Genomic DNA, 176,414 nt, shown 5'->3' with positions numbered 1-176,414 from the left:
CCTATTTCAGTATAATACACAAACCGCTAACCAATGATAAAATTCTTTAGAAAAATTAGACAAAATTTAATCTCTGAAAATAAATTCAGTAAGTACCTAATTTATGCCATTGGAGAAATTATTCTTGTTGTTATCGGAATTTTAATTGCTTTATCCATTAATAGTTGGAATCAAGGTCGGATTGACAAAAAGAGTGAATACAAATATTTAAAGGATATTAAAAAAGAAATTCAAAATAATAATTACATTTTGGACTTTTACATAAAAAACAGGTTACCAAATAAAATTGAAGGACTATTATCTGCTAAAAAATATAGCGAGGAAAATATTGAAATTAAAGATACTATCGCTTTTTTAAATACCGTGACTAAAGGTGGTATGATTACAAATGGATTGGGAATATTAAGCAGAAATACTTATAATGAACTATTAAGTACAGGTAATTTCCAATTAGTTTCAAAAGATTCAATTAAAATTAAAGTAAAAAATTATTATTGGGGATTGGATGCGGATGACAGTAATGTGAAAACTTATAAAAGCGATATTACAAAGTTTACTACAGGCTTACGACCATATAATTCCTCTAACCCAGAATATATTTCTAAATATGATAGCGAAGAAATGATGGTTGCTTTTAGGTCTGTAGAATTTAGAAAAATAATTGACCGTGAATTGTCATATGCCTACAATCTAAAAAATAAAATCGATGGACTAATTGAAGAGGGATTGGAGATTATTGAACTTATAAATACTGAACTAAAAGAAAAATAACGAAAGCACAACAATGGCTATAAATAATTACTTGTTCTCGCCTACTGCTAAAAATCCTTCTTAATTTTTACTACGCACAGTTCGCTTCACTCGTGTCTATTCGGTTTTTATTTGCTAAATTAGGTACTTAAACACGTCACTAGCCATAATACAAACACGTGAGTTAGACAACATTTGAAAAAACATTGAGAAAACAAGAATGATTTTAGATGATTTAGAATATATCACTATTGAAAACCAAACTACTGAATTTCCAAAGCACTTTCACGAAACGTTTTGCATTTCGCTAATACATTCAGGAATTGAACAAATTGATTTTGAACACCAAAGCCTTTTTAGTGAAGCTGGTTCTATTTCAATAACGAACCCTTACGAAATACATTCTAATCCACTATTTGACAAAACAACTCAATTGAAATTTGATACAATATACATTCCTAATCAATTGATGAAAGACATACTAAATGGAAAAAATATTAAATTTATAAACAGAAAAATAAATAGTAAAAACGCCAACAAATTGTTTGTAGAACTTAAAAATGCTATTGATAAACAAGAAACTGAAAATATTGAATTTAATCTACATCAATTTATTAATACCATTAAATCGCACTCGCAAGAAAACGATAAAGAATATTCTGAATTAAATCTAAATAGTTTTAAGCAAATTAATAACTACATTGAAAAACACATTTGCGAAAAGTTTAGTCTAAATGAACTATCGAAAATTGCGAATATTAATAAATATGGATTTGCTAAAAAATTCAAAGCAGCTACAGGTATGACGCCAATTAATTACATATTGATGAAAAAAGTTTTTTCAAGTAAAATGTTAATTAATTCAAATACAGAACTTACAACATTAGCGTATCAATTCAACTTTACAGACTTGGCACATTTTTCCAAAACGTTTAAGCGTTTTGTAGGAATTTCACCTAAAAAATACCAACAAAGCATTATTGCAAAACTATAATTGCCAATATTATACAAGTACTAATATTATGACTGCATTACATTTGGAAAAAATTAAAACCAAATGAAAAGAATATTAGCCCTTTCTCTTCTCTTTTTTATAATATCAAATTCAATTTTTGCTCAATCAACAGATGATTCTAATTCACATAAAAAATTCGTTGAAGATTTTGATTATTTAATCACAGAACTAAAATTACAACATCAGGGACTTTATGAATATGTCGGAAAAAATGAAACAAATGCGAAAATTGACAGTATACGAAACACATTAAAAAAACGTCAAACAAAATTAGAGTTCTACGAAAAGTTAAGGTATGTTATTGGATTAACCAACGAAGGACATACATCAATTGAGCTTCCAAAATGGTCAATGATAAAACTTGGACTCTCAAAATCCTTTATACCATTAACGGTTAAATTATGTGATGGAAACTTGATTGTTACACAACATTATGGAAGCAATATTACACACCTTGAAAAAGGCGTTAAAATAGTTTCCGTTAACGGTAGAAAAATAACCGATATTCTTGAAAGACTTTACCCTTTAATCCCAACAGACGGTTTTAATGAAACCTCTAAACACGAATGGATTGGAGGCTTGAATTTCTCTTTACTTTACAGATTGGTTTACGGCAAAGAGAAAAAATTTGAACTTCATATTCAAGAGTTCGGAAATGATAAAATTCAAACATTGACTGTTCCCGCCATCCGGTTTACAAAATTCAAGACCAAAAATGCAAAATTCAAATCGAAAGACTTTGATTATAACGACTTTGCATTTGAGCAAATTAACGATTCGATTGCATACTTAAGCATTCCAAGTTTTGGCGATGACAACCTAGATTACGAAGAGTTTTATCAAAAAAACTTCAAAAAAATAGATTCCCTGAACATAAAGCACCTAATTATTGATATTCAAGCCAATGGAGGAGGAACAGAAGGCAATGAAAATTTACTTTTTAGCTACTTATCTAACAAAGTCGTTCAGAAATACAAACAAGTAACAATGCTTCCAAAACCCTATCAAAAAAACAAAAGTAAACAAGGTTATATTGAAGACAAATGGACATTTCAAAACATCTTTGCCAAGAGAGGAAATTTTACCTTGTTCAGCGATTACTATTCCGATTTAGGATATAAAAAACCACAAAAAGAACTGATTTACAATGGAAAACTATACGTTTTGATAAGTGGCAGAACATTTTCGGGCGGTGCAGAATTTGCCAGCTTGATAAAAATGACTGACAGAGGAATATTCATCGGAGAAGAAACTGGTGGAACTTACGAAGGAAATGTTAGCGGGTATTCAGAATATGTGAAATTGCCAAATTCAAAAATTGAGGCAAAAATCCCGACTGTTCATTTTCAAATTAATGTAGAACCAAAAATAAAAGGACGAGGTGTAATACCTAACTACGAAGTACCTCAAACTTGGAAAGCTTATTTGAATGGAAGAAATACAAAAAAAGATTTTACAATTAAAAAAATAATGGAATAAAAACGTTACCTAACAATGGCTATAAATAATTACTTGTTCTCGCCTACTACTGAAAATCCTTCTTAATTTTTGCTACGCACAGTTCGCTTCACTCGTGTCTATTCGGTTTTTATTTGCTAAATTAGGTACTTAAACACGCCACAAACTCACTTACAACCACTTATGAATGACACATATATTAATACAACGCTAATTATTATCTTGATTTGCCATTTAGCAGCCATTATCGTCGCTTACAAAAAGAGGAAATCAACATTAATAATTCCGTATTTAAATATGGTTATGGTAATCGGTATATTTGTTTTTTGGACCACCACTATTCCGAATATAAAAGCGCATCACTTTGAATTTAGAGAAATAGTGGTCATTGGTTTAGAAGCTTGTATTTTACTATTTGCCCTTTACGCTATTTTCGGTTCTTTTAATAAAATCTACGTCAAAGTCTTAAATACTATTGGATTTGGACTTCATTTATTGACAACAATAGGCCTACTTTATTATATGTTAGCATTCAAATTTGATAGCCTTTATTAATGATAAATCACACCTAACTATGAAGGCTCTCACATTTAACATATGGATTTTATTACTTGTATGTATGCCATACACGGGATATACACAATCAGAAAATAACATGACTAACGATTCGATTACAATACCTTTAAAAACAGGAAAAAATCCTAGTATTCAATTTGAAGAATTAGTTATAGAACCTTCAAATCTATTCATTCAATCAACATTAATAAATAACGACTCACCCAAAATTCAGCTAGAATTAAACGTATTTGAAAACAATACTAAATACGCTACTTTCCTATGGTGTTATGATGCGTTTAGTGATCGTAAAAAAACAAACTATCCAAAAGCATATCAAAACTATTCTTTTGATTTAAAAATGGCTAAAGACGACGTAGCGTTAGTTGTTACAAAATTAGACTTTGAAAAACCAATGTTTATAGATTTAGGTCAAACTGCTGTAATTGGTAACCTTGAAATTCTATTTAAGGATTATATTGGAGAATGGTCTGAGGATATAAATGGCAACCAAACCGATGCCTTTAACTCATATCATATGTTGTTATCAGAAGGCGAAGCACAGAAAATGGTGTCTTTTACGTCGCTAAATAATGCTGAAGATAAGGGTATAATTATAGAATGGAAGCATTATAAAATTATAATCTTAAAAGATTCTGAGAAAGCCATAAAGCTAATGGTGTTAAAAACCTATTCTAACAAAAACTAAGTATTCAACTCAAAAAATGAAAATCCAAGACCTATTAAAAACCACTGAGCACAGACCTTGGAAAATACCTACTGAAAATTGGAAATTCTATCAAGAGTGGAATAATGCCATATTTCTTCATTGGGAAGTTGAATTAAAGGAACTCAAAAAATTTGTACCAAAAGAATTAGAAATTGACCTTTTTGAGAGCAAACCTTGGGTTTCCGTGGTAGCATTCACTATGGAAAAAATCAGACCTAAATACTTTCCATCGCTCTCCACAGTTTCAGATTTTGATGAAATTAATATTAGAACTTATGTAAAATCGGGATCTAAAACCGGTGTCTATTTTTTAAGTATTGAAGGAGGAAAACGATTCTCTTGTAAAATTGCTAAAGCAATTTCTGAACTTCCATATCGTTATTCAAAAATTAAGAGAACAGCAAACCAATACCAATCATATAATGCTGCCTTTAATGACAAATTGGATGTTAGATTCTCAATTGGAGAACCGCTTAAAACAAAATCAGAGTTAGACCGATGGTTAACGGAAAGATACGCCCTTTTTCAAGATACAAAACAAGCTATAAATGCGTTTGAAATTCACCATTTAGAATGGCCAATTCATCACATTAACATCACTGCAATTGACTTCAATTACCAAAGGTTTAAAAATCTTCTAAAAAACGAACCAAACAAAGTTCAATATTCTAAAGGTATTAATGTTGTTGCTTGGGGAAAGACCCAAAAAGATAAAACTAGCTATAACAAGGTCTAAAAATTAGAGTATATCTTCGTCTTTCTTATACAAAGTAGGTAAACTAATTTTATAGCGCACGGCAATTAATCGTACAATAATAACTACCAAACCTGCAATAACGAATAAATAGTTTCTGTCCTCAAAAAACTGAAGCAGTAAAAAATAAGTTAAGCCTCCCAAGATACAAGCTGTTGCATAAATTTCTTTTCTAAAAACTACAGGAATTTCATTACATAAAATATCTCTTAACACACCTCCAAAACATGCCGTCATGGTTCCCATTGCAATACAAATAAGAGGATGTAATCCTGCCACAAGTCCAGTTTCTACACCAACAACAGTATAAAGTGCAATACCAATAGTATCGAATAAAAAAAGTGATTTTCTAAGGTAACTGATGCGTTTTCTAAAAACAACAGCAAATGCAGCAGAACCAATAATAACATACACAAAAGTCATATTTCGCATCCATGAGACAGGTTCAATGCCAATCATAACATCACGTAATGTACCACCGCCAACTGCTGTAACAAAAGCAATTATGAGTACGCCAAACGGATCCATACGTTTGTTCATAGCTATTAATGCGCCAGAAATGGCAAAAGCTATGGTTCCTAATATATCTGTAAATTGAAAAAACATAGGGTGATTATATTTACATTGTTGTCACGTGCGAAGGTAGGAATCTAATTTAAAATTCATGGTTAAAAACCTTAAAGACAGTCCTAAGTTTAAGTTAAGCGATTCACTCACTTTTTCTGAAAAAGAAAAAGTGGTTCTCTGAGATCCCAAAACGAGTTTGAGATAAGCGATTCACTCACTTTTTCTGAAAAAGAAAAAGTGGTTCTCTGAGATTCCAAAACGAGTTTGGGATAAGCGATTCACTCACTTTTTCTGAAAAAGAAAAAGTGGTTCTCTGCTTACATGTTTTGAGTATAATAGTTATAATCCTTTATTACTTTAGCTACAAAATCTATTGGCTTCTCTGTTGTCTCTATTGCCATCACTTTTAAAAGGCGATGGTGTAAATTTACGATGATATTATGGTTTCCATTTCTAATGGCATCATCATATAAATTTTTAATAGTTTGCATGTCACTATCACTTAACACCGTTACTTGGCTATATACAGGAACATAATCTAACGGAATATCTTTAATAAGTGTATCTTCAATGGTCAATTTTTCTTTTTCACTAATTACAGTTGTACCTGCAGCAATATCACCAATGCGCTGTCCATTGCCTTTTAATAAAATGGTTACTACTGCACCACCACCAGAGGTCAAAGCCACATCTACAATACGTAAAATCCATCTTACAAAGTAATTCGCAAAACTCGGTTTAGAACCATCTAATTTTACAACCCTAGTCTTCATTAACATTTTCCCTATAGTTTTTCCATCAAAAAAAGTTTCTAGCAAAACATAATACAAAAATGCAGGTAAAGACACCAATAAATAAATAGCCCAAGTATCACCTGGATCCAAATTTAAAGTGGTTAAAAGTAATATTGCAGATATAGAATAAAGAAGAATTACAGCACTATCTATAAGGTAACCAAACATTCTATCACCAATACTAGCAACATTTTGATTTATCCCTACATTTTGGGCTGTTTCTATTTGAAATTCATCCATATTTTCTTTTCTTTGGAAGTCTAAAAAGGGATTATAATGCGCGAGGCAGCTTTTGTAAAGCAAAATAAAGATAAATGGTTAGAATTTGAAAATATTCTAACTAATAATACTCAAATCGATCCCGATTTACTTTCTGATCTATATATAGAAGTTACCGATCATTTAAGTTACGCAAAAACATTTTATTCTAATAGCAACACAGAACACTGCCTTAATCAGCTCGCATCTAAAGCTCATCAACGTATTTATAAAACTAAAAAAGAACCTAAAAATAGACTCATTGGCTTTTTTAAAACGGAGTTCCCAACGATGTTCTATCAACATCATCGCGAACTATTTATTACCTTTTTAACCTTTGCTTTTTTTGTTTTTATTGGTGCATACTCTACGGCTACTGATGCCGATTTCGTAAGGTCTTTTGGACTTAACGATGCTTATGTAAATATGACATTAGAGAATATAGAAAAAGGTGACCCAATGGCTGTATATAAAGAGCAAGGTGAGTTTAATATGTTTTTAGGTATTACTTTAAACAACATAAAAGTAGCTTTATTTGCTTTTGGCTATGGTATTTTACTAGGTATTGGTTCCTTATATTTTATGATGCAGAACGGCATTATGCTAGGTGGTTTTCAATACTTTTTTTACGAGCAAGGCTTATTATGGGAATCTGCGCGTACCATTTGGATTCACGGTACTATTGAAATATCTGTTATTATTGTCGCTGGCTGCGCTGGTCTTGTTATGGGAAATGGCATGTTATTTACAGGGACACTCCCTAGATTAGAATCCTTTAAGCGTGGCGTTATTAATGGCTTAAAAATTCTTATGAGTACTATACCGTTTTTTATAATCGCTGGTTTTTTAGAAGGTTTTGTTACCAGACATACCGAAATGCCAGATTGGCTCGCTATATTAATTATTTCGAGTTCACTTGCTCTAATCTTATTTTACTACGTAATTTACCCCATTAAATTACACAAGAAGTCTAAATTAAATATTGAACAAAAAAATACAACAACATTAACACTTTCCCAAACCAATTAAATAATGAACAAACCATACATTGAATTTAGAAAACAACGCGATTTTAGTAGTATTTTAAGTGATACTTTTGGATTTATTAGAAACGAATTTAAACCTTTTATAAAAACAGTTGTCAATATTGCAGGTCCTGCTATTGTTGTTTTTATGATTGCACTTGCAGCTTACAATTATGTCTCTGGAGATATCCTTAACTTTAGCTCTTTTGGTGAGCCTAGTTTTAACTCTTCAAGTGTTTTTGTTATAATAACAACAGCCTTTTTTTACTTAATTTCTGCAATTGCAGCCTATATACTTACTGTAGCTTCTGTTCTTTTTTATATAAAGTCTTATGTAGATAACAAAGGGCTTGTTGACCCTACAGAGGTAAAAACCAATGTACACAAGTCGTTTTGGTCCTTTTTAGGGTTAAGCTTTTTAAAAGGTATTACCTTATTTATAGCTGCTTTACTTTGCTTTCTCCCTGTACTCTACGCAATGATTCCTATGGCAATTGTCTTTAGTATTTATGTTTTTGAACCTAAGCGTTCTACATCAGATGCATATAGTCAGAGTTTTAAATTAGTAAATATAGATTTCTGGACCGCTTTTGGAGCATTCCTTATTTTAGGTATAATTTATTATGTTCTTGGTATGGTCTTTTCTATTCCTACAGTTATTTATACTCTAATTAGTACTGGTATTTTTTCTGGCGAAATTGATCCCGCTAATATGAGTTCTTTTTCTCAGGATCCTATTCTCATTTTCTTCAATGTGCTTAACACATTCTTTCAATTCTTTTTAAACATTATTTTAATAGTTGGTGGAGCTATTATATATTTTCATCTTCATGAAAAAACAAATTTTACTGGAACTTATGATCGTATTAGTGAAATTGGAAAAATAGAAGACTAAATGCTTATATATAGATGGTTTCTTATTTGTTTTTGTATTGGGCAATTTTCTTTTGCGCAACAAAATGAGCAACCTATATTATACGATGATTCCATAATAGAAAAACAACACATTTCCGAAAAAGACTTAGAAACGTATAAAGCCGATGACGATTTTAATTATACCGAAGTTGTAGCCGAAGAAAACTTTTTTGATAAAGCAAAACGATGGCTAAGAAACTTCCTTATTAAGTTTTGGGAATCTATTTTTGGTATTGGCACTGCCACAGGATTTCTTTACTTTATGTTTCGAATTTTACCCTATATATTATTAGGCGTTTTAATCTTTTTATTAATTCGGTTTTTCCTAAAAGTTAATTCAAACAACCTAATAACCAAAGCAAAAAAAGAAGCATCAATATCGTTTACTGAAGAAGAACAAATCATTAAAAATGAAGATATTAATGCTTTGATAAAAGATGCTATTCAGCAAAAAAATTACAGATTGGCTATTCGGTATTACTACCTACTTTCTTTAAAACAATTAACTGAAAGCGATCATATTTTATGGCAGCCACAAAAAACAAATGAAGATTACATCAATGAAATTGAAAAAGATCATTTAAAAATCGATTTTAAAAATATCACTAGAATTTATGATTATGTCTGGTACGGAGAGTTTAATGTCGATGCTATAAAGTTTGAAACTTTAAAATTGCCTTTCGAAAATTTAAATAAAACAATTACAGCACCTTGAGTAAAAAAGGAAAACTATATATCGTACTTGTGGCTTTCGCAATTTTATCAATTGTTGTAATAGAAATGACCAAACCTAAACAACTCAATTGGTTTCCGTCTTATGCTACACATCATAAAATCCCTTTTGGCTCTTATGTATTTAATGAGCAGTTAAAACGTGTTGCCGATACTGTTAATATTATAGACAGACCGCCTTTTGAATACTTAAAAAACAACACTATTAATGGAACTTATCTGTTTTATAATGGAGGTATTAACTTTGGAAACGAAGAATTAAATAGTTTATTAGATTGGGTAAGCAAAGGAAACACACTAATGGTTTCTGCCGTTGGTTTTGAACATAAATTACTAGATACTTTAAACCTAGATACTAAAGCCGTAAATATTATTGACAATTTTAATAACAAATATCAAGTAAAACTAGTAAATCCTTTGTTAGCTAATAATACGTCCTATAAGTACGAAAAAGCAACAACATTCTATTATTTTAATAAAATTGACACTCTAAAAACTTCAGTTATTGGATTAATTGATAAATACAGAGGTGCAAACAAACCAATTAAAGATTCTTTAATCAGCAGTATAAAACAGCCCTTTGGTAAAGGTGAAATTATACTAAACACATTTCCTCAGGCTTTTACTAATTACTTTATATTACAATCCCCTAATCAAAATTATACCGCAGGACTTTTATCATATATAGATACCAATAAGCCAATTTATGTAGACACCTATTACAAGACAGGAAAGACATTTTACACTTCCCCAATGTATTTATTTTTAAATACTAAATCTTTAAAATGGGCGTATTATCTGGTATTAATTGGAGCATTAATCTATATTATTTTCGAAGGCAAACGAAAACAACGTGCCATCCCAATTATAAAACCTTTAAAAAATCAGACTGTAGACTTTACCAAAACGATTGCCAATATGTATTACGAAAACGGAAAGCATAAAGATATTGCGCAACATAAAATTCATCATTTTTTAGAGTATATTAGAAATACAATGCACTTATCAACTGCAGACATAAACACTAGTTTTTTAAAAAACTTAGCTGCAAGAAGTAATAATACACTTGAAGACACACAGACTTTATTTAAACTTATTAGAAGTTTAGATCAAAAAACAGAAATAAGTAATATCGAATTAGAAAGGCTAAATAGCTTAATAGAACAATTTAAATCCCATAATCAATGGAAGATACCGACATAGTAAACGACGACTTAAATTTTGATAATAGAATACAATTAGAAGGTTTAAAAAATGCTGTAGAAAGTATTAAAGCCGAATTGCGAAAAGTTATTATTGGGCAAGATCATTTTGTAGAACTACTTATTGTGGCATTATTGGCAGATGGTCACGTTCTTATAGAAGGTGTTCCTGGTATTGCTAAAACCGTAACAGCAAAATTATTTGCAAAAGTATTAAAAACAGAATTTAGCCGAATTCAATTCACACCCGATTTAATGCCAAGTGATGTTTTGGGAACCTCTATTTTAAATATGAAAACTTCGGAATTTGAATTTAAAAATGGGCCCATTTTTTCAAATATCGTTCTTATTGACGAAATCAACAGAGCTCCTGCCAAAACGCAAGCTGCATTATTTGAAACCATGGAAGAACGTCAAGCTACAATTGATGGCACGACCTATAAATTTGAGAATCCTTTTATGGTTTTAGCAACTCAAAACCCTATTGAACAAGAAGGAACTTATGCATTACCAGAAGCACAATTAGACCGTTTTATTTTTAAAATCAAAGTAGATTATCCGTCTTTAGAAGATGAAATTAAAATTATTGCCTCACATCACGAACGCAAAGGCGAGAAACCACAAACAAGAATTAATGCCATTTTAGATGTCGCTTCATTAGAAGATTACAAAAGCAAAACACAAGAAATTCTTGTTGAAGAAAAAATCATTAAATATATCGCAGAGATTGTTTCTAAAACTAGAAATCATCCACATTTATATCTTGGTGGTTCGCCAAGATCTTCGATCGCTATTTTAAATACAGCCAAAGCTTTTGCAGCCATAAACGGACGTGATTTTGTGATTCCAGAAGATGTAAAAAAATCGTTAAACCCTGTACTTAACCATCGTATTATCTTAACGCCAGAACGCGAAATGGAAGGCATGACTACTGAAAACGTAATTGAAATGATTGTACAATCGGTTGAAGTGCCACGATAGTCTCAGTAAGCAGTAAGCAGTTAGCAGTAAGTAGTAAGCAGTAAGTAGTAAGTAGTAAGCAGTAAGCAAATATGAAATTTTTAAAATCATTATACATACACAAACAGCTCTATATTTATATAGCTCTGGCATCGGTATGCTTTCTGTTATCGTATTGGATCCCTGTTTTATACGCTGTAGCCTGGATATTAACTATTTGCATTATTGTATTATTATTAATTGATATACTACTACTCTATCAACCAAAAAACGCTTTAAATGCAAGGCGAATTTTACCCGATAAATTTTCGAATAGTGACAACAACCCTATTCCAATTACAATAACCAATAATTATGGCTTTAAAATCCATTTAGACGTTATTGACGAGTTACCTATACAATTCCAAAAACGTGATTTCTCTTACCAAACCTCTTTAAATCCAACTCAGAATCACAATTTTGAATATTTAGCAAGACCTGTAGATAGAGGTGAATATTACTTTGGCCACCTCAATATATTTGTATCATCTGTTTTAAAAATTATAAAACGAAAATATAAATTTCAAAATCAGCAAATGGTAATGGTTTATCCATCCATTATTCAAATGCAGAAGTACGATTTTCTAGCCATAAGTAACGCACTAACCGAAATTGGCTTAAAAAAAATTAGACGTATTGGTAATACTTCAGAATTTGAACAAATAAAAGACTATGTCCAAGGCGACGATTTTAGAACCGTAAACTGGAAAGCCACGGCAAAACGCGCACAGTTGATGGTAAATCAGTTTCAAGACGAAAAATCACAACCTATTTACTCTATCATTGATACTGGTAGAATAATGAAAATGCCTTTTAATGGCTTAAAACTATTAGATTATGCCATTAATTCAACCTTGGCCTTTAGTAATGTCGCTTTAAAAAAGCATGATAAAGTAGGTATGATTTCATTCTCAAAAAAGATTGAAACCTTTTTACCTGCCATTCAAAAACTAACATACCTCAACCGTATTTTAGAAACCCTATATAATATTGACACACAATTTACCGATAGCGATTTTGGTTTACTTTATGCTCAATTAAAACGAAAAGTTACCCATCGTAGTCTGCTTCTACTCTACACCAATTTTGAACACATTAGTGGTTTAAAGCGTCAAATGCCCTACTTGCAGGCCATTTCTAAAAAGCACATGCTTGTTGTTGTCTTATTTGAAAATACAGAATTAGATACAATCTTAAATGAAAATGCAGAAGATTTACAAACCATTTATCATAAAACCATAGCCGAAAAATTTGCTTTTGAAAAACGATTGATGGTCAAAGAGCTTCAAAAACACGGCATACAGTCTATTTTAACGACTCCCGAGAATTTAACAATTAATACTATTAATAAGTATTTAGAAATTAAAGCTCGTGGACTTTTGTAATTACTTTTCTAAATTTAAAAAGTAACTCATAAGTTTTTAACCCAAATAACAATTCATCTGTATAAAATTACAATTCAGTAAAGTCAATTATATAAACTGAAGTCTTTGTTAGATATTTGAAGCATCAACAAAAAAGAACAGTATCTTACACTAACCATTAAAAACTTAAAACCATGAAAAATTTACTTTTAACTTTCGCTTTAGCATTAACAACCTTGTTCAGCTTTTCTCAGGACTCTAAAACAAGCATCACTGTAACTATAGATAACGTAACAAGTGATAAAGGCACCGTTAAATTATCTTTACATACAGCAGACACATTTATGAAAGGAAAAGGACTCATGAGTGCCCAATCTAAAATAAAAGATGGAAAAATTACAGTCACTTTTGAAAATGTTAATCCAGGCGACTATGCTATTATTGCTTTTCATGATGAAAATGAGAATAGTAAAATGGACTTTAGAGAAAATGGAATGCCATTAGAATCTTATGGTATGTCTAATAACTCTATGGCTTTTGGACCACCAAATTATAATGATGCAAAATTTACAGTTGCAGATAAAAACTTAGATTTAAATATTCGTTTCTAATAAAACACTCAATATACTCAAACAAAAAAACTTCAGATTTCTCTGAAGTTTTTTTTGTAACTAAAAGCTTGTATGACCTTTAAACTGTTTCACCCAACCACGCTTTCATCATCCAAACCGTTTTTTCTTGTTCAGTAATGAAATCACTCATCATTGAATTAGTTCCTTCATCATTAGCTTCTCCAGCTGTTTCTAAAATTCCTCTTTCTATTTTCAATAATTCTGACAATGAATCTACAATTAGTTGAACTGCTTTTTCATCTTTAGAAATATTTTTTCCAACCGGTACTTTTGCCGCTTTAGTGTAGTCTTCAAAGGTATGTAATGGCGTAGCGCCTAGTGTTAAAATACGCTCTGCTATTTCATCTACTTTAAGATTCGCATCTGTATATAATTCTTCAAATTTCACATGAAGATTAAAAAAACCGCGTCCTTTTATGTTCCAATGAATACCTCTTAAATTTTGGTAATACAATTGAAAATTTGCTAATAACTGGTTTAATTCATCAGCTAATACTTTTGTTTTTTCGGTATCTAAACCGATGCTATTAAGTGTCATAATGTGTTGTTTTTTTGTTTATTCAAAGTTACGATTTAAATAAGGCTTATTTCGTATAGTTTTTATGAATACTTTATATACTTTTATAGTCTAAATTAATAGTTATGACCATTACACAACTAAAATATGCTTTAGCCATAGCAGAACATAAGAATTTTACCAAAGCAGCAGAAAAATGCTTTGTAACACAACCTACCTTAAGTACTCAGATTCAGAAATTAGAAGACGAATTAGATATTACTATTTTTGACAGAGGTAAGAAACCAATTGAATTAACAGATGTTGGAAGAAAAATTGTTTTTCAAGCCAGAAACATTGTAAATGAAGCCGATAGAATTCAAGATATTGTAGATCAACAAAAAGGATTTATAGGTGGTGAGTTTAGGTTAGGTATTATTCCTACCGTTATGCCAACACTGTTACCAATGTTTTTAAAGAATTTTATAAAGAAATTCCCAAAAGTTAAATTAAAAATTGAAGAATTAACCACTGAAGAAATTTTAACACGACTTAGCGATGGTCACTTAGATGCAGCCATTGCTGCCACTCCTTTAGAGAGTGACAATATAAAAGAGCGTGTTTTATATTATGAACCTTTTGTGGCTTACATCCCAGAAAACCACCGATTAAAAGACAAGAAAACCATTGAAGTTTCTGATCTAAGTATTGATGACATGCTGCTTTTAGAAGACGGTCACTGCTTTAGAGATGGTGTTATTAATCTCTGTAAAACATTTAAAGATCAAATTGATGAAAATTTTCAATTGGAAAGTGGCAGTATAGAAACGCTCATAAAATTATCTAATGAAGGTTTGGGCATGACATTATTGCCGTATTTACACACTTTAGATGTGAGAGAAAAATTAAACCCTAATTTAAGACACTTTAAAGAGCCCTCTCCTGCTAGAGAAGTGAGTATTATTTATCATAAAAGTGAATTAAAAATGCAAATCATCAACGCATTACACGATGTTATTTCAGGCATTATCAGAGGTGCAATCGCTTTTCAGAATGTAGAAATTATTAGTCCAAAAGCGAAGTAAAAATGCCTTCACAATATAACTCTACCAATTCAATTTCAATAGCCACATTTAACTTCTAAACCAATAATATCTATTGCAAACTAATGTTCCTAGTTTGCAATAGATATTAAATTATACATCATTATTATTTCTTAATATTAGGTCTCGTAAATTCATTCTTAATTCTTCTTTTTTAAAAGCTATTCAAACATAAAAAAAACAAAAGTGTTTCATTAAATTATGATTGCTTTCTAAGGTTTGATATTGTTCATTATAAAAAATAATCTATACTCTTAAAAATTCCTTTTCGCACCATATAATCATAAAATTAAAGTGTTGCGTAGTCCTTGAGTAGTACTATTTTATTGAGAAACTGCATCTATATATATTTTTGTACAAAAATATATAACTCTTGATTTTCAGCAGAAACATTTTAATAATTATCATTCTACTTTCATCTAATTACAACTGTAAGACGACACCTTTAGGTCTTAATATTGATCGTAATAAAAAAGTGAAATATGTAGAAGTTTATGGCTCTATTTGTTGCCCTAGAGATTACAAATATGATCATCATTTAATGAGTTATATAAACGACTTTGAAAAAACAAATGATGTCAGTATAAATTCTAGCTATAAATTATCATTGGGTAAAGAGGGGGAAGCAGCTTATTTTTTAAGTCTCGAAAACCTATCTCAAAACCTTCAAAATAAATTTATAAATGATCGTTTAAAAACACTACAAACAAATGATGAATCAGCAATAAACCACCTCAACAATCCAATTACACTTAAACAAGCACTTAAGCCTTGGAAAAATAAAACAGTAAATAATTTAATAAAGATATAAATAATGAAAATAACTACTTTTAGGTTCTTTTGCCTTTCTTTCTTGATTCTTTTAACAACAAATATCTCATTTGCCCAGCAAGCAGAAAAATGTGGTACAGACCAAATATTAGAAATAGAACGTCAAAAAAACCCGATACGCTATGACCTAAACAGAGCTCAAATTGAAGCGTTCACACTCAATTACAGACAAAATGCAGCTGCACGATCTACACAAAACACAGTAACAATCATACCAACTATTGTACATATAATGCATAACGGAGAAGCAATTGGCACGTATCCCAATATAAGTGAAGTACAAATATTAAGTGCAATTTCTAATTTAAATGATGCCTTTAAGAATCAAGGTATATATAATGGTACTGCATTTTACAATAACCCAATGGATATTGAATTTGTTTTAGCTAAAGTAAAAGAAGATGGTACCTCAACCACAGGTATAGAAAGGCATGACGTTACAGGTAAATCTTATGCTTCTCTTTACAGTAGTGATGGTATAAGTGGTGGTGTCTCTGGTGTTGCACCTGAAGTATTATTTAAAGATTATATATGGAACCCTCAAGATTACATGAATATATGGATTGTAAATAAAATAGATGGTGTAGATATAGGTACTGACGGTGTTGGTACTTTAGGCTATGCAACATTACCTGGATCTAATCCTGGTGTTACGGATGGTCTAGTATGCCAAGCAAGAGCATTTGGTTACGAGCCAACTTACGACCCAAATAACCCATCAGCTACTCCCGGTTTTGATTTTGGTACAGGATCGACTAATGCTTCTGGAAATGGTACTGCAGATCATGAGGTTGGACATTATTTAAACTTACTACATACCTTTACTGGTGATAATGATGAAACAACTTGTCCACCAGTCAGTGGAACAGTCGGCATTGATGATGATGGTTGCCCAGACATCCCTCCACATATAAGAACAAACTCTATTTGCCCTGCAGATAATCCCACAGGAAATAGTTGTACTGGAGGATCAAATGAGTACATTCATAACTTTATGGATTATTCATCAGACCCTTGTTTCACAGGTTTTTCAAATGACCAAAGAACAAGAGTGAATGCAACCATAGATGGGCCGAGATCTGCTTTTAAAACATCTTTAGGTCATATAGCTCCTTCTGGTACATATCCTGCTACAGTAACAAATACACCGCATGTTCAAAATGATTATAATGATGGCATGGGTGTTTACGAAATAACTTTAAACGGTACTACATACACGTCAGTTTCTGGGTATCATGATGGGCGTTACATCAATAGAGTTGCTTCTCAACCTGCAACAACTTTAGCTTCAAATACAGCCTATACTATGACAATAAAAGTAGGTGTTGGTAATGTTAATGATAATGAATTGGTAGATGTTTATATCGATTATAATAATGATGGTACTTTTACCACTAGTGAGCGTGTGTATCAAACTGCTGGTGGAGATGGAAAAAAGAATGGAGATGTTTTCTCTTTTAGTTTTACAACACCAACTACTGGTAATTTTGTAGATAACCAAAAGCTTAGAATGAGAGTCATATCTGGTTATGATAATAGCAATGATACTTTAAGTTCTGCATATATCTCAGATTACGGTAATATTGAAGATTATTCTGTAATATTTAACCCTAAACTAACCTACACTTTTGATAATAATACTTGGCTACCTGATAATCCTATTGGAGTTGCCACTGTTAATGACGATATTGTTATTAATACTGGAACTGCAAACATTTCTGCTAATACAAGTTGCGCCAATTTAATAGTAAATCCAGGAGCCGCATTAACGGTTGATTCAGGTGTAACTGTTACTACAACTACTGTAAATTTAAATTCCACATCACAACGCTTTTCAAGTTTAATATCTGACGGCACCATTACAGGAACCATAAATTATAATAGATATGTTTCTCAAGTTGCGCCAACTGGCACAAACGACTTAGTTTCTTCACCAGTAGATGGACAAATGTTCGGAGCTTTTGCAACAGCAAATTCTAATTTAGCCACTTCTGGTACTCTAAGCGCATTTGCTCCTTATAATACAAGTGCTGGAGTTTATCAAAATTATGATTCTAGTACAAATGCCTCAACTTTAATAAATGCTGGTACAGGTTACCGAGTTGGAACAACAGATGGAAGTACACTAACTTTTACAGGAAACGTTAGAACAACTAATGTTCTCGATATTCCATTATCCAATGCTGTTGCTGGATCCGCATGGAACCTCATAGGAAACCCTTACCCGTCATATATAGATTTTGATACGTTTTTTAATACCAATAAGACGGAGTTTGATTCTAGTAGTGCATACCAAGCCATTTATGGTTATGACGGCAATGCATCTAATGGATGGACCGTTTGGAATTTAGCCACTATAGCAGATGGAACAATTACTGAATTAATTGCACCAGGCCAAGCGTTCTTTGTTAAATCTAAGTCCACAGGAGGTTATGTTGATTTTAATACCGATATGCGTCGTACAGGTAATTCTGATGATTTTATTGTAGGAAGAAGCAACTATTCAAATGTAGCTTTGTGTAAGTTAAATTTAAACAACGCTGCTAATCTTACCTCTACACGCATCTATTTTATTGAAAATACAACACGAGGTTTAGATGTTGGCTATGACGCAGGTTCTTATATGGAAAGTGCATCTGAATTCTCAATATTCTCAAATTTAGTAGAAGACAATACCGGCTTAAGTTTGGCAATACAAACTTTACCTTATGACGATTTTAATGACGTTATTGTTCCACTTGGAGTTAAAGCACAAGCTAATGAAACATTAACCATTTCTATTGATGATATTTCTACATTGCCCGAAGGAATTAATGTCTATTTAGAAGATTCTACTGAAAACACTTTCACACTATTAAACGATAATGGGTATTCATTTACGTCGTCAACTGATATCAATGAAACCGGTCGTTTTTATCTTCGTTATTCTTCTTCTGTTTTATCTACTACAAAAAATGAATTAGATAGTTTGCAGATTTACGCTTCAATACATCCAAAAGAATTGGTAGTATTTGGCCAGTTAAACGAAAAAACTAAGGCAAATATTTATGATATTCAAGGACGATTAATGCTAAATAGCAATTTAGACCCTTTAAGTACAACAAATCATATCGATGTATCTACACTTTCTACAGGAATTTATATTGTAAAAATATGGAGCGATAATTTAGTTAAAACCCAAAAGGTGATTATTAAATAGCCAATCTTTATGAGATACTAAAAGCTGCCTTAACCGTTAGTTATGGCAGCTTTTTTTTGACGATATTTATCATAAAACGTAAAGTTATTCATAAACTTTAATCGCTTTACTTGTATAATTTTATAAACTGAGAGGTCTTCTGTTTCAGCAAAATACTGTGTTTACTTTTAAATATTTCGCAAATAATCAACAAGGGAAATTCCTTTTTCTTGAAGGCTCATTTTTTTACTTATTCTGTAACGTTTACTCTCTACTGCTCTTTCTGAAGAATTTAAAAAAGCCGCTATTTCTTTATTCTTAAAACCTGTAAAAATGTAATAGCATATAATGACTTCAGAATGATTTAATTCTGGATGAATTGAATTTATCTTATTAAAAAATTCAACATTAAGTTCATTTATAAGTTCTATATGGCTTTCTCCTTTATTTAATAATGTTGTAGAGTTATTCTGAATGTTTTTATAAAGTTTTTTTATTTCAGTTCGTTGCTCAGCCATATCGCTAATGGTAGAAATCTGTTTTATATCTTTTTTTACATTAGTTAAATAATCTTCTAAACCATGAACCTTGACTTTTAATTTTTCGTGATTGGTTTGTAAATATGAAAACTCTTTATTTTGTTTAGAAAATGACTGTAATCTCTTTTTAATAGTTTTATAACGCAGTATTATAATTACAAATATAACCAATAAGACACCTAACAGACCAAGTATGAAATTTCTATTGATGTTCTTTTTCTCAGTTTCTACAGCTAATTGATGTTCAGAATTCAAAAGCTCATCATTTATTTGCACACTGGCATTAATTGTTTCTTTTAGGTTCTGTTCGTACAAATATTTTAAAGAATCAACATAAACGTTTTTATTATCTATATCTGCAATACTTTCGTAATAATTTATAAAAAAAGTATAATGGTTTTCTCTATCAGCATTATTCATCAATTTGCCAGTTTTGCGAACCTTTAAAAGATAATAAAACGCAGAATCTATAGCTTTTCTTTCTAAATGTACCTCAGCCAAGCAATTATACGCAGTAATAAGATGAGAAGTGTGCAATGATAGTGAAATCGTATTATCGTTTTTTAAGTCTTTTAAAAGATTAAGATATTTATGGGCATTTTTAAAATCGTGTAAATGCGTGTAATTGTTAGACAACATAAACAATGCATACATATAATAATAGCCATCATCTTTGATGTTTTTATAATCCTCAAGATGTTCAAGAATCAACTGATTGCTTTTCTTATAATTAGTTTTATAAAATTCCACATAAGCTGGCATTTGCATAACTTCTGCTAAGCCATTTGTATTATTATCCAATGTGTAATAGATTTTAGCATCCTTTAGATACTTAAATGCTGTCGTATCATTTTTATTTATATAAGTATTATAAAACAATTCTAAACTAGCCATACCAGCAATAGCATGGTTTTCTTCAAGTTTAGCATACTTTAAGGTTAACATAAAATAATGAAACTTCTTTGCCTCTTCATTAAGCCCATCACTAACAAGAGCCTTTAATTGGTAATATTCTGCTAATTGACCTTCTATATTGGATATAACAGGCTCAGGAATAGAATCTAAAAAATGTTGCGCTATTTCGGGATTTTCAGAAACATAAATATCTGCTGAATCTATAAGTCTATAAAAGCCATTTGATTTCTTGTGTTGTCCAAATGAAAATGAAGTGCAAAGAAAAAACAGAATAAAAACAACACTTTTAAATATATCACGGCATCTATTTACTAACAAACTTTTCTATTTTATTGAGAGGTACAAATCTAAAAAAGACTTTCTAATGGCTAAGAAATGTGAGAAAAAAAATTATTAATTATTCTACACTAATACAATTATCGAATAAAAAGGTGCATTTGAATGTTCTATTAATTAACTTGATAAAAAACATAATTTTATTTTTATTCATAAACCAAATGTTCCGAAAATAAAATCTTTAATGATAATCGGAACATAATTTCTAATACTATTCGTGATGCCTTTGATTTTAAGAAACATAGAAATTATTAGCCCAAAAGTGAAGTAAAAAAAAGCGTCCCAAGGTTATTGGGACGCTTTTTTTATGCTTTTAAATAAATTAAACATTGATTTAATTCCGGGTTTTGATTGATTAGGGACTGAATATATATTCTAAGTTCTTCAAGTTCGTGAGGCAGTAATCGCCTAACTGCTTTTTGTACTTCCTTGCAGAATAATGTCGCATCAAAACTCACTTTGCTAAGTACAGTTTTAGTGTACTCGTACATCGCTCTCGCCATAGTTTATTTTTAGTTTTAGGTTTAACAAAAGTAGATATTCTCTATAGGCTATTGTTTCAATTATGTCTTAAAGATAATAAAAATTAACAATGAAACTCATTTTCACAGAAAGTTTAACAGCTTCTTATGTTAAAAGTTTGGAAATAACTCCTTTAAAATATTTGTGAAGGCAAAAACAAACCACCAAACCCGTAACAAACTACAAAACAGCCAGTTATTTGTTTTTAAAATCTATTATCACCATCCAACAAATCGCCTAAGCCTCCCAAAATACTACCTTCACCTTTAGACTTTCCACCTCTTGGTACAGAAGCTAAAACACGTCCTGCCAATCTACTAAATGGTAAAGATTGAATATATACTTTTCCTGGTCCTTGAAGCCTTGCAAAAAATAAGCCTTCCCCACCAAAAATGGAATTTTTTATACCTCCAACAAACTCAATATCGTAATCTACACCTTGTGTAAAACCAATAATACACCCTGTATCTACACGTAACGTTTCGCCTGCTGCCAAAGTTTTTACGGCTGTGGTGCCCCCTGCATGAACAAATGCCATACCATCTCCTTCTAACTTTTGCATAATAAAACCTTCACCTCCAAAAAGTCCACGTCCTAATTTTTTAGAAAACTCAATACCTACACTAACCCCTTTTGCCGCGCATAAAAAAGCATCTTTTTGGCAAATAAATTTTCCGCCATATTCCATTAAGTCAATCGGAATTATTTTTCCAGGATAAGGAGAAGCAAAAGACACGTTTCGTTTACCTACAAGATCGTTATAAAAAGCTGTCATAAATAAGCTTTCGCCTGTAAGAATACGTTTTCCAGCTCCAAGTATTTTACCTAAAAGGCCTGTATCTTTTTCTGAACCATCTCCAAAAATGGTATCCATTTTTATGCCATCGTCCATCATCATAAAGCTTCCTGATTCTGCAATTACGGCTTCTTGCGGGTCTAACTCTATTTCTACATATTGCATTTCTTCACCATAAATTCGGTAATCTATTTCGTGTGCGTTTCTATCGCTAAAATCTGGTAATTTTTCCATAATTAATGTATTGTTTTAAGATTGATTCACTTATATGTTGATAGAATATGTAAATTGTTACAGTTTATAAAAATTTCAATTACTAAATTTATTATGCCTATTTACGGTAAACTTTAAAAGTAAAACCTATGACTTTACTTTTAGTGTCCATTCAAAATTAAAAGAAGAGACTTCTACTCCATCTGCATTTACTCCATTGGCATTTAACCAAACTGTTTGCCCTTCGCCTGTTTCTATTGCTTTTGATATTGCGTCATTAATCTTTTCACCTTCAACACACTTAAATGTAATTCTTCCTGTAGCTTTTTTAGTAAATGATGCGTTATTACTTGCAACCAACATGGATATTTTTTTTCCGCTTTCTCTTATCTTTTGCATAACTAAAGCACCCGTAGTTAACTCTGCCGCCATACCTTGCACAGCCCAAAACATAGATTTAAATGGATTTTGATTTACCCAACGATGTTTTACCGTAACAACACAAGAGTTATTATTTAATTCTTGAGTTCTCACACCTGTAAAATATGCTGCAGGCAGCTTAAACATTAGATATTTATTGAGTTTAGAAGGAGTGATTTTCATATAGATTGATAATATTTTTCACTAAAATAATCGAAAAAACTCAACATAACTAATGTTAATAAAATGTTAATTTTTAGTACCATGCGTAACATAATACCTTTTTAAAGACATATATTTGTATAAGCAACTATTATATACTTTTAAACATGTTAAACAATCATCATAAAAATTTAGCGACATTTATACACTTGTCTACCTTTTCTAGGTTTGTAATTCCGTTTGGGAATTTTATTGGTCCAATAGTATTATGGGCAGCTAACAAGGATAAATCAGAATTTATAGATACGCATGGTAAGCAAGCCATTAATTTTCAGATTAGTGTTTTACTCTATGCTATTATTATAGGCACTTTAAGTGTTCCTTTTTTCATCTTTAAATTATTTAGAGGCTTAGATGTTATAGATTTTCATGGTTTTCATGATTTTCATATTAATGTAGGCGAGCCTTCCCCTTTATTATATATAGGAGGTGGATTAGGTGCATTGGCAGTAATCGCTTTTATAATAGAATTAGCTCTTATTGTTAAAGCGAGCTTATCGGCTAGAGATGGACAGACGTTTAAATATCCTTTTACCATCAATTTTTTAAAATAATTAATGTTGAATTAATTTCAGCAACCAAAATATTCATCAATCGGTACTGAACGTACTTCAGTATCACAAATCAATCAAAAAATGAACAGTTTAATAGAATTTAAGAATTATATCATATGAAGATAGAAAACACAAAAGCACAAATGCGTAAAGGTGTTTTAGAATATTGCATATTATCCATTTTAAAAGATGAAGATGCTTATGTTGCAGAAATTCTGGGCACACTAAAAGACGCAAAAATGCTTGTTGTAGAAGGAACCATATATCCACTATTAACAAGATTAAAAAACGCTGGATTACTCAATTACCGTTGGGAAGAATCGACATCTGGACCACCAAGAAAATATTATGGACTTACCGAAACAGGAAAGCTGTTTCTTAATGAATTAAACTCAACCTGGAGCGACTTACAAAATGCCGTTAACCTAGTAACCAATACAAAAACAACAAAGAAATGAATAAAACAGTCAATATAAATTTAGCAGGTATATTCTTCCATATAGACGAGGATGCATACCTTAAATTGCAACGCTATCTTGAGGCTATAAAACGTTCATTTACAGACTCTCAAGGTCGTTCAGAAATTATAGCAGATATAGAAGCTCGTATTGCAGAATTATTCTCTGAACGTATACAAAACGAAAAACAAGTGGTTGGTGTTAAACTCGTTGACGAGGTTATTGCCATTATGGGGCAACCAGAAGATTACCTCGTAGATGACGAAATCTTTGAAGATGAACCTAAACAACACTACAAACAAAAATCAACAACATCGAGACGATTGTTTAGAGACACAGACAACTCTTATGTTGGTGGTGTTTCGGCTGGTTTAGGTCATTATTTTGGTATTGATGCCTTATGGATTAGAATTGTTTGGTTTCTTTTAATATTTGGTGCAGGTACAGGTTTTCTGCTTTATATTTTACTTTGGGCATTAATACCTGAAGCAAAAACTACAGCCGAAAAACTAACCATGACTGGTGATCCGGTAAATATCAGTAATATCGAAAAAAAAATTAAAGATGGTATTGATACCGTTTCTGAAACGGTAAAAAATGTAGATTTAAAAAAACATGGAGACAAACTAAAAGAAGGCTTTGATCATGTATCTGATAATATATCGGAAACCGTAAAAGGTGTTAATTTTCAAAAGCAAGGCAGTAAACTAAAATCGAGTTCTCAAAACTTTTTTGATGGCATTGGTTCAATTATCATGTTCTTCTTAAAAGTGATTGCTAAATTCATTGGTATTATCTTAATTATTGTAGGTATTAGTGCTTTAATAGCCATGATAATCGCTTTATTTACTGTAGGAATCACTGATGTTATTCATTTCCCTGGTATGGATTTTATTAATGCCTCTAATGCGGCTAATATTCCTATCTGGCTAATGTCGTTACTACTATTTTTTGCTATAGGAATTCCATTTTTCTTTATATTCTATTTAGGTTTAAAGATTTTGGTAAACAACCTAAAGTCTATAGGGAATATTGCAAAATTTGCATTATTAGGTCTTTGGATTGTCTCAATTATTGGACTCATTATTACAGGAATTAAACAAGCCACAGAACAAGCATATGATGCGAATTTCACTAAAGTTGACGATACATTAAATATTGCTTCAGGCGATACACTGAAAATTAAAATGGTTGGTCACGATGAATATAACAAACATTTATATAGCGACAATAATGGCTATAGAATTAGTAGTACAGATGATGGTAACAATATTATATCAACAACAGATATAAGGCTTACTGTAAAATCTACCACAGACTCTTTAGCTAGCATAAAAATTATTGCTTTGGCAAGAGGTAGTAGTTATGAATTAGCAAGAAAACGAGCTAATGAAATTAAATACAATTATTCTATAGTAAATAACGAACTAAAATTAGATTCATATTTAATTACGCATGCTTCAAATAAATTTAGCGATCAACATATTGAAGTGGTATTGTACCTACCTGAAGGTAGCATCTTTATTGCCAACAGCAATACACAAAATTTTCGTCGCTATTATAAATCTTCAAACGAAATTCTTAAGCGAGGAATGGAAAACCATTTCCTAAAAGTAAAAGAAGATGATGTTGAGTGTTTAGATTGCGATGATGACATTGAAAATGAAGAATTCATTGAAGAAACAAGCGAAATTATTGAAACCATTACTAATAAAGAAAAATCAGAAGTTACCATTTCAATTAACGAAGAGAATGGTGTTAATATTGAAATTAATGACAATTGAAACCAAAAATTCTACAAGTCATCACATTTTAATATACCATTAAGCCTAATCAACTTAAATTTATAAAAATTTCATCAATCAAAAAACCAACAGAAATCATGACTACATTAACAAGAATTATCGTAACCAGTATTATTAGTTTATTAATGCTATCCTGTAACTTTTCCATGAATTTTGGACAAGGAATAGATGGTAATAGAGAAGTTATCACAGAAGAGAGGACTATTTCTAATGACTTTAACGAAATTAAAATTAGCCAAGGTTTAGACCTCTACATTACTCAATCTAATAATGTTAATTTAAGCGTTGAGGCAGATGCAAATCTTCACGATCTAATTATGACAGATGTAGAAAATAATATATTACGAATATATTCTACTCAAAATATAAGAAGTGCATCTTCAAAAAAAATTAAACTTAACCTTAAAGACATTTCTGTAATAAAAGCCACAAGTGGTAGCGATGTTTATTCTACAAACACTATTGAAGTTGACAAACTAGAATTAAACACAACAAGCGGGTCCGATATTACATTAGACGTAAAAACGCTAACATTATATTGTAACTCTACAAGCGGAAGCGATATAAAAATTAGCGGTACCACAAAAGCACTCACTGCATCTGCAAAAAGTGGAAGCGATATTGACGCCTCTAACCTTTTAGCCGAAACATCTGATGTAAAAGCCACAAGTGGTGCTGATATTTCTGTAAACACCACAAAAGCGTTAACCGCTAAGGCTACAAGTGGTGGAGATATTAAATATTATGGAAATCCTGAAAAAGTAGAAAAAACTGACACTTCTGCTGGTAGTGTAAAACAACAATAATCATTTAAGTTTAGATATTTATTTAACACACAAAATACTAAAGACCAATCAATTATAAATCATCCTAAATTCTAATTAGAGTTTGGGATGATTTTTGTATATCTTAGTTTAATAACTTTTATTTGACCTATATTAAATAGAAATCATTAATATTGACAATTAAAATAGATCTAAGCGGTAGAAAACCTTAAAAAGTGACCAATTTGATACGTTTTGTGTCTCTTAAAAGACAGTAAACTTTAGAATATGAAAAAAATATTACTTATTCTGCTTTTAATGATTGTTGCGACACCTATTGCAACAGCTCAATCGGCAGAAAAAATTAAAGGAAACAGAAATGTTACTATTAAACAAACATACATTGATGATTTCCATTCGATTGTAGTTGATGGTGATTTTTCAATAGAGATTGTCTATAATAGTAAACCCTCTGTAAATATAGAAGCAGATGATAACTTACATGAAGTTATTCAATTTAACGTTGTAGATGGCGTTCTTACTTTTGTTGAAACCATTCGCATTTCATCAAAAAAGAAACTAAATATTACTGTAAACTATAGCGATGGACTTCATACTATTGAAACTAGAGGTGACGGCGAAATTAGATCATTAACATCTATGGAACTTGGAGATGTTACTTTAACGACTGCAGATAACTCTAGAGCATATTTAAATATTAATGCTAAAACTATCATTTATAAAAGTTCAGGAAAATCGAAAACACGATTAAACCTCACTGCAGATACAACCAAAATTGAATTAAGCGACAACAGTAAGCTAGACGCCTTAATTAACAGTAAAGTAGCAGACTTTGATTTATACCAACGCTCTGATGCTGTTATTGAAGGTACCGCAAATAGTTCTGTTATTAGATTAGATAATTCCACAAACTTTAACGGTCCAAAATTCGACGTTAAAACTGCAGATACAAGTATTGAAGGTAGTAGTGATTTAACGATTGCTGCAATTGATCAGATTTCTATTGCGGCTTCTGGTAATAGTGAAATTTATTTATTTGGAAGTCCTGCAATAACAATTACGAAGTTTGAAGACACAGCTAAATTGCAGAAGAAAAAACGCTAAATAAGACTACTAAGGCTCTACTCTAGTATTTTAAGAGAAAACTGAATCTCTATTTTAGGTGAAACTTTTACCATACCTAACATTTTTGTTGGTGCAGTTAAACTAAAATCATTGATATCTAAAGGCATTACTCCACTTACATGTAAATCGTTATTATTAATTACAGAAATAGGAATCGTATAAGTGTTTACGATATTGCTAATGTTAATTTCTATAGTTGCTGTAATAGAGTTTGCTTTTGTTTTAGATTTAGAAAGCTTTTTTAACTTGAGTGTTATTTCCGGAAATTCTTCGGTATTAAGTAATTTATTAAAATCTTTATTAATAGCCTTACCTCCACAGTTAAACTCTAAATTAGGAAGTATTAGTTTGGTATCGTTAAACTTAACGATACTATCTTCATCTTTGTATGTAATATTAATAGCTTCTGAAATGGCAGTCATATCAAACTGACATTCAAAAGTACTGACATTCGTTTTTCCTTTAATTTTCAGATAACTTTCTGAAGAAAGGTTTATAGTAGACTCCTTAAATTTAGACACGTCCATTTTAGGAATAAAGCTCGCAGATCCAAAAAAAAATAAAATTATATATGATAATGTCTTAAGCATAACTAAAGGTAAAAAAACAAGGCCTCTATCGTAATGACAAAGGCCTTTTTATTTATTAGTACTTAGAAACTAATTACAGCTTCAAGTATAACTCCATCAAATTTACCATCTTCAAGAAGGTCTCCTGCTGGGTAATCGTTATAACTTTGGCTTACGTACTCTGCTTTCATCAGAACATTCTTAGTTAAAAACCAACCTGCTCCTAATTGAAATCTATCAACACTTACGTCTTTACCACCAGCTAATTCAGCACTTACAGTATTGTAACGTGCCCCTAAAAACACATTTTCAGTTTCTCCAAATCTGTAAATAACTTCACCTGCATATTGGTTAGCATCTCTTCTGTCTGTTTCTGCTAATGCTTTACCTGATGTTACTTCAATCGTACCAAATACTTCTAATCCACCATATTTCACAAATGGATTAATCATAATTGCAGTAATTTGATTTTTGAATCCAGGATCAAAACGTCCAGATCTAAAATTATCATTAGTTGCAGTAGCATCTTGCATAATATTATAATATCTAGAACCTGCTCTATCTGCAGAATATAAATATACATTTGGTGCATATCCTGTATTATATAAAGATCCTGTTAATCTGAATCTAAAATCATCATTGATTTGTTTATCGTAACCTAACTTTGCTAAAAAAGCAGCACCACCTGTTGTTCCATCAGATACAGTTGTACTTTGGTTTAATTTACCATTAGTAAATCCTATCATACCAAAAAGTCCCATATCTGTTGTGTAATACACTTCTGCTCCAACTTCTGTTGTAAAAGAATCCATTATTAAGTTTCCAACAAATGGGTTGTATAGTGCTTGTGCATTATCACTTCTTCTAAAATGCGCATCACCATAGTTGTTTTCCATATGTCCAATTTTAATCGTTGTATGCTTCATTAGGTCTTCCATAAAACCTTCTCTAATAAAATCTAATTTGTCTATTTTAAAATAACCCCCTTTTACATAAGGCTCATGGTGATGTCTAGAAGACAAATACGTTCTTAAATGCATACTTACACCATCATACAGCGCTACATCTAAATCTAAATTAGCTGTTGCTAAGTTAAAGTTGCTACCTACTTCTGCTAAAGGTAATGTACCTGAATTTTCGTTATTTAACGCTTGGTATTGAAGAGCAAATGAACCTCCAATTCTAACATACAAGTCTTCAAAAGAAGTGATTGTATCTTTTTTTGCCTCAAAAACATTGATACCTCGTTGATCTGGTTGCCTGTAATTATCGAAGTCTCTTTTATTTTTTGTCTGTGCAGATAAAGAATACCCCATTGTCAATACAATGATAAAGCTTACAAGTTTTAGTGCTAATTTCATAATTTATTGGTTTAATTTTTAATTGATTTTGAATTATATTATTTGGTTTCGAATACAGATTTGAATTCGATTTTAATTGCATCTCCTGTTTTAATAGTTCCTAATAATGCTTTAGGTGGATCAATTCCAAAATCTGTCATTTTAAATGATTTTTCGCCATTGAGTAAAACCTTATTTCCCTCTAGCTTTAGAATCATATCTATAGACATATTTTTTGTAACACCAGCAATAGTCATTTTACCTGTTGTAGAAACTTTAAACGATTTATCGGATAACTTTTCTGCTTTTTTAACCGAAACAAGGTCAAAAGTCATAGTCTTATAATCTTCTGTTTTTAAAGCTTTATAAGTGTTTTTGTCCATTGAAGATTTTCCACTTTTAAGACTCTCTGCTTCTACAGAAAAACTTAAAGTTTTAATTTCTAAATCTCCTGATTGCGCAATAACAATTTTACCTGATTGCTTTTCTGTTTCTAAGGTCCAATCGTGTAAAGAAGATGTACCATGAACTTCTAGAACTGAAGCATTATTATTTAAGATATAATTTTGAGATAAAGCAACCTGAAAAGAAAAAAGACTGCTTAAAAATACTGTTAGAAAAAATACCGGAAATTTAATTGAATGTTTCATAGTTGCGTTTTTATGTTTGTGCAAAGATTTACATAAAAAGCATTTTAATTTATGACAAAAGTCATACATCAATTATTTCTTACAAAAAATAAACGCTTAAGGTATTTTAAAATTTTGCATAAAAAAAAGCCGAAGTTTATTTGCTTCGGCTTTTAGTTATTAAGATTGTAATAATAACTTATTCTAACGTTGGTATGTTTCAACTAGCGTTCCTTCTCCACTTATATTAGTTGTCCACTTTAAAGTAGATTCAGTTAGCTCATTAACTTCTAAAACATAAGCTTCTAAACCAGCTTCTGAGTCATCCCAAGTTATTGTAAGTATGGTTTCATTTTTAGTCCAGCTTCCAAATTCAGATATATTTTCTCCATTAATTCCGAAACCTCCATATATAAATTCAACGCGATTGTTAGATGTAAATTTCACTGTATTACTATCAGGAACACCTATATTACTCCCATTAAAAACACTAGAGACACCTGTCCATGTTCCTATTAGTAATGAATTATTTGCATTATCAGTACTGTCATCACTTGAGCACGATACCAAAATTAAAAATACAAACGCACCTAATAAGTATTTCTTCATTAAGCTTACTTTTATTTAATTGTAACTAGAAGTAGCCACCTCAAAATCAGAATCTTTAGCTGCCAAATAACGTTCAGCATCTAAAGCAGCCATACAGCCTGTTCCAGCAGCAGTAATAGCCTGTCTGTACACATGGTCTGCAGCATCTCCACTTACAAAAACCCCCTCTACATTGGTTTTACTTGTCCCTGGTTTTGCGTTGATAATATAACCTGTTTCGTCTAAATCTAAAAAGTCTTTAAAAATATCTGTATTGGGTTTATGACCAATTGCTACAAAGAATCCTGTAGCTTCAATATCGTGTTTTTCATTGGTTTTGTTGTTATAGACTCTAACTCCTGTAACCACTTGTCCGTCACCTAAAACCTCATCCGTTTCAGTGTTGAAAAGTATTTCAATATTTTCAGTATTCTTTACACGTTGTGCCATGATTTTAGAGGCTCTAAATTCATCACGTCTTACCAACATGGTTACTTTTTTACAAAGTTTAGATAAGTAGTGAGCTTCTTCACAAGCAGAATCTCCAGCTCCTACAATTACTACCTCTTGATTTCTATAAAAGAAACCATCACAAACAGCACAAGCAGAAACACCGCCTCCTAATTTTAAATATTTTTGTTCAGAAGGTAAACCTAAATATTTTGCAGATGCTCCAGTAGAAATAATAATAGTATCTGCATGAATTTCTTTCTCTTCATTTACCCAAACTTTATGAACATCTCCTGAAAAATCTACTTTAGTTATCCAACCATGGCGCACATCAGTACCAAAGCGTTCTGCTTGCTTTTGTAGCTCAATCATCATTTCTGGTCCCGTAATTCCTTCTGGGTATCCAGGAAAATTCTCAACTTCATTGGTAGTTGTTAATTGACCACCAGGCTGCTCTCCTTGGTATAAAACAGGAAACATATTAGCTCTTGACGCATAAATTGCAGCTGTGTAACCTGCTGGGCCAGAACCTATAATTAAACACTTTACTTTTTCAATTGTATCAGACATATTATGTATTTTATTACGTAAAACAAAAGTAGGTTTTTTGTATAAATCCTTACATAGAAGTTATTAACAGTAATTATAGTATCATAAATATTTTAAATCATGGCTTCTTTTACTCATAATTTCGTAATTTAAAGGTGTTTAATAGTAAAATCCAAGAAATTATGTCGCGTAAAATTTTAGTTTTAAGCCTTGCATTGGTGTTTATATCTTCTTGTAATGACCAACCCGAAAAGACTACAACAGCTGTTGAAGTTGAGGAAATTATTGATAAAAACAGCAAAAATCTCAAAGGCACATGGGAATTAGTTGGATTTTATAATTATAAAGATAATGTGGTTGTAGATTCTTTTAATACATCTTCAAGCTCTAGACAATTAAAAATGTATACAGACACAAAAGTCATGTGGTGTAAACATAAACCTGCAGATTCTTCTGAATGGTTTGGGTATGGTACTTATAAGTATAAAGATGATACTCTTACTGAGGTTTTAGATTTTGGATCTGCGGTAATGAATGAGGTGATTGCTGAAAAAAAAGCGTTTAAATTTGAATTACAATTACAGAACAATCGTTTTCAACAAATTGAGTTAGATGAAGATGGTAATCGTATTTATTCTGAAAATTATAAACGTATAGAATAAAACTCAAACGGTAAAAATTTTAAAATATATAAAGCCTGCGCACATCTTTTAAAATAATGTAACGCAGACTTTACCCCTAAATAAAAACTAAATATTAGTCTTTTAATGTATACACAACGGTTAATCTAAGATATTCCGTGCCAGAATTTGCAGCTCTCCAATACGACTCCTCTCCTAAATCGTAACTACTTATAGAAAATAATTTATCTATTTCCTCTCCTGAAACTTCCGCAAGTAATTCTGCATTTTTGCGTGCATTTTCCAGAGCTTTTTGAGTTAATAACTTAATCTCTGCATCAAATATTTTAGATTTAACCTGAACATAAGAAGGCATGACCTGAGACATTTTTATATTAGTAAGTTTTAAAATATCTTTTTTGCTCTTGGTTTCATATCTAAGAACAGTTCCCTCAGTTCTATAACCCATTGCCGCAAAAGCCAAATCATCCCTTATAAACTTTGAAGTATCAATGTTTAGACTTTTAACCTCTTCGTAATACTTAGCCAACAACTCGTCTAAAGTTTTATATGGACCATCGCCATAATAGCCTTTTTCTAATGACAAGGTGACTTCTGTTTTGTACATTACATCATCTAATGGTTTTTCTACTGTACCATGAACTGTAATTGATCTTTCTGGTGTTATTTGCTGTGCTTTTGCATATACTGAAGCACATAGCATGAGTATTAAAATAATAGGTTTCATAATAAAATATAGTGGTTTGAATTATAGTGGTTATACTGTAAACATAAAAGAAGCAGCAATCATCCAACCTCCAACTACAAGGCCTAGAATACCTAATTTACCTAATTTGGGTGCTAATGTTTCTCTTATTTTGGCCGCTTTTTCCTTTGCAGCTTCGTTTTTACTTAGCAATAATTTGTTTATCATACCAAAGCCAAGCATAAACCCAAGTGCAGCTTCTACAAAGCTTCCTGCTAATAAGGTTATCCACCAAATTGGTGCTACTGATAACCAGCCCATATTAAGAAAGGCAGAAATAATTCCCCAAACTCCAAAAAAGCAAAAGACAATACCTATCCAACCTTGGTAAGGTGCTACTTTGTCTAACAGTTCTTGTGCGTTAGGTTTTTTTGATAAAATAAGTGATGGCACTGCAATAATGCTCAAAAGAATTAATGAAATTCCGTAAATCATAATGTTTAATTTTTAGTGATTAATTATGATGCAAATTTCAATAAACAAGCCAGTGCAAAACAGACGGTAACTAGTAAAAGTGCTTACCCTGTTTTCAGGGATAAAGATATTATTTAAGCATTCCTTTTTCTACGGCATAACGCGTAAGACCTGCCAAATTGCGTACTCCTAGCTTAGAGATAAGGTTTTTACGATAACTTTCAATAGTATGCTTACTTAAAAACAACTGGTCTGCAATTTCTTGAGTTGTATACTCTTGTGCGATGAGTTTTAAGACTTCCGTTTCTCGTTTACTTAATGAAATTTCAGGTTCAGATTTAGCAGAAAACATAGCTTCCATTAGGATCTGCTTAATGTGAGGTGAAAAGTAATTTTGACCTCCTAAAATAGATTTAATAGCTTTTAATAACTCTGTCTTTTCTGCATTTTTAGAAATATATCCATTTGCATTAGCTTCGGTAAGTGTTTTTATTTTTTTAGCATCTTCAAGCATGCTAACCACAAGGGTTTTGATGTGTGGAAACTCTTCTTTTATTACAGCATTGAGCTCTACACCATCCATTTCTGGCATATTTATATCTGTAATAACTAAATCTACTTTTTGATCTGTATTAATTCTTATATACTTTAAAACCTGTGTCCCTGTTTTTGCTGTAAGAATAATATTGATGGATTTTTCTTCTGCTAAAATACTCGTCAAGCCATCTAAAAACATAGCATGATCGTCTGCAATTATTATAGAAAATGGTGTTTTCATAAATTATGTTTGTGGTATACTGATACTTATTACAGTTCCTCTATTCTCAGCTGTATTAATAGAAATTGTTCCGTTAAAATCGGCAACTCTGGTTTCAATATTACGTAGCCCTATGCCTTTATTATTAGCGTTTAAATTGAATCCTATACCATCGTCTTCATAAATAAGTTCTATACTCTTTTCTTCGGGAAGTGATGTGAGCTGTATACTAACTTCTTCGGCCTTAGCATGTTTTAAAGCATTAGTAATTAATTCTTTTATAATATTAAATAAGGCAACTTGAATAGACACATTAATTTCATTGATAGCCTCTTTAGGAAAAACGTCTAGGCGCAAATCTACTGAAGTGTCACTTAGGCTGTTTACATAATTATTAAGCAAATCCGTAAAAGCAGCCCCTTCGAATTCTTTTGGAATTAAACTATGAGAAATCTCTCTCACTTGATTATAGGTCATATCTAACTGATTTAAAATCTGCCTAAATTCTGGTTGATGGTCACCAAAACTATTCATCTTTAATTTAATACCTGCTAAATTACCACCTATACTATCGTGTAATTCTCTAGCGATTCGCTCGCGTTCTTTAGATTGAACTGCGATGGCATTTTTTGCCAATTCTAATTCCTGCGATTGTAATAAGGTCTTAACTTCTTGTTGATTTATAGCCTCTTGCTGCTTGTTTAATAAACTCTGCGTTTGTAGCTTTTGATAATAAACCACAAGCAATAAAACAACGGGTATAAGAATGATTAAAAAACCTATTAAAAAAGCATACTTTATTGTTGTTTGTCTTTCAATTTCTGCTTCTTTTAATATTTGATCTTTTTGTAATTTATCAATCTCTTTTTCCTTTTTTAAGGTTTCGTATTTAAGTTCCAAATCTTTTACCAAACGTTGATTTTGCTTACGTGCTATTTCCCTACTAACACTTTGGTATTGGGTCATTAAACTATAGGCGTTTTTATAATCTTCTTTGGCATTATAAAGTCTTGCTAATGCATCTATAACTTTTTGTTGCAATTCTAAACGGTTCCACTGAATGGTATTTATATAGGCTGTACTTAACGCCATTTGCGAAATGTCGTAGTTGTTTAACATCGCATAGCCATAGCCAATATCTAAAATTGCTTCAATGTACAAATCGTAAAACCCATTATTTAAAGCTTCAGTTTTTATGGCTTCTGAACTATCAATTAGAGTTTCGTAATGACCTTGCCTCAACTCTATTTCAGCCAAATTGAGTTGTAATTCTAGTTTTAACTTTTGGTAATCTTCTATAAACGCTTTAGACAATGCTTTATCTATCATCGTTTTTGCTAAATCATAATCTTTATGTAGAATTAAAAAAAAGCTTTTTATCACCACATTTTTCAAATAGAAATCATCATTTGTATAGGCTTGTGGTAATTCTTCTAAAAGCTCCTGAGCTTTGTTAAATTCACCTTTAAACAAATACGTTTCTGCTAATTGTAATTTTAAATAATTATGAATATAATCTTTAGGAGTTGATGTTTCAATACCTTGAATATACGAGCTTGTAGCTTCATCTAACAATCCCATTTTTTGAGCAGCAACCCCTTCAAAATATAAAGCTCTAAGCTTAATCTCTTTAAGATCCTGAAACGTTGAATCTTTATAAAACGCTTCACTTTTCATCAATTTACCATAATGCATTAAAGAATCTGCATGACCTGATTTAAGGTAAATCTGTGCAATAGTATCTAAATATTGAAATCGGACTTGCGGTGTTTCTGCTGCATTTAATTTTATAAAAAAATCATTGCTAACAACATTAGGCAGGTGACCAAACGCCCTAAAATTGTGCTGCTTTTCTTGAGTAAAACCTAGAAAGCACATCACCCCGAACACAAGAAAAACTATTTTTCTAATTTGCATTATTGCTATAAAATCTATTGACAAATGTAATATATTGCTATTCTATTATCTAAACTTAGACGGCATTACTATTGTGTTTTCATTAATATTACAATACTACATACATCAAAAATGCTAATTATCACGGTTTTCCGTGAAAACAAAAAAAGCCTTGAGATTTATGTTTCTCAAGGCTATTTATAAATGCTATATAATCTATATTACTTCTTTATTAATCCTTTTAATAGAGATAGTACAAAAAGCACTATAAAGATAAAGAAGATAATTTTTGCTATTCCTGCCGCTGCTCCTGCTATTCCTCCGAATCCAAGGATGGCTGCTATGATTGCTATTATAACGAATGTGATTGTCCAACGTAACATAATTTTTTGGTTTTTTAGTATTAATATTCGAAACTAGCCCGTCTAATTCCTTATGACATAAAGATAAACAACTAACCTACAAACATTTAACACATTTCATACGATTACTAACTCATATAACTAATATTTATAAAAAGGAAAAGTGCCATATTTACATATGACACCTTTCCCAACCTAACCAAACCTAATCTAACTATGTTCCGCTATTAATGTAAGTCTTCTAATACATTTATTTTTGCCAACCCATTAGTAATGGTGGATTTCTGCGATTGTAATACTGATTTTGTACTCATTGGGAGGCTTGTCTCATTTATTACATCTTCGTATTCTTCAATAGCTGCTTTTTCTCCCCTAATAGCTTCGTTTAACATTGATTGTTCATCATCGGCTGAAAACAAACTTTTAACATCCATCCACGCTCTGTGCGCTTTTCCTGTTAAACTTCCTCCTTTGTCTACATCTTGATTAAAGCTTCTAATTTCCTGCTTTAATTCACGTCCAAAATTAAGACGCTCTTGCGCTTTGTTTCTAAAGTATGATTTTAATGAAGCGTGTTCTATATTTTCTGCCGCTTTAGTAAAACCTTTTTCAGCATCGTATGTTTTTTCTAATAAATTGTTTAATTTTTCTCCGACTTCTTCTGTGTAAGTACTCATAATTCTATTTTTTTTTTTAAATTTCTGACACTTTATTTTAGAGATGTGTATCACTTAACATCTTTACTTTACTTGATAAAATTAAGGGAATTATCCAACCTAAATTAATGCAAAAGATTTCAGTTTTAGCTCAAATAAAAAACAGATTTAATTCTTAATTTTTACCGATGCGCTTCCATATATGCATTATATTTTGTTGCTAATTCCTCCTTTTGATTTTCGGTTAAAATTTTACCTGATAACTGAAAAAAAGTATGCTCTTCATCTTCCAAATGGTGTTCTACTTTTTCTTTTAAATCTTTGGCTGTTTTTAGCCAGGCTGAAGAGTCCATTTCAGTCTCTTCCAACTGTTCTATAAGCTCATCAATCTCATGGTGCTCTGCAATTCCATGTCTAGCATGTTCTTGCATCATGTCTGTTGGAATTAAGGGTTTATAGAAGTGTCGCTCCTCTGCATTGGCATGCAAATCGAGTTCTTTTTTTAGTTTATTAAAAATTTCCGCTCTCTCTTTTGAGTCTCCTTTAGTCTGTGTTAATTTGTCTAAAAGTTCTCTTTGGATATCGTGGTCAATTCGTATGGCTTCGTATATGTTCATTTGTAATTCTTTTTGGTTACTAGTCAAAGGTAATTTTATGAACCTCAACAAATTTGCTCTATAAGTTTAAAAGTTAACTGTATAGAACTTAGAGCGCTGGTGAGAATGCATTAAAAAGTCCTGCTAAACCATACAATTTAGAGGACCGATCTGAAGGGGGTTTAGTTTACTCCATATCATACTTTAAGGTCGTTTTAAATTTCACATAAAAACTAAACTATATTTATTAGACATGTGAGACTAAAACAAGCTGAAAATTACTTTTTAAAAATCCATTTTCTAATTAGTGCAATAAAACTGTATTTCCTAGTTAATTTTAAGGCTGTACTTACCCAATTTAATGGCTGCAAATCTTCCTTAAATTCACCTTTTGTCAATTTTAATTCTTCCCATGCAATATCACGCTCTAGTTTAAAACGTTTTAAATCGTTATCAATTTCTTCAAATGTTGCGTATGTCTTCATATTAATTAAAAAATTTAAGTCCTACTTTTTTTATGATAAACGAATTGAATTTTGTTCTTAACTTATAGATTATAAGTGACAGTATAACATAAGCCACACCTACTATTAAAAATCCTAGCGCATAGCTATTTAAAGCATTACCTATTTCTAATGCTGCTGCAATAGATAAGAATACTAAGCCTGCAAATAATAGACTTCCTACAGCCAATACCTTAGTCACTAAACTTAATGACAATGTTAGTTGTTGAAAAATTTTCAATCTAAAATATTGGTGAGACGCCTTAACGTAGCGCTCACCAATATGTGAAACTTTGCTTGCTGTATGGTTTAGGTCGTCAAAAACACTCATCTATTAGGCTTTTTTCTGTAAATTCTTATTCTTAGCTTTTAAATCCTTTAATTTCGCCTCAAGTGTAGTGATGACATCTTCTGCCTTATAACTTGCATTAGAAACTATAGATTCTACCTGATGGTCTAAATTTTCTTTATGAGAAGAAATGCTATTACCTAAAGAATCTCTTAATTCGGTAGCCTTCTCTGCCATTAAATCTCTTTTTGTTGCTGCTTCGTCTGCAATTCTTTGTCTAGTTACACTACCCTTATCTGGGGCAAACAAAATTCCTAAAACCGCTCCTACTGCTGTTCCTGCTAGTATCCCTAAAACTGTATTTCCGTTATTACTCATGTTATTTAATTTTTATAGTTAATTTTATTATTCAGCACACTGCTGTTAGACAAAGATATAGTCAAGATAAGCCACAGCTTAACTCTTTACATAGCAATATTAGCTGTAATGCTGTTTTAGTGTTAGCGTCAAACATTTTAGCAATTGAATTAACTCAAAAACATAAATAAATCTAGATTTGAAGAATAGAATAATCCTATGAAAACAAGTATTAAAACATACCATCCATTTAACGGAAATCATTTAGAAACCTATACTATGGATTCTGAATCTAAACTAAAAGAGAAATTAGAATTAGCCGATTCAACATTTAAAACATGGAAACAATTAGAGATTAAAACACGTGTAGCGCTAATGCAAAATTTAGCTAATGAATTACACCAGAATAAAACCGAATTAAGCCTACTCATTACAAAAGAAATGGGAAAACCCATTGCAGAAAGTAGAGCTGAAATAGAAAAATGTATTTATCTAATTGATTTTTATATCCAAAATTCGGATCATTTTTTACAAGACGACATTATTGCAACCGAAGCACATGAAAGCTTTATAAGTTATGATCCTTTAGGCTGTATTTTAGCTGTAATGCCTTGGAATTATCCGTTTTGGCAAGTATTTAGATTTGCTGTACCAACATTAGCAGCAGGCAATGTAGCACTTCTAAAACACGCTTCTAATGTTACAGGTTGTGCTATAGCTATTGAAAAACTTTTTTTAGATGCTAAGTTTCCAAAAGGATGTTTTCAAACTTTAGTTACAGATCATGAAGGCATTGAAAAACTTATGTCAAATGACATTGTTAAAGCAGTTTCCTTAACTGGAAGTGAAAAAGCAGGTCGAAAAATAGCAGAACTCGCAGGAAAAAACCTTAAACCTTCACTATTAGAATTAGGTGGAAACAACGCGTGTATTGTTTTAAAAGATGCAGATTTAGACAGGCACATAGAAACGATTGTAAAAGCACGAATGCAAAATTCTGGGCAAAGTTGCATTGCAGCTAAGCGGTTTATAGTTGTAGAAGATATTTATGATGACTTTATTGAAAAATTCACATCAAAAGTAATAGCCTTAAACTATGGAAATCCACTAGAAGACGATACTACAATATCGTGTTTAGCTCGTGAAGATTTAGCTGAAACTTTAGAAAAACAAGTTCAAAAATCAATTGATTTAGGTGCTAAAGTAACACTTGGGAATAAACGAGATGGTGCTTATTTTCAACCTACAATCCTAACTAATGTTACAGCAGAAATGCCTGTATTTAAAGAAGAAACTTTTGGTCCTGTAGCTGCCATTATTAAAGTACAATCAGAAGACGAAGCATATATAATGGCATCAAAGTCTAAGTTTGGATTAGGTACCATGGTGTTTACATCAGATTACGATGCGGCATTACAACGCACATCAGAAATTGAAGACGGTGCTTTTTTTATCAATGAAATGGTAAAATCAGATCCAAGATTACCGTTTGGAGGTACTAAAATTTCAGGCTATGGCCGAGAATTATCAAAAGAAGGTATGCTAGCCTTTGTAAATAGGAAAACCGTATATATTAATAAGTAAAATTTAAAATTATGAAGTTTGTAAAAGAAGAAGATGAAAAAAGACGCGATTACGTCTTTCAAAAGGATAACAAAACAAAATTTGGAGCACGAATAATAATTCTTATACTTATCATTTTAGTAGGTGCTGTAGTTGCCTCTGGAATCCACTTTGAATGGTTTTAGAAAATATAAAAACTAACGGCTTTTCTTAGATGCGATAACACTTATAATTAAGATTTGTGTCGCATGAAACAACATTAATGGCAACAACACAATACCTAGAGTTGCCATATTTCCGAATAGTATTTTAGAAAAAACAGTACCATGAACTAATGATTTTTTAGTACCACAAAATTGTGCTGTAATACGATCTTCATTATTGAGTTGAAGTTTTTTAGAAATAAATCCTGTTAGCGAATAAACAATTATAAATAACGTTACGACTCCTATAAAAAGGAAGAGTAAATCTAAAAATGACACCACACTAAAAATATTATTGTCAAATGATGCCGCAAAACTCTTGTAAATAATTAATAAGATTATAGACTTATCAAACAATGTTAATTTGCTGCTGTGCTTACGAGCAAAATCCCCCAAAAAACGTTGCAATAAGAGCCCTAAAATTACAGGTAAAATGATTTGAACAATGAGCTTGATATAAATTTCAGTAAAATCAAAATCCGTTTGAATACTATCTACAAACAATCCCATCCAAAGTGGAGTCAACACAATACCAATAATACCTGATATACTTGCATTAAAAATCGCTGCTGGTACATTTCCTTTAGCCATAGCCACCATCACTACTGACGAGGATACTGTAGATGGCAATGCTGCTAAAAAAAAGAACGCTAACCAAATGGTTTCTTGAGCTTCATTTTGAATACATGGACGCAGTAATAAAATCAACAACGGAAACATTAAAAATGTAGAACCTTGCACTAAAAGATGTAATTTCCAGTTTTTAAGCCCAGCTTTAAGTTGCGTTGGATTTAGCTTAAGTCCGTAAAAAAAGAATATAAGCGAAATGCCTATCTCACTAATAGCGTCTATAGGAATTTGACTACTTTCTATTCCCCATTCTGGAAAGAAATAAGCTAAAACGATTACTATAATAATGGATATGACGAATTTATCAACCTTTATACTCATGTATGGTCACTTTGTTTCTATATGCTAAATAAAGTCTCTTTTATTTAATGCTCTAAAATAATATCATTTAATTACAAAAAAGACAAGCTAATTATCTTATTTTTTGAAAACCTGAACAGGTTTACAAATAGTAAATCAAGTCTCACTGAAAGCTGTATTAGATTTTAGGAAGCTAATATAACAACCATTTCTAAAAACTTTTATGACTCATTTCAAATCTTAAAATATTAGGAAGTTTTAAAAAAAATAAAGACCTTTACGCTGTGAAAACAGCTACACTTTTTTTAGCATTGTTTATGCTTCTCAAACCTACTATTCCATTTGTGGAATACGCTGCTTTTTATGACTACATTAAAAATGAACTTTGCGTCAATAAAGACAAACCTGAATTAGCTTGTAACGGTAAATGTCATTTAAAAAAAGAATTAGCAAAAGCTTCAGATTCAGAAAAAAGTAACGACAAAAATCACTCTTCTTCAACAGAACATCAAGTCGTCTTCTTTCAAGATATTTTTGATGACAATCTCGTTATTGCTGTTAATACAGAACATTTAAAAATTGAATCTTCTTATAATAAAATTTATAAATTCGATTTTATGAATTTTATCTTTCACCCTCCTTTAGCTTAAGTTTAAATAGAGATCTTGTCATTTATAATCCTATCAATAGCCAAATGCTTTACATAGGTATTATGTGGTATGCTTTACACTAATAATTTAGCATATAAGCGTACATACTAGTCTTGTTGTACAATCCGTACAATAAAAGTAATCTTATACACGAGTCTTCTATTTATTTCTTGTTGCGGTATTAAGACCTTTTCTGTCTTCATACGTTCCTAATTTAATACAATGCTATTGCGTTTTCAATAGGTATTTATTAGTTGGGATATCCGCTACTATATTTTCAAGTTTTTTTAATAAAAACACCTATAAGTGATGAAAAAAAATATATTTTTTGTCATTGCAGCACTTGTTGCAGTGACATCTTGTACCCTAGATAAAACCGATTACGAAGCTGAAATAAGTACTGTAGTTGTAGAGCATTTTGAGTTCAACGAAGTCGTTTCAATAAATAAAAACAACTATCAAATTCGTATAGAAGCTTTAAATGGGACACTGTATAAAGGCTATAATGACATCCATTTAACAATTACAAACACCCAAACTAACGAAAACATTAGCACGTCTAACGTCACGTTTTTACCCATTATCACTAATTATAATGGCAACAACGCTTCATGTCCACATCAATACAACTTAAATTATAATACAGAAAACAACTACTATTCTGGTTACGCTGTATTTACAAGCGAAAGTAATGAGTTAGAAAACTGGGAAGTGCATATTTCATTTACAGATAATGGAGAAACCTATACTGTAAATCAAGACATCATTGTTGAAGAACAAGCAAACATGAACTTAAACATGACTGCTTTTACAGCCAATGATGGAGAGCAATATTTTATCGCTTTGGTTGCACCACAGAAACCTAAAATTGCAGAAAATGAATTGGTTGCAGGAATTTACAAATACAACCAGCCTTCCAATGAAGCCGGAACATTCCCAGACCCTTCTCAGTTTTCATATACAGAAGTTTCCAACTACACTTTATTATTAGACCCAAGAATGCCAGAACCTTCAATGGGAAATCACTCATCTCCAAACAATCAAAATTTAACACAACAGGAAGATGGCTTGTATTACGGAACAGTTAATTATACCATGACCGGAAACTGGACCTTAAATTTTAGACTTCAGAATCCAGATGGAGACATCATTAAAGGCACCGAAGTTTCAACTGATTTTACACCAGGTATTGAAGGAGAGAGAAGCGAATTGCATATTGATATACTGTTTTAATAATGAAAAAATCCATAACACTAGTCATACTGCTTTTTGTTAGCCTATATACCACGGCACAAAACACAGAAAAAGAGAAAAAGAAAGACAGCATTGTCGCTTTAGACGAGGTACAGTTAATTACTATAATTAAAAAGAAAATTGAAACAGACATGAAAATGGCCGTTACAGTTGATGAGTTTTTGGCGTCTTCAGATAATATTAGTTTTATAAAACGTGGAGCATATGCTTGGGAACCTTTGCTAAATAATATGAGCTCAGAACGCTCTACAATTACTATTGATGGTATGCATGTTTTTGGTGCTTGTACTGATAAAATGGATCCTATCACCTCGTATGTAGAAAGTAACAACCTCTCTAAAATTGATATCAAGTCTGGACAAGAAGGCAGTATGCATGGAGCTACTGTTGCAGGAAGTATTGATTTAAAACGAAAAAGCACACCTTTTAACCTTTCTAAAAAATGGAATGGAGCTTACCAAACCGGATTTGAATTTAATAACAAACAATTTTTCAATTTGGCCAATGCATCTTATTCCGGCAGCAAATTTGTGGCAGATGGAAGCTTGGCGTATAGAAAAGCTGAAAACTATAGTGATGGTAACACTGAGGAAGTCAAACACTCTCAATTTACTAAATTCAATGCATCACTAGGTTTAGCCTATAAAACAAGCGAATTATCTTCTGTAAAAGTTGAAGCAATTTATGATGAAGCTAAAGATGTTGGTTACCCAGCTTTACCTATGGATTTATGGTTGTCGCGTGCCTTAATTACATCAGCAACATATAAGCAATTGTTTAAAGAAGGACTATTTAGAGCCTTAGACACTAAAATTTATTTTAATGCTATAGAACATTATATGGACGATACCACACGTCCAGAAAATTTAGTACATATGGATATGCCTGGCTGGAGCACTACTTATGGTTTACTATCTAAAGCAAATTTGAAAAGCAATAATTTTAGTTCTGAAATTCAGCTGAACGCTTATAACAATTTATCTACAGCCGAAATGCGCATGTATCCACAAGACCGAAGTGAGCGCTCTATGTTTGCTTACAGTTGGCCTGCAGTTACGACGACTTTTGCAGGAATTTCTCTAAATAACTCTTGGGAGATTTCAGACAAAAGTCAACTTAATTTTGGTGGGGCGTTAGGCGTCAATTACAACCACTCTAAATACGTAGAGTTTAACTGGATTTTTCACCCTGGAACGCCTCAAGAAAAAACACGAATACTACCTAGTTTTCACGCAGGTTATCAATTAGATATTAAAAATTTTAATTTTTCCGTAGGAGGTGGCTATGGCCATAGAGCTCCTTCTGTTTCTGAAGGCTATGGCTATTACATTTATAATAGTTTTGACCGTTACGATTATATTGGTAATCCTGACCTTAAAAACGAGATATCATACGAAGGTAATGCTAGTGCTGGTTATAAGGGTGATAAATTCAGTTTACAAGCAAACGTAAATTATTTCTACATTGAGAATTACATCATTGGTCGAATTTTAAGTTTGGGAAGCCCCATGAATTATCAGTCTGTTGGTGTTAAAGGCTATACTTCCTTAGAGTACTCAACCTTATTCAATTTTTCATTAAATACTAGCTATACCATTTTAGACAATCTTCATTGGAAAGGTGTATTAACTTATGCTCGTGGAAAAGACGATAACAAAAACAACTTACCATTTATTAGACCTTTAAGTTATCAATCATCAATCCATTATAGATACAACCGATTTAATTTTCAAACGTCGGTTAATGGCGATTTAGAACAAATTAATTACAGTCCAGAATACGGAGAAGATCAAACTCCTTCTTATACCATTTGGAATCTGTCTGCAGACTACACGTTTAAAATTAAAGATTACAGAACCGTTGTTCAGATTGGCGCAGAAAACATACTTAATGAGTATTACAGTACTTATGCCGATTGGGGAAATATACCAAGAATGGGAAGCAATATTTTCACCTCTTTAAAATTCAACTTCTAAACTAATGCAACGGGTTTTTAGCTCCATAATGACTTTAATATTTCTGTTTGTTGTTTCACAGCAAGCCGTCGTTGTAATGCACTTTAAACTCAACCAAAAAGCAATTACAGAACAGTTTTGTATCAATAAAAACAAACCAGAACTCCATTGTAATGGAAAATGTTATTTAAGTAAAGAATTACAAGAAACGGAAAACACCGATTCTGAAAAAATACTTAATACCAAAAATTTCGATTTGGTTTTTTATTCAAATATCGCATATGAAATAGAAACTCCAAACGTCATTAAAACCAAAGTAAAATTGATATATATAGAGTTCCATCATTCGGAACCCTATCTAGAAATCCTAGTACCTCCTCCGATGTTAAGTGCTGATTTAGAAAACGCTTAACATAAAAAATAAACATATCAATTAACATAAATTTTAAAAAATGAAAAATCTTAAAAAATATATTTTATCAGCAGCCGTAGTCGTTGCATTCATGTCTTGTAGTAGCGATGACAATAATCCTGTTGCAAATAATGTAACCTTAGAATTCAATAACACATTTGGCGACACACCTATTGTTCTAGGAGATGCAACATCTAATGCTGCGACTAAAAACACTTCTGATGCTGGACAAATTCACCACTTTGAAGAAGTTAAATATGTTATTAGTAACATTCGTCTTATAAAAGCAGATGGCACTGAAATTCCTTATCATGTAAATGATTTAGACAACGGAGCTACGGTTGTAGATCAGTCAAAACCAGAAACATTAAGTTATGTTATGAGTGATATTCCTGCAGGAGATTATACAGAAATAAAATTTGGTTTAGGTGTAAGATCTGATTTAAACACTTTAGACCAAATAAGTTTCCCTACATTTTATGAAAATGCAGGAGCAAATGATACACAAATGCATTGGGAATGGGGAACGGGATACCGTTTTACAAAACTCGAAGGGTTTTATGATACCGATAATAAGCAATTGTCTTTCCATTCTGGAAGTACAGTAGAAGGTGAAGAAGGTGCTTATACGCAAGGTGTTGATGCCTATAGAGATATTACAATTGTACTTCCTACAACAACTACTGTTGGCAATAGTGCACCTACAATTAACATTAAAGCCGATTTTGATTATTTCTTAAGTGGCGAAAGTCATACGGTAACATTAGTCTCTACAGAAGACATTACCAATAATGCAACACCAAGTGCTCATACAGCTACTGAAATGATGAAGTTTGTAGAAAATATTGGTGGTAATGGTACAACGGACCATACAGGAATGTTCTCTGTTACTTCAGTAGAAAACTAAATCTAAAAATTAATGGGTCGGCCATGATAAAACACCATAGCCGACTCTATTATAGTTTTATAGCAAAATGAAAAAACTAATACGAAGTATCGCTTTTATCCTTTTATTTATAGGATGTAGCACTGATGACACTGAGCCCATTACATATAAAAACCCTGAATTAGCACTAGATATTCCTGTTGATTTCCCAGAATTAAACAGTTCGGTTTACAATAATATGCCAACGCAATATGGAGTTGAATTAGGTGAAAAATTATTCTTTGACAGACAACTAAGTGCAGACAACACCATTTCCTGTTCAAGTTGCCACATACAAGAAAGTGCTTTTGCAGATCATAACCCTAAGGGAATCGGTATCGAAGGACGCATAGGACTTCGTAATGCACCACCTGTTCAAAACATGGCGTTTATGCAGTTTTATAATTGGGATGGTAATAAACTTCAATTAGAAGATCAGCCATTAGTGCCTATTATTACACATGAAGAAATGGATTCTTCAATTTTAGAAGTGATAGGTAAACTTGAAACAGATCCATCTTATATAGAGCTTTTTAATAAGGCATTTGAAGGTGAAGGTATTACGGCAGATGGTATTTACAATAGTATTGCGCAATATGAATACACGCTCATATCTTCAAACAGTAAATACGATAAAGTAAAACGCAATGAAGGTGAAACATTTACAACAAGTGAAGCACAAGGTTATGCTGTTTTTCAAGATAAATGTATCAGCTGTCACAGTACAGAATTATTCACGGATCAAAGTTTTAGAAATATTGGATTCCCTATAAATCCGGATCCGGAAGAAGGTGGACGTACAAGAATTACAGGTCTTGTTGAAGATTATATGCGTTTTAGAGTGCCTAGTTTAAGAAATATAGAATATACTGCTCCTTACGGCAGCTTCGGACAATTTGCAACTTTAGAAGACCTACTCGATTATTTAGATAACGGAGTATTAGAGGCAGATAACCTCGACCCTATTTTAAAAGATAATAACAATAGAATCCCACTTACAGCTCAAGAAAAAATAGATTTAATTGCGTTTATGAAAACCCTAAGTGATGTTGAATTTTTAGGTTTTGAAGACTAAGAACACTTTTTACATACTCCTGTTAAAACACAATTTACATGCTCTACATGATAACCGCTTGGAATTGAATAATTAACTTCATTTGGAAGACATTCTAATGTTTCACAAACCGTACATTTAAAATGAAAATGTTGATGCTTTTGATGTGTTTCATCACAGCCGTCGCATAAGGCAAAATATTGTTTACTATCTTCTGCAATAACTTTGTGTAACACACCATCCTCACAAAAACGATTTAACACACGATAGATTGTTGCCCTATTGATATCAATAGAAATTTCGCCTTCAATCGCATCCTGACTCATGGCTTGTCCGGATTTAGTAATAACACTTAAAACGGCTTCTTTAGTAGGTGTATTTCTTCTTTTCATTATTAATGCGATTTATTTGCAATAATTTATTGCAACATCATTGCAATATTATAAATAAATAATATATTTGCAAAACCTAGTAATGCGACATAGTCGCTTTTAAACTCATTAAAGTTAAAGGAAATGAATAAATCAAAAACCAACACCTTAGATATTATAGCATTATCAAGCTCTTTAATTTGTGCCATTCATTGTGCTATATTCCCTATTTTACTTTCGTTTTCTTCATTGAGTAGCTTATATTTTTTAAATAATCCAATCATTGAATGGGTATTCATTAGTTTAGGAATTGTGTTTTTATTAACCTCGCTTTGGCCAAGTTATAAAACAATTCACCACAAAAACAAACCTTTAAATATTGCTTTATTAGGGTTTGCATTTATAGCTTTAGGCAGACTTCACCTCACAAATTTATGGGAGGTTAGCAATACAGTTATAGGTGCAAGTTTACTGGCTTTAGCACATTATGTGAATTGGAAATTATTACGCATAGCGGCTAAGCAAAATCACTAATTAAAACTTATTAAAAAAATTTAAAAACTTAAATATTTTAATTACTAAATGAAGAACAACATCACATACTTCTTTATTATTCTTTTTCTTTCCTTAAAAATGATTGGGCTTCACGCCTTGACTCACAATGAGGATAAGGACCAAGAGTTACATTGTGAAGTTTGTGATTATGCTACAATTCACAATGTAACACCTACCCTAACTCCAGAGGCACAAGAGTTTTACATTGAAAATACAGAATTGGTCATCGTTAGAGACAACTTAATCGATTACTGTTTTGTAACTCCTAATACTATTACTTCTAGTCAACTATTTTGTAGACCTCCTCCCTTTTCACTATAAGTCTCTCTATATATACCTTTTAGCTTTGAAGCATTTAATTCCATTTTAGAATTATAATCTTCAATATCTAGATACTCAGAGACCCTATGATTTAGATTTAATGCGTTTAGACGTCTTCATCCATAGTGAAGTTAAACTTTAGCTATTTAAATCATTTGATTCGTTATAGAAAACCCGATTTCATTCAAACCAAATAGATTTTATAATAGGTCGTCCGTTTGACGAATCCTACAAATCTTATTGTATCATATTATGTTATACAAAACCCTGAGCTTATGGCTATTTTTTAGCCTAAGCACAATCGCTATTGCACAAAATTCCTTTCAAATAAAAGGATCCGTAATAAGCAAAAACACCTTACAACCTATAGAAGGTGCCACTATTATTGGCGAAAATCTTCATGCGGTTTCATCTGCTTCTGGAACATTCAACATCCATAACGTAACTGAAGGCACCTACTCCTTTACAATCTCACATTTAGGTTACACGTCTAAAACGGTTAATATTAAGGCAAGCATAAACGGCGAATACCTTAAAATTTTATTAGAGGAATCTACCACCCAACTCGATGAAATAAAGGTCAACGGAAAAACTAAAAATCGAGAACATAAAGAATCCCCTATAGTGTCTCAATTGGTCTCTAAAGAATTTCTTACCTCCAACAGAGAAAATAGCTTGATGCAAACCCTCAGTAAAATTCCGGGTGTAAGTACTATTAAAATTGGCTCCGGACAATCTAAACCTGTCATTAGAGGTTTAGGATTTAATAGGGTTGCTGTGGTTCAAAATGGTATAAAACACGAAGCGCAACAATGGGGAAATGATCATGGTTTAGAAATAGACCAATATGGCATTGAAAACATTCAGATTGTAAAAGGACCTGCGTCTTTGGTTTATGGTTCTGATGCTATTGCTGGAGTTGTAGATATTCAACCCAATGCTATTCCATTAACGCATTCCTTTAGTGGAGAAATTAACCTTTTGGGCGAAAGCAATAATGATTTATTAGGGATTTCTGCAGGAATACAAGCCAGAAAAACTAAATGGTTTTACCGTGGACGCCTCACTTATAGAGATTATGGGGATTACAAAGTTCCTACAGACCATATTAATTACGAAAATTACATCTTTACGCTACACGGCAACAATCTACGTAACACCGCAGGAAAAGAAGCTAACGCTAGTATAAGTGTCGGGTATATTTCAAACCGTATAACGACAGAAACCACAATTAGTAATGTTAATGCTAAAAACGGCTTTTTTGCTAATGCCCATGGTTTAGAAGTGAGAACATCGCGCATTGATTACGACCAGTCTAATAGAGATATTGATCTGCCTTACCATAAGGTGAACCATTTTAAAATCACGAATAACACGTCAATAGCTTTAGATAAGCACAGTATTAATCTCGATTTCGGTTTTCAAAATAATTTAAGAGAGGAACATTCCGAACCAATACCGCATGGTTATATGCCAACACCTTCAAATAGCAAGGAACGTAGTTTTCAAAAAAATACGTTATCCCTGAATGTCAAAGATGCCTTTACAATAATTGATGATCATCATATTGTTACCGGTATCAATGTAGAATTTCAAGATAATAACATTGGCGGCTGGGGATTTTTAATACCTGAATATACACGTTTCACTATTGGAGCTTTTGCTTTTGATCAGTTTGAAATCAATTCAGACTTACATCTTTTAGCAGGTGTACGTTATGATTTCGGACAAATAAATAGCAAATCGTATTTTGATTGGTACCCTTCTACCATTAACAATGCCAATGGTAGTACTTCGTATGTGTATTTACAAAGAGCACAAGACAAAACACTAAATTTTGGAAATATTAGCGCTTCTGTAGGCTTAAGTTATATTCTAAACCATACCACCTTTAAAATAAATGTAGGAAAGAGTTTTAGAATGCCTTTACCTAATGAATTAGCCTCAGATGGTGTGAATTATCACATGTACCGCTATGAGCAAGGTAATCTCAATTTAGATCCTGAAGAATCTTATCAATTAGATATTGATATCGACCACACCACAAAGGATTTTAGCATCGGAGTTAGTCCATTCGTCAATTTTTTCGAAAATTTTATTTACCTGAATCCGACTTCAAATTATTATGAGACATTACAAATTTACGAATACACACAAAACAAGGTATTTAGAGCGGGTGGAGAATTAAGAGCGAGTACTAGTATTATTCCTAATTTAAAATTAGATGCTTCTGCTGAATACGTTTACTCTAAACAAACTAGTGGTCCTAAAGAAGGGTTTACCATTCCATTTTCACCGCCTTTGTCAGGACTATTCTCCGCTAGCTATCAATTTAAAGATATATTCTTTTTTAAACAACCACAGCTTAGTGCCGATTATAGAATTACGGCAGCACAAGATGAGATTGTCCCACCAGAAGAACAAACAGAAGGCTACCAGGTCCTAAACATGGTATTACTCTCAAACATAAATGTTTTTAAAACTCAACAACCACTAGAAATAAAGTTTAAACTCAATAACGTCTTCAATACTAAATATTACGACCACACCAGCTTTTACCGTTTAATCGATGTGCCAGAAGCTGGAAGAAACATCTCAATAGCATTAACACAAACATTTTAATAACCACAAATAAATCAAAAACAATGAAAACAAACACTTTAAACATTACAACAAATCTTATGAAATCAAATTTTAAATTTTTAGCAATTATCGTTTTTTTAGGTATCTTATTAAACTCATGTAGCAGTGATGACGACAACAGCTCTTCTAGTCTTAATGCACCAGAAATAACTAATTTTGAATATGGAGAAGGCAGTGTACACTCCACAGACCAGGTTGCTTTTAAAGGTTCAGATATTCACATCGAAGCCGAAATAAATGCAGAAGCTGTGGTAAGTAGTATCACACTTATTATTCATGCTCATGATTTGCCTCTAGCTGACGGTGAAGTTGAGTGGGACTTTTTCCAAGAATACTCAGGGAGTAATTATCAAGTCATCAATCCTACATTTCATGAACATGTAGATGTACCAACTAATATTCCTTCTGGAGAATACCACATTGAATTAACTGTTATTGATGAGCTTGGAAATAGTACAGAAATAGAAGGGCATTTAGAGATTTTAGATTCCATCATATTAAGTGGTTTCTCTGTAGATGCTGCTGCAGCTAAAGGAAGCGATTTTCATGCTGAATTTATGATTAATGCACTTAATGGCATTCATGATATTACAGTAGATATACATGCGCATGGTCTTCCTGTTGGTGCTGGTGAAGTAGAATGGGATTCTGAAATCATATTCTCAGAAGGTTATCACGGCTTGACTGAAGTAGAATTTCACGAGCATATTGATGTCCCAGCAACTGCACCTACAGGTGAATATCATATAACTTTTACTGTTGAAGACGAAGATGGAAACACTAAAGCTTACGAAACACATATCGATGTTACAGCATCTTAAACATTAATTATTCTGCATAGTATCTCGCATACTATGCGGTTTTAAACTTTTTACCATGAAATGGATTGCCAAATATTTTAATTTAATCTTAGTCATAGTACTCTTTACTTCATGTTCCAGCGACGACAGTAATACTATCGATGAAGAAAAGCCTACTATAAGTATTAATTACACTGAAGGTTTTCCTCAAGTTTGCGAACAACTCTTAAAAGGAGAAACCTATAGCTTTAAAGCACAGGTTGCAGACAACAAAGCACTAGCTTCATATAGCTTAGACCTTCATCATAATTTTGATCACCATACTCATGATGACCAAGGAGAGACTTGTGATTTAGAGCCGATAAAAGGTGCCGTAAATCCATTCATATATATGGAAAATTTTGAAATCGAAGGAGGATTAACAACTTATGAGATTAACATCAGTATCACTATCCCTGATGATATAGATATAGGAGATTACCATTGCTCTTATTCGGTAACCGATGAAACAGGTTGGCAAAGCAGAACTTCTATTGATGTAAAAATCATAGATTAGATATTTACCTATTAAAAGACATAAACAATTACATTAAAATTGGGTTAGATTTTTGATGTTTTTCAGTAGTGCCAGAAACCATTTACTGGCACTGTTTTTTTATACAAACTATTTAAAATTTCTCCTTCATTGCTTCATTTTTTTTACTTTTCACTCTTAACTCTATAATCAGCAATACTCCCGATTAACCCCATTTACATATTTAACTTTAATCAGCATCAAGAGACTACGTTACCGTACATGCTCATACTTTTTATCAAAATATGTTTTAAAAACATTTACTATTTTAACTAAAGTCATTCAAAATTTATAGCGAAAACAATCATTAGAAGCTATAAACAAAAAAGAAGCTCAGCAAATGCTGAGCTTCTTTTTTAAGTCGGGGTGGCAGGATTCGAACCTGCGGCCTCCACGTCCCAAACGTGGCGCGATAACCGGGCTACGCTACACCCCGAATCTTGGTTTCCCGTTTTCGGACTGCAAATATATAATTTTTCTTTATAAATCAACAACATTTAAGTAACTTTAAAACTTATTCTTTTTTAAGACAAAAAAACATGAACCTAAGACACCTTTTTATCAGTTTAATTCTTACTACTACAATTGCTTGTGCTCAAGACAAGAATCCTATTAACAATAAAAACAGTCACGAGGTTGTCGTTTCAGATCTTAATAATCCTTGGGGATTTACATTCCTACCAGACAATTCTATTCTAATTACTGAAAAATCAGGAGAACTTATTCTTTTTAAAGATGGAAAAAAGACAGCTATTTCAGGATTGCCCGAAATCTATGTTCGTGGCCAAGGTGGTTTATTAGATATTATTTTACATCCTGATTACACGACTAATGGTTGGATTTATTTTTCTTATGCATCACCAAAAGGCGAAGGCTCTGGAGGCAATACATCTATTGCCCGAGCCAAATTAAAAAATAATAGCTTATCTGATTTACAAATACTATACAAAGCTCAACCTAATACAACTAAAGGCCAACATTTTGGATCACGTTTAGTTTTTGACAAAAATGGTTACTTATTTTTTAGCATAGGAGATCGTGGCAGTAGAGATGAAAACCCGCAAGACATCACTAAAGACTGTGGAAAAATATACCGACTCAACGCTGATGGCACAATCCCAGAGGACAATCCATTTACAAACACCAACAACGCTAAAAAAGCTATTTATTCTTATGGCCACAGAAACCCTCAAGGCATGACACTACACCCTAAAACAGGTGCTGTGTGGACACACGAGCATGGTCCAAGAGGTGGAGACGAAATAAATATTATCGCCTCTGGTAAAAACTATGGCTGGCCAATTATTAGCTATGGTATAAATTATAGCGGCACAAAATTTACCGAAATATCAAAAAAAGAAGGTATGGAACAACCTCTTCACTACTGGGATCCATCAATAGCGCCTAGCGGAATGGCATTTATAAACAGTGATAAATATGGAGATTGGAACGGAAATTTACTTATTGGATCATTAAAATTTCAATACTTAGACATGTGTACCTTAAAAGACAATAAAGTTATAAAAGAAGAACGTTTACTAGACGGCTTGGGGCGCATAAGAAGTATAAAACAAGGCCCCGATGGTTATATTTATGTAGGAATTGAAAATTTAGGTATCGTAAAATTAATTAGAAAATGAAAAAAATAATTATCATCACAATTTCTTTTTTAACATTTGTGTCCTGTAATTCAAATGCTAAAACATCTAATTTAATTGCTCAAAATCAAGACCAATCAAAACTTGAAGCAAGCATGAAACGAGGTCAAATAGTATATAATGATATGTGTATAACTTGCCATTTACCAGATGGCAAAGGAGTACCAGAAGCCTTTCCTCCTTTAGCAGACTCAGATTATTTAAGAGAAAATCAAACCGAAAGCATCAAAGCTGTAAAACATGGTCTATCTGGAGAAATAATAGTAAATGGCATCACTTACAATGGTACAATGGCACCTTTAGGACTGTCAGATGAAGAAGTAGCAGACGTCATTAACTATATAAACAACAGTTGGAAAAATAAGATTGGTAATTTTATAACACCTGATAAAGTTTCTAAATTATAGGATTCATCTTAAGGTCATATTAATTAACTTTACAGCCTCAATTAAATCAAAAATTAAAACATGCTTATAATAGGAATTGCTGGCGGAACAGGATGCGGAAAAACAACTGTCGTTAACACAATTTTAAATGAATTACCAGAAGGAGAGGTTGGAGTCATTTCACAAGATTCTTACTACAAAGACACATCACATTTAAGTTACGACGAACGTGTTAAAATTAATTTTGACCATCCACGGTCTATAGATTTCGAATTATTAGAGAAACATCTTATAGAACTAAAAAAAGGCAATGCTATTGACCAACCTGTTTATTCTTTTGTAAAACACAATCGTACAGGAGATACTATTAACACGATACCAAGAAAAGTAATGATTGTAGAAGGTATTTTAATTTTATCTCATGCAGAAATCAGAAATCTTTTTGATATAAAAATATTTGTTCACGCAGATTCTGACGAACGTCTAATTCGTCGTTTAAAACGAGATATAACAGAACGTGGTAGAGATATTAATGAGGTATTAACACGATATCAAAACACATTAAAGCCAATGCATCAGCAATTTATAGAACCTATGAAAGAATATGCAGATATCATTATTCCAAATAACAAGTATAACACTGTTGCTGTAGATATTGTTAAAACCATAATCAACGAACGTCTATAATGAGAATTTTTAATTCTAAATATCTAAAACCTTTCAAGAACATCTATATCGTTGTTCTTGCTGTATTTGTGGTTTGGATGTTATTTTTTGATGCACATTCATGGTTGTTTCATCATGAGCTAAATAACGATATTAACGAATTAGAATACCAAAAAGAACATTATAAAAACGAAATGGCTAAAGACAATAAAGCCATAAAAGAACTAAGTACTGATGAAGGTATTGAGCGTACAGCGCGAGAAACCTACTATATGAAAAAGCCTAACGAAGACATATACATTATAGAATACGAAGACAGCATAGCCAAACAAAAGAAAGATGAGTAAATCATTATTTAATGAATTTGAAGACGTTTCTTCAAAAGCATGGAAACAGAAAATACAAGCAGACCTAAAAGGAGCAGATTACAATGATACTTTAATCTGGAAAACAAAAGAAGGTATTGATGTAAAGCCTTTTTATCATGCCGATGAATTTGAAACAACACCAAAACAATCAGACAGCAAAACAAACGATTGGAAAATCTGCCAATCTATTGATGTAACTGACGCACAAAATTCAAACCAAAAGGCATTAGACGCTATTAATCGTGGTGCTGAAAGCATTTTATTCAATATAAAATCTAAAACAACCAGTATTCAAGATTTATTTCAAAATATTGATTTAAACAAAACACCAATTGATCTTAAATGTGATTTTCTTTCCGAAAACTTCATTAATACTATCATAAATACAGTAAAGCAATCGCAATGCTATATTCACACAGATATCATTGGTAACCTAGCTAAAACAGGAAATTGGTACAACAACCTCAAAGACGATTTTAGCAAATTTGAAACAATCGTCAAATCAACAAACCAACTAAGCATAGACCTTAGCCTATACCAAAATGCAGGAGCAACTATTATCCAACAACTAGCTTACGGCTTAGCTCATGCCAACGAGTACTTAAATTATTTGGAAAACATCATTTCAAGTGACGCAAAACAATCGCTTAGTGTAACATTCTACACCTCAATTAGCTCAAACTATTTCTTTGAAATTTCCAAACTAAGAGCTTTAAGGCAACTTTGGTCTACCTTAGCATCAGAATACAATGCAAACACAACTTGTAGAATTATAGCAACACCAAGTAAACGCAACAAAACCATTTACGATTATAACGTAAACCTATTACGTACTACAACGGAATCTATGAGTGCTATTTTAGGAGGTGCAGATGTCGTTTGTAATTTACCTTACGACGCTTTATATCACAAATCAAACGAATTTGGCGAACGAATTTCGAGAAACCAACTTTTAGTCTTAAAGCACGAAAGCTATTTTGACAAAGTAAATAATCCCGCAGATGGAGCGTATTATATTGAAAGCTTAACTGAACAATTAGCAGAAAAAGCACTAACTATTTTTAAAGATATCGAAAGCAACGGCGGCTTTTTAAGGCAACTAAAAGAAGGGACAATTCAAAGAAAAATTAAAGAAAATGCGACTAGTGAGCAAGCCGATTTTGAAGCTGAAAGATTAGTATTATTAGGTACAAACAAACATCCTAATTTAGCAGACAAAATGAAAAACGAACTAGAAATTAGTCCATTTTTAAAAATTGAAAAGCGAAAAACATTAATTGAACCAATACTAGAAAAAAGGCTATCTGAAGATCTGGAAATTAACAGATTGAATAATGAATAAAACCACACATAGACAAAAACTATAGTACTGCGTTTCCATTAAAATCACATTTAAAATGTCAAGAAAAAATCTTCAACATATAGAATTAAAAAACGAGTCACGAAACTCACAGCATCAAGAAGAAAAAGACTTCTTAACAGCTGAGGACATCACGGTAAAATCCACTTACAATAAAGACGACTTAAAAGATCTTGAACATCTAAATTTTGTAGCTGGTATTGCACCTAATCTTCGCGGGCCTTATTCAACAATGTATGTTCGTAGACCTTGGACAATTAGACAATATGCAGGTTTTTCAACTGCAGAAGAAAGCAACGCATTTTACAGAAGAAATTTAGCAGCCGGACAGAAAGGATTATCAGTAGCTTTTGATTTAGCTACACACAGAGGTTATGATTCTGATCACGAACGCGTAGTTGGAGACGTTGGAAAAGCTGGCGTTGCAATTGATTCTGTGGAAGACATGAAGATCTTATTCGATCAAATTCCTTTAGATAAAATGTCTGTTTCCATGACCATGAATGGAGCTGTTTTACCTATTATGGCATTTTATATTGTTGCAGCCGAAGAACAAGGAGTAAAACCAGAACAACTTTCTGGAACCATTCAAAATGATATTCTTAAGGAATTTATGGTACGTAACACCTACATCTACCCACCTACTCCTTCAATGAAAATTATCTCAGATATTTTTGAATACACCAGCAACAATATGCCAAAATTCAACAGTATTAGTATTTCTGGCTATCACATGCAAGAAGCTGGCGCCACTTGCGATATTGAATTAGCCTACACATTAGCTGACGGACTAGAATACATAAGAAAAGGGTTAGACGCAGGTATGGACATAGACACCTTTGCCCCGCGACTTTCATTCTTTTGGGCTATTGGCATGAATCATTTTATGGAAATTGCTAAAATGCGAGCAGCACGAATGCTTTGGGCAAAACTCGTAAAACAGTTCAACCCAAAAAATCAAAAATCATTAGCATTACGAACCCATTGCCAAACTTCTGGCTGGAGTTTAACAGAACAAGACCCTTTTAACAACGTCGCAAGAACATGTATTGAAGCTTCTGCCGCAGCTTTTGGTGGCACCCAAAGTTTACATACCAATGCTTTAGACGAAGCCATTGCTTTACCTACAGATTTTTCTGCACGTATTGCAAGGAACACTCAAATACACCTACAAGAGGAAACACACATCACCAAAACGGTAGACCCTTGGGCCGGCAGTTATTATGTTGAAAAACTAACACATGATATCGCTCAAAAAGCATGGCAACTCATAGAAGAAGTTGAAGAATTAGGAGGTATGACCAAAGCCATAGAAGCCGGAATACCTAAACTGCGTATTGAAGAAGCAGCAGCACGAAAACAAGCACGTATAGATTCTAACCAAGATATAATTGTTGGTGTTAACAAATATAGATTAAACGAAGAAGACCCTATCACTACACTAGAAGTAGATAATCAAACAGTTCGTACTCAACAAATAGAACGCTTAAACAGCATTAAATCAAGTAGAGATACCGCAGCCGTAACCGAAGCTTTATCAAAATTAACCGATTCTGCTAAAACAGGTAAAAATAATTTACTAGCTTTAGCAGTAGATGCCGCAAGAAAACGAGCGACATTAGGCGAAATAAGCGATGCTTTAGAAGCTGAATTTGGACGACACAAAGCACAAATAAAATCATTTTCAGGAGTGTATAGCAAAGAAATAAAAGACGATAAAAGTTTCCAAAAAGCAAGAGAACTTGCCGACCAATTTGCAGAGCAAGACGGTCGTAGACCCCGCATAATGATTGCTAAAATGGGACAAGATGGTCATGACAGAGGTGCAAAAGTAGTAGCCACTGGCTATGCAGACGTCGGCTTTGATGTAGACATTGGACCACTTTTTCAAACACCAAAAGAAGCCGCTAAGCAAGCCGTAGAAAATGACGTTCATATTTTAGGTGTATCTTCCTTAGCAGCAGGACACAAAACATTAGTACCTCAAGTTATACAAGAACTTAAAAACTATGGTCGTGAAGATATAATGGTTATTGTTGGTGGCGTAATTCCAAAGCAAGATTATCAATATTTATTCGATGCTGGAGCTGTTGCTGTTTTTGGCCCTGGTACAAAAATTAGCGATGCAGCTATTCAAATACTAGAGATATTAATTGACTAGACTACATGAACACATGCTTTAAATTATTAGTGATCTGTTTATCCTTATTCACTTTGTCATGCAAAAAAGACTTAGAATCAAAAATAACAATCACAGGTAATTCCAAAGAACTAGTTAACAACACTATCTATCTTAAAGAATACAACCACTTTAATTATTTAAATAAAAGCTACATTCTCGACTCAACAATGGTTGATAGTATAGGTAATTTTCAGTTTTCTATTAAAGCAGATTCCCCAGAATTAATTACAATCTCAAAATACAGCTTACCTCCACTTTCGTATCAAGTATTCAAAGAAACGCCTAACATCTACTATTACTCCTTTTGCGCTAACTTCTTTGCCAACGAACCATGCCTATACATTGATACCAAAAAGAACTATTCAATTACACATTGGGATACAAAAAACCTAGATTCATCAATTATTTTTAATAATGAGAATCAAAATTTGTTACGAAATTATTATAGAACTATAGACTATAGAGGCCTTGTGACAGATGAAAACAGACAACCACTAAACATAGCTGCAACAGAGGCTTGGGATATCATTTTAGAAGAAAAAGAAAAAAGAATCAAAGACTACAATCTCAAGAACACGTCCCCTATAAACAGTTTTGAAAACTATCTAATAACCGAAATTAACCTTGGAGCCGTAAATGATTTTCTTATCTGGACTAATCTTCAAGAAAACAAAGATATAGACCCTGAGTTTTACAATTCAATTTTGGAGATTTATAATTCAGAAGAATGGAGTAAAAATAGTGTTGAATACTACAAACTTACAGAACGCTACATTACACATCAACTCAATTTAGCTAAAGATAAAAACAAGAATTACTACGAACCTACCAACGAAAAACTAGAGTTTGCAAAAAAATACGCAAAAGCAAACATTAAGAACAAATATCTACAAAACCTACAGGAAATTCTTAAACAACACCCATAACACACGTATACCTAAAATCGCTTTTTTTTAACTAAGAAATTAGTTAAAATAATGTTATTTCTTTCCTAATTAACATATTATCTCTAAATTTAGAGGAATTTTCTTATGCAAAATTAATCCACTTAAACCATCATTCACATGAAAACAAAGATTTCCCTCGTGTTTAAAACATTTTTTGTCTGCTGCTTACTTGCGACATTTACAACGAATGCACAAACTAAGACACTAGAAAACCAAACCAGCAGCTACATTCCAACAGACCAATTACCAACCTCGCCTGAGGTTAAAATAGGCAAACTCTCAAACGGCCTTACTTACTACATTCAGAATAACGGCAAACCTGAAGACAAAGTAGAATTACGCTTAGCTATTAAAGCAGGTTCTATTTTAGAAACTGAAGACCAGCGTGGTCTAGCTCACTTTATGGAGCACATGAATTTTAATGGAACCACCAATTTTAAGAAAAACGAATTAGTAGATTACCTACAAGGTATTGGTATAGAGTTTGGTGCAGACCTAAATGCTTACACAAGTTTTGACCAAACGGTTTACATCCTCCCTATCCCTAGTGACGACCCTAAGAAGTTAGATAAAGGGTTTCAAATTTTGCACGATTGGGCTGGCAACGCACTACTTACAGAAGAAGATATTGATGAAGAACGCGGTGTTGTTATTGAAGAATACAGAACACGTCTTGGCGCCGCAACCAGAATGCAATCTAAATATTTAGACAAAATTGCTTACAAATCTAAATATGCAGATCGCTTGCCAATTGGCACAAAAGAAAACTTAGAGACCTTTAAATACGAAAGCCTTAGAAACTTTCAAAAAGATTGGTATCGTCCAAACTTAATGGCAGTAATTGCTGTTGGGGATTTAGACGTAGAAACACTTGAAAAGAAAATAAAAGACAATTTTAGCAACCTTAAAAACCCAAAGAACCCGAAGCTAAGAGAAGAATTTGGTTCAGAAAACCACGAAAAAACGTTTATCGCCATTGAATGGGATGAAGAAGCCACAGGCTCACAAGTTCAAATATATTATAAAGATAAAGGCGAAAGAAAAAAAACAAAAACAATTAGCGACTACAGAGACAATATGGTTGAAGGTCTTTTTGACCAAATGATTAATAATAGATTAAGCGAATACAGCAACAAACCAAATCCGCCTTTTATCTACGGATTTTCATACAAAGGAGGTATTATTGGTAATAAAGACGCCTACCAATCTTTTGCACAAACCAATGACACTGGTCAATTAGAAGCCTTAAAAACGCTATTAGAAGAAAACGAACGTGTTAAGCGTTATGGCTTTAAAGCTTCAGAACTAAAACGTGCTAAAAAAGATTTTTTAGCACGATTAGAACGTCAATTTAAAAATAAAGACAAGCAAGAATCAGGTAGAATTGTTGGCCGTTATATTCAAAATTTCTTACAAGAAAGCCCAATTCCTGGAATTGAGTGGACATATAATTTTGCACAAACAGAATTACCTAAAATAACACTAGACGAAGTTAATGCTTTAATTAAAAAATTCTTACATGACGACAATAGACTAGTTATATTAACAGGTCCTAAAAAAGAAGGACTTAAAAAAGTAACAGAACAAGAAGTCATTGATTTATTAAAAAGCATAGAAAAAGCCGAAATTAAAGATTATGAAGACGAAGCTGTAAGAGAGCACTTAATGCCCATTAAACCTAAAAAAGGCAGCATAATTAAAAAAGTAGTTAGCAACGAAGCTAAAATTAATGAAACCACAACGCTTACACTAAGCAATGGTGCCAAAGTCATTTACAAGAAAACAGATTTTAAAAATGACGAAATCTTATTTGAAGCATATAGTTATGGTGGCACCTCTCTATACTCTGATGAAGTTTTAAAAGAAACCGCAAACGCCAATAGAGGCTTATTTGAAGCTGGTATTGACGGACTCACTAAAAACGACCTAAACAAATTAATGTCTGGTAAAATTGCTAGCGTTAGTCCATTTATTGGTAGTTTAAGCGAAGGGATGAGAGGCGCTGCTTCACCAAAAGATTTTGAAACCATGTTTCAAATGATTCACCTATACTTTACTAAATTAGACAAAGACCCCGAAGCCTTTGCATCATATATAAGTAAACAAAAAGCTTTTTTAGGTAATATTCTATCTAATCCTAATATCTCATTCTCAATTGCTCTTAATGAATTCACCAACGAAGGAAACCCTAGATATACAGGCTTCCCAACAGAAGTAGATCTAGACAAGGCCAATTATGATTTAGCATACATAAAATTCAAAGAGCGCTTTGCCAACGCAGGAGATTTTAACTTCTATTTTGTTGGTAATATTAATGAAGATAAGATTGCTGAATTAGCTGAAACTTATATTGCTTCTTTACCTGGAAATTCAGAGAGAGAAATGTACAAAACTACTACATTTAGACCAAAATCAGGTGCGCATGAGTTTATATACTATAAAGGCACAGAGCCAAAAAGTCAGGTCAACCTCACCTATTCTGGCGAAGCAAAACACAATGTTAACGACGCTAGAGCAATGAATGTTTTAGGTGAAATTTTAAGTATTAAACTAATCGAAAAACTAAGAGAAGAAGAAGGTGGTGTATACGGAGCTGGCGCTAGAGGCTCTATTAGCAAATTACCTTATGGTCGCTTTAATTTTAGCATTTCATTCCCTTGTGCACCTGAAAATGCAGAAAAACTATCTCAGGCCTCTATTGCCGAACTAGAAAAAATCATTAAAGATGGCCCAACAGAAACTGATTTAAATAAAGTAAAAAAAGCATTATTATTAAGTAGAAAAGATGATTTAGAACAAAATCGATTTTGGCTATCGACTATAAAAGGTGCAGACTACAACCAAAGCGACATTAATAATGTTATAAACTACGAACGCAATATTAATGCGTTAACCACAAAAGACATTCACGATGTTGCTAAGAAATATTTAACTGGAGGCTATATAAAGGCTATTTTATTGCCTGAGGAATAATAATTTTAAATTAGAGTCATTTAAAGGCAGTCTTTTTTTTTGACTGCCTTTTTTATTAAGTCAATGTTAACAACTTCAGTTTCCTAAACTCGTAAATAATCGTATTTTTAAGCCCTAGAAAAACCAAATCATTTAATGGGTAAAATCATTGCAATTGCTAATCAAAAAGGAGGTGTTGGAAAAACAACAACCTCAGTAAATTTAGCCGCTTCTCTAGGCGCTCTTGAGAAGAAAGTATTACTAATAGATGCTGATCCTCAGGCCAACGCAAGTTCTGGCTTGGGCATTAACGTAGATACTGTTGAAATAGGCTCATACCAAGTATTAGAGCATACTGCTACTGCCAAAGAAGCTATAATCGCTTCTAATGCACCAAATGTAGATGTTATGCCTGCACATATAGATCTTGTCGCTATAGAAATTGAATTAGTAGATAAAGAAGAACGCGAGTATATGCTAAAAAAGGCAATTATAGATTTAAAATCAGACTATGATTATATCTTAATTGACTGTGCTCCATCTTTAGGCTTACTAACATTAAACGCTTTAACGGCTGCAGATGCTGTAATTATTCCTATTCAATGCGAATATTTTGCACTAGAAGGTTTAGGCAAACTGTTAAATACTATTAAAAGTGTACAAAAAATACATAATGAAGCGTTAGATATTGAAGGCTTACTTTTAACGATGTTCGATTCGCGTTTACGTTTATCTAACCAAGTCGTAGAAGAAGTCCAAAAACACTTTACAGATATGGTTTTTGACACTATTATTCAACGTAACGTGCGTTTAGGCGAAGCACCAAGTTATGGTGAAAGCATTATTAACTATGATGTAAGCAGTAAAGGGGCAGCTAATTATTTGAGCTTAGCCAAAGAGCTGATTAAGAAAAACGAATTATAATGGCCAAAGCAACAAAAAAACAAGCATTAGGACGTGGACTTTCGGCTTTGTTGAAAGATCCTGAAAACGATATTAACTCTGCAGAAGATAAAAATGCAGATAAAGTTGTTGGTAATATTGTAGAACTCGATATTGACAGTATTGAAGTCAACCCTTTTCAACCAAGAACAAATTTTAATGAAGAATCCTTAAGAGAACTCGCCTCTTCCATTCGTGAATTAGGAGTTATTCAACCCATAACCGTCAGAAAATTAGCCTTTAACAACTACCAGTTAGTCTCTGGAGAACGTCGTTTTAGAGCTTCAAAATTAATTGGATTAACAACAATTCCGGCATACATAAGAATTGCTAACGACCAGGAATCCTTAGAAATGGCATTGGTTGAAAATATTCAACGCCAAGATTTAGATCCTATAGAGATCGCCTTATCCTACCAACGCTTAATAGACGAAATAGATTTAACTCAAGAACAAATGAGTGAACGTGTGGGCAAAAAACGCTCTACAATTGCTAATTATTTACGTTTATTAAAATTAGATCCAATTATCCAAACGGGAATGCGAGATGGTTTTATTACCATGGGACACGGAAGAGCTATGGTTAATATTGAAAGCCAAATTGACCAGCTTGAAGTTTATGAAAAAATAATAAGTAATAAACTGTCTGTTAGAGCCACAGAGCAATTGGTTAAGAACCTTAATTCTGATGAGACACCTAAAAAAGAAAACACTGCTACAGAAATCCCTAAACATATAAAGAAAGGAGTTAAGGAATTCTCAGAATATTTTGGCCATAAAATAGATGTTAAAATCGCAAAAAACGGAAGCGGAAAAATAACAATCCCTTTTCATTCTGAAGAAGATTTTAATAGAATAAAAAAACTAGTACAACGTGACAAATAAAGGTTTATACACACTTTTACTATGCATGTTCTCGGTATTATATTCATTTTCTCAAAAAGAAAAAGACAGTACTAGTATTGCCTTAGACCAAAGTCCTATTATAGCTAATAAAACATTGGTTAAAAAAGAAATTGACCCTCTAAGACCATCAAAAGCAGCATTTTACTCCGCTATACTTCCGGGTTTAGGCCAAGCCTATAACAAAAGGTATTGGAAAATCCCAATTGTTTGGGGAGCTATTGGAGCTGGCGTTTACTTTTACGTTAGAAACGACAAACAGTTTGACCGTTATAGAGATGCTTATAAAAGCCGATTAGCCGGTTTTAAAGATGATGAATTTTATGGTTTAATTTCAGATGATGGTCTTATTAGAGCTCAAGAACAATTTAGACGAAATAAAGAAATGTCGCTATTAATTACCTTTGGCTTGTATGCTCTTAATATTATTGACGCTAACGTTGATGCACATTTACTTCAATTTAATGTCGATGAAAATCTAAGCCTAAGTCCACACTACCAATACAATGAAATGGAAAACACTTCAGACTTAGGACTAACACTCAATTTCAAGTTTTAATATGAAAATTGCTTTACTTGGTTACGGCAAAATGGGCAAAAGCATTGAAACAATTGCTCTAAATCGCAACCACACTATCTCATTAAAAGTTTCGAGTGCAACAACAGCTTTTGATTTTTCAAATACAGATGTTGCCATAGATTTTAGCTTACCTACAACAGCTGTAGCAAATATAAAACGTGCTTTAGACGCTGGTGTTCCTGTAATCTCCGGAACAACAGGTTGGCTAGATCAATACCAAGATATATTAGACTCTTGCAAGGAAAAAAATGGCGCATTTTTATACGCTTCAAATTTTAGCTTAGGTGTAAACATCTTTTTTGAAATTAATAAAAGACTAAGTGAGCTAATGTCTGATTTTCCTGAATACACAACTAGCATTGAAGAAATACATCACACACAAAAGCTAGATGCACCAAGCGGCACAGCAATTACTTTAGCAGAACAGATTATAGAAAATACCAAGTATAACAATTGGACTTTAGACCAAGCTCAGCCTAAAGAAATTCTTATTGATGTCAAACGAATAGAAAACGTTCCTGGCACACATGAAATCACATACAATTCTGAAATAGACGCTATAAGTATTAAACATACTGCGCACAACAGACAAGGCTTTGCTTTAGGAGCTGTAATTGCTGCAGAATGGATTAAAGACAAAAAAGGCGTATTTAGCATGAAAGATGTGTTAAACATTGGTTAACTTGCCAATATTTTGAAACAAATTAAAATAATTTTCAACCAACATATAGACAAAACATAACGGTATGACTTGGACACAGTGGTTTATCTTTTTACTCGTATTACAAATTATACATGGCTTAGGCACATGGAAATTATATATAAAAGCAGGCCGTAAAGCATGGGAAGCCTTTATACCAATTTACAACGCTGTAATTTTAATGAAAATTATCACACGTCCTTGGTGGTGGGTAATTTTAATGTTTTTGCCTATTGTAAACCTTATTATGATTCCTGCTGCTTGGGTAGAAACGGCTCGTACGTTTGGAAAAGATAGTAAAATTGACGCCCTTTTATGTATCGTTACTTTAGGGTTTTATCTGTACTACCTAAACTATGTGGCAGATGTTAATTATATAGAAGACAGAAGACTTACACCTAAAACATCTACAGGCGAATGGATTACCTCTATCCTATTTGCAATTGTAGCTGCAACCATTGTACACACTTACTTTTTTCAACCATTTGTCATCCCTTCATCTTCCTTAGAAAAATCGTTATTGGTAGGCGACTTTCTTATTGTAAGTAAGATACATTATGGAGCAAGAGCACCAATGACAACTGTTGGAGCACCAATGGTACATGACACTATTCCTGTTTTAGGAACAAAGTCGTACTTATTCAATGATCATTTTGAAGAACGAAACACCTCTTGGATGAACAAACTCCAATTGCCGTATTTCAGATTTCCAGGTTTTGAAAAAATAGAACGTAATGATATCGTTGTATTTGGGCAACCTGCAGATACTTTGGTGGATATGAACAAGTTTACACCAGACAGAAACTATTACAAACCTATTGATAAAAAGACCAACTTAGTAAAACGTTGCGTTGGTATTCCGGGAGATACCTTAGAGGTTAGAAATGGAGTTGTTTATATTAATGGGAAGCAAAATAAATTACCAAATAGAGCAAAAGTTCAGTTTTCATACGATGTGGTTTTTAATAACATAAACGCTAACACGATGTACGAGCTTAATCAAAAAGTTAGGCCTATTCTAAAAAAATATGATATAACTGACGGCATTCGTTACGATAGCCAACGCGAAACCTTTATTGTACAAGCGACACAAGAAGCGGCTAAAAAAGCCGTTGTACATCCTAACATAGCATCAATAAACTTTCATGGTGAGGATGAAGGCATCAGAGATCCAAATGTATTTCCTCACGACTTAAAGCACAATTGGAATTATAACTTTTTTGGACCTATATGGATTCCTAAAGCCGGAAGTACTCTTGAGCTAAACATGGATAACATTGTACTTTATAAACGTGCCATCGCTGAATATGAAGGTCATAAAGTTGTAACAAGAGGCAATCAAATATTTATTGACGATAAACCTGCAACATCTTACACGTTTAAGCAAGATTATTATTGGATGATGGGTGATAACCGTCATAACTCTATTGATGCTAGAGCATGGGGATTTGTACCATATGATCACGTTATCGGGAAACCTGTATTTATATGGATGAGTATTGATGGTATTAATGATGGCCTTAAAAATTGGCGTTTCCGTTGGGACAGAATTTTTACCACTGTAAGCGGAACAGGCGAACGTACATCTTATTTGATACCTTTTATAGTTCTTATTATAGGCATCAGCATTTTTAACAAATGGAGAAGAAAAAAGAAAGCTAAGGAGAGTTAAATTTTGAATAGTCTTATATATCCAACCTCCTTTCCTAACATTGCGCACTTTTGGGCAATTGTTAATTCGGATTCTGTTTATTTTGAAGTTTGTGATAATTATCAAAAACAATCGTTTAGAAATCGTACTGAAATCTATGGAGCTAATGGAAAACTAGCCTTAACAGTTCCGGTAAGTTACTCACAAAAAAACAGACAGCTTTATAAGGATGTAAGAATTGCTAATGAAGAAAAATGGCAAATTCAGCATTTAAAGTCTTTACAGTCGGCTTATAGTATGTCGCCTTTTTTTGAGTATTATATAGACGATTTAATGCCACTTTTTGAAACACATTTCGATTATATTTTAGATTTTAATTTAAAATGCTTCGATATACTTTCAGATAGTTTACAATTAAATCTATCCCCAAAACACACATCGGTTTTTGAAAAAGATACCACAGATAAAACAGATTTTAGAAACTTAGTAAAGCGAAATTTTAAAGTGGAATCATTTCAGCCTTACACCCAAGTTTTTACTGAAAAGCATGGTTTTATACCCAATCTTAGTATTTTAGACTTATTATTTAATGAAGGTCCAAATACAGAGTTATACTTAAAGAAACAAACACTATAAATCCGAAAAAATAATGCTTCAGTCATTTGTTCATTACGGCATACACTTCGGTTTACCTTTAGCTATTGCTATTCTGTTTTATAAGACATATTGGATAAAAGCCTACTGTATTATGATATTAGGTATGCTGATTGATCTGGATCATCTATTGGCAAACCCTATTTTTGACCCTAACCGCTGTAGCATCAATTTTCACCTACTTCACTCCTACTATGCTATTGCCGTTTACCTATTATTATTAATTCCTAAAAAGACTCGATTGCTTGGCTTAGGACTCGTAATTCACATTATAGCAGACACAGCAGATTGTGGACTAATGTGATAATTTTAAAGTTGTTTTTATAGGGTAATGATCTGAAAGTTTTACATCAAACGTCTTAAATCCATTAACCGTAAAATCATTATCTGCCAAAATAAAATCAATTCGCATTGGAAAGAATTTAAAATCATAAGTTCTACCAAAACCATTACCTGCTTCTTCAAACGTATCTTTTAAATTATCACCTTTTATTTTTCTGTATATATAAGAATAGGGTGTATTATTAAAGTCGCCCGTAACAATTGTTTTATAATTAGATTTTGCCTTATGTGCTAAAAACAAATCTACTTGATCTTGTTGTATCTTAAAGGTCGCACCAACTTGTTTAAATAAGTGCCCTGAAGTTTCATTTTTTAACTTTTCAACATCAGTATCAATCCCAGAAGATTGTAAGTGAAAGGTATAAACACGTATCGTATCTTTTTGTTTTACAATATCCACAAAAATGGCATTATTATAAGTATTCGGAAATTCTAACGAACCCGAATTTACTATAGGAAACTTAGAAAAAATTGATTGTCCGCCCTTAACTCCATCAGTATAAGTGGCATTAAAATTATAGTAACCTTCTAGTTCAATGGCGTCAGATCTTCGGTATTCTTGAAAACAAATAATATCTGCATTCTCCTCTTTTACTAATTTAATAATATCTTCTTTTACCGTTTTACTTGGCAACCAACCAAACTTATTTAAAAGTCTTACATTAAAAGACATTACTGAAAAATTAGCGTCGTCTTTAATGTCTGATGAAGACGAAAACTTATACATAGAACTAATATAACTCCAGCCTAAAAGCAAAACCATCAATGACAATATCATTTGTTTTTTAACACGCAGTAACCAGTAAACAAAGAATATAACATTAAGAATAATGAGCAATGGCACACCTAAACTTAGAACAGATAAGGTAGCAAAACTCTTAGGAGGAATGTAAGGTAAGATATAAGAAATAAGCAGTAAAAATGCGACCAACGAATTGATTACAAATATAATTTTACTACCAAATTTTAAACCTTTCACCTGTTTTAGTCTTTACCCACTTTAAATAAAAATGCTTTTTCATCGGCTGTTAAACTTTCATAACCACTCTTACTAATCTTATCTAAAATGGAATCTATCTTCTTCTGTTTATTTAACGCATCAGATTCAGTTTTAGTCTTGCTCGCTGTTGTACTTTTTTTAGCTGTTTTATGAACCGTTTTTAAATTAGACTTTGGTTTAAACCAACTCATAAAACTATCCATTGTACGCTCAAAACCTGTTCCTATATCTGAACCATTAAGTAGTTTATTGGCATATATATAACCTAGAGCATAGCCTCCAAAATGAGCCACATAACCTCCTTGATTAAGGCCTAGTAACATTCTAAATAAATCCAAACCAACAATAACCATAGCAATATGCTTCCATTTTACGTTAAAAGCATTAAATAAACGAATTTCTGTATTTGGCATATAAGTAGCCACAAAAAGTAACAAAGCACTTACACCAGCAGAAGCACCAACTAAAACACCTTTACCAGAAAACAATGACGTTGGCATTAGATTGGTATAGGCTAAATACGCTAATCCTCCACAAATAATACCTAAAAAATAAACATTTAGAACCATTTTGGATCGAAACAAGTTGGTTGTTATACGCGATAAATAATAAAGGAATAACATATTAAACGCCAAGTGAAAAAGACCATTATGCAAAAACCCATAGGTAATTAAAGACCATGGCTGAAATAGATAATCCATGATACCTGATGGCAACTCAAAATACCCAAATAAATTAATTCGTAATAACGAATTAAAAACAAGACCAATAATAAACACTACTACATTAATAGCAATGATTTTACCAAAAACATCTAGATTATTAAACTTGTATTTTAAATCTTGAATAGTACTCATAATTAATTCCAACGGTATTTATCTTTTTCATTTTTCTTCCAGAAATACATAACTATAAAACCTATTACAGCACCACCAACATGTGCCATGTAAGCAGTATTACTTGGACTAAAGAAGGACTGCCCTGTAAATGCTGAAATGACATCTAATAATATTATTCCAGGAATAAAGTACTTGGCTTTTATTGGTATTGGTAAGAATATCATCATTAATTTGGCATTTGGATTCATCATACCAAAGGCCGCTAAAATTCCCATGATACAGCCCGATGCTCCTACCATAGCACTCGTATTTACAACATTTAAATTAAATAATCCTGCAAAATTAGAACTCGATATATTGGTGTTAAAATTTGCTTCATTTAAGATAGGTATCATTTTTTGCTGAAGAATTTCACCCTTTATATATTGCCCAGACGTTGCATCTATATTTATTATCTTGTTCAATAATTCACTGCTCATATTCAAATCGGCAACACTTTGCATTGCCGTAAAATAATCAACATAGTAATATCCTAGTTGAAACAATAAGGCACCAAAACCAGCAGAAAAATAAATAAACAAGAATTTTTTAGACCCCAATCTTTGTTCTACAGGTGTACCAAACATCCAAAGCGCAAACATATTAAAAAGTAAATGCGCTGGACCACCATGCATAAACATATGTGTTACAACTTGCCATGGCTGAAACAAATCGTTTGTAGGGAAATACATTGTAAACAATCTCTTAAACAAGAGACCATCACCTAATGTCACTGTTCCAATGAACATTACTACATTAATGATGATTAAATGTTTTACTGCATCTGTTATATTAAACCTCATATTCTACATAAATTTTTTCTCAATATCATCAACCGCCATAGTAATAAATGTTGGTCTGTTAGTTGGTGACACATTAGGTTCCTTACAGGCAAATAAACTATTTACCATGTGTTCTTGTTCTGTACTATTTAATGATTGCCCGTTTTTAATTGCCAAACTCTTTGCCATTGATTTTGCCAGTAAATCGGCAGCACTGAAATTAGTGTCTGGCACATCATTTTCAACATCACTAATTAATTGTTCTAAAATAATAGACACTTCACTTTCTGGCACTCCAACAGGAACTCCTGTAATGACAATTTCTTTTTCACTTAATTCTGAAAAAACAAAACCTGTATGTTCTAAATCGTTTTTTAAATCGTCTATAATTTTAGTTTCATTGGGTGTAAAATGCAATTGTAATGGAAACAATAATTGCTGACTCGTAGCTTCTTTTATTGTAATATGCTTTAAAAAGTTCTCATACAAGATACGTTGATGTGCTCTATTCTGGTCTATAACTAACATACCAGATTTTAAAGTACTTACAATGTATTTTTGCTGTAATTGAAAGGTCGTTTTTTTAGTTTCTATAGATGAATCATTAAAAATTGATTCGTTTTTAGACTCACTTTCAAATGTTACCTGACTATAGTCTGTCTCAGAATTATTTCCTTTTGATTCTAATCCAACATATAAACTTTCCCAAGAAGCTGTAGGAGCTGATTTAAATCCGGTATTATGGCTTGTTGTTTTTGGTTTACTTCCGCCAAAATCTTCTGCAAATGGATTAAAACTACGATCTACCTCAATCGCTGGAGTAGAAGCTTTTTTGTCTCTATAATCATACGGTGTATTTAAACTACTCTGATGTTCAAAATCTAAAACAGGTGCAATATTAAATTGGCCCAAACTATGTTTTACTGCCGAACGCAAAATGGCATACAATGTATGCTCATCATCAAACTTAATTTCGGTTTTTGTTGGATGAATATTAATATCTATTGTTTTAGGATCTACAGTGAGGTTCAGAAAATAACTAGGGTGATACCCATCTTTTAATAAGCCTTCAAATGCCGATTTTATAGCATGATTAAGATAAGGACTCTTTATAAAACGTTGGTTTACAAAAAAGAATTGCTCTGATTTTGTCTTTTTAGAATATTCTGGCTTACCTACGAATCCCGAAATTTTTAATACTTCTGTTTCTTCTTCAACAGGCACTAACTTTTCGTTTGTTTTAGAACCAAAAATATGTACCACACGTTGTCTGTAATTTTCTTGAGGTACATTAAACAAATCACTTCCATTGTGATAAAATGAAAAAGCAATGTTTGGATGTGCCAATGCTACACGATGAAATTCATCTGTAATATGTCGTAATTCTACAGTATCTGATTTTAAGAAATTTCGTCTAGCCGGAATATTAAAAAACAAATTTTTAACGCCAACTGAAGTTCCTGTAGGTGTTACCGAAACTTCTTGCGATTTCACTTCACTTCCTTCAATAACAATAGTAGTTCCTAAATCGTCTGTAGCTTGTTTCGTTTTTAACTCTACATGTGCAATGGCCGCAATACTTGCCAAAGCTTCACCTCTAAAACCTTTGGTATTGAGTTGAAATAAATCTTCCGCTGCTTTAATTTTTGATGTTGCATGACGTTCAAAACTGAGCCTGGCATCAGTAACACTCATACCTTTTCCATTATCTATAACTTGTACTAAAGTTTTACCAGCATCTTTAATAATAAGTTTTATTTCAGTAGCGTTAGCATCAATAGCATTTTCCAATAGTTCTTTAACTACTGAAGCTGGACGTTGAACGACCTCACCCGCTGCAATTTGGTTAGCAACATGGTCTGGTAAAAGTTGAATAATATCTGACATTAGCTTTTGGGAAGAAAAATAGAAAGGTCGAAACCAATAATAAATAAAAATAACAACACTAAAACTACAACTATAATAATAACACGTTTATTCACATCATCATCTGGATTATGCTTATAATCATTTATTGCAGCGTTTAATTTACCTTTTATACCCTTAGCAGGAGATACTGTTGTTCTGTGTTCATCAAATTTATGTTTAAGTTCAAAAGGACTGCCCTCTCCTTTATAAAAGCGAGGTTTATAATTATACTTTCGGTTCTTCTTCATTTTCATTAATCCCATAATTTCCTTATTTAATATATCCGTCAAGGATATAAATTAAAACAAAAAGCGAAACTAACATGATGATTAAAGCTGGCAATGATGTTAAAACACTTCCGCGTTTCTTATCGTTCCCTTTAACTTTATTCCATTTGGTCTCGAAGTCGTCCTTCGACTTTATTTCTTCAGAATCCTGAAAGCGAGGTTTATATGAAAAACGTTTATTTTTTCTTTGCTGAAACAAGTGACTCTTATATTAAACTTGATTAACCTCAAAAGTACTGAAAATACAAGGAAATAATGCTTAAGGATTCCTTAAAATTATTAACAAAAAGAGTGCCAGAGTTAATGGCAGTAGGTCGTAGGTCGTTAGGTGAAATTAAATTTTAACTTCCTCCTAAAAAGATAAAAACCTCTTATTTTAGAAACAGGTATCTCCTATTGAAGATAGAGAACAGTATACTTAAACTGTATCTCTTCGTAATGCAGCCATTTTTATTGCAGCAATTGCAGCTTCTGTGCCTTTATTACCATGTATACCGCCAGAACGATCAATAGATTGTTGCATGGTATTATCGGTAAGTACACAAAAAATAACTGGAATATCTCCTTTCACATTAAGATCTTTGATGCCTTGAGTAACACCTTCACAAACAAAATCAAAATGTTTGGTCTCTCCTTGAATGACACAGCCAATAACAATAATAGCATCTAGCATCCCTGAATCTGCATAAATGCTTTTACTCATTCGAGCTGCACCATACGTCAATTCAAAAGCTCCTGGTACATTCCAGCGCACAATATTTTGCTTTATCGCGCCGCAATCTAAAAGCGCATCAAAAGCGCCTTGCCATAGACCTTCGGTGATAGTATCATTCCATTCTGAAACAACAATCCCAAACCGAAAATCTTTCGCGTTTGGGATTGTTGTTTTATCGTAATCCGATAAATTATGATTTACAGTAGCCATATATTATAAGCTTACTTCTACTTTTCCTAATAACACATCTGCCTCTTTAGCTTCGTCAGACGAAGAATATTCAGACTTAATTCGCTTTAAATAATCTAAAGCTTTAGTGTTTTTACCTAAGCTGATAGCAACTTTTGCTGCTTTCATTAAATATAAAGGTGTTGTAAAATCATTAGCATTAGCTGCAAATGCTTTTTCATAGTATGCTAAAGCTTCTTCTGGTTGCTCTAATTGAACAAACGCATCACCAATACCACCTTTTGCAATAGGGTTTAACATTTTATCATCACTAGAAAAATCGCTTAAATGCGTGATTGCATTTTGGTAATCTTTTAAGTTTAAATATGCTACACCAGCATAATAGTTAGCTAAATTAGCTGCAGGAGTTCCACTATATTCATTAATGATATCTAACATACCATATTTACCTTCACCTCCATTTAAAGACATTTTATAAAGCGAATCTGAAGCAACACCACTAACAGCATCATCAAAATACTTTTTAGCTGTGTACATTTCATTCATAGCATCCTTTGCTTTTGGCTCTGCTACTATTTTATTGTAACCTAAATATCCTAGTACAATTAGAGCTATTACTCCAACCACACCAATAATATATTTTTGGTTTTTAACAGCCCATTCCTCAGTTCTGGAAGCTCCTTCATCTAAAGTATTAAATACTTCTGCTGTTGTTGAATCATCTTCAACAATTTCTTCCTTCTCTTTTTTGGTTTTAGGTTTGTAGCCTCTTTTCTTATATGTTGCCATAACTTGTCATTTTGTGCGTCCGCAAAAATAAAATTTTTATTGGGATTTAAAAGCCTATTTATTTGTTATTTTTGAATTATTAATTACATATTGAAAATGCCCTATTACATCAGTAAAATTAGGCATAACGTTATCTTTTCATGAATCTAAACACGCTATCTTTAGTTAATTATAAAAATTTTGAAAGTCAGGTTTTCGATTTCGACGCCAAAATCAACTGTTTTGTTGGAGCTAATGGTATCGGAAAAACAAATGCCTTAGACGCCATATATCATCTTGCTTTTGGTAAAAGTTACTTTAATCCTATTGCAACTCAAAATATAAATCACAATGCAGAGTTTTTTGTAGTTGATGGACATTTCACTAAAAACGAACGTACTGAAAAAATTATCGTATCCTTAAAACGAGGACAAAAAAAAGTCATTAAACGCAATGCTAAAGTTTATGAAAAATTTAGCGAACACATTGGCTTTATTCCTTTGGTTATTATTTCTCCTGCAGATCGTGACTTAATCATTGAAGGTAGTGATACGCGACGTAAATTCATTGATAGTGTTATTTCACAAAGCGATAAAAGCTATTTAACGGAACTTATTAATTACAATAAAGTATTAACGCAACGTAACGCACTACTAAAGTATTTTGCATTAAATAACACCTTTAATAAAGATACACTTGCCATATATAATGAACAACTCCACACCTATGGCAGTGAAATATTTAAAAAGAGAGCGGCTTTTTTAAAGACGTTTATCCCAATTTTTAAAGCACGCTATGAAGCAATTAGTCAGAGTAAAGAAACTATTGACTTAACTTATAAAAGTGATTTGTTTGATATTGAATTAAACGAACTTTTAAACAAAACCATTAATAAAGATAAAGCATTGCAATACACTAGTGTTGGTACACATAAAGATGACTTAATCTTTTTAATAGACAATTTTCCTATTAAAAAATTTGGAAGCCAAGGGCAACAAAAATCATTTTTAATTGCTTTAAAGTTGGCACAATTCGATTTTATAAAACAACAAAGTGGTGTGTCTCCTATTCTATTATTAGATGATATTTTTGATAAGCTAGATGAAAACCGAGTAGCTCAAATTATTAAGCTGGTAGACGATGCTCATTTTGGACAGATTTTTATTAGCGATACACATGCAGAACGTACAGAAGATGTCATAAAACAAACACATCAGTCTTACAAAATTTTTAAATTATAAAACATGTTGATGGCATTCTAGAGCACACTTTTTTGAGCACTTTAGCAAATGCAAAACACCTATAAATTCTATTAAAAGACAATAAAAGAATGAATTACCTTTCTAACTTCAAACCGGTATTATTAACACTCATAATGTTAAGCATTTTTAGCTGCTCCAAAAATCCTGAAAACGACATCCAATATATTGAAGGCTATTGGGAAATTAAAGAAGTTACAATGTCTGATGGCAGCAAAAAAGCATACAAATTCAATGAAACAGTAGATTATATTAATATAAATGACGATTTAAAAGGTTTTAGAAAAAAATTAAAACCGGGTATTAACAACACTTATTTCACTTCTGGTGATGCTGAAGCTATTCAATTAAAAATTGAAAATAACAAAATAAACATCTACTACTCTACACCCTATGCTAATTGGAAAGAAACGGTTTTAGAAGCTACAGAAAATCAACTTCGTATTATTAATGATAGTGAGAATATATATCTTTATGAACGTTATTCTTCAATAGAATTAGATTTAGAGTGATAGATGTATTAAATTTAATTTTTGTCATTCACACAAAGGTTCATATTAAAGGTAAAATAACAAGATTGATAAATAGTTAAAGAGAAAATAGTTATGGCAAGACGAAAAAACGAAAACCAACCTATACAAGACATTCTAAAAGAATTTGTACAAACCAACAATTTACAATCTGGTTTAGACAAAGTAGATGTACGTGAGGCATGGACAAATCTGATGGGAAATGGCGTTAATAATTATACAACAGCAATAGAATTAAAACACGATATACTTTATGTACAACTCAGCTCTAGTGTACTTCGTGAAGAATTAAGCTATGGAACAGAAAAGATAATAAAAATGCTTAATGAATCGCTTAGAAAGGAAGTGGTTAAAAAATTGGTACTTCGCTAATTTTTTTAGCCTATAATATCAGCAATTAGCTAATCTGTTCTTCAATTTAAAAATTCCTTTTTCATCTCTGTAAACCTTCCGTTAAGTATAGGACCCTTTGTGTAAATCCCTAATACAAAATCACTATCCTTTTTTAGAGCTAACGCTTCGAAAATAATTTAATACGATTCGTATTTTAAAATTACCATAATAATTACTATTTTTAAATTCGTCTATAATTCAACTTCATGAAAATATTCAAACTCCTATTATCTTTCGTTTTAACGATAGGCATTTTTTATGCGCTCAATACCAAATTTGGCTCTATTCCTCCAATAGGCAAATTTCTAAATCCTTATTCTGGTGTTTGGCAAAATGAAACCGATGAATCAATTTCTGGAAACATTTCTATTCCTGAATTAAAAGATAAAGTCACGGTTCATTATGATGCTGAATTAATTCCACATGTATTTGCTCAAAACGAAACCGACTTATACAGAGCACAAGGTTATATTACAGCAAAACACAGATTATGGCAAATGGAATTTCAAACCTATGCCGCAGCAGGTCGTTTATCTGAAATTATTGGTGAGTCTGCATTAAGCTACGACAGGCAAGAACGCAGACGTGGCATGGGCTATGGAGCAGAGCAATCACTTTTAAAAATGAATGAAGATGAAGAAACAAAAGCATACATAGATGCCTATACAGCGGGTATAAACAGCTATATTAATCAATTAGAAACTGACAAAATCCCTGTTGAATATAAATTACTCGACTATAAACCCGAAGCTTGGACACCTAAAAAAACAGCTTTGCTTTTAATGTACATGACCAAGATGTTGGCTGGTGGCGATGAAGATATAGAATACACGAATGCCTTACGCTTGTTTGGAAAAGAACGTTTTGATTTGTTGTTTCCAGATTTCTTTGATGTTACAGATCCTATAATTCCAAAAGATAATGATTGGAGCTATATAGATGTACCGCAAACACCAATGCCAAATAGCGAGCCTGTATTAGATTCTATTGCTACAGTAATTGACAAACCAGACCCAAACTATGGTAGTAATAACTGGGCAGTATCTGGCAGCAAATCAACAACCGGAAACCCAATCTTAGCAAACGATCCACATTTAGGACTCAATTTACCCTCTATTTGGTTTGTTATGCAATTAAGCACACCAACTCATAATACTTTTGGAGCAACATTACCAGGAGCCTTAGGCGTTATATCTGGCTTTAACCAATATATATCTTGGGGAGAAACTAATGCTACACGAGATGTTATTGACTGGTATAAAATTGAATTTAACGAAGACGGTACAAAATATAAGTTTGATGACCACTGGAAAGATGTTACTTATAGAATAGAAGATATTAAAATAAAAGGAAAAGAAAATTATAAAGATACTATCCGTTATACACATCATGGTCCTGTGTTTTACGATGATAATTTTAAATCTGATAACGCCAAAAAAGGATATGCCATGAAGTGGATTGGACATATTGGAGGCAATAATCAAAAAACGTTTTTAGAGCTCAATAAATCTAAAAATTACAAAGATTATGTAAAAGCTATAAGCAGCTATACAGCACCTGCTCAAAACTTTGTTTTTGCATCAACAGAGGGAGATATTGCGATTTGGGTACAGGGAAAACTACCGAATAAATGGGAAGGCCAAGGAAAATTTATTATGGATGGCAGTAAATCTGAAAACGATTGGCAGAGTTTTATTCCGCAAGAATTTAATGCTCACACCAAAAACCCAGAACGTGGTTTTGTGAGTTCTGCAAACCAAACTCCAGTTGATGAGGCCTATCCCTATTTTGTGTTTAATGATGGCTATGAAACCTACAGAAATCGTGTGATAAATGATTTTTTTAGATCCAAAGAACAGTTTAGCGTTCAAGATTTTAAAGATTTGCATAATAACAATTACAATCTTAAAGCTTCAGAACTCATGCCATATATGTTAGAAACTATGGATGTTTCTAACCTAACCGAAGAGGAAAAAGAAATTTACAGCATCGCCAAAGCGTGGCAATATAATAATGACATGGAAAAAATTGGTCCAAGCATCTGGAAAGCTTGGTGGAGTATCCTTTACAATATGGTTTGGGATGAATTTGATATAGAAGACACAGCTATAACGACGCCATTTACCTATCAAACCATTTACTTATTAAAAACTAAAGGCGATGATGCCTTTATGGATATTTTAGACACACCTGAAAAGGAAACAGCCAAAGATTTGTTTCTAATAAGCTTTAGAAAAGCCGTTAAAAAGCTTAACGATTGGAAAACTGAAAATGGCGATCTTAATTGGACGAATTACAAAGGCACTTATGCAGGCCATTTACTACAAGCTTTACCTGCATTTTCCAGGTTTGATATTCCTATTGGCGGAGGAAAAAACATTGTTAACGCTACATCTGAAAATTGGGGACCGTCTTGGAGAATGATTGTAGAAATGACCTCACCTCCTACTGCCTTAGGTATATATCCTGGTGGACAATCTGGGAACCCCGGAAGTAAATATTACGATAATTTTATAGACGATTGGGCAGCTGGTAACTATTATAGCCTTAATTTTTTACAAAGCGACAAAGTAACGGATGCCATCATTGGCACACAAACCTTAATACCAAGCAACTAATGAGCAAAAATATCATCAATTTTATAGTTACTATTATAATCGCATTTGTTCTCTCATTGTTTCTGCCTTGGTGGTCTGTAATGGTTGCTGCTTTTGCTACAGCTCTATTTATTCCACTGAAGAAAGTAGCCGTATTTTTTATTCCATTCATAGCCATTCTTTTATTTTGGGCTGTGTATAGTTTTATTCTCAGTAGTGGTAACGACTTTACCTTAGCCAAACGTATTGCTGTGCTTCTACCATTAGATGGCAATCCTTATGCTTTAATTTTGGTTACAGGACTTATTGGAGGATTGGCTGCAGGTATAGCTGCGGTCTTTGGTAAGCAGTTAAGCTCAGTTTTAGCGGATAAAAAATAAGTTAATAAAAAACTTGTAATCAACTGCATATAGGCAAAATTGTCCTAACGAGAAGTAAACAAGCTAAACTTTATAAAATTTTATTAAATCACTATGTCATATCGATATTTATAGATATGTTTGTAGTATGAATTTAAAAACAGCCACTGAAATAGGAAAATGTCTATCTAACCAAACAAGAGTACAAATCATGGAATGGTTAAAAGATCCCGAAAAGCATTTTCCGCCACACGAAACATTAAAGCATTTTAACGATGGGGTTTGTGTAACTTATATTAAAGAGAAAGCCGGACTTTCTCAATCTACCATTTCAACCTATTTAACTAATATGGAAAAATGCGGAATTTTAATGTCAACTAGACACGGAAAATGGTCATATCTAAAAAGGAATGAAGAGACAATTAAAGCATATATTAACTTTATAAGTTAAAAAAAATTAATTCAACACATCGACATATAGCGATATAACAAAATATATAGAACATACTTACTCGGCGGAAATCTAATTGCAATAAACGGTTACTACTATAATGCAATTTCTCCATTTGTAACCAACTTACTTTGAAGTTTATTGCAACCTTAACAATTTATAAAACAAGAAAGAAGAAAATATAATGTGATAAAAATCAATGTATAACTTAAAACAAAACATATGAAAATAGTAATCATCGGAGGTCATGGAACAATAGGAAAAACAGTTGTATCCCATTTAAAAAAAGATAACGAAATAGTAATAGCTAGTCGCTCAAATGCAGATGTAACTGTAGATATTTCCAACAGCAAGTCTATCAAATCTATGTTTGATAAAATAGGAAAATTAGATGCTATAATATGTATTGCCGGAGAGGCAAAATGGGATGATTTTAATAATCTTACTGAAGAAGATTATTATATAGGATTAAAAAGTAAACTTATGGGACAAGTGAACCTTGTTCGTATTGGAAAAGACTATTTAAATCAAAATGGTTCAATAACCTTATCAACAGGTATTTTAGCAGATGATCCCGTTGTACAAACAACAAGTGCCGCAATGGTAAATGGAGCTATTCACAGTTTTGTAAAAGCTGTAGCACTCGAAATTGAAAACGGAATTAGAGTTAATGTGGTGTCTTCAGGAATGGTTGAAGACGCTTACGAAAAATATAAAGATGCTTTTCCAGGACATAACCCAATACCAATGAACAAAGTTATAAACGGATATGTGAGAAGTGTAAAAGGGAAAGGAAATGGTGAAATTATCAGAATATATGACTAAATAATGATAACAACACTTTTAGTATAAGCAATCTCTAAAATAAAAAAGCTGCCCTAAAAATTCACTTTTAAGGCAGCTCTATTTAATAGAGTATAGTAATTATTTTACTACAAGTTTTTTAATTGCCTTAGCGTTTTTACCATGTAATTGTAACATATAAATCCCTGAATTTAAATCAAGATATAACGTATTCTTACCAAATTCAAGTGGTTTTTGTGTTATTAATTTTCCATCAATACTGTACACATACAATTGTGTATATAATGCATTGTTATCCAAGTTTAGTTCACCTTCCGTCGGATTTGGGTATACAGAAATATCATTTAAAGTCAGTTCATTAACACTTAAGAATGCGCAATTTACAGGATCAAATGTAACTAAGCCCAAAGTTGCATTATCGTTTTGGTGTCCAATAACAGCTTCGGCATCTGCAAGAGTATTAGGTGCATTGGTTTCATCCCAACAGTTATGTAATGCCGTCACAGTATTATCAGTATTGTTATATAGGGCATAAGTAACGCCTCCATTACCATTTTCAGAAAACACATTTTCCCCTACATTGTCTGCATCATCACCTAAATTGATATTTGATTCTCCTTGTAGTGTAATTCCCCATAAATTTCTGCGTATCTCATTTCCACTCGCAATAATATCCATGCCTTCATTAGTTGCATTTAATGAAATACCGCTTCCACCTATATTAGGGTTTCCTTGAATATCATTATCTTCAATAACATTATTTCTAATAAATCCAGAAGCATTATCTCCAAGTATAGCAATACCATAACGATTGTCTACTATTATATTGTTATCTATCACCGCGTTAATGACTCCTCCAACAAAATTAGAAACTGCTATTCCTCCTGCTTGAGTTAAATTACGGTCACCTTTTATAGTATTCTGAATAATTTGAATTGGCTCATTTACCATAGTTGTCCCCATATTAATTTGTGGTCTATTAGCATTAGCTTGGTTGTTTCCTTCTATATAATTATTAAATATATAAGGAGATACAGCACTATTTGCACCCGAACTAATAGCAGGAGTTTCGTTAAAAGTAATTGTATTATTAGTTATCTGAGCCATACCTCTAGACAATGCAATAACACCACCAGTAGCTACACCAGAAACATTGTTAGTTACTGTACAGTTATTAATAGTAAAGGTTTCTGTTAAAACACGTAAGCCTCCACCATATTGAATGGTAGCATTTTGAATATTAACATTAGAAAACTCTTCAAAACGGAAGCCATCATATGGCAAGTTTGTATCAATTGCCGTAAAAGTAGTATTATCTGCATTTACATTAAATGTTCCATAAACCGTAATTCTTACATCTGCTCCAATTTCTAAAGTGAGATCTGTATCTATAAGAAAAGTATCTGTTGAAGAAATAGTAAGATTGTCTGTTAAGGTATAAGTGGTTCCTGAGACAGATATTGTTGCGGGACTAGCAGTAACAAGGTCGTCTAAAGTATAAGTTATACCAGTATCTGGCGTAATGTATTCTTGTGCCATAAGGCTACCAAAAAGACCAAAAATCATAAATAAATTGAGTAGTTTTTTCTTCATATGGTTGTTGTTTTAGTTGATATAAAATTAAAAAATATTATGTATAATGACGACTAAAATCAACTTTTACCGATAGATGGTCATTGAAATAAATGTTATAAAACCATAAAAACACCCAAAGTTATTGATTAAAAGCCTGTTAATTTTTTAACGCTTTTTTTAATCTTTAACATTATTCGGATTTCATTTAACACTTAGTATTAAACTGACGTTAAGTCCCTTTTAAAATTCGCTATAGCCTAAAGCATTTATTATCTTAGTGTTGAATCGAATTACTAATAACAAAATAAATACAATCACAAATGGAAAATTTAAATAGAAAGAAAGTCGCAATTTTAGCAACTAATGGATTTGAGGAAAGTGAATTAAAAGCACCATTAAACGCCTTAAAAGAAGCTGGTGCTGATGTTGATATTGTTTCTGAAAAATCTGGAAAAATTAAAGCTTGGCAAGATGGAAATTGGAGTAATACATATAATGTTGACAAAACATTAGATGACGTTTCTCAATCCAATTATAATGCCTTAGTACTTCCAGGAGGAGTAATGAATCCTGACACCTTAAGAAAAAACAAGGATGCTGTAAATTTTATCAAATCATTTTTTGAAAACCATAAACCGGTAGCAGCCATTTGTCATGCGCCTTGGCTATTAGCAGAAGCAGACGTCCTAAAAGATAGAAAGGTTACATCATATGCCTCAATTAAAAAAGATATAATTAACGCAGGTGCACATTGGGAAGACAGCGCAGTCGTTGTTGACCAAGGATTAGTAACGAGTAGAAATCCTAATGATTTACCGGCATTTACTTCAAAACTCGTTGAAGAAATTTATGAAGGTAAACACGAGATGCAGACGGCCTAATTTATTTGTACTAACAATTATTAAAAAAGTGAACTTAAAAAAGGTTCACTTTTTTTTTAAAACAAAACTTCTAATCTAGATTAGACCCTGTCTTATAACAACTAAACTGTTTTATTAAGCAAAGAACCTACAGTGACTTTTGAAACTTACTAGCATTGCTCTCTACAAACCGTTTTGCACGTTTACTTGTCGGTGATATATCTAAGACCTTCTTATAGTTATTATAAGCCTGTAAACTATCCCCTTGTAGCAAATAAGCTTCTGCCAAACTATCGTAAACATTAATACTATTAGGATGTAAAGCCGCATTAATTTTTAATGTTTCAATAGCTTTATCATACTCGTGGTTACTCATATGCTTATAGCCTATTTTATTAAAACTCCATTCATTTATATAAGAGCTTGTAGAATCTTCTTTCTTAATGCCTAAGTACCCTTCAAGTGCTTCTTTATAATTACCATCTTTTAAATGCATACTTGGTGTTTTATAACCTTTTGGTGCCTTTAAATAATCGTAAGTAATTTTAGCTTCATCACCTTCAGGAATTACAGATAAATAGCGTGCTTTGGTTTCGGGATGTTGTACAAACCGGAATTTCTTATACATATCTGCAACAAAAAATTCATTCTCTTCTAAGGCTACTGGTTCAATTTCACCTTCTTTCCAATTTAAAAAGAGCGTATTACCTTCATAATACACCTCTATGAGCTCATCTGGATTATATAAGTAATATCCTGCTGTTTCCTTTTTAAAAGATTCAGAATAGTTTACAGAATTAGTGCAACTCCATGTAATAATTACAATAAGCGCTATTAAAATTTTAGCCTTCATAATGGTCGGTTTATTTGATTGATCTAAGTGCAAAAAAAAGTCTCACTTAATAGTGAGACGATTCTTTTATTGTTTTGTTACTAAATTAAGATAAATCTTAAGCTTTTACATCCATCAATTCTACATCAAAAACCAATGTTGCGTTTGGAGGAATAACACCTCCAGCTCCTGCTGCGCCATATCCTAAATCACTAGGAATTACTAAACGTGCCTTATCACCAACGTTTAAAAGACAAATACCTTCATCCCAACCTGGAATTACCTGACCAACACCAACTTGAAAATCTAAAGGTGAATTTCTTTTGTATGACGAATCGAAAACCGTCCCATCTGCTAACTGACCTTTGTAATGTACAGATACTGTATTTCCTTTTTCTGCTTTTTTACCTTCACCTTTTTGAATAATTTGGTAACGTAAACCAGATTCTGTTTCATCAAAACCTGCTGCTAACTTATCTAACTCTGCTCTTGCAGCTTCACGTTCTGCTGCGATACGCTTTTCTCTAGAACCTTCAAATGTTCTAAACGCTTCAATGGCATTAAATTTTTCGGCAGCTTCACCTTGTCTTATTATTTCTAAGCTTTCAATGATGTCTCCTTGAGCTACAGAATCTACAACATCTTGCCCTTCTACTACATTTCCAAATACTGTATGTTTATTATCTAACCAATCGGTTGCAATATGAGTAATGTAAAACTGACTTCCATTGGTACCAGGACCAGAGTTTGCCATAGCTAAAATACCTGGACCACTATGTCTTAAATCTGGATGAAACTCATCGTCAAATTTATAACCTGGATGACCAGTTCCTGTACCTTGCGGACACCCCCCTTGAATCATAAAATCAGGAATAACTCTGTGAAATTTTAATCCGTCATAATATGGAGTCCCTTGTGGTTTAACAGAATTTTCTAAATTACCTTCTGCTAAAGCTACAAAATTACCAACTGTTCCTGGAGTCTTTTCAAACTCTAAATTTACTAATATCACACCTTTTGAGGTGTTAAATTTTGCGTATAAACCGTCTTGCATTGTGTTTTCTTTTGTTTAAGACTGCAAAGATAGTGAACTGAGTTGGAAGTTTGAAGTGGGAGGTTTGTAGATTTGTAAAATTCCCTCATAGCATCACCAAATAAATTTTAAAAAATACCAACCAGAATATCAATAATTTAAATAGCGAACACACCACTTTGAAACTAAAGAATAGAATTTAAATTTGACATTTAAATTAATAAAGTTAGTTTTGAAAAAAAACAAAACACATGGCATTTTCCCTATCTAAACTCTTTGGCTCTAAAACTTCTAATTCTATGCCTAGAGATACTATTGAAGCTATTATAACTGATGTGGAAAACAAACCTTTTGGTGTTTCTGAAAACAATGTGCTTTTTGCTGGTTTGAACGAATTAGGAGGCTATTTCTTTTTTCAGACAGTTATTGTTGGTCAGCTAAATGTTAAATCTAAAAATGGCGCTCAACTTGTGTTTTCTGGTGATAACTTTAAACTACAGTTAGAGGCTGATATGCCAGAGTTTGAGTCTGAAAGTTCTGATATTAAAGGAAGGTATGTTACTAAGATTGATTTTCAGATTGAAGAACATGATGTAAAAAAACTAGAAGAAGCAACACTTAAAAGTATTCAAATCAAAGTAAAAAAACACGACCTTCTGTTTAGTAAATATGTTGTGATTGATGCTTCTGATGAGGAAGAATAACTATAATCTCTTTTTCGAGTAAAATTAAAATTGAAGTTTAGCAAACATTTAAAATGATGTATCGAGAACACTAGTTGATTATTTTATAGTGTTCTCGATACTATTTTACAACTCGCCTTTACTATATATAAATATAATTTTAGACGGCTTAGGGTAAGCATCAAATTATTATAAGGACTTAGTTCGCCACTTCGCTCATAAACTTAATTCGATATAAACGTAATTCTTCATCATCGTAATCTCCATCAAATTCTTCAATTGCATCGTCTATTTTATCGCTTTCAGATTCCATAAAATAGTCATGGATTTCTTCTTGTTGGTCTTCGTCTAAAATATCATCAATCCAATAATCAATATTTAATTTTGTTCCGGAAAACACAATAGATTCCATTTCCTTTATAAAAGCTGGCATTTCCATACCTTTAGAAGAGGCAATGTCATTTAGTGGCAATTTACGATCTACATTTTGAATGATATATAACTTTATCGCAGAATTTGTACCTGTAGACTTCACAATCATGTCATCAGGCCTCATAATGTCGTTTTCCTCAACATAATCTGCTATTAAATTCACAAAATCTTTCCCATATTTTTTAGCTTTACTCTCTCCTACTCCATGTACATTAGATAATTCCTCTATATTAATAGGATACTTTAAAGCCATATCTTCTAAAGAAGGGTCTTGAAAAATCACAAAAGGTGGCACACCTAATTTTTTAGCATTCCGTTTTCTTAAATCTTTAAGCATTTTCATGAGCTTATCATCTGAAACGGCACCACCTCCTTTAGTATTTGTAACAATACCATCACTTGAATCTATATCATAAACATGGTCTTCTGCCATTAAAAAAGATTGAGGATTGGTTATAAAATCCAAACCACTTTCACTTAATCTTAGCACACCATAAGTTTCAATGTCTTTTTTCAAATAACGTGCAACGATGACCTGTCTGATTAATGCCATCCAATACCTCGGATCTTTCGCTTTACCAACTCCAAAAAAGGCTTGTTGATCTGTTTTATGAGACGAAATAAGTGCATTTGAATTTCCAACAAGCACTTGAACTAAATCTTTAGCCTTATATTTTTCGTTAGTTTTTTTGACTGTATCTAATAAAACCTGAACATCATCTTGAGCTTGTACTTGTTTTTTAGGATGACGTACATTATCGTCCATATCTCCACCTTCTCCAGTTTCATTATCAAATTCTTCCCCAAAATAATGAAGGATAAATTTACGTCTAGATATAGATGTCTCTGCAAAAGCAACAACTTCTTGTAATAATGCATGTCCAATTTCTTGTTCTGCAACAGGCTTCCCAGCCATAAATTTTTCAAGTTTCTCTATATCTTTATAAGCGTAGTAGGCCAAACAATGTCCTTCTCCTCCATCTCGTCCTGCTCGTCCTGTTTCTTGATAATAGCTTTCAATACTTTTAGGAATATCATGATGAATTACAAAACGCACATCTGGTTTGTCTATTCCCATTCCAAAAGCAATTGTCGCCACCACCACATCTGTATCTTCCATTAAGAACATATCTTGATGTTTTACTCTAGTCTTAGCGTCTAAACCAGCGTGATATGGTACGGCTTTTACTCCATTAACTTGAAGAACTTGTGCTAATTCTTCAACTCGTTTACGACTTAAACAGTAAATAATTCCAGATTTTCCTTCATTCTGCTTAACAAAACGAATAATATCTGAATCTACATTTTTAGTTTTTGGTCGTACCTCATAATAAAGATTGGGTCTATTAAAAGAATCTTTAAATGTTACAGCATTAGGCATTCCTAAGCTTTTCAAAATATCTTCCTGAACTTTTTCTGTAGCTGTAGCGGTAAGACCAACGATAGGAATATCGTCACCAATACGTTTAATTATAGTTTTTAAATTTCTATATTCTGGCCTAAAATCGTGTCCCCATTCACTGATACAATGCGCTTCATCAACAGCCATAAAAGAAATTTTAACGGTCCGTAGGAAGTCAACATACTCTTCTTTGGTTAATGATTCTGGGGCTACATATAGCAATTTAGTAATGCCATTTGTAATATCATCCTTAACACGTTTTACTTCTGTTTTATTTAAAGACGAATTTAAAACATGTGCTACACCTTCGTGTTCAGATACTGCCCTTATAGCATCTACCTGATTTTTCATCAGTGCAATAAGAGGCGACACAACAATAGCTGTGCCTTCTGCTATTAAAGCTGGTAGCTGATAACATAACGATTTTCCGCCTCCTGTTGGCATAATAACAAAAGTATTATTACCTGCTACGACGTTTTTTATAACTTCTTCCTGAAGACCTTTGAATTCTGAAAATCCAAAGTGTTTTTTTAGTGAAGTATGTAAGTCAATTTCTGCAATACTCATTAATCCTTATTAGTATTTTATATACATTTGCAACAACTTTTAAAGATAACAAATTCTTTATATTTAAAAAACTCTATAAAAAATAAGTTTTGAACACTAAACAATCCATCTTAAAAACTGCAAAAACAACGATAAAATTAGAAAGTAAAGCTATTGATAATTTATCAGATTTACTAACGGAAGATTTTGCAGATGCAGTAGAGTTAATTTACCAGTCTAAAGGTCGTGTTATTATTACAGGAATTGGCAAAAGTGCTATCATTGCTAACAAAATCGTTGCAACCTTAAATTCTACTGGTACTCCAGCTGTTTTTATGCATGCTGCTGATGCCATCCATGGAGACCTTGGATTAATTCTAGAAGACGACGTTGTTATTTGTATTTCTAAAAGTGGAAACACGCCAGAAATTAAAGTTTTGGTACCACTTATTAAGAATGCAAATAATAAAATGATCGCTATTACGGGCAATAAAGATTCGTTTTTAGGACAACAAGCCGATTATATTTTGAATGCTTATGTCGCTCAAGAAGCTTGTCCTAATAATCTAGCTCCAACAACTAGCACTACTGCACAATTGGTAATGGGAGATGCTTTAGCGGTTTGCTTATTGGAATTACGAGGCTTTTCAAGTAAAGATTTTGCCAAATATCATCCAGGCGGTGCACTTGGCAAACGTCTTTATTTAAGAGTAAACGATTTATCTTCACAAAACCAAAAACCACAAGTTAATCTTGAGGCTTCATTAAAAACAGTAATTGTAGAAATCACAGAGAAAATGCTTGGTGTTACTGCTGTTGTAGAAGAGGATAAAATTGTAGGTATTATTACAGATGGTGATTTAAGACGTATGTTAAGTAAAAGTGATGATCTTACGGGTTTAAAAGCCAAAAACATTATGAGTAATAATCCAAGACGCATTTCTGAAGACGCTATGGCTGTTGATGCTAAGGAAGTTATGGAAGAGTTTGGAATTTCTCAACTATTGGTAGAACATGATGGCAAGTACTCAGGTGTGGTTCATCTTCACGATTTAATAAAAGAAGGCATTATATAATGGCAAAAAAACAAATGGATGAGATGTCGTTTTTAGATCATCTCGAAGATTTAAGATGGCATTTAGTTAGAGCAACAATTAGTATTGTAATTGCAGCAACATTAGCCTTTATTTTTAAAAAGTTTATTTTTGATGTCATCATTTTTGGGCCAACACATATGGACTTCCCTACCTATGAAGGTCTTTGTAAGATGTCTCAGTTTTTAGGTATGACAGATACGACCTTTTGCGCTGATAAATTTCCTTTTATCATTCAAAACAGAACTGTTGCTGGTCAATTTTCAGCACATATTTGGACCTCTATCTATGCTGGTTTTATAATTTCATTTCCTTATGTGCTTTATCAGCTTTGGAGTTTTATAAGTCCAGGACTAAAACCGAGTGAGCGTAAAAACTCTAGAGGATTTATAGTTATTGCATCCTTTTTATTCTTTCTTGGTGTACTCTTTGGTTATTATATTGTGACACCTTTATCTATAAATTTCTTAGCCAATTATCAAATTAGTGATCAAATATCTAATGAGTTTGACGTAAGTTCTGTAATTGCCATTGTACGTTCTTCTGCTATTGCTTCTGGCTTTGTGTTTGAGCTACCTATAATTATTTACTTTTTAACAAAAGTAGGTCTTGTAACTCCGCAGTTTTTAAAGAAATACCGAAAATTCGCATTAGTTATAGTCTTAGTTTTATCTGCAATTATTACACCTCCAGATATTGCAAGTCAAGTTATTGTAGCTATTCCTATATTATTATTATATCAGATTAGTATTTATATCTCGGCTATAGTTGTTAAAAATCAAAAAAGAAAAGAAAAACGTGCCAATTCGCTTTAAAATTTTAGATTATTCGTATAGCATTATCTAAATTTTAAACACAGAGCAAGGTTAAACTTTTAATAAATGATTGCCAAAGCAAATAGAATCTATATGATTTTATTAAATTTAGCGTTCTTAGAAATAATATGAAGTTACGAGCAGAACATTTAATGAAGTCCTATAACGGACGAAAAGTAGTAAAAGATGTTTCCCTTGAGGTTAATCAGGGCGAAATTGTTGGTTTATTGGGTCCGAATGGAGCTGGAAAAACCACTTCTTTTTATATGATTGTTGGAATTATTAAGCCTAATGGAGGAAATATTTATTTAGACGATACCAACATCACGAAATATCCAATGTACAAACGTGCTCAAAATGGTATTGGTTATTTAGCCCAAGAACCTTCTGTTTTTAGAAAACTAAGTATTGAAGATAATATTTTAAGTGTATTGCAGCTTACAAAATTAAGTAAGAAAGAGCAACACAATAAAATGGAATCGCTAATTGAAGAATTTGGTTTAGGCCATATTAGAACTAATAGAGGCGACTTACTTTCTGGTGGTGAGCGTCGTAGAACAGAAATTGCACGAGCACTAGCCACCGACCCTAGTTTTATTCTATTGGATGAACCTTTTGCAGGTGTAGATCCTGTTGCTGTTGAAGATATTCAGCGAATTATTGCTAAACTGACCAAGAAGAATATTGGCATTTTAATTACAGACCATAACGTACAAGAAACACTAGCAATTACTGACAGAACTTATTTGATGTTTGAAGGTAACATTCTTAAAGCAGGGAAACCTGAAGAATTGGCTAGTGATGAAATGGTAAGAAAAGTTTATTTAGGTCAGAATTTTGAGCTACGTAAAACAAAGCTTGAGTTTTAAGATTATTTACTCTCTCTCATCTTTTTTACCACAATTAGCATTATATACAAAATCACAGCTTGTATCATTAGGTTTATAATCCAATATAAAATAACCATTAATATGCTTTCTGAAACATAAAATGGTAAATCGCTACTGATAAGACTCAAAGGATAACTACAAATAGCTATAAGTAAAGACGTTATTGAAGATAACTCACTGTGAGCTTGAGATAGTAAAACATCTGCTAAACCAATAATAAACTGAACTACTAATAGAAATAAAAATACTCTTACTAACTCTTTAAGTTTAAATTTTTTCATTTTTTACTCGCTTTAATTTAATAGGTTCTAATATTTTTATTTCAATATTAGAGTTAGGGTTATGCTATTAACCAACTTTAAATTTAACAAGTTTTCACACCAATTAACGTTGCTATTTTTAATGTTTAGAACGCTTACTAAAAAATATTTTTTTAAATATTTCAACACAAATTAAACAAACTAATCCAACGGCTAATCCGATAATAAAATCTCTTAAAATAGACGGAATTTGTTCTAAGAAATGATGTAAAAATTCAATATTATGGACAAAGATCCCTCCAGCAACAAGAAGTAGAGCTATAGTCCCAATAACAGACAAACTTTTTATTAGTTTTGGTAAAGCCCAAACCAAAAAAGTTCCGATTGAAAATAAAACACCTTTTCCTCCATTACTTTTATTAATTAGCTGTAATCCAAAATCATCCATTCTTACTATTAATGCCACAATACCATAAACACCAACGGTAGCTATTAATGCTACAATAGACACAACTATGATTTGAGTTGTTATTGGTTCTCCTACTACAGATCCTAAGGCTATAATAACAATTTCAACAGATAGGATAAAATCAGTTACAATTGCAGATTTTATCTTCGTTTTTTCTAAATCTAACAATTCTTGTTCTGTAAAGTTTCCTTTAAATTCTTTAGTCACTTCCTTAGGGTGAGGCACAAAAAATTCATAGATTTTTTCAGCCCCTTCATAAGACAAGTATAATCCTCCTAGCACTAAAATAACAATAACAGACCAAGGTAAAAACGCACTTAATAGAAACGCTAAAGGTAAAATTATTAATTTATTTAAAAATGAGCCTTTTGTAATTGCCCATAGTACTGGAATTTCACGAGAAGAGACAAACCCTGATGCTTTTTCTGCATTTACGGCTAAATCATCCCCCAAAATACCTGCTGTTTTCTTCGTTGTTATCTTGGTCATCGCAGCGACATCATCCATCAAAGTCGCTATATCATCTAGTAATGCAAAAAATCCTGAAGCCATTAATTATAAATTCTATTTAGAAAATGTGTTGAGTTAAACTATACTAGATTTTGTTAATAATGAAAGTATTATATATAATGCAATTATAAGTGGTATTGCTGCAAAATGAAGTAAAATTAATAACACCACACTTAAAATTAGAAAAATATAACGAATAGCATTGTCTTTAAATCCCCAATTTTTAAATTTTAAAGCAAATAACTTTATGTTTGAATTTAATAGATAACAACTAAGCAGAGTTAATGCTATTAAAAACCATTTATTAATAATTATTGAATTTATTAAATCGCTATTTTGGTATTCTAAAATTAAGGGTAATGACAATATTACTAACGTATTGGCTGGCACAGGCAAGCCTTTAAAATAACTTTGTTGATCCTCGTCTAAATTAAATTTTGCTAAACGGTAAGCAGAAGCTAAAGCAATAAACAAACCTATTAATGGCAAAACAGACATTTTAAATCCTTGCCAATGAAACACTGAATTCCAGCTATCGCTATGAGTTGAAAAACTTGGAGCATCAATGGCTAATGAAATAAGTTTAAACATGATAACTCCTGGTACAACTCCACTCGTTACCAAATCGGCAAGCGAATCCAACTGAATACCTAGTGGACTTTGTACATTTAGCTTTCTTGCTAAAAGTCCGTCAAAGAAATCAAAAAATATACCTAAAAACACAAAGAATGCTGCGGCAACAAAGTTACCATTCACTGCAAATATTAAAGCAATACATCCTGAAAACAAATTCAGAAGTGTTACTATATTGGGAATATGTTGTTTTAATCTCATAAACTTAATTTTTGTAAAAATATAAAAGTATTTGAGTCTATTTCAAATTGCAATATAAAGAATGCAATAAAAACGACGTTTAACAGTTAAATAGGAAGAAGTGATTTAAACTTTTTATTTTAACTAAAAAAATTTATCATTTTTGTTCTCTGTATCGTAGGATATCTAACTAAAAATGACTTTGTGAGATAAAAAAAATCTTCATTACAAACAAAAAGTTTAAACTACTTCAGAAAAATAATGTGCATCTTTGTAAAAAATTATTGCTGTTGAAAAATTACTATGTAATTCTCTTAACACTTACTACGCTTATAGCTTCGGCACAAACTACAAGAAAATATTCTAATGAATTTATGAATATTGGTGTTGATGCTGCTGCTTTAGGTATGAGTAATGCTGTTGTATCACAAACTGCTGATGTTAATTCTGGATATTGGAATCCTGCAGGATTGGTTCATCTTGAAGACAGTCAACTTTCCTTAATGCATTCTAGCTATTTTGCAAACATTGCCAATTATAATTATATCGCTTATGCGATGCCTTTAGATAACGAAAGTGCATTAGGTATTTCATTAATTAGATTTGGAGTTGATGACATTTTAGACACCACACAATTAATAGACGATCAAGGCAATATTAATTACGATAGAATTAGCACCTTCTCTACTGCAGATTATGGTTTAACCTTTTCATATGCTAGAAAATTACCTTTAGATGGTTTAAACTTTGGAGTTAATGCTAAAATAATCCGACGAATTATTGGTGACTTTGCGTCTTCTTGGGGGTTTGGATTAGATGCAGGCATTCAATTTGAAGGTAACAATAATTGGAAGTTTGGCTTTATGGCAAGAGATATTACAACCACTTATAATGCTTGGTCAATTGACGAAGATAAGTTTGAACAAATAAGCGGTGCTATTGAAGGAGAAAATCAGGAACTTCCTGAAACCACTGAAATAACAATACCTAAGTTACAGTTAGGAATGTCTAAAAAATGGATTTTTCATTATGATTATTCTTTATTAGCAGCTGTAAACTTAAACATGCGTTTTGCTCAAAACAACGATATTATTTCAACATCTTTTGCGAGTATAAATCCTGCTTTGGGATTTGAGTTTGGTTATACAGATTTAGTCTTTTTAAGGGCTGGAGTTGGTAATTTTCAGAATGAAATTCAGATTGATAATTCTGAACAAATTTCATTTCAACCTAACTTTGGTGTTGGTTTTAAATATAGAGGCATTCAAATCGATTATGCTTTTACTGATATTGGTGACCAAAGTGCAGCTTTATACTCTAATGTATTTTCTTTAAAACTAGACTTTAGCATCTTTAGATAATCATTATTATGAAATTGAAACTGTTCGTTTTTGCTTTCCTATTTACATTTTTCTCAAACTTTGCACAGCAACGGCAATTATCACCTGATGCTCAGATAACGGTGTTGACTATTGGTCCTGGTAACTCTTTAAATGATGCTTTTGGTCACAATGGCTTTAGAGTAAAAGATCGAAATTTAGGTATTGATGTAGTCTATGGCTATGGTGCTTACGACTTTGAAGCTCCTAACTTTTATTTGAAATTCGCTCAAGGAAAACTCAATTACCTGATAAGCAAACATTACTTTAAAGATTTTTATTTTGCCTATAAAGAAGATAATCGCACCATAGACGAACAAATCTTAAACCTGTCTACAGAAGAAAAACAAAAACTATTTAATTATTTAGAAAACAATTATAAACCAGAAAACAGACGTTATTTATACGATTTCTTTTATGACAATTGTGCGACACGAATTAGAGATATCACTCTAAAAGTTTCTGAACGTAAAATTAATTTTAAGCTACCTGACAATTTTAAACCAAAAACGTTTAGAACCCTTATTCACGATCATGTAGGTTTAAATACTTGGGGGAGTTTTGGGATAGACATTGCTTTGGGTTCCGTTATTGACAGAACAGCAACCGTTAACGAGCATATGTTTTTGCCACAATATATTCATACCTTTTTTGAAACTGCAACACTAAACAACACTGAAAATTTAGTAAAAAGCTCTTCTACTCTGTATGAAAAAAAGGAAACAGATTCATCTTTAAATATTCTGTTTAACCCTTTAATTATAATAGGATTAATTAGCCTTTGTATTTTATTTTTCACCTATAGAGATTATAAAAATAATATTCGAACCAATTGGTTAGATATTACCATATTTGGGACTACAGGTGTCATAGGTGTTATTATACTATTTTTATGGTTCTTAACAGACCACTCTGCAACAGCTCAAAACTATAATTTGCTATGGGCTTTTCCACTTAATATTATTGTCATAGGACAATTGTTAAAACCTAAAATTAAAAATTGGGTTAAGCGCTACCTTAAGTTTTTAATTATCATGTTAGCACTGATGACTTTTCATTGGTTGGGTGGCGTTCAGGTATTTGCTATTGGTTTAATTCCCTTACTTGTGGCGTTATTAGTAAGGTATATCTTTTTAATACAATTCTTTAATAAGAATTAATTCTTACGAAAACTACTGTCCTCTGTAGTACAAGATCGTACTTAGCGTTTTTATAACAATGCTGAAATCTAAAAAAACACTTCTGTGTTTAATATAATATAAGTCGTATTGAAGCTTGGTAAGACTATCGTCTACTGAAGAGCCATACCTTGTACTAACCTGTGCCCAACCAGTTAACCCTGGTTTTATCATATGACGTGTTTCGTAGAATGGTATTATACGAGACAACTCGTTAACAAAAAAAGGACGTTCTGGCCTAGGTCCAATAATACTCATATCACCTTTTAGTACATTATAAAACTGAGGCACCTCATCCAAACGAGAGCGTCTTAAAAACATCCCAAATGATGTAATTCTTTTATCATTTTTTTGAGCCCACTTTACTCCATCTTTCTCGGCATTAACAACCATGGTTCTTAGTTTAAGAATATGAAACGGTTTTCCGTTTATACCAACACGCTCTTGAACATAAAATAAAGGTCCTTTATTCCCCATTAAATTACCTATTAAAATAATAGGTAACAATAGTACGCCTAACATAAGGCCTATTAATGAAAACGTAACATCAAAGGCACGATGAAAAAAGATATAGAGCTTATTTTCATTACTTCGACTAAAAGGAAAATACTTATAGAAATCCTTACCAACAAACTGAATAGGTACTTTTTGAAGCAGCTCTTCATAAACTTGAGAATAATCTCTTATTTTAAAACCACGTTCTAGTAATAGCATTAAATCATGATAAACCTCAGCCATTATAGCCTCGGTATTAAAGCTTGCTACAAGAATTTCGGATATTCGTTCTTTATCAATTGTTTCTAAAAATTCTGTGGCTCTAAACTCCTTTAACCCTGTAAACTTAACTGATTCCGCACTAGAAGCTTCACTATTTATAAAACCAACTATTCTGTAATTTGGATCTGATGTATCTAATGCTTTAATTAGACCATCTATATTAGATACTTCTCCAACAAGAAGGACTCGCTTATAAAAACGAGGCGATTCAATTAAGTTAATATACACTAATCTCCATAAGAGAATTGAAACAATTATTGTAACATATAAATAAACAATTTGAATACGTTCAACAGGAAGATAAGGTGAAAGTACTGGAGTTAACAAATAAAACAGCACAACAGTAGAAGTTGTTATTACAATATTTTTAAATGTAGTGTCTAATCTGCTGGCTTTTTGTAAATCATACAATTCAAAAATAGTAGCAAAAACAGTAACATAAACTCCTAATAAAACTAACGCAATACTATTTTCTGTACTAACAACAATATATTCAAAATCAAAGTAAAGACTTAAACAGTACACACCTATGTACACCATTACTAAGTCTAAAACTCTAAGTAGAATTTTACGCTCAGAAACTTCGAAATGAATACCTCTTTTTTTAGACATTGATGAGAAAAACTATGGTGTAAATATAATAAGTACAAATGATTTTTAACATAATTTTAGGACAAAAGGGTTTCCCATTCGGGTTTAATTACATGCCAATCGAATTTTTCTACTTTAAGGCGCGCATTATTAACTAGTTCGCTTCTATTCTTTTCGTCTAATTTTATAATAGCATCAACCATAGCATCAACATTATTAGGCTCTACAAGCACCCCATCAACATTATTTGTAATTAAAAAAGGTAAGCCACCTACATTTGTAGAAACTATTGGCAAACCTAAAGCCATAGCCTCAATGACACTTACAGGAGTATTATCAAAATTAGTTGTATTAATAAAAACATTAGAATCTTTTGAAAGCGCTAACCATTCTACTTTAGACAATTTTCCCGTGAAATTTACTTGTAGTTGTTTTGATTCTGCTAAATCCTTTACTTTTTTTAATGAGCCATCTACCTCTGGCCCAACCATAGTTAATTGAGCATTATAATTCTTTTCTAATAATTTTTCTAAAACTAAAATAGCTAGTTCTGGATTGTATATTGAAGAAAAAGATCTTACCCATAATAATTTTATACAATCAATACTTCTACTATAAAAATCATAATTGTCTATTTCTATATTGTTTGGAATATATAATACATCTTTATAGTTATAGGATTCAAAAACTGATTTTAAAAAGTGAGAAGGCGCTACTAACTTATAAGCATGGTCAAAAATAAGGTGACTTAATTTTGAACTGTGTTTTAATCTATTTTCTAGATTTCCTCCTCGTAAAATAGGAATATATTTTAGTTTTAATAGTCGGCATAATTGACTTATTATTAATGCGTAATAAAAATTAAATGTACTATAAGTGTCGATTATAACAAAATCTGTATTAGTTCTATTAACTAACACCAATTTACACATATCAATTAAACGCAATAATTTATTGTTGTAGCTAGAAGCTGTCTTAACAATACAAATTTCATTTAATTGTTTCCCTAAAACCTCTATAGAAGTTATAGATTTCCCTTTATTTGATAAGGCGTTTCCTATGTACAGGACGTTTTTCATTGAATACATATAATAATGTCAATCCATAAATAAAACTGGGTGCAGCAATTCGCATGGCAGAATGATTAATGGTGGCAAACCAAAAACAGAGAAAGGCATAGAAAAAAATATTATCTGGATTTTCGGCTTTAAATGCTAAAGGTGTAAAAATTAATATTAATAATATAATAATGCCTAATATGCCGTGCTCTGATAGTAACCTACTTATTTCATTATGACTTACTACTCCCCTTCCAAAACGTTCAATCCGCAACTCTTTCATTCCATTGGCTCCAACACCAAAAAAGGGATTATCTGTAAAACCGTCAATCTCTCCCAGAAATAAATCGAGTCTACCTGTAGTTACATCTTTTTTCTCTCTACCCGCACCATCTTTGTTAGTATAACGGTTTTCAATAAGTCCTTCTGTCTGCACGGTACTATACATCCAAGTAAAAACAAGAACTAAAGAAAAAACCAAAAACGAGGATATTATTTTAAACCGCTCCCTTGAATGAGATTTTAAATATAGAAAAACCATAAATGCGATTATCATCATAATTGCAGTTATTACGCCTCCTCTGCTAAATGTTACAATAGCTCTAAATGAAACTACACCAAATAATATACAGTTGATACCAGTAATGAGTAGATTTTTAGATTTTAAAAATATAAATACACAAAACACAAACATACCAACCCCTAACATTGTTGCGACTTGATTTGGACCAAAACCACCTGAAGCTGCATAGTTAGATTGCGTTCCGCTTAATGTATCTTTTATACTAGGCGAAAAAATAAACAGATAAGTCGTTAATGCTACTATTGGCAAAGCCAAGTACAATAATATCTCAAGAATTTCACTCCTACTTACTTTTTTATCTAAACAATATAACGCAGATAAACCCAAGCAAACGGGCCCCGTGAGAACAAAAGCTACATTGGTTCTAAAATTTGAGTCAAAACCTATATTCATCGAAGCTACAATTATTGAAGGCACTAATAATATCAAAAATATAAAATAAGGATAGCCTCTGTTGGAAATACCATTATAGAACATACCCATAAGAATAAAAACAATAACTAAATATTTTGAAGCTTCATAAAATATAGCTCCATTGGTCATTCTAAATAAAACTTCAATGCCTACCAAATAAGCACAAGCCTTTAAAACTTCTATTTTCTTGTTTTTTTGAGGAGCTACAATAATTAATCCTATAAAGTAAATCGTAATTATAAAAAAATACGCTCTAGGAAAAAAACCAATAAAATACATACATGCACCTACTACAATATGAAATAATAGCAAGTATATATATTTTAAATCCATAAAAAGTTATTATTTAAGCTATTAAAAAATTATAGTCTTTTACTATTGTTTTTGACACTATTGTTTCTGAAAATTCACTAAGGGTTTTTTTATGAAAATTTTCTGCACAAGACTTTCGGTATTCAAAGTTAGACACATATAATTTAAAACCTTTATATAAAGCCATTTTATCTTCACTTTCTATTAAAAGTCCTAAAGAATCATCTGAAATTAATTTACCACAATAACCAACATTTGTTGTTATTACTGGTAATTTACCAATTCCATATTCCAACAAAGCCATTGGCAAGCCTTCTGATGTAGAAGACAACACACCAATATTAGACTGCTCTATTATATGAGAGACATCATTCTTTGAGCCGTATAAAAAAATATGCTTTTCTAAGTTGTTTTCCATTATAAACGCTTTCAAATTTTTATAATAATCATCATCATAAATATTACCAACACAATGTAATGACCAATCCTTGTATTCTTCTACTAATTTCTTAAAGGCAAAAAAAAGCATTTGATGATTTTTAGGATTTCGTAAATTGGCTAAACACAAAATACGCTTACCATCTTTTCCTTTTAAAACAGTAGATTTATTTAAATTGAGGGTTGGGTAATTAGGAATAAACTCAACCTTTTTACAATATAATTTTCTTAAAGCCCAATCTTTTAGTTCGTTATTGACACAATAGATTAAATTAAACTTAAATGAAGCTAACTTTAGTAACATTAATTTTAGTGTACTCGTGTTATGAACTCTATTACCGTGATGATCGTGCCATATTAATTTCACTTTAGGACGAAGTACTTTAACTAATACAGCTAATAAAAAAGATGTACCATGAGCATGCAGAATATTAATTCTATGCTTTTTTATATAGTTTCGAAGGTTTAGTAATGCCTTAATATCTAAAGTTGACTTTCTTCCCAAGAAAAAATACTGAACATCTTTATTTAAAGCTATTTTCAACGGTCCCTCTGCTCTAGTAACACAAATATGAGATTCTACATTTTCGCGAGAGAGACTATTAGCAACATTAACAGCCATTCTTTCAGCACCCCCTATATGTAAAGTATCTATTATTTGTAATGATCGAATCATTTTACAACCAATTTACCAATTTCTTCATCCAACTTATCTAAGGTATATATCTGAGACCAAGCCAAAGCAGCTTTACTTAATTCACTTAGATACACATCTCCTTTTTGAATATGATCTAAAATAGTTTGAACAGCTTGATCCAAATTGTTGCTAATAAGAATTCCTCTATTTCCATAATCTAACATCCATGGTAAACATGAAATTTTTGTAGAAATAGGTATGGCTCCAAAGAACATACCTTCTGCAATTGCTTTTGGCCAACCTTCACTTTTTGATGGTAAAATTGAAAAATGAGCATCAGTTAAACAAGCTTTAACAGTTTCTCTATCTTGATTGCCGTACATAAAAACGTTGTCCTCTAGATTGTTCTCTTTAATATATGATTTTGCTTTCCCCATTAAAGGACCATCACCAAATATGTGTACTTCTGCATCAATTCCATTTTTTCGTAATGCTTCAATTATTTTAATGGTTAATAACGGTCTTTTCCCCACGACTAAACTTGCTGTAAAAACAAATTTCAACTTTTTAGTATAATCCTTAACAGCAAAAGGCACACGTTCATCGTTTCTATATGTAGCAGACATAAACGAAACCATATTACTTGTAGCATCACCCCAATTACCATATACCAACACTTTAATGTTTTTTGATAAAGTGGTATTCTTTAATATATTTTGTTGCATTCTATAGGCCCAAGGTTGTTGACTAGCAAAGTCCCAATTACCAGCATACTTAATCGTTTTTTTCTTTTTGGGGAATAAAATTTGAACAAAAGCTCCTAAAAGACTCATATTACATGGACATCGCATGTGAATATGATCTGCTTTTTTCATAACCTTAAATATTTTGAAAGAAATGAATGGAAACAAAACCAATGTTCTTAATAGATTGAACAACGTTGTAATGTTAAAAGGCTTTACTTCTACCAATTCAACCGATTTTGTATAAGCTGATTCAATTTCATCCACGTCATCATTAGAGGCTCTTGGAGCTATTACCAAAACCTTATCTGCGTACTTTGCCCATATGTTCATTTCTCTTACATACGGACCGTAAGCGTAGTATTTACCATCTTTAAATTTGTGTGGTGTAGATGTAATAATTGCTAATGTCATATAAATTAAATAGAATTATAAAACTCTATATTCTTTTTTGTTAAACCTTTAATTTCAAAATTATTTAGAGCAAAATCTCTTGCCTGTTTAGCTATAATAATGCTATCCTTTGGGTGTTCTAAAACCCATTCTATTTTTTCTTTAATATCTTCTGGACTTGTTGGATTGCATAATAACCCTGTTTTTTTATGTGTAATTAATTCTGGTCCAGGACCATTTTGGGTAAATATAACTGCTTTTTCCATAAGCATTGCTTCTAAAGCGACCAAGCCTTGCGTTTCCATGTGAGAAGGGAACACACAAACAGTTGCTTTTCCGTATACTTCAGGAACCGTATCATAAGGTACTGAGCCATGAAAAGTAACACACTTACTAATAATATCTGAATAATTCTTATGTAACATTTCAACATAAGACGCCCCATTCTTAAAGAACCAATCTCTGCCATATATGTTGAGCTTAATATTTGGATAAATATCCACCAAGCCATCCATAGCCATTATTAATTGCCGTATACCTTTCTTTTCACAGATGGTACCAATAAAAGTAATATTGTAAGGATCTGCATTTAAACTTTTATTAGGGGTAAATAACGTTGTATTAACAGGCGAACTTAATACAACAATAGGCTTATTATTATAACTAAGGTAATTCTGCGTATGAGATTTTACATAATTAGACACTGCAATAAATCCATCGGCTTTTTTAAATGATCGCTTTTCCTGATAAGCTTTCCATACAGACACTTTTCTATTCTCTGCTTCTGCAAAAAAATGATGTCCTCCATGGAGCCTAATAACATATTTTACAGTTTTTATTTTGGACATAAAAGCCAACCCCAACTCTGCTGTTTCAATAATAGCTATTGGATTTTTATTATGTATTTCCTTAATCTTTGAATTTATAGTTTTATTATTTAATAGCCATGTTAACCCTTTTAGTCTTTTGGGTTTTAGCCTATAAATAGTAACATCTCCATCTTCTTCAACCTCATCTTTTTTTGTGTAATTGTTAATTCCAATTACTGAAACTTTATGTCCATTTTCGCTTAATTGCTTTGCAAAAACTTTGACAAATGTCCCCACTCCTCCATGTGGAAAATTTACTTTAGGATACTCACTAGTAATAAAACAAATATGCATTACAATATGGCTTTAGCAATATTAATTGCATTTTTATCTAATGGATGTAAAACGATAGTTTCCATCCACTTTTTTCTATCTGCTCCTACTTCATTGGGTTTATTTAGGGCCTTTAAAATCATGTCTAAAATTTCTGCTTTACTATTAATCCATCCCACTGCGTTAAGGCCTTTCATACTTCTAAAATGTTCGAAATTATAAATAGTGTTTACAGGTAATGTTGAATTATAAATTGGATCATAGTTTAAATATAAACAAGGTTTATCTAATATTGCAAAATCGTGAGCCATGGTACTTCCTAAGTTAATAACTAAGTCACAATGCTTTACTGTATTTACCAACAAAACAAAATCGTTATAAGTAGGATATATAGATGCAAATGCTGTTTTAAGGTGGCTTTCAACCCTCCAATCTGGATCTATTGGTGTTACAAATGATTTGTAAGTCTCTAAAATAGTATCAAATCTATCACTCTTATCAACAGGACATCTTCTAAATAAAATTTGTGGTCTTTCGTTTTCGACCATTTCTTTTATAACTTTACAAATATCTTCTAAATAATTAGGATCGTATGGTGAAGACCTGTCATTTGCAGAAAAACAAATGGTCCGCTTTAAAGGATCTAAGCCATATTGCTTAAAAAAGAGTTCCTTTTTGAGGTAATTTTCTTGGTTAAAATAACATTCAAATTGTGTTGTACCAACAACTAACACTTGATGCTTACTAATCTCAGGATAGAGTAAAACTAATTGATCTTTCATTAGATCTGACCATACCAAATAACTATCGTATCTCGAAATTAATCTTGCTTTTGGAATATTATCCCATGAAAAGATTACTGTAGAACATTTAATTTTTTCCTTTTTAGCAACTGCTACAATTGGAGCCGTTAGTGGTGAACGTTGATGAAGATTTAAAACAACATCTGGATTAATAGACTTAAAATCTTTAGTTATTTTTTCAATAACTTGACTTATTAATATGCGTTTTTCATACCAATGATCTGCTTTTAAAACCAATTGATATGATTTTGACAGAATAAATCCAAAAAATTCAGATACAATATTAAGTGCTTTAAGTTTAAATGTCTTGTGATTCCTATTCCAAAATGTTATTACTGTTCTATTTTTTAATGCTTTTATATTTCTTAAAATACGAGCAAAAGCCAAACTTTCTCTCAACAGCCTTGTTAAAGGAGATTCTATGAATTTGGGGATCTCTATAAATGTATCTAATTGAGGATGTACATTTTTAATTTCTGTAATAGCACTTTCAGAAAGTTGATGATAAATAATAACCTCCGCATTCTTTTTAAAAAGCTCTACTATAAAACTAGAATAGAGATAATTTCTCACTGCAACTCCATCAGGAACTATTAAAAGTACTTTCATATTGTAATTATAAGCTTCCTACTCTACCGTGATCTGAAAAATTTCTACGAACAACAAAATTATTGTCTAATGGTTTTTCGGAAAGAAAAGTAATATCGCAAAAATAGTTTTCTTCAATTGGATTTAGTCTCCATGGCACTACATTTTTATAATCTAATGTCCATTCGTTTTTAATAAGTTCTTTAATATCTAAATCGTTCCAAGAGGTAATATAGTCTACCCAATTATAGCCTAAATCCCAAGCCATTTTCTCAAAATCCTCAACATCTATAATACTTACAGCTCTTAAACCACCTGCTTTTTTCTGACAAACAGCGGATGAGGTATCGTTAAAAACTAATCCATCAATTCCTGGTTGACTAAAATAATGTGACGCGCTATTTTTAAATGGATTTTCTTTAATTGCAACTGGTTTACAAACAGATTGAAAAGATTTATCTTGTAACGAAGGGTTTACTTTTACATAACGCACTAAATCATAATATCGTATCCAACGCATATTTCTATACAAGCCTAAACCGGCCTCATTAGCTGCTGTTGCTGCTAGAGGATAATACTGCCTTGCCAACGCATAAAGCTTGCCTAAGATTCCTCTTCCTCTACATTCTTTATCTAAGTAAACATTAATAATCCATGCGATATTACCTTGAAAGTTGGCACCAACATGTCCTACAATGTCTTCATTGTCATTAACACAAATAAATGATCTGCCATATTTAGCATCACCATATTGCCATTCCCAAAATGCTTTTTTATGTAAAGGATGATCTTTTCTATATATCCTTTTAAAGAATTGAAACAGTTTATCCCAATCTTCAATTGTGGCTTCTTTTACTCTCATTATTTACTGTTTTTGCCTCCAATTAAATCATTACAATCAAATCTATTTAACACTAAATAATCATCTGATATAGTATTTGATCCTTTGTTTGTTGTAAATCCTAATTTATAACCTACTTGTTTTGCTATATTTGAAACCTCTTTTGTAACCGCCTCTTTTGTTCCATAAGGATAGGCTACCATTTTAATAGGACACTCTGTTAATGCTTCGAAATAAGATTTACTTTCATTTAATTCAAATGTAATAGCTTCTCTATTAATTAAACCTAAAGGGTAATGATTATGTGTATGACTGCCTAAATACCCTTTTTGAGCTAAATCTTTTAACTCTTCTTTATTCATGTATAATGACTGAAGCACTTCAGATTCTTCAAAATAATCATTAAAAAGCGTTGTTATTAATTCTTCTTGTAATTTAAAATCTAATTTATAATTAAGCAAATATTTAAGTTCGGCACTCAACTTACTATCATAGCTATAAATTGATTGTGCCGTCTTTTTTTCACTTGAGGTTAAAACAATATGACTATGTTCATTAATGCGGTTAAAAATACTTGTTGAGTCGATTAAAGATCGTAACAAATGAATTTTATGTACAGTGCTTACTTTTTCCTCTTTTGTATTACTAGAGTTTGCAAAAAATATTGCCGAAGCATCAACTTCTTCTAAAATGGGAAGCGCATGATTGTATTGTTCTTTTAATCCATCATCAAAAGTGATAAGAATATAATTGTTTTTAGATTCTAAGATTGTTTCAATATCATTTAACACATCTAATGGTGTTATAATATCTCCTATTGTCTTTAAAAGTTGAATTTGATTTTTAAACGCATCTGGTGTTACGCCAAAAATACTAGGATAATTAGCTTTGTAACTTGGTCTGATATAATGATAATTAGAGACAGTAAGCATTATTTATATTTCTGTTTTAGATTTTTGTATAAACAAACTTATAAAGTGTAAAATGTGAAAATCCAAAGAATTAAAGCGCATCTTTAAATTGTTTTTGATGGTTTATAGACCAAACGCCTGATGATTCTAAGCTATCTAAAAATAATTTTGCACTATCTCCTTTTCCAAAAGTCCCAACTGATTCTGATGTTACTGTAGACAACTTGTCAAAAGCATTTAAAATTAATGCTGTTTCACAAGGCACATTTATTATTTTAGATGCACTTGCTCTATTGAGCTGTCTGTTACCAATATTTATTGTAGGTATACCATAATACGGTGCTTCTCGTACTCCGGCACTACTATTACCTATAATAAAGTCGGACTTTTTTAGAAGTGTTAAAAAATATTCGAATCTAATGGATGGAAAAACTTTAAATCTGTCATTATCTAGAAGCTTCTCATAGGCATTTAGGATATGTTTACTTCCAAGATCGTTATTTGGATAAATAACAACATAGTTTTTTCCGCTTTTAATTAAAGCATCTACAAATTGATTGGCTCTATCTTTAAGTGTATCTATCTCTGTTGTTACAGGATGATACATTGCTACTGCATAAGCATCAAATTCAATCTGATAATACTGCTTTACTTCATCTAAATCCGGCAATTTATTTGAAAACATTATATCTACATCTGGTGATCCAATTACAAAAATAGATGGTTCTATTTCTCCCATTTGTAATAGCCTTTTCTTGGCTTCCTTATTTGAAGTGTAATGAATATGAGATAGTTTTGATACCGAATGTCTTATTAGCTCATCTATAGTCCCAGAAAGCTCTCCTCCTTCTATGTGCGCAACTAAAATATTATTTAAACTGCCTACAATAGCGCCAGCTAAAGCCTCTACTCTATCTCCATGAACAACAATTAAATCTGGCTGAATATCCTTTATATATTCAGAAAAACCATTAATCGTTTTTGCCAACGTTAAATCCATTGTAGCTTCATCGGTATGGTTATGAAACGTAGAAATGTTTTTAAAACCACAACGCTCTACCTCAATCAAAGTATAACCGTATTCTTGCAAAAGATGCATCCCAGTAACAAAGATATAAGCTTCAAAATCCTTATGATTTTCAACACTTTGTATGAGTGCTTTTATTTTTCCGAAGTCAGCTCTTGTACCTGTAAGAAAGACTATTTTACGCATAGTTATTTTACGATATAAGAAATAGCATTAGAATATGGTAATTTTTTTATCTCTACTTTATTTTCAAAAAAATCATCCACAGCTTTGTTTGTGCCTGCAAAAGCGCCATAATCATCTAGAACTATTATTCCTCCTTTGGTAACCTTATCATATAACTTCTCCAATATAACTTTAGAAGGTTCGTATAAATCTACATCTATATGAAGCAATGAAATCTTCAGATGTGGATTATCGTCTAAATACTTATCTAAGGTTTTAAGAATATCTCCTTTAATTATTTCGACATTTTTGTGAAGGTTTTGTTTCTCTAATAACTCGGTAATTTCTTCGTAAGAAATGCTTTTACCTCCTCTAGTTTCTTCTACAAATGCATCTCTTTTTAGTTTATCTTCTTCAAAATTAGCTTCAGGAAAATCACCAAAAATATCAAAACCAATTACTTTTCTACTACTTGTTTGTTCTAATAAATCTCTGAATTTTATCCATCTAAAAAATGAATTCCCCTTAAAAATACCAAACTCTACGATTTCTCCTCTAATTTCTGAGGTACGTTTAAAGAATTCTAAATGCGATATAAATTTGCTAAATCTCGAAGGATTAGCTGTAGCATAAAATCCATTTTCATATTCGAAACATTTTTCTAAATCGTATAATTTGTCCATTACTCAAAATCTTTATAATCTAGGTGTTCACCTTCTTCAATATCTCGAAGTGCGGTTTTACCTAAAACGTTATTATAATCTTCAGCTAAAATCTTTCCTGTCCCAGGACGTTTTACCCAAATATTCTCTTCTGTCAATTGCTCTCCTTTTACAACCTTATTAACGGTACAAACAGTTGCAAAAGCAAAATCTATAGTTACTTTTTCTTCTTTTGCAGGCACTTTAGTTCCGCCACGCATTGACCAAATTTCTTTACTACCAATAATTAAATCTGCACATTCTTGCTCATCCATGCTACAAACTATATCTGGACCTTTTCTACCTTTATGATCTGTAAAATGACGTTCTAAAATCGATGCGCCAAGTGCTACCGCTCCAAGGCAAGCGTTGTTGTTTAACGTATGATCGCTAAGTCCAAATACATTATTTGGAAATCCATGATGTAACTCCATCATTGCACCATAACGTACCAAATGCGATGGTGTTGGATATAAATTTGTGGTATGCAATAATGCTAATGGTGTGTTGTGTGCTTCAAAAATTGCAACTGCTTTTTTTACACTTTCAATAGTATTCATACCTGTACTTAAAATTACAGGCTTCCCAAATTTTGCGATATGCGCTAACAAAGGATAATTGTTACACTCACCAGAACCTATTTTATAAGCAGGTATATCAAACTGTTTTAAACGTTCTGCTGCTGCTCTAGAAAATGGTGTAGATATAAAAATCATGTCTTTACTTTCAACATAATTTTTTAATGCTAATTCATCAGCTTCATTAAGTGAGCATCGCTCCATAATTTCGTAAATAGAAACATCTGCATTTCCTGGAATAACCTCTTTAGCCGCTTTACTCATTTCATCTTCTACAATATGAGTTTGATGCTTTACAACTTCTGCTCCAGCTTTATGTGCTGCATCTACCATTTCTTTGGCTACTTTTAATGAGCCTTCATGGTTAATACCGATTTCTGCTATTACTAAAGGCGGATAATCGTTACCTATTTTTCTTCCTGATATTTCTATATATGGGTTTTGCATTATATATTATAATTATATGCTTTTAATTTTGCTTCTTCTACAAATCCTAATTCTACGAGTAATTTATTACTAGCCTTGTAGTCTTCTTTTAATGTTTTATAGCCTTTGATTTCTTCTATTTTAAAAAATGATTTTGGTCTATTAATATTAAATAATTTAACCATCAAAATTTTCGCTCTTTTTTCTAATGATCTTAATTTTCTAAAAGTAAGATTTTGTTCAGAATTTACCTGAGTTAGTGAGCAAAGATTTAATCTTGATAACAGATACAATTGATTTTCTGACAATGTCATTATATTTTTAGGACGGTTCTTTAATTCGGGTTTAAAAGATAATCCTAAAATGTTATAAAATGCATTATAAAAGTCATCTGGTTGTGTTTTTAAATCTTCGAAAAACAAAAAATGAATATTCTCTTTCTTAAAATGCAGTAATAATAGCTTTGCGATATCTCCATACATACACACGCTGAGATAATCAATTCCCAAATTGGTTTTAAACATCCAATTTCCTAGGGTTTTAACACCTTTAAAATTATGTTTTATGTGATATTTAAACATAGATATGATAGCGTCTTCCTGCCTTCTTATGGTTACTATAATTTTAGCATTAGGATGGACTTTAGATATACGGTTAAAAACCTCGGTAAGCTTTACTTTATTGAAACCCGCTGTAATTAAAGTTTCATTACTTTCGATGTTTATTTTATTTGTGACTAAAGGTTCTTCTTTATGAGACCACCATAACGAAGTCGTAAAATAGGCCGATCTAGAAAGTGCAATTCTCTCATCCTTTTCTAACACAGATTGGATACTCGTTGTACCTGATTTTGGAATGCCTATATGGAAAACTTTACTCAAAATGAATTAAATATATCTACTAAAGTATTTTCTTATTCTTTGCTCAAAATAGGATTGTACTTTTTCTTTAAACCAGTATAACTTTTGGCTTGCTGTTGGTTCACAAAAAATTAAACTACCACTTCCCGTCCATTTCTGGTGAAAAGGAACATAACTTGGAGGTCTACTTATACTTACAAATTCGACTACTAAAGCTTTAGGATAAATTTGTTTAATAATATCTATTTGAGACTGTCTTCCCCCTTCAATAAACATAATAGCATTACTATTAAGCAATTCTTTTACATTATTTAGCGCATCATTTGAACCGTCAATAATAATAAAATTAAATCTTTCTGGTTTTGGAATATCACTTATTGTTTTATGAAGTGCTATTCGGTTATAATCCACAACATTTTGTGGCAATGCTTTAAGGCAAAAGTCATTCTCTTCTGTTCCAAAATAGCTAATAGACACATTATTTCCTTTTGAACGCCTAAGTATCGTATCTAAGATAGAACATATTCCTAAACCAACTTCTAATACTTTTTTTATCTTAAAATCTGATATAATTCTAAAAAGAATTTTTAGGGCGTCATCTCCTCCTGACATATACTGATTACCTTCAATATTAGAAAATTTCTGACCCCCTTCAACTGCTATCTTTTTATAATGCATTCAATACGTTTTATAAATTCAATTTTAATTAAATGCTAAAATAAATAATAGTTAATACTTTATATGTCTTTTCCTTCAATGTTTAGCTATTATGATAGTTTAATACTAGCTTCATCAATAAACACATTCATTTGTTTACACCAATCTTCTAGGTTATAACTATTTTTTGGCAAATCTTTCAAATATGGGTTCTCGCCTTTCGCTTCAAATTCACTAACTGCATTTTCCATTTCTATAACCCATTTACCAACTTTAAAGGGCTCATTTATTAAAACTCCATATTTTCCAAAATTTAAAACTTCTGGAACACCTCCAAAGTTTGATGCGATACAATAACATCCACACTTGAGTGCTTCCGCCAAGACCAAACCAAAACCTTCTTCACACAAGGTAGTAAATAAAAAAATATCTGCCATCTGGTAGTATTTAGGTAAATCTTTATTCGGCACCTTACCAATAACTTCAACACCACTTTGCTCTATAACTTTATGTACACCAACAACTAATAACTTTGTTTTACTATTTTTTGTATGAACTTTTTCAAAAGCAGCCAAGGCAATATCTAATCCTTTTTTGGGTCTATCTTGTGAGCACCATAAAAACACTAATTCATCTGTGTTAATATGATTATGCTGTCTTAACTCTATTTTTTCGCTTTGGGCGATGGTATTGAACACTTCTGAATTTACGCCGTTATGCAAATATCGAATCTTTAAACCCGTTTCCCCGTATACTTTATTTAATTCTAATTGCGCCTGTTTTGTTAGTAGAAAAAGCTCATCTATAGATTTAAAAAACTGCGCTTCTTCATTATTTTTAAAGTTTAATATGAAACCATGATAAAAATATTGAATGCAAAAATTACTTCGGTTATGTTTTTTAGATAAAAACTGATGAAGTGGATTTACGACACCTTTGTTATCTACAATCTGAATAATATACTTGGCATTAGGCTCTATTATTTTATCTAATGCTTCAAAATAATTATTGTAACGTTTTCCTTTAATAAATTTATTCTGAATTTTATCTAAAACACTTACACCTCTAAGATGCTGATATTGTACTGATTTGTTGGCTGTATGATTTTCATTGCAAACTATATAATCTATCTTGTGTTCAAAATGCCCTATATAATAACCATACATCGTTGTCCAGCTCCCTGTCTTTTTATAAGGAATTGGCACCTGACTAATTAAAATGGTTTTTACAGTATTTTCCATTACTTATTTGAATTTTGAATAATACATAACTTGCTGTTTAGTATAAATTAAAATTTTAACGCTTTTACAGTACGTTTATCAAAACAAGGAAAATGAAAATATTTAAAACCTTTACCGGTAAAAAGTAAGACTAACATTCCTAGAATAATTTTAAGTTTAATTTTTATTCCAGTTTCTGCAACAATACTATAGTATAAAATTTTATTGCCTAATTCTTTTATAACTCTCAGCCTTCCTTTAAAACTATTTGTTAATACACTTAATTTATAATAATTTACTGCTTGTCTGTAGAACACATACCGCAATAATATTATCTTATTTTTTTTTACATTATTATCTACAATATTAAATGCGTTATTAAAACAGGTAAAGATAGAGTTCTGAGCCTCAATAGATATGGCTGAATTTGTAGAAATACCATCATTCCCTCTTCTTACAAAAAACAAAACATCTTCTAAATATTTATATTTAGGAGAATATGTTAACATTCTTAAATGAAAATCCCACTCTTGACCTTTAACAATGTCTGTATTAAATAAATCTTTGCCTTTTAAAAACCCTCTTCTCCAAAGTGGAGAGTTAGTAGAAAAACTAAAACCTCTTAATAAATAATCCTCAATATAATTCGTGGATTTCATTACTACAGGTTTTATAGGCTCAATCCCACGATTTATATCCTGCTGAAATACAGCAAGCAAACAACAACAAAAATCAAGCTCCAAGTCCTCCTCTAAAACACTAACTTTTTTAAGTAAAAAGTCTTTATGCATTAGATCATCACTATCAAACCAATTTATAAAAACTCCTTTGCTAACTGCAAAACCATAATTACGAGCTCCATTCCCTCCTGGTTGATATTCGTCTGGACGTTTATAATATTTAAATCTAGAATCTTTTTTTATATATGATAATAAAACTTCGTCGGTATTATCTGTACTTCCATCATCTACAATAATGCATTCCCAATTCTTATACGTTTGTGCCAAAACAGAATCTAGAGTTTCACCAACTAAATGAGCTCGGTTATAAGTGGGAATAATAATAGATACAAGCGATTGTTTTAGCATAATTACAAATTACAAACTAAGATACAAAGTACAATCAAAACCAACCACAAAATTCAAAAAAAAGAGAAGCGATCATCTATCATAAAATCTATAATGTATAATATTCGTTAAAACGGAATATTTGTTACCTTACTGATCTTAAAAGTGTTGTAACTGTATAACTCTTTAAATATAAAACGGAGGCTTTTGGTGTCCCTTTTTTATATTCATCTAATTAAATACTTAAAACGCTCATTTTAAATAATGAGGACCTGGCACCACATTATTAGTTCTACTTTCTATAATTAAAGGTTTTATTGTCTTTAAAAGTGATAACTCTTTCTTAAAACCATTTGCCTTAGACAATTTTAATTGTAATTGCAATTTCAAAATTGTTTTCCCTAACTGCTTAATCAATATATCATACTCTGCTGCTACATTTATATTTGCCAATTTTGTCTTATAATAAATCTCTCTATTTTTATAATAAGTAACACTGAAAGCTTTTGATGTAGGTGATTGTCTTTCTTCCCTATCATGAACAACATAAATACTTGGTAGAACACCAATTTTGAAACCATGATATAGCACACGCTGACAGTAATTATCATCCTCACCATAATGAAAAAACAAGGGATCAAAACCTCCCACAGTTTCCAAACAGTCTTTAGAAAGCAACCAAGCCGCAGCATTTACAAAAGGCACCTCATACACTTCTGATAAAGGTTGACCTAAAACAAAGTCCGAATAAAACTGCCCTGTTTTTTCTTTAAGCATATAATTAGAAAATCCTCGGTCTAACTTTTGCCTATTACCAGTAATATGAACAGGACTTAAAATACCATATGCTGAATACCTTTTTTGAAATGTAACCAAATCATCTAAAACTGAATCCACCAAATAAGCATCTTGATTCAACAAAAACACATGATCCGCATCTTTACCTAAAGCATATTTAATTCCTATATTATTGGCCTGACCAAAACCTAAGTTTTTGTCTAGCTTGAATAAAGTAACCTCAGGATAATTAACCTCAATAAAAGAAACAGTCTCGTCTGTTGAAGCATTATCAATTATAACTACAGAATAGTTGGCACAACTTTTTAAGCATTTGTCTAACCATCGCATGCCGTTATATGTTACTATTACAATATATAAATCAGTCATTTCTGTATTTAAAAAGTTTTGTGATAAAGATTTTTATAATTTTTTTAAAACTTAGTCTCTTTGCTAAACTGTGATGATTTAAGTGGCTATTATTCAATCTTTCTATATTAAAAAACAATTTTTCTAATATTATTCTCTTTTGTTCATTTTCTTTAAAATAAGACACCAAACATATTTGATATTTTATTATCTGTTTTAGTTGCTCTATATCATTTAAAGTTGAAAAGACTCCAACACCTTCTCTATATACAGCCATAACAATATCTAATCTTTTAATAAAACCATACTTTGCATTAATTAAATGTAAAAAATAATCACCAACAGAAGAGTATTTAAATTCCATTGGAAATTCGAATTTTCTATTTCTAAACACTACTGAAGTCGTATGTATAAAATTCCCAAACTCAAGTAAATTATTGATAGTTGCAGGCATTTCTTGTATTTTATTATATCTAAACTCAATAGATGTATCATCAAACAACTCTGTTCCTCTTAATATCTTAACTCTATGAAAACATATACTATAATCTAAATTAGCCTCCAAAAAATCAACCTGTTTTTGTAATTTTGAAGAATCTGTCCAATAATCATCACCTTCACACAAAGCAATATATTTACTTTGACATTGGTCTAATGCCCATATAAAATTTGGCATCATTCCTTTATTTGCAGTATGCTTAGTATACTTTATCCAAGAGCCATTAATATGTTTTTGTTGAATATCAGCTATAATTTTATGGGTACTATCAGGCGAACAGTCGTCAGCAATTATCAATTCTACATCAAAATTACATTCTTGCATTAAAACACCTTCTATAGCTTCTTTTATGTATTTTTCATGACCATAAGTAATCATGCAAACAGAAACCATCATATTGTATTTTCTTTTGAAATAATTCTACCTGGTACACCGACTATTGTACTATTATTTGGCACATCGTTGAGTACCACAGCTCCAGCACCAACTATCACATTATTGCCAACAGTAACATCGGGCAAAATTACGGAAGAAGCACCTAATGATGTACCACTCCCTATACGACTTCTGCCTAGTATAGTTACATTAGGTGATACCTCTACAAAATCTCCAATAATACAGTCATGCGTAATAATCGAGTTGTAGTAAATTAAACCCCCTTTACCCATTTCTACAGAGTTAGATATTTTTACACCAGACATAATGGAAGTTCCCTCTCCTATATTTACTTCAAAACTCCCTATATCTACATTTTTTGAAATAACGGAAACTGGTAATGCCCCTAATTCTATAAATTGTATAAATAATTTTTGTCGTAACTTAGGATTTCCTAGTCCCAATACAAAAGACTTGTCTTCCGATTCCGATAAATAGTTTTTTACCTCATCAAATGATTTCAGAATTTTAAATCTATTATATATTTTCAAGGGCAAACCTTCGCTAACATTATCAAAAAAAACAATATGGTCATCTGGCAAATCCATATCTACGGATACAATTTGTAAAACTTCTTTAGCAAAACCTTTGGCTCCAATGATTATCATAGTAATTGTTCTTTTACAATATTAATAATTTGGTTCAAATCCTCTGATCCTAAACCGGCATAAAGTGGTAAACATAAAATTCTTAATGATATAGATTCAGAAATTACCATACGTTGCTGCTCAATATATGGCAATCTATTTAAAGAAGGGTAAAAATAACGTCTAGGAAAAATAGAATGTTTTTCTAAGGCCTGTTTTACGTTTAATAATTGCTTTTCATCTTCAAAAATAATAGGGTAATAGCTATAGTTCCATTCAGTATGGTTTCTAATTTTAAGTAACTGTAATTTTGTTGAAGCAAAGGCTTTATTGTAGCTGTCAACTACTTTTTTGCGCTCTGAAAGTATCTCGCCCATATATGGAAACACAGCTAATCCCATTGCTGCCTGTGGTTCGCTCATTTTAGCATTTATTCCTAAACTACTAAAATGCTCTGGTCCATCATGTCCAAAATTATGATATGAAAATAGGGTTTCAAAATAGTTTGACTTACAAAACAAAGCCCCTCCTTCTCCTGTATGAAATAGCTTTGTAGCATGAAAACTACATGTACTTACATCACCATAGTTAAAAACAGATTTCCCCTTATAAGTCACACCAAAACAATGGGCCGCATCATAAATAACCTTTAAGTTATGTTTTTTTGCTATCCCTTCAATAACCTCTATTTCACAAGGGTTACCAAAAACATGCGTTGCCAATATAGCTGAAGTTTTATCTGTTATAGCAGCTTCTATTTTGTACTCGTCTATTGTTAAATATTCTGGATGTATATCTACAAAAACCGGTGTACAACCTTCCCAAACGATACTACTAGTCGTAGCGACATAACTAAAAGGGGTTGTAATAATTTCTCCTTTTAACCCTAAAGCTTTAATGGCTATTTGTAAAGGCAACGTACCATTTGTCATAGCAATGATATTAGGCGCCCCTAAAAACGATTGTAATTTAGTCTCTAACTCCTTAACCAAAACCCCTCTGTTGGTCATCCATCCAGTATCCCAAGCACGTTTTAAAATCTCCTGATACTCTTGTTGTGGTGGTAAAAAAGTTTTGGTGACGTGTATCATCTATAATCTATATTAAAATCCTTAAGTAAAAAGTTGATATCGTTTTGGTAATAATTTTTTAAAAGATTAATAGTTTCTAAATCTACTTCAAAATGATAACTTCCCTCAAACACTTTTTTATCTGAAAAGATAGACCAATCAAATGGTTTAATATTTAAAAAATCCGAAACCTTCACTAAAGTCGAAGTCGTATTCTTATGCATTTCTTCGTTTTGAATCAATAAAAAATTTGATTTAAATTTATTTCTATAAAGATTTATACTTTTTGAATACTCCCCATTCTTTAAAACAGGGCATTCTATTTTCAAGCCTTTTTCTCTCGCACAAATCTCATTTTTTATAAAAAGATTAAAATTGTTAAATTCTGCTTCTTTCCTTTTTATTATATTATTAGTATCACCTCCTCTTTCCTTAACCCATTTAACCCACCAATTTCTATCTCTTTCAAAATATCTTTTTTTATACATTTGAAAAGCGCTAAAACTTCTTTCTATGGGATTTCTAACAAGTACAATAACCTTACCTTTCGCATTATACTCATATATTCTACTTGAAGTTATTTCAGGATTTTCATCTAATAAATATGAAGGCGATGAGTCCAAAAAAAACGTTTTTTTTAATAAAATCTTTTCTTTAATGTTCTTATTAAATTTAGAATGATAATTACTCAAGCCTTTGTTGAATAATTTTTCGTAAGCAAAAAAATCTAATTCCTTCTGTTTGCTTCCACCTTTAATTTGAGGATGGTTAATTAAAAAGCTATGCAAAGCCGTAGTTCCGCATTTTTGCCCACCAATAATAAAAAAATCAACTTTCATATTCTAATAGCCATTCAAATTTAGGTTTTAAAGCTCCTTTGGTTTTCCCCATCCAATCACCTAGTTTTTTAGCCTCCTGAAGCATCGTATATTGAATACAGTCTGGTTCAAAAAACAATTGCTTTTTACCATTTGTAATCATAGCATCAACACTAAAGTTTCCTTCATTAAAGAAAAAATTTGGTAAATGCATTGATAACAATTGTTTACCTTCATTTTCTAAATTCATTTGAGCATCATTAGAATTGGTAACAAATATAATATTACCATCACCATCCTTAAAACGAAAAACAACCACTAATACCTCTGTAGTGTGTTTAGTAATTGACATTTCTAAGATTAAATGATCCTCTCTAGTTAAGGGCTCTTCATAATTTTTAGAAACTCCCTTTATGCCTACAGATTGTATAAAAAAAGAATATTCTTTAAAATCTTCTTCTTTAAAATAACGTAAGGTTTCACTCCCATTGGTATTATCTAAATTTAAATAATAACTAATAGCTTCATCTACCCCTCCCTCAAAAACCGAAGTCCCGTGTTCTAATACAATAGCTCTTGTACACAAACTCTTCACAGCTGCCATATTATGACTTACAAATAAAACAGTTCTTCCGTCACTATGAGATATGTCTTGCATTTTACCTATGGCTTTTTTCTGAAACTCTGCATCACCAACGGCAAGCACCTCATCTACCACTAAGATATCAGGCTCTAAATGAGCTGCAACAGCAAAAGCTAAGCGTACTTTCATACCTGAGCTATAGCGCTTAACAGGAGTATCCACATATCTTAAACAGCCTGAGAAATCAATAATTTCATCTATTTTAGAATTTATTTCAGCTTTGGTCATTCCAAGGATAGCACCATTCAAATAAATATTTTCTCTCCCAGTCATTTCAGGGTGAAACCCAGTGCCTACTTCTAATAAAGACGCGATTCTTCCTTTGGTTTTAATCTGTCCTGTTGTAGGTCCTGTGACACGAGATAAAATTTTTAGTAAGGTTGATTTGCCTGCCCCATTTTTACCTATAATCCCAAGAACCTCACCACGCTTAACTTCAAAATTGATATCTTTTATTGCCCAAACATAGTCGGAATCACCTTTCGAACTTCTATCATTAGCTTCACCCACTTTTAAATAAGGGTCTTCCTTTCCTCTGATCCTATTCCACCAACGATTAAGGTCATGACTAATGGTACCTGTACCTACAAGTCCTAAACGGTACTGTTTACCTATATTTTCTACTTTTAAAATTATTTCCGAACTCATTATATGGTATCAATAAAGCTTTTTTCAGTTTTATTAAAAATAATTAATCCTATCAGAAAAATTATAAAACTTGTTATTATAGTATATATTAATTTATTTATGTCTAATTCTCCAACACCAAAGACCATGGCCCTAAAGGACTCAATGATAATAGCAATGGGGCTCCATTCTATTAACCAATAATAGTTAGGCAATTTATCCTTAAAATAAGACATTGGATACATGACTGCTGATCCATACATTAATAATTGTACACCAAATTGAACTAGAAAAGTTAAATCTCTATATTTGGTAGTCATTGAAGATATTATCATACCAAAACCTAATCCTAAAAGCGCCATTAAACCTATTAACAGAGGTAAAAGCAATAAACTTAATTGTGGCATAACATTAAACGTATTACCTGTAAAATAGAGGTAATAGATATAAAAACCAATAAACACCAAAAGCTGAATACCAAATTTCAATAAATTTGAAACCACAACAGACATAGGCATTATAACTCTAGGGAAATATACTTTTCCAAAAATGTTTTCGTTCTTTTTAAAGGTATCACTAGTACCAACCAAACAATCTTTAAAATAGTTCCAAGATGTAATACCTGCCAAATTAAACAGAAAATTAGGCACACCTTCACCTGTAGGAATATCTGCTAGGTTATTAAATATTAACGTAAATATTAGTGATGTAAATAAAGGTTGAATTAAGTACCATAGCGGTCCGAGAACCGTTTGTTTATACAATGTTATAATATCCCTTTTTACAAATAAAAATAGCAAATCTCTATAATTCCAAATTTCTTTAAAATTAAGGTCTAGAAGTTTCTTTTTTGAAGAAATGACATATAACCAATGCTCTTCTGCAGTTTTCAATTATATTTTTTTTTAATAATATTGCGAATATAAGAAAGGAAAATTACTTAAATTAGTAAGTCTTTTGAATTGTATAAGTATTATAGTGATTTATCATTTTCATTATCCCTTCTTCTACAGTAACTAAATCTCTTCCTAGTAAGGCTTTCATCTTAGTTATATCTGGACATCGTCTAGTCATATCACCTTCTTTTAAAGATGGAAGAAAAATGATTTCTGATGTTGAATTAGTAAGCTCTATAATTTTTTCTGCCAAATGTAATATACTTATTTCATCACCATTACCTATATTTAAAACATCATTAACATACGCATCTTCATATAAAGCTTTGAGGCAAGTATCTACATTATCATCAATATAACAGAATGAACGTGTTTGATCTCCATGACCATAAATTGGAATAGGCTGATTATTCATTGCCAATTTCAAAAATCTAGGCATTACAAAATCATTACTCTGAAAAGGTCCATAAGTATTAAAAAAGCGAAAAATTGTATAATCTAAATCGTTTTCTCTTTGATATGCTTTAAGAAATGCCTCTCCAACATTTTTTACAATGGCATAAGGCAACCTTGAATTTAAAGGTGTTGTATTTTCATTTTGAGGAATTTCAAAAGGCTCCCCATAAACTTCTGATGAACTCGAATAAAAAACACGTTTTACACCAGAGTTTTTGGACAATGACAGTATATTCTTTATACCGTCTATATCATGTAAGACATTTATTGGGTTTTTTAATGTTCTTTCAACACCAACAACTGCTGCAAAATGAAATACATAATCGAATTTAAAAGTTGCAAAGATTGAGATAATGTCATTATAATCATTGACATCTGCCTTTATAAACTTAATATTTTCTTTTTTAGGAATTTTGGATTTTTCTCCAGTTGAGAGGTTATCTATAATTACAACCGTTACATTTTCTTTTAATGCTAGTTTAGCAGCAATCGAACTCCCTAACTGACCAGCACCTCCAGTTACTAAAATATTTGTCATTAATAATTAATGTTTATATTAAAGTTTAGAAATATCAGGGGAATACACTAGACCTTATTTAATTAACTCGGAATAAAGATATTAATTTTAAATAAACAAATCAATTATAGATAAATTTCCTCTAATTAAAAAAATCCCAAGTAATTTTTAAACCTTCTCTTACAGTATATTTTGGTTTATAACCTAATAAATTTTGAGCCTTTGAAATATCAGCTAAAGAATCTCTTACATCTCCCTGTCTATTCGGACCGTAAATAGCCTTTAACTCAGAATTTGCTGCAATACGCAATGATTCCCATAAATAATTTATAGTAATACGTTCACCGCAAGCTACATTAAAGACCTCATTCTTCGCTTCTTTAGAGGCAAAAAATCCTTTTACATTAGCCTGAACCACATTATCTATAAAAGTAAAATCTCTTGTTTGCTCACCGTCTCCATTAATTTTTGAAGGCTCATTATCTTTAAGCGCCTGCATGAATAATGGAATTACAGCTGCATAAGCACCACTAGGACTTTGCTTAGGGCCAAATACATTAAAATATCTTAAGCCAATTACATCAGTATCATAAGTTGTTCCAAACACATCAGCATACAATTCATTTACGTATTTTGTAACAGCATAAGGAGACAAAGGTTTACCTATAGTATCTTCTACTTTTGGCAATGCTTTACTATCTCCATAAGTTGAACTAGATGCTGCATAGACCATACGTTTTACTGTAGGACTATCCTTTAATGCAATCATCATATTTAAAAATCCAGAAATATTGACTTCATTCGTTGTTGCTGGATCATTAATAGAGCGAGGCACAGATCCTAAAGCTGCTTGATGAGAAACATAATCAATCCCGTCCATAGCTTTTTTACAAGTCTCTAAATCTCTGATATCGCCTTCTATAAGTTCAAAGGCAGGATTATCCATAAACTCAGTTAAGTTTTCGCGATGCCCATTAGAAAAGTTATCTAAAACTCTTACTTTTTTAGCATTATACTTTAATAAGTATTCTGTAAGGTTAGAGCCAATGAAGCCTCCACCACCTGTGATTAAAAAACTTAATTCAGATAGATCTGCTGTGTGATGTGGGTTTGAATACATTATAATCTTGCGTCTACGGCGTCTAAAGGAAGTAATGATTTTACATCGAAAACAACACCTGTTTGTGATTTTAATTTAGTAATATCTAATTCTAAGAACTCATTATGCGAAACCGCTAAAATAACAGCATCGTAATCTGAACTTAAACCTCCAAAATCAGTAATTAGATCGAAACCATACTCATGCTTCACTTCTTCTTTAGAAGCCCATGGATCATATACATCTACATTTACGTGGTATGTTTCTAACTCTTCTATAATATCAATAACTCTAGAGTTTCTGATATCTGGACAATTTTCTTTAAAAGTTGTTCCTAAAACAAGGGCTTTAGATCCTTTAATCGTAGCTCCTTTTTTAATCATCATCTTAACAGTTTCGGTGGCAACGTAGCTCCCCATACTGTCATTCATCTTACGACCAGCTAAAATAATTTCTGGATTATAACCAGACTCAATAGCTTTTTGTGCCAAGTAATAAGGATCTACTCCAATACAGTGACCCCCCACTAAACCTGGTGAGAATTTTAAGAAATTCCATTTCGTACCAGCAGCTTCTAACACCGCTTTAGTATCAATGTCTAGTAATCTAAATATTTTAGACAATTCATTTACAAAAGCAATATTGATATCTCGTTGAGAGTTTTCAATAACTTTAGCTGCTTCAGCTACTTTTATCGAAGGAGCTAAATGCGTACCTGCTGTAATTACTTTTAAGTATAAATCGTTAACTTTCTTAGCTATTTCTGGTGTAGAACCAGAAGTAACTTTTAAAATCTTAGTTACAGTATGTTGTTTATCGCCCGGGTTAATACGTTCTGGCGAATAACCAGCAAAAAAATCTTTGTTATAAGTTAAACCTGAAACCTCAGCTAAAATAGGGACACAAATATCTTCTGTTGCACCAGGATAAACTGTTGATTCGTATATAACAATATCATTTTTAGACATCGCACGACCAACAGTTTCACTAGCCTTTATTAAAGGTGTAAATACAGGCTTATTTAATGCATCTGTTGGAGTTGGCACTGTAATAATATATACATTTGTAGCAGCTAATGCCTCAACGTTATCAGTAATATATAAACCTTTATTAGAGTTTAAGTCTGTAGTTAAAACCGATTTTAAATTCTCGTTGTCAACTTCTAATGTTTTATCTAAACCCGTATTTAATTCACTGATGCGTTGTTTATTAATATCGAAACCAACTACAAAGAATTTCTTTGCAAACTCTACGGCAAGAGGCAAACCAACATAACCTAATCCTATAATTGCAATCTTATCTTCTGAATGTGTCATTTGTTTAAAGTAGATTTTAAAATGAATGCCAAATCTAAGTAAAAACTATAATTAAGAACATACTTTTTATTGATTTTCACTTTATCTACCCAAATAATCGTTCTATTGTAGTTATCTGGATCTTTTTGACGCTCTAATACACGTTCTTCATTCCTATATTTTAAAGTGGCTGGACCAGTAATTCCCGGTTTTACCATTAAAATAATTCGATCTTCACCTTTTAACTCATCAGCAAAACCCTGCAAATCAGGTCTTGGACCAACAAAACTCATATCGCCTATTAGTACATTAAATAATTGAGGCAACTCATTTAATTTAGTACGTCTTAAGTATTTTCCAATAGCACTGGCACTCTGGTCTAAACGACCTAATTGATGTTTTCCTTCTTTTAAGGTTCTAATTTTATAAATTTTAAATATTTTACCGTGTTGCCCCACTCGTTTCTGCGAAAAAACACCAAACTCCTTAGTATCTATAGTAGCGATAATAATAAGTACAAGAATAGGAATGATTAATAAAGGAAAAACTAATAGCACTAAAACTAAATCAAAAATACGTTTGATTAGAAGTTGAGTTTTAGTGATCAAAATACTTAATAATTAAAACGATTCATATTTTTTTTAAGAAATTCTTAATCTTTTTTAGAAGTGAAGAATCGTCTTTTTCATGATATGTATTTCCATAAACGCCGTAGCCATAACCGTAGCCATAACCGTAGCCATAACCATAATTATGATTGTTTTTATGTCTATAAAAATTAAGCACAAAACTTACATTTTTAAGTTCGCCTGATCGATGTTTTGCATTTACCAGTTGCAGCATTCCTTTTTTAGTATAATCCAATCTCACCATAAAAATAGTGGCGTCAGCATATTGCACTAACTCTAAGGCATCTGTAACCAAACCTAATGGAGGTGTATCTAAAATAATCATGTCATACTCTTGCTTAAGTATAGTTATGAGTTCTTTTAGCTTATCTCCCATCAATAATTCAGAAGGATTTGGAGGAACTGGTCCCGAAGGAATTACATCTAAATTTTCAATATGAGTACTCATAGTAACTTCATCCAAACCACTGTCTCCTATAAGATAATTTACAATACCTCTTTCGTTAGTAATATTAAAATCCCCAAAGATTTTTGGCTTACGTAAATCTAGTCCTAATAAAATGGTTTTTTTTCCAGAAAGGGCATAAACCGTTGCTATATTAATTGATGTAAATGTTTTCCCTTCACCACTAACTGAAGATGTTATCATTAAGGTATTCGCCTTTGTTTCAGAAACAGAATTTTTAAAAATAAACTGCAAACTCGATCTAATTGCTCTAAAAGACTCAGCCACAGCAGATTTTGGCTTTTCATAAGCCACTAAATTATTTTTGTATCGGTATTTACCTATTAATCCTAAAATTGGAATTTTAGACATCCTTGTAACTTCGTCTGAACCATGAATGGTGTTATCTAACAGATAAACTACAAAAATCAAAAACATCGGAGAGAAAAAACCAATCATTAAGCCCATCATGTAATTTAATGCTCTATTTGGTCCAATTGGAGCATCACCAATATCCTTAGCTTCATCTATAACCGTAATATCCGATACGTTTGCTGCTTTTACTATGGCAGCTTCACCTCTTTTAGCTTGATAAATATCAAAAGCTTCCCTACTCAAATCTAATTTACGCTGAATCTTTAAATATTCTTGTTGGTCCTCAGGAAGCCCTATAAGCTTAGATTCTAAATTAGCTATCTTTCTACCTATAGTATTTAACTTTACTCCAATAGTATTTTCAGTAACATTAATAGCTTCTAGCAACACATCCTTTTCTGTATTGAGTTGGCGATCTACATCTTCAAAAAGGATAGACCCTTCTTTAGTGGAGTATTCAAGGTTTCTTCTTTCTACAGAAAGAGCTATAATTCGACTTACACCTGTTAAAATATTCACTTCCTCAATACCAACAGATGAAGGCGCTGCAATTTTAGTGTAGTCTGTTTTTGTTCTTAAATAATTTTCTAAAGTATTTAAATAATCTAACTTAGATTCTTCATTTAGTTTTTCTAGATCGTAAGCCTTCAACTGTTCTGAAATCTGACTTATTTCATCCTCTACATTAAAGACCTTATTATCCTTTCTAAAGCTATTCATTTCATCCGTTACAGCTTTCAGATTTAAATCTACGGCACCTAAACTACTATCAATAAACTTTATGGTATTTGTAGCATAGAGATTTTTTCGTTCTAATTCTGTTCTACTCAAAATAGCAGATGTTGCATTGAGAAAGTCAACAATTTTAGATTTATTCTTCCCTATAAGTGACAACCTTAAAACGGATGAAGACTGTTTAGAGTAAGGCTCAATATTAATACTGTTTTTATATTGATTTACAACACTATCAAAATTTAAATATTTTACAAAGTATGTGTCACCTTTAGTCACCAACACCTCGGGCTTTAAATTAACAACTCCATTAAAAAAAGGAATATTTACAACCTCACCATACTTAAACACTTTAGAAAACATCCCTACACTAACACTAGTTGTCAATTTTTCCTTAGAATCAAATACTTGAGTCAAAACCTTATTTTCAGTAAACTCATAAAAAATCTCATAAGATAAGTCATCCAGAAGTTTAATCCCTATTTCCTTATTTAATGCCTGAGGCTTAGACTTATCTGTTATAACGTTAAACGGAGCATCTTTATAAATATCTATAAGATGGTATTTGCCTTGTTTGAGATATAATTTATAATACTCTAATGAATCAATAACTAATTCATTATGAGTTCTTGTTTTTATTTCTGTTAAAATACTACCTACTTTACCAGAAACCCCTCCCCAATTAAATGAAATACTTGTATTAGCCGTAAAAAATGGGTTTTGCTCATTATCTATAGTAACCAAAGAATCTAACCTATAAATACTCTCCTTTCGTACATTAATAAAATAAGCAACGAGTAAAGCTGCACCTACACAAAATAAAATTAATTTCCAAAGATTCAGTGCTTTAAATAAAAACCCTTTAAAATCAAAACCTACACCTTGTGAATCCCCTTCGCCTATATCTTCGTAATCCCTCATATATAAATAATTATAGTCTTGAATAAAGCAATACTGAAGTCGCCAATAATGACACAATAGAAGCTATAGTACTCAAACTAGATACAGCTGTTTCTCCTGTACCAATAGATTTTTGTCTCAATGGCTTCACATATATAATATCATTAGGTTGTATATAATAATAGGGAGATTTCATAACATTTACATCTGTTAAATCTAAACTATGTATTTTTTGACCTTGAGGGTACTGTCTAATAATTAAAACATCTTTTTTATTCCCAGTTACAGGTATTTCTCCAACATTTGCTATCGCCTCAAAAATGTTAACACGCTCCGAAAACAACACATTACTTCCTGGCGAACCAACTTCACCATTTGCTGTATAACGCAAACCTGCCAATTTAACAGTTACAAAAATATTTGCAGTTTCTTTAAATTGCTCATCGAGCAACTTTTTTTCAATTATCTTTTCAATTTCTTCAGTTGTAAAACCCAAAACATTAATATAGCCTAAAGTTGGAATTCTAATATTCCCATGAACATCTACAGTAAAACCATCAAAATAAGCACGTTCTGCACTACTAGCATTTAACTTCTCTTCGCCACTTGGGTTCAAGATAGCTACAGCTTCTTGGTCTATAGATTTTACTTTTATATTAAGAATATCATTAACCTGAATTCTATAAGGCTTCTGAACTTCACTCAAGTTATTTGGAATAGTATCATTATTTGACCTCCCTTTGTCTTGTAAATAAATAGTGTCCTTATGAGGAATACAGGACGAAACAATAACACAACTCAACACAATAATTAAAAGCTTAATACGCTTCATATGTACAATAAATCTTTAAAGACAAATATAATGCATCAATAGTAATATCAAAACTATTAGTATTCTTTTTGGTTTATTTCCGTTCTTTGTAAAAAAAACAGTTTGAATTACCTCAACGTCGAAAACATTTCTAAGTCTTTTGGAGAGCTTGTACTTTTCAAGGATTTATCATTTAGTATTCATAAAGATCAGAAAATTGCTTTTGTAGCTAAAAACGGAAGTGGAAAAACTTCTATTCTCAATATTTTAGCTAGAAAAGATTCTCCAGACGATGGTCAAATCGTCATTAGAAAAGGATTACGATTAGCATTTTTAGATCAAGAACCCGATTTAGATCCTAAGCTTACACTTAAAGAAACCATTTTCGCTTCAGACATCCCCATTTTAAAAATCATTGAAGCCTATGAGTATGCTTTAAAAAATCCTGAAGACGCTGATGCTTATCAAAAAGCTTTTGAAGCTATGGACCGCCATAATGCTTGGGAATTTGAAACCCAATACCAACAAACGTTATCGCAATTAAAGCTAGACGATTTATCTATGAAAGTAAGCACACTTTCTGGCGGTCAAAAAAAACGTCTAGCACTAGCTCAAGCACTATTAAGCAAACCGGATATTTTAATTCTTGATGAGCCAACCAACCATCTCGATTTAGAAATGATTGAATGGCTAGAAGACTATTTCGCAAAAACACAACAAACCTTGTTCATGGTTACGCACGACCGCTATTTTCTAGAACGTGTCTGTAATGAAATTATAGAATTAGACCATGGCGAATTACATACTTATAAAGGAAATTACTCTTACTATTTAGAAAAAAAAGAAGCCCGAATAGAAAACCAGGCCACCGAAGTTGGCAAAGCCAAACAGCTCTTCAAAAAAGAATTAGATTGGATGCGTCGCCAACCCAAAGCGCGTACCACAAAATCAAAAAGTAGAATTGACGATTTCCATGAAATAAAATCTAAGGCACACCAGCGCCGTAACGACCACCAAGTGCAATTAGAAATTCACATGGAACGCCTTGGAAGTAAAATTATAGAATTCCATAAAGTATCTAAAGCGTTTAAAAACAAGACTATATTAAAAGATTTTGAATACACTTTCAAAAAAGGGGAACGCATAGGTATTATTGGAAAAAACGGAACAGGAAAATCGACATTTCTAAACCTTTTAACACAGAGTTTGCAACCAGATGCCGGTAAAGTAGTTATTGGAGAAACTGTTAAAATTGGCTATTATACTCAAGGAGGAATAAAAGCAAAACCCAATCAAAAAGTCATTGACGTCATTAAAGAATTTGGAGAATACATCCCATTATCTAAAGGCAGACAGATTAGTGCTCAACAATTATTAGAACGTTTTTTATTCGACAGAAAAAAACAATGGGATTTTGTAGAAAAACTTAGTGGTGGCGAACAAAAACGACTGTACTTATGTACTGTTTTAATTCAGAACCCTAATGTCTTGATTCTCGATGAGCCTACCAACGATTTAGACATTGTAACTTTAAATGTCCTTGAAGATTTCCTTAGAGACTTCCCTGGAGTATTATTAGTGGTATCTCACGACCGTTACTTTATGGACAAAATTGTGGATCATATGTTTGTCTTTAGAGGTGAAGGTATTGTTGATGATTTCCCTGGTAATTATTCCGATTTTAGAGCTTATGACAGTAGCCAACCAAAGCAAATTGAAACGGTAGAAAAAATTGACAATACAAAAGCTGAAAAGCAAAATGAAGCCAACAAACTAGACTACAACGAACAAAAAGAATACAAAAATTTAACCTCTAAAATAAGGTCATTAGAGTTAGACAAATCAGAATTAGAAGCTAAATTCCTTAATCCAGACCTATCCCAAGACCAAATCAGTAAACTTTCAGAAAAGCTGCAAGCAATTATTGATACCATTGAAGAAAAAGAACTGCGCTGGTTTGAATTAGCCGAAAAATTGGAAGGTTAATAACAAATCTACAATGGCAAAGAAATTTTAAAACTCGGAAATCTAAAACGTGTACCAAATAAAAGCATATATACAATTCCTTTTAAAAGCCACCAATCAACATGGAGTCCACTCCCCTTTTGTCTATAATTTTGTAACTAAATGCCTTTATGACAAAACAAGTTATGAAGCCTATACAAAACTCAAACATTATAAAAAGGATTTAAAGGACTCCAACACAACTCTTAATATCACAGACTTAGGTGCAGGTTCAAAAACCTTAGATGCCAAGCAACGAAAGGTTAGTGATATGGCAAAAACCTCTAGTAGTTCTAAAAAAGATGCTCGGTTATTATTTAGACTTTCTAAGTATTTCGGTTTTAAAAAAGTTTTAGAATTAGGAACGTCTTTAGGCATGGGAACTTATGCTATAGCATTAGCAAATAATACTTCGCAAATAATTACAATTGAAGGCTGCTCAAATACATCTAATTTCGCTCAATCTATGCTAAAAAAACAGGGCATTAATAATGTTGAATATAAAATTGGAAATTTCATTGATAAAATCTCTGTTTTAAACGATAACAACTTCGATTTTATCTTCTTCGACGGACATCATAATAAAGACGCTACCATTCAATATTTTGAAGCTTTAATACCAAAAACTCATAATGATTCTGTTTTTGTTTTTGATGATATTTATTGGTCTAAAGGTATGACGGAAGCCTGGGATTACATAAAAAACCACAATGCTGTAACGGTTACTGTAGATTGCTTCCATATGGGGTTTGTTTTCTTTAGAAAAGAACAAGCAGAAGAACATTTTAAAATTAGATTGTAACAAGTCTACAACTTTAACGTCTTATGTAATGAACCGATTTTTTAAATTCCTTTATCTTGCAGAAGATTTAAGTAATAATATCTTTTATATATGAGTGACAACGTCATCGAAATTAGAAACATCATTAGAGATTTTAAATTAGGACAAGAGGTTGTTCATGTACTAAAAGGCATTGATTTAGACATAAAGCGTGGCGAATATGTAGCCATAATGGGACCTTCTGGATCTGGCAAATCTACACTAATGAATTTATTAGGTTGCTTAGATACACCAACCGCTGGTTCATACAACTTAAACGGGAATGATGTAAGTCAAATGTCAGATGACGAACTTGCTGATATTAGAAACACCGAAATAGGTTTTGTATTTCAAACCTTTAACTTACTACCAAGAACAACAGCGTTAGATAATGTAGCTTTACCTATGGTATACGCAGGAGCTTCAAAAAAGGAACGTATAAAACGCGCTACAGAAGTACTTACAGATGTTGGTTTATCAGACCGAATGGACCACAAACCTAACCAGCTTTCTGGAGGACAACGACAGCGTGTCGCTGTTGGCAGAGCTTTAGTTAACAAACCTTCTATTATCTTAGCAGATGAACCAACTGGTAACCTAGATTCTAAAACAGGTACCGAAATAATGGCTCTTTTCGATGAAATTCACGCTGCTGGTAATACAGTAATTATGGTAACTCACGAAGAAGACATTGCAGCACATGCTAAACGTGTCATTCGTTTACGAGATGGTGTTATTGAGAGTGATACGTTTAATCAGTAGACAGTGTTCGGTAAGCAGTTACTCTTAGCCTTTAGCCCAAATTCGTCATTTCTAACCAAAAACTCTATTCTCTATAATCTTGACTCTTGCATCCTGTCTCTTTCCTATCGACCAATCACCAACAACTCACAACTCTTTGATCTATCCTCTTTATTCTATTTCCTTCACTCTTCATCCTCAAATCTCAAAACTTCACACTTTACAAATAAAACATATAATTTTTAACTCATAATTCTCAACATTTAACACATAACGCTTAAATTTGTTTACATGAAAGTATATACAAAAACAGGAGACAAGGGAACAACCGCACTTTTCGGTGGCACACGCGTCCCTAAACATCATATAAGAATAGAAAGTTACGGCACCATTGACGAGCTCAATTCGCACATTGGTTTAATCAGAGACCAAGACATTAACCAATTGTATAAAAATACATTAATGCATATTCAAAATCGATTATTTACAGTTGGGGCTATTTTAGCCACAGATCCAGAAAAAGCAACTCTAAAAAACGGTAAGGCTCGCTTAAATATTCCGAAAATAGCAACCGAAGACATTGAGAAATTAGAAAAAGAAATGGACCTTATGGAAGACAGCCTTCCTCCAATGACGCATTTTGTTTTACCAGGCGGACATCAAACCGTGTCATTCTGTCACATAGCACGAACAGTCTGCCGTAGAGCTGAGCGTTTGGCGTCGCATCTCAACGATTTAGAACCGTTTCAACCTGAAACATTGATGTATATTAATAGACTATCTGACTACCTTTTTGTATTGGCACGGAAGTTGTCACATGACTTACAAGCTGAAGAGATAAAATGGATTCCTAATAAAGAATCATAACTTATTTATTAAAATCAGAATAGGATTACAAATCACAATAGCTAATCCGAAACCAAAGGTTGAAGATTATACGTTCTTTTATTACTGATAAAACATTTATAAATACCATTTGAATTATTCAAATCACACAAATATAAATGTTCAACGAGACCGATAAATTAATTTACATAAACTAAGAGCTAATTAATGTATTTTTTTCTTGGATTGTTCAACTAAAAAATTATTTTTGCAAAAAATAAAATCACAACGCAATTATGTATTGGACATTAGAATTAGCATCTTATTTAAGTGATGCACCTTGGCCAGCGACCAAAGACGAGCTTATTGACTACGCTATTAGAACAGGAGCACCTTTAGAAGTTGTTGAAAATTTACAAGCGATAGAAGACGAAGGAGATTCTTACGACTCTATTGAAGAAATTTGGCCAGATTATCCTACTGACGAAGATTACCTCTGGAATGAGGATGAATATTAACATATAAAATTATCACAAAAAAGTCTCTTGCGTTATTATAACTGAGAGACTTTTTTTATTTTCGGATGGTTTTTTTAATTCCTAAAGATTAAAACTAAGCCGGAAATTGTAAAATTCACAACTAACCACGGTCTCTATTAGTAGACTTTAGGCGTGTTTAAAACAAACGAACTGAAATTAACAAAAAAAAGATTGACACCAATCAATCCGTTACAAATATTATAATATGACATTTTTAGATAAAGTACTTAAAGTTTTTGTTGGAGATAAATCCAAACAAGACGTTAGTGCCATTAAGCCTATTGTTGAAAAAATAAAAACGTTCGAAAAAGCTTTAGAGGCTTTATCACACGATGAACTGAGGGCAAAAACTGCCGAATTTAAAGCAAAAATTGCCGAAGCTAGACAACCGCTTCAAACAAAAAAGGACGAACTTTTAGAAAAAGCGCAAGTCACTGAAGATATTGACGAGCGCGAAGACATCTATTTGGAGGTCGATAAAATAGACGACCAAATATACGATGTAACAGAAGGAGTCTTAAACGATATTCTTCCTGAAGCATTTGCTGTTGTTAAAGAAACTGCTAAACGTTTTGTTCATAATACACAGATTCCTGTGACGGCAAATGCTTTTGACCGTGAAATTTCTGGTAGTCACGATTATGTAACTTTAGAAGGCGATCAAGCCATTTGGGCGAATTCATGGGATGCTGCAGGTAAGCCAATTACTTGGGACATGATTCACTATGATGTTCAGCTTATTGGTGGTATTGCTATGCACCAAGGTAAAATTGCCGAAATGCAAACTGGTGAAGGTAAAACGCTTGTAGCAACGCTTCCGGTATATTTAAATGCTTTAGCAGGTAAAGGAGTACACTTAGTAACGGTTAACGATTACTTAGCAAAACGTGATAGCGCGTGGATGGCACCAATATTCCAGTTTCATGGAATGAGTATTGATTGTATTGATTACCACCAACCCAACTCTGATGCACGCCGTAAAGCATACAACGCAGATATTACTTACGGAACTAACAATGAATTTGGTTTTGATTACTTACGTGATAACATGGCACATTCGCCAGACGATTTAGTACAACGTCCGCATCATTATGCTATTGTCGATGAGGTCGATTCAGTATTAGTCGATGATGCACGTACACCATTAATTATTTCAGGCCCTGTACCTCGAGGAGAAGAACACGAATTTGATGCTCTAAAACCTAAAGTACAACAAATAGAAGAAGTACAACGTAAATACTTAGTTGGTGTTTTAGCCGAAGCAAAGAAATTAATTGCAGCAGGAGATACTAAAGAAGGTGGTTTCCTATTATTAAGAGCTTACAGAGGTATTCCTAAAAACAAAGCCTTAATTAAATACTTAAGTGAAGAAGGAATTAAGCAATTACTTCAAAAAACGGAAAACTTCTACATGCAAGATAATAATAGAGAAATGCCTAAAGTAGATGCAGAACTCTATTATGTGATTGATGAAAAAAATAATCAAGTTGAGTTATCAGATAAAGGAGTCGAGTTCTTATCTGGTAAAGATGATCCTGATTTCTTTGTAATGCCAGAAATGGGTACAGAAATTGCTAAGATCGAAGCCATGGGCTTATCTTCTGAAGAAGAAGCCAACCTTAAAGAAGATTTATTTAGAGACTTCGGTATCAAATCAGAACGTATCCATACCTTAAACCAACTTTTAAAAGCTTACGCTTTATTTGAAAAAGACAATCAATATGTTGTTATGGACAACAAAGTTATGATTGTCGATGAGCAAACAGGTCGTATTATGGATGGTCGTCGTTATTCAGACGGACTGCACCAAGCGATTGAAGCTAAAGAAAATGTAAAGATTGAGGCTGCTACACAAACTTTTGCAACTGTAACGCTTCAAAATTACTTTAGAATGTATCGTAAACTGTCTGGTATGACAGGTACTGCGGTTACAGAAGCAGGCGAACTCTGGGAAATTTACAAATTAGATGTTGTAGAAATTCCAACAAACAGACCAATCGCTAGAGATGATAGAGACGATTTAGTATACAAAACGAAACGTGAAAAATACAATGCAGTTATTGATGAAGTTGTAAAACTAGCAAATGCAGGTCGTCCTGTTCTTATTGGTACAACTAACGTTGAAATTTCAGAGCTTTTAGGTAAAATGTTAAGTATTCGTAAAATTGAACATAACGTCTTAAACGCGAAACAACATAAAAAAGAAGCTGAAATTGTAGCACAAGCGGGTAATGCAGGACAAGTAACCATTGCTACCAATATGGCTGGTCGTGGTACCGATATTAAGTTAAGTGAAGAAGTTAAAAAAGCCGGAGGTTTAGCTATTGTAGGTACTGAGCGTCACGATTCGCGTCGTGTAGACAGACAGTTACGTGGTAGAGCTGGTCGTCAAGGAGATCCAGGAAGTTCACAGTTCTATGTGTCTTTAGAAGATAACCTAATGCGTTTATTTGGTTCTGAACGTATCGCTAAGATGATGGACAGAATGGGCTTAAAAGAAGGAGAAGTGATACAACATAGTATGATTTCTAAATCTATTGAGCGTGCACAGAAAAAAGTGGAAGAGAATAACTTTGGAGTGCGTAAGCGTTTATTAGAATATGATGATGTTATGAACGCGCAACGTGAAGTCATTTACAAGCGTCGTCGTAATGCCTTACATGGTGAACGATTAAGAGTCGATTTAGCCAACATGATTTTTGACACGTCTGAAGGTATTGCTGAAACTAATAAAAACGCTAACGATTTTAAGAATTTTGAATTCGAATTAATTCGTTATTTCTCTATGGAGTCGCCTATTTCTGAAGCTGAATTCGGAAAAATGAACGCCACTGATATCGCAGGAACTATTTATAAAGCTGCTTTTAAACACTACAGAGAAAAAATGCAACGTGCTGCTGATTTAGCATTTCCTGTAATTGAAAATGTATATAACACGCAACGCGATAAGTTTAAACGTATCGTTGTGCCTTTTACAGATGGTGTTAAAAACTTACAAGTAGTTACCGACTTAGAAAAAGCATACGAAACCAAAGGAACACAGTTAATTAATGACTTTGAAAAAAACATTACATTAGCCATTGTTGATGATGCTTGGAAAGTACATTTACGTAAAATGGATGAACTTAAGCAATCTGTACAGTTAGCCGTTCACGAGCAAAAAGATCCTTTATTAATTTATAAATTTGAATCTTTTGAGCTTTTTAAAGCTATGATTGACCAAGTTAATAAAGATGTGATTTCCTTCTTATTTAAAGGTGAAATTCCACAAGAAACAGCTAACACCATTCAAGAAGCAAAACAACGTAAACAAGAAAAATTAGAAACTCAAAAAGACGAGATTCAAAATTTAGATGAGCGTTCTTCACAAAGTAGACAAGCTGGTGAAGGTGCATCTCGCCAACAACAAGTGGTAGAAACTATTGTTAGAGAACAACCTAAAATTGGTCGTAACGATAAAGTAACCATTAAGCATGTAATGAGTGGTGAGGCCAAAGAAGTAAAATATAAGCAAGCTATCCCTTTAATTGAAAAAGGAGAATGGGTTCTTGTTGAATAACACCAATTCCTGCGGACGCAGAAATCTTATTTATAGAATTAAAAATCCTGATGTAACCCATCAGGATTTTTTTGTGATGCACAAAACGTCACTTCTAGTGTTCCAACTTTTTTTTTCGTTGTAACATATCGAGAAGTATCAAAACACAAAAAATCATATAGACCCAAATTCCTTAATCTCATCAGATTTTAGTAACTTGTAAAAACAACAATTCAATCCAAAAATCCACCAACCAACATGAAACACATCATCACAGCTATAATGTTCACAGGACTCTTAGTGTCTTGTAATTTATCAGACAAATCAAAAACAATCACGCAAGAGGCTGACATAACAAAAACTACAACAGCACCAACAACAAAAGAAACCAATACCACATTACAACCTATTGATACAGATGAAGCCTTAATTGCAACCGCATTAATGGCGGCTCCAGAAGCCAGTAGAGCTAATTGTAAAGTTATTGGCTATAATATGGCAGGTGAATTTGTAACGCTAAAAGAAGGAGATAATGAATTTATTGTTCTTGCCGATGATCCTAAAAAGAACGGGTTCAGTGCAGCATGCTATCACAAAGATTTAGAACCATTTATGGCAAGAGGACGCGCCTTAAAAGCCGAAGGCAAAAAACACCAAGACATTTTTGATATCCGAGAAGAAGAAATGAAGGCTGGTAAATTTACAATTCCTACCGGTGCAACATTACATATCTATTCCGGACCAAAAGCCGAATACGATCCAGAAACAGCAAAAGTAGACAACGCCAAATTACGTTACGTGGTGTATTTACCGTGGGCTACTGCAGCATCTACCGGTTTACCAGAAGCACCAGTAGCATCTAACCATCCTTGGATTATGAATCCTGGTACACACCGTGCACATATTATGATTTCACCCTTAGCAAACGATAATAAGTAGAACGCAAAGTTAGACTCGTATGGCTACAAACCCTTACTTCTAACCATCCATACACTAAAACCTAACCACACATTATGAAAAAAATCTTGATCGTAATAATCGTAGTTCTTACCTCAAACATCGTAAGCGCACAGTTTGTAAAGGAAAAATCAATAAATGCCATAATCGGATACGGCATTAGCGTACCTTATAATAGCATGAATGATGTAGCTGATCGTGGTCTTTTATTACAAGGAGAACTCGTTCTAAAAGTCCGTTCTTGGTTTGAATTAAGACCTTATGCTGGTCTAATTTTAACGAGTTCAAATGGCAAAGATTTAAATAATAAACCTACCGATGAAAAGGCAGAATCAAAAGCCTTTTTACTTGGAGGAAAAGCGAGACTTAGAGCTCCAATTCCTTGGGTAGCACCCTATCTTGAACTAGGAATCGGAACGTCCATCGGTAAATTTGAAACCCTCACACTCTTGGATAATATTGACAAAGGCGGTATGATCTTTCACCTCCCTATTGCATTCGGTTTGGAATTGGGAAAAAACAATAATGTCGATTTAGGATTTTCCTATTACTACCAACCATCCGTTGAGCAATATGTTGGAGCGATAGCTCTAGGATTCACAATTCCATTGAAAAAATAAGATTTTCTAACAACACAAGGTTCTAAATCCGAGATCCAATTCCATACTACAACACTTCAAATCAAAGTAGTGTTATACCAAAACGCCCTACATTTTCATGCAAAAAACGCAAATCCCAAAATACAGGTTATAGCGTGGTTATAGCGTGGTTATAACAAATTTATAGTACCATACTATCAGGTAACAACAAGAGCAAATTATATCTAAACATCTTAATAGATCTTTAATAACAACACACATCATATAGCGTTACCTAACTACTTACCAAAATCCTCGTGAATTTTCTGTTTGGTTTTTACTCACTAACTCACAGACACACAAAACATTAATAACCAAACACATAAACACAAATATCAGCACCAAATTAAATGTAAGATTGAAAAACAATTAAAACCAATAGATATAAAAATCAACAAAAAAAAGTATTCCAATTGCAAAGGAAGGCCCAGGAACTGTAATGCGAACCCAAGATAACTTTGGAGGAATGGCTGTATGTTTTAACGATTTACCTAAAGGAACGAATTTCCCCCCTTACTTAATGGATTAGATAATAATAGTTGCCACTGTCCGCATTGGGGTTATGTGTTGAGCGGAGAACTACTTGTAAAATATGACGACGGAAAAGAAGAAATACTTTCTGATGATGCTATTTATTATTTATAAAACGGACACACAGCAATAGTTCAAGAAGATGTAAAACTAATTGAGTTCAGCCCTTCCAAAGCATTTAATGACGTCATGATACACGTTGGAAAAAAGATGGCTGAATTAGGTGGCTAATACAACTGTCTACAATACATTACACAGCCATTAAAAGCTTATTATCAACGAGAAATAGACTATATGAGCAATAAACGATGAAGGCCTATTATTTGTAATTGTTTTTTATCAAAATCTATTAGAAAACTTCAGACGTAAAAAAACGCTCAATATAGTACATCATTTTTTTATTATATATTTACTTCTAATACCTACTTATGAATTTGAAAATAAAATAATTATGAAACCCAAACTACCTTACCTTATCACACTATTATTTGCTATTACAATTAACGCCTGTTCTCCTGAAGAAAATACCAGCATTGCACCAGAAGACACAAATGAATTTATATATAGTAATATAAGTTACCCTTTAACTTCTGCCATAATTAACAACGATAATAATACTAACAGCCTTGGAATCCGTTTGTTTAACAAAACGAGTTCGCAAATCACTAGTAATGTAGATCTAGACGATATTGCCTATGTGTATTTTGACTTAGGTACTGAAAGCATACAGAACACCACATATAATAACATTGAAAATTATGCCATTTCAATTAATGGATCTATTATAGATAGCGAATTTAATCCTGAAACCATACTTCTGTCTAGCAATGATCCAGATTCTGATGTCTATGCACAATCTGGCTCTGTTACCGTTACTAATTTTACTGCATACAATATTGTTTTCACCTTTACTTTTACTAGAAACGACGGACAAATAATAACAGGAAGCTATGATGGTAACTATTTAGCACCCAATGGCATTAATTAAACGCTAATTTAAAGACAACATCAACCTTACCGAAACACATATTGTTCTTAGTTTACCTTTTCCATTGCCTCTACAAGAATATGGTGTTGATCTTTTTAAGTCTGCATTAAAAAAGCACTAAAGAAAAATTATATAACGGTTAATGACCATATCGCAAATTCTGCAACATTTATAAACGGAGGAGAACACATTACCTTAGCTACTCCAAAAGATGTAAGTCAAACTAAGACATTAATTTTCCCGCTCACAGTTATATTTGAAGATGATTATTTAGCTGCAATTCACAAACCAGCAGGTATTTAGTAAGTGGCAATACGTTAAAACTATAGGAAAAGCCTTATCGCAAAACATAATGCGAAGTACACTTTTTGACGCTACAACACCTCAGCCTGTACATCGCTTAGATTTTGCAACTACCTAGAATTTTATTAGCTGGTAAAAAAATAGCAGAGATTATCGCTAACGACAGCATCCAGCGTTAATTAAATAAAATGGCATTATCTGTTTTGATGCAATTGATAAGTATCGACATTTTACAAAAAAAAACATAAAACCTAAGGGTACAGATAGTTACATACTTAGACTTGAACATGCAATAATTACGATTAAATGCACAAAAAAGAGTTGAACACAACAAAAACCCAACTTAACTACTGGTTGTTAACAACTTAAGAAAAATATTTTTTTTTTACTGTTTGAAATTACCTATTTTTAAAAAGCTATAAATCAACTAATTGACAGATGTCAATATTTAAAATTAGGAAAACAAATGACAGCAGGCGTACAAAACTTAAACGCAAAGCGCTATTCAAATGAAGTATTTGAATTATGGGCCAACCACCAAAACCTTAATAAATCTGAGGACTATTTATTAAATAAGTACATCACAGATACTTCTAAACATGTCTTAGAAGCCGGAACAGGAGGAGGAAGGCTCTCATTTTATATCGAAAAAAAAGGATTCAATCATATTTCTGCATTCGATGTTGTGCCTAATATGATAGCACATGCAAAAAAACAAGCGAGCACAAATGATTCTAATATTAATTTCAGCATTTCTGATGCTGCTGTTTTAGATAATTATGACAGTGATTCGTTTGACTATTTAGTGTATCTGCAGCAAGTATTGTGCTTTATAGATAAAAAAGATTTGTTCACCAATGCACTAAAAGAAGCTTACCGTGTTGCTAAAAAGGACGCTATTGTTATATTTTCGTTTTTAGATTATGAATCTAAAATCTACAATCCTGCTTTAAGCTCTTTTGTAAATGTGTTAAGAAAACTAAGAAACGAAGAACAGTCTAGTCGTCATCTTCCATGGTTAAAAATAAATAATGATATCAATTGGAAACTGTTTCACAAAAACCAGCCTAAAACCTATTGGGTAAAACGTGCAGAAATAACGGCATTATTGGAAGACATTGGTTTTTCTGTGGTAGAAGCAAAAAACGCCAATCAGTTTTCAAAAAACACAAGCAAACGCAAAGGTATTCTTTACGTAGTTTGTAAAAAATAAGATGCCACAACTAAAGATGTAAAATCAGATTGGTTTTTAACATTTTTTATTACCTTAAACCCTCAAACTAATCAAGTAGGTTTATGAAAAATGTTTTAGCAACCATTATTGGGTTTATTGTCGCATCCTTAACCGTTTACATTTTTGAATCAATTATAGGACATAATCTATTTCCATTACCAGAAGGTGCAAACCCTATGGATATGGAGTGGATAACAAACAATATGGATAAAATTCCTATGGGTTCAAAAATATGTGTTGTTATTGGTCATTTTGCAGGTATGATAACTGGTATGTTTGTAGCTGCTAAAATTTCTAAACAAAGTATCATTCCGTCTTATATTGTAGGCATACTTATGCTTGCAGCCTCCGTTTTCAATATTATTATGCTACCTAAAGAATTATGGTTTTCTCTTTCTGATGGATTGCTAGCTATTGCTGGTTTCATAATTGGAAAAACATTTGCCCAAAAGCAAATAAAAAAATCTTAGTTTAGTGGCAGATAAAATAAGTTTAAAAGATGCCATTTCTATTGGTATAGGTGGTATGGTTGGTGGTGGTATTTTTGCCGTTCTCGGATTAGCTGTATCCATAGCACAAGGTGGCACACCCATAGCCTTTTTATTTGCAGGCCTTCTGGCTTTAATTACATCCTATAGTTATGTCAAATTATCGCAACACTATCCTGATCGAGGTGGTACCGTAAAGTTTATTAACCAAGGATTTGGGGTGTCTATTTTTAGTGGATCCATTAATAACTTACTCTGGATTAGCTATATTATTATGCTCTCGCTTTACGCTTCGGCCTTTGGATCGTATGCTCCTAATTTGTTAGAGCTAACATCAAACAAAACTGTCGACTTTCATATTTACGCAAGCGCCATTATCATCCTCGCCACTGCCATAAACTATTACAGTATTGCTGTTGTTGGAAAAATAGAATCTTATGCCGTGATTATAAAACTGATTATACTTTTTGGTTTTATTGGTATTGGTGCTTATGGTCTCATCGGAAACCCTAATCTATCACAATTGGCTGTTTCTCATTGGGAATCGCCTGTACAATTATTTGCTGCAGGTATGGTGATCTTTGTAGCTTACGAAGGTTTTGAGCTTATTGCGAATGCGGCTCCTGATATTATCAACCCTAAAAAGAACATACCTAAAGCTTATTATGGCTCTGTCATTTTTGTTATTGTGTTATACATTATCATTGCTATAGTCACCGTTGGCTCATTGCCTTTTGACACCATTGCCACAGCTGAAGATTACGTATTAGCAGAAGCAGCAAAACCGATGTTAGGACAAATAGGCTTTACCATTATTACCATTGCAGCGCTCATCTCTACATTTTCGGCCATCAATGCCTCCTTATATGGAGGTAGTCGTGTTAATTTTGAAATTGCAGAAGATGATGAATTACCACACCATTTTACATCTAAACTTTGGAATCAACCCATTGGTTTACTTGTCACAGCGATTGCGACATTAATTCTAGTGAATATTTTAGATTTAGAAAGTATATCCACTGCCGGAAGTGTTGGGTTTATACTCATTTTTGGCATCGTTAATTTTGTGGGTTTTAAAACGTCTAAAGACACGAGTAGTCATAAAATAATTCCGATCGTTGGTTGTACACTTTGTGTATTAGCTTTAGTGATATTAATTAATCAACAATACAAATCTAACCTTACAGGTGTGCTCGTTTCTGGGGCAATTATTGCTTTATGCTTTATTGCCGAATGGATGTATAAAACTTATGAAAAGAAAACTTAATATAGCTTCAATAGTAAATTAGGATCAGGACAGTTGTCTTTATAAAAGGCTAAATCGAGTTGATTACTCACGCCTGGATAATCTCCCCTAAAATCTTGGATATCCTTTATAATTTGAAAATGTAAATGCGGAGGATAATCACCATTGATCTCTGCCGTTCCTAATGTTGCTATTTGCTCGCCTTGGTTCACTTCTACTCCAACTTCTAAATCCTCAATAGATTCTAAACTAAGATGACCATAGAGTGTATAAAATTCAAATTCTTCAATGTGATGTTTCAAAACAATAGTTGGTCCGTAATCACCATAATTGGTATTGTTTTTAAAACTATGAATGGTTCCAGGTAAAGGCGCAAAAATTGGAGTTCCGGCTTCTATCCAAAGATCTAACCCTAAATGAATGTTACGTTCCGTGTCAGAATTTGTTTGATTAAAATAATTACTACGTTGATAAATACCGCGCTTTTCTAAGTAACCTCCATAAGCGATTTTGGCATTATTGGACTTCATATAACTCCATATGAATTGTTCTAAATCATCAGAAGAGGAAACATTAATCGCTTCTAATTCGGTATTATGAATAGATAAATCGAGTGCGATAAAATCGTGGGAGGTAATATTAGAGTCAAACAACGAATGTGGTTTGATTGATTTTAAAAATGCTTCGAAAGCAGAAATTGACATAAAAACAAAATTTCCATAAAAATAGAAAATCTATCTCATGGAAAACTAAATGTGAGTTTAATAATAAATTAAAATCGAAGATTCGTCGCAGTCAATAAACAATTAGATGTCAACTACACGCAACCTAACATTATAATTACGCTTTAATTAATAATCACATTACTAAATTTAGCATTCACCATAATATTTCGGTTTGAAGATTGTCCTTCAGGATAATTGCGAAGTGTTTTTTGCGTCGTTACTTTATTATTGTACTTAGAACGGTTGCCTTTAAAATAAAGAGTATAATCTACATCTTTTGGTAAATTAATAAGCGCATCGCTATTTTCTAAAACCAAATTGAGGTTTTTAAAAGTCGCACTCAAATTAGAAATTGTTAAATCGCCAAAACTCCCATCAATAATAGCCGTGTCAATTAAATTACCTACCGTTACATTAGACGATTTAGAATTCAGCACTAAATTTTGAGCCGTTTTAATCTGAGCTTTATCCACAAAATTGAGATTTAAAGTCCCCAAATTCCAAGTATTCACCATTACCGGAGAATAGGATACATTGATGGAAGTCTCGCTTCCATCAATGTATTCTGCTACTAAAAATGAATGTGAAATATCACCTTTCATATTATGTATAGCAGATGTTATTTTTAATTCACCATGCCTAATATTAGTCTTTAGTTTGGCTTTCTTAGGGATTTTAATTTTAATTACCTTTTTTATTTTACTATTGTTTCCCGATTCTAATCGCTTCACATAAACAGAAGTTCTTCTATCCGCCAGATGTTCATGTCGCTTGGCAAGTGCTTCCTGTCTTTTCTCTAAAGACTCACCTCTTTTCTCCATAGCTTCTGCCCGTTTTTCCATTTGTTTCTCCAAGCGCTCTCCCCAAACTTCCATTTTTTCTTCCCATTCTTTTCCGAATTTTTCACCAAATTCCTCACCCCATTTCTCTATATCCTTACCATACTCTTCCCCAAATTTCTCTCCCCATTTCTCCATGTCCTTCGCCCATTTACCTTCAAAGCGTTTGGCATAGTCTTCTCCCCATTTTTTCATTTTTTCTTGGTAACCCGATTCCCCAAACTTCCGTGCCCAATCTTCCATTTTTTTCTGAAATTCTTTTCCACCTTGTTTTTCATACTTTTTACTCCATTCTGCTAAGTACTTTTCCCCATCCTTTTGGTAACGGTCATAATCAAATTCTATAGTAGTTACTCCTTTTGGTAAGGTTGGTAACTTTGGCATCACTGGCATTTCGGGCATCTCTGGTACCATTGGCATTTCTACTAATTCTGGAAGCATTGGCATCATTGGCATTTCTGGCATTTCTGGTAATTCGATTAATCGGTATTCTAATTCTTTTAAGGCATTAGAATATTCTGAATGCGGAAATAATGCAGAACTGCTTCCTCCTGTTGAAGATATAAGCACGCTGTTACTTGAGCCTTCTACTTTTAAATCCCAGTTTTCTAAAGCTTCTTTTAATTCGGCATCAGATAATTTATCGCCTTCAATATAAGCCTCAACGCCTACCACATCTTTGTTCCATGTATCTATTTCTATCTCTACATAACTAGTATTTAAATCGACAACGACCTCTTTGTTCACTTTGATAGATTGTGATGTTTTAGTCATCTTTTTTTGTGCATAACCCAATGTGGTTATTAGGCACATTACTAAAATTCTAATGTTGTTCATAATTCTTGATTTTTAGAAATACCCAGAACAACTGAGTAAATTCTGTTCGTTTTTTGATTTGATTGATTGATTGATTGATTTTATACGACTTTAAATACAATGTCTTTCTAAACACGTTCTTCAGAAAAGGCATCGTCATTAAACTCTTGTAATTTATCTTTTAGTCGCATGACTAAATTGAGTCTAAATTTTAAATTATTAATTAAGGCATCTAAAGTGGCTTCATTGGGGCCATTGGTATTTAACTCAATGGTTAGTGTTTTGTATTCATCATTTAACTCTTTTAGCCGTTCCACATAACCATCAAATAATTCCTTATTCTCTGGTGTGAGTTGTACTTTAGATAATTCTAAATTAATACTGGCCAAATAATAATCTTCCACCTTTTTTAAATCTGGTGAAACATCTCCTAAGGATTTCATTTCGGTATTAACAACCTTTATTGGTTCTACCGATTCTACAGGAAGCTTTAAATACTGATAGCCACAATAACCTATGCCTAACAGCAACACAACACTTGCAGCGATATTTAAAATCTTTAATCTGCTGGCTGATTTTTGCTCCTTTGGAAATTCATTTTCTAATTTTTGAAGAAAACGTGCTTCATGACCTTTAGACATTTTTATGTGTTGATCTTTTTGGTCTTCTTCAAATAAATTTCTAAGATCTTGTCCCATTCTTTTTTAATTTTAAGGCGTTCTTTAATTTTTGTTTTCCTCTAGATAACTGTGTCCGCGATGCGATTTCAGAAATATTCAAAATTTCAGCTATTTCTTTATGGTCGTAACCCTCTATTAAATACAATAACACCACAAATTTGTATTTATCAGGCAAGGTTTCTATCGCTCGTTTTACATCTTCAACTGTAATATCGTCTTCAACAGTCCAATCATCTTCGTTATTATCTTCAATAACATTCAAATGATAGGCTTCTAATTCAACTATGCGCTGTTTTTTCGACTTTAAAACATCAATACATTTATTAATAACAATCCGTTTTAGCCAAGCTCCAAAACTAACTTCAGCTTTAAAATGCTCTAATTTTGAAAATGCATTTATAAACGCTTCTTGTACCACATCTTCTGCTTCCATCGTATCTTTTACAAATCGAAGTGCCACGATAAGCATGCCGTCACAGTATTGATTGTACAATTGCATCTGCGCTTGTCTATCATTCTGTTTGCATTTTTCAACAATATGAATTTGAAACGTACTGATTTTGGTTCTGTTTTTTGATTGGTTACACATTAAAGACGACACAAAAATTGAAGTGTTGCAAGAATCGTCAATAAAAAATTCAATTTTATAAGATTTACATAAAATTCAACGTTTGACATCTATAAAGTTATGGATTTGAATTATCTTTAAATCTTGAATGCATAAGTTTGTATTCTAAATTTTTAACCCGAATTATTTAAGATTAACAACTATGTTAAAACGCCTCCTTATTTTCTTATCCATTTTAGCTTTAGGCTTGCTATTATATTCTGCATTTGTTGAAAATATTTTTTCTCCTCGTTTAAGCCCGAAAGATTCAGCTGAAATTACACTTAACGATTTAAACTTAAAGGTAGAATACAACAGACCATCAAAACGTGAACGTATTGTTTTTGGAGCACTTGTACCTTTTGAAAAAGTATGGAGAACTGGGGCAAACGAAGCTACCACTTTTGAGACTAACAAAGATTTGATGATAGAAGGTATCCTTTTAAAAAAAGGAAAATATACCATTTGGACTGTTCCTATGGAACAATCATGGAAAGTCATGTTTAACACTAAACAGTATGATTGGGGTGTTAATGAAAAAATGGAGCCTATGTGGGATCCTAACTACGATGCCTTAGAGATTGAAGTTCCAACACAACAATTAGACGAAACAGTAGAAAAATTCACCATCGCTTTTGACAATAAAACAGGGAACTTAAAATTAACTATGGCTTGGGACAATACCTTAATTGAAGTGCCCATAGAAGAGCGTTCTAATACAAAATCTTAACCTTTTTACAACTTTATTATAAAAAAGTGGCTAAGACCAATAAAACATATCAATCTGCTTTACAAGAACAAGATGGTGTTAAATCTCCTGATAGTTTAAGTGCCAACGTTGCTAAAATCATAAAAGCAAATCGTAAAAAACAACCTTCAGTAAAAGATTTAGTTTCGGGTATTACTTCAGGAAATATAACAGCTTTAAGTAGAGCTATTACCTTAATTGAAAGTACAAATCCTTCACATTCAAAAAAAGCAAACGAAATAATTACCAAATGTTTACCCTATGCCAATAAATCTATAAGAATAGGTATTACTGGAGTGCCTGGTGTAGGCAAAAGCACCTTTATTGAAGCTTTTGGAATTCATTTAACGACTTTAAATAAAAAAGTTGCAGTCTTAGCTGTTGACCCAAGTAGTAGCTTAAGTAGAGGTAGTATTTTAGGTGACAAAACCCGAATGGAAGATTTGGTAAAAAACCAAAATGCATTTATAAGACCCTCACCTTCTGGTGATTCTTTAGGTGGTGTAGCTAGGAAAACACGTGAGACTATAATTTTATGTGAAGCTGCCGGTTTTGACACTATTATAATTGAAACCGTTGGTGTAGGACAAAGTGAAACAGCCGTTCACAGTATGGTAGACTTCTTTTTATTATTAAAATTAGCAGGAGCTGGAGATGAGCTACAAGGTATTAAACGCGGTATTATAGAAATGGCAGATGCCATAGTAATTAATAAAGCGGATGGAGAAAACATAAAAGCCGCAAAATCTGCGAAAGTAGAATTTAATAGAGCGTTGCATTTATATCCTGCAAAAGCTTCGGATTGGTCGCCAAAAGTATCTTTATGTAGTGCTCTTAAACGTGAAGGCATCTCTGATGTTTGGACTATGATTGAAGATTACACCAAAACGACTTCAGAAAACCAATATTTTGAAACTAACAGAAATAATCAAAATAAATTTTGGTTACTCCAAACTATAGAAGACCGTTTAAAATCTAAGTTTTATAATTCCGCTAAGATAAAAGTTGAATTACCAATGCAAATCGCTTTAGTTGAAACAGGAAAAACAACGCCTTTCGCTGCCGCTGAGTACTTACTTTCACTTTAGAGCAAAATAGAAAAGGTTTTTGATTTTAACTTAGATTACAAAACGAAGAAATAAGCTTACAAAGCTGGAATTAACGCATATATCTTTTAATAAGATAATTGTGCAACTTATAAAACCCAAAACCAGACAAAGCTCCAAAAGTTAAACCACATAACAGATCTAACGGATAATGTACTCCAACATAAATGCGACTATAAGCCACAACTAAACTCCAAAGTATTAAAACATATATAAGATTCTTAAAATAAGGTTTTAATATTAGACCAGCGAAAATCGCAGCAGCCATGGAATTCGAGGCATGTCCTGAGAAAAAGCCATATAAACCACAACGAGGCGCTATAAAACGTGTAAAGTCCATCACTCCTTCTGCTCTACAAGGCCTTGGACGCTGAACTGTATACTTAAAAAGATTCGTGATTTGATCGGTAAATGTGATCATAGCTGCAATAACAAAGACCATTAATAGCAATGTTTTCCAGCCGTATTTTTTAAAAATCACATATAATAATAGAGCATACAACGGAATAAAAGTTAGCTTATTGGTTATAACTAACCATAAACCATCCCAAGACTCAGACCCTAAATTATTAAGGAACAAGAAAAGTTCTTCATCGTATTGTATAAGTTGGTCTAGCATTACTCGTCGTATCTCGCAATTTCTCTATCGTAGAAATCTGTTGCTTGTTGAATGTAGTTCTCAGTTTCCGTTTCTAATTCTTTTTCATCGTGCTGATCGAATTCTTCAAACCATTCTACCTCATCATTTTCAAGATTAATAATAAAACGAGGAAATTCTGTATGTATAATAAATATGGCATTAGGATAATCTGTATTGTCTCCTAATATAAATTTTGGTAGTTCCATTTTTTTTGAATTGTGTATTTAAAAACCCGAAGCTTTCCGAATTTAAGTTACAAATATATAGATTTTGAATGAGCTACTCGACAAATATTAAAATATCAAAACACCAATAAAAATCACCCGTTAGTTAGATGATTTAACTATAAGTTTCTTAGTCAGCAAATTAAATCTAATAAACAAGAGAATAGCGGCTACAGTTAATCCTGCAATTAATCCAATCCAAATACCAAGACTTCCATAAGCTTCTGCTTTCCCTAAATAATAACTAATAGGAAAACCTACAACCCAATACGAAATAAAAGTAATTATGGTTGGAATTTTAACGTCTTGTAAACCACGTAAAGCACCAAGTGCAATAACTTGAAGACTATCACTTATCTGAAAAACAGCTGCTGTTAATAATAATGTAGCTGCAATCTTTACGACTTCTGCTGTATCTACTGCATTTTCAGGATCATCTAAATCGACATACAAATCAGGAAGCATTTGATGAAACACCACAAAAAGTAAGGCAAAAATTACTGCAAAAATAAAACCGACTAAGAATATAGATTCTGCTATACGTTTTAAAGCTTTAAAATCTTTTAATCCTTTTTGATTTCCTACCCTAACCATAGCAGCAACGCTCAATCCTGTTGCCACCATAAAAGTCATTGAGGATAAATTTAATGCAATTTGATTAGCTGCTTGAGCATTTGCCCCTAGTGTTCCACTTAACCATATAGCTGCTGTAAAAATACCAACTTCAAAAAACATTTGCATAGCACTTGGCAGTCCTAGATTGCTTAGTTTTTTAATAGGCTGTTTACGTAATTGAAAGAACTTTAGATTAGTTACATACGCTTTCGATTTTTCGCGTTTAGCTAGCAACCACCATAAATAAGCTACCATAACAAAACGAGAAACTAAGGTTCCAACTGCCGCTCCAACTATACCCATTTCAGGAAAACCAAACTTTCCAAAAATCAACACATAATTAATAGCGACGTTTAGTAAATTGGCAACTATTGTAGCATACATAGGGTATTTGGTTAGCGACAAACCATCACTAAATTGCTTAAATGCCTGAAAAATGATTAATGGCACTAATGAAAATGCCACCAAGTCTAAATAAGGAATAGCCAAATTCACGACTTCTTCTGGCTGATCCATAATATACATCAAAGGTTTAGCAAATAATAAGATGCCAAATAAAATCAATCCTAAAACTGTACAAAGAAAAAGGCCATGTTTAAACACTGACTTTCCTTTTTCAAAATTTCCTTCAGTATCAGCTTCTGCCACTAAAGGTGTAATGGCTGTGGAAAAACCAATTCCTATAGACATGGCAATAAAAATAAAGCTGTTACCTAAAGATACTGCTGCTAATTCTGCTGCACCTAATTGGCCTACCATGATATTGTCTATAAAGCTCACAAAGGTATGACCAAGCATACCCAACATCACAGGAGATGCGAGTTTAAGATTGTATCTAAATTCTTTAGTGTAGTTGCTTAAAACCATGGCGCAAAAGTAATACTTCCATTTAGTTTTAAGAATGAATAATTTGGTAAATGATAAGGGGCTTTTAAAATTTTAACAGGTCTTTATGACTCTCAAAATAAAAGGTTATTAATCAATTCTTTTAGCTTGTGTTAAAAACGATAAACCTTGCTGACCAGACGTAGAAGTCATCACTCCTTCAAAAATGGGTTCAGGGCAATTTTTAGGTGTTTTCCAATCAAAAATAAAATTACCACCTGTACCACCTGCATCATCTACTTCGTTGATAATAATATCTATGGTTTCCATAGGAGTTAAATAAGCAGGTTTGTCAATATACGTTTTTAACAAGGCGCCATGTGTATCATAATAGTCGACTTTAGACAAATAAATAGTGTCTTTAGCACTTGTATTTCTTATACTTATCATTGCTGTAAGATTATACGTTTTGTGCTGTGAATAACTATAGATTTGAGAATAAACAGACAAATATGATTTCCCCACCTCTAACGAATCTGAAGGTTTTATACTGGCTTCTCTGGCGTTCCAATTAACTTTTTCATATTCTTCCTTACCTAAAACATCATTGCAAGAGTAAAAACCAAAAAGCACTATAAGTAAAGTTATTATTTTTTTCATGATGTGATATTTGATAGGTTATAAAATAATAGATTGGAAGTTAATTTAATTATAACGATAAATTTTAAAACTGCAAATAAAAATTAAACAATATTAGTTGCGAAGCTAAAGTAAAACACCAATCTTAACCTATTAAAGCTTGATTAAGTATTTCATTTACATCACTTAAGCTATCTTCATTATCTAATAGAAGCACTAGAGTATCATTAGCTTCAATAACTGTAGAACCTCCCGGACGCACAAACTTATCATTACGCTTAATCATTACAATAAATGCAGACTTAGGAAAATGTAAATCTATAATTCGTTTATCTACCGCAAAACTATTAGGTGGTATTAAGATTTCTTCCATTGCTGATTTAGGCAAGTTAAGAATATAACGATCATTCTCTGCAATTGGTTTTACTTCTTCTAGCAACGCCACATTTAGCCATTTTGCAAAAAGCGATAAGGTTGTTCCTTGAATTAAAACAGAGGTTACAGAAATAAAGAAGACAATATTAAATATCATATTGGCTTTATCAATGCCTGCCAAAAGTGGATAAGTGGCAAACACTATAGGAACGGCACCACGTAACCCTACCCACGAGATATAAAACCGTCTTCTCATTTTCATTTTAAAAAAGATGAGACTTATAAATACCGCAGCTGGTCGTGCGACAAGAATTAAGAATACTGAAATTAACAATCCTATGCCCATATAAGGAATAATATGCGACGGAAAAACAAGTAACCCTAAGGTAAGGAATAATACAATTTGCATTAACCATGCTATCCCATCAAACATTTTAAGAATTGTAGATTTATGGATTAAATCTTGGTTTCCTAAATACACTGCACATATATAAATGGCGAGAAATCCATTTCCTCCAACAAAATCAGTTGCAGAAAATGTAATAAACATTAGCGCAATTACCAAAACAGGATAAAGCCCTTCAAAACCTAATTTAATTCTATTGATAATAATCTTACTCAATTTACCAAAGGCAAAACCAGCAATACCACCTAAGATCATTTGCTGAAAAAACATTAGAACCATGGTAAAAACACTCTGGTCTTGATTAATAACTAAACTTAAACAAGCCAACGTTAGTACATAAGCCATGGGATCATTACTTCCACTTTCTAACTCTAATGTTGGTCTTAAATTTGTTTTTAATGCTAAGTTTTTAGAACGCAAAATAGAAAAAACAGCTGCTGCATCTGTAGAAGACACAATAGATCCCAACAACAGACTTTCATAAATAGTAAAATCGGTAACAAACCAAACAAAGACACCAAGAGTTGCTGCGGTAAGAAATACTCCTAGGGTAGACAACACCAAACCTTCTTTAAGAATGGGTTTTATGGCTTTAAAATTGGTATCTAGACCACCAGAAAACAATATAAAGTTAAGAGAGACAATACCTATAAACTGTGCTAATTTAGGATCATCAAAACGAATACCACCAATACCGTCTGAACCGGCTAACATCCCTATTGCTAAAAAAAGTATTAATGTTGGTACTCCAAATTTATAAGATGTTTTTCCTACTATAATACTTATAAAAAGTAAAAGAGAACCTATTAAGAGGATGTTTTCAGTGGTTAAATTCATACGCTACTAGTTAAAATTAGTAAGCACAAATTTAGGTTTTTTATTAAAAAAAATAAGTAATTAAGCGTTTTAAAATGTAGTAGTTCAATAATTTATCAACTTATAAAAAACAAGGTTAAATTCAACAATTTTAATAATATTAAACCACTTTAATTATGAGACCTATAGCTGTTTAAGCGTGTTTAATTTAAAAACTAAAATGCATTTAACATTTTCTTGGCTTCCTCAAACTCACTTATCATATCACCAACAATTGCTGCCACAGGTTTTACATCATGAATTAAACCTGCTATTTGGCCTATCTCAAGCTCTCCATCTTCTAAATCTCCTTCAAACATACCGCGTTTGGCTCTAGCTCTACCTAATAATTCTTTAAGTTGTTCTAGTGTTGGGCTCGTTTTATAAAGCTCTTGTAGCTCGTTATAGAATTTATTCTTTATTAATCTCACAGGAGCTAATTCTTTTAAAGTAAGCTGCGTGTCTCCTTCTTTAGCATTAACTACAACTTGTTTAAATGCTTGGTGTGCTGAAGATTCTTCGCTCGCTACAAATCGGCTACCCACTTGTACTCCATCAGCACCTAGCACCATACAAGCTAACATGGCTTTTCCTGTGGCGATACCTCCTGCTGCAATTAACGGAATTTGAAGCTGCTCTTTTACCATTGGAATCAACGTCAAAGTCGTAGTTTCATCTCTTCCATTGTGTCCTCCCGCTTCAAAACCTTCGGCTACAATGGCATTTACTCCTGCTTCTTGTGCTTTTAATGCAAACTTCACACTACTAACCACGTGCACCACTGTAATACCTTTGTCTTGTAACCATTTGGTCCAAGTCTTTGGGTTTCCTGCAGAAGTAAAGACAACTTTTACACCTTCTTCAACAATAATATCCATGATTTCCTGAACATTTGGATATAACATTGGTACATTAACACCAAATGGTTGATCTGTTGCGGCTTTACATTTTTGTATGTGTTCTCGTAAAACATCTGGATACATAGAACCTGCTCCAATTAAACCTAAGATTCCTGAATTACTTGCTGCAGATGCTAATTTCCAGCCGCTATTCCAAATCATTCCCGCTTGAATAATTGGATATTTTATATTGAATAGTGATGTGATTCTATTTACCATATTCTAAAATTATATCTGTTATAATAGTGTATAAATTTCGGTAATTCAAGTGAATTTCACGATTGAAATTGAGGTTAATTTTTATTATACCAAAGGAATTGTAGTCCACACAGTTCTCGATACTATTTCTCATACCTCAAAATCACTTAAACTGACATTAATTATGACTTTGACCTTTAATGAACTTAACTGTTTTAGAATTATTTGTTGTGGACAATTTAATTAAATAAATCCCTGAAGCTAAATCTGATACATTGACAAAACTTAAATCTTTAGTTATCCATTGATTCAAAACCTCTTGACCTAATTGATTATAAATTGACACTTCTAATTGATTTACAGTAGAAGGTATTTTAATATTAAGTCTTGTTACTACTGGATTTGGATAAAAACTAAAGTTTTCAATTTGAGATTTATCTATAGACAAAGCATTACTTAGGGCTAGATCTAAATCTGGTATCCCATAGCCTAAAAAATCATCAGGTGCATTAAATTGTGATGCAGATTGCCTAACATAATCCATAATTTCTGTAGGTGAAGCATCTGGAATGGCTTGCCATAATGACGCAATACCTCCACAAAGAATAGGTCCACTAAAAGAAGTCCCATTATTTTGAACAATACTATTAAACTCATTTATAACATAAGCAGCGCCACCTCTAGCCACTACATCTGGTTTTTGATAACCTATTTGTGCTCCTCCTCCTTGTGAACTAAAAGCTACATAGTCGCCATTTTCATCTACAGCTCCAATAGACAACACAGCTGGAGAGTCGCCAGGAGATCCAACGGTTTGCCAATCTGTTGCTCCAGAGTTACCTGCACTTACCACAACTAAGATTCCTTTTTCTACGGCAATAGTAGCTCCTCTAGCAATAAAAGTGACTTGCCCATTCATATCTGCGGGAGTATAATCGTAATTAGGATTGTCAAACATACGATACCCTAGAGATGTATTAATCATATCTACACCTAAACTATCTGCGCGCTCGGCTGCTTCTACCCAATAACTTTCTTCTACAGGATTTTCACTTCCAGAATCTTCTGTTCTAAATAAATAATAAGAAGCATCTGGCGCTGTTCCTACAAACTGATCTTGAATAAAACCAGCCATTGTACTCAATACTTTTGTACCGTGATTACTACCTGTAAATGCATATATTTCTGAGGTTCTATCTACAAAATCATAACCATCTAACAAATCATTGTTATCTCGTAACCGCTGAAATGCACCTATAGTATTTGCATTGGGGAAGCCAGAATCCATAACAGCAATAGTTATACCTTCTCCTGTAAAATCCGCTAAATGAAGGTTATCGACATTAATCATTTCTACTTGATTTTGAGTATCTCCATAAGTAAATGCAATTGTTTCTTCTTCAATTTCGGTCTTATTTAGGCTTGTATAACTTCGTGATGCAGAATTTAAATTATGATCTGCAAAATCTATACGTTCTACAAACGTTAGACTACTTAAAGCATTTATAGCTTCTTCCGTTCCTCTAACATGAACCGCATTAAACCATTTCGATTTTGCTAAGGCTGTAATTCCTGTTTGAGCTTTTATATCTGAAATATAAGTTTCATTTACGGGCACATCACGTTCGTCAATAGCCACATTATGATTTTGTTTTCTATCTATTGCTTTTTGAGTAAGTATACTAATTGGGTTTGCTATTGAAGCAGCAACGTTTGGTTTATCTGTGAAATAAACCCATGCATCTTGTTGCGCAAAACTGTTAGCAATAACCACTAAACATAGAAGTGTAAAAATCTTTTTCATAGGACCATTAATTATTGAACTTAAAAATATAGTTATTAGTGAACTATCTTATGGTTAAAAACACAAATTGTTCAATCATAAACACCTAAATACATTAACTGTAATTTAGGAAATAACTCCCGAACCTAGTAATTCATCTTCCAAATACCAAGCAACAAATTGACCTTCGGTAATTGCAGACTGTTTATTTTCAAACTCTACATACATACCAGAATTAACCTTATATAAGGTGGCCTTTTCTAAATTTTGTCTATAGCGAATTCTAGCCATTAAAGACATTGTTTCACCGTCCTTTAAAGCTAAATCTTCTCTAACCCAATGCAGTTCTTCATTGGTAACAAACAACACATTTCTGTATAAACCAGGATGTTGTTTACCTTGACCTGTATAAATTATATTTTCTTTAACGTCAGTATCAATTACAAATAAAGGCTCTACAGTACCTCCAACGCCTAAACCTTTTCGTTGACCTTTAGTAAAATAATGTGCTCCTTGATGCTTACCAACTACTGTTCCATCTGTTAAATGATATGTTGGTTTTTTAGATAAGAATTCTAATTCATTCTCTTTAGAATCAAATTGCGGTAAAACTTGGCTATACATTTCAAACGTATCTGCCACCTCAACAATATGCCCCTCTTTTGGTTTTAGTTGCTGTTGCAAAAACTCTGGCAATCTTACTTTTCCTATAAAACATAAACCTTGAGAATCTTTCTTTTCGGCTGTTATTAAACCTTGAGCTTTGGCTATTTCTCTTACTTCGGGTTTTTGTAATTCTCCAATAGGAAATAATGCTTTTGCCAATTGCTGTTGTGATAATTGACAAAGAAAATACGATTGGTCTTTATTATCATCTGCTCCAGCCAATAACTGATGGATTTGTTTTCCATCTTTTTCAATCGTGCCTTTTCTACAATAATGCCCCGTTGCCACGTAATCGGCACCTAATTCTAAAGCGATATCCATAAAGACATCAAACTTTATTTCACGGTTGCAAAGGACATCAGGATTTGGTGTACGTCCTTTTTCATATTCATTAAACATATAATCTACAATACGTTCTTTGTATTGCACGCTTAAATCGACCGTTTGAAAAGGAATACCTAATTTATCTGCCACAAGCATGGCATCGTTACTATCTTCTAACCAAGGACATTCGTCTGAAATGGTCACGGAATCATCATGCCAATTTTTCATAAACAGACCTATAACCTCATAGCCTTGCTCTTTTAATAAATAGGCTGCAACACTAGAATCTACTCCTCCCGAAAGTCCTACAATGACTCTTTTCATATTAATTACCTGCAAAAGCAAGTATCTCTTTTTAATTAATAACTAGATGCTTTTTTAAACATCCCTCCAGTCCTTTTAAGAGGACAACTTAAAACACTAACATTATAATAATGATACTATTTTAGTTCGAAAAACTTCGGCAAAATTACAAAATAAAAAAGGCAATCCTATTAAGATTGCCATTCTGAAATTCTATATATTATATAGTTTTAAACTATTCTTTCTTGTATAACACTTCTTGTGTGGTGTGGTCTATTTTTTTTGTAAGCTTACCATCTTTATAATATTTCCAAATGCCTTTTTTCTGGCTTTTAATATAATTACCTTCCGAAGTTATATTACCATTAGCATCATAATTAATGGTTTTACCTTCTAAATGATCGTCTTTATAATGTGTATGCCTTAACAATACATTCTTTTCTGAAAACCATTTTGATTCTCCATGTAATAAGCCATTTTTATAATGGGCACTTTCTGCTAACAATCCATTTTTAAAATAAACAAAGCGCTCACCTTCTAGTAACCCGTTTTCATTATAATTTTCAACAATCATTTTGGCCGAAGAATTTTTATGGTAAAATGTCCATGTACCAATAAATCGTTTACCATTCATTTTACCTTCACTAATCACTTTTTTAGTTGAAGCTAAAAAAGTAACATCTGCAATACTGTCTTTTTCATTAAAAACTTTTATAGCACTCAAAACACTTTTTCCTGCAGATAACGTATAGTATTTAAATGAGTCAATTTCTTTACCATGCTTAAATACCCCTTCATAACGTTTTTGATCTGTGTTATGATAGTTTTTAGTCCAAATACCGTGTCGTAGCCCGTCTTTATCAAATTGATTCACTGGATTTTGAGCATAGACAGATGTTAAAAATAGTGTTAAAGTGATAATCGTAAAAACTTTTTGTTTAATCATTTCGTATTTTTGTTAAACAAACTGATATAAGTTTGCAATGTTGAACAATATAAAACTCAAAACAATGAAAATTATTTCAAAAAACTTCAAATTACTTACAGTATTTCTATTAGTTGTAGGTATTACTGCTTGTAGTGATGATGATGACAATGGAACATCACCAACGCCAACAACAGTGGTTGACATCGCCATAGAAAACAATTTAACGTCTTTAGCTGCAGCATTGCAAGCAACAGACTTAGTCACAACCTTACAAGGTGAAGGTCCATTTACTGTATTTGCCCCTAGTAATGATGCATTTGCACAATTACTATCGGATACGGGTTTAGATCTAGACAACTTGTCTACAGCTGAAAAAGCCTTAGTTAAAAACATTTTATTAAACCATGTTATTATTGGTAGCACGCTAACATCTACAAACTTAGTTGATGCTGAATCTGGTTATACCAATACTGCAGCAACAGGACCTAATGAGGCAAATTTAAGTTTGTACTTTACCACTTCTAATGGAGTGATGTTGAATGGATCTTCAACAGTTACAAATGCAGATAATGTAGCAAGCAATGGAATTGTACATATTGTTGATGAAGTCATTGGCTTACCTACAATCGCAACCTTTGCGACTACTAATCCTGCTTTATCAAATTTAGTGGCAGCATTAGAATTAGCTGATTCAGGTACACCAACAGTACCATACATTACTACAGTATCTGATGTTACTGCTGGACCATTTACAGTATTTGCACCAACTAACGATGCTTTCGCTAATTTATTAGTAGAATTAGATCCTTCAGGAAATACTGCTCTTGCAGATTTAGATCCTGCAACAGTTGACGCTGTATTAACCCATCATATCGTTAGTGGCAACATACAATCTAGCGGTTTACCAAACGGAGCGGTTATGACATTAGGCGGCGAAATTACTGCTGATAATTCTGCATTTACTTTAACGGACTCTAATAACCGCGTCAGTAATATTGTTACTAGTTTAGTAGACATCCAATCTATGAATGGTGTTGTACATGTTATTGACATGGTGCTTTTACCAATGCAATAAATAAAATAATGAGGCATATAACCTCACAACTTTTTAGGTTGATTAATTAGTTAAGAGGCTCAAACTGTAAAAGGTTTGGGTCTTTTTCTACTACCCTATTTAAGAAAAGATAAATACAGCCTTAAGTCTGATTAAGACAATCTACAATCCCCTTGTATTTGCATCCTTAGAAACGTTGTTTTCTGCGCGTTAAAATCATGTAATAAAATAGCCTCAACAAAAATGTTGAGGCTATAATTTGCTTATTAGTATTTAGACAAAAATGATTATTTCTTTTTGCCTTTTTGTTGTGCTTGTTTTTGTTGCTCTGCTTGCTCCATCATCTCAGCCATTTTCTTTTGAAACTTGTTTTGTTTCTTAGGCTTTGTTTTACTTACTTCAATCTTAGCTAGCACTTTTTCTTCATCAATAATATAATTTTTGATTACTAACATAATACCAATACTAATTAAGTTAGAGATAAAGTAATATAAACTTAATCCAGAAGCATAATTATTAAAGAATACCAACATTAAAAGTGGAGAGAAGTAAATCATATACTTCATCATTTTTGCCATATCTGGCATCCCTTCTTGAGTTGGCTGTGTTGCCATTTGCTGGCCTGTTGTCATTTTCATATAGAAGAAAATAGCAATAGCAGCTAAAATTGGAAATAAACTAACATGACTACCATAAAAAGGAATATGAAATGGTAAGTCTAAAATAGAATCGTAAGAACTTAAATCTTTAGCCCATAAAAACGGCTGCTGTCTTAAATCGAAAGCTGATGGGAAAAATTGAAACAAGGCATAAAACACAGGGATTTGCATTAGACCAGGCAAACAACCACTTAGCGGACTGGCACCTGCTCGACTTTGAATAGCCATAGTTTCTTGCTGTGCTTTTAATTTGTTGTCTTTGTACTTTTCTCTAACAGCATCTAATTCTGGCTTTAAAATTTTCATTTTAGCCTGAGATAAGAATTGTTTGTATTGTACAAATGACAGTACTATTTTAGTTAAAATAGTCATAACTACAATAGCAATTCCATAAGGAAGGAAACTACCTAAAAATGAAAATAAAGGCATAAAGATATAGCGGTTTATCCACCCAAAAATACCCCAACCAAATGGTACAATTTCATCTAAATTTCTACCATAGTCGTTTAAAACCTTAAAGTCACTTGGTCCAAAATAAAAGTCCATAGGTTGATTTATCTCACCACCTTGGTATGCTAATGGAATTTTAGATGAAAATTGTTTTGTAAAAACAGTATCTATTTCCTCATCTTCAACTAAATCTTCAGCTTCTATTCTTGCGCTTTTAAAAGCTTTATCTGTTAATAAAACAGAAGTAAAGAAATGTTGTTTGTAACCAATCCAAGTGACATCTTCTAAATCCTCTTCGGTATCTCTTGCTCCTGTATAATCTGGTTTTCCGTTTTCGTGCTCGTAATGAATATCGGTGTATCTATTCTCGTAACTGATACTTTTTGCATGACGGTACGCTTTTAAATCCCAGTTGAGCTCTAAAGGTTGTGATGTATTAAAAACACCACTTAACCCTTGAGATTTAACTGAAAAATCTATCATATAATCATCAGGTTTCAACTCATAACGGTATTCTAAAAATGCCGTTTCAGAAACTTTAAGTTTCATAGACACTACTGTGTTTTCACCACTTTTAGTTACGCTAGGTTGAAATGGTAAATCTTTAGAATTGAATGTACGATTATCCGATGTACCAAAGGTGATATTAAAAGCACTATTACCATCTTTAATTAAATAAATTGGCACCGAATCATAGTCTACAAAATTCTTCAGCTTTACTTCTGCTAAATAACCACCTTTTCTGTTAAATTTTAGTTCAAAAACATCTGTATTAACGGTTGTTATGGCTTCTCCTGGCAATGTTAAAGCATAAGATAATGCTCCTAATTTACTTTGAGCAGCAACAAGCTGTGTTGAATCTAAAACCTGAGAAGTTCCATAATCTTCTGAAGTGGTAACCAAAGTTTCAGTTTGCTTACTGCTATTCTTCTCAGCTTCCAATTTTTGTTGCTCTGCTATTTTCTGCGCTTCGAGCTCTTCTGGAGTTGGCTGATTCTGGTACATCATAAATACCAAAATTCCGAATATGAGGATAAAACCTATTATAGATTTAATATCGAATTTTTTTTCTTCCATGTTTATTTTTCAGTTTTAGACCCGTAAGGTTAGAGAAACCCAACAGGTCTTGTATGGTAACAATTGCATAACTCAAATAGTTATCCAAAATCTATTTTGCGCCAAAGTGGCACATTTTTTTATTATTTCTTCTTTTTATATTTTAATGTTGCAGCCACAAAAGCGACAAATAATGGGTGTGGATTTTTCACTGTACTCTTATACTCGGGATGGTACTGAACACCAACAAACCAATTGTTTTCTGGTATTTCTACAATTTCTACTAAGCCCGTTTCTGGATTAAAACCTGTAGCTTTCATACCTGACTTTTCAAATTGAGCTTTATAATCGCTATTAAACTCAAAACGATGTCTGTGTCTTTCTGTAATCGTTTCGGTTTTATATACCTTATAAGCAATACTATCTTTTTCTAGATTACAATCCCAAGTACCTAAACGCATAGTACCTCCTTTATTAACCACATCTTTTTGTGATGCCATTAAATTAATTACAGGATCTGGAGTTTGCTCATCCATTTCTACAGAATTCGCGTCCTTAAGATTTAGTACGTTTCTAGCGTATTCTATAACGGCCATTTGCATACCTAAACAAATACCTAAAAAAGGAATATTTTGTTCACGTACAAAACGTACCGCTTCAATTTTACCTTCAATACCACGTTCGCCAAATCCAGGTGCAACTAAAACACCATCCAAATGACCTAGCTTAAATTCAATATTACTCTTAGATAAATATTCGGAATGAATAGGCTCTACATTAACCTTAACTTCATTTTCTGCTCCAGCATGAATAAATGACTCTAAAATAGATTTATAAGAATCCTGAAGCTCTACATATTTTCCAATTAAACCTATAGTAACTTCGCTTTTAGGATTTTTATGACGTTTTAAAAATTCATTCCAACGTTTCAAATCTGGCACATCACTTTTGAGTTGTAGCTGATTTAAAACCACTTTATCCAAACCTTCTTCTAACATTAAATTTGGCACATCGTAAATGGTTGAAGCATCTATAGATTCTATAACCGCTTCCTTTTTTACATTACAAAAACGTGCCAACTTTGTTTTAATACTATCGCTAAGTTTGTGCTCTGTTCTACAGACCAAAACATCAGCTTGTACACCACTTTCCATCAATGTTTTTACACTGTGTTGGGTTGGTTTGGTTTTTAATTCTCCTGCTGCAGAAAGATAAGGTACTAGGGTTAAATGAATAACACATGTATTGTGTTCGCCTAAATCCCATTCTAGCTGTCTTACAGCTTCAATGTATGGCAAAGACTCTATATCTCCAACGGTTCCACCGATTTCAGTTATCACGATATCGTAATCTCCAGAGTTTCCAAGAATTTGAATTCTTCGTTTAATCTCGTCAGTAATATGTGGAATAACTTGAACCGTTTTACCTAAAAACTCACCACGCCTTTCCTTATCTATTACACTTTGATAGATTCTACCAGTTGTAACGTTGTTAGCCTGCGATGTTGGTACGTTTAAAAAACGTTCATAATGGCCCAGATCTAAGTCAGTTTCTGCTCCATCATCTGTAACGTAACATTCGCCATGCTCATACGGATTTAGAGTTCCTGGATCAATATTAATGTACGGATCTAATTTTTGAATGGTTGCTCTGTAACCTTGTGCTTGCAAGAGTTTAGCTAGAGATGCTGCTATTATGCCTTTTCCTAGAGAAGAAGACACGCCTCCTGTTACAAATATATATTTAGGGTTTGTGGTCATATTGCGCTGTTAAACGCAGGCAAATTTACGAAATAAAACGAGTTATCTATGAATTGTTTATCGTTTGTTAATATGTTATTATTTCTATGAAATAATGTTAACAAATAACTAACTTACTTTATGAGCATCAGACAATTACAAACAACATCTAATTATGAGCTGCTATCTAATGACAAACACACTATACTATTAAAAGATAAAAGAATTACTACATGTAACCAATTAACGGAATACTCTAAGCAATTACTTTATAAAAGAAATGCTAATCGAACAGATGTATCGGAAATTTTAAATGAGAAAAAGACACTTGCAGTTCTAAACACACATTCCTAAAACATAGTATTAATTTAAGCACATTAATCAAGAGGCGAATTAAAATAAGCGCAAGGGTTACTCGTTTTGAAAAAAATTTAAAACCCACAGAAACCTGTCTTATAAATTTGAAGGTTTGACTTTCTAAATATTTCTTCTACCTTCGTTTAACATTTTATATAAAACATTTACATAGAATACTGCAACAACTTTAATCTATAGAAGTATAAAAATGCTTGCATATCCATATAAAGACATTGACAACAGTTAATTGAATGAAACCAAGTATCGAATTAATTAGGTTAATTGCAGTAATACTAATTGTATTTACGCATACTAAAAATGAATTGGAATATGGTATAGCTTATGTTATAGTAGAACAAATTCCGCCTTATGGCACTGCAATTCTTTCAATAATATCAGGTTATTTATATTTTGAAGTATCTAGACATAAACAAAATTTATTTTTTAAAAAGATTAAAAGTTTATTAATTCCATATCTAATTGCCAATATGGTTGTTTTAATTTTAGTCTTGTTTGTGTACTATATTTTAGGATACAACCCTCTAAATCGATTAAGTTTTGATTTGTCTCTAATAACAGAAGGGCTCTTCTCTTTAAACTCAGCTCCAATAAATCCGCCTACCTATTTCATAAGAGACATATTTGTTATTTTTTCAATTATTGCTTTAGTCACTCAAAAAGAGTTTAAAACGCTATTTGTTATACTCCCTTTCTTATTACTTGGCACATTAATCTTAAGGTTAGATGTCGCATTTTTATTTTTAATTGGTGTTTTATACTCAAAATATCACAACAAGATTGATAAAAAAACCTTAATCATTACCTCTGTTATCTTAAGTGTTATTTTAAGTTTTTTCTACATTGATTTTCTAAAATTTCCTATCTCATTTTTGATATTTATTCTATTAATAGATATTCAAATTAAGTTTTATAATACAGGGAGATTTTCTTATTTACTGCATTTGTACCACTCTCCTATTATTGTAATCTCATATCCTATATTAACCACGTTTATTGAGGATCCAATACTAAAAATAGTTGCTCAAATTGCAATGGCCTTACTTCTTGTATATGTCTTTTTTTTAGTCACAAAAAAGTATGATTTTCTTAAAATATTGAGTGGAGGACGATAAAAAAACATAGCATAAAAAAGCGGAAACTATTGCTACAAATTACTTAGGTTAGTATTAAGATAACTCCCTAAAATCACTTCCTAAAATCTCTTCGGATGGTATAAATTAACTCTTCTAAACCGTTAATTTTAATATCACACATTTGTGCCATCATCTTTCCTAGCTTACCTTGAGGAAACCCTTTTTGTTGGTACCAGATGTAATAATATTCCGGAATATCTACGAGATATTGATCTTTGTATTTACCAAAAGGCATTTTATAATGTGCCAATTCAATTAAAACCGTGCCATCTAATTCCATTTTAATTAAATTTTATGTGTAAATAAAAGTAGCGTATTGCTTTTTTTATAGGATTGATAAATGAAGTACTAGCTTTCAAACAATTACTATTTAAATTGACCTAAAGCTTTAAGCTCTTTCTCAATAAAAACTTCCCATTCTTTTTGTTTTTCAATATTCATAGAATGCATAGTCTCATGGTCATAACGTTTTTGAGTTTTGCTAACAGCCTCGTTAATGGCATTGTGCAATGCATTCATCTGCGCTTTTATATTTTGATTAACCTCAAGATCAGCTAATTGTTGTCTAAACTTTCGTGCGTAGAGTTCTGTTATATCAAAATGCAATTGCTCGTGAGCTAAAATATGAGCGTTTCCTTTATCTTTTAAATACCACGATTTATTAGGATAAAAATGAGCTTCTACAGTGGTTGAAACCGCTGCAATTCTTTTTCCAGCCGTCTTTAGAGAATAGCCAAAAGTAATCCCTGAGGCCGTTAAAGCAACAGCATCGGATTCTGCATCTGGTTCTGCCTTAAAATCTGCCCAAGTAAGCTTAGATGTTTCATCCCATGTTACGGTTTCTTCATTAGAAAAACTCCCAACACATAATAAAGTAAAAAATATAAGTAAGCTTTTCAAGGATGATTAATTTTAATATTTAGGATATAATATATAAGCTTTTTTAAGGGTATTCTTGCAACTATTTTGCTTCTACAATTCGTAAATCATCAAACTTTACAACGTAAACCGCTTGATTAACATAACCACCAAAAAGCACTTTATTATATCTAAATTTATTTTCTATATACTCTGTTTCAATAGAATCTTTAGAAGCAATATATAAATTTTCTGCAGAAGCCAATCGCATTAAAAGATCTAATGTTATATCAAACCCACGAGCAGCATACTTACTCGGTGAAACACCATATGCTTTTCTATAAGCTTTAACAAAACCGTTAGATTTTGTTTCGTCAAAATCTTTATGTATGGAAGGATAGTGAAACTTTAATTTAGACAAACTAATATTGTCTATATCTTTACCTTCAAATGCTTTATTCTTATCTGTTGTTACTAAAACTATTTCAGTTTTATTTACCACTAAACCATTTAATAAACTTATTACACTAGAAATAAACGAGTTATTATTGGTTTGTAAAAACACATAAGTTTTACCAGCAGAAAACACATTTTGTATATCTGCAGGATAAATGTAATGTGCATCTTTAGTTTTATTTTTCTTATCCATTCTCGATAATATGAGTTTCGAGTTTGGAAACTCGTTTTGTAGGGCTTGACTTCCTACTTTATGAGCTTGATCAGAAATAATAACAACTTTGGTCTTTAAGCTATCTGCTTTTACAAAATCTACCATTGCCTTGCGCAACAATTTATCGTTTGGAATGGTTTGAAATACATTGCTATAAACTTCCTTAGGCTTATTCATCGCTGCAATTACAGGAACGTGATTTGCCTTTAATGCCATGGCCACACGATTAAAACTCGTCTCTTCCATTGGACCAATAACTGCATCGTAATCTGAAAAATCATTTTCGTCTAATAACTTTCTTGTTGCTGCAATATTATAACGTGTATCTAAAACCTTTAAGTCTGTTGAAATTCCTAATTGCTTTGCCGAATCTAATGCCATTAATACACCAACATGAAAATCTAAAACAGCCGATAAACGTCTACTATTTTTAATTTGGTCTTTAACTTCTTCAACAGAATCTACATCAATTCGGTGCAGCTGATAAGGCATCATTAAGGCTATTTTTTTAGTCTTAAAGTTTATTAAACTCGTTTTTAAGTTTGTTTTACCTACAGTTGCCATACGTCCCGTTGTATCTACATCTGCTGGCACCTTTAACACCATTCCTGCTTTTAAACCTGCTGTTTTTAATTCAGGATTTAATTGCTCTAATTGTTCTTGTGTTAAATTAAGTTTCCCTTTAAGGCTATAAAATGTTTCTTTTGGCAATACTTCATAAAAACCAAAACTTGCTTCTACTGTTTTTTCTTCTTTATCTTCAATATTAGGCACATTAAGCTCATCTCCTGGCTGAATGGTTTCATTCATAAAAGGATTTAAAGCTTCTAATTCTGCGACAGTAATGCCAAATTTATAGGCAATTCTCCATTTGCCCTCCTTAGGTAATACAGTATATTTTTTTACGGTATTGGTCAAGGTTTGCTTAGAAACAACTGTTCTATACCTTGGAATTCTAATTTTATCTCCTTTTTTAAGGTTTTCAGAATACAAGAATCGATTTGCTTTCTTTATCTCATCTTCAGAAACGTTATATTTTTGTGCTAAACCATATAACGTTTCTTTACGTTTTACCTTATGATTTTTATAGTCAATAAGTTCTCTGCTTTCTCCTACAATTGGTTCATTCTTTATTTTTGAATTCGGAATAATCAATATTGTATTAGGCTGAAATTTCCGTTTTGCATCAGGATTAAGTGCGTAAATATCAAAAGGAGTTACTAAATACTTCTTAGAAATACTCTCTATTGTTTCCCCTGTTTTTACCGTATGCTCAATATAATTTTGAGCCGTTAAACCAAAGGTAAACGCAATTAATATGATGGTTAAAATGTTCTTCATGTATTCTATTTTACGACAAACTGTACTTTGACATTGCTAAGCAATTCGTTCTTATTTTTTATTCCCACTCAATAGTAGCTGGTGGTTTTGAGCTAATATCATACACCACTCTATTGACACCTTTTACTTTATTTATAATTTCATTTGAGGTCTTTTGCAAAAACTCATAAGGTAAATTTACCCAATCTGCGGTCATGCCGTCTGTACTTTCTACAGCTCTTAAAGCTACACATTTTTCGTAAGTACGTTCGTCTCCCATGACACCTACACTATTCACTGGCAACAACATAGCTCCTGCTTGCCAAACTTTATCGTATAAATTCCAAGAACGAAGGTTATTAATAAAAATAGCATCTACCTCTTGTAATATACGTACTTTTTCTTCAGTTAGATCTCCAAGAATCCTAATTGCTAATCCTGGACCAGGAAATGGGTGACGACCTAACAGCTGACTATCCATATTCATTGACGCTCCAACACGTCTTACTTCATCTTTAAATAAAGCGCGTAATGGCTCTACCACACTTAGCTTCATATAATCTGGTAATCCACCAACATTATGATGACTCTTTATGGTTGCACTTGGGCCTCCTGTTGCTGAAACACTTTCTATAACATCTGGATATATTGTGCCTTGCGCTAACCATTTTACATCTTTTATTAAATGGGCTTCGTCATCAAAAACAGCGATAAATTCAGCTCCAATCGCTTTTCTTTTCTTTTCTGGATCACTCAATCCTTTTAAGGCATTCAAAAAGCGTGCCGAAGCATCTACACCTTTAACGTTTAATCCCATACCTTCGTATTGCTTTAACACATCTACGAATTCGTTTTTACGTAACAAGCCATTATTTACAAAAATACAATAGAGATTTTTCCCAATAGCTTTGTGTAATAACATGGCAGCGACTGAAGAATCTACTCCTCCAGATAATCCTAGTACCACTTTATCGTCGCCTAGTTTTTCTTTTAAGTCTTGAACCGTTTCTTCAACAAAGGCATTGGGTGTCCAATCTTGTTCAACCGCAGCTATTTTAACTAAAAAGTTCTGTAATAATTGATGTCCATCTGTAGAATGATATACTTCAGGATGAAATTGAATCGCGTACGTTTGCTCGCCTTCTATTCTGTAAGCGGCATTTGTAACATCACTCGTACTTGCTAAAAGCACTCCGTTTGTTGGTAATTGTTTAATGGTGTCACTATGACTCATCCAAACTTGACTCCCTTCATGTATATTTTCAAAGAAATCTTCATCAGACTTTATAAAAGCCAAATTTGCTCTTCCGTATTCTCTAGTATTTGATTCTGCGACTTCGCCTCCTGAAAAATGTGCCAAATATTGCGCGCCATAACAAACGGCTAGCATTGGTTTTTTCCCTCTGATAGTCTCTAAATCAGGATGAAGCACATCTTCGCCTCGCACTGAGTTTGGACTACCAGATAAAATGACGGCTTTAAAGCTCTCTGAATCTGAAGGAATTTTGTTAAATGGGTGAATTTCGCAGTAGATGTTTAACTCTCTGACGCGTCGCGCAATAAGCTGTGTGTATTGCGATCCGAAATCTAAAATTAGGACTTTGTTGTGTTGCATGCGCAAAAATAAGGATTGATTTGCGAATTACGATTTACGATTTATAATTTTTTAGATTAAGTTTTTAACATAAAATCCGCTTTTGTGTTATTAAGTTAATATCACAAATCCATCAAATAATTCATCAATTTACTACATTACATTAGTGAACTTAGACCATACTATCTAGAATCATAGCAATATCCTTTTCGGTAGTATCAGGATTGATAAAACAAAAACGCGAACAAGTTTCATAAGTATCACCATTTTTCCATTTGGTTGGTGTCACTAATGCGAATCCTTTTTCATGGTTTTCGTATGTCCAATGTGTATAATCTTCGGGTTTCCAACCTATTCTTCTGTATAAGACACATGATAAACTTGGTGCCCTCACCAATTCCAAATCTGGATGCGCTTCAATGAGTCGTCCTGCTATTTGTGCCAATTCTAAACCACGTTCTACAGCTTCTTTATAACGGTCGGTACCATGTGTTGCTAAAGAGAACCATAAAGGCAAACCTCTAACTCTACGCGTCAATTGAATTTGATAATCGGTTGGATTAAATCCGTGTGCTCCTTCATCCTTAAATATTTCGAGATATGAGCCTTGTTGCGAATGGGCATTTTTTGCCAATTCCATATTCTTATAAATTACAGCACCACAATCGTATGGTGAGAACATCCATTTATGCGGATCAATGGTAATACTATCAGCTTTTTCTATACCATTAAATAAATGACGTACAGAATCTGCTACCAAAGCACCTCCTCCATAAGCAGCATCGACGTGAAACCATAGATTTTCTTCTTCGCAGACTTTAGCTATACTATCTAAATCGTCAATAATTCCAGCATTAGTGGTTCCTCCAGTTGCAACAACAGCAAATAAACATTTACGTTGGTGTTCGGTTAATGTTGCAATCGCTTCTCTAAGCGCTTCGCCTGTTAAATGCTCTTCAGAATCTACCAAAACAATATCTACATCAGCCACTTTAGCCATGGCTTTTATGGATGAATGTGCTCCTATTGATGTTACAATCAATCCTTTTTCGCGCTTAAACTCCGGATTTTCTCTCCAATGTTCTCTAGCGGTGACAATCGCAGATAAATTAGCTGCTGTGCCTCCACTTGTAAAAACTCCAAAAGCACCTTCTGGTAAACCTGTTAAAGACACAATCCATTTCATGGCTTCGTTTTCACAAAAAATACCTCCTGCACCTTCCATCCAATATGCGCCATGTATACTTGATGCCGACGTAATTAAATCAAACATAATTGCCGCCTTCGTTGGTGAAGCTGGTACAAATGCCAAGTTTCTTGGGTGATCTACAGGCACATTGGCTTTTGCTAAATGTGCTTTCCAAAGGTTAAACGCATATTCTCCTCCAACACCATCAGGTGTTACGGTTTCGCCAACTAATGCTTTTAATTCTTCAGATTTTTTAGGTTTACCTATTTGATGTTCGGTTGCAGAAACGCGGCCGATGACATATTTCATGACATCTAAGGTCATTTCTACCAACTCTATATCAATCTTGTGCATGGACTATTTTAAATTTAATATTAAGAACTCACCTTTCAATGGCTCTAAAGCTTTTAGTAATTCTGGTATTAAATCCTCGCCAAACTCTAAATATAATTCTGAAAAATTAGTGTTTCGTTCTTGTAAACTTTGATTAGGAAATAATTGTTCTTGTAATTCTGTACAACGACTAATTTGGTCTGCTAATTTCCGCTTTTGTGCTATTAACAATCGTTTTTCAAGATGTTTTAAGCCTTTTAATTGTTTGACTTCTTGGGCTTTTACAGCACCAATAAAAGATTTATCTGTTTGTTCTGCTAAATCATAAAGGCTTTTAAATTGGGTTTCTAAATGTTGAATTTGCTCTGAAAAGTCAATATCTATATTCGATATTTTTCTAACCTTTTTATTAATAAACGAATGTCTATCTAAGAACAAATCGTTATCCGAAATATGCAACTTCTCAAGCTTCTCTGCTTGCTTTGTTGTTTTTACTAAGGCCGAATTTCGTAATAGCAACATCGGAAATGTAACATTCTGCGCTTTAAAATTAGATTTTAATTGCAACCAATAAATCATTTCTCCGCCTCCACCAATGTAACAGAGGTTTGGCAAAATCACTTCTTGATATAAAGGTCGCATAATCACGTTTGGCGAAAATCGCTCCGGAAATTCATCAAGATGCTCTAGTAGCTCACTCTTGCTCCAAGAAATATCAGTATCTAGTACCGAATAAACGCCTTCACTTTCTACAATACGCTCGCGTATACCATCTTTAATATAAAAGAGGTTAATCTCTCTCGGATTTACTTGAATCTTTAATTCTAAATCTTCTAATTTCTTATTGGTTTCAGAAACAGTTTTAAATGCTGTTTGTTCTAGCATTTCTTGTTTCATCTGTGGAATAAACAAACGTTTCAATTCCCTATCATCGGCATCTATAATCACTAAACCATGTTCTCCAAATAATGCATTAGCCAAATAACGTGTAGCATCTGCTAAATTATGATGCTTAAGATAGCCTTCTTTAAACCATGTTTTTAGTTGTTCCGCATGTTTTCCACCTCCAAATTCTAAAGAAATCACCTCGAATACTTCATCTAAACCTTCGGTATTAAAATGACCAACAGCTCCTGTTTGATCAGAATTCCACTGAATCTTTTTGCCTTTAAAATTGAAATAATTGATTTCTTCAAAATCATGATCTTCTGAAGCCATCCAATACATAGGCACAAAATTGTACTCTGGATATGCTGTTTGTAATTGCTTTGCTAGGTTTATAGTAGAAATAATCTTGTACAGAAAATACAATGGTCCTGTAAATAAGTTTAATTGATGACCTGTAGTAATCGTGAAGGTATTTTCAAGATTTAGACGTTCAATATGTTCTGCTGTTAGCTCTGAAGTCGCTATGTTTTTGTATTGCTGCTTTAAAGTTTCTGCGAGAATAGTTCTAGACTGCGCTCTAACAGACAAACCTTTTTCTTTTATCTGTGCTTCAAAATTTTCCAACTTAGGAAAACGATGGTAGAATTCTTTTAACTCTTCTTTTTCAGCGAGATAATCGCATATAAAATCTGAGAAATAATTGGTATCCTTAAACGGAATATAATTGGTTGGCATTATCAAACTTATTTATGGCATAAAGATAATACTCTTCAATTTTTTATCTGCTAATTTTTAGTTAATTCAGTTGCACTAACTATCTTTACTAGCTTACAACCTTAATTTTAAATTAAATGCAAAAATTCATCTTAGCTCTTTTGGTCGTTTTTAGTGGCCTAACCTTAACTTCAGCGCAAACCATTCCATCTCCAACGGACTTTTTAGGTTATGATATTGGCACACAATTTAGCAGAAATCATCAGGTTATTGATTATTTTAAAGCCGTTGAAAAAGCAGCTCCTCATCAAGTAAAATTAGAAAACTACGGAAAAACCAACGAGCGCAGAGATTTGTATTTGGCTTTTGTAACGAGCGAAGCTAATATGAAGCAACTCGAAACTATTAGAGAAAACAATTTAAAAAATGCAGGTTTATTAGAAGGCGAAGCAACAGCAACAGATATTGCCATTGTTTGGTTAAGTTATAATGTGCATGGTAATGAAGCATCGAGTTCTGAAGCGTCTATGCTTACCTTATATAAATTACTAACTGAGCAACAAGAGTTACTTAAAAACACGGTTGTTATTATTGATCCAAGTGTAAATCCTGACGGTCGTGATCGCTACGTTAATTGGTACAACAGAACAAAAAGTGAACCATACGATGTTGACAAACAAGCGAGTGAACACAACGAACCTTGGCCAGCAGGACGGCCAAATCATTACCTCTTTGATTTAAATAGAGATTGGGTTTGGGCAACACAAGTAGAAACACAACAACGTTTAGAGTTTTATAACAAATGGATGCCTCATGTGCATGTCGATTTCCATGAGCAAGGCATTAACGAACCATACTATTTTGCACCTGCAGCAGAACCACTTCATGAAATTATTACCGATTGGCAACGCGATTTCCAAACACAAATAGGACAAAATCACGCTAAGTATTTTGACAAAGAAGGTTGGCTATTCTTTACCAGAGAACGTTTTGATTTATTGTATCCAAGTTATGGAGACACCTACCCAACGTTTATGGGAGCCATGGGAATGACTTATGAGCAAGGCGGTCACGGTATGGCTGGTTTAGGTATATTGAATGACGAAGGCCATGTGTTAACATTAGTAGAACGCTTAACACACCATACAACCACAGGACTTTCTACGGTTGAAATGGCTTCAAAAAATGCAAAACAATTAAATACCGAGTTTAGTAAATTCTTTAATAATACCAACTTAAAATACAAAAGCTACGTCTTAAAAGGCAATGAAGATAAATTGAATAGCCTAAAAACGCTTTTAAATAAACATCAGATTGCTTTCGAAAATGCCACAAACACTAAGGTTTCGGGTTACCATTATGCCACAGGAAAACAAGGTAGTTTTAATGTAGATGCAAATGCGGTAGTGGTGCATAGCAATCAACCCAAAGGTAAAATGGTAAAGGTATTATTTGAACCAAACACCAAACTCTCAGATTCTTTAACTTACGATATCACGGCTTGGTCACTGCCTTATGCCTATGGATTAGATGCTATTGCAAGCACCTCTCAAGTACAGAGCAGAATAATTTTAAGCAAAAAAGCACTTCAAAACTTAAACGATGCTTATGGCTATGTGAGCAAATGGAACTCTATGGAAGATGCTCAGTTTTTAGCAGAACTATTAAAGCAAAATTTTAAAGTGAGGTTTACCGAAAAACCATTCACTTCTAATAACACCAAATTTGAACGAGGGTCACTCATCATCACCAAAGGAGACAATAAGCATATTAAAAAAATGGTTTCAAAATTAAATACCATTGCACAAGAGCATGCACAACCTTTAACAGCAATTAATTCTGGTTTTTCACAAAGCACTCCAGATATGGGCTCGCCAGATATTAAATTGGTAAACAAACAAAAGGTAGCTATTCTTTCTGGTGAAGGCACATCGTCTTTAAGCTATGGTGAACTATGGCATTTCTTTGAACAACAATTACACTATCCGTTGACGTCTATAAATACCGATGATTTTAGCAAAACCAATTTAAACAAATACAATGTATTAATTCTGCCAAATGGCTACTACGGCAAAGTGTTCACCGAAAACAACTTAACAAAACTAAAAGATTGGGTAAAATCTGGCGGAAAAGTAATTGCTATTGATGGTGCACTGCGAAGTTTTGCGGGTAAAGAAGGCTTTAGTCTCAATTTTAAAACACCTGAAGCTGATGACCAAAAAGAAAACCTTACGGCTTATGCAGATCGCGAACGCGAGTACAGCAACCACCTTATTACAGGTGCTATTTTTAATACCAAAGTAGATGCGACGCATCCTATGGCATTTGGTTACAGCGATCAGTATTTCACGCTTAAATTAGGAAGCTCTGCATACAATATATTAGAAAACGGCTATAACGTGGCATACTTAAATGACACCAAAGTGTTTTCTGGTTTTGCAGGCCAACAGGCTTTAAAAGCATTAGACCAAACTTTAGTATTTGGCGAAGAACCCATGGGAAGCGGTAGTTTTATTTACATGGTAGATAACACGCTTTTTAGAAGCTTCTGGGAAAATGGAAAACTCTTTTTAGTGAACGCTGTGTTCTTTGTGAATAACAATGCTTATGAGTTGTAATAACTACTGATCATCTTAGTTAAAAGATCTTGGAATCAACTATTTATAATTTGACTTTAATTAAAAAAAACACCACATAAATTAATCATTAAACCATTTATAAAAAAAACAGTCAAAATCATTGAATATTCACAAAATATTGAGGACATGATTATATTTAAATCAATTAAAAACTGCGCAACAATTCTATTTTTAAGTTTATATTTTATTGGGTTTAGTCAAACGTATCCAATTGTAGATACATCTGTTTCAGATTATTACAATAATACCTCAATAATTTCTGCACCTTCTGCTGGTGAAGCATTTTACGGACAAGATGCTCAGTATATAGGAAATCAACCCTCTTATACAAATAACGGAGACGGAACCATTACAGATAATGTCACAGGTTTAATGTGGGAACAAGATATGGGAACTAAAATAAGCTATGAAGCAGCTTTTACAAAAGCAGCTAATTCTACCCTAGGAGGCTATACAGATTGGAGAGTACCTACTATAAAAGAATTATATTCTTTAGCAAATTTCACAGGCAGATGCTTTGGTGATGATGCCGTAGATATGTTTATAGATGTCAATTATTTTAATCAACCAATTGGAGATGTTTCTACAGGCGAAAGAGAAATTGATGCTCAAACATGGTCAAGCACGCAATATGTTGGTTTAATAATGAGTGGAAACTTAGGTATTTTTGGATATAATTTTGTTGATGGTAGATTAAAAGCTTATCCCAAATTAAACCCTGCGAATGGTAACCCTAATGAAATGTATTTTAGAATGGTGAGAGGAAACACATCATATGGCATAAATAGTTTTGTAGATAATGGTGATGGTACTATTTCAGATAATGCTACAGGATTAATGTGGCAACAAGTTGATAATGGCAATACATACGATTGGGAAAATGCTTTACTTTACTGTGAAAATCTATCGCTTGCTGGTTATGATGATTGGCGTTTACCAAACGCTAAAGAGTTACACAGCATCGTAGATTATACGCGATCATTACAAACCACAAACTCTCCAGCTATAGACCCTTTATTTACATGTAGCTCATTTACCAATCCGAATGGAGATTCTAATTATGGCTATTATTGGACAAGTTCACCCTTACAAGATGGACCAAACCCATATTCTGATGCCGTTTACACTTGCTTTGGTGAAGCGCAAGGTGAAATGTCTTTTCCTCCAACATTTATACCAACAATATATGACACAC

The 176,414-nt window shown here is 32.4% G+C and carries 171 protein-coding genes and 1 tRNA gene (1 of these 172 only partly in view); 83 read left to right on the top strand and 89 right to left on the bottom strand.

Annotated elements, in window-relative coordinates; translation table 11 throughout:
* The first annotated feature begins 33 nt into the window (after positions 1 to 33).
* The 6 genes from KO504_RS01130 (at position 34) to KO504_RS01105 (ending at position 5,244) form a co-directional block, all read left to right on the top strand.
* Complete coding sequence (locus KO504_RS01130; protein ID WP_215924492.1) at positions 34 to 771, top strand: DUF6090 family protein; 738 nt, start codon at positions 34 to 36, stop codon at positions 769 to 771.
* 199 nt (positions 772 to 970) lie between these two features.
* Positions 971 to 1,744, top strand: a complete 774-nt coding sequence (locus KO504_RS01125) for an AraC family transcriptional regulator (RefSeq protein WP_215924491.1) — start codon at positions 971 to 973, stop codon at positions 1,742 to 1,744.
* A 63-nt stretch (positions 1,745 to 1,807) separates the two neighbouring features.
* Positions 1,808 to 3,244: a S41 family peptidase gene (locus tag KO504_RS01120; RefSeq protein WP_215924490.1), complete on the top strand. Its 1,437-nt coding sequence runs from the start codon at positions 1,808 to 1,810 to the stop codon at positions 3,242 to 3,244.
* Positions 3,245 to 3,406: 162 nt separating this feature from the next.
* Complete coding sequence (locus KO504_RS01115; RefSeq protein WP_215924489.1) at positions 3,407 to 3,778, top strand: hypothetical protein; 372 nt, start codon at positions 3,407 to 3,409, stop codon at positions 3,776 to 3,778.
* 19 nt (positions 3,779 to 3,797) lie between these two features.
* Positions 3,798 to 4,487, top strand: a complete 690-nt coding sequence (locus KO504_RS01110) for a hypothetical protein (protein ID WP_215924488.1) — start codon at positions 3,798 to 3,800, stop codon at positions 4,485 to 4,487.
* Positions 4,488 to 4,503: 16 nt separating this feature from the next.
* Positions 4,504 to 5,244, top strand: coding sequence for a YqjF family protein (locus KO504_RS01105; protein WP_215924487.1), 741 nt, complete (start codon positions 4,504 to 4,506; stop codon positions 5,242 to 5,244).
* A gap of 3 nt (positions 5,245 to 5,247) precedes the next feature.
* On the opposite strand, the gene KO504_RS01100 is transcribed toward KO504_RS01105, so the two are convergent.
* On the bottom strand, positions 5,248 to 5,868 hold the full coding sequence (locus KO504_RS01100; RefSeq protein WP_215924486.1) for a trimeric intracellular cation channel family protein: 621 nt from the start codon (positions 5,866 to 5,868) through the stop codon (positions 5,248 to 5,250).
* A 278-nt stretch (positions 5,869 to 6,146) separates the two neighbouring features.
* Entirely contained in the window at positions 6,147 to 6,863 is a 717-nt protein-coding gene (locus KO504_RS01095; protein WP_215924485.1) for an RDD family protein, read from the bottom strand.
* 36 nt (positions 6,864 to 6,899) lie between these two features.
* Here KO504_RS01095 and KO504_RS01090 point away from each other — a divergent pair, with 36 nt between their 5' ends.
* The 7 genes from KO504_RS01090 to KO504_RS01060 all read left to right on the top strand — a co-directional run bounded on the left by KO504_RS01090 (position 6,900) and on the right by KO504_RS01060 (position 13,729).
* Complete coding sequence (locus KO504_RS01090; protein ID WP_215924484.1) at positions 6,900 to 7,910, top strand: stage II sporulation protein M; 1,011 nt, start codon at positions 6,900 to 6,902, stop codon at positions 7,908 to 7,910.
* A 3-nt stretch (positions 7,911 to 7,913) separates the two neighbouring features.
* Entirely contained in the window at positions 7,914 to 8,801 is an 888-nt protein-coding gene (locus tag KO504_RS01085) for a hypothetical protein (RefSeq protein ID WP_215924483.1), read from the top strand.
* Positions 8,802 to 9,536, top strand: coding sequence for a DUF4129 domain-containing protein (locus KO504_RS01080; protein WP_215924482.1), 735 nt, complete (start codon positions 8,802 to 8,804; stop codon positions 9,534 to 9,536).
* Positions 9,533 to 10,756, top strand: a complete 1,224-nt coding sequence (locus tag KO504_RS01075; protein ID WP_215924481.1) for a DUF4350 domain-containing protein — start codon at positions 9,533 to 9,535, stop codon at positions 10,754 to 10,756. The genes KO504_RS01080 and KO504_RS01075 overlap by 4 nt, the downstream gene beginning before the upstream one ends.
* Positions 10,738 to 11,736 carry an AAA family ATPase gene (locus tag KO504_RS01070; protein ID WP_215924480.1) on the top strand — a complete coding sequence of 333 codons (999 nt, stop codon included), beginning with the start codon at positions 10,738 to 10,740 and terminating at the stop codon, positions 11,734 to 11,736. The genes KO504_RS01075 and KO504_RS01070 overlap by 19 nt, the downstream gene beginning before the upstream one ends.
* 71 nt (positions 11,737 to 11,807) lie before the next feature.
* A complete protein-coding gene (locus KO504_RS01065; RefSeq protein ID WP_215924479.1) occupies positions 11,808 to 13,139 on the top strand; it encodes a DUF58 domain-containing protein in 1,332 nt (443 codons plus the stop codon).
* Between the two features lie 173 nt (positions 13,140 to 13,312).
* Positions 13,313 to 13,729, top strand: a complete 417-nt coding sequence (locus KO504_RS01060) for a DUF2141 domain-containing protein (protein WP_215924478.1) — start codon at positions 13,313 to 13,315, stop codon at positions 13,727 to 13,729.
* 79 nt (positions 13,730 to 13,808) lie between these two features.
* Here KO504_RS01060 and KO504_RS01055 read toward each other — a convergent pair whose 3' ends face one another.
* Positions 13,809 to 14,288, bottom strand: a complete 480-nt coding sequence (locus tag KO504_RS01055) for a Dps family protein (RefSeq protein WP_215924477.1) — start codon at positions 14,286 to 14,288, stop codon at positions 13,809 to 13,811.
* Positions 14,289 to 14,392: 104 nt separating this feature from the next.
* Between KO504_RS01055 and KO504_RS01050 the strand changes: the two genes are divergently transcribed.
* From KO504_RS01050 to KO504_RS01040, 3 genes are all read left to right on the top strand, one after another.
* Positions 14,393 to 15,331: a LysR substrate-binding domain-containing protein gene (locus KO504_RS01050; protein ID WP_215924476.1), complete on the top strand. Its 939-nt coding sequence runs from the start codon at positions 14,393 to 14,395 to the stop codon at positions 15,329 to 15,331.
* A 493-nt stretch (positions 15,332 to 15,824) separates the two neighbouring features.
* The gene (locus KO504_RS01045) at positions 15,825 to 16,160 is read left to right on the top strand and encodes a hypothetical protein (protein WP_215924475.1); all 336 of its coding nucleotides are present in this window, start codon (positions 15,825 to 15,827) and stop codon (positions 16,158 to 16,160) included.
* Between the two features lie 3 nt (positions 16,161 to 16,163).
* The gene (locus KO504_RS01040; RefSeq protein ID WP_215924474.1) at positions 16,164 to 19,379 is read left to right on the top strand and encodes a zinc-dependent metalloprotease; all 3,216 of its coding nucleotides are present in this window, start codon (positions 16,164 to 16,166) and stop codon (positions 19,377 to 19,379) included.
* Between the two features lie 167 nt (positions 19,380 to 19,546).
* Here KO504_RS01040 and KO504_RS01035 read toward each other — a convergent pair whose 3' ends face one another.
* The 4 genes from KO504_RS01035 to KO504_RS01025 form a co-directional block, all read right to left on the bottom strand.
* On the bottom strand, positions 19,547 to 21,130 hold the full coding sequence (locus KO504_RS01035; protein ID WP_215924472.1) for a helix-turn-helix transcriptional regulator: 1,584 nt from the start codon (positions 21,128 to 21,130) through the stop codon (positions 19,547 to 19,549).
* Between the two features lie 323 nt (positions 21,131 to 21,453).
* A complete protein-coding gene (locus tag KO504_RS17295) occupies positions 21,454 to 21,651 on the bottom strand; it encodes a hypothetical protein (protein WP_252723588.1) in 198 nt (65 codons plus the stop codon).
* A gap of 224 nt (positions 21,652 to 21,875) precedes the next feature.
* The gene (locus KO504_RS01030) at positions 21,876 to 22,700 is read right to left on the bottom strand and encodes a TIGR00266 family protein (protein ID WP_215924470.1); all 825 of its coding nucleotides are present in this window, start codon (positions 22,698 to 22,700) and stop codon (positions 21,876 to 21,878) included.
* A 126-nt stretch (positions 22,701 to 22,826) separates the two neighbouring features.
* Positions 22,827 to 23,282, bottom strand: coding sequence for a DUF4442 domain-containing protein (locus KO504_RS01025; protein ID WP_215924468.1), 456 nt, complete (start codon positions 23,280 to 23,282; stop codon positions 22,827 to 22,829).
* 146 nt (positions 23,283 to 23,428) lie between these two features.
* On the opposite strand from KO504_RS01025, the gene KO504_RS01020 reads away from it, so the two are divergent.
* The 5 genes from KO504_RS01020 (at position 23,429) to KO504_RS01000 (ending at position 28,027) form a co-directional block, all read left to right on the top strand.
* Positions 23,429 to 23,875, top strand: a complete 447-nt coding sequence (locus KO504_RS01020) for a DUF4870 domain-containing protein (RefSeq protein ID WP_215924466.1) — start codon at positions 23,429 to 23,431, stop codon at positions 23,873 to 23,875.
* A gap of 116 nt (positions 23,876 to 23,991) precedes the next feature.
* Positions 23,992 to 24,333, top strand: coding sequence for a PadR family transcriptional regulator (locus KO504_RS01015; protein WP_215924464.1), 342 nt, complete (start codon positions 23,992 to 23,994; stop codon positions 24,331 to 24,333).
* Positions 24,330 to 26,117, top strand: a complete 1,788-nt coding sequence (locus KO504_RS01010; protein WP_215924462.1) for a PspC domain-containing protein — start codon at positions 24,330 to 24,332, stop codon at positions 26,115 to 26,117. Before KO504_RS01015 ends, KO504_RS01010 begins: the two co-directional genes overlap by 4 nt.
* A 98-nt stretch (positions 26,118 to 26,215) precedes the next feature.
* The gene (locus KO504_RS01005) at positions 26,216 to 26,944 is read left to right on the top strand and encodes a head GIN domain-containing protein (RefSeq protein WP_215924460.1); all 729 of its coding nucleotides are present in this window, start codon (positions 26,216 to 26,218) and stop codon (positions 26,942 to 26,944) included.
* Between the two features lie 246 nt (positions 26,945 to 27,190).
* A complete protein-coding gene (locus tag KO504_RS01000; protein ID WP_252723587.1) occupies positions 27,191 to 28,027 on the top strand; it encodes a GIN domain-containing protein in 837 nt (278 codons plus the stop codon).
* 17 nt (positions 28,028 to 28,044) lie between these two features.
* On the opposite strand, the gene KO504_RS00995 is transcribed toward KO504_RS01000, so the two are convergent.
* From KO504_RS00995 to trxB, 5 genes are all read right to left on the bottom strand, one after another.
* Positions 28,045 to 28,638, bottom strand: a complete 594-nt coding sequence (locus tag KO504_RS00995) for a YceI family protein (RefSeq protein ID WP_215924458.1) — start codon at positions 28,636 to 28,638, stop codon at positions 28,045 to 28,047.
* Positions 28,639 to 28,700: 62 nt separating this feature from the next.
* Positions 28,701 to 29,978: a hypothetical protein gene (locus KO504_RS00990; RefSeq protein WP_215924456.1), complete on the bottom strand. Its 1,278-nt coding sequence runs from the start codon at positions 29,976 to 29,978 to the stop codon at positions 28,701 to 28,703.
* A gap of 38 nt (positions 29,979 to 30,016) precedes the next feature.
* On the bottom strand, positions 30,017 to 30,607 hold the full coding sequence (locus KO504_RS00985; protein WP_215924454.1) for a YceI family protein: 591 nt from the start codon (positions 30,605 to 30,607) through the stop codon (positions 30,017 to 30,019).
* A gap of 183 nt (positions 30,608 to 30,790) precedes the next feature.
* Positions 30,791 to 31,195, bottom strand: a complete 405-nt coding sequence (locus KO504_RS00980; RefSeq protein WP_215924452.1) for a lipocalin family protein — start codon at positions 31,193 to 31,195, stop codon at positions 30,791 to 30,793.
* Between the two features lie 15 nt (positions 31,196 to 31,210).
* A complete protein-coding gene (trxB, locus tag KO504_RS00975; RefSeq protein WP_215924450.1) occupies positions 31,211 to 32,194 on the bottom strand; it encodes a thioredoxin-disulfide reductase in 984 nt (327 codons plus the stop codon).
* 161 nt (positions 32,195 to 32,355) lie between these two features.
* Between trxB and KO504_RS00970 the strand changes: the two genes are divergently transcribed.
* Positions 32,356 to 32,835, top strand: a complete 480-nt coding sequence (locus tag KO504_RS00970; protein ID WP_215924448.1) for a hypothetical protein — start codon at positions 32,356 to 32,358, stop codon at positions 32,833 to 32,835.
* Positions 32,836 to 32,929: 94 nt separating this feature from the next.
* Here the strand turns inward: KO504_RS00970 and KO504_RS00965 are convergent, their stop codons facing one another.
* The 10 genes from KO504_RS00965 to KO504_RS00920 all read right to left on the bottom strand — a co-directional run bounded on the left by KO504_RS00965 (position 32,930) and on the right by KO504_RS00920 (position 39,410).
* On the bottom strand, positions 32,930 to 33,541 hold the full coding sequence (locus KO504_RS00965; protein WP_215924446.1) for a hypothetical protein: 612 nt from the start codon (positions 33,539 to 33,541) through the stop codon (positions 32,930 to 32,932).
* A 30-nt stretch (positions 33,542 to 33,571) separates the two neighbouring features.
* A complete protein-coding gene (locus KO504_RS00960) occupies positions 33,572 to 33,994 on the bottom strand; it encodes a hypothetical protein (protein WP_215924444.1) in 423 nt (140 codons plus the stop codon).
* Positions 33,995 to 34,103: 109 nt separating this feature from the next.
* Positions 34,104 to 34,751: a response regulator gene (locus KO504_RS00955; RefSeq protein ID WP_215924442.1), complete on the bottom strand. Its 648-nt coding sequence runs from the start codon at positions 34,749 to 34,751 to the stop codon at positions 34,104 to 34,106.
* Between the two features lie 3 nt (positions 34,752 to 34,754).
* A complete protein-coding gene (locus KO504_RS00950; protein WP_215924440.1) occupies positions 34,755 to 36,608 on the bottom strand; it encodes a tetratricopeptide repeat-containing sensor histidine kinase in 1,854 nt (617 codons plus the stop codon).
* A gap of 239 nt (positions 36,609 to 36,847) precedes the next feature.
* Entirely contained in the window at positions 36,848 to 37,009 is a 162-nt protein-coding gene (locus KO504_RS00945) for a DUF1328 family protein (protein WP_215924438.1), read from the bottom strand.
* A 206-nt stretch (positions 37,010 to 37,215) separates the two neighbouring features.
* Positions 37,216 to 37,665: a ferritin-like domain-containing protein gene (locus KO504_RS00940; protein ID WP_215924436.1), complete on the bottom strand. Its 450-nt coding sequence runs from the start codon at positions 37,663 to 37,665 to the stop codon at positions 37,216 to 37,218.
* A gap of 161 nt (positions 37,666 to 37,826) precedes the next feature.
* Positions 37,827 to 38,261, bottom strand: coding sequence for a hemerythrin domain-containing protein (locus KO504_RS00935; protein WP_215924434.1), 435 nt, complete (start codon positions 38,259 to 38,261; stop codon positions 37,827 to 37,829).
* 257 nt (positions 38,262 to 38,518) lie between these two features.
* Positions 38,519 to 38,725, bottom strand: a complete 207-nt coding sequence (locus KO504_RS00930) for a DUF6327 family protein (RefSeq protein ID WP_215924432.1) — start codon at positions 38,723 to 38,725, stop codon at positions 38,519 to 38,521.
* A gap of 1 nt (position 38,726) precedes the next feature.
* Positions 38,727 to 39,074 (bottom strand): hypothetical protein, encoded by a 348-nt coding sequence (locus KO504_RS00925; RefSeq protein WP_215924430.1) that lies wholly within the window; start codon positions 39,072 to 39,074, stop codon positions 38,727 to 38,729.
* Positions 39,075 to 39,077: 3 nt separating this feature from the next.
* Positions 39,078 to 39,410 (bottom strand): YtxH domain-containing protein, encoded by a 333-nt coding sequence (locus KO504_RS00920; RefSeq protein ID WP_215924428.1) that lies wholly within the window; start codon positions 39,408 to 39,410, stop codon positions 39,078 to 39,080.
* 198 nt (positions 39,411 to 39,608) lie between these two features.
* Here KO504_RS00920 and KO504_RS00915 point away from each other — a divergent pair, with 198 nt between their 5' ends.
* Together KO504_RS00915 and KO504_RS00910 are read left to right on the top strand one after the other, a co-directional pair.
* Complete coding sequence (locus tag KO504_RS00915; RefSeq protein WP_215924426.1) at positions 39,609 to 40,973, top strand: NAD-dependent succinate-semialdehyde dehydrogenase; 1,365 nt, start codon at positions 39,609 to 39,611, stop codon at positions 40,971 to 40,973.
* 11 nt (positions 40,974 to 40,984) lie between these two features.
* Entirely contained in the window at positions 40,985 to 41,137 is a 153-nt protein-coding gene (locus tag KO504_RS00910; RefSeq protein ID WP_215924424.1) for a hypothetical protein, read from the top strand.
* Positions 41,138 to 41,149: 12 nt separating this feature from the next.
* Here the strand turns inward: KO504_RS00910 and KO504_RS00905 are convergent, their stop codons facing one another.
* Complete coding sequence (locus KO504_RS00905) at positions 41,150 to 42,106, bottom strand: bile acid:sodium symporter family protein (protein ID WP_215924422.1); 957 nt, start codon at positions 42,104 to 42,106, stop codon at positions 41,150 to 41,152.
* Positions 42,107 to 42,369: 263 nt separating this feature from the next.
* On the opposite strand from KO504_RS00905, the gene KO504_RS00900 reads away from it, so the two are divergent.
* From KO504_RS00900 to KO504_RS00875, 6 genes are all read left to right on the top strand, one after another.
* Positions 42,370 to 42,735, top strand: coding sequence for a hypothetical protein (locus KO504_RS00900; RefSeq protein ID WP_215924420.1), 366 nt, complete (start codon positions 42,370 to 42,372; stop codon positions 42,733 to 42,735).
* 309 nt (positions 42,736 to 43,044) lie between these two features.
* Positions 43,045 to 43,968, top strand: a complete 924-nt coding sequence (locus KO504_RS00895; RefSeq protein WP_215924418.1) for a FixH family protein — start codon at positions 43,045 to 43,047, stop codon at positions 43,966 to 43,968.
* Positions 43,969 to 43,970: 2 nt separating this feature from the next.
* Entirely contained in the window at positions 43,971 to 45,965 is a 1,995-nt protein-coding gene (locus tag KO504_RS00890) for a TonB-dependent receptor plug domain-containing protein (protein WP_215924416.1), read from the top strand.
* A 28-nt stretch (positions 45,966 to 45,993) separates the two neighbouring features.
* Positions 45,994 to 46,356: a hypothetical protein gene (locus KO504_RS00885; RefSeq protein ID WP_215924414.1), complete on the top strand. Its 363-nt coding sequence runs from the start codon at positions 45,994 to 45,996 to the stop codon at positions 46,354 to 46,356.
* A gap of 40 nt (positions 46,357 to 46,396) precedes the next feature.
* Positions 46,397 to 47,263 carry an MbnP family protein gene (locus tag KO504_RS00880; RefSeq protein WP_215924412.1) on the top strand — a complete coding sequence of 289 codons (867 nt, stop codon included), beginning with the start codon at positions 46,397 to 46,399 and terminating at the stop codon, positions 47,261 to 47,263.
* 67 nt (positions 47,264 to 47,330) lie between these two features.
* Positions 47,331 to 48,356, top strand: a complete 1,026-nt coding sequence (locus tag KO504_RS00875; RefSeq protein WP_215924410.1) for a cytochrome-c peroxidase — start codon at positions 47,331 to 47,333, stop codon at positions 48,354 to 48,356.
* Here the strand turns inward: KO504_RS00875 and KO504_RS00870 are convergent.
* Positions 48,353 to 48,727: a Fur family transcriptional regulator gene (locus KO504_RS00870; protein WP_215924408.1), complete on the bottom strand. Its 375-nt coding sequence runs from the start codon at positions 48,725 to 48,727 to the stop codon at positions 48,353 to 48,355. The genes KO504_RS00875 and KO504_RS00870 overlap by 4 nt on opposite strands.
* Positions 48,728 to 48,850: 123 nt before the next feature.
* Between KO504_RS00870 and KO504_RS00865 the strand changes: the two genes are divergently transcribed.
* The 5 genes from KO504_RS00865 to KO504_RS00845 all read left to right on the top strand — a co-directional run bounded on the left by KO504_RS00865 (position 48,851) and on the right by KO504_RS00845 (position 53,581).
* Positions 48,851 to 49,240: a MerC domain-containing protein gene (locus KO504_RS00865; RefSeq protein WP_215924406.1), complete on the top strand. Its 390-nt coding sequence runs from the start codon at positions 48,851 to 48,853 to the stop codon at positions 49,238 to 49,240.
* A gap of 48 nt (positions 49,241 to 49,288) precedes the next feature.
* Entirely contained in the window at positions 49,289 to 49,582 is a 294-nt protein-coding gene (locus tag KO504_RS00860) for a hypothetical protein (protein ID WP_215924404.1), read from the top strand.
* 252 nt (positions 49,583 to 49,834) lie between these two features.
* Complete coding sequence (locus KO504_RS00855) at positions 49,835 to 52,204, top strand: TonB-dependent receptor (RefSeq protein WP_215924402.1); 2,370 nt, start codon at positions 49,835 to 49,837, stop codon at positions 52,202 to 52,204.
* A 23-nt stretch (positions 52,205 to 52,227) separates the two neighbouring features.
* Complete coding sequence (locus KO504_RS00850; RefSeq protein ID WP_252723586.1) at positions 52,228 to 53,046, top strand: DUF4625 domain-containing protein; 819 nt, start codon at positions 52,228 to 52,230, stop codon at positions 53,044 to 53,046.
* Between the two features lie 55 nt (positions 53,047 to 53,101).
* Complete coding sequence (locus tag KO504_RS00845) at positions 53,102 to 53,581, top strand: DUF4625 domain-containing protein (protein ID WP_215924400.1); 480 nt, start codon at positions 53,102 to 53,104, stop codon at positions 53,579 to 53,581.
* Positions 53,582 to 53,960: 379 nt separating this feature from the next.
* On the opposite strand, the gene KO504_RS00840 is transcribed toward KO504_RS00845, so the two are convergent.
* Positions 53,961 to 54,035, bottom strand: a tRNA-Pro gene (locus KO504_RS00840).
* Between the two features lie 103 nt (positions 54,036 to 54,138).
* Here KO504_RS00840 and KO504_RS00835 point away from each other — a divergent pair.
* The 15 genes from KO504_RS00835 (at position 54,139) to KO504_RS00765 (ending at position 69,851) form a co-directional block, all read left to right on the top strand.
* On the top strand, positions 54,139 to 55,239 hold the full coding sequence (locus tag KO504_RS00835) for a PQQ-dependent sugar dehydrogenase (RefSeq protein ID WP_215924398.1): 1,101 nt from the start codon (positions 54,139 to 54,141) through the stop codon (positions 55,237 to 55,239).
* Positions 55,236 to 55,664 carry a c-type cytochrome gene (locus KO504_RS00830; RefSeq protein ID WP_215924396.1) on the top strand — a complete coding sequence of 143 codons (429 nt, stop codon included), beginning with the start codon at positions 55,236 to 55,238 and terminating at the stop codon, positions 55,662 to 55,664. The genes KO504_RS00835 and KO504_RS00830 overlap by 4 nt, the downstream gene beginning before the upstream one ends.
* Before the next feature lie 60 nt (positions 55,665 to 55,724).
* Complete coding sequence (gene udk, locus KO504_RS00825) at positions 55,725 to 56,330, top strand: uridine kinase (protein ID WP_215924394.1); 606 nt, start codon at positions 55,725 to 55,727, stop codon at positions 56,328 to 56,330.
* Complete coding sequence (locus tag KO504_RS00820) at positions 56,330 to 56,656, top strand: FtsB family cell division protein (RefSeq protein WP_215924392.1); 327 nt, start codon at positions 56,330 to 56,332, stop codon at positions 56,654 to 56,656. The genes udk and KO504_RS00820 overlap by 1 nt, the downstream gene beginning before the upstream one ends.
* Positions 56,649 to 58,019: a methylmalonyl-CoA mutase subunit beta gene (locus tag KO504_RS00815; RefSeq protein WP_215924390.1), complete on the top strand. Its 1,371-nt coding sequence runs from the start codon at positions 56,649 to 56,651 to the stop codon at positions 58,017 to 58,019. Before KO504_RS00820 ends, KO504_RS00815 begins: the two co-directional genes overlap by 8 nt.
* 55 nt (positions 58,020 to 58,074) lie before the next feature.
* On the top strand, positions 58,075 to 60,198 hold the full coding sequence (gene scpA / locus KO504_RS00810; RefSeq protein WP_215924388.1) for a methylmalonyl-CoA mutase: 2,124 nt from the start codon (positions 58,075 to 58,077) through the stop codon (positions 60,196 to 60,198).
* Positions 60,199 to 60,251: 53 nt separating this feature from the next.
* A complete protein-coding gene (locus tag KO504_RS00805; RefSeq protein WP_215924386.1) occupies positions 60,252 to 61,145 on the top strand; it encodes a DUF4369 domain-containing protein in 894 nt (297 codons plus the stop codon).
* Between the two features lie 138 nt (positions 61,146 to 61,283).
* Positions 61,284 to 64,139 (top strand): M16 family metallopeptidase, encoded by a 2,856-nt coding sequence (locus tag KO504_RS00800; RefSeq protein WP_215924384.1) that lies wholly within the window; start codon positions 61,284 to 61,286, stop codon positions 64,137 to 64,139.
* A gap of 135 nt (positions 64,140 to 64,274) precedes the next feature.
* Positions 64,275 to 65,042: a ParA family protein gene (locus tag KO504_RS00795; RefSeq protein WP_215924382.1), complete on the top strand. Its 768-nt coding sequence runs from the start codon at positions 64,275 to 64,277 to the stop codon at positions 65,040 to 65,042.
* The gene (locus tag KO504_RS00790; protein WP_215924380.1) at positions 65,042 to 65,944 is read left to right on the top strand and encodes a ParB/RepB/Spo0J family partition protein; all 903 of its coding nucleotides are present in this window, start codon (positions 65,042 to 65,044) and stop codon (positions 65,942 to 65,944) included. Before KO504_RS00795 ends, KO504_RS00790 begins: the two co-directional genes overlap by 1 nt.
* Entirely contained in the window at positions 65,934 to 66,521 is a 588-nt protein-coding gene (locus KO504_RS00785; RefSeq protein WP_215924379.1) for a DUF5683 domain-containing protein, read from the top strand. The genes KO504_RS00790 and KO504_RS00785 overlap by 11 nt, the downstream gene beginning before the upstream one ends.
* Position 66,522: 1 nt before the next feature.
* Positions 66,523 to 67,224, top strand: a complete 702-nt coding sequence (gene dapB, locus KO504_RS00780) for a 4-hydroxy-tetrahydrodipicolinate reductase (protein WP_215924377.1) — start codon at positions 66,523 to 66,525, stop codon at positions 67,222 to 67,224.
* 64 nt (positions 67,225 to 67,288) lie between these two features.
* Complete coding sequence (gene lepB, locus KO504_RS00775) at positions 67,289 to 68,914, top strand: signal peptidase I (protein ID WP_215924375.1); 1,626 nt, start codon at positions 67,289 to 67,291, stop codon at positions 68,912 to 68,914.
* 3 nt (positions 68,915 to 68,917) lie between these two features.
* Positions 68,918 to 69,529 (top strand): WbqC family protein, encoded by a 612-nt coding sequence (locus KO504_RS00770; RefSeq protein ID WP_215924373.1) that lies wholly within the window; start codon positions 68,918 to 68,920, stop codon positions 69,527 to 69,529.
* Between the two features lie 13 nt (positions 69,530 to 69,542).
* A complete protein-coding gene (locus KO504_RS00765) occupies positions 69,543 to 69,851 on the top strand; it encodes a DUF6122 family protein (protein WP_215924371.1) in 309 nt (102 codons plus the stop codon).
* On the opposite strand, the gene KO504_RS00760 is transcribed toward KO504_RS00765, so the two are convergent.
* The 7 genes from KO504_RS00760 to KO504_RS00730 all read right to left on the bottom strand — a co-directional run bounded on the left by KO504_RS00760 (position 69,843) and on the right by KO504_RS00730 (position 76,437).
* On the bottom strand, positions 69,843 to 70,868 hold the full coding sequence (locus tag KO504_RS00760; protein ID WP_215924369.1) for an endonuclease/exonuclease/phosphatase family protein: 1,026 nt from the start codon (positions 70,866 to 70,868) through the stop codon (positions 69,843 to 69,845). The two genes, KO504_RS00765 and KO504_RS00760, sit on opposite strands and share 9 nt — an antisense overlap.
* 5 nt (positions 70,869 to 70,873) lie before the next feature.
* Positions 70,874 to 71,746 carry a rhomboid family protein gene (locus tag KO504_RS00755; protein ID WP_215924367.1) on the bottom strand — a complete coding sequence of 291 codons (873 nt, stop codon included), beginning with the start codon at positions 71,744 to 71,746 and terminating at the stop codon, positions 70,874 to 70,876.
* A gap of 2 nt (positions 71,747 to 71,748) precedes the next feature.
* Entirely contained in the window at positions 71,749 to 72,570 is an 822-nt protein-coding gene (locus KO504_RS00750) for a rhomboid family intramembrane serine protease (RefSeq protein WP_215924365.1), read from the bottom strand.
* 3 nt (positions 72,571 to 72,573) lie between these two features.
* Positions 72,574 to 74,436, bottom strand: a complete 1,863-nt coding sequence (gene mutL / locus KO504_RS00745; RefSeq protein WP_215924363.1) for a DNA mismatch repair endonuclease MutL — start codon at positions 74,434 to 74,436, stop codon at positions 72,574 to 72,576.
* Positions 74,436 to 74,720: a riboflavin synthase subunit beta gene (locus KO504_RS00740; RefSeq protein ID WP_215924495.1), complete on the bottom strand. Its 285-nt coding sequence runs from the start codon at positions 74,718 to 74,720 to the stop codon at positions 74,436 to 74,438. The genes mutL and KO504_RS00740 overlap by 1 nt, the downstream gene beginning before the upstream one ends.
* A gap of 442 nt (positions 74,721 to 75,162) precedes the next feature.
* Positions 75,163 to 75,669, bottom strand: a complete 507-nt coding sequence (gene ribH / locus KO504_RS00735) for a 6,7-dimethyl-8-ribityllumazine synthase (protein ID WP_215924361.1) — start codon at positions 75,667 to 75,669, stop codon at positions 75,163 to 75,165.
* 3 nt (positions 75,670 to 75,672) lie between these two features.
* Complete coding sequence (locus KO504_RS00730; RefSeq protein WP_215924359.1) at positions 75,673 to 76,437, bottom strand: tetratricopeptide repeat protein; 765 nt, start codon at positions 76,435 to 76,437, stop codon at positions 75,673 to 75,675.
* 140 nt (positions 76,438 to 76,577) lie between these two features.
* Here KO504_RS00730 and recF point away from each other — a divergent pair, with 140 nt between their 5' ends.
* The 7 genes from recF to KO504_RS00695 all read left to right on the top strand — a co-directional run bounded on the left by recF (position 76,578) and on the right by KO504_RS00695 (position 82,830).
* Positions 76,578 to 77,657, top strand: coding sequence for a DNA replication/repair protein RecF (gene recF, locus KO504_RS00725; RefSeq protein ID WP_215924357.1), 1,080 nt, complete (start codon positions 76,578 to 76,580; stop codon positions 77,655 to 77,657).
* Positions 77,658 to 77,791: 134 nt separating this feature from the next.
* Entirely contained in the window at positions 77,792 to 78,187 is a 396-nt protein-coding gene (locus tag KO504_RS00720; protein ID WP_252723585.1) for a lipocalin family protein, read from the top strand.
* A gap of 93 nt (positions 78,188 to 78,280) precedes the next feature.
* Positions 78,281 to 78,577: a DUF721 domain-containing protein gene (locus KO504_RS00715; RefSeq protein ID WP_215924353.1), complete on the top strand. Its 297-nt coding sequence runs from the start codon at positions 78,281 to 78,283 to the stop codon at positions 78,575 to 78,577.
* 227 nt (positions 78,578 to 78,804) lie between these two features.
* Complete coding sequence (locus KO504_RS00710; protein WP_215924351.1) at positions 78,805 to 81,216, top strand: penicillin acylase family protein; 2,412 nt, start codon at positions 78,805 to 78,807, stop codon at positions 81,214 to 81,216.
* Positions 81,216 to 81,575 (top strand): hypothetical protein, encoded by a 360-nt coding sequence (locus KO504_RS00705; RefSeq protein ID WP_215924349.1) that lies wholly within the window; start codon positions 81,216 to 81,218, stop codon positions 81,573 to 81,575. Before KO504_RS00710 ends, KO504_RS00705 begins: the two co-directional genes overlap by 1 nt.
* A 127-nt stretch (positions 81,576 to 81,702) precedes the next feature.
* The gene (locus KO504_RS00700; protein WP_215924347.1) at positions 81,703 to 82,005 is read left to right on the top strand and encodes an ArsR/SmtB family transcription factor; all 303 of its coding nucleotides are present in this window, start codon (positions 81,703 to 81,705) and stop codon (positions 82,003 to 82,005) included.
* A 222-nt stretch (positions 82,006 to 82,227) separates the two neighbouring features.
* Positions 82,228 to 82,830: a short chain dehydrogenase gene (locus KO504_RS00695; RefSeq protein ID WP_215924345.1), complete on the top strand. Its 603-nt coding sequence runs from the start codon at positions 82,228 to 82,230 to the stop codon at positions 82,828 to 82,830.
* Positions 82,831 to 82,929: 99 nt separating this feature from the next.
* Here the strand turns inward: KO504_RS00695 and KO504_RS00690 are convergent, their stop codons facing one another.
* Complete coding sequence (locus KO504_RS00690; RefSeq protein WP_215924343.1) at positions 82,930 to 84,402, bottom strand: T9SS type A sorting domain-containing protein; 1,473 nt, start codon at positions 84,400 to 84,402, stop codon at positions 82,930 to 82,932.
* Positions 84,403 to 84,704: 302 nt separating this feature from the next.
* On the opposite strand from KO504_RS00690, the gene KO504_RS00685 reads away from it, so the two are divergent.
* Entirely contained in the window at positions 84,705 to 85,265 is a 561-nt protein-coding gene (locus KO504_RS00685; protein WP_215924341.1) for a type 1 glutamine amidotransferase domain-containing protein, read from the top strand.
* Positions 85,266 to 85,392: 127 nt separating this feature from the next.
* Here the strand turns inward: KO504_RS00685 and KO504_RS00680 are convergent, their stop codons facing one another.
* The gene (locus KO504_RS00680) at positions 85,393 to 86,097 is read right to left on the bottom strand and encodes a tetratricopeptide repeat protein (protein ID WP_215924339.1); all 705 of its coding nucleotides are present in this window, start codon (positions 86,095 to 86,097) and stop codon (positions 85,393 to 85,395) included.
* Between the two features lie 97 nt (positions 86,098 to 86,194).
* Positions 86,195 to 87,130 carry a peptidylprolyl isomerase gene (locus tag KO504_RS00675; protein ID WP_215924337.1) on the bottom strand — a complete coding sequence of 312 codons (936 nt, stop codon included), beginning with the start codon at positions 87,128 to 87,130 and terminating at the stop codon, positions 86,195 to 86,197.
* A gap of 230 nt (positions 87,131 to 87,360) precedes the next feature.
* Here KO504_RS00675 and KO504_RS00670 point away from each other — a divergent pair, with 230 nt between their 5' ends.
* Positions 87,361 to 87,813 carry a hypothetical protein gene (locus KO504_RS00670; RefSeq protein ID WP_215924335.1) on the top strand — a complete coding sequence of 151 codons (453 nt, stop codon included), beginning with the start codon at positions 87,361 to 87,363 and terminating at the stop codon, positions 87,811 to 87,813.
* A 178-nt stretch (positions 87,814 to 87,991) separates the two neighbouring features.
* Here KO504_RS00670 and recQ read toward each other — a convergent pair whose 3' ends face one another.
* The gene (gene recQ / locus KO504_RS00665; RefSeq protein ID WP_215924333.1) at positions 87,992 to 90,193 is read right to left on the bottom strand and encodes a DNA helicase RecQ; all 2,202 of its coding nucleotides are present in this window, start codon (positions 90,191 to 90,193) and stop codon (positions 87,992 to 87,994) included.
* Positions 90,194 to 90,282: 89 nt separating this feature from the next.
* Between recQ and KO504_RS00660 the strand changes: the two genes are divergently transcribed.
* The 3 genes from KO504_RS00660 to lptB all read left to right on the top strand — a co-directional run bounded on the left by KO504_RS00660 (position 90,283) and on the right by lptB (position 92,950).
* Positions 90,283 to 91,248, top strand: coding sequence for a KpsF/GutQ family sugar-phosphate isomerase (locus KO504_RS00660; RefSeq protein WP_215924331.1), 966 nt, complete (start codon positions 90,283 to 90,285; stop codon positions 91,246 to 91,248).
* Positions 91,248 to 92,081, top strand: a complete 834-nt coding sequence (tatC, locus tag KO504_RS00655; protein ID WP_215924329.1) for a twin-arginine translocase subunit TatC — start codon at positions 91,248 to 91,250, stop codon at positions 92,079 to 92,081. Before KO504_RS00660 ends, tatC begins: the two co-directional genes overlap by 1 nt.
* A 128-nt stretch (positions 92,082 to 92,209) precedes the next feature.
* On the top strand, positions 92,210 to 92,950 hold the full coding sequence (gene lptB / locus KO504_RS00650) for an LPS export ABC transporter ATP-binding protein (protein ID WP_215924327.1): 741 nt from the start codon (positions 92,210 to 92,212) through the stop codon (positions 92,948 to 92,950).
* 2 nt (positions 92,951 to 92,952) lie between these two features.
* Here lptB and KO504_RS00645 read toward each other — a convergent pair whose 3' ends face one another.
* The 3 genes from KO504_RS00645 to KO504_RS00635 all read right to left on the bottom strand — a co-directional run bounded on the left by KO504_RS00645 (position 92,953) and on the right by KO504_RS00635 (position 95,044).
* A complete protein-coding gene (locus tag KO504_RS00645) occupies positions 92,953 to 93,252 on the bottom strand; it encodes a hypothetical protein (protein ID WP_215924325.1) in 300 nt (99 codons plus the stop codon).
* A 118-nt stretch (positions 93,253 to 93,370) separates the two neighbouring features.
* Positions 93,371 to 94,252, bottom strand: coding sequence for a DUF808 domain-containing protein (locus KO504_RS00640; protein ID WP_215924323.1), 882 nt, complete (start codon positions 94,250 to 94,252; stop codon positions 93,371 to 93,373).
* A 33-nt stretch (positions 94,253 to 94,285) separates the two neighbouring features.
* Positions 94,286 to 95,044 (bottom strand): CDP-alcohol phosphatidyltransferase family protein, encoded by a 759-nt coding sequence (locus KO504_RS00635; protein WP_215924321.1) that lies wholly within the window; start codon positions 95,042 to 95,044, stop codon positions 94,286 to 94,288.
* Between the two features lie 269 nt (positions 95,045 to 95,313).
* Here KO504_RS00635 and KO504_RS00630 point away from each other — a divergent pair, with 269 nt between their 5' ends.
* Positions 95,314 to 96,384: a PorV/PorQ family protein gene (locus KO504_RS00630; RefSeq protein WP_215924319.1), complete on the top strand. Its 1,071-nt coding sequence runs from the start codon at positions 95,314 to 95,316 to the stop codon at positions 96,382 to 96,384.
* A gap of 8 nt (positions 96,385 to 96,392) precedes the next feature.
* Positions 96,393 to 97,562 carry a lipoprotein N-acyltransferase Lnb domain-containing protein gene (locus tag KO504_RS00625; RefSeq protein WP_215924317.1) on the top strand — a complete coding sequence of 390 codons (1,170 nt, stop codon included), beginning with the start codon at positions 96,393 to 96,395 and terminating at the stop codon, positions 97,560 to 97,562.
* 12 nt (positions 97,563 to 97,574) lie between these two features.
* Here KO504_RS00625 and KO504_RS00620 read toward each other — a convergent pair whose 3' ends face one another.
* From KO504_RS00620 to KO504_RS00480, 29 genes are all read right to left on the bottom strand, one after another.
* Positions 97,575 to 98,969 carry a sugar transferase gene (locus KO504_RS00620; RefSeq protein ID WP_215924315.1) on the bottom strand — a complete coding sequence of 465 codons (1,395 nt, stop codon included), beginning with the start codon at positions 98,967 to 98,969 and terminating at the stop codon, positions 97,575 to 97,577.
* Positions 98,970 to 99,025: 56 nt separating this feature from the next.
* Positions 99,026 to 100,027, bottom strand: a complete 1,002-nt coding sequence (locus KO504_RS00615; RefSeq protein WP_215924313.1) for a glycosyltransferase family 4 protein — start codon at positions 100,025 to 100,027, stop codon at positions 99,026 to 99,028.
* Positions 99,987 to 101,336 (bottom strand): O-antigen ligase family protein, encoded by a 1,350-nt coding sequence (locus KO504_RS00610; protein WP_215924311.1) that lies wholly within the window; start codon positions 101,334 to 101,336, stop codon positions 99,987 to 99,989. Before KO504_RS00610 ends, KO504_RS00615 begins: the two co-directional genes overlap by 41 nt.
* Before the next feature lie 13 nt (positions 101,337 to 101,349).
* Positions 101,350 to 102,429, bottom strand: a complete 1,080-nt coding sequence (locus KO504_RS00605; protein ID WP_215924309.1) for a glycosyltransferase — start codon at positions 102,427 to 102,429, stop codon at positions 101,350 to 101,352.
* The gene (locus KO504_RS00600; protein ID WP_215924307.1) at positions 102,426 to 103,547 is read right to left on the bottom strand and encodes a glycosyltransferase; all 1,122 of its coding nucleotides are present in this window, start codon (positions 103,545 to 103,547) and stop codon (positions 102,426 to 102,428) included. The genes KO504_RS00605 and KO504_RS00600 overlap by 4 nt, the downstream gene beginning before the upstream one ends.
* Before the next feature lie 5 nt (positions 103,548 to 103,552).
* The gene (locus tag KO504_RS00595) at positions 103,553 to 104,689 is read right to left on the bottom strand and encodes a glycosyltransferase family 4 protein (protein WP_215924305.1); all 1,137 of its coding nucleotides are present in this window, start codon (positions 104,687 to 104,689) and stop codon (positions 103,553 to 103,555) included.
* Positions 104,689 to 106,080, bottom strand: a complete 1,392-nt coding sequence (locus KO504_RS00590; RefSeq protein ID WP_215924303.1) for a hypothetical protein — start codon at positions 106,078 to 106,080, stop codon at positions 104,689 to 104,691. The genes KO504_RS00595 and KO504_RS00590 overlap by 1 nt, the downstream gene beginning before the upstream one ends.
* 7 nt (positions 106,081 to 106,087) lie before the next feature.
* Positions 106,088 to 106,921, bottom strand: a complete 834-nt coding sequence (locus KO504_RS00585) for a GNAT family N-acetyltransferase (protein WP_215924301.1) — start codon at positions 106,919 to 106,921, stop codon at positions 106,088 to 106,090.
* A complete protein-coding gene (locus KO504_RS00580) occupies positions 106,921 to 107,832 on the bottom strand; it encodes a polysaccharide deacetylase family protein (RefSeq protein WP_215924299.1) in 912 nt (303 codons plus the stop codon). Before KO504_RS00580 ends, KO504_RS00585 begins: the two co-directional genes overlap by 1 nt.
* 70 nt (positions 107,833 to 107,902) lie before the next feature.
* Complete coding sequence (neuC, locus tag KO504_RS00575; RefSeq protein WP_215924297.1) at positions 107,903 to 109,024, bottom strand: UDP-N-acetylglucosamine 2-epimerase; 1,122 nt, start codon at positions 109,022 to 109,024, stop codon at positions 107,903 to 107,905.
* Positions 109,025 to 109,026: 2 nt separating this feature from the next.
* Positions 109,027 to 109,686: a TylF/MycF/NovP-related O-methyltransferase gene (locus KO504_RS00570; protein ID WP_215924295.1), complete on the bottom strand. Its 660-nt coding sequence runs from the start codon at positions 109,684 to 109,686 to the stop codon at positions 109,027 to 109,029.
* Positions 109,686 to 110,729: an N-acetylneuraminate synthase family protein gene (locus KO504_RS00565; RefSeq protein ID WP_215924293.1), complete on the bottom strand. Its 1,044-nt coding sequence runs from the start codon at positions 110,727 to 110,729 to the stop codon at positions 109,686 to 109,688. Before KO504_RS00565 ends, KO504_RS00570 begins: the two co-directional genes overlap by 1 nt.
* Entirely contained in the window at positions 110,729 to 111,589 is an 861-nt protein-coding gene (locus KO504_RS00560) for a sulfotransferase domain-containing protein (protein ID WP_215924291.1), read from the bottom strand. Before KO504_RS00560 ends, KO504_RS00565 begins: the two co-directional genes overlap by 1 nt.
* A gap of 6 nt (positions 111,590 to 111,595) precedes the next feature.
* Positions 111,596 to 112,246 carry a hypothetical protein gene (locus KO504_RS00555; protein ID WP_215924289.1) on the bottom strand — a complete coding sequence of 217 codons (651 nt, stop codon included), beginning with the start codon at positions 112,244 to 112,246 and terminating at the stop codon, positions 111,596 to 111,598.
* A gap of 89 nt (positions 112,247 to 112,335) precedes the next feature.
* The gene (locus KO504_RS00550; RefSeq protein WP_215924287.1) at positions 112,336 to 113,466 is read right to left on the bottom strand and encodes a glycosyltransferase family 4 protein; all 1,131 of its coding nucleotides are present in this window, start codon (positions 113,464 to 113,466) and stop codon (positions 112,336 to 112,338) included.
* 47 nt (positions 113,467 to 113,513) lie between these two features.
* The gene (locus KO504_RS00545; RefSeq protein WP_215924285.1) at positions 113,514 to 114,533 is read right to left on the bottom strand and encodes a glycosyltransferase family 2 protein; all 1,020 of its coding nucleotides are present in this window, start codon (positions 114,531 to 114,533) and stop codon (positions 113,514 to 113,516) included.
* A gap of 231 nt (positions 114,534 to 114,764) precedes the next feature.
* On the bottom strand, positions 114,765 to 115,679 hold the full coding sequence (locus KO504_RS00540; protein ID WP_215924283.1) for a glycosyltransferase family 2 protein: 915 nt from the start codon (positions 115,677 to 115,679) through the stop codon (positions 114,765 to 114,767).
* Complete coding sequence (locus KO504_RS00535; RefSeq protein WP_215924281.1) at positions 115,672 to 116,553, bottom strand: glycosyltransferase family 2 protein; 882 nt, start codon at positions 116,551 to 116,553, stop codon at positions 115,672 to 115,674. Before KO504_RS00535 ends, KO504_RS00540 begins: the two co-directional genes overlap by 8 nt.
* Positions 116,550 to 117,200: an acetyltransferase gene (locus tag KO504_RS00530; RefSeq protein ID WP_215924279.1), complete on the bottom strand. Its 651-nt coding sequence runs from the start codon at positions 117,198 to 117,200 to the stop codon at positions 116,550 to 116,552. Before KO504_RS00530 ends, KO504_RS00535 begins: the two co-directional genes overlap by 4 nt.
* Entirely contained in the window at positions 117,197 to 118,270 is a 1,074-nt protein-coding gene (locus KO504_RS00525) for a DegT/DnrJ/EryC1/StrS family aminotransferase (protein WP_215924277.1), read from the bottom strand. Before KO504_RS00525 ends, KO504_RS00530 begins: the two co-directional genes overlap by 4 nt.
* Complete coding sequence (locus tag KO504_RS00520; protein ID WP_215924275.1) at positions 118,267 to 119,088, bottom strand: sulfotransferase domain-containing protein; 822 nt, start codon at positions 119,086 to 119,088, stop codon at positions 118,267 to 118,269. The genes KO504_RS00525 and KO504_RS00520 overlap by 4 nt, the downstream gene beginning before the upstream one ends.
* Complete coding sequence (locus KO504_RS00515) at positions 119,078 to 120,358, bottom strand: ABC transporter ATP-binding protein (RefSeq protein ID WP_215924273.1); 1,281 nt, start codon at positions 120,356 to 120,358, stop codon at positions 119,078 to 119,080. Before KO504_RS00515 ends, KO504_RS00520 begins: the two co-directional genes overlap by 11 nt.
* Entirely contained in the window at positions 120,358 to 121,230 is an 873-nt protein-coding gene (locus tag KO504_RS00510; protein WP_215924271.1) for an ABC transporter permease, read from the bottom strand. The genes KO504_RS00515 and KO504_RS00510 overlap by 1 nt, the downstream gene beginning before the upstream one ends.
* Positions 121,231 to 121,282: 52 nt before the next feature.
* A complete protein-coding gene (locus KO504_RS00505) occupies positions 121,283 to 122,227 on the bottom strand; it encodes an NAD-dependent epimerase/dehydratase family protein (protein ID WP_215924269.1) in 945 nt (314 codons plus the stop codon).
* Between the two features lie 121 nt (positions 122,228 to 122,348).
* Entirely contained in the window at positions 122,349 to 123,326 is a 978-nt protein-coding gene (locus KO504_RS00500) for an SDR family oxidoreductase (RefSeq protein ID WP_215924267.1), read from the bottom strand.
* Positions 123,326 to 124,621: a nucleotide sugar dehydrogenase gene (locus tag KO504_RS00495; RefSeq protein WP_215924265.1), complete on the bottom strand. Its 1,296-nt coding sequence runs from the start codon at positions 124,619 to 124,621 to the stop codon at positions 123,326 to 123,328. Before KO504_RS00495 ends, KO504_RS00500 begins: the two co-directional genes overlap by 1 nt.
* Positions 124,618 to 125,208 (bottom strand): sugar transferase, encoded by a 591-nt coding sequence (locus KO504_RS00490; RefSeq protein ID WP_252723584.1) that lies wholly within the window; start codon positions 125,206 to 125,208, stop codon positions 124,618 to 124,620. Before KO504_RS00490 ends, KO504_RS00495 begins: the two co-directional genes overlap by 4 nt.
* A 22-nt stretch (positions 125,209 to 125,230) precedes the next feature.
* The gene (locus KO504_RS00485; RefSeq protein ID WP_215924264.1) at positions 125,231 to 127,702 is read right to left on the bottom strand and encodes a polysaccharide biosynthesis tyrosine autokinase; all 2,472 of its coding nucleotides are present in this window, start codon (positions 127,700 to 127,702) and stop codon (positions 125,231 to 125,233) included.
* A gap of 10 nt (positions 127,703 to 127,712) precedes the next feature.
* Positions 127,713 to 128,513, bottom strand: a complete 801-nt coding sequence (locus tag KO504_RS00480; protein WP_215924262.1) for a polysaccharide biosynthesis/export family protein — start codon at positions 128,511 to 128,513, stop codon at positions 127,713 to 127,715.
* A gap of 102 nt (positions 128,514 to 128,615) precedes the next feature.
* On the opposite strand from KO504_RS00480, the gene KO504_RS00475 reads away from it, so the two are divergent.
* The 12 genes from KO504_RS00475 (at position 128,616) to KO504_RS00420 (ending at position 143,365) form a co-directional block, all read left to right on the top strand.
* Positions 128,616 to 130,478, top strand: coding sequence for an ABC-F family ATP-binding cassette domain-containing protein (locus KO504_RS00475; protein WP_215924260.1), 1,863 nt, complete (start codon positions 128,616 to 128,618; stop codon positions 130,476 to 130,478).
* A gap of 49 nt (positions 130,479 to 130,527) precedes the next feature.
* The gene (locus KO504_RS00470; RefSeq protein WP_215924258.1) at positions 130,528 to 131,298 is read left to right on the top strand and encodes an O-methyltransferase; all 771 of its coding nucleotides are present in this window, start codon (positions 130,528 to 130,530) and stop codon (positions 131,296 to 131,298) included.
* Positions 131,299 to 131,388: 90 nt separating this feature from the next.
* Entirely contained in the window at positions 131,389 to 132,078 is a 690-nt protein-coding gene (locus tag KO504_RS00465; protein ID WP_215924256.1) for an ABC transporter ATP-binding protein, read from the top strand.
* A gap of 270 nt (positions 132,079 to 132,348) precedes the next feature.
* Positions 132,349 to 132,924: a cob(I)yrinic acid a,c-diamide adenosyltransferase gene (locus KO504_RS00460; RefSeq protein WP_215924254.1), complete on the top strand. Its 576-nt coding sequence runs from the start codon at positions 132,349 to 132,351 to the stop codon at positions 132,922 to 132,924.
* A 254-nt stretch (positions 132,925 to 133,178) separates the two neighbouring features.
* Positions 133,179 to 133,400, top strand: coding sequence for a DUF2795 domain-containing protein (locus KO504_RS00455; RefSeq protein WP_008272287.1), 222 nt, complete (start codon positions 133,179 to 133,181; stop codon positions 133,398 to 133,400).
* 226 nt (positions 133,401 to 133,626) lie between these two features.
* The gene (gene secA / locus KO504_RS00450; RefSeq protein ID WP_215924252.1) at positions 133,627 to 136,980 is read left to right on the top strand and encodes a preprotein translocase subunit SecA; all 3,354 of its coding nucleotides are present in this window, start codon (positions 133,627 to 133,629) and stop codon (positions 136,978 to 136,980) included.
* A 237-nt stretch (positions 136,981 to 137,217) separates the two neighbouring features.
* Positions 137,218 to 137,898, top strand: coding sequence for a hypothetical protein (locus tag KO504_RS00445; RefSeq protein WP_215924250.1), 681 nt, complete (start codon positions 137,218 to 137,220; stop codon positions 137,896 to 137,898).
* A gap of 74 nt (positions 137,899 to 137,972) precedes the next feature.
* Positions 137,973 to 138,536: a hypothetical protein gene (locus tag KO504_RS00440; RefSeq protein ID WP_215924248.1), complete on the top strand. Its 564-nt coding sequence runs from the start codon at positions 137,973 to 137,975 to the stop codon at positions 138,534 to 138,536.
* Positions 138,537 to 139,536: 1,000 nt separating this feature from the next.
* Positions 139,537 to 140,073 carry a hypothetical protein gene (locus KO504_RS00435; protein WP_215924246.1) on the top strand — a complete coding sequence of 179 codons (537 nt, stop codon included), beginning with the start codon at positions 139,537 to 139,539 and terminating at the stop codon, positions 140,071 to 140,073.
* Positions 140,074 to 140,842: 769 nt separating this feature from the next.
* Positions 140,843 to 141,589, top strand: a complete 747-nt coding sequence (locus KO504_RS00430) for a class I SAM-dependent methyltransferase (RefSeq protein WP_215924244.1) — start codon at positions 140,843 to 140,845, stop codon at positions 141,587 to 141,589.
* 83 nt (positions 141,590 to 141,672) lie between these two features.
* Positions 141,673 to 142,080 carry a hypothetical protein gene (locus KO504_RS00425; RefSeq protein WP_215924242.1) on the top strand — a complete coding sequence of 136 codons (408 nt, stop codon included), beginning with the start codon at positions 141,673 to 141,675 and terminating at the stop codon, positions 142,078 to 142,080.
* A 4-nt stretch (positions 142,081 to 142,084) separates the two neighbouring features.
* Positions 142,085 to 143,365 (top strand): APC family permease, encoded by a 1,281-nt coding sequence (locus KO504_RS00420; RefSeq protein ID WP_215924240.1) that lies wholly within the window; start codon positions 142,085 to 142,087, stop codon positions 143,363 to 143,365.
* On the opposite strand, the gene KO504_RS00415 is transcribed toward KO504_RS00420, so the two are convergent.
* The 4 genes from KO504_RS00415 to KO504_RS00400 all read right to left on the bottom strand — a co-directional run bounded on the left by KO504_RS00415 (position 143,362) and on the right by KO504_RS00400 (position 146,993).
* Positions 143,362 to 144,048 carry a peptidoglycan DD-metalloendopeptidase family protein gene (locus tag KO504_RS00415; protein WP_215924238.1) on the bottom strand — a complete coding sequence of 229 codons (687 nt, stop codon included), beginning with the start codon at positions 144,046 to 144,048 and terminating at the stop codon, positions 143,362 to 143,364. The genes KO504_RS00420 and KO504_RS00415 overlap by 4 nt on opposite strands.
* A gap of 143 nt (positions 144,049 to 144,191) precedes the next feature.
* A complete protein-coding gene (locus tag KO504_RS00410) occupies positions 144,192 to 145,745 on the bottom strand; it encodes a hypothetical protein (protein ID WP_215924236.1) in 1,554 nt (517 codons plus the stop codon).
* A 107-nt stretch (positions 145,746 to 145,852) separates the two neighbouring features.
* Positions 145,853 to 146,422: a hypothetical protein gene (locus KO504_RS00405; protein ID WP_215924234.1), complete on the bottom strand. Its 570-nt coding sequence runs from the start codon at positions 146,420 to 146,422 to the stop codon at positions 145,853 to 145,855.
* Positions 146,406 to 146,993 (bottom strand): RNA polymerase sigma factor, encoded by a 588-nt coding sequence (locus tag KO504_RS00400; protein WP_215924232.1) that lies wholly within the window; start codon positions 146,991 to 146,993, stop codon positions 146,406 to 146,408. Before KO504_RS00400 ends, KO504_RS00405 begins: the two co-directional genes overlap by 17 nt.
* A 181-nt stretch (positions 146,994 to 147,174) precedes the next feature.
* On the opposite strand from KO504_RS00400, the gene KO504_RS00395 reads away from it, so the two are divergent.
* Entirely contained in the window at positions 147,175 to 147,741 is a 567-nt protein-coding gene (locus KO504_RS00395) for a DUF2911 domain-containing protein (protein WP_215924230.1), read from the top strand.
* Between the two features lie 26 nt (positions 147,742 to 147,767).
* Positions 147,768 to 148,847 carry a methylmalonyl Co-A mutase-associated GTPase MeaB gene (meaB, locus tag KO504_RS00390; RefSeq protein WP_215924228.1) on the top strand — a complete coding sequence of 360 codons (1,080 nt, stop codon included), beginning with the start codon at positions 147,768 to 147,770 and terminating at the stop codon, positions 148,845 to 148,847.
* Between the two features lie 70 nt (positions 148,848 to 148,917).
* On the opposite strand, the gene KO504_RS00385 is transcribed toward meaB, so the two are convergent.
* The 9 genes from KO504_RS00385 to KO504_RS00345 all read right to left on the bottom strand — a co-directional run bounded on the left by KO504_RS00385 (position 148,918) and on the right by KO504_RS00345 (position 158,563).
* Positions 148,918 to 149,484, bottom strand: coding sequence for a phosphatase PAP2 family protein (locus KO504_RS00385; protein ID WP_215924226.1), 567 nt, complete (start codon positions 149,482 to 149,484; stop codon positions 148,918 to 148,920).
* Positions 149,484 to 149,711: a hypothetical protein gene (locus KO504_RS00380; protein WP_215924224.1), complete on the bottom strand. Its 228-nt coding sequence runs from the start codon at positions 149,709 to 149,711 to the stop codon at positions 149,484 to 149,486. The genes KO504_RS00385 and KO504_RS00380 overlap by 1 nt, the downstream gene beginning before the upstream one ends.
* 120 nt (positions 149,712 to 149,831) lie before the next feature.
* Positions 149,832 to 151,211 (bottom strand): MATE family efflux transporter, encoded by a 1,380-nt coding sequence (locus tag KO504_RS00375; RefSeq protein WP_215924222.1) that lies wholly within the window; start codon positions 151,209 to 151,211, stop codon positions 149,832 to 149,834.
* 108 nt (positions 151,212 to 151,319) lie between these two features.
* Entirely contained in the window at positions 151,320 to 151,829 is a 510-nt protein-coding gene (locus KO504_RS00370; RefSeq protein WP_215924221.1) for a DUF3124 domain-containing protein, read from the bottom strand.
* 124 nt (positions 151,830 to 151,953) lie between these two features.
* Positions 151,954 to 153,426: a potassium/proton antiporter gene (locus KO504_RS00365; protein ID WP_215924219.1), complete on the bottom strand. Its 1,473-nt coding sequence runs from the start codon at positions 153,424 to 153,426 to the stop codon at positions 151,954 to 151,956.
* Positions 153,427 to 153,620: 194 nt separating this feature from the next.
* Positions 153,621 to 154,562, bottom strand: a complete 942-nt coding sequence (locus KO504_RS00360; protein ID WP_215924217.1) for an NAD(P)H-dependent flavin oxidoreductase — start codon at positions 154,560 to 154,562, stop codon at positions 153,621 to 153,623.
* Positions 154,563 to 154,719: 157 nt separating this feature from the next.
* Entirely contained in the window at positions 154,720 to 156,345 is a 1,626-nt protein-coding gene (locus tag KO504_RS00355; RefSeq protein ID WP_215924215.1) for a S8 family serine peptidase, read from the bottom strand.
* A 105-nt stretch (positions 156,346 to 156,450) separates the two neighbouring features.
* Positions 156,451 to 157,638 carry a tRNA 2-thiouridine(34) synthase MnmA gene (gene mnmA, locus KO504_RS00350; protein WP_215924213.1) on the bottom strand — a complete coding sequence of 396 codons (1,188 nt, stop codon included), beginning with the start codon at positions 157,636 to 157,638 and terminating at the stop codon, positions 156,451 to 156,453.
* 214 nt (positions 157,639 to 157,852) lie between these two features.
* Entirely contained in the window at positions 157,853 to 158,563 is a 711-nt protein-coding gene (locus KO504_RS00345; protein WP_215924211.1) for a toxin-antitoxin system YwqK family antitoxin, read from the bottom strand.
* A 64-nt stretch (positions 158,564 to 158,627) separates the two neighbouring features.
* Here KO504_RS00345 and KO504_RS00340 point away from each other — a divergent pair, with 64 nt between their 5' ends.
* Positions 158,628 to 159,620, top strand: a complete 993-nt coding sequence (locus KO504_RS00340; RefSeq protein WP_252723583.1) for a fasciclin domain-containing protein — start codon at positions 158,628 to 158,630, stop codon at positions 159,618 to 159,620.
* 266 nt (positions 159,621 to 159,886) lie between these two features.
* Here the strand turns inward: KO504_RS00340 and yidC are convergent, their stop codons facing one another.
* Together yidC and KO504_RS00330 are read right to left on the bottom strand one after the other, a co-directional pair.
* The gene (yidC, locus tag KO504_RS00335) at positions 159,887 to 161,785 is read right to left on the bottom strand and encodes a membrane protein insertase YidC (protein WP_215924207.1); all 1,899 of its coding nucleotides are present in this window, start codon (positions 161,783 to 161,785) and stop codon (positions 159,887 to 159,889) included.
* A 122-nt stretch (positions 161,786 to 161,907) separates the two neighbouring features.
* Positions 161,908 to 163,524, bottom strand: a complete 1,617-nt coding sequence (locus KO504_RS00330) for a CTP synthase (protein ID WP_215924205.1) — start codon at positions 163,522 to 163,524, stop codon at positions 161,908 to 161,910.
* Positions 163,525 to 163,644: 120 nt separating this feature from the next.
* Here KO504_RS00330 and KO504_RS00325 point away from each other — a divergent pair, with 120 nt between their 5' ends.
* Together KO504_RS00325 and KO504_RS00320 are read left to right on the top strand one after the other, a co-directional pair.
* Positions 163,645 to 163,857 (top strand): hypothetical protein, encoded by a 213-nt coding sequence (locus tag KO504_RS00325; protein ID WP_215924203.1) that lies wholly within the window; start codon positions 163,645 to 163,647, stop codon positions 163,855 to 163,857.
* Positions 163,858 to 164,111: 254 nt separating this feature from the next.
* Positions 164,112 to 164,993 carry an acyltransferase family protein gene (locus tag KO504_RS00320; protein ID WP_215924201.1) on the top strand — a complete coding sequence of 294 codons (882 nt, stop codon included), beginning with the start codon at positions 164,112 to 164,114 and terminating at the stop codon, positions 164,991 to 164,993.
* A 73-nt stretch (positions 164,994 to 165,066) separates the two neighbouring features.
* Here the strand turns inward: KO504_RS00320 and KO504_RS00315 are convergent, their stop codons facing one another.
* The 6 genes from KO504_RS00315 to bshC all read right to left on the bottom strand — a co-directional run bounded on the left by KO504_RS00315 (position 165,067) and on the right by bshC (position 172,601).
* Positions 165,067 to 165,294, bottom strand: coding sequence for a DUF3820 family protein (locus KO504_RS00315; RefSeq protein ID WP_215924199.1), 228 nt, complete (start codon positions 165,292 to 165,294; stop codon positions 165,067 to 165,069).
* An 86-nt stretch (positions 165,295 to 165,380) separates the two neighbouring features.
* Positions 165,381 to 165,914, bottom strand: a complete 534-nt coding sequence (locus KO504_RS00310) for a DUF922 domain-containing protein (RefSeq protein WP_215924197.1) — start codon at positions 165,912 to 165,914, stop codon at positions 165,381 to 165,383.
* Positions 165,915 to 165,975: 61 nt separating this feature from the next.
* Positions 165,976 to 167,883 (bottom strand): LysM peptidoglycan-binding domain-containing protein, encoded by a 1,908-nt coding sequence (locus tag KO504_RS00305; protein ID WP_215924195.1) that lies wholly within the window; start codon positions 167,881 to 167,883, stop codon positions 165,976 to 165,978.
* A 58-nt stretch (positions 167,884 to 167,941) separates the two neighbouring features.
* Positions 167,942 to 169,477, bottom strand: coding sequence for a glutamine-hydrolyzing GMP synthase (guaA, locus tag KO504_RS00300; protein WP_215924193.1), 1,536 nt, complete (start codon positions 169,475 to 169,477; stop codon positions 167,942 to 167,944).
* Positions 169,478 to 169,628: 151 nt separating this feature from the next.
* Positions 169,629 to 170,999 carry a pyridoxal phosphate-dependent decarboxylase family protein gene (locus KO504_RS00295; protein WP_215924191.1) on the bottom strand — a complete coding sequence of 457 codons (1,371 nt, stop codon included), beginning with the start codon at positions 170,997 to 170,999 and terminating at the stop codon, positions 169,629 to 169,631.
* A gap of 3 nt (positions 171,000 to 171,002) precedes the next feature.
* Positions 171,003 to 172,601, bottom strand: coding sequence for a bacillithiol biosynthesis cysteine-adding enzyme BshC (gene bshC, locus KO504_RS00290; protein ID WP_215924189.1), 1,599 nt, complete (start codon positions 172,599 to 172,601; stop codon positions 171,003 to 171,005).
* 116 nt (positions 172,602 to 172,717) lie between these two features.
* On the opposite strand from bshC, the gene KO504_RS00285 reads away from it, so the two are divergent.
* Complete coding sequence (locus KO504_RS00285; protein ID WP_215924187.1) at positions 172,718 to 175,198, top strand: M14 metallopeptidase family protein; 2,481 nt, start codon at positions 172,718 to 172,720, stop codon at positions 175,196 to 175,198.
* 147 nt (positions 175,199 to 175,345) lie between these two features.
* On the top strand, positions 175,346 to 176,414 hold the 5' portion of the coding sequence (locus KO504_RS00280) for an Lcl domain-containing protein (protein WP_215924185.1). The gene runs 380 nt beyond the window's last position; the window shows 1,069 of its 1,449 coding nt (coding positions 1-1,069); its start codon is at positions 175,346 to 175,348; its stop codon lies beyond the right edge, outside the window.

Origin of the sequence: Winogradskyella psychrotolerans, assembly GCF_018860565.1 — a bacterium.
GTDB lineage: Bacteria > Bacteroidota > Bacteroidia > Flavobacteriales > Flavobacteriaceae > Winogradskyella > Winogradskyella damuponensis.
The sequence above is the reverse complement of the archived record's forward strand: the minus strand, read 5'-3'. Positions and strand labels throughout refer to the sequence as shown.

Coding starts and splice junctions, on each gene's coding strand:
- recF (WP_215924357.1), top strand. CDS start 76,578: ATGAATCTAAACACGCTATCTTTAGTTAATTATAAAAATTTTGAAAGT.
- KO504_RS00585 (WP_215924301.1), bottom strand. CDS start 106,921: ATGAGAGTAAAAGAAGCCACAATTGAAGATTGGGATAAACTGTTTCAA.
- KO504_RS00355 (WP_215924215.1), bottom strand. CDS start 156,345: ATGAAAAAGATTTTTACACTTCTATGTTTAGTGGTTATTGCTAACAGT.
- KO504_RS01070 (WP_215924480.1), top strand. CDS start 10,738: ATGGAAGATACCGACATAGTAAACGACGACTTAAATTTTGATAATAGA.
- KO504_RS00930 (WP_215924432.1), bottom strand. CDS start 38,725: ATGAAGACATACGCAACATTTGAAGAAATTGATAACGATTTAAAACGT.
- KO504_RS00635 (WP_215924321.1), bottom strand. CDS start 95,044: ATGAGATTAAAACAACATATTCCCAATATAGTAACACTTCTGAATTTG.
- KO504_RS00555 (WP_215924289.1), bottom strand. CDS start 112,246: ATGCATTATAAAAAGATAGCAGTTGAAGGGGGTCAGAAATTTTCTAAT.
- KO504_RS17295 (WP_252723588.1), bottom strand. CDS start 21,651: ATGGCGAGAGCGATGTACGAGTACACTAAAACTGTACTTAGCAAAGTG.
- KO504_RS00530 (WP_215924279.1), bottom strand. CDS start 117,200: ATGATAATCATTGGAGCCAAAGGTTTTGCTAAAGAAGTTTTACAAATT.
- KO504_RS01095 (WP_215924485.1), bottom strand. CDS start 6,863: ATGGATGAATTTCAAATAGAAACAGCCCAAAATGTAGGGATAAATCAA.
- neuC (WP_215924297.1), bottom strand. CDS start 109,024: ATGCGTAAAATAGTCTTTCTTACAGGTACAAGAGCTGACTTCGGAAAA.
- KO504_RS00435 (WP_215924246.1), top strand. CDS start 139,537: ATGAAACCCAAACTACCTTACCTTATCACACTATTATTTGCTATTACA.
- KO504_RS00940 (WP_215924436.1), bottom strand. CDS start 37,665: ATGAGTACTTACACAGAAGAAGTCGGAGAAAAATTAAACAATTTATTA.
- KO504_RS00690 (WP_215924343.1), bottom strand. CDS start 84,402: ATGAAGAAAAAACTACTCAATTTATTTATGATTTTTGGTCTTTTTGGT.
- KO504_RS00960 (WP_215924444.1), bottom strand. CDS start 33,994: ATGATTTACGGAATTTCATTAATTCTTTTGAGCATTATTGCAGTGCCA.
- KO504_RS00965 (WP_215924446.1), bottom strand. CDS start 33,541: ATGAAACCTATTATTTTAATACTCATGCTATGTGCTTCAGTATATGCA.
- KO504_RS00385 (WP_215924226.1), bottom strand. CDS start 149,484: ATGCTAGACCAACTTATACAATACGATGAAGAACTTTTCTTGTTCCTT.
- KO504_RS00410 (WP_215924236.1), bottom strand. CDS start 145,745: ATGAACAACATTAGAATTTTAGTAATGTGCCTAATAACCACATTGGGT.
- scpA (WP_215924388.1), top strand. CDS start 58,075: ATGTCAAGAAAAAATCTTCAACATATAGAATTAAAAAACGAGTCACGA.
- KO504_RS01025 (WP_215924468.1), bottom strand. CDS start 23,282: ATGAAAATCACTCCTTCTAAACTCAATAAATATCTAATGTTTAAGCTG.
- KO504_RS01130 (WP_215924492.1), top strand. CDS start 34: ATGATAAAATTCTTTAGAAAAATTAGACAAAATTTAATCTCTGAAAAT.
- KO504_RS00595 (WP_215924305.1), bottom strand. CDS start 104,689: ATGCATATTTGTTTTATTACTAGTGAGTATCCTAAAGTAAATTTTCCA.
- KO504_RS01100 (WP_215924486.1), bottom strand. CDS start 5,868: ATGTTTTTTCAATTTACAGATATATTAGGAACCATAGCTTTTGCCATT.
- KO504_RS01060 (WP_215924478.1), top strand. CDS start 13,313: ATGAAAAATTTACTTTTAACTTTCGCTTTAGCATTAACAACCTTGTTC.
- KO504_RS00545 (WP_215924285.1), bottom strand. CDS start 114,533: ATGCTAAAACAATCGCTTGTATCTATTATTATTCCCACTTATAACCGA.
- KO504_RS00570 (WP_215924295.1), bottom strand. CDS start 109,686: ATGGACAAATTATACGATTTAGAAAAATGTTTCGAATATGAAAATGGA.
- KO504_RS00895 (WP_215924418.1), top strand. CDS start 43,045: ATGAAAAAAAATATATTTTTTGTCATTGCAGCACTTGTTGCAGTGACA.
- KO504_RS00540 (WP_215924283.1), bottom strand. CDS start 115,679: ATGACTGATTTATATATTGTAATAGTAACATATAACGGCATGCGATGG.
- KO504_RS00985 (WP_215924454.1), bottom strand. CDS start 30,607: ATGAAACATTCAATTAAATTTCCGGTATTTTTTCTAACAGTATTTTTA.
- KO504_RS00455 (WP_008272287.1), top strand. CDS start 133,179: ATGTATTGGACATTAGAATTAGCATCTTATTTAAGTGATGCACCTTGG.
- KO504_RS00440 (WP_215924248.1), top strand. CDS start 137,973: ATGAAAAAAATCTTGATCGTAATAATCGTAGTTCTTACCTCAAACATC.
- KO504_RS00610 (WP_215924311.1), bottom strand. CDS start 101,336: ATGGATTTAAAATATATATACTTGCTATTATTTCATATTGTAGTAGGT.
- KO504_RS00970 (WP_215924448.1), top strand. CDS start 32,356: ATGTCGCGTAAAATTTTAGTTTTAAGCCTTGCATTGGTGTTTATATCT.
- secA (WP_215924252.1), top strand. CDS start 133,627: ATGACATTTTTAGATAAAGTACTTAAAGTTTTTGTTGGAGATAAATCC.
- KO504_RS00860 (WP_215924404.1), top strand. CDS start 49,289: ATGAAGAACAACATCACATACTTCTTTATTATTCTTTTTCTTTCCTTA.
- trxB (WP_215924450.1), bottom strand. CDS start 32,194: ATGTCTGATACAATTGAAAAAGTAAAGTGTTTAATTATAGGTTCTGGC.
- KO504_RS00700 (WP_215924347.1), top strand. CDS start 81,703: ATGAATTTAAAAACAGCCACTGAAATAGGAAAATGTCTATCTAACCAA.
- KO504_RS00730 (WP_215924359.1), bottom strand. CDS start 76,437: ATGGCAACATATAAGAAAAGAGGCTACAAACCTAAAACCAAAAAAGAG.
- KO504_RS00345 (WP_215924211.1), bottom strand. CDS start 158,563: ATGATTAAACAAAAAGTTTTTACGATTATCACTTTAACACTATTTTTA.
- KO504_RS01125 (WP_215924491.1), top strand. CDS start 971: ATGATTTTAGATGATTTAGAATATATCACTATTGAAAACCAAACTACT.
- KO504_RS00920 (WP_215924428.1), bottom strand. CDS start 39,410: ATGAGTAATAACGGAAATACAGTTTTAGGGATACTAGCAGGAACAGCA.
- KO504_RS01005 (WP_215924460.1), top strand. CDS start 26,216: ATGACTACATTAACAAGAATTATCGTAACCAGTATTATTAGTTTATTA.
- KO504_RS00715 (WP_215924353.1), top strand. CDS start 78,281: ATGGCAAGACGAAAAAACGAAAACCAACCTATACAAGACATTCTAAAA.
- KO504_RS00615 (WP_215924313.1), bottom strand. CDS start 100,027: ATGAAAAACGTCCTGTACATAGGAAACGCCTTATCAAATAAAGGGAAA.
- KO504_RS00400 (WP_215924232.1), bottom strand. CDS start 146,993: ATGTGTAACCAATCAAAAAACAGAACCAAAATCAGTACGTTTCAAATT.
- KO504_RS00755 (WP_215924367.1), bottom strand. CDS start 71,746: ATGAGTACTATTCAAGATTTAAAATACAAGTTTAATAATCTAGATGTT.
- KO504_RS00830 (WP_215924396.1), top strand. CDS start 55,236: ATGAAAAAAATAATTATCATCACAATTTCTTTTTTAACATTTGTGTCC.
- KO504_RS00515 (WP_215924273.1), bottom strand. CDS start 120,358: ATGAGTTCGGAAATAATTTTAAAAGTAGAAAATATAGGTAAACAGTAC.
- KO504_RS00850 (WP_252723586.1), top strand. CDS start 52,228: ATGAAAACAAACACTTTAAACATTACAACAAATCTTATGAAATCAAAT.
- dapB (WP_215924377.1), top strand. CDS start 66,523: ATGAAAATTGCTTTACTTGGTTACGGCAAAATGGGCAAAAGCATTGAA.
- KO504_RS00600 (WP_215924307.1), bottom strand. CDS start 103,547: ATGACATTAGCAATTATTACATCTACACCACACAAATTTAAAGATGGT.
- KO504_RS00935 (WP_215924434.1), bottom strand. CDS start 38,261: ATGAACATATACGAAGCCATACGAATTGACCACGATATCCAAAGAGAA.
- KO504_RS00750 (WP_215924365.1), bottom strand. CDS start 72,570: ATGAGGTTTAATATAACAGATGCAGTAAAACATTTAATCATCATTAAT.
- KO504_RS00680 (WP_215924339.1), bottom strand. CDS start 86,097: ATGAAGGCTAAAATTTTAATAGCGCTTATTGTAATTATTACATGGAGT.
- KO504_RS00415 (WP_215924238.1), bottom strand. CDS start 144,048: ATGTCAATTTCTGCTTTCGAAGCATTTTTAAAATCAATCAAACCACAT.
- KO504_RS00320 (WP_215924201.1), top strand. CDS start 164,112: ATGAAACCAAGTATCGAATTAATTAGGTTAATTGCAGTAATACTAATT.
- ribH (WP_215924361.1), bottom strand. CDS start 75,669: ATGGCTACTGTAAATCATAATTTATCGGATTACGATAAAACAACAATC.
- KO504_RS00950 (WP_215924440.1), bottom strand. CDS start 36,608: ATGTGCTTTCTAGGTTTTACTCAAGAAAAGCAGCACAATTTTAGGGCG.
- KO504_RS00790 (WP_215924380.1), top strand. CDS start 65,042: ATGGCCAAAGCAACAAAAAAACAAGCATTAGGACGTGGACTTTCGGCT.
- bshC (WP_215924189.1), bottom strand. CDS start 172,601: ATGCCAACCAATTATATTCCGTTTAAGGATACCAATTATTTCTCAGAT.
- lepB (WP_215924375.1), top strand. CDS start 67,289: ATGACTTGGACACAGTGGTTTATCTTTTTACTCGTATTACAAATTATA.
- KO504_RS00815 (WP_215924390.1), top strand. CDS start 56,649: ATGAGTAAATCATTATTTAATGAATTTGAAGACGTTTCTTCAAAAGCA.
- KO504_RS00990 (WP_215924456.1), bottom strand. CDS start 29,978: ATGAAATTAGCACTAAAACTTGTAAGCTTTATCATTGTATTGACAATG.
- KO504_RS00800 (WP_215924384.1), top strand. CDS start 61,284: ATGAAAACAAAGATTTCCCTCGTGTTTAAAACATTTTTTGTCTGCTGC.
- KO504_RS00535 (WP_215924281.1), bottom strand. CDS start 116,553: ATGATGGTTTCTGTTTGCATGATTACTTATGGTCATGAAAAATACATA.
- udk (WP_215924394.1), top strand. CDS start 55,725: ATGCTTATAATAGGAATTGCTGGCGGAACAGGATGCGGAAAAACAACT.
- KO504_RS01030 (WP_215924470.1), bottom strand. CDS start 22,700: ATGGAAAAATTACCAGATTTTAGCGATAGAAACGCACACGAAATAGAT.
- KO504_RS00485 (WP_215924264.1), bottom strand. CDS start 127,702: ATGAGGGATTACGAAGATATAGGCGAAGGGGATTCACAAGGTGTAGGT.
- KO504_RS00875 (WP_215924410.1), top strand. CDS start 47,331: ATGAAAAAACTAATACGAAGTATCGCTTTTATCCTTTTATTTATAGGA.
- KO504_RS00580 (WP_215924299.1), bottom strand. CDS start 107,832: ATGCTTACTGTCTCTAATTATCATTATATCAGACCAAGTTACAAAGCT.
- KO504_RS00955 (WP_215924442.1), bottom strand. CDS start 34,751: ATGAAAACACCATTTTCTATAATAATTGCAGACGATCATGCTATGTTT.
- KO504_RS00330 (WP_215924205.1), bottom strand. CDS start 163,524: ATGACCACAAACCCTAAATATATATTTGTAACAGGAGGCGTGTCTTCT.
- KO504_RS00480 (WP_215924262.1), bottom strand. CDS start 128,513: ATGAAGCGTATTAAGCTTTTAATTATTGTGTTGAGTTGTGTTATTGTT.
- KO504_RS00695 (WP_215924345.1), top strand. CDS start 82,228: ATGAAAATAGTAATCATCGGAGGTCATGGAACAATAGGAAAAACAGTT.
- KO504_RS00380 (WP_215924224.1), bottom strand. CDS start 149,711: ATGGAACTACCAAAATTTATATTAGGAGACAATACAGATTATCCTAAT.
- KO504_RS00460 (WP_215924254.1), top strand. CDS start 132,349: ATGAAAGTATATACAAAAACAGGAGACAAGGGAACAACCGCACTTTTC.
- KO504_RS01000 (WP_252723587.1), top strand. CDS start 27,191: ATGAAAAAAATATTACTTATTCTGCTTTTAATGATTGTTGCGACACCT.
- KO504_RS01010 (WP_215924462.1), top strand. CDS start 24,330: ATGAATAAAACAGTCAATATAAATTTAGCAGGTATATTCTTCCATATA.
- KO504_RS00980 (WP_215924452.1), bottom strand. CDS start 31,195: ATGAAGAAATACTTATTAGGTGCGTTTGTATTTTTAATTTTGGTATCG.
- KO504_RS01085 (WP_215924483.1), top strand. CDS start 7,914: ATGAACAAACCATACATTGAATTTAGAAAACAACGCGATTTTAGTAGT.
- KO504_RS00910 (WP_215924424.1), top strand. CDS start 40,985: ATGAAGTTTGTAAAAGAAGAAGATGAAAAAAGACGCGATTACGTCTTT.
- KO504_RS00550 (WP_215924287.1), bottom strand. CDS start 113,466: ATGGAAAATACTGTAAAAACCATTTTAATTAGTCAGGTGCCAATTCCT.
- KO504_RS00905 (WP_215924422.1), bottom strand. CDS start 42,106: ATGAGTATAAAGGTTGATAAATTCGTCATATCCATTATTATAGTAATC.
- KO504_RS00620 (WP_215924315.1), bottom strand. CDS start 98,969: ATGTCTAAAAAAAGAGGTATTCATTTCGAAGTTTCTGAGCGTAAAATT.
- KO504_RS00500 (WP_215924267.1), bottom strand. CDS start 123,326: ATGTATTCAAACCCACATCACACAGCAGATCTATCTGAATTAAGTTTT.
- KO504_RS00915 (WP_215924426.1), top strand. CDS start 39,609: ATGAAAACAAGTATTAAAACATACCATCCATTTAACGGAAATCATTTA.
- KO504_RS00705 (WP_215924349.1), top strand. CDS start 81,216: ATGAGCAAAAATATCATCAATTTTATAGTTACTATTATAATCGCATTT.
- KO504_RS01120 (WP_215924490.1), top strand. CDS start 1,808: ATGAAAAGAATATTAGCCCTTTCTCTTCTCTTTTTTATAATATCAAAT.
- KO504_RS01080 (WP_215924482.1), top strand. CDS start 8,802: ATGCTTATATATAGATGGTTTCTTATTTGTTTTTGTATTGGGCAATTT.
- KO504_RS00425 (WP_215924242.1), top strand. CDS start 141,673: ATGAAAAATGTTTTAGCAACCATTATTGGGTTTATTGTCGCATCCTTA.
- KO504_RS01015 (WP_215924464.1), top strand. CDS start 23,992: ATGAAGATAGAAAACACAAAAGCACAAATGCGTAAAGGTGTTTTAGAA.
- KO504_RS00645 (WP_215924325.1), bottom strand. CDS start 93,252: ATGAAAAAATTTAAACTTAAAGAGTTAGTAAGAGTATTTTTATTTCTA.
- mnmA (WP_215924213.1), bottom strand. CDS start 157,638: ATGAAAAGAGTCATTGTAGGACTTTCGGGAGGAGTAGATTCTAGTGTT.
- KO504_RS01050 (WP_215924476.1), top strand. CDS start 14,393: ATGACCATTACACAACTAAAATATGCTTTAGCCATAGCAGAACATAAG.
- KO504_RS00685 (WP_215924341.1), top strand. CDS start 84,705: ATGGAAAATTTAAATAGAAAGAAAGTCGCAATTTTAGCAACTAATGGA.
- KO504_RS00605 (WP_215924309.1), bottom strand. CDS start 102,429: ATGATTCGATCATTACAAATAATAGATACTTTACATATAGGGGGTGCT.
- KO504_RS00495 (WP_215924265.1), bottom strand. CDS start 124,621: ATGACACATTCAGAAGATAAGATTGCAATTATAGGATTAGGTTATGTT.
- KO504_RS00945 (WP_215924438.1), bottom strand. CDS start 37,009: ATGTTACGTTGGACAATCACATTCGTTATAATAGCAATCATAGCAGCC.
- KO504_RS00340 (WP_252723583.1), top strand. CDS start 158,628: ATGAAAATTATTTCAAAAAACTTCAAATTACTTACAGTATTTCTATTA.
- KO504_RS00740 (WP_215924495.1), bottom strand. CDS start 74,720: ATGGGATTAATGAAAATGAAGAAGAACCGAAAGTATAATTATAAACCT.
- KO504_RS00925 (WP_215924430.1), bottom strand. CDS start 39,074: ATGAGTGTTTTTGACGACCTAAACCATACAGCAAGCAAAGTTTCACAT.
- KO504_RS00395 (WP_215924230.1), top strand. CDS start 147,175: ATGTTAAAACGCCTCCTTATTTTCTTATCCATTTTAGCTTTAGGCTTG.
- KO504_RS00710 (WP_215924351.1), top strand. CDS start 78,805: ATGAAAATATTCAAACTCCTATTATCTTTCGTTTTAACGATAGGCATT.
- KO504_RS00880 (WP_215924412.1), top strand. CDS start 46,397: ATGAAAAATCTTAAAAAATATATTTTATCAGCAGCCGTAGTCGTTGCA.
- yidC (WP_215924207.1), bottom strand. CDS start 161,785: ATGGAAGAAAAAAAATTCGATATTAAATCTATAATAGGTTTTATCCTC.
- KO504_RS00625 (WP_215924317.1), top strand. CDS start 96,393: ATGAAATTGAAACTGTTCGTTTTTGCTTTCCTATTTACATTTTTCTCA.
- KO504_RS01110 (WP_215924488.1), top strand. CDS start 3,798: ATGAAGGCTCTCACATTTAACATATGGATTTTATTACTTGTATGTATG.
- KO504_RS00405 (WP_215924234.1), bottom strand. CDS start 146,422: ATGGGACAAGATCTTAGAAATTTATTTGAAGAAGACCAAAAAGATCAA.
- mutL (WP_215924363.1), bottom strand. CDS start 74,436: ATGTCAGATATTATTCAACTTTTACCAGACCATGTTGCTAACCAAATT.
- KO504_RS00505 (WP_215924269.1), bottom strand. CDS start 122,227: ATGACAAATATTTTAGTAACTGGAGGTGCTGGTCAGTTAGGGAGTTCG.
- KO504_RS01020 (WP_215924466.1), top strand. CDS start 23,429: ATGTTAAACAATCATCATAAAAATTTAGCGACATTTATACACTTGTCT.
- KO504_RS00565 (WP_215924293.1), bottom strand. CDS start 110,729: ATGCAAAACCCATATATAGAAATATCAGGAAGAAAAATAGGTAACGAT.
- KO504_RS01040 (WP_215924474.1), top strand. CDS start 16,164: ATGAAAATAACTACTTTTAGGTTCTTTTGCCTTTCTTTCTTGATTCTT.
- KO504_RS00720 (WP_252723585.1), top strand. CDS start 77,792: ATGTTAAGCATTTTTAGCTGCTCCAAAAATCCTGAAAACGACATCCAA.
- KO504_RS00640 (WP_215924323.1), bottom strand. CDS start 94,252: ATGGCTTCAGGATTTTTTGCATTACTAGATGATATAGCGACTTTGATG.
- KO504_RS00675 (WP_215924337.1), bottom strand. CDS start 87,130: ATGCAAGACGGTTTATACGCAAAATTTAACACCTCAAAAGGTGTGATA.
- tatC (WP_215924329.1), top strand. CDS start 91,248: ATGGCAAAAAAACAAATGGATGAGATGTCGTTTTTAGATCATCTCGAA.
- KO504_RS00430 (WP_215924244.1), top strand. CDS start 140,843: ATGACAGCAGGCGTACAAAACTTAAACGCAAAGCGCTATTCAAATGAA.
- KO504_RS00525 (WP_215924277.1), bottom strand. CDS start 118,270: ATGATACACGTCACCAAAACTTTTTTACCACCACAACAAGAGTATCAG.
- KO504_RS00370 (WP_215924221.1), bottom strand. CDS start 151,829: ATGAAAAAAATAATAACTTTACTTATAGTGCTTTTTGGTTTTTACTCT.
- KO504_RS00325 (WP_215924203.1), top strand. CDS start 163,645: ATGAGCATCAGACAATTACAAACAACATCTAATTATGAGCTGCTATCT.
- lptB (WP_215924327.1), top strand. CDS start 92,210: ATGAAGTTACGAGCAGAACATTTAATGAAGTCCTATAACGGACGAAAA.
- KO504_RS00590 (WP_215924303.1), bottom strand. CDS start 106,080: ATGAAAGTACTTTTAATAGTTCCTGATGGAGTTGCAGTGAGAAATTAT.
- KO504_RS00870 (WP_215924408.1), bottom strand. CDS start 48,727: ATGAAAAGAAGAAATACACCTACTAAAGAAGCCGTTTTAAGTGTTATT.
- KO504_RS01090 (WP_215924484.1), top strand. CDS start 6,900: ATGCGCGAGGCAGCTTTTGTAAAGCAAAATAAAGATAAATGGTTAGAA.
- KO504_RS00885 (WP_215924414.1), top strand. CDS start 45,994: ATGACTTTAATATTTCTGTTTGTTGTTTCACAGCAAGCCGTCGTTGTA.
- recQ (WP_215924333.1), bottom strand. CDS start 90,193: ATGAGTATTGCAGAAATTGACTTACATACTTCACTAAAAAAACACTTT.
- KO504_RS00365 (WP_215924219.1), bottom strand. CDS start 153,426: ATGAATTTAACCACTGAAAACATCCTCTTAATAGGTTCTCTTTTACTT.
- KO504_RS00795 (WP_215924382.1), top strand. CDS start 64,275: ATGGGTAAAATCATTGCAATTGCTAATCAAAAAGGAGGTGTTGGAAAA.
- KO504_RS00835 (WP_215924398.1), top strand. CDS start 54,139: ATGAACCTAAGACACCTTTTTATCAGTTTAATTCTTACTACTACAATT.
- KO504_RS00670 (WP_215924335.1), top strand. CDS start 87,361: ATGGCATTTTCCCTATCTAAACTCTTTGGCTCTAAAACTTCTAATTCT.
- KO504_RS00890 (WP_215924416.1), top strand. CDS start 43,971: ATGAAAAAATCCATAACACTAGTCATACTGCTTTTTGTTAGCCTATAT.
- KO504_RS00305 (WP_215924195.1), bottom strand. CDS start 167,883: ATGAAGAACATTTTAACCATCATATTAATTGCGTTTACCTTTGGTTTA.
- KO504_RS01105 (WP_215924487.1), top strand. CDS start 4,504: ATGAAAATCCAAGACCTATTAAAAACCACTGAGCACAGACCTTGGAAA.
- KO504_RS00865 (WP_215924406.1), top strand. CDS start 48,851: ATGAATAAATCAAAAACCAACACCTTAGATATTATAGCATTATCAAGC.
- KO504_RS00465 (WP_215924256.1), top strand. CDS start 131,389: ATGAGTGACAACGTCATCGAAATTAGAAACATCATTAGAGATTTTAAA.
- KO504_RS00820 (WP_215924392.1), top strand. CDS start 56,330: ATGAGAATTTTTAATTCTAAATATCTAAAACCTTTCAAGAACATCTAT.
- KO504_RS00520 (WP_215924275.1), bottom strand. CDS start 119,088: ATGAAAGTTGATTTTTTTATTATTGGTGGGCAAAAATGCGGAACTACG.
- KO504_RS00765 (WP_215924371.1), top strand. CDS start 69,543: ATGCTTCAGTCATTTGTTCATTACGGCATACACTTCGGTTTACCTTTA.
- KO504_RS00375 (WP_215924222.1), bottom strand. CDS start 151,211: ATGGTTTTAAGCAACTACACTAAAGAATTTAGATACAATCTTAAACTC.
- guaA (WP_215924193.1), bottom strand. CDS start 169,477: ATGCAACACAACAAAGTCCTAATTTTAGATTTCGGATCGCAATACACA.
- KO504_RS00445 (WP_215924250.1), top strand. CDS start 137,218: ATGAAACACATCATCACAGCTATAATGTTCACAGGACTCTTAGTGTCT.
- KO504_RS01115 (WP_215924489.1), top strand. CDS start 3,407: ATGAATGACACATATATTAATACAACGCTAATTATTATCTTGATTTGC.
- KO504_RS00285 (WP_215924187.1), top strand. CDS start 172,718: ATGCAAAAATTCATCTTAGCTCTTTTGGTCGTTTTTAGTGGCCTAACC.
- KO504_RS01065 (WP_215924479.1), top strand. CDS start 11,808: ATGAAATTTTTAAAATCATTATACATACACAAACAGCTCTATATTTAT.
- KO504_RS00315 (WP_215924199.1), bottom strand. CDS start 165,294: ATGGAATTAGATGGCACGGTTTTAATTGAATTGGCACATTATAAAATG.
- KO504_RS00845 (WP_215924400.1), top strand. CDS start 53,102: ATGAAATGGATTGCCAAATATTTTAATTTAATCTTAGTCATAGTACTC.
- KO504_RS00295 (WP_215924191.1), bottom strand. CDS start 170,999: ATGCACAAGATTGATATAGAGTTGGTAGAAATGACCTTAGATGTCATG.
- KO504_RS01055 (WP_215924477.1), bottom strand. CDS start 14,288: ATGACACTTAATAGCATCGGTTTAGATACCGAAAAAACAAAAGTATTA.
- KO504_RS00995 (WP_215924458.1), bottom strand. CDS start 28,638: ATGCTTAAGACATTATCATATATAATTTTATTTTTTTTTGGATCTGCG.
- KO504_RS00855 (WP_215924402.1), top strand. CDS start 49,835: ATGTTATACAAAACCCTGAGCTTATGGCTATTTTTTAGCCTAAGCACA.
- KO504_RS00360 (WP_215924217.1), bottom strand. CDS start 154,562: ATGGTAAATAGAATCACATCACTATTCAATATAAAATATCCAATTATT.